General features: G+C 74.1%; 231 protein-coding genes, 1 tRNA gene and 7 pseudogenes (2 of these 239 running past the window's edge). 103 read left to right on the top strand and 136 right to left on the bottom strand.

Annotation, left to right across the window (positions count from 1 at the left end; all coding sequences use genetic code 11):
* Window positions 1-110: the start of a cobalamin biosynthesis protein gene (locus ACQPYN_RS19840; RefSeq protein WP_433026484.1), read on the bottom strand. The gene continues 856 nt to the left of window position 1, outside the view; the window shows 110 of its 966 coding nt (coding positions 1-110); it begins with the start codon at window positions 108-110; the stop codon falls past the left edge of the window.
* Window positions 111-275: 165 nt separating this feature from the next.
* Here ACQPYN_RS19840 and tenA point away from each other — a divergent pair, with 165 nt between their 5' ends.
* Complete coding sequence (tenA, locus tag ACQPYN_RS19845) at window positions 276-938, top strand: thiaminase II (protein ID WP_433026487.1); 663 nt, start codon at window positions 276-278, stop codon at window positions 936-938.
* Here the strand turns inward: tenA and ACQPYN_RS19850 are convergent.
* A complete protein-coding gene (locus tag ACQPYN_RS19850; RefSeq protein ID WP_433026490.1) occupies window positions 935-1111 on the bottom strand; it encodes a hypothetical protein in 177 nt (58 codons plus the stop codon). The genes tenA and ACQPYN_RS19850 overlap by 4 nt on opposite strands.
* 134 nt (window positions 1112-1245) lie before the next feature.
* Window positions 1246-1620: a hypothetical protein gene (locus ACQPYN_RS19855; RefSeq protein ID WP_433026493.1), complete on the bottom strand. Its 375-nt coding sequence runs from the start codon at window positions 1618-1620 to the stop codon at window positions 1246-1248.
* Window positions 1621-1745: 125 nt separating this feature from the next.
* On the opposite strand from ACQPYN_RS19855, the gene ACQPYN_RS19860 reads away from it, so the two are divergent.
* The 4 genes from ACQPYN_RS19860 (at window position 1746) to ACQPYN_RS19875 (ending at window position 6152) form a co-directional block, all read left to right on the top strand.
* A complete protein-coding gene (locus ACQPYN_RS19860; protein ID WP_274190297.1) occupies window positions 1746-1985 on the top strand; it encodes a hypothetical protein in 240 nt (79 codons plus the stop codon).
* Between the two features lie 54 nt (window positions 1986-2039).
* The gene (locus tag ACQPYN_RS19865) at window positions 2040-2594 is read left to right on the top strand and encodes an N-acetyltransferase family protein (protein WP_433026496.1); all 555 of its coding nucleotides are present in this window, start codon (window positions 2040-2042) and stop codon (window positions 2592-2594) included.
* 610 nt (window positions 2595-3204) lie between these two features.
* Window positions 3205-4629 (top strand): MFS transporter, encoded by a 1425-nt coding sequence (locus ACQPYN_RS19870; RefSeq protein ID WP_433026499.1) that lies wholly within the window; start codon window positions 3205-3207, stop codon window positions 4627-4629.
* 104 nt (window positions 4630-4733) lie between these two features.
* A complete protein-coding gene (locus tag ACQPYN_RS19875) occupies window positions 4734-6152 on the top strand; it encodes a glucose-6-phosphate dehydrogenase (RefSeq protein ID WP_433026502.1) in 1419 nt (472 codons plus the stop codon).
* Window position 6153: 1 nt separating this feature from the next.
* On the opposite strand, the gene ACQPYN_RS19880 is transcribed toward ACQPYN_RS19875, so the two are convergent.
* Window positions 6154-6927 carry a hypothetical protein gene (locus ACQPYN_RS19880; RefSeq protein ID WP_433026505.1) on the bottom strand — a complete coding sequence of 258 codons (774 nt, stop codon included), beginning with the start codon at window positions 6925-6927 and terminating at the stop codon, window positions 6154-6156.
* A 100-nt stretch (window positions 6928-7027) separates the two neighbouring features.
* A complete protein-coding gene (locus ACQPYN_RS19885; protein ID WP_433026508.1) occupies window positions 7028-9403 on the bottom strand; it encodes a xanthine dehydrogenase family protein molybdopterin-binding subunit in 2376 nt (791 codons plus the stop codon).
* A 330-nt stretch (window positions 9404-9733) separates the two neighbouring features.
* Here ACQPYN_RS19885 and ACQPYN_RS19890 point away from each other — a divergent pair, with 330 nt between their 5' ends.
* Window positions 9734-10612, top strand: a complete 879-nt coding sequence (locus ACQPYN_RS19890; RefSeq protein ID WP_433026511.1) for an SCO6745 family protein — start codon at window positions 9734-9736, stop codon at window positions 10610-10612.
* 1 nt (window position 10613) lies between these two features.
* Here ACQPYN_RS19890 and ACQPYN_RS19895 read toward each other — a convergent pair whose 3' ends face one another.
* Window positions 10614-12668 (bottom strand): NAD(+) synthase, encoded by a 2055-nt coding sequence (locus ACQPYN_RS19895; RefSeq protein WP_433026514.1) that lies wholly within the window; start codon window positions 12666-12668, stop codon window positions 10614-10616.
* Between the two features lie 71 nt (window positions 12669-12739).
* A complete protein-coding gene (locus ACQPYN_RS19900) occupies window positions 12740-13015 on the bottom strand; it encodes a PspC domain-containing protein (RefSeq protein WP_433026517.1) in 276 nt (91 codons plus the stop codon).
* A gap of 302 nt (window positions 13016-13317) precedes the next feature.
* On the opposite strand from ACQPYN_RS19900, the gene ACQPYN_RS19905 reads away from it, so the two are divergent.
* The 3 genes from ACQPYN_RS19905 (at window position 13318) to ACQPYN_RS19915 (ending at window position 15737) form a co-directional block, all read left to right on the top strand.
* On the top strand, window positions 13318-13767 hold the full coding sequence (locus ACQPYN_RS19905) for a DUF6220 domain-containing protein (RefSeq protein ID WP_433026520.1): 450 nt from the start codon (window positions 13318-13320) through the stop codon (window positions 13765-13767).
* Between the two features lie 31 nt (window positions 13768-13798).
* Window positions 13799-15307 carry a multicopper oxidase family protein gene (locus tag ACQPYN_RS19910; RefSeq protein ID WP_433026523.1) on the top strand — a complete coding sequence of 503 codons (1509 nt, stop codon included), beginning with the start codon at window positions 13799-13801 and terminating at the stop codon, window positions 15305-15307.
* A gap of 76 nt (window positions 15308-15383) precedes the next feature.
* The gene (locus ACQPYN_RS19915) at window positions 15384-15737 is read left to right on the top strand and encodes a hypothetical protein (protein WP_433026526.1); all 354 of its coding nucleotides are present in this window, start codon (window positions 15384-15386) and stop codon (window positions 15735-15737) included.
* A 499-nt stretch (window positions 15738-16236) separates the two neighbouring features.
* Here the strand turns inward: ACQPYN_RS19915 and ACQPYN_RS19920 are convergent, their stop codons facing one another.
* On the bottom strand, window positions 16237-17796 hold the full coding sequence (locus ACQPYN_RS19920; protein ID WP_433026529.1) for a serine/threonine-protein kinase: 1560 nt from the start codon (window positions 17794-17796) through the stop codon (window positions 16237-16239).
* Window positions 17797-18097: 301 nt separating this feature from the next.
* Here ACQPYN_RS19920 and ACQPYN_RS19925 point away from each other — a divergent pair, with 301 nt between their 5' ends.
* Window positions 18098-19282, top strand: coding sequence for a fatty acid desaturase family protein (locus tag ACQPYN_RS19925; protein ID WP_433026532.1), 1185 nt, complete (start codon window positions 18098-18100; stop codon window positions 19280-19282).
* A 47-nt stretch (window positions 19283-19329) separates the two neighbouring features.
* On the opposite strand, the gene ACQPYN_RS19930 is transcribed toward ACQPYN_RS19925, so the two are convergent.
* From ACQPYN_RS19930 to ACQPYN_RS19940, 3 genes are read right to left on the bottom strand one after another with little or no spacing between them, the layout of a single operon-like run.
* Complete coding sequence (locus ACQPYN_RS19930; RefSeq protein WP_433026535.1) at window positions 19330-20349, bottom strand: NAD-dependent formate dehydrogenase; 1020 nt, start codon at window positions 20347-20349, stop codon at window positions 19330-19332.
* Between the two features lie 47 nt (window positions 20350-20396).
* Complete coding sequence (locus tag ACQPYN_RS19935) at window positions 20397-21251, bottom strand: SDR family oxidoreductase (RefSeq protein WP_433026538.1); 855 nt, start codon at window positions 21249-21251, stop codon at window positions 20397-20399.
* Window positions 21252-21303: 52 nt separating this feature from the next.
* The gene (locus ACQPYN_RS19940; RefSeq protein ID WP_433026541.1) at window positions 21304-21816 is read right to left on the bottom strand and encodes a hypothetical protein; all 513 of its coding nucleotides are present in this window, start codon (window positions 21814-21816) and stop codon (window positions 21304-21306) included.
* 216 nt (window positions 21817-22032) lie between these two features.
* Here ACQPYN_RS19940 and ACQPYN_RS19945 point away from each other — a divergent pair, with 216 nt between their 5' ends.
* From ACQPYN_RS19945 to ACQPYN_RS19965, 5 genes are all read left to right on the top strand, one after another.
* Complete coding sequence (locus tag ACQPYN_RS19945) at window positions 22033-23991, top strand: molybdopterin oxidoreductase family protein (RefSeq protein WP_433026544.1); 1959 nt, start codon at window positions 22033-22035, stop codon at window positions 23989-23991.
* A gap of 3 nt (window positions 23992-23994) precedes the next feature.
* Window positions 23995-25893: an NAD(P)H-dependent oxidoreductase subunit E gene (locus tag ACQPYN_RS19950; RefSeq protein ID WP_433026547.1), complete on the top strand. Its 1899-nt coding sequence runs from the start codon at window positions 23995-23997 to the stop codon at window positions 25891-25893.
* Entirely contained in the window at window positions 25890-27068 is a 1179-nt protein-coding gene (locus tag ACQPYN_RS19955; protein WP_433026550.1) for a 2Fe-2S iron-sulfur cluster-binding protein, read from the top strand. Before ACQPYN_RS19950 ends, ACQPYN_RS19955 begins: the two co-directional genes overlap by 4 nt.
* 157 nt (window positions 27069-27225) lie before the next feature.
* Complete coding sequence (locus ACQPYN_RS19960) at window positions 27226-27453, top strand: hypothetical protein (protein ID WP_274195369.1); 228 nt, start codon at window positions 27226-27228, stop codon at window positions 27451-27453.
* Window positions 27454-27511: 58 nt separating this feature from the next.
* A complete protein-coding gene (locus tag ACQPYN_RS19965; RefSeq protein WP_433026553.1) occupies window positions 27512-27961 on the top strand; it encodes a hypothetical protein in 450 nt (149 codons plus the stop codon).
* 36 nt (window positions 27962-27997) lie between these two features.
* Here ACQPYN_RS19965 and ACQPYN_RS19970 read toward each other — a convergent pair whose 3' ends face one another.
* Both ACQPYN_RS19970 and ACQPYN_RS19975 read right to left on the bottom strand, forming a co-directional pair.
* The gene (locus tag ACQPYN_RS19970) at window positions 27998-28645 is read right to left on the bottom strand and encodes a hypothetical protein (protein WP_433026556.1); all 648 of its coding nucleotides are present in this window, start codon (window positions 28643-28645) and stop codon (window positions 27998-28000) included.
* 90 nt (window positions 28646-28735) lie between these two features.
* Entirely contained in the window at window positions 28736-29704 is a 969-nt protein-coding gene (locus ACQPYN_RS19975; RefSeq protein ID WP_433026559.1) for a ferritin-like domain-containing protein, read from the bottom strand.
* Window positions 29705-29928: 224 nt separating this feature from the next.
* Here ACQPYN_RS19975 and ACQPYN_RS19980 point away from each other — a divergent pair, with 224 nt between their 5' ends.
* Window positions 29929-30588 carry a DUF4383 domain-containing protein gene (locus ACQPYN_RS19980; protein ID WP_433026562.1) on the top strand — a complete coding sequence of 220 codons (660 nt, stop codon included), beginning with the start codon at window positions 29929-29931 and terminating at the stop codon, window positions 30586-30588.
* A gap of 6 nt (window positions 30589-30594) precedes the next feature.
* Here ACQPYN_RS19980 and ACQPYN_RS19985 read toward each other — a convergent pair whose 3' ends face one another.
* The gene (locus ACQPYN_RS19985) at window positions 30595-31524 is read right to left on the bottom strand and encodes a DUF389 domain-containing protein (protein WP_433026564.1); all 930 of its coding nucleotides are present in this window, start codon (window positions 31522-31524) and stop codon (window positions 30595-30597) included.
* 13 nt (window positions 31525-31537) lie between these two features.
* On the bottom strand, window positions 31538-32314 hold the full coding sequence (locus tag ACQPYN_RS19990) for a HemK2/MTQ2 family protein methyltransferase (RefSeq protein ID WP_433026567.1): 777 nt from the start codon (window positions 32312-32314) through the stop codon (window positions 31538-31540).
* A 209-nt stretch (window positions 32315-32523) separates the two neighbouring features.
* On the opposite strand from ACQPYN_RS19990, the gene ACQPYN_RS19995 reads away from it, so the two are divergent.
* The gene (locus ACQPYN_RS19995) at window positions 32524-33516 is read left to right on the top strand and encodes an iron-containing redox enzyme family protein (protein ID WP_433026570.1); all 993 of its coding nucleotides are present in this window, start codon (window positions 32524-32526) and stop codon (window positions 33514-33516) included.
* Here ACQPYN_RS19995 and ACQPYN_RS20000 read toward each other — a convergent pair.
* From ACQPYN_RS20000 to ACQPYN_RS20030, 7 genes are all read right to left on the bottom strand, one after another.
* On the bottom strand, window positions 33450-33713 hold the full coding sequence (locus ACQPYN_RS20000; protein WP_433026573.1) for a CDGSH iron-sulfur domain-containing protein: 264 nt from the start codon (window positions 33711-33713) through the stop codon (window positions 33450-33452). The two genes, ACQPYN_RS19995 and ACQPYN_RS20000, sit on opposite strands and share 67 nt — an antisense overlap.
* Before the next feature lie 9 nt (window positions 33714-33722).
* Window positions 33723-34457 (bottom strand): alpha/beta fold hydrolase, encoded by a 735-nt coding sequence (locus ACQPYN_RS20005; RefSeq protein ID WP_433026576.1) that lies wholly within the window; start codon window positions 34455-34457, stop codon window positions 33723-33725.
* Between the two features lie 66 nt (window positions 34458-34523).
* The gene (galK, locus tag ACQPYN_RS20010) at window positions 34524-35675 is read right to left on the bottom strand and encodes a galactokinase (RefSeq protein ID WP_433026579.1); all 1152 of its coding nucleotides are present in this window, start codon (window positions 35673-35675) and stop codon (window positions 34524-34526) included.
* On the bottom strand, window positions 35672-36658 hold the full coding sequence (gene galT, locus ACQPYN_RS20015) for a galactose-1-phosphate uridylyltransferase (RefSeq protein WP_433026582.1): 987 nt from the start codon (window positions 36656-36658) through the stop codon (window positions 35672-35674). Before galT ends, galK begins: the two co-directional genes overlap by 4 nt.
* A complete protein-coding gene (locus tag ACQPYN_RS20020) occupies window positions 36655-36798 on the bottom strand; it encodes a hypothetical protein (RefSeq protein ID WP_433026585.1) in 144 nt (47 codons plus the stop codon). The genes galT and ACQPYN_RS20020 overlap by 4 nt, the downstream gene beginning before the upstream one ends.
* Window positions 36799-36930: 132 nt before the next feature.
* Window positions 36931-38319 (bottom strand): DUF222 domain-containing protein, encoded by a 1389-nt coding sequence (locus tag ACQPYN_RS20025; protein ID WP_433026588.1) that lies wholly within the window; start codon window positions 38317-38319, stop codon window positions 36931-36933.
* 89 nt (window positions 38320-38408) lie between these two features.
* Entirely contained in the window at window positions 38409-38753 is a 345-nt protein-coding gene (locus tag ACQPYN_RS20030) for a PadR family transcriptional regulator (protein WP_433026591.1), read from the bottom strand.
* 113 nt (window positions 38754-38866) lie between these two features.
* Here ACQPYN_RS20030 and ACQPYN_RS20035 point away from each other — a divergent pair, with 113 nt between their 5' ends.
* The 5 genes from ACQPYN_RS20035 to ACQPYN_RS20055 all read left to right on the top strand — a co-directional run bounded on the left by ACQPYN_RS20035 (window position 38867) and on the right by ACQPYN_RS20055 (window position 41458).
* Window positions 38867-39361, top strand: a complete 495-nt coding sequence (locus ACQPYN_RS20035) for a YbaK/EbsC family protein (protein ID WP_433026594.1) — start codon at window positions 38867-38869, stop codon at window positions 39359-39361.
* Between the two features lie 94 nt (window positions 39362-39455).
* The gene (locus ACQPYN_RS20040) at window positions 39456-40187 is read left to right on the top strand and encodes an SDR family oxidoreductase (protein ID WP_433026597.1); all 732 of its coding nucleotides are present in this window, start codon (window positions 39456-39458) and stop codon (window positions 40185-40187) included.
* An 11-nt stretch (window positions 40188-40198) separates the two neighbouring features.
* A complete protein-coding gene (locus tag ACQPYN_RS20045; RefSeq protein ID WP_433026600.1) occupies window positions 40199-40519 on the top strand; it encodes an SDR family NAD(P)-dependent oxidoreductase in 321 nt (106 codons plus the stop codon).
* 26 nt (window positions 40520-40545) lie between these two features.
* Window positions 40546-41142 carry a TetR-like C-terminal domain-containing protein gene (locus tag ACQPYN_RS20050; protein ID WP_433026603.1) on the top strand — a complete coding sequence of 199 codons (597 nt, stop codon included), beginning with the start codon at window positions 40546-40548 and terminating at the stop codon, window positions 41140-41142.
* Between the two features lie 136 nt (window positions 41143-41278).
* The gene (locus ACQPYN_RS20055; RefSeq protein ID WP_274195387.1) at window positions 41279-41458 is read left to right on the top strand and encodes a hypothetical protein; all 180 of its coding nucleotides are present in this window, start codon (window positions 41279-41281) and stop codon (window positions 41456-41458) included.
* A gap of 76 nt (window positions 41459-41534) precedes the next feature.
* On the opposite strand, the gene ACQPYN_RS20060 is transcribed toward ACQPYN_RS20055, so the two are convergent.
* Complete coding sequence (locus ACQPYN_RS20060; protein WP_433026606.1) at window positions 41535-43310, bottom strand: ABC transporter ATP-binding protein; 1776 nt, start codon at window positions 43308-43310, stop codon at window positions 41535-41537.
* A 78-nt stretch (window positions 43311-43388) separates the two neighbouring features.
* Here ACQPYN_RS20060 and ACQPYN_RS20065 point away from each other — a divergent pair, with 78 nt between their 5' ends.
* Window positions 43389-43820: a MarR family winged helix-turn-helix transcriptional regulator gene (locus ACQPYN_RS20065; RefSeq protein WP_433026609.1), complete on the top strand. Its 432-nt coding sequence runs from the start codon at window positions 43389-43391 to the stop codon at window positions 43818-43820.
* 59 nt (window positions 43821-43879) lie between these two features.
* Here the strand turns inward: ACQPYN_RS20065 and ACQPYN_RS20070 are convergent, their stop codons facing one another.
* Window positions 43880-44758: an alpha/beta fold hydrolase gene (locus tag ACQPYN_RS20070; RefSeq protein WP_433026612.1), complete on the bottom strand. Its 879-nt coding sequence runs from the start codon at window positions 44756-44758 to the stop codon at window positions 43880-43882.
* Window positions 44759-44882: 124 nt separating this feature from the next.
* Here ACQPYN_RS20070 and ACQPYN_RS20075 point away from each other — a divergent pair, with 124 nt between their 5' ends.
* Window positions 44883-46073 carry an acyl-CoA dehydrogenase family protein gene (locus ACQPYN_RS20075; protein ID WP_433026615.1) on the top strand — a complete coding sequence of 397 codons (1191 nt, stop codon included), beginning with the start codon at window positions 44883-44885 and terminating at the stop codon, window positions 46071-46073.
* Here the strand turns inward: ACQPYN_RS20075 and ACQPYN_RS20080 are convergent.
* Window positions 46070-47536 carry an MFS transporter gene (locus ACQPYN_RS20080; protein WP_433026618.1) on the bottom strand — a complete coding sequence of 489 codons (1467 nt, stop codon included), beginning with the start codon at window positions 47534-47536 and terminating at the stop codon, window positions 46070-46072. The two genes, ACQPYN_RS20075 and ACQPYN_RS20080, sit on opposite strands and share 4 nt — an antisense overlap.
* 46 nt (window positions 47537-47582) lie before the next feature.
* Here ACQPYN_RS20080 and ACQPYN_RS20085 point away from each other — a divergent pair, with 46 nt between their 5' ends.
* The gene (locus tag ACQPYN_RS20085; RefSeq protein WP_433026621.1) at window positions 47583-48317 is read left to right on the top strand and encodes a TetR/AcrR family transcriptional regulator; all 735 of its coding nucleotides are present in this window, start codon (window positions 47583-47585) and stop codon (window positions 48315-48317) included.
* On the opposite strand, the gene ACQPYN_RS20090 is transcribed toward ACQPYN_RS20085, so the two are convergent.
* Entirely contained in the window at window positions 48314-48775 is a 462-nt protein-coding gene (locus tag ACQPYN_RS20090; protein ID WP_433026624.1) for a MarR family winged helix-turn-helix transcriptional regulator, read from the bottom strand. The genes ACQPYN_RS20085 and ACQPYN_RS20090 overlap by 4 nt on opposite strands.
* A 77-nt stretch (window positions 48776-48852) precedes the next feature.
* Here ACQPYN_RS20090 and ACQPYN_RS20095 point away from each other — a divergent pair, with 77 nt between their 5' ends.
* Window positions 48853-49254, top strand: a complete 402-nt coding sequence (locus ACQPYN_RS20095) for a DUF5313 family protein (protein WP_433026627.1) — start codon at window positions 48853-48855, stop codon at window positions 49252-49254.
* A gap of 52 nt (window positions 49255-49306) precedes the next feature.
* On the top strand, window positions 49307-49747 hold the full coding sequence (locus ACQPYN_RS20100) for a DUF5709 domain-containing protein (RefSeq protein ID WP_433026630.1): 441 nt from the start codon (window positions 49307-49309) through the stop codon (window positions 49745-49747).
* Window positions 49748-49754: 7 nt separating this feature from the next.
* Here the strand turns inward: ACQPYN_RS20100 and ACQPYN_RS20105 are convergent, their stop codons facing one another.
* Both ACQPYN_RS20105 and ACQPYN_RS20110 read right to left on the bottom strand, forming a co-directional pair.
* Window positions 49755-50675 carry an FAD-dependent oxidoreductase gene (locus tag ACQPYN_RS20105; RefSeq protein WP_433026633.1) on the bottom strand — a complete coding sequence of 307 codons (921 nt, stop codon included), beginning with the start codon at window positions 50673-50675 and terminating at the stop codon, window positions 49755-49757.
* A 49-nt stretch (window positions 50676-50724) separates the two neighbouring features.
* Entirely contained in the window at window positions 50725-51354 is a 630-nt protein-coding gene (locus ACQPYN_RS20110) for a polysaccharide deacetylase family protein (RefSeq protein WP_433026636.1), read from the bottom strand.
* Between the two features lie 36 nt (window positions 51355-51390).
* On the opposite strand from ACQPYN_RS20110, the gene ACQPYN_RS20115 reads away from it, so the two are divergent.
* Both ACQPYN_RS20115 and ACQPYN_RS20120 read left to right on the top strand, forming a co-directional pair.
* Window positions 51391-51660: a hypothetical protein gene (locus ACQPYN_RS20115; protein WP_433026639.1), complete on the top strand. Its 270-nt coding sequence runs from the start codon at window positions 51391-51393 to the stop codon at window positions 51658-51660.
* A gap of 4 nt (window positions 51661-51664) precedes the next feature.
* Window positions 51665-52141 (top strand): DUF6985 domain-containing protein, encoded by a 477-nt coding sequence (locus tag ACQPYN_RS20120; protein ID WP_433026642.1) that lies wholly within the window; start codon window positions 51665-51667, stop codon window positions 52139-52141.
* Between the two features lie 3 nt (window positions 52142-52144).
* Here the strand turns inward: ACQPYN_RS20120 and ACQPYN_RS20125 are convergent.
* Both ACQPYN_RS20125 and ACQPYN_RS20130 read right to left on the bottom strand, forming a co-directional pair.
* A pseudogene (locus ACQPYN_RS20125) lies at window positions 52145-52941 on the bottom strand (enoyl-CoA hydratase/isomerase family protein).
* Between the two features lie 16 nt (window positions 52942-52957).
* A complete protein-coding gene (locus ACQPYN_RS20130) occupies window positions 52958-53575 on the bottom strand; it encodes a TIGR03086 family metal-binding protein (protein ID WP_433038967.1) in 618 nt (205 codons plus the stop codon).
* Window positions 53576-53632: 57 nt separating this feature from the next.
* Here ACQPYN_RS20130 and ACQPYN_RS20135 point away from each other — a divergent pair, with 57 nt between their 5' ends.
* Window positions 53633-53971, top strand: coding sequence for an MmcQ/YjbR family DNA-binding protein (locus tag ACQPYN_RS20135; RefSeq protein WP_433026645.1), 339 nt, complete (start codon window positions 53633-53635; stop codon window positions 53969-53971).
* On the opposite strand, the gene ACQPYN_RS20140 is transcribed toward ACQPYN_RS20135, so the two are convergent.
* The 4 genes and pseudogenes from ACQPYN_RS20140 to ACQPYN_RS20155 form a co-directional block, all read right to left on the bottom strand.
* Entirely contained in the window at window positions 53937-54206 is a 270-nt protein-coding gene (locus ACQPYN_RS20140) for an ATP-binding protein (RefSeq protein WP_433026648.1), read from the bottom strand. The genes ACQPYN_RS20135 and ACQPYN_RS20140 overlap by 35 nt on opposite strands.
* Before the next feature lie 47 nt (window positions 54207-54253).
* Window positions 54254-55015: pseudogene (locus ACQPYN_RS20145) on the bottom strand (anti-sigma factor RsbA family regulatory protein); the annotation flags it as partial.
* A 130-nt stretch (window positions 55016-55145) separates the two neighbouring features.
* Complete coding sequence (locus ACQPYN_RS20150; protein WP_433026651.1) at window positions 55146-55349, bottom strand: DUF4236 domain-containing protein; 204 nt, start codon at window positions 55347-55349, stop codon at window positions 55146-55148.
* Between the two features lie 88 nt (window positions 55350-55437).
* Complete coding sequence (locus ACQPYN_RS20155; RefSeq protein ID WP_433026654.1) at window positions 55438-56616, bottom strand: TDT family transporter; 1179 nt, start codon at window positions 56614-56616, stop codon at window positions 55438-55440.
* 71 nt (window positions 56617-56687) lie between these two features.
* Here ACQPYN_RS20155 and ACQPYN_RS20160 point away from each other — a divergent pair, with 71 nt between their 5' ends.
* Together ACQPYN_RS20160 and ACQPYN_RS20165 are read left to right on the top strand one after the other, a co-directional pair.
* Window positions 56688-57590, top strand: a complete 903-nt coding sequence (locus ACQPYN_RS20160; protein ID WP_433026657.1) for a LysR family transcriptional regulator — start codon at window positions 56688-56690, stop codon at window positions 57588-57590.
* A gap of 48 nt (window positions 57591-57638) precedes the next feature.
* Window positions 57639-58994 carry an FAD-binding oxidoreductase gene (locus tag ACQPYN_RS20165; protein WP_433026660.1) on the top strand — a complete coding sequence of 452 codons (1356 nt, stop codon included), beginning with the start codon at window positions 57639-57641 and terminating at the stop codon, window positions 58992-58994.
* Between the two features lie 4 nt (window positions 58995-58998).
* On the opposite strand, the gene ACQPYN_RS20170 is transcribed toward ACQPYN_RS20165, so the two are convergent.
* The 5 genes from ACQPYN_RS20170 to ACQPYN_RS20190 form a co-directional block, all read right to left on the bottom strand.
* A complete protein-coding gene (locus ACQPYN_RS20170) occupies window positions 58999-60207 on the bottom strand; it encodes an MFS transporter (RefSeq protein WP_433026663.1) in 1209 nt (402 codons plus the stop codon).
* A gap of 51 nt (window positions 60208-60258) precedes the next feature.
* Window positions 60259-60849: a nitrile hydratase subunit alpha gene (gene nthA, locus ACQPYN_RS20175; protein WP_433026666.1), complete on the bottom strand. Its 591-nt coding sequence runs from the start codon at window positions 60847-60849 to the stop codon at window positions 60259-60261.
* Window positions 60846-61148, bottom strand: coding sequence for an SH3-like domain-containing protein (locus ACQPYN_RS20180; protein WP_433026669.1), 303 nt, complete (start codon window positions 61146-61148; stop codon window positions 60846-60848). Before ACQPYN_RS20180 ends, nthA (ACQPYN_RS20175) begins: the two co-directional genes overlap by 4 nt.
* Window positions 61141-61425 (bottom strand): hypothetical protein, encoded by a 285-nt coding sequence (locus ACQPYN_RS20185; RefSeq protein WP_433026672.1) that lies wholly within the window; start codon window positions 61423-61425, stop codon window positions 61141-61143. Before ACQPYN_RS20185 ends, ACQPYN_RS20180 begins: the two co-directional genes overlap by 8 nt.
* A 190-nt stretch (window positions 61426-61615) precedes the next feature.
* Entirely contained in the window at window positions 61616-61819 is a 204-nt protein-coding gene (locus tag ACQPYN_RS20190; RefSeq protein ID WP_274191308.1) for a cold-shock protein, read from the bottom strand.
* A gap of 268 nt (window positions 61820-62087) precedes the next feature.
* Between ACQPYN_RS20190 and ACQPYN_RS20195 the strand changes: the two genes are divergently transcribed.
* Complete coding sequence (locus tag ACQPYN_RS20195) at window positions 62088-65279, top strand: ATP-binding protein (RefSeq protein ID WP_433026676.1); 3192 nt, start codon at window positions 62088-62090, stop codon at window positions 65277-65279.
* Between the two features lie 18 nt (window positions 65280-65297).
* Here the strand turns inward: ACQPYN_RS20195 and ACQPYN_RS20200 are convergent, their stop codons facing one another.
* The 3 genes from ACQPYN_RS20200 to ACQPYN_RS20210 are packed head-to-tail and all read right to left on the bottom strand — an operon-like array spanning window position 65298 to window position 67591.
* Entirely contained in the window at window positions 65298-65762 is a 465-nt protein-coding gene (locus tag ACQPYN_RS20200; RefSeq protein ID WP_433026679.1) for an MSMEG_0567/Sll0786 family nitrogen starvation N-acetyltransferase, read from the bottom strand.
* A 10-nt stretch (window positions 65763-65772) separates the two neighbouring features.
* Complete coding sequence (locus ACQPYN_RS20205; protein ID WP_433026682.1) at window positions 65773-66960, bottom strand: MSMEG_0568 family radical SAM protein; 1188 nt, start codon at window positions 66958-66960, stop codon at window positions 65773-65775.
* A gap of 40 nt (window positions 66961-67000) precedes the next feature.
* The gene (locus ACQPYN_RS20210; protein ID WP_433026685.1) at window positions 67001-67591 is read right to left on the bottom strand and encodes a hypothetical protein; all 591 of its coding nucleotides are present in this window, start codon (window positions 67589-67591) and stop codon (window positions 67001-67003) included.
* A 75-nt stretch (window positions 67592-67666) separates the two neighbouring features.
* Here ACQPYN_RS20210 and ACQPYN_RS20215 point away from each other — a divergent pair, with 75 nt between their 5' ends.
* Genes ACQPYN_RS20215 through ACQPYN_RS20230 form a run of 4 tightly spaced genes read left to right on the top strand, consistent with a single transcriptional unit; the run spans window position 67667 to window position 72275 of the window.
* The gene (locus tag ACQPYN_RS20215; RefSeq protein WP_433026688.1) at window positions 67667-68629 is read left to right on the top strand and encodes a carbamate kinase; all 963 of its coding nucleotides are present in this window, start codon (window positions 67667-67669) and stop codon (window positions 68627-68629) included.
* Window positions 68626-70170, top strand: coding sequence for a protein FdrA (locus tag ACQPYN_RS20220; RefSeq protein ID WP_433026691.1), 1545 nt, complete (start codon window positions 68626-68628; stop codon window positions 70168-70170). The genes ACQPYN_RS20215 and ACQPYN_RS20220 overlap by 4 nt, the downstream gene beginning before the upstream one ends.
* A complete protein-coding gene (locus ACQPYN_RS20225) occupies window positions 70167-71363 on the top strand; it encodes an MSMEG_0565 family glycosyltransferase (protein ID WP_433026694.1) in 1197 nt (398 codons plus the stop codon). Before ACQPYN_RS20220 ends, ACQPYN_RS20225 begins: the two co-directional genes overlap by 4 nt.
* A gap of 33 nt (window positions 71364-71396) precedes the next feature.
* Complete coding sequence (locus ACQPYN_RS20230) at window positions 71397-72275, top strand: EamA family transporter (protein WP_433026697.1); 879 nt, start codon at window positions 71397-71399, stop codon at window positions 72273-72275.
* A 9-nt stretch (window positions 72276-72284) separates the two neighbouring features.
* Here the strand turns inward: ACQPYN_RS20230 and ACQPYN_RS20235 are convergent, their stop codons facing one another.
* The 6 genes from ACQPYN_RS20235 to ACQPYN_RS20260 all read right to left on the bottom strand — a co-directional run bounded on the left by ACQPYN_RS20235 (window position 72285) and on the right by ACQPYN_RS20260 (window position 76249).
* A complete protein-coding gene (locus ACQPYN_RS20235) occupies window positions 72285-72665 on the bottom strand; it encodes a nitrile hydratase accessory protein (RefSeq protein ID WP_433026700.1) in 381 nt (126 codons plus the stop codon).
* Complete coding sequence (gene nthA, locus ACQPYN_RS20240; protein WP_433026703.1) at window positions 72662-73273, bottom strand: nitrile hydratase subunit alpha; 612 nt, start codon at window positions 73271-73273, stop codon at window positions 72662-72664. The genes ACQPYN_RS20235 and nthA (ACQPYN_RS20240) overlap by 4 nt, the downstream gene beginning before the upstream one ends.
* Window positions 73270-73932: a nitrile hydratase subunit beta gene (gene nthB, locus ACQPYN_RS20245; RefSeq protein ID WP_433026706.1), complete on the bottom strand. Its 663-nt coding sequence runs from the start codon at window positions 73930-73932 to the stop codon at window positions 73270-73272. The genes nthA (ACQPYN_RS20240) and nthB overlap by 4 nt, the downstream gene beginning before the upstream one ends.
* Before the next feature lie 79 nt (window positions 73933-74011).
* Entirely contained in the window at window positions 74012-74503 is a 492-nt protein-coding gene (locus ACQPYN_RS20250; RefSeq protein WP_433026709.1) for an MSMEG_0572/Sll0783 family nitrogen starvation response protein, read from the bottom strand.
* Between the two features lie 39 nt (window positions 74504-74542).
* The gene (locus tag ACQPYN_RS20255; RefSeq protein ID WP_274191296.1) at window positions 74543-74818 is read right to left on the bottom strand and encodes a hypothetical protein; all 276 of its coding nucleotides are present in this window, start codon (window positions 74816-74818) and stop codon (window positions 74543-74545) included.
* Window positions 74819-76249, bottom strand: a complete 1431-nt coding sequence (locus tag ACQPYN_RS20260) for an FAD-dependent oxidoreductase (RefSeq protein ID WP_433026712.1) — start codon at window positions 76247-76249, stop codon at window positions 74819-74821.
* A 39-nt stretch (window positions 76250-76288) separates the two neighbouring features.
* Between ACQPYN_RS20260 and ACQPYN_RS20265 the strand changes: the two genes are divergently transcribed.
* Entirely contained in the window at window positions 76289-76951 is a 663-nt protein-coding gene (locus tag ACQPYN_RS20265; protein WP_433026715.1) for a helix-turn-helix domain-containing protein, read from the top strand.
* A 258-nt stretch (window positions 76952-77209) separates the two neighbouring features.
* Here ACQPYN_RS20265 and ACQPYN_RS20270 read toward each other — a convergent pair.
* The 8 genes and pseudogenes from ACQPYN_RS20270 to ACQPYN_RS20305 form a co-directional block, all read right to left on the bottom strand.
* Window positions 77210-77266: pseudogene (locus ACQPYN_RS20270) on the bottom strand (oxamate carbamoyltransferase subunit AllH family protein); the annotation flags it as partial.
* Complete coding sequence (locus tag ACQPYN_RS20275) at window positions 77242-77487, bottom strand: hypothetical protein (RefSeq protein ID WP_433026718.1); 246 nt, start codon at window positions 77485-77487, stop codon at window positions 77242-77244. The gene ACQPYN_RS20275 and the pseudogene ACQPYN_RS20270, both read right to left, overlap by 25 nt.
* Window positions 77488-77649: 162 nt before the next feature.
* Window positions 77650-79080, bottom strand: a complete 1431-nt coding sequence (locus ACQPYN_RS20280; RefSeq protein WP_433026721.1) for an oxamate carbamoyltransferase subunit AllG family protein — start codon at window positions 79078-79080, stop codon at window positions 77650-77652.
* Window positions 79077-80627, bottom strand: coding sequence for an argininosuccinate lyase (locus ACQPYN_RS20285; protein WP_433026724.1), 1551 nt, complete (start codon window positions 80625-80627; stop codon window positions 79077-79079). Before ACQPYN_RS20285 ends, ACQPYN_RS20280 begins: the two co-directional genes overlap by 4 nt.
* A 40-nt stretch (window positions 80628-80667) precedes the next feature.
* Window positions 80668-81630, bottom strand: a complete 963-nt coding sequence (locus ACQPYN_RS20290) for a pyridoxal-phosphate dependent enzyme (RefSeq protein ID WP_433026727.1) — start codon at window positions 81628-81630, stop codon at window positions 80668-80670.
* Complete coding sequence (locus tag ACQPYN_RS20295; protein ID WP_433026730.1) at window positions 81627-82988, bottom strand: class-II fumarase/aspartase family protein; 1362 nt, start codon at window positions 82986-82988, stop codon at window positions 81627-81629. The genes ACQPYN_RS20290 and ACQPYN_RS20295 overlap by 4 nt, the downstream gene beginning before the upstream one ends.
* Entirely contained in the window at window positions 82973-83911 is a 939-nt protein-coding gene (locus ACQPYN_RS20300) for a DUF7714 family protein (protein WP_433026733.1), read from the bottom strand. Before ACQPYN_RS20300 ends, ACQPYN_RS20295 begins: the two co-directional genes overlap by 16 nt.
* Window positions 83908-84690, bottom strand: coding sequence for a phosphosulfolactate synthase (locus ACQPYN_RS20305; protein ID WP_433026736.1), 783 nt, complete (start codon window positions 84688-84690; stop codon window positions 83908-83910). Before ACQPYN_RS20305 ends, ACQPYN_RS20300 begins: the two co-directional genes overlap by 4 nt.
* Before the next feature lie 66 nt (window positions 84691-84756).
* Here ACQPYN_RS20305 and ACQPYN_RS20310 point away from each other — a divergent pair, with 66 nt between their 5' ends.
* A complete protein-coding gene (locus ACQPYN_RS20310) occupies window positions 84757-85728 on the top strand; it encodes an AIR synthase related protein (protein ID WP_433026739.1) in 972 nt (323 codons plus the stop codon).
* Window positions 85729-85733: 5 nt separating this feature from the next.
* Here the strand turns inward: ACQPYN_RS20310 and ACQPYN_RS20315 are convergent, their stop codons facing one another.
* Entirely contained in the window at window positions 85734-86132 is a 399-nt protein-coding gene (locus tag ACQPYN_RS20315; RefSeq protein ID WP_433026742.1) for a hypothetical protein, read from the bottom strand.
* 76 nt (window positions 86133-86208) lie between these two features.
* Here ACQPYN_RS20315 and ACQPYN_RS20320 point away from each other — a divergent pair, with 76 nt between their 5' ends.
* On the top strand, window positions 86209-86604 hold the full coding sequence (locus ACQPYN_RS20320; RefSeq protein WP_433026745.1) for an OsmC family protein: 396 nt from the start codon (window positions 86209-86211) through the stop codon (window positions 86602-86604).
* 4 nt (window positions 86605-86608) lie between these two features.
* Here ACQPYN_RS20320 and larC read toward each other — a convergent pair whose 3' ends face one another.
* The 3 genes from larC to larE are packed head-to-tail and all read right to left on the bottom strand — an operon-like array spanning window position 86609 to window position 89308.
* Window positions 86609-87844: a nickel pincer cofactor biosynthesis protein LarC gene (gene larC / locus ACQPYN_RS20325; protein WP_433026748.1), complete on the bottom strand. Its 1236-nt coding sequence runs from the start codon at window positions 87842-87844 to the stop codon at window positions 86609-86611.
* Window positions 87837-88493, bottom strand: a complete 657-nt coding sequence (larB, locus tag ACQPYN_RS20330; RefSeq protein ID WP_433026751.1) for a nickel pincer cofactor biosynthesis protein LarB — start codon at window positions 88491-88493, stop codon at window positions 87837-87839. The genes larC and larB overlap by 8 nt, the downstream gene beginning before the upstream one ends.
* Window positions 88490-89308, bottom strand: a complete 819-nt coding sequence (gene larE, locus ACQPYN_RS20335) for an ATP-dependent sacrificial sulfur transferase LarE (RefSeq protein WP_433026754.1) — start codon at window positions 89306-89308, stop codon at window positions 88490-88492. The genes larB and larE overlap by 4 nt, the downstream gene beginning before the upstream one ends.
* A 45-nt stretch (window positions 89309-89353) precedes the next feature.
* Between larE and ACQPYN_RS20340 the strand changes: the two genes are divergently transcribed.
* A complete protein-coding gene (locus ACQPYN_RS20340; RefSeq protein WP_433026757.1) occupies window positions 89354-90919 on the top strand; it encodes a long-chain-fatty-acid--CoA ligase in 1566 nt (521 codons plus the stop codon).
* 10 nt (window positions 90920-90929) lie between these two features.
* On the opposite strand, the gene ACQPYN_RS20345 is transcribed toward ACQPYN_RS20340, so the two are convergent.
* On the bottom strand, window positions 90930-91535 hold the full coding sequence (locus ACQPYN_RS20345; RefSeq protein WP_433026760.1) for a hypothetical protein: 606 nt from the start codon (window positions 91533-91535) through the stop codon (window positions 90930-90932).
* Window positions 91536-91815: 280 nt separating this feature from the next.
* Between ACQPYN_RS20345 and ACQPYN_RS20350 the strand changes: the two genes are divergently transcribed.
* On the top strand, window positions 91816-92361 hold the full coding sequence (locus ACQPYN_RS20350) for a hypothetical protein (RefSeq protein ID WP_433026763.1): 546 nt from the start codon (window positions 91816-91818) through the stop codon (window positions 92359-92361).
* A 141-nt stretch (window positions 92362-92502) separates the two neighbouring features.
* Here the strand turns inward: ACQPYN_RS20350 and ACQPYN_RS20355 are convergent, their stop codons facing one another.
* The 12 genes and pseudogenes from ACQPYN_RS20355 to hutU all read right to left on the bottom strand — a co-directional run bounded on the left by ACQPYN_RS20355 (window position 92503) and on the right by hutU (window position 106037).
* Window positions 92503-92757 carry a hypothetical protein gene (locus ACQPYN_RS20355; protein ID WP_433026766.1) on the bottom strand — a complete coding sequence of 85 codons (255 nt, stop codon included), beginning with the start codon at window positions 92755-92757 and terminating at the stop codon, window positions 92503-92505.
* An 85-nt stretch (window positions 92758-92842) separates the two neighbouring features.
* The gene (locus tag ACQPYN_RS20360) at window positions 92843-93397 is read right to left on the bottom strand and encodes a YbhB/YbcL family Raf kinase inhibitor-like protein (RefSeq protein WP_433026769.1); all 555 of its coding nucleotides are present in this window, start codon (window positions 93395-93397) and stop codon (window positions 92843-92845) included.
* Window positions 93398-93422: 25 nt separating this feature from the next.
* Window positions 93423-94988 (bottom strand): GMC family oxidoreductase, encoded by a 1566-nt coding sequence (locus ACQPYN_RS20365; protein WP_433026772.1) that lies wholly within the window; start codon window positions 94986-94988, stop codon window positions 93423-93425.
* Window positions 94985-95377, bottom strand: coding sequence for a hypothetical protein (locus ACQPYN_RS20370; protein WP_433026775.1), 393 nt, complete (start codon window positions 95375-95377; stop codon window positions 94985-94987). Before ACQPYN_RS20370 ends, ACQPYN_RS20365 begins: the two co-directional genes overlap by 4 nt.
* 149 nt (window positions 95378-95526) lie before the next feature.
* Window positions 95527-97008 (bottom strand): GAF domain-containing protein, encoded by a 1482-nt coding sequence (locus ACQPYN_RS20375; RefSeq protein ID WP_433026778.1) that lies wholly within the window; start codon window positions 97006-97008, stop codon window positions 95527-95529.
* 182 nt (window positions 97009-97190) lie between these two features.
* Window positions 97191-98183, bottom strand: a complete 993-nt coding sequence (locus ACQPYN_RS20380) for an LLM class flavin-dependent oxidoreductase (protein WP_433026781.1) — start codon at window positions 98181-98183, stop codon at window positions 97191-97193.
* A gap of 14 nt (window positions 98184-98197) precedes the next feature.
* On the bottom strand, window positions 98198-99064 hold the full coding sequence (locus ACQPYN_RS20385; RefSeq protein ID WP_433026784.1) for an MBL fold metallo-hydrolase: 867 nt from the start codon (window positions 99062-99064) through the stop codon (window positions 98198-98200).
* Between the two features lie 102 nt (window positions 99065-99166).
* Window positions 99167-100698 (bottom strand): annotated as a pseudogene (locus tag ACQPYN_RS20390) (aromatic amino acid ammonia-lyase).
* Between the two features lie 38 nt (window positions 100699-100736).
* Window positions 100737-101918 carry an imidazolonepropionase gene (gene hutI, locus ACQPYN_RS20395; protein ID WP_433026787.1) on the bottom strand — a complete coding sequence of 394 codons (1182 nt, stop codon included), beginning with the start codon at window positions 101916-101918 and terminating at the stop codon, window positions 100737-100739.
* Window positions 101915-103216, bottom strand: coding sequence for a formimidoylglutamate deiminase (locus ACQPYN_RS20400; protein WP_433026790.1), 1302 nt, complete (start codon window positions 103214-103216; stop codon window positions 101915-101917). Before ACQPYN_RS20400 ends, hutI begins: the two co-directional genes overlap by 4 nt.
* A complete protein-coding gene (locus ACQPYN_RS20405) occupies window positions 103207-104391 on the bottom strand; it encodes an allantoate amidohydrolase (protein ID WP_433026793.1) in 1185 nt (394 codons plus the stop codon). Before ACQPYN_RS20405 ends, ACQPYN_RS20400 begins: the two co-directional genes overlap by 10 nt.
* Window positions 104388-106037, bottom strand: coding sequence for a urocanate hydratase (gene hutU, locus ACQPYN_RS20410; RefSeq protein WP_433026796.1), 1650 nt, complete (start codon window positions 106035-106037; stop codon window positions 104388-104390). The genes ACQPYN_RS20405 and hutU overlap by 4 nt, the downstream gene beginning before the upstream one ends.
* Before the next feature lie 78 nt (window positions 106038-106115).
* On the opposite strand from hutU, the gene ACQPYN_RS20415 reads away from it, so the two are divergent.
* The 7 genes from ACQPYN_RS20415 (at window position 106116) to ACQPYN_RS20445 (ending at window position 111002) form a co-directional block, all read left to right on the top strand.
* Entirely contained in the window at window positions 106116-106895 is a 780-nt protein-coding gene (locus ACQPYN_RS20415) for an IclR family transcriptional regulator (protein WP_433026799.1), read from the top strand.
* Window positions 106896-107022: 127 nt separating this feature from the next.
* Window positions 107023-107871 carry a class I SAM-dependent methyltransferase gene (locus ACQPYN_RS20420; protein WP_433026802.1) on the top strand — a complete coding sequence of 283 codons (849 nt, stop codon included), beginning with the start codon at window positions 107023-107025 and terminating at the stop codon, window positions 107869-107871.
* A complete protein-coding gene (locus ACQPYN_RS20425) occupies window positions 107853-108839 on the top strand; it encodes a phytanoyl-CoA dioxygenase family protein (RefSeq protein WP_433026805.1) in 987 nt (328 codons plus the stop codon). Before ACQPYN_RS20420 ends, ACQPYN_RS20425 begins: the two co-directional genes overlap by 19 nt.
* A gap of 43 nt (window positions 108840-108882) precedes the next feature.
* On the top strand, window positions 108883-109233 hold the full coding sequence (locus ACQPYN_RS20430) for a VOC family protein (protein WP_328306283.1): 351 nt from the start codon (window positions 108883-108885) through the stop codon (window positions 109231-109233).
* Window positions 109234-109485: 252 nt separating this feature from the next.
* Window positions 109486-110124 (top strand): cupin domain-containing protein, encoded by a 639-nt coding sequence (locus tag ACQPYN_RS20435; protein WP_433026809.1) that lies wholly within the window; start codon window positions 109486-109488, stop codon window positions 110122-110124.
* Window positions 110125-110192: 68 nt separating this feature from the next.
* A complete protein-coding gene (locus ACQPYN_RS20440) occupies window positions 110193-110342 on the top strand; it encodes a hypothetical protein (protein ID WP_328306280.1) in 150 nt (49 codons plus the stop codon).
* 12 nt (window positions 110343-110354) lie between these two features.
* A complete protein-coding gene (locus tag ACQPYN_RS20445; protein ID WP_433026812.1) occupies window positions 110355-111002 on the top strand; it encodes a hypothetical protein in 648 nt (215 codons plus the stop codon).
* Window positions 111003-111016: 14 nt separating this feature from the next.
* On the opposite strand, the gene ACQPYN_RS20450 is transcribed toward ACQPYN_RS20445, so the two are convergent.
* Together ACQPYN_RS20450 and ACQPYN_RS20455 are read right to left on the bottom strand one after the other, a co-directional pair.
* Entirely contained in the window at window positions 111017-114187 is a 3171-nt protein-coding gene (locus tag ACQPYN_RS20450) for a carboxyl transferase domain-containing protein (protein ID WP_433026815.1), read from the bottom strand.
* Between the two features lie 4 nt (window positions 114188-114191).
* Complete coding sequence (locus ACQPYN_RS20455) at window positions 114192-115049, bottom strand: alpha/beta fold hydrolase (RefSeq protein WP_433026818.1); 858 nt, start codon at window positions 115047-115049, stop codon at window positions 114192-114194.
* A gap of 148 nt (window positions 115050-115197) precedes the next feature.
* Here ACQPYN_RS20455 and ACQPYN_RS20460 point away from each other — a divergent pair, with 148 nt between their 5' ends.
* Window positions 115198-115971: a methyltransferase domain-containing protein gene (locus ACQPYN_RS20460; protein WP_433026821.1), complete on the top strand. Its 774-nt coding sequence runs from the start codon at window positions 115198-115200 to the stop codon at window positions 115969-115971.
* Window positions 115972-115978: 7 nt separating this feature from the next.
* Here ACQPYN_RS20460 and ACQPYN_RS20465 read toward each other — a convergent pair whose 3' ends face one another.
* The 3 genes from ACQPYN_RS20465 to ACQPYN_RS20475 all read right to left on the bottom strand — a co-directional run bounded on the left by ACQPYN_RS20465 (window position 115979) and on the right by ACQPYN_RS20475 (window position 118739).
* Window positions 115979-117037: a fatty acid desaturase family protein gene (locus ACQPYN_RS20465; protein ID WP_433026824.1), complete on the bottom strand. Its 1059-nt coding sequence runs from the start codon at window positions 117035-117037 to the stop codon at window positions 115979-115981.
* A gap of 117 nt (window positions 117038-117154) precedes the next feature.
* Window positions 117155-117853 carry a CDP-alcohol phosphatidyltransferase family protein gene (locus tag ACQPYN_RS20470; protein WP_433026827.1) on the bottom strand — a complete coding sequence of 233 codons (699 nt, stop codon included), beginning with the start codon at window positions 117851-117853 and terminating at the stop codon, window positions 117155-117157.
* Window positions 117854-117863: 10 nt separating this feature from the next.
* Window positions 117864-118739: an endonuclease/exonuclease/phosphatase family protein gene (locus ACQPYN_RS20475; RefSeq protein ID WP_433026830.1), complete on the bottom strand. Its 876-nt coding sequence runs from the start codon at window positions 118737-118739 to the stop codon at window positions 117864-117866.
* A gap of 49 nt (window positions 118740-118788) precedes the next feature.
* Here ACQPYN_RS20475 and ACQPYN_RS20480 point away from each other — a divergent pair, with 49 nt between their 5' ends.
* The 7 genes and pseudogenes from ACQPYN_RS20480 to ACQPYN_RS20510 all read left to right on the top strand — a co-directional run bounded on the left by ACQPYN_RS20480 (window position 118789) and on the right by ACQPYN_RS20510 (window position 125482).
* Window positions 118789-119256: an MEKHLA domain-containing protein gene (locus tag ACQPYN_RS20480; protein WP_433026833.1), complete on the top strand. Its 468-nt coding sequence runs from the start codon at window positions 118789-118791 to the stop codon at window positions 119254-119256.
* Window positions 119257-119609: 353 nt separating this feature from the next.
* Window positions 119610-119750, top strand: a pseudogene (locus ACQPYN_RS20485) (biotin/lipoyl-binding protein); the annotation flags it as partial.
* A 590-nt stretch (window positions 119751-120340) separates the two neighbouring features.
* Window positions 120341-120793, top strand: a complete 453-nt coding sequence (locus ACQPYN_RS20490; RefSeq protein ID WP_433026836.1) for an efflux RND transporter periplasmic adaptor subunit — start codon at window positions 120341-120343, stop codon at window positions 120791-120793.
* A gap of 2 nt (window positions 120794-120795) precedes the next feature.
* Window positions 120796-121545: an HlyD family secretion protein gene (locus ACQPYN_RS20495; RefSeq protein ID WP_433026839.1), complete on the top strand. Its 750-nt coding sequence runs from the start codon at window positions 120796-120798 to the stop codon at window positions 121543-121545.
* A 69-nt stretch (window positions 121546-121614) separates the two neighbouring features.
* Complete coding sequence (locus ACQPYN_RS20500; RefSeq protein ID WP_433026842.1) at window positions 121615-123249, top strand: MDR family MFS transporter; 1635 nt, start codon at window positions 121615-121617, stop codon at window positions 123247-123249.
* 366 nt (window positions 123250-123615) lie between these two features.
* A pseudogene (locus tag ACQPYN_RS20505) lies at window positions 123616-124113 on the top strand (DUF222 domain-containing protein); the annotation flags it as partial.
* Window positions 124114-124624: 511 nt separating this feature from the next.
* A complete protein-coding gene (locus tag ACQPYN_RS20510) occupies window positions 124625-125482 on the top strand; it encodes an HNH endonuclease signature motif containing protein (protein WP_433039161.1) in 858 nt (285 codons plus the stop codon).
* Window positions 125483-125576: 94 nt separating this feature from the next.
* Here the strand turns inward: ACQPYN_RS20510 and fmdA are convergent, their stop codons facing one another.
* The 4 genes from fmdA to ACQPYN_RS20530 form a co-directional block, all read right to left on the bottom strand.
* Window positions 125577-126830 (bottom strand): formamidase, encoded by a 1254-nt coding sequence (fmdA, locus tag ACQPYN_RS20515; RefSeq protein ID WP_433026845.1) that lies wholly within the window; start codon window positions 126828-126830, stop codon window positions 125577-125579.
* 52 nt (window positions 126831-126882) lie between these two features.
* Window positions 126883-127524, bottom strand: a complete 642-nt coding sequence (locus tag ACQPYN_RS20520) for an AmiS/UreI family transporter (protein ID WP_433026848.1) — start codon at window positions 127522-127524, stop codon at window positions 126883-126885.
* Window positions 127525-127664: 140 nt separating this feature from the next.
* Window positions 127665-127952 (bottom strand): FmdB family zinc ribbon protein, encoded by a 288-nt coding sequence (locus tag ACQPYN_RS20525; RefSeq protein ID WP_433026850.1) that lies wholly within the window; start codon window positions 127950-127952, stop codon window positions 127665-127667.
* 140 nt (window positions 127953-128092) lie between these two features.
* Window positions 128093-129181: a substrate-binding domain-containing protein gene (locus tag ACQPYN_RS20530; RefSeq protein ID WP_433026853.1), complete on the bottom strand. Its 1089-nt coding sequence runs from the start codon at window positions 129179-129181 to the stop codon at window positions 128093-128095.
* A 97-nt stretch (window positions 129182-129278) separates the two neighbouring features.
* Between ACQPYN_RS20530 and ACQPYN_RS20535 the strand changes: the two genes are divergently transcribed.
* The 6 genes from ACQPYN_RS20535 (at window position 129279) to ACQPYN_RS20560 (ending at window position 134776) form a co-directional block, all read left to right on the top strand.
* On the top strand, window positions 129279-129755 hold the full coding sequence (locus tag ACQPYN_RS20535; RefSeq protein WP_433026856.1) for a MarR family winged helix-turn-helix transcriptional regulator: 477 nt from the start codon (window positions 129279-129281) through the stop codon (window positions 129753-129755).
* Window positions 129756-129832: 77 nt separating this feature from the next.
* On the top strand, window positions 129833-130237 hold the full coding sequence (locus tag ACQPYN_RS20540; RefSeq protein WP_433026859.1) for a DUF6069 family protein: 405 nt from the start codon (window positions 129833-129835) through the stop codon (window positions 130235-130237).
* A gap of 113 nt (window positions 130238-130350) precedes the next feature.
* Complete coding sequence (locus tag ACQPYN_RS20545) at window positions 130351-131250, top strand: DedA family protein (RefSeq protein WP_433026862.1); 900 nt, start codon at window positions 130351-130353, stop codon at window positions 131248-131250.
* 354 nt (window positions 131251-131604) lie between these two features.
* The gene (locus ACQPYN_RS20550; protein WP_433026865.1) at window positions 131605-133647 is read left to right on the top strand and encodes a DEAD/DEAH box helicase; all 2043 of its coding nucleotides are present in this window, start codon (window positions 131605-131607) and stop codon (window positions 133645-133647) included.
* Between the two features lie 16 nt (window positions 133648-133663).
* Window positions 133664-134296: a ribonuclease H family protein gene (locus ACQPYN_RS20555; RefSeq protein WP_433038969.1), complete on the top strand. Its 633-nt coding sequence runs from the start codon at window positions 133664-133666 to the stop codon at window positions 134294-134296.
* Between the two features lie 51 nt (window positions 134297-134347).
* Window positions 134348-134776 (top strand): hypothetical protein, encoded by a 429-nt coding sequence (locus tag ACQPYN_RS20560; RefSeq protein ID WP_433026868.1) that lies wholly within the window; start codon window positions 134348-134350, stop codon window positions 134774-134776.
* A gap of 53 nt (window positions 134777-134829) precedes the next feature.
* On the opposite strand, the gene ACQPYN_RS20565 is transcribed toward ACQPYN_RS20560, so the two are convergent.
* The 9 genes from ACQPYN_RS20565 to hxlB all read right to left on the bottom strand — a co-directional run bounded on the left by ACQPYN_RS20565 (window position 134830) and on the right by hxlB (window position 144826).
* Window positions 134830-135747, bottom strand: coding sequence for a CPBP family intramembrane glutamic endopeptidase (locus ACQPYN_RS20565; protein ID WP_433026871.1), 918 nt, complete (start codon window positions 135745-135747; stop codon window positions 134830-134832).
* Window positions 135748-135878: 131 nt separating this feature from the next.
* Complete coding sequence (locus ACQPYN_RS20570; protein ID WP_433026874.1) at window positions 135879-136799, bottom strand: LLM class flavin-dependent oxidoreductase; 921 nt, start codon at window positions 136797-136799, stop codon at window positions 135879-135881.
* 117 nt (window positions 136800-136916) lie between these two features.
* On the bottom strand, window positions 136917-137567 hold the full coding sequence (locus ACQPYN_RS20575; protein ID WP_433026877.1) for a response regulator: 651 nt from the start codon (window positions 137565-137567) through the stop codon (window positions 136917-136919).
* Window positions 137568-137744: 177 nt separating this feature from the next.
* Window positions 137745-138386, bottom strand: coding sequence for a 3-hexulose-6-phosphate synthase (gene hxlA, locus ACQPYN_RS20580; RefSeq protein WP_328306260.1), 642 nt, complete (start codon window positions 138384-138386; stop codon window positions 137745-137747).
* A gap of 374 nt (window positions 138387-138760) precedes the next feature.
* Window positions 138761-140848, bottom strand: a complete 2088-nt coding sequence (gene tkt, locus ACQPYN_RS20585) for a transketolase (protein ID WP_433038971.1) — start codon at window positions 140846-140848, stop codon at window positions 138761-138763.
* A gap of 38 nt (window positions 140849-140886) precedes the next feature.
* Window positions 140887-142284 (bottom strand): ATP-dependent 6-phosphofructokinase, encoded by a 1398-nt coding sequence (locus ACQPYN_RS20590; protein ID WP_433026881.1) that lies wholly within the window; start codon window positions 142282-142284, stop codon window positions 140887-140889.
* 61 nt (window positions 142285-142345) lie between these two features.
* On the bottom strand, window positions 142346-143341 hold the full coding sequence (locus tag ACQPYN_RS20595) for a fructose-bisphosphatase class II family protein (RefSeq protein ID WP_433026884.1): 996 nt from the start codon (window positions 143339-143341) through the stop codon (window positions 142346-142348).
* Between the two features lie 77 nt (window positions 143342-143418).
* Window positions 143419-144174 carry a 3-hexulose-6-phosphate synthase gene (hxlA, locus tag ACQPYN_RS20600; protein ID WP_328306257.1) on the bottom strand — a complete coding sequence of 252 codons (756 nt, stop codon included), beginning with the start codon at window positions 144172-144174 and terminating at the stop codon, window positions 143419-143421.
* A 58-nt stretch (window positions 144175-144232) separates the two neighbouring features.
* Entirely contained in the window at window positions 144233-144826 is a 594-nt protein-coding gene (hxlB, locus tag ACQPYN_RS20605; RefSeq protein WP_433026887.1) for a 6-phospho-3-hexuloisomerase, read from the bottom strand.
* A 931-nt stretch (window positions 144827-145757) separates the two neighbouring features.
* Between hxlB and ACQPYN_RS20610 the strand changes: the two genes are divergently transcribed.
* Both ACQPYN_RS20610 and ACQPYN_RS20615 read left to right on the top strand, forming a co-directional pair.
* Window positions 145758-146735 carry a class I fructose-bisphosphate aldolase gene (locus ACQPYN_RS20610; RefSeq protein ID WP_433026890.1) on the top strand — a complete coding sequence of 326 codons (978 nt, stop codon included), beginning with the start codon at window positions 145758-145760 and terminating at the stop codon, window positions 146733-146735.
* Entirely contained in the window at window positions 146719-147726 is a 1008-nt protein-coding gene (locus ACQPYN_RS20615; protein ID WP_433026893.1) for a fructose-bisphosphatase class II, read from the top strand. Before ACQPYN_RS20610 ends, ACQPYN_RS20615 begins: the two co-directional genes overlap by 17 nt.
* A gap of 45 nt (window positions 147727-147771) precedes the next feature.
* Here ACQPYN_RS20615 and ACQPYN_RS20620 read toward each other — a convergent pair whose 3' ends face one another.
* A complete protein-coding gene (locus tag ACQPYN_RS20620; RefSeq protein ID WP_433026896.1) occupies window positions 147772-148245 on the bottom strand; it encodes a ribose-5-phosphate isomerase in 474 nt (157 codons plus the stop codon).
* Between the two features lie 402 nt (window positions 148246-148647).
* On the opposite strand from ACQPYN_RS20620, the gene rpe reads away from it, so the two are divergent.
* The 5 genes from rpe to ACQPYN_RS20645 all read left to right on the top strand — a co-directional run bounded on the left by rpe (window position 148648) and on the right by ACQPYN_RS20645 (window position 151870).
* Window positions 148648-149328, top strand: coding sequence for a ribulose-phosphate 3-epimerase (gene rpe, locus ACQPYN_RS20625; protein ID WP_433026899.1), 681 nt, complete (start codon window positions 148648-148650; stop codon window positions 149326-149328).
* Window positions 149329-149393: 65 nt separating this feature from the next.
* Window positions 149394-149681, top strand: a complete 288-nt coding sequence (locus ACQPYN_RS20630) for a hypothetical protein (protein WP_433026902.1) — start codon at window positions 149394-149396, stop codon at window positions 149679-149681.
* A gap of 49 nt (window positions 149682-149730) precedes the next feature.
* Window positions 149731-149820 carry a pyrroloquinoline quinone precursor peptide PqqA gene (pqqA, locus tag ACQPYN_RS20635; protein WP_433026905.1) on the top strand — a complete coding sequence of 30 codons (90 nt, stop codon included), beginning with the start codon at window positions 149731-149733 and terminating at the stop codon, window positions 149818-149820.
* 125 nt (window positions 149821-149945) lie between these two features.
* Window positions 149946-150710 carry a ribonucleotide-diphosphate reductase subunit beta gene (locus tag ACQPYN_RS20640; RefSeq protein ID WP_433026908.1) on the top strand — a complete coding sequence of 255 codons (765 nt, stop codon included), beginning with the start codon at window positions 149946-149948 and terminating at the stop codon, window positions 150708-150710.
* 56 nt (window positions 150711-150766) lie between these two features.
* Complete coding sequence (locus tag ACQPYN_RS20645; protein ID WP_433026911.1) at window positions 150767-151870, top strand: sodium:calcium antiporter; 1104 nt, start codon at window positions 150767-150769, stop codon at window positions 151868-151870.
* Here ACQPYN_RS20645 and ACQPYN_RS20650 read toward each other — a convergent pair.
* From ACQPYN_RS20650 to ACQPYN_RS20680, 7 genes are all read right to left on the bottom strand, one after another.
* Window positions 151819-152796 (bottom strand): DUF2188 domain-containing protein, encoded by a 978-nt coding sequence (locus tag ACQPYN_RS20650; protein WP_433026914.1) that lies wholly within the window; start codon window positions 152794-152796, stop codon window positions 151819-151821. The two genes, ACQPYN_RS20645 and ACQPYN_RS20650, sit on opposite strands and share 52 nt — an antisense overlap.
* 118 nt (window positions 152797-152914) lie before the next feature.
* A complete protein-coding gene (locus tag ACQPYN_RS20655) occupies window positions 152915-153487 on the bottom strand; it encodes an alkaline shock response membrane anchor protein AmaP (RefSeq protein ID WP_433026917.1) in 573 nt (190 codons plus the stop codon).
* A 36-nt stretch (window positions 153488-153523) separates the two neighbouring features.
* Window positions 153524-154072: a DUF6286 domain-containing protein gene (locus ACQPYN_RS20660; protein WP_433026920.1), complete on the bottom strand. Its 549-nt coding sequence runs from the start codon at window positions 154070-154072 to the stop codon at window positions 153524-153526.
* Complete coding sequence (locus ACQPYN_RS20665) at window positions 154069-154503, bottom strand: Asp23/Gls24 family envelope stress response protein (protein ID WP_433026923.1); 435 nt, start codon at window positions 154501-154503, stop codon at window positions 154069-154071. The genes ACQPYN_RS20660 and ACQPYN_RS20665 overlap by 4 nt, the downstream gene beginning before the upstream one ends.
* A gap of 7 nt (window positions 154504-154510) precedes the next feature.
* Window positions 154511-154732, bottom strand: coding sequence for a hypothetical protein (locus ACQPYN_RS20670; RefSeq protein ID WP_433026926.1), 222 nt, complete (start codon window positions 154730-154732; stop codon window positions 154511-154513).
* Between the two features lie 78 nt (window positions 154733-154810).
* The gene (locus ACQPYN_RS20675) at window positions 154811-155119 is read right to left on the bottom strand and encodes a hypothetical protein (RefSeq protein ID WP_433026929.1); all 309 of its coding nucleotides are present in this window, start codon (window positions 155117-155119) and stop codon (window positions 154811-154813) included.
* Window positions 155116-155616, bottom strand: coding sequence for an Asp23/Gls24 family envelope stress response protein (locus ACQPYN_RS20680; RefSeq protein ID WP_433026932.1), 501 nt, complete (start codon window positions 155614-155616; stop codon window positions 155116-155118). The genes ACQPYN_RS20675 and ACQPYN_RS20680 overlap by 4 nt, the downstream gene beginning before the upstream one ends.
* A gap of 255 nt (window positions 155617-155871) precedes the next feature.
* Here ACQPYN_RS20680 and ACQPYN_RS20685 point away from each other — a divergent pair, with 255 nt between their 5' ends.
* The 3 genes from ACQPYN_RS20685 (at window position 155872) to ACQPYN_RS20695 (ending at window position 158792) form a co-directional block, all read left to right on the top strand.
* Entirely contained in the window at window positions 155872-156402 is a 531-nt protein-coding gene (locus ACQPYN_RS20685) for a DUF6790 family protein (protein ID WP_433026935.1), read from the top strand.
* A gap of 11 nt (window positions 156403-156413) precedes the next feature.
* Window positions 156414-158303 (top strand): LuxR C-terminal-related transcriptional regulator, encoded by a 1890-nt coding sequence (locus ACQPYN_RS20690; RefSeq protein WP_433026938.1) that lies wholly within the window; start codon window positions 156414-156416, stop codon window positions 158301-158303.
* 150 nt (window positions 158304-158453) lie between these two features.
* The gene (locus ACQPYN_RS20695; RefSeq protein ID WP_433026941.1) at window positions 158454-158792 is read left to right on the top strand and encodes a hypothetical protein; all 339 of its coding nucleotides are present in this window, start codon (window positions 158454-158456) and stop codon (window positions 158790-158792) included.
* Between the two features lie 68 nt (window positions 158793-158860).
* Here the strand turns inward: ACQPYN_RS20695 and ACQPYN_RS20700 are convergent, their stop codons facing one another.
* The 4 genes from ACQPYN_RS20700 to ACQPYN_RS20715 form a co-directional block, all read right to left on the bottom strand.
* Window positions 158861-159079, bottom strand: coding sequence for a CbtB domain-containing protein (locus ACQPYN_RS20700; RefSeq protein ID WP_274195502.1), 219 nt, complete (start codon window positions 159077-159079; stop codon window positions 158861-158863).
* Window positions 159080-159176: 97 nt separating this feature from the next.
* A complete protein-coding gene (locus tag ACQPYN_RS20705; RefSeq protein WP_433026945.1) occupies window positions 159177-159938 on the bottom strand; it encodes an SDR family NAD(P)-dependent oxidoreductase in 762 nt (253 codons plus the stop codon).
* Between the two features lie 65 nt (window positions 159939-160003).
* Window positions 160004-160453 (bottom strand): hypothetical protein, encoded by a 450-nt coding sequence (locus ACQPYN_RS20710; protein WP_433026948.1) that lies wholly within the window; start codon window positions 160451-160453, stop codon window positions 160004-160006.
* A 136-nt stretch (window positions 160454-160589) separates the two neighbouring features.
* On the bottom strand, window positions 160590-161558 hold the full coding sequence (locus ACQPYN_RS20715; protein WP_433026951.1) for an aldo/keto reductase: 969 nt from the start codon (window positions 161556-161558) through the stop codon (window positions 160590-160592).
* A gap of 161 nt (window positions 161559-161719) precedes the next feature.
* On the opposite strand from ACQPYN_RS20715, the gene ACQPYN_RS20720 reads away from it, so the two are divergent.
* The 5 genes from ACQPYN_RS20720 to ACQPYN_RS20740 all read left to right on the top strand — a co-directional run bounded on the left by ACQPYN_RS20720 (window position 161720) and on the right by ACQPYN_RS20740 (window position 165204).
* A complete protein-coding gene (locus ACQPYN_RS20720; protein WP_433026954.1) occupies window positions 161720-162493 on the top strand; it encodes an SDR family oxidoreductase in 774 nt (257 codons plus the stop codon).
* Between the two features lie 165 nt (window positions 162494-162658).
* Window positions 162659-163483 carry an SH3-like domain-containing protein gene (locus ACQPYN_RS20725; RefSeq protein ID WP_433026957.1) on the top strand — a complete coding sequence of 275 codons (825 nt, stop codon included), beginning with the start codon at window positions 162659-162661 and terminating at the stop codon, window positions 163481-163483.
* Window positions 163484-163523: 40 nt separating this feature from the next.
* Window positions 163524-164246 carry a thiocyanate hydrolase subunit gamma gene (gene scnC / locus ACQPYN_RS20730; RefSeq protein ID WP_433026960.1) on the top strand — a complete coding sequence of 241 codons (723 nt, stop codon included), beginning with the start codon at window positions 163524-163526 and terminating at the stop codon, window positions 164244-164246.
* A 16-nt stretch (window positions 164247-164262) separates the two neighbouring features.
* The gene (locus tag ACQPYN_RS20735) at window positions 164263-164625 is read left to right on the top strand and encodes a hypothetical protein (protein WP_433026963.1); all 363 of its coding nucleotides are present in this window, start codon (window positions 164263-164265) and stop codon (window positions 164623-164625) included.
* 63 nt (window positions 164626-164688) lie between these two features.
* Window positions 164689-165204, top strand: a complete 516-nt coding sequence (locus ACQPYN_RS20740) for a GtrA family protein (protein WP_433026966.1) — start codon at window positions 164689-164691, stop codon at window positions 165202-165204.
* A gap of 25 nt (window positions 165205-165229) precedes the next feature.
* Here the strand turns inward: ACQPYN_RS20740 and ygiD are convergent, their stop codons facing one another.
* Both ygiD and ACQPYN_RS20750 read right to left on the bottom strand, forming a co-directional pair.
* Window positions 165230-166123 carry a 4,5-DOPA dioxygenase extradiol gene (gene ygiD / locus ACQPYN_RS20745; protein WP_433026969.1) on the bottom strand — a complete coding sequence of 298 codons (894 nt, stop codon included), beginning with the start codon at window positions 166121-166123 and terminating at the stop codon, window positions 165230-165232.
* A gap of 110 nt (window positions 166124-166233) precedes the next feature.
* Complete coding sequence (locus ACQPYN_RS20750; protein ID WP_433026971.1) at window positions 166234-166701, bottom strand: hypothetical protein; 468 nt, start codon at window positions 166699-166701, stop codon at window positions 166234-166236.
* A 141-nt stretch (window positions 166702-166842) separates the two neighbouring features.
* Between ACQPYN_RS20750 and ACQPYN_RS20755 the strand changes: the two genes are divergently transcribed.
* The gene (locus tag ACQPYN_RS20755) at window positions 166843-168393 is read left to right on the top strand and encodes a PucR family transcriptional regulator (protein ID WP_433026974.1); all 1551 of its coding nucleotides are present in this window, start codon (window positions 166843-166845) and stop codon (window positions 168391-168393) included.
* A gap of 1 nt (window position 168394) precedes the next feature.
* On the opposite strand, the gene ACQPYN_RS20760 is transcribed toward ACQPYN_RS20755, so the two are convergent.
* Entirely contained in the window at window positions 168395-168718 is a 324-nt protein-coding gene (locus ACQPYN_RS20760; protein ID WP_433026977.1) for a DUF3040 domain-containing protein, read from the bottom strand.
* Window positions 168719-168754: 36 nt separating this feature from the next.
* Window positions 168755-170014, bottom strand: a complete 1260-nt coding sequence (locus ACQPYN_RS20765) for an NAD(P)/FAD-dependent oxidoreductase (protein ID WP_433026980.1) — start codon at window positions 170012-170014, stop codon at window positions 168755-168757.
* 207 nt (window positions 170015-170221) lie between these two features.
* Between ACQPYN_RS20765 and ACQPYN_RS20770 the strand changes: the two genes are divergently transcribed.
* Both ACQPYN_RS20770 and ACQPYN_RS20775 read left to right on the top strand, forming a co-directional pair.
* The gene (locus tag ACQPYN_RS20770) at window positions 170222-170713 is read left to right on the top strand and encodes a GreA/GreB family elongation factor (protein WP_433026983.1); all 492 of its coding nucleotides are present in this window, start codon (window positions 170222-170224) and stop codon (window positions 170711-170713) included.
* 213 nt (window positions 170714-170926) lie between these two features.
* Window positions 170927-173650: a LuxR C-terminal-related transcriptional regulator gene (locus ACQPYN_RS20775; RefSeq protein WP_433026986.1), complete on the top strand. Its 2724-nt coding sequence runs from the start codon at window positions 170927-170929 to the stop codon at window positions 173648-173650.
* Window positions 173651-173687: 37 nt separating this feature from the next.
* On the opposite strand, the gene ACQPYN_RS20780 is transcribed toward ACQPYN_RS20775, so the two are convergent.
* Together ACQPYN_RS20780 and ACQPYN_RS20785 are read right to left on the bottom strand one after the other, a co-directional pair.
* Window positions 173688-174854 (bottom strand): serine hydrolase domain-containing protein, encoded by a 1167-nt coding sequence (locus ACQPYN_RS20780; protein ID WP_433026989.1) that lies wholly within the window; start codon window positions 174852-174854, stop codon window positions 173688-173690.
* A 77-nt stretch (window positions 174855-174931) separates the two neighbouring features.
* Complete coding sequence (locus ACQPYN_RS20785) at window positions 174932-176545, bottom strand: flavin-containing monooxygenase (RefSeq protein ID WP_433026992.1); 1614 nt, start codon at window positions 176543-176545, stop codon at window positions 174932-174934.
* A gap of 385 nt (window positions 176546-176930) precedes the next feature.
* Here ACQPYN_RS20785 and ACQPYN_RS20790 point away from each other — a divergent pair, with 385 nt between their 5' ends.
* Window positions 176931-177425 (top strand): hypothetical protein, encoded by a 495-nt coding sequence (locus ACQPYN_RS20790; RefSeq protein ID WP_433026995.1) that lies wholly within the window; start codon window positions 176931-176933, stop codon window positions 177423-177425.
* A gap of 54 nt (window positions 177426-177479) precedes the next feature.
* On the opposite strand, the gene ACQPYN_RS20795 is transcribed toward ACQPYN_RS20790, so the two are convergent.
* Window positions 177480-178004 carry a MarR family winged helix-turn-helix transcriptional regulator gene (locus ACQPYN_RS20795; RefSeq protein WP_433026998.1) on the bottom strand — a complete coding sequence of 175 codons (525 nt, stop codon included), beginning with the start codon at window positions 178002-178004 and terminating at the stop codon, window positions 177480-177482.
* A 437-nt stretch (window positions 178005-178441) separates the two neighbouring features.
* Window positions 178442-179326 (bottom strand): universal stress protein, encoded by an 885-nt coding sequence (locus ACQPYN_RS20800; RefSeq protein WP_433027001.1) that lies wholly within the window; start codon window positions 179324-179326, stop codon window positions 178442-178444.
* A 174-nt stretch (window positions 179327-179500) separates the two neighbouring features.
* On the opposite strand from ACQPYN_RS20800, the gene ACQPYN_RS20805 reads away from it, so the two are divergent.
* Window positions 179501-180106: a hypothetical protein gene (locus tag ACQPYN_RS20805; RefSeq protein WP_433027004.1), complete on the top strand. Its 606-nt coding sequence runs from the start codon at window positions 179501-179503 to the stop codon at window positions 180104-180106.
* Window positions 180103-181014: an MIP/aquaporin family protein gene (locus ACQPYN_RS20810; protein WP_433027007.1), complete on the top strand. Its 912-nt coding sequence runs from the start codon at window positions 180103-180105 to the stop codon at window positions 181012-181014. Before ACQPYN_RS20805 ends, ACQPYN_RS20810 begins: the two co-directional genes overlap by 4 nt.
* A gap of 96 nt (window positions 181015-181110) precedes the next feature.
* Here ACQPYN_RS20810 and ACQPYN_RS20815 read toward each other — a convergent pair whose 3' ends face one another.
* Window positions 181111-181686, bottom strand: a complete 576-nt coding sequence (locus ACQPYN_RS20815) for a TetR/AcrR family transcriptional regulator (RefSeq protein WP_433027011.1) — start codon at window positions 181684-181686, stop codon at window positions 181111-181113.
* Between the two features lie 150 nt (window positions 181687-181836).
* Here ACQPYN_RS20815 and ACQPYN_RS20820 point away from each other — a divergent pair, with 150 nt between their 5' ends.
* Window positions 181837-182874, top strand: a complete 1038-nt coding sequence (locus tag ACQPYN_RS20820) for an LLM class flavin-dependent oxidoreductase (RefSeq protein ID WP_433027014.1) — start codon at window positions 181837-181839, stop codon at window positions 182872-182874.
* 42 nt (window positions 182875-182916) lie between these two features.
* Window positions 182917-183756: an LLM class F420-dependent oxidoreductase gene (locus ACQPYN_RS20825; RefSeq protein ID WP_433027017.1), complete on the top strand. Its 840-nt coding sequence runs from the start codon at window positions 182917-182919 to the stop codon at window positions 183754-183756.
* 128 nt (window positions 183757-183884) lie between these two features.
* On the opposite strand, the gene ACQPYN_RS20830 is transcribed toward ACQPYN_RS20825, so the two are convergent.
* Window positions 183885-184658: a hypothetical protein gene (locus ACQPYN_RS20830; RefSeq protein WP_433027020.1), complete on the bottom strand. Its 774-nt coding sequence runs from the start codon at window positions 184656-184658 to the stop codon at window positions 183885-183887.
* 879 nt (window positions 184659-185537) lie between these two features.
* On the opposite strand from ACQPYN_RS20830, the gene ACQPYN_RS20835 reads away from it, so the two are divergent.
* Window positions 185538-185870 (top strand): GYD domain-containing protein, encoded by a 333-nt coding sequence (locus tag ACQPYN_RS20835; RefSeq protein WP_433027023.1) that lies wholly within the window; start codon window positions 185538-185540, stop codon window positions 185868-185870.
* Between the two features lie 108 nt (window positions 185871-185978).
* On the opposite strand, the gene ACQPYN_RS20840 is transcribed toward ACQPYN_RS20835, so the two are convergent.
* From ACQPYN_RS20840 to ACQPYN_RS20850, 3 genes are all read right to left on the bottom strand, one after another.
* Window positions 185979-186050, bottom strand: a tRNA-Val gene (locus tag ACQPYN_RS20840).
* Between the two features lie 101 nt (window positions 186051-186151).
* Window positions 186152-186613: a peroxiredoxin gene (locus ACQPYN_RS20845; RefSeq protein ID WP_433027026.1), complete on the bottom strand. Its 462-nt coding sequence runs from the start codon at window positions 186611-186613 to the stop codon at window positions 186152-186154.
* Window positions 186614-186673: 60 nt separating this feature from the next.
* A complete protein-coding gene (locus ACQPYN_RS20850) occupies window positions 186674-187111 on the bottom strand; it encodes a DUF3052 domain-containing protein (RefSeq protein ID WP_433027029.1) in 438 nt (145 codons plus the stop codon).
* A 312-nt stretch (window positions 187112-187423) separates the two neighbouring features.
* Between ACQPYN_RS20850 and aceE the strand changes: the two genes are divergently transcribed.
* Both aceE and ACQPYN_RS20860 read left to right on the top strand, forming a co-directional pair.
* Window positions 187424-190207, top strand: a complete 2784-nt coding sequence (aceE, locus tag ACQPYN_RS20855) for a pyruvate dehydrogenase (acetyl-transferring), homodimeric type (protein ID WP_433027032.1) — start codon at window positions 187424-187426, stop codon at window positions 190205-190207.
* Window positions 190208-190485: 278 nt separating this feature from the next.
* Complete coding sequence (locus tag ACQPYN_RS20860) at window positions 190486-190689, top strand: cold-shock protein (protein ID WP_116710338.1); 204 nt, start codon at window positions 190486-190488, stop codon at window positions 190687-190689.
* 18 nt (window positions 190690-190707) lie between these two features.
* Here the strand turns inward: ACQPYN_RS20860 and ACQPYN_RS20865 are convergent, their stop codons facing one another.
* Window positions 190708-191421 (bottom strand): pirin family protein, encoded by a 714-nt coding sequence (locus ACQPYN_RS20865; RefSeq protein ID WP_433027036.1) that lies wholly within the window; start codon window positions 191419-191421, stop codon window positions 190708-190710.
* Between the two features lie 20 nt (window positions 191422-191441).
* On the opposite strand from ACQPYN_RS20865, the gene ACQPYN_RS20870 reads away from it, so the two are divergent.
* From ACQPYN_RS20870 to ACQPYN_RS20890, 5 genes are all read left to right on the top strand, one after another.
* Window positions 191442-192644, top strand: coding sequence for a PucR family transcriptional regulator (locus tag ACQPYN_RS20870; protein WP_433027039.1), 1203 nt, complete (start codon window positions 191442-191444; stop codon window positions 192642-192644).
* 147 nt (window positions 192645-192791) lie between these two features.
* Entirely contained in the window at window positions 192792-193724 is a 933-nt protein-coding gene (locus tag ACQPYN_RS20875) for an ACP S-malonyltransferase (protein ID WP_433027042.1), read from the top strand.
* Entirely contained in the window at window positions 193721-194701 is a 981-nt protein-coding gene (locus ACQPYN_RS20880) for a beta-ketoacyl-ACP synthase III (RefSeq protein WP_433027045.1), read from the top strand. The genes ACQPYN_RS20875 and ACQPYN_RS20880 overlap by 4 nt, the downstream gene beginning before the upstream one ends.
* A 64-nt stretch (window positions 194702-194765) precedes the next feature.
* On the top strand, window positions 194766-195008 hold the full coding sequence (locus ACQPYN_RS20885; protein WP_274187924.1) for an acyl carrier protein: 243 nt from the start codon (window positions 194766-194768) through the stop codon (window positions 195006-195008).
* Window positions 195005-196267, top strand: a complete 1263-nt coding sequence (locus tag ACQPYN_RS20890) for a beta-ketoacyl-[acyl-carrier-protein] synthase family protein (RefSeq protein ID WP_433027049.1) — start codon at window positions 195005-195007, stop codon at window positions 196265-196267. Before ACQPYN_RS20885 ends, ACQPYN_RS20890 begins: the two co-directional genes overlap by 4 nt.
* A gap of 6 nt (window positions 196268-196273) precedes the next feature.
* On the opposite strand, the gene ACQPYN_RS20895 is transcribed toward ACQPYN_RS20890, so the two are convergent.
* Together ACQPYN_RS20895 and ACQPYN_RS20900 are read right to left on the bottom strand one after the other, a co-directional pair.
* Window positions 196274-196879, bottom strand: coding sequence for a hypothetical protein (locus ACQPYN_RS20895; protein WP_433027052.1), 606 nt, complete (start codon window positions 196877-196879; stop codon window positions 196274-196276).
* Window positions 196880-196950: 71 nt separating this feature from the next.
* On the bottom strand, window positions 196951-197442 hold the full coding sequence (locus tag ACQPYN_RS20900) for a DUF3145 domain-containing protein (RefSeq protein ID WP_274195536.1): 492 nt from the start codon (window positions 197440-197442) through the stop codon (window positions 196951-196953).
* A 164-nt stretch (window positions 197443-197606) separates the two neighbouring features.
* On the opposite strand from ACQPYN_RS20900, the gene ACQPYN_RS20905 reads away from it, so the two are divergent.
* Window positions 197607-198821 (top strand): MFS transporter, encoded by a 1215-nt coding sequence (locus tag ACQPYN_RS20905; RefSeq protein ID WP_433027055.1) that lies wholly within the window; start codon window positions 197607-197609, stop codon window positions 198819-198821.
* 85 nt (window positions 198822-198906) lie between these two features.
* Here the strand turns inward: ACQPYN_RS20905 and ACQPYN_RS20910 are convergent, their stop codons facing one another.
* Complete coding sequence (locus ACQPYN_RS20910) at window positions 198907-199047, bottom strand: hypothetical protein (protein ID WP_433027058.1); 141 nt, start codon at window positions 199045-199047, stop codon at window positions 198907-198909.
* A gap of 458 nt (window positions 199048-199505) precedes the next feature.
* Between ACQPYN_RS20910 and ACQPYN_RS20915 the strand changes: the two genes are divergently transcribed.
* Entirely contained in the window at window positions 199506-200924 is a 1419-nt protein-coding gene (locus ACQPYN_RS20915; RefSeq protein WP_433027061.1) for a GGDEF domain-containing protein, read from the top strand.
* 18 nt (window positions 200925-200942) lie between these two features.
* Here the strand turns inward: ACQPYN_RS20915 and ACQPYN_RS20920 are convergent, their stop codons facing one another.
* Window positions 200943-202130, bottom strand: a complete 1188-nt coding sequence (locus ACQPYN_RS20920) for an acyl-CoA dehydrogenase family protein (protein ID WP_433027064.1) — start codon at window positions 202128-202130, stop codon at window positions 200943-200945.
* A 4-nt stretch (window positions 202131-202134) separates the two neighbouring features.
* Window positions 202135-202449 carry an NUDIX domain-containing protein gene (locus tag ACQPYN_RS20925; RefSeq protein WP_433027067.1) on the bottom strand — a complete coding sequence of 105 codons (315 nt, stop codon included), beginning with the start codon at window positions 202447-202449 and terminating at the stop codon, window positions 202135-202137.
* A gap of 217 nt (window positions 202450-202666) precedes the next feature.
* On the opposite strand from ACQPYN_RS20925, the gene ACQPYN_RS20930 reads away from it, so the two are divergent.
* Window positions 202667-203761, top strand: coding sequence for a carboxylate-amine ligase (locus ACQPYN_RS20930; RefSeq protein ID WP_433027070.1), 1095 nt, complete (start codon window positions 202667-202669; stop codon window positions 203759-203761).
* Between the two features lie 41 nt (window positions 203762-203802).
* Here ACQPYN_RS20930 and ACQPYN_RS20935 read toward each other — a convergent pair whose 3' ends face one another.
* Together ACQPYN_RS20935 and ACQPYN_RS20940 are read right to left on the bottom strand one after the other, a co-directional pair.
* Entirely contained in the window at window positions 203803-205251 is a 1449-nt protein-coding gene (locus ACQPYN_RS20935) for a DUF2867 domain-containing protein (RefSeq protein WP_433027073.1), read from the bottom strand.
* 48 nt (window positions 205252-205299) lie between these two features.
* Window positions 205300-205506: a hypothetical protein gene (locus tag ACQPYN_RS20940; RefSeq protein WP_433027076.1), complete on the bottom strand. Its 207-nt coding sequence runs from the start codon at window positions 205504-205506 to the stop codon at window positions 205300-205302.
* Window positions 205507-206087: 581 nt separating this feature from the next.
* Between ACQPYN_RS20940 and ACQPYN_RS20945 the strand changes: the two genes are divergently transcribed.
* A complete protein-coding gene (locus ACQPYN_RS20945; protein ID WP_433038973.1) occupies window positions 206088-206339 on the top strand; it encodes a WhiB family transcriptional regulator in 252 nt (83 codons plus the stop codon).
* Between the two features lie 74 nt (window positions 206340-206413).
* On the opposite strand, the gene ACQPYN_RS20950 is transcribed toward ACQPYN_RS20945, so the two are convergent.
* Window positions 206414-207337, bottom strand: coding sequence for a DUF2188 domain-containing protein (locus ACQPYN_RS20950; protein ID WP_433027079.1), 924 nt, complete (start codon window positions 207335-207337; stop codon window positions 206414-206416).
* An 89-nt stretch (window positions 207338-207426) separates the two neighbouring features.
* Complete coding sequence (locus ACQPYN_RS20955) at window positions 207427-210447, bottom strand: cation-translocating P-type ATPase (RefSeq protein ID WP_433027082.1); 3021 nt, start codon at window positions 210445-210447, stop codon at window positions 207427-207429.
* 316 nt (window positions 210448-210763) lie between these two features.
* On the opposite strand from ACQPYN_RS20955, the gene ACQPYN_RS20960 reads away from it, so the two are divergent.
* Window positions 210764-212095, top strand: a complete 1332-nt coding sequence (locus tag ACQPYN_RS20960) for a hypothetical protein (protein WP_433027085.1) — start codon at window positions 210764-210766, stop codon at window positions 212093-212095.
* A 111-nt stretch (window positions 212096-212206) separates the two neighbouring features.
* On the opposite strand, the gene ACQPYN_RS20965 is transcribed toward ACQPYN_RS20960, so the two are convergent.
* From ACQPYN_RS20965 to ACQPYN_RS20975, 3 genes are all read right to left on the bottom strand, one after another.
* Entirely contained in the window at window positions 212207-213562 is a 1356-nt protein-coding gene (locus tag ACQPYN_RS20965; RefSeq protein ID WP_433027088.1) for an FAD-dependent monooxygenase, read from the bottom strand.
* Between the two features lie 127 nt (window positions 213563-213689).
* Window positions 213690-213887, bottom strand: a complete 198-nt coding sequence (locus ACQPYN_RS20970) for a hypothetical protein (protein ID WP_433027091.1) — start codon at window positions 213885-213887, stop codon at window positions 213690-213692.
* On the bottom strand, window positions 213884-214405 hold the full coding sequence (locus ACQPYN_RS20975) for a MerR family transcriptional regulator (protein WP_433027094.1): 522 nt from the start codon (window positions 214403-214405) through the stop codon (window positions 213884-213886). Before ACQPYN_RS20975 ends, ACQPYN_RS20970 begins: the two co-directional genes overlap by 4 nt.
* A gap of 198 nt (window positions 214406-214603) precedes the next feature.
* Here ACQPYN_RS20975 and ACQPYN_RS20980 point away from each other — a divergent pair, with 198 nt between their 5' ends.
* Window positions 214604-216427 carry a protein kinase domain-containing protein gene (locus ACQPYN_RS20980; RefSeq protein ID WP_433027097.1) on the top strand — a complete coding sequence of 608 codons (1824 nt, stop codon included), beginning with the start codon at window positions 214604-214606 and terminating at the stop codon, window positions 216425-216427.
* Between the two features lie 21 nt (window positions 216428-216448).
* Here the strand turns inward: ACQPYN_RS20980 and ACQPYN_RS20985 are convergent, their stop codons facing one another.
* Window positions 216449-218083 carry a Na+/H+ antiporter gene (locus ACQPYN_RS20985; RefSeq protein ID WP_433027100.1) on the bottom strand — a complete coding sequence of 545 codons (1635 nt, stop codon included), beginning with the start codon at window positions 218081-218083 and terminating at the stop codon, window positions 216449-216451.
* Between the two features lie 52 nt (window positions 218084-218135).
* On the opposite strand from ACQPYN_RS20985, the gene ACQPYN_RS20990 reads away from it, so the two are divergent.
* Window positions 218136-218684, top strand: a complete 549-nt coding sequence (locus ACQPYN_RS20990) for a type II toxin-antitoxin system PemK/MazF family toxin (RefSeq protein ID WP_433027103.1) — start codon at window positions 218136-218138, stop codon at window positions 218682-218684.
* 116 nt (window positions 218685-218800) lie between these two features.
* Window positions 218801-219742 carry a PP2C family protein-serine/threonine phosphatase gene (locus ACQPYN_RS20995; protein WP_433027106.1) on the top strand — a complete coding sequence of 314 codons (942 nt, stop codon included), beginning with the start codon at window positions 218801-218803 and terminating at the stop codon, window positions 219740-219742.
* Between the two features lie 4 nt (window positions 219743-219746).
* On the opposite strand, the gene ACQPYN_RS21000 is transcribed toward ACQPYN_RS20995, so the two are convergent.
* From ACQPYN_RS21000 to ACQPYN_RS21020, 5 genes and pseudogenes are all read right to left on the bottom strand, one after another.
* Window positions 219747-219953 carry a hypothetical protein gene (locus tag ACQPYN_RS21000; protein ID WP_433027109.1) on the bottom strand — a complete coding sequence of 69 codons (207 nt, stop codon included), beginning with the start codon at window positions 219951-219953 and terminating at the stop codon, window positions 219747-219749.
* 60 nt (window positions 219954-220013) lie between these two features.
* The gene (gene tsaD / locus ACQPYN_RS21005; RefSeq protein ID WP_433027112.1) at window positions 220014-221069 is read right to left on the bottom strand and encodes a tRNA (adenosine(37)-N6)-threonylcarbamoyltransferase complex transferase subunit TsaD; all 1056 of its coding nucleotides are present in this window, start codon (window positions 221067-221069) and stop codon (window positions 220014-220016) included.
* Window positions 221070-221101: 32 nt separating this feature from the next.
* Window positions 221102-222007 carry an NAD-dependent epimerase/dehydratase family protein gene (locus ACQPYN_RS21010; RefSeq protein ID WP_433027115.1) on the bottom strand — a complete coding sequence of 302 codons (906 nt, stop codon included), beginning with the start codon at window positions 222005-222007 and terminating at the stop codon, window positions 221102-221104.
* Window positions 221962-222828: an FAD-dependent monooxygenase gene (locus tag ACQPYN_RS21015; protein WP_433027118.1), complete on the bottom strand. Its 867-nt coding sequence runs from the start codon at window positions 222826-222828 to the stop codon at window positions 221962-221964. The genes ACQPYN_RS21010 and ACQPYN_RS21015 overlap by 46 nt, the downstream gene beginning before the upstream one ends.
* Before the next feature lie 29 nt (window positions 222829-222857).
* A pseudogene (locus ACQPYN_RS21020) lies at window positions 222858-223202 on the bottom strand (FAD-dependent oxidoreductase); the annotation flags it as partial.
* A gap of 71 nt (window positions 223203-223273) precedes the next feature.
* Between ACQPYN_RS21020 and ACQPYN_RS21025 the strand changes: the two are divergent.
* Window positions 223274-223840: a TetR/AcrR family transcriptional regulator gene (locus ACQPYN_RS21025; RefSeq protein WP_433027121.1), complete on the top strand. Its 567-nt coding sequence runs from the start codon at window positions 223274-223276 to the stop codon at window positions 223838-223840.
* A 102-nt stretch (window positions 223841-223942) separates the two neighbouring features.
* Here ACQPYN_RS21025 and ACQPYN_RS21030 read toward each other — a convergent pair whose 3' ends face one another.
* Window positions 223943-224003 carry the 3' end of a hypothetical protein gene (locus ACQPYN_RS21030; RefSeq protein ID WP_433027124.1) on the bottom strand. Its footprint extends 350 nt past the window's final position, so 61 of the gene's 411 nt are visible here — the last part of the coding sequence; its start codon lies beyond the right edge, outside the window; it ends in the stop codon at window positions 223943-223945.

Raw genomic sequence — 224003 nt, forward strand, 5'->3', positions numbered from 1 at the left:
GGGTGGCCGCGCCGCGGGTCGCCGAGCACCGCGTCGGCGAGCACCCCCAGCGCGAGGCCCGCGGCCCGCGCGAGGGGCACGTTCGGCAGCAGCCGGGGCCTGTCGATCATGCGGAACGTGCTCCTCGCCGCGCGACGCCGGCCCCGGCGTCCCGGCGAGGGGCGGCCCTCGCCGACCTCTCCGCGCGAAGGTGCCCTTCGGTCGGAACCCGGCGCGCCAGCACCACCCGATGATCTCACCCGCGATCCCACCCGGCCCGTGACAGGGTGCTCGCCGTGGCCTTCAGCGACGAGCTCTGGAACGCGGGCGCCGGGGTGTACGCGGAGGTCCGTGCGCACCCCTTCCTCACCGGCCTGGCGGACGGCACCCTGCCGCACGCCGCGTTCCGTCACTTCGTCGTGCAGGACGCGCACTACCTGCGCGGGTACGCCCGCGCCCTCGCGCTGCTCGCGGCGCGCGCCCCGTCCGCGGACGACACGGTGATGTTCAGCGCGCACGCCGCCGGGGCGATCGCCGCCGAGCAGGAGATGCACGCCGAGCTCGCCGGGGCGCTGGGGCTCACCGCGGAGCAGGCGGCCGCCGAGCCGGTCGCGCCCACGACCACCGCCTACACCAGCTACCTGCTCGCGACCTGCCACGGCGGCTCGTTCGCCGAGGGTCTGGGCGCGGTGCTCCCGTGCTACTGGGTCTACGCGAAGGTCGGCGAGGCGCTGCTCGGGGCCGGCTCCCCCGACCCGCTCTACGCGCGCTGGATCGCGATGTACGGCGGCGAGGAGTTCCAGGCCGTCGTCGACGCCGTGCTGGCGCTGACCGACCGGATCGGGCCGACCCTCGCCGACACCGAGCGCGCCCGGGTCCGGGAGCACTTCGTGACGACGTGCCGGTACGAGTGGATGTTCTGGGACGCGGCCTGGCGGCAGGAGCGCTGGCCCGTCTAGCTGGCCGGCCGCCGCAGCACGAACCGGGTCTCGACGACGTGGGGCGCGCTGGCGGTGGCGCCCCCGGGTGCGCTCGGCACCAGCGCGTTCTGCGGGCCGGCGAGCGCGACGACCTCCCAGCCCTGGCGCCCCAGCAGGTTGAGCTGCTCGGCGTACACCCGGGCCCAGGCCACGCGGTACGGGCGGAACTCCTCGAGGATCAGCTCGCCCGCCGGGCCGATGGCGTAGATCTGCCACTCGGCCTCGGCGTCCTGCGCCCCGGAGAGGCCGACCGCCGAGATCTCCAGCGTCGCGTACTCCCAGGTGGTCAGGACGCCCGCCGTCCCCGCCCGCGGCGGGCCGCCTGCGACGGGTCGAGCGCGACGGCGCGCGCGGCCTCGGTGGCCCGGGCCGTGGCCCGCTCGGCGCGCGCCGAGCGGGCGCGGCGCAGCGCGCTGGTGCGACCCGAGGACGCCCCGGTGCGGCCGCGCTCCGCGGGGGACGTGCCGAGCGTCGTCACCGTGCGCCCCGACGGGGACGGGGTCGGGTCCCCGGTGAGCACGAAGCCCGCGATCTTGACCAGGACACCGGCCACGATGAGCGCGGGCCCGACCACGACGGCGCCGGGCACGCCGATCGCGAGCACGACGATCCCGGCCCCGAGGAGGACCAGACCGCCGAGCAGGAGGAGAGCGGACCGCACGGGACCACGCTACGTGGTCGAATCCGCCCGAGCAGTACACCGATCGGTGCAATCGCCCGGGCGAGGCGAAGATGACCATTGCGCGCCGGGGTCGTAGGGTGCACCGAACGCGCCAGGGAGGGCACATGAGGGAGTTCGCGGTCCGGTACGTCAACGGCCCCCTGCAGGGGGTCGGGGAGATCACGCAGCCGGACGAGGCCGGAGACCAGCCGCCGCTGGTCCAGCGCATCCCGCTCCCGAGCTCCGAGCACGGGGTGCGGCGCACGATCTCGGACGTCGTCGGCAACCAGCAGCACGCGATCTACGAGCGCACCGGGCACAACGACGCCGGCGAATGGGAGTTCACGCTCGTCCGCGTCGAGTAGGCCGGCGCCACCGGGAACGGGACAGGACGGGGCGCGAAGGTCCAGAATCGCCCCGTGGCCGCCGACCGCTCCTCCCCCAGCACCGCCACCTCGCTCTCGCTGCGCCCGGCCGAGGCCGGAGACGCCGAGCGGGTGGGTGCGATCTTCGCGGGGTACGTCCTGCACTCGATCGCGACGTTCGTCGAGACCCCGCCGTCCGACCAGATGTGGCGCGACCGCATCGCCGAGGCCCGGTCCGCGGGGCTGCCGTTCCTGGTCGCCGAGGTCGACGGCGCCGTGGAGGGCTTCGCCCACGTCACCCGCTTCCGGCCCCACGCGGCCTACCGCTACACGGTCGAGGACTCGATCTACATCGCGCCGGAGGCCTCCGGGCGGGGTGTGGGCTCCCGCCTCCTGGCGGGGGTGCTGGACGGGATGCGGGGCACCGAGGTGCGCCAGGTGGTCGCGGTGATCGCCCTGACCGCCGGCTCGCAGCACGACACCCCGTCGATCGTGCTGCACCGCAGGCTGGGTTTCGTCGAGGTCGGCCGCATGCCGTCGGTGGGCTACAAGAACGGCCAGTGGGCCGACACGGTGCTCATGCAGGCCGACCTGCGCCCCGACGGCTGACGGTCTCCGGACGCTGGCAGGCCCCGGACACACGAACGGGCCGCCCCACGATGTGGGACGGCCCGTCGGAGCGTGATCGGGTGCGGCTCAGGCCTGCGCAGCCACGGAGCCACGGCCCCAGTTCCGCTGGGCGTGCCGTGCGAGGGCCGAAGCCACCCCGACGCCCGCTCCCGCACTCACGATCATGCCGATGAACACTGCCGCCATGACGGCTCCTCCTCACCACGTGCACGCGTCCTGGCCGGTGACCGGATCCGGTTGATCCGAGCGGTCCGCGGACGCTTGCGAAACGACGGGCGCTATCTGCACCCGCTCTGTATGACGCGTCGGACCCGGGGTGTGTTCCATGGTCACGGCGAGGAGGCGGATGACCCCACTCACAGCGACGGCACCGTTTCACCGTGTGGGGTCGACCCCTCTTCAGTAGTGTCCGGAGACCACGAGAAGTAAACGGACGTTAACGACTTTCGGGTTGTTTCCGTCAAATCGGACAGAATGCGTTCCCTGTCGGGGCAGCCGGGCCGGCGACGGTCCGGTCGGAGGACGCGGGACGTTTCCGAGGGCGCTCCGGAGTGCCGTCGGGAGCCCTCGCGTCATGAGGGGAGACCACATGACGACGACCGATTCCGGTGGCGGTGGCGGGGTGCCCGACACCCCCGAGAACATCACCGTCACCGACGACGCCACCATGAAGCGCGCCGTCGGCGCGGCCGCGGTCGGCAACATCACCGAGTGGTTCGACTTCGGGGTCTACGCCTACCTGGCGACGACGATCGAGGAGAACTTCTTCCCGCCCGACAACCCCACGCTCGCGCAGGTCGGGGTGTTCGCCGGGTTCGCGGTGTCGTTCCTCGTCCGGCCGCTCGGCGGGCTGTTCTTCGGGCCGCTCGGCGACCGGATCGGCCGCACCAAGGTCCTCTCGATCACGGTCATCATGATGGCGATCGGGACGTTCCTGCTCGGCTTCATCCCGCCGTACGAGTCGATCGGCATCTGGGCACCGATCCTGCTCGTGCTCTGCCGCGTCGTGCAGGGCTTCTCCACCGGCGGCGAGTACGCCGGCGCGATGACGTTCATCGCCGAGTACTCCCCGGACAAGCGGCGCGGGTTCTTCGGCAGCTTCCTCGAGTGCGGGACGTTCATCGGCTACGCGCTCGGCGCGACCGTCGCGACGGTCATCCCGCTCGTGTCCTCGCCCGAGTTCGCGTCCACCTGGGCCTGGCGCATCCCGTTCTTCATCGCCCTGCCGCTGGGCGTCGTCGGGGTCTACCTGCGTGTGAAGCTCGAGGAGACCCCGTCGTTCCAGACGCTGCTCTCGGAGTCCGAGGAACGCGAGGGTCAGCAGGCCGGTGCCGGGCTCAAGGAGCTGTTCGGCAGGTACTGGCCCGCGATGCTCGCCGCCGGCGGACTCGTCGTGGCCTGGAACATCCCGAACTACATGCTCACCAGCTACATGCCGACCTACCTCGAGGACAACGTCGAGGTGGTCGGGGGCACCGCGATCGACAGCACGACGTCGCAGTGGCTCCAGATCGGGGTGCTCTGGGTGGCCGTGTTCATCATCCCGTTCCTGGGACGGCTCTCCGACCGCGTCGGCCGGAAGCCGATCCTGTGGGTGGGGTCGATCGGCACGATCGTGCTCGCCTTCCCGATGATCCTGGTGCTCAAGAGCGGCTCGGTGCCGCTGGTCGGCATCGGCCTCGCCGTGATGGGCCTGCTGCTGATCCTCTTCTCGGCGACCTGCCCGTCGACGCTGCCGGCGCTGTTCCCCACCGAGATCCGGTACGGCGGCCTGGCGATCTCGTTCAACATCTTCGTGTCGGCGTTCGCCGGGACGACGTCGCTGATCATGACGGCCGTCGTGCTCGGGACGGGCTGGGCCTACTGGCCCGCGGTGTACCTGGTCTTCGCCGGGGTGGTCGGCGCCATCGTGCTGCTCTCGCTGCGGGAGACCGCCGGGAAGCCGCTGCCGGGCTCGCACCCGGCCGTGTCGACCGAGGAGGAGGCCCGGGAGCTCGTCGCGTCCCAGCAGTGATGGCACAGCAGTGATGTCCCAGCAGTGACGTCCCAGCAGTGACGTCCCCGGACGGTGGTGGCCCGGGGTGTCGGGCGCGCGACGATCACGGGCACGATGGGCCCGTGTCCGCACCCGACTCCCCCGGCCCCACCGTCTTCGTGCTCTTCGGTGCCACCGGGGATCTGGCCAAGCGCCTGGTCCTGCCGTCGTTCTTCCGCCTGGTGCAGGAGAAGCTCCTGCCCGACGAGTGGCGCCTGATCGGCAGCGGACGCCGCGAGAAGACCGACGACGAGTTCCGCGACGACGTCCGGGCGGCGCTCGAGCAGTTCGGCGGCCTGACGCCCGAGGACGGCCCGTGGGACGAGTTCTCCGCGGGGCTGCGCTTCGCCGGCGGCGGCTTCACCGCCGACGACCCGGGCGAGCTGCTCGACCGCATCGCCGAGGCGCGGGGCGAGATCGGGCAGGAGGCCCAGCTCGTCCACTACCTCGGCCTGCCGCCGACCACGTTCGGCGAGTACACGCGCGCCCTCGGGGCGCACGGGCTGGCCGAGGGCTCCCGCGTGGTCTACGAGAAGCCCTTCGGCACGTCGCTGGAGAGCTTCCGGGAGCTCGACCGGGTCGTGCACGAGGTGCTCGACGAGTCGCAGGTCTTCCGGATCGACCACTTCCTCGGCAAGGAGGCCACCCAGGAGCTGCGGGCCCTGCGCTTCGCCAACGGTCTGTTCGGCAGCTCCTGGGACCGCCACCACGTCGCGGCCGTGGAGATCGACGTGCCGGAGACGCTCGACGTCGCCGACCGCGCCGAGTTCTACGACGCGACCGGCGCCGTGCTCGACATGCTCGTGACCCACCTGTTCCAGGTGGCGGCCGAGGTCGCGATGGAGCCGCCCGCGTCGTTCCGGGCCGACGACGTCGCCGCCGCCCGCGACGAGGCCGTGCGCCGGTTCCGCCCGCTGCAGCGCGACGAGGTGGTCCGCGGGCAGTTCGAGGGCTACCGCGACCTCGAGCACGTCGCCGACGACTCGACCACCGAGACCTTCGTCGCCGCCCGCCTCTGGATCGACAGCGACCGCTGGCGCGGGGTGCCGTTCCTCCTGCGCACCGGCAAGCGGATGGCCGAGAGCCACCAGAAGGTCAACCTGGTCTTCCGCGACCCCGCCGACGGCCCCGTCGACCCGAAGGACCTGCCGACGCGCGGCAACGTCCTGTGCTTCGACCTCGCCGGCGACGGCGCCCTGGCGCTGTCGATGAACGTCAAGACGCCCGGCGCCTCGATCGAGCTGGGCACGACGTGGACCCAGATCCCGCTCGACGGCCTCTCCGGCGGCGACCCCCTCCCGCCCTACGTCCGCCTGATCCACGACGTGCTCGCCGGCGACCGCGCGCTGTTCACCCGCCCCGACGGCCTCGAAGACGTCTGGATGGCGGCCGCGGAGGTGCTCGACGACCACCGGCAGCCCGAGAGCTACGCGCCGGGTTCCTGGGGCCCCGAGTCGGCGGTGCGCCTCGCCGACCCCGTCGGTTGGGTGCTGCCGAGCTGACTCACGGCGCGGGGCGCACCTGCAGCAGGAGATCGGGGTCGATCGCGAAGTAGCCCGCGAAGGGTGCCGCCTGCGCGCAGAGCAGCGTGAGGGCCAGCGCCATCGCCGTGCCGAGCAGGACGAGGGACACCGCGGCGCGGCGCGGCCGGTCGGCGTGGACGCAGGCGGTCGCGGCGAGCGTCGTGACCGCGACCAGGTACAGCGCGGTCAGCCGCAGCGGGTCGATGGCCGATCCGCTGAGCACGAGTCGGGTCCGGCGGGCCTCGAGGGCGGCGTCGACGGCGGTGACGAGCCGGTCCTCGGCCACGCGCTCGCCCTCGGTCCGCACCGGCAGGGACAGCACGACGTCCTGCACCTGCACGAGCCCGCCGGGCGCGACGCTGATCGTGGCCTGCCCGTCGGCCATCTGCGGCCACTCGACGGCGACGTACTGCTCGATCTGGCCGCGCAGCAGCGTGCGGACCTGGGGCTGCTGGGCGGGGAACGTGCCCATGAGCAGGTCGATGTCGCGCAGGGCGCTCGCCTCCTGGCTCACGGACGCCGCGGCGTCGTCACGGTCGGCCCACACATCGGCGACGAGGAACCCGGTCAGCAGGCCGAAGATGAGGCCCATGGGGGCCAGCAGCCCGGGGCTCAGCGGGCCGAGCACGTCGCCGTACCCCCACCGCCGCACCAGGACCAGCACGGCGATGACGAGCGCGCACGCCACGTAGATCGCGAGGAAGACCGCCGCCGTCAAGAGCGGCAACGGGGCGTCCCCCAGCCACGCGATCATCCCCGGCCCTCCCCCGCTCCCGCCCGCCCCGACCGAGGCAGGAGGCTACGGGAGCGATCCTCGGGCCCATAGGCCCGAAGATCGCTCCCGGAGGGGACGGTCAGTGCTGGGGGCCCGGCTCCCCGGCGTACTCCGGGCCGGCGGGCGAGCGGTCGGCCGGGTCGCCGGCGGACGCACCCGCGATCGCGCGCCACACCGCCTCCGGGGTCAGCGGCATGTCGATGTGCCGCACCCCGAGGTGGGACAGCGCGTCGATCACGGCGTTGTGCACCGCGGGCGTCGAGCCGATCGTGCCCGACTCCCCGATCCCCTTCGCGCCGATCGGGTTGAGGTGGGTCGGGGTCTCGGTGTTCGACGTCTCGAACGACGGCAGGTCCGCCGCCGACGGGATGGTGTACGACGCCAGGTTGCCGCTGGTCGGGTTGCCGTCCTCGTCGAACGTGACCCGCTCGTAGAGGGCCTGCGAGATGCCCTGGGCGATGCCGCCGTGCTGCTGCCCGGCGACGAGCATCGGGTTGAGGATGCGGCCCGCGTCGTCGACGGCGACGTGGCGGCGCTGGCGGACCATGCCGGTGTCGAGGTCGACGTCCACGACGGCGATGTGGGAGCCGAACGGGAAGCTCGACTGGCCCTGCTTGAAGTCGAGCTCCTGGAGCATCGGGGCGGCGGCGCCGTCCTCGGTGCCCGACCCGTCCTCCGACGCCGTCGCCACCTGCGCCCAGGTGATCTCGCGGTCGGCGATGCCCTTCACGCCGAAGCCGCCGTCGGTCTGCTCGATGTCCTCCACCCCGGCCTCGAGCAGGTGCGCGGCGATCTCCTTGGCCCGCGACACCAGCTGCTCGGACGCGTTGTGGATGGCGCTGCCGCCGGTCTGCAGCGAGCGTGACCCCAGGGTCCCGGCGCCGCTGCGCACCAGCGCGGTGTCGGACTGGACGACCTTGATCTTCTCCATCGGCACGCCGAGGACGCCCGCCGCGAGCTGGGCGTAGGCGGTCTCGTGGCCCTGGCCGTGCGCGCTCGTCCCGGCCATGACCGTGAACGTGCCGTCGGGGTGCGCCTGGGCCGAGCCGTACTCGCCGTCGAGCCCCAGCGGGGCGGTGACCTCGACGTACGAGGCGACCCCGATGCCCATGGCGGTGCGGCTGCCCTCGGCGCGGCGGCGCTCCTGCTCGGCGCGCAGGCCGTCGTAGTCGGCCGCGACCTTGACCGCGTCGAGCGCCTTCTCGTGCTCGGCGTTGTCGTACTCGGCGCCGGTGAGGCTGGTCATCGGGAACTTGTCGGGCTGCAGGAAGTTCTTCCGGCGCATCTCGAGCGGATCCATGCCGATCTCGTCGGCGGCCATGTCGATGATGCGCTCGAGCAGCTGGGTCGCCTCGGGACGGCCGGCCCCGCGGTAGGCCCCGGTGGTCGTGGTGTTGGTGACCACGGTCTTCCAGGCGAAGTCGATGGCCGGGATGTCGTAGACGCCCTGGGCCATCAGCTGGGTGAGGCTCGGCAGGATCGTCCCGACGGCCGGGTACATGCCGCCGTCGCCGACCACCGAGGCGCGCAGACCGACGATGCGTCCGTCGTTCTTGACGCCGAGCTCGACGTGCTGCACCTGGGCGCGCCCGTGCACCATCGAGAGCATGTTCTCCGAGCGTGTCTCGGTCCAGCGCACGGGGCGCCCGAGCTCCATCGCGGCGCGGGCGGCGATCGAGTACTCGGGGTAGGCCGTGGCCTTGGGGCCGAAGCCGCCGCCCACGCGCGGGGCGATCACGCGGACCTGCTCGGCCTCGAGGCCCAGGTCGCCGGCGAGCGCGTCGCGGGCGCCGTGCGGGGTCTGGACCGACAGCCACAGGGTGACGCCGCCCTCGGGCTCGCCGGGGACGGCGACGGCCGCGTTCGGCTCCATCGGCACGCCCGCGAGACGCTGGTTGTAGAACTTGCCGGAGACGACGGTGTCGGCGGTGTCGAAGATGCCCTCGACCTCACCGGTACCGGCGCCCGCGACGACGTTGGACCCGTGCTCCTCGAAGATCACCGGGGCGCCCTCGGCCATGGCCTCCTCGATGCCGACCACCGCGGGCAGCGGGTCGATGTCGGGGAACACCGACTCGGCGGCGTCGAGCGCCTGGCCGGAGGTCTCGGCGACGACGGCGGCGATGATGTCGCCGACGAACCGGACGCGCCCGCGGGCCAGCGGCGGGCGGGACATCGCGTCGGGCACGACGCCGGGCAGGCCGGGCCGGTCGGCGATCTGCAGGTCGCCGTCGACGTAGACCCCGACGACGCCCGGCTTCGTGCGCGCCTCCTCGACGTCCACGGAGTTCAGCGTCCCGTGGGCCATCGGCGAGCGCACGAAGACCACGTGCAGCGAGCCCTCGATCGGCAGGTCACCGGTGTAGCTCTCGGCCCCGGTGATCAGCCCCTGGTCCTCGGTGCGCTTGACCGAGTGACCGAAGATCGATCCGGACCGACTGGGGGTGATGGTCATCGGTGCTGCTCCTGAGAGTCGAGAGTCGTCGTGGTGGTGATCGTGGGCGGTGCTCCCGTGGGCACCGGCCGGGCCAGGCGGTCGTCGCGCCGACGGGGACGATGCCGGCGGTTCCCGGTCAGCATGGGCGTGCGGGGGCGTCCGTGCACGCCGGGCGCCCGAGCGCCGTCACCGACCTGCCCCACGCGTCCTCCTCGTCGCTCCTGTGCCGACGAGCACAGAAGATCAGACGCCGTGGGGTCCGTCGAGTCCGGTTTCCGGTGGGCGGACCGCCCTGCCCGACCCGGCCCGCGCTGGACGCCCGGGAGGACCCGAGCCACGATCCGCGTCATGGACTTCGCGGAGGCCCGGGCCACCTTCTGCACACCCCGGACGGGGCCGGTCGCCGACCCGGCCGCCGCCGCGACGCCGGCCCGCCGGCTGCGCGACGCCCTCGAGCCGCTGGCCATGGTGACCGTGTGGAGCGAGCCGGCCGCCGACCAGGCCGCGGCGGCGGGCCTCGACTTCCTCGCCGGCTATGTCGGCGGGCGCGCCTCGGTGCTCGGCGACGTCCCCGGCACGGTGGTGGCGTCGACCTTCGCCGTGTTCGAGCCGGACCTGGCCGGCGGCCTCTGGGACCAGGCCCGCGCCTCGTGCTCGGTGGCGCAGCTGCAGCAGGGCCGCGCGCTCGCGGGGGTCGACGAGGTCGAGGTGGACGGCGTGGTCGACACCCTGCGCACCGGGCTCGCCGCCGCCGACCTCATGGGACGCCCGCTCTTCGCGGGCATGGGGGCGCTGCCCTGGCCCGACCAGGCCCACGGCCGGCTCTGGCACGCCACGTCCCTGCTGCGCGAGCACCGCGGCGACTCCCACGTCGCCGCCTGCGTCGCCGCCGGGCTCGACGGCATCGAGGCCAACGTCCTCACCGAGCTGTGGGTGGGGTTCGACCTGCTGGAGTACACGTCCACCCGCGGGTGGTCGCCGGAGTCGATGGACGCCGCGATCGGGCGCCTGCGGCGTCGCGGCCTGCTCGAGGGGGACGCGCTCTCCGACGAGGGCCGCCGCGTGCGCGCCGGCATCGAGGAGGCCACCGACCTCGCCCAGCAGCCGATCGTCGACCTCATCGGCGACGGCCTCGACCGCACCGTCGACGCGCTGGCGAGGTGGTCCGAGGCCGTCGTGGCCCGCGGCTGGTTCCCCGCCGACCCCTACAAGCGCGCCGCCGGCTGACTCACGACTCCGGCACGTGCGCCTCGATCTCCTCGAGCCAGATCGTCGCCGAGGAGTCCGACGGGGCACGCCAGTCCCCGCGCGGCGAGAGCGACCCGCCGGCGACGACCTTCGGCCCGTTGGGCATCGCCGAGCGCTTGAACTGCGCGAAGCCGAAGAAGCGCTGCGCGAACACCTGCAGCCACCGCCGGATCTCGGCGAGGTCGTAGGCCTCGCGGTCGCCCTCGGGGAAGCCGGGCGGCCAGGAGCCGGCGTCGAGGTCGTGCCAGGCGTGCCAGGCGAGGAACGCGATCCGCGAGGGCCGGAACCCGTAGCGCAGCACCCAGTACAGGGTGAAGTCCTGCAGGTTGTACGGCCCGATCTTCTGCTCGCTCGACTGGATCTCCTGGTCGGAGTCCGCGGGCACGAGCTCCGGGCTGATCTCGGTGTCGAGCACGTCGGACAGCACCTCGGCGACGTCGTCGTCGAACTGCTCCGAACTGATCACCCAGCGGATGAGGTGCTGCACGAGCGTCTTCGGGACGCCGGTGTTGACCGTGTAGTGCGACATCTGGTCGCCGACGCCGTAGGTCGACCACCCCAGCGCGGCCTCGGAGAGGTCGCCGGTGCCGACGACGATGCCGCCGCGCTGGTTGGCCGCACGGAAGAGGTAGTCGGTGCGCAGCCCGGCCTGGACGTTCTCGAAGGTCACGTCGTAGACGGGCTCGCCGGAGGAGAACGGGTGGCCGAGCTCGCGCAGCATGAGCCGGGCCGTCTCGGTGATGTCGATCGTCTCGAACGTGACCCCGAGGGCCTCCGACAGGCGCTGCGCGTTGGACTTCGTGCGCTCGCCCGTCGCGAAGCCGGGCAGCGTGAAGGCGAGGATGTCCGAGCGCGGACGGCCGGCGCGGTCCATCGCGCGGGCGGCCACGATCAGCGCGTGGGTGGAGTCGAGCCCGCCCGAGACGCCGATGACGACCTTGGCGTCGCCGATCGCCCGCAGCCGCTGCAGGAGGCCGGCGACCTGGATGTTGTAGGCCTCGTAGCAGTCCTGCTCGAGACGGGCGGGGTCGGTCGGCACGAACGGGAAGCGCTCGACGTCGCGCCGGAACCCGAGGTCGCCGGTCGGCGGGTCGAGGGTGAACTCGACGGTGCGGAACGTCGTCGAGGACGTCCGCGCGTGGTGGCGCCGGTTGTCGTCGAACGTCCCCATCCGCAGGCGCTCGGAGCGCAGCAGGCGCAGGTCGACGTCGGCGACGGCGTGGCGCTCACCGGCCGGGAACCGCTCGGTCTCGGCCAGCAGCGCACCGTTCTCGTGGATGCTGGTCTGGCCGTCCCACGAGACCTCGGTGGTCGACTCCCCGTCGCCGGCCGCGGCGTAGAGGTAGGCCGCCGAGCAGCGTGCCGAGGCCGACCGGGCCAGGAGCTGGCGGTCGTCGGCGCGCCCGACCGTGATGGGGCTGCCCGACAGGTTCGCCAGCACCGTCGCCCCCGCCAGCGCCGCCTCGGCACTGGGCGGGATCGGGACGAACATGTCCTCGCAGACCTCGACGTGCACCACCAGGCCGTCGACGTCGGTGGCGGCGAAGAGCAGGTCGGAGCCGAACGGCACGTCCTCGCCGAGCAGCCGGGTGGTGCCGCCCTCGCCCTCGCCGGCCGCGAGCTGGCGGGGCTCGTAGAACTCGCGGTAGTTCGGCAGGTAGGTCTTCGGCACCACGCCGAGCACCCGCCCACGGTGGATCACGACCGCGCCGTTGTAGATGCGGTGCCGGTGGCGCAGGGGCGCGCCGACGACCAGCACCGGGGTGAGCTCGGCGGACGCCGCGACGACATCGCCCAGCGCGTCGACGACCGCGTCGATCAGCGTGTCCTGCATCAGCAGGTCCTCGATCGAGTAGCCCGAGAGCGTGAGCTCCGGGAACACCACGAGTCCGACGCCGTCGTCGTGGCACTCGCGCGCCACGGTGAGCAGTGAGGACGCGTTGGCGGCCGGCTCGGCGATCGTCGTGCGGATCGTCGCGGCGGCGACGCGCACGAAGCCCTGGTGGTACACCGACGTGAAGGGCGGGCTGGGCATGTCCGGGTGTCCTCCTGGCCTTCCTGCGCGACGACGCGGGCGAGCGTAGATCGCCCGCCCGCGCCGGGGCCTCAGACCGTGGTCGGGGCCGCCGGGGGTGTCGACGGGCCGGCCGGGTCGGTGCGGTCCTCCGGGCCCTCCTCGGGCACCAGGGCCCAGGCAGCCAGGTAGGCGATCAGACCGATCAGGTGCCCGAACACGGCCAGGAGTACCGCGGCCACGCGGACGAGATTGACGTCGAGTCCGGTGCGGGCGGCGATCCCGCCGCACACGCCGGCGATCCAGCGGTCACCGACGCTGCGTCGGAAGCCGAGGGTGGTCGGGGCAGGGGTTCCGGGTGTGCTCATGACCTCGAGCCTGCTGCGGGGACGGGCGCCCGACCTCCGGGATCGCCCCGGGTCCGACCCCGGACCTCACCCCGGACGTCTCGGGGTCCGGGGTCGGGGCTGCGGTCGTGGTGGGCGCATTTCGACGCTCCGTCACTTTCACCCGGCTCGCGCCGATCTACTCACCCTGATGGCCTAGCCATCCGCCCGTGACCTGACTTACAGTGAGCGCCACGCCGGACCACCCGGCGACCACCACAAGGACTGGTGCGGGAACGAGCCGGCGCCGCCGGACCCGTCGACCCCGCGGAAAGGGGTCGATCGTGCAGACGACCTATCGGGTGCTGGCCTGGATCCTCGCCCTGGAGGTGGTCGTCCAGGCGGCGGCCATCGCGTGGGCCCTCTTCGGTCTCTCCGCCTGGATCCAGGGCGGCGGCGTGCTCGACCAGGCGTCGATGGAGAGCGGCGTGGAGTTCGACGGCGTCGTGGGCTTCATGGTCCACGGGATGAACGGCACGATCATCGTGCCGGCCGTGGCGCTGCTGCTGCTGATCGTCTCGTTCTTCGCGAAGCTGCCCCGGGGCGTGGCGCTCGCCGCGGCCCTGTTCGTCATGGTCGTGGCACAGGTGCTCCTCGGCATCGTGTCCCACTCCGTGCCGGCCCTGGGCATGCTCCACGGCGCCCTGGCTCTGGCCATCCTCGTCACCGCCGTGCTCTCCGCGCGCCTCACGGGCGTCCCGCGCACCACGCGCGAGCCGGTCGCGATGGCCTGATCGGCGGACCGGACCGGAGCCAGGACACCAGATGCTGCGGGCGCGGCGCCGGACGTGGCGCACCGGGGTTCCCCGTCGGTCCCTGGTGGCCGTCGTCGTCGCGCTCGTGGTGCTGGTGCCGCTCGGGTGGATGTGGTTCGGCAGCCTCATGCCCGCCTCGTACTCCGTGGCGGACATGGGGACGCCGGACTTCGGCGGCGGCCCCGCCGGCGACCACGCGATGCACGGCACGGCGGGCATGGCCGGCGCGTCGGTGGACGCCCTGCGCGAGCCGCCGGGTCCGGCCGACGTCGACGTCACGCTCGTCGCGCGCGGCGGCCGCGTGACGCTGCCGTCGGGCCGGGTGATCGACGGCTTCACCCTCAACGGCACGACACCCGGCCCGGAGATCCGTGCGGTGCAGGGGCAGATGGTGCAGGTCCGTCTGGTCAACGAGAACGTGGCCGAGGGCGTCACCCTGCACTGGCACGGCTACGACGTGCCCGCGGGTGACGACGGCGTCGCCGGCGTGACCCAGGACGCGGTGCCGATCGGCGGCTCGTTCGTCTACCGGTTCCGCGCCGACCAGGCCGGCACCTACTGGTACCACTCGCACCAGGTGGCGGACCCGCAGGTCCGGGGCGGTCTCTTCGGCGCCCTCGTGGTGACGCCCACCGAGGGGCTGGGTGACATCGAGGGTCTGGACGACACCGCTGACATCACCGCCGTGACCCACGTCTACGAGGGCCGCCGCACGGTCAACGGTCTCGAGGGCGACGTCCCGGCCGAGGGCGCCCCGGGCACGCGGGTGCGCGTCCGTGTCGTGAACACCGACAACGGCCCGGTCCAGACGTGGGTCGGCGGTGCGCCCTACCGCCTGGTCGCGATCGACGGCCACGACGTGAACGCCCCGACGCCCACCACCGACGCGCTGTCGGTGACGGCCGGGGCACGCGCCGACCTCGAGATCGACCTGCCCGCCGACGGCGCCGGCGTGCGGGTCGAGATCGGCGGGGCCTCGGCCGTGACGTTCGGTCGCCCGCTGCCGGTGACCCCCCGCCCCGCGCGCGACCTCGACCCGATGCACTACGGCGCCCCGGCCGCCCTGGCCTTCGACCCGGATGCGGCGACCCGGCGCTTCGACTACGTCATCGGCCGCCGCCCGGGGTTCATCGACGGGGCGCCGGGCCTGTTCTGGACCGTCAACGGCCACATGTGGCCCGACGTGCCGATGTACGTGGTGCGCACCGGTGACGTCGTCCGGATGCACATCGACAACCGCAGCGGCGAGCTGCACCCCATGCACCTGCACGGGCACCACGCCGTCGTGCTCGCCCGCGACGGCGTGCCGGCCACCGGCAGCCCGTGGTGGGTCGACAGCCTCGACGCGCAGGACGGCCACACCTACGACATCGCGTTCGTGGCCGACAACCCCGGGCTCTGGATGGACCACTGCCACAACCTGACCCATCCGGCCGAGGGGCTCATGGCACACCTCATGTACGAGGGGGTGACGACGCCGTATCGCGTCGGTGGCGACAGCCACAACGACCCGGAGTGAACCACCCGTCCGACGCGGGGATACTGGTCGGTAACCACGCGGTCCCCTGGAGGGGACCTCCGGAGGTGACCGACCGATGACCGCTCCCCCTGCCGAGACCGGCACCGCGACGACCTGGGCGGGGTCCCGGGTGGACTCCTGGGTGGACTCCTGGGTGCCGGAGTACGCCACCCGGTGCGCCGAGGCCGTGGTCCACGCCCTGGACCTGCTCGACGGCGACGACGTCGAGACCGTGCCCGACACGACGGGGTCCGGGTTCACGCTGAACGTGCTCGCCGACCCGCCGCCGTCCGTGCGCGCGCTGCACTGGACGCCGGACACCGGGTGGACCGTCACCGGCGACGCCGCCTCGCGGCGGGCGCCGCGCTGGTCGCCGCTGCCCCTGGCGGCCGACGCCGATCCCCTGGAGCTCTGCGAGGCGCTGGCCTGAGCACCGGGCTCGTCGCGAGCGACGGGGACCGGGGCGCATGTGCCGGTGCGGGCCCCTCGTCCGCACCGGCCGCCGCCCCGGAGTCGGAACGTACCGGGCGGTCCCCTCGGCGGAAAGGCCGTCGTCGCGAGCCCGACTGCGCGGCGACGTACGCACAATGACGTACAGCGTCACCCGCACGGGTGGCCCTAGCCTCGCTGGTCGACGCCCGTCATCGACGGGCACGGGGGAGGCACGATGCCACGCCGGGGCCACGATCACCTGATCCACGAACCACGCATCCGCCGGGTTCCGCGCAGGCCGGCGACGCCGAGCACGCCCGCGCCGCGCCGCGAGGAGCCGGCTCCGCGCGTGCCCGCGCCCCGCAGCCCCCACGACGAGGACCGCGCGACCGCCTAGGCGCGGCTCCCCGATCGGCGCAGCAGGCCGCCCTCGTCCGGCTCAGCCGGACCGTGCTCGGTTCGCGCTCGGTCAGTGCTCGATGCGACGGCGACGTCGGTCAGCGGTGGTGACCGCGCGCCCGACCGCGGGGACGGTGGTCGCCCCGGTCGTCGGCGCCGTCGCCCGCGCGCGCCTGCGCCCGCCAGCGGTCGAACCAGCGGTCCCAGGCCTCGGCGGCCCGGGCGTCGGCGTCACGGGTGCGCCGCGTGGTGGTCGACGTGGAGTCCGAGGCTTCCGACGACGAGGCCACGTCCTCGACCGCCGAGGCCCGGGACGACGACGTGGTGGTCGTGGTGGGCTCGGGGTCGGCCGGGATCACCGGCGGCGCCGCGATCGGCACCGGGGCGGCCAGGGGCGTGGCGCCGACCTCGGGCGCCGCGATCGGCAACGGGTCCGACGTGTTCGTCGACGCCGCCACGAGCCCCGCGGCGCCCAGCATCCCGACCAGCCCGGCACCGACGGCGGCGACCTTCCGGGAGGAACGGGAGCGCAGGGCGCCCGCCCCGTCATCCACCGACGTGGCCACGCGGGTGCGGGCCCGGGAGGCGGCCAGGGCGGCGGAGACGGCGGCCGGGACGGCGATAGGGCCGGTGTGGGACTCGTCGGCGTCCGGCTGGGGATCGGACGGCCGGGGATCGGACGGCCGGGGATCGGAGGCCCGGGACTCGCTCGGGAGCCGGACGGCGGGCACCGACCCGGAAGGAGCCGACAGCCCGGCCAGCGCCGTGATCGCCGGGAGCGGGCCGGACGCCGGCGTCCCGGCCAGGGCGGCGAGCATCCGCGCCGCCTCCGCGGCACTCGGCCGCCGCGTCGGGTCGTGGTCGAGCAGGCTGCGCAGCACGGGCGTCAGGTCCCCCGCGCGGCGGGCGGGCTGGACGTGCCCGGTGGCGACCCGGGAGAGCACCTCGAGGGCGTTGCCCCCGTCGCCGGCCGGCGGGGTGCCCTCGAGCGCGGCGTAGAGCGTCGCGCCGAGGGAGAAGACGTCGGCGGCCGCGGTCGCGATGCCGCCACGGGCCAGCTCGGGCGCCATGTAGTGGGGCGTGCCCGCGACGAGCTGGTCGGAGGTGCCCGGGTCGGTGTCGACCACGGCGATGCCGAAGTCGGTGACCGTCACGACGTCGTCGTGGCCGATCATGATGTTGGCGGGCTTCACGTCGCGGTGGACGATCCCGCGGCTGTGCATGGCGCACAGGCCGTCGGCGACCTGCGCGCCGATGGCGGCGACCCGGGCCGGCGGCAGGAGGCCCTCGCGGTCGAGGAGGTCGGCCAGCGACGGCGCGGCCACGTACTCCATGACCAGGCAGACCTCGCCGTCCAGCTCGGTCATGTCGAAGATGGCGGCCAGGCGGGGGTGGTGCAGCCGCGCGGCCACGCGGCCCTCGCGGTGCGCCCGCTCGCGGACCTGGCGGGCACGGGACTCGTCGAACGCGTGGCCCCCGTGGAGCCGCTTGATCGCGACGTCACGGTCCAGCAGCTCGTCGTGGGCCCGCCACACGGATCCCGATCCGCCCCGCCCCACGGGCGCGAGCAGCAGGTAGCGGCCGGCGACCCGGCGTCCGGGCTCGATCGTGGCCCGGGCGTCCCAGATGGCGCTCGGCACCGAGGTCGGTGTCGACATGCCCCTCCCCTCTGCTCCGTGACCGTGTATCGCGGGCCGTGACCAATCCGTTACCGAGCGATCCGGGTCGGGCCGGACGTCACCCGTTCGTGTCCGGCCGCATCCTCGCCGACCTCCGCCACGCGACGCCGACCGCCCCACCCGGGGCCGCCGCCCTCCCCGGGGTCGGCCCTGTGACCTGGGCCATGCCACCTCCGGTGCGCGGGGACACAGCGATCACGGCCCCTGTCGCGACGCGGAGCCGGTACCGTCGGTACCGCGTACTTCAAGTACTCGATTCGACGCGGAGGTCACCGCCGTCATGGCGATTTCGGACATCAAGGAGTTCACGCACCTGAGCGAGGCCGATGTCGCGGCCATCGGGCGTGAGTTCGACGCGATCCGCCGCGACGTCGAGGCGTCGCGCGGTGAGGACGACGCCGCGTACATCCGCGGCGTGATCAAGCTGCAGCGCCGCCTCGAGATCGGCGGGCGTGTGGCGCTCGTCGGCAGCATCCTGCCGCCGCTGTGGCTCGCCGGCACCGCTGCCCTGGCCGCCTCCAAGATCATCGAGAACATGGAGATCGGCCACAACGTCATGCACGGCCAGTGGGACTGGATGAACGATCCGGAGATCCACTCGGCCATCTGGGAGTGGGACAACGTCTGCCCCTCGGAGCAGTGGAAGCACTCCCACAACTACCTGCACCACACGTACACGAACGTCATCGGCAAGGACAAGGACGTCGGGTACGAGATCCTGCGGGTCTCGTCCGACCAGCCGTGGCACCCGTACTACCTGGGGCAGCCGCTCTACAACGCCCTGCTGATGTTCCTGTTCCAGTGGGGCGTGGCGCTGCACGACCTCGACATCGACGGCGCCGCGAAGCTCGACGCCGACCCCGAGGAGATGAAGGCCAAGCTCCGCCAGATCGGGCGCAAGGCCGGCAAGCAGGCGGTCAAGGACTACGTGTTCTTCCCGGCCCTGTCCGGCCCGTTCTTCCCGGCGACGATCGCGGCCAACGCGACGGCGAACCTCATCCGCAACGTGTGGTCCTACGCGATCATCTTCTGCGGCCACTTCCCCGACGGTGCCGAGGTGTTCACCGAGGAGGAGCTCGAGGGCGAGACGTGGGGCGAGTGGTACCTGCGCCAGCTGCTGGGCTCGGCGAACTTCACCGGCGGGAACCTCATGCACCTCATGAGCGGGAACCTGGGCTACCAGATCGAGCACCACCTCTTCCCCGACCTGCCGTCGAACCGCTACCCGGAGATCGCGGAGAAGGTGCGCGACATCTGCGCCCGCTGGGACCTGCCCTACACGACGGGCCCGTTCCCGAAGCAGTTCTGGCAGTCGACCCGGTCGATCTGGAAGCTCTCGCTCCCCGTGGCCGGCGAGCTCAAGCGCTTCGTCGACCGCCTGACGGGCCGCGAGAAGCCGGTCGCCGAGGCCGACGTCCCGGCCCCCCGCACCGAGGTCCGGGTCGACGAGCCGGTCGCCGCGTAGGTACGTGAGCGAAATTCACGGCTATAGCCGTGAATTTCGCTCACGGGTCAGGCCGCCGGATCGACGACCACGAAGTCGTCGGGCATCGGGCGGCCGTCGAGGTGGGCCCCGAGCATCTCGCGGACGCCCTCGGCGATCTTGGCCTGCGCCTCCTGGGTCATCCCCGAGCAGTGGATGGTCATGGCCTCCGAGCCCTCGGGCAGCGAGCGCCAGGGGTGGTCGGCCGGCGCCGGCTGGGGGTACCAGGTGTCGCCGGCGTAGCCCGCGAGGTGCCCCGACTCGACGGCCTCGACCAGCGCGTCGCGGTCGACGATGGCGCCGCGGGCCGTGTTGACCAACCAGGACCCCGGCTTCATCGCCTTCAGCCGCTCCGGACCGAACAGCGCCTGGCTGCCCTCCATCAGCGGCAGGGCCAGGCAGATGACGTCCGACTCGGCGACCAGGGTGTCGAGACGGGCGTAGCGCACGCCCAGCGAGGCCTCCTCGCCGGCCGAGCGCCGGTGGTTGGCGTAGTAGAGCATCCGCACGTCGAAGCCCTTGAGCCGCAGCGCGGTGCGGGCGCCGATCGCCCCGAGCCCCACGATGCCGACGGTCTTGCCCTCGAGGTCGTGCGACGGCCCGGCGATCTTCGCGACGTCCCAGCCTCCCTCGCGGGCCTCCGTGTGGGCCGGCACGAAGTTCCGGACCAGCGCGAGGATCTGCAGGACGTTGTGCTCGGCGACGCTGACGACGTTGCTGCCGGTGACCTCGGCGACGGTGATGCCGTGCTGCTTCGCGGTCTCGGGGTCGGTGTGGTCGGAGCCGATGCCCGCGGTGATCACCAGCTTGAGGTTCGACGCCTTCGACACGCGCTCGGCGTCGAGGTAGACGGGCCAGAACGGCGTCGTGATCAGGACCTCGGCGTCGGAGAGCTCGGCGTCGAGCCCCTCGCCGGTGTCGGTGGTCGTGACCAGCTCGTGGCCGCGCTCCGAGAGGAACTCGCGCAGCCCGAGGGCCCGGTCCGCACTGGCGGGGACGTCGACGTCGACGGCGTCGGACGACGGGTAGGACACGTAGACGACCTTCATGAGGTCGGCTACCCGGCGGCCCGACGCCGATATCGGTGGGGCGTGCCTCAGCCCGGCAGCGTCTCCCCGCCGATGGGCGCGAGCACCTCGCCGGTGTAGTACGAGGACATCCGGTCCGACGCGAAGAACACGAAGGACGGGGCGATCTCGTCGGGCGAGGCGGGGCGGCCCATGGGGGCCTGCGCCCCGAAGGAGTCGACCTTCTCCTCGGGCATCGTCGCCGGGATCAGCGGGGTCCACACCGGGCCGGGCGCGACGCAGTTGACGCGGATCCCGCGCGGCAGCAGGACCTGCGCGAGCGAGTACGTCAGCGCGTGGACCGCGCCCTTCGTCGCCGAGTAGTCGATGAGCGACTTGTTGCCGCGCAGCCCGTTCACCGAGCCCGTGTTGATGATCGCGGAGCCCTCCCCCAGGTGGGGCAGCGCGTCCTTGGTGACCCAGAAGAAGCTGTGGATGTTCACGTCGAACGTGCGGGCCCACTGCTCGTCGGAGAGCTCCTCGAGCGACCCGACCGGCTCCTGGGTGGCGGCGTTGTTGACGACGATGTCGAGCCCGCCGAGCTCGTCGGCGGCGCGCTCGACGGTGCGGCGGCAGTGGTCGCGGTCGGCGAGGTCCCCGGGCAGGCACACGCACCGACGGCCCCGGGCCTCGACGAGCTTCTTCGTGTGCGTCGCGTCGTCGCCCTCGGAGAGGTAGGCCAGCGCGACGTCGGCGCCCTCCTCGGCGAAGGCGACGGCCACGGCGCGCCCGATGCCGGAGTCGCCGCCGGTGATCAGGGCCTTCCGGCCGGCCAGCAGGTCGCGCCCGACGTAGCCGGTCATCTCGTCGTTCGGCTCGGGGTCCATCGATCCGGTGCTGCCGGGGTAGGTCTGTTCCTGGGGCGGGGGCTGCTCGCTGCTCATGCCCCACGGTCTTGACGACGACGGCCGCCCCCGAAACGTGGGGGCGAGCCCGTCAGCGCAGCGAGGCGATCTTGTCGAGCACCGTCTTGCGGTTCTTGGTGCGGCGCTCGTAGGCGTCGATCTTGCCCAGGTCCGTGGCCGAGAGCCCCTCGAGCTTCGCCGTGACGTCACCGACGTTCAGGTCGTCGTAGTCCTTGATCGGCAGGTCGTCCTCCACCGACACCGCGCCCTTGGCCTCGCCCTCCGCGGTCTCGGCGCCGGGCACCTTGCGCGCCTGGTCCGCCGCGGTCCCGGCCACGCTGCCCAGCCCCGAGCCGAGGCGCTCGAGCAGCGCGGGGAAGGCCGTGGCGAGCTCGCGGGTGAACGACGCCTGGGCGCGCGCGAAGGCCTGCACCCACTCCGCCGTGCGGTTCCCGGCGGCCTCCTCGGCCTCGGCGACGTTCTCGAGCAGCTCCTTGTACGCCCGCAGCGACTCCTCGCCGCCCTGGCGCGCGCGGCTCATGATCTGCTCGTTCAGGCCGCGGACCTGCTCGACGACCTGCTCGACCTTCGGGTTACCGGCCATGACTCCTCCTGGGGACGTGTGCCTCGCTGCATCGGCAGCACCTCGTTTCCCGGACAGAGGTCTCCCCCAAACAGGTCAGCGCCCTCGACGTTCCGGGGGCGGACGGGTCGTGGCCCCGCCGCGTGTTCCGACGGCCGGGACGCGTCGTGTGACGGGGCTCGCAACGCCACCTACAGTGGTGACGACGACGACACCGTCGGTGAAGGAGAGCTCGGCATGCGCACTCGTAGGCCCCGCCACGTCCGGCTGACCGAACCCCTGGTCCGCGAGAACGGCGAGCTGCGGCCGGCGACCTGGGACGAGGCGCTGGAGCGCGCCGCCGCCGGCCTGCGCGGCGTGCCCGCCGAGGCCTTCGGGATGTTCAGCTGCTCGAAGGCCACCAACGAGATGAACTACGCCGCGCAGAAGTTCTCGCGGGTGGTGATGGGCAGCAACAACGTCGACAGTTGCAACCGCACTTGACACGCTCCCAGTGTCGTCGGTCTGACGACGGTGTTCGGTGCCGGCGGCGGCACCTCCGCCTACGTGGAGGCGGAACACGCCGACCTCATCGTGCTGTGGGGCTCCAACGCGCGGGAGACCCACCCGATCTTCTTCCACCACGTGCTGCAGGGCATCCGCCGCGGCACCCGCATGTACTCCGTGGACCCGCGCCACACCTCGACCGCGCAGTGGGCCGACGCCTGGCTCGGGCTCGACGTCGGCACCGACATCGCGCTGGCCAACACGATCGGCCGCGAGATCATCCACGCCGGCCTGGTGAACGAGGCGTTCGTCGAGCGCGCGACCACGGGGTTCGAGGAGTACCGGGCGACGGTCGAGCCGTACACGCTGGAGCGCGGCGAGGAGATCACCGGCGTCCCGGCGGCGACGATCCGCGAGCTCGCGCACGCCTACGCCCGCGCCGACCGCGCCCAGATCTGCTGGACGCTCGGCATCACCGAGCACCACAACGCGGCCGACTACGTGTTCGCGCTGATCAACCTCGCGCTGCTCACCGGGCACGTGGGCCGCTACGGGTCCGGGCTGGTGCCGCTGCGCGGGCAGAACAACGTCCAGGGCGGCGGTGACATGGGCTCGATCCCGGCCAAGCTGCCGGGGGGCTACGACGTCCACGACGAGGACGCCCGCGCCCGCTTCGCGTCGGTCTGGGGCACCGACGACTACCCCCGCGAGCCCGGGATGCACCTGTCCCAGATGTTCGAGGCGATGGAGCGCGGCGAGCTCAAGGCCCTCTACTGCATCGGGGAGAACCCGGCGGAGTCCGAGGCCAACGCGACCCACGCCCGGCACATGCTCGAGGGCCTGGACACCCTGATCGTGCAGGACATCTTCCGCACGGCCACCGCGGAGCTCGCCGACGTCGTGTTCCCCGCGACGGCGGACTGGTGCGAGTACGAGGGCACGGTGACGAACTCCGAGCGCCGGGTGCAGCGCGTCCGCAAGGCGATCGACCCGCCGGGGCTCGCGCGCCCGGACACCCACGCCATCTGCGCGCTGGCGACCAGGCTCGGGCACGACTGGGGCGAGCCCACCGCCGAGGAGGTGTGGGACGAGCTGCGCTCGGTGTCGCTCAACTGGCACGCCGGGATGAGCTACGAGCGCCTCGACGAGCTCGGCGGCATCCAGTGGCCGTGCCCGTCGCTCGACCACCCCGGCACGCCGCTCATGCACGCGAGGCTCTGGGCCGACGACCCCGCCGACCGCGGGACGCCGGCGCCGTTCACCGCGGTCGAGCACGTGGCGCCCGTCGACGTCCTCGACGACGAGTTCCCGATCCGCCTGACCACCGTCCGCCTGCTCGACGCCTACAACTCCGGGGTGCAGACCGGCGGCTACGCCTCCCCCATGCGCCGGCCGGAGTCGTTGCGCATCGACGCGGAGGATGCCGCCCGCCTCGGCATCGAGAACGGCGAGCGGGTGCGCGTCGTGTCCCGTCGCGGCGCGGTCGAGGCACCGATCGGCATCGACCCGTCCCTGCGTCCGGGGCTCGCGTCGTTCACACCGCACTTCAGCGAGGAGGTCGACGTCAACGTGCTGACGAACGACGCGTGGGACCCGAAGTCGGGGACCTCGGAGTTCAAGGCCACCGCCGTCCGTGTCGAGAAGATCGGCGCCCGGAAGGCGGCCCAGACGGCTGCCCACACGAGCCCGCTGCCCGCGGCGGGGAGCTGACGAATGGACCTGCACCTCTCGCAGGCCGAGCCCACCGCCCTGGAGCGGGACGCCATCGACGGGGCGTTCGCCGGGCTCGCCCACCCGACGGTGCACGACGACCGGCCCCTGCGCACGGCCCACGCCGGCCACGACGCGCGGGCTCAGCGGCACCTGCTGCTGCCGGTGCTGCACGCGGCCCAGGACGCCACGGGGTGGATCTCCGAGGGCGCGCTGAACCACATCGCCCGCACGTTGTCCGTGCCACCCGCGGAGATCTACGGGGTGGCCACGTTCTACGCGATGTTCTCGGTCGAGCCGCGGGCCCCGCGGGTGGTCCACGTCTGCGACGACGTCGCCTGCGGCCCGTACGGCGGCGAGGACATCGCGACGGCGCTCACCGACGCACTCGGCCCCGAGGGGACGGGGCAGGACGCGTGCTGGGTGCGCAGCCCCTGCCTGGGGTTGTGCGAGCGCGCGCCCGCGGTCCTCCACCAGCGCGCCGGCGAGCCCGACCTCAGCCAGGCCCCGGCGGCGCCCGACGACGTGCTGGCCACCACGCGCGCCCGGGGCGGGGGCCGCCGACCAGGCCGACGCCGTCTTCGGCGACACCCGGGTCAGCGCGCCGCAGACCGGGCCGGGCGGCACGCTCCGGGCGGGGGCCCGCTGCGGCTCCTGCGCCGGGTCGGCGTCGTCGACCCGGGCAGCCTCGACGACTACCGCGCCCACGGCGGGTACGCGGCGCTGCGCCGCGCGATCGACATGGGTCCGACGCGGGTGATCACCGAGCTCGAGGACTCGTCGCTCACCGGCCGTGGCGGCGCGGCGTTCCCCACCGGCGTGAAGTGGAAGGGCGTCGCCGGCGCCCCCGAGCGCCCGCACTACCTGGTGTGCAACGCCGACGAGTCCGAGCCCGGGACGTTCAAGGACCGCGTGCTCATGGAGGGCGACCCGTTCGCGCTCATCGAGTCGATGACGATCGCCGGCTACGTCACCGGCGCGCACGTCGGCTACCTCTACATCCGCGGCGAGTACCCGCTGGCCACCCGCCGGCTCATCGCCGCGATCGACGCCGCCCGCGCCCGGGGCTACCTCGGCGATGACGTGATGGGCGAGGGCTTCGCCTTCGACATCGAGCTGCGCCGGGGCGCCGGGGCCTACATCTGCGGCGAGGAGACCGCGCTCCTCGAGTCGATCGAGGGGTTCCGCGGCGAGCCGCGCAACAAGCCGCCGTTCCCCAGCGTGTCGGGGCTGTTCGGCAAGCCGACGGCCATCAACAACGTCGAGACGCTCTACAACGTCCTCGAGGTCCTGAGCATCGGCGGGCAGTCGTTCGCCGAGGTCGGCGGCGGGCGCTCCACGGGCTCGAAGCTGTTCTGCCTGTCCGGCGCGGTCGGCGCGCCGGGCGTCTACGAGGTCGACTTCGGCACCACGCTGCGCCAGCTGCTCGACCTCGCCGGCGGCGTCCGGGGCGACCTGCGCACGATCCTGCTCGGCGGCGCGGCCGGCGGGTTCGTCATGCCGGAGGACCTCGACGTCGTCCTCACGCTCGAGGGCGCGCGCGACATCGGCGCGACGCTCGGGTCGGGCGTCGTCCTCGTCTTCGACAGCCACGCCGACCTCACCGGCACGCTGCGGCGCATCGCGGCGTTCTTCCGCGACGAGTCGTGCGGCCAGTGCGTGCCCTGCCGCGTCGGCACCGTGCGCCAGGAGGAGGCCCTGGCCCGTCTGGAGCGGGACGCGCCGATCGGCTCGCGGGAGACCGAGATGGCGCTGCTCGAGGACCTGGCCCGCGTCATGCGCGACGCCTCGATCTGCGGCCTCGGCCAGACCGCCCCCGCGGCGATCACGTCGGCGCTGCAGCTCGGGCTGCTCGACCGGCCTGCGAACGGCTCCCAGAACGGGAAGGTGCCCTCAGCATGACCACCACGGGCAAGGGGCCTGCCGGCCCCGGCGGCGGCTCGAGCGCGCCGGTCGACGAGACGATCGACGGCGCGGACGAGGCCGTCGGCGGTGCGGCGATCGGGACGGCCCTCGAGGAGGGGCCGCCGCCGGGCGAGCGCACCGACGGCGACACCCACCCGTCGTCTCCGGTCGGGCCCACCGTCATCGACCCCGCCGCGCCCACCCGCACGCCCGAGGAGCGCCTCACCAGCGGCCCGGTGATGCTCGGGACGATCAAGCGCCGGGTGACGTTGCAGCTCGACGGCCGCGAGGTCCGGGTGCCCGAGGGCGCCACGATCCTCGACGCGCTGCACGACGAGGGCACGCCGGCCCAGGCCGACACCCCCACGCTGTGCTGGGCACCGAACATGGACCCCATCAACGCGTGCCGGGTCTGCGTGGTCGAGGTCGAGGGCTCGCGTGCCCTGGTGCCCTCGTGCGCGCGCAAGTGCGAGGACGGCATGGAGGTGCGCACCGACACCGAGAAGGTCCGCCACAGCCGTCGGATGGTGCTCGAGCTGCTCACGTCGTCGGTGGACATGGACCGCGCGAGCGCGGACGTCCAGCGCTGGATCCGCGAGTACGAGGTCGACGCCGCGCGCTACGGCCCGCCCGCGCCCCCGGCCGCCGCGGGCGAGCGCGACCGTCGCCACGCGGGGCACCACGACGCCCCGGACGGAGCCACCGCGGCCACCGTGCAGCAGCCCGTCAAGATCGACAACGAGCTGTACGTGCGGGACTACTCGCGCTGCATCATGTGCTACAAGTGCGTCAACGCCTGCGGCACCGACACCCAGTTCACGTTCGCGATCGCCGCGGCCGGGCGCGGGTTCGACGCCCGCATCGCCACGGAGTTCGACGTCGACCTGCCCGACTCGGCGTGCGTCTACTGCGGCAACTGCATCGGCGTGTGCCCCACCGGGGCGCTCGTGTCGGTCCGCGAGCACGAGCTGCGCGAGGCCGACGACTGGCATCCCGAGGAGGAGACCGTCACGACGACGATCTGCTCGTTCTGCGGGGTCGGCTGCAACCTCGAGCTGCACGTCCAGCAGAACGAGATCGTCAACGTGACGAGCCCGTCCGACCACTCCGTCACCCACGGCCACCTCTGCATCAAGGGCCGGTTCGGATTCCAGCACGTGCAGAACCGGTGACCCGGCGTCAGGAGGCTGACCCGGGCGGTCCACCCCTGCGGGTCGAACGGCCGAACTCGACCGGCCATCGGGGCCCAACGCCGTGGCGGCGCTGTCCCCCGGGGCCGCGCTACTGATTGGCTGCGCACAACAGGCCCGCCGACGAAGGAGGCCCACCGTGGCGAAGACGTCGCAGAAGACCGATGAGGTCCTGAGCGGCCTGCAGCAACTGATCGAGGCCGGACGTGTGGCCGAGGTCGAGCAGGTCCTCACCACCCTGATCGAGAGTGAGCCGGCGCAGGACCCGACCGTCGAGGAGCGCGAGACGCGCTCCTACGCCGAGGGCATGCGCGACGGGATCGCGCTCGCCCGGGGCCTGGCCGGCGACGCCGGCCAGGACGACTGACACCTGCGTTCCGAGCGGTCCAGCCGAGGGCCGCTCCCTTGCCTGGAGGACACACACCATGACCGCTGCGGCCGCCGTCGACGACCGTCCGGCTCCGCAGGCCCCCGCACTCGCGGAGGCCCCCCAGGCGACCACCGAGGAGATGCCCTCCGCCGGCGACCGGCTCAAGCAGGTGGCCATCGCGGCGCTCGACAAGCTGGCCGGCGCCGCCGTCGTCAAGGTGGAGGAGCTCTCCGACAAGCTCGGGGACATGGCCGCCGACGCCGTGTCGGGCAACATGCCCACCGGGGTGGGCGCGAACGCCCTGATGAAGGGCGTCCTCGCGAAGATGGAGGGCAAGAACCCGGTCATCGCCGCGCTCAAGGGTGCCTTCGGCGCGATGAGCACCGGTACCAAGATCTGGCTGTCCCTCGCGCTGATCCTCCTCGCGGTCCTCTCCCCCGTGGCGCTGCTCGTGCTGGCGCTCGTGCTGCTCGTCGCCGCGATCGTGGGGGCGGTCAAGGGCTGAGGCGGACCCTGAGGCGGACCCCGGCGCCGGACCGCCTCAGGTGCCCTCGGTCGCGCCCGTGGAGGCCGTGGCCATGGCCGGCTCGCCCGTCGGCTCGGGGGGCGAGCCCTGGGCACCGCCGCCTGCGTCGGCGACGTCGCCCGCCTGGTCGTGGGCGTGCTGCGCGGGACGGGCCGGGGAGCGCAGTCCCTCGTAGATCGCGGGCTGGATGTCCCAGGAGTTCCAGTACTGCGCCCCGGGCAGGTCGGTGTAGTGCACCGTGACCTCGAAGTCCTCGCCGTCGAGCCCGTTCTTGCGCAGGAACGTCATCTGGTCGTCCAGGTCGTCCCAGAAGCAGGTGATGCGGGCGCCCGGGGACAGTGAGGTCAGGCCGATGGTGAACAGCGGCAGGCCGGAGATCTCGACCCCGTCGGAGCTCTCGATGGGGTGTGAGAACTCGAAGGTGATGTTCTTGGCCGGCCCCTGCCCGACGTTCTCGACGGCGAGGCTCAGGGCCCGGGTCCCGTGGTCGAACTCGTCGTGCACGGCGACCACCGGGCGGCCCCCGGCGAGGAACTCCTGGCGCACCTCCCGCACCGACTCGCGCGCGGCGCGGAGCTGGAACCAGATCACCACGATGAACGCGGCGTAGAGCAGGGGCGACAGCGTCTGCGCGACGCTCGTGACGATTTCCAACGCGGGCACGGATCCTCCTGGGACGCGGGGCGGCCCGGACACACGTCCGCGGACCGGCCGTCGAGACGGCCGGTCCGCGGGTGTGCTGTCAGGTCCGCCTCAGCGGATGCCGACGACCTCCTGGGCCAGCGCGGCGTGGCGCGTCTGGGCGGCGGAGACGACACCCGAGCGGTTCTTGTTCGCCTCTTCGTAGACGATGACCTTGTTCAGGTCCTCGACCTGGTCGAGCTGCTTGATCTTCGAGACGGCGTCGTTCACGCCGAGCTCGTCGTACTTGCCGATCGGGAGCTCCGAGGCGTGCAGCGCCCCGAGCCGGGTGCGGGCCTCGTGCAGCGCCGCGGCGGCGTCGGTGGCGCCCTCACGGCGGCTGACCTCCTCGGCGCGGTCGAGCGCGGCGTCGCGGCCGGTGACGACCACGTCGCGGGCGTCCTCGCCGAAGCGCGCGGCGCGGCCGGCGGTGTCGGCGACGACGGTGCGGACCTGGTCACCACGCTGCTGCAGGCGCGCGGCGAAGCGGCTGACCTGCTCGCGGGCGAAGTTCACCGGGAGGCTGACGGCGCGGGTGGCGCCGCCGGCGACCATCTGCAGCGGTGTCGGACGCAGGGCGGGCGGGCCGCCGAGCGCGTGCTCGGCGAGCACGGTGGTCAGCCACTCGATGGTGGCCTCGTGCGCCTTCTGGATGCGCTCGGCGAGCTTGGTGACGCCGTTGTCCTTGGCGGCCTCGGCCAACGCGCGCAGGTACACGGCGCGGTCACGGAGCTGGTGCTCCAGCGTCAGGTCGCCGAGCAGCGCCTCGTCGACCGGGCCGGCCTGCTCGACGGTGGCCTTGACGACCGCGCCGACGCGACCGACGAGCGGCGACACGACGTCGGCCACCCCACCCAGACGCTGCAGCTCGCGGGTGAGCTCCTCGGTGCGTCGCTCGGCGTTCCGCGCGTTCTCGGACAGCTCACGACGGACGGCCTCGGTGCGGGCCTGGCTCACGCGGATACGCGCGACCTGGACCTCGGTCTGGGTCAGCTGCACCATGGCGCGGAGCTGGGCGATCATGTCGTTCGTGGTGCTCACACTTCTCCTGGGATCACATCTGGTTGCGTGCGTGTGTTCGCGTGGTCCGGCGCGGAGGCCGGACATCGGCCGACCTACTGGCCGGTCACTCATCGGCTACCCGACCGCCCCCGCCGCCTAAGCGTTCGGCGGCCCGATCGGTCCGTGCGCTGGGACACGTGAACGACCGGCCGAGGGCGGGACCGAGGTTGTGTCGGCGCTCACCACTGGGCATCCCGGCGGGCATGTCGGAACCCTCGAATGCGCACCGTGAACCTCCGAACCCCGACGCGCAGCGGACCCCGGAGCAGCACGACCAGGTCGGCCGTGGCTCCGGGCCCTATGCCCCCGGCGGCCGCGACGACCAGGGCAACCCCGTCCCGTCGGTGCCCCACGAGGGGCTGCTGGGACGGATCGCGACGGCGATCGTCGCCGGTGAGGCCGTGGTCCTGGCCGCGGTCGGCGTCGCCGGCGTGGTCTCGAGCTGGGGCGAGGGCTTCACCGCCCAGGTGCCGGACACCGTGCTCGCCCTGCGGCTCAACCCCGCCCTCAGCGTCCTGCTGCTGGTCACCGCCGTGCTCGCGGTGGTCTCCCTGAAGTCCCGCAGCCTCCTGCGACGCTTCGCCGGCCTCCAGGCCGTGGCCTACCTGCTGCTGTTCGTGTTCGGCGCGGCGTACAGCGTGAACACGGGCAACGCCACGTTCCTCGACCTCAACACGCCGGACCTGGTCCTCTTCGGGGTCCTGGCGATCCTCGGCTTCATCGTCGTCATGATCTCGAGTGCCCGGATCGTCGAGCCGCCGCCCGGCCCGCTGCCCTACCCGGACGCGGTGCCGAGCGCGCAGCAGGACGACAGCCGGCAGGACAGCCGTCAGGACCGCCGTCAGGACCAGGACCAGCGCTGACGGGTCTCAGGCCAGCGGACGCCGTCCGTGGTGCTGCAGGCGGTCCTTGACCAGCACCACCGCCCCGCCGAGCACCACCACGAGGCCGATGTCCGCGGCGGCGCGCTTGAGACCACCGAGCGCGACCTCGAGGTCGCCGGCCGCGAGCCCCACACCGACGAGGCCCGCGGCCGGCACCAGCGCCAGCGCGATGAGGGCGCCGGCGAGGACGGCCTCGCGGAACGACGTGATGATGACGAGCCCCGCGAGCGCGCCGCCCGCACCCACCAGCCAGTCGGCGGCCGTGGGGTCCATGACCATGTGGACGCCCTCGCTGCTCGCGAGCACGCCGGGCTTGGCGAGGCCCAGCGCCCGCAGCACGAGGAACGCGACCCCACCCGCCGCGGCGAGGATCGCGTAGCCGACCAGGACGGAGACCAGGGCCCGACGGATGCGGTAGAGGTCGGTGCGGATCAGGGCGAGGCCCAGCTTGGCGACGGGCTCGAAGGCCGGGGCGATGATCGCCGACGCGGCGAGCGCCAGGGCCTGCGGCACCGGTGGGGAGAGCAGGCCCGCGACGGCGATCGCGCCGCCCAGGGCCATGAGCACGAGGTAGTTGACGCTCATGCGGCCGTGGTGGCGCAGCGTCCGCTCGAACTCCTCCCAGGGCGACTCGTCGGCGTCGTCCTCGATGGCCTCCTGCGCGCCGGTGGCCACCACGCTCTCGGTGCGCACGGTGGCGACGGTGACCGGCCCGTGCTCCCGGGCGCGGTCCACGGTGGACAGCACGGAGTCGATGGAGCGGTTGAGGACGTGGAGGGACAGCACGTCCCCCGCGGGCTTGAGGGACCCGCCGCGCTGCAGGGTCAGCGCGAGGACACCGTCGTGGTCCTCGAGCTCCCCGAGCACCTCGTCGGTCGCCGCGGCCGGCACAGTCACGTCGATCTGGTGGTGCATCTGTCCTCGCTCCTCAGCGCTCGGTGGCGGGGTGGGTGACGGACGTGCTGGTGTGCGGCACGACGGCGCGCACGACGACCAGTTCCTCGGTCCTCTGGTCGTCCGTGACCAGGCCGCGCTCGCGCAGCAGCGCGTGGCGCGCGGTGAGGACGGGGCCGAACGGGTGCTCGTGGCGCACGACGACCTCGGCGTCCATGCCCTGCGCGCGGAGCCGGGCCACGGTGACGGCGGGGTCGTTGAGCGAGGAGTGGACCACGAGCAGCCGCCCGCCGGGACGCAGGACGCGCGGCGCCTCGTCGCACACCCGGTCGAGCACCGCGCGCCCGTCGCGGCCGCCGTCGTAGGCCCGCGCGAGCCCGTGCTCGGGGATGTCGTCGGTGGCCGCCGGCACGTAGGGCGGGTTCGAGACGACGACGTCGAACCGCTCCCCCGCCACCGGCGCCGTCAGGTCACCACGGCGCACGCGCACCCGGCGTCCCTGCCGCAGGGCGTTGAGGCGCGTCGAGAGCAGCGCGCGGCGCGAGACGTCGACCGCGGTCACGTCGGTCCCCGGGACGCCCGCGGCGACCACCGACAGGGCGCCGGCCCCGGCGCCCAGCTCGAGGACCCGGCACGCGCGGGCGGCGCCACACCCGTGGTCGGTCAGCTCGCGGCGCAGGACGTCGGCCAGCAGCCACGTGTCGCGCTGGACCGGGTAGACGCCCGGGACCCGGAGCACCTGGTGGTGCGGCGTGATGTCGACGGGTGCAGCGGGCGAGGTCCTGCGGGGGTCGGGGGCGACGGTCGTCATGGGCTCCTCGGCTCGGCTCGGTGGTGACGAGTCGGGTCGCGGGCGCCTCGCACGGCGCGCCGGTCGCCGACCTCGGCGTCGACCCAGGGCCAGGCGTTACCCGGGAGGAGGTCCGCGCATGGGGTCTCGGACATCACGTGCGAGATCCGTCGGATACGGCGACCCGATCGGGTACCACCGCGAACTCCATCGATGTGAAGGAGCACTCCGTGCCCGTCCTGCCCCGTCCCCGAGGACCGGTCTCGACCGCCGTGCTCGACGTGCTCTCCGGACGTCGGCCGGCGTCGGAGCTGCCCCGGCGTCCCGACGCCGAGCCCTTGGGGGACGACCTCCAGCTCGCGCTGTACTGCTGCTACGAGCTGCACTACCGGTCGTTCGACGGCGTCGACGACGTCCTGGAGTGGGATCCCGACCTTCTGGCCCTGCGCGGCCACCTCGAGGACCTGTTCCTCGGTGCCGTACGCGCGCAGGTCGAGGGTGGCGACGACGTCGAGGCGGCCGTCGACGCCCTGCTCGTGGAGCCCGTCGAGGGCAGAGGGCCGTCGTGGCACCTCGCCCGCGACGGCGAGCGCTGGCAGCTCGACGAGTACGTCGCGCAGCGCTCGCTCTACCACCTCAAGGAGGCCGACCCCCAGGCCTGGGTGATCCCGCGGCTCGACGGCGTCGAGGGACGCGCGAAGGCGTCGCTGATGACCGTCGAGCACGACGAGTACGGCGCCGGGCGGCCCGAACGGGTGCATGCGCGGATCTACGCCGAGATGATGACGGGCCTCGGGCTCGACACCACCTACGGCGCCTACCTCGACGTGGCGCCCGCGGAGACGCTCGCGACCGTGAACATCATGTCGCTGTTCGGGCTGCACCGTCGGTGGCGCGGGGCGTCGGTGGGCCAGTTCGCGCTCATCGAGATCACGTCACCGCCGGGGTCGGCGCGCCTCGTGCGCGCGATCGAGCGGCTGGGCCTGCCGGCGGAGGTGACGGCGTTCTACGCCGAGCACGTCGAGGCCGACGCGGTGCACGAGCAGCTCGTGCGCCGGGACCTCATCGCCGGGCTGCTCGAGTGCGAGCCGGAGCTGGCCGCGGACGTCGTGCTCGGCATCCAGGCGTCGACGCTGCTCGAGGACCGGCTGGCCGATCACCTCACGGCGGCCTGGTCCGCCGGGGAGTCGTCGTTCGTCTCCCGGGCGCTCTCGCCGGCCTGAGCCGGGCGGACCTTCCGCCGGTGGCTCGTGTCGCAGAACGGGTAGCGCTTCGTCCGCCGGCACGCGCACAGCGCCACGACCGGCCGCTCGCTGGTCACCGTCGTCCCGTCGGGCAGCTCCAGCTCGACCGGGCCCTCGACGAGGAAGGGCCCGCCCTCGGTCATCGTGATGCGGGTGGGTCCTGACGGTGCGGCCATGGACGGCGTCTACCCCGTCGACGGCTCCCGGCACACGCGCCGGGCGAGCGTCACGATGTGCCGGGCGAGCTCGGCGGGCCGGGTCTGGGGCAGGTTGTGCGCCCCCTCGGTCATGGTGACGACCTCGATCCCCGGCCGGGTCGCCGCGAGCGCGTCGAGCCAGCCGGACGGGGCCAGGTGGTCGTGGGGTCCGCCCACGAGCAGCACCGGCACCGTCGTCGCCGCGAGGGTGGCCCGCAGGTCGCGGCGACGGGCGGCGCGCAGCGCGCGGGCGAACCCCGACAGCCGGGTCGTCGCGTAGGAGCGCAGCATGCCCGGCACGCGGCGCGGGTCCTCGCGCGCCGCGGTGCGCAGCCAGCGCACGACCAGGCGGCGCCGGGGCGACATGCGCGGATCGGCGGTCGGGCCGACGAGCACGAGGCCGGCCACCGTGTGCGGGTGACGCCGGGCGAGCTCGGCCACGACCTGGCAGCTCGCCGAGTGCCCGATCATGACCAGCGGCCCGCCGGTGAGGCCGTGCTCGTCCAGGCGCCGCGCGAGCTCGTCGGCCGACGACTCCGGGTCGAGCGCCGTACCGGGGTCCGCGCGGAGCCCCATCGCCGGCAGGGCGACCACCGCCGTGGGGACGGCGGCGCCGAGCGCGTCGACCAGTCCCCCGTACGACGCGGCCGTCAGGCCGAGGCCGGGGACCGCGACCGCGACGGGGCGGCCCGCCGGCGGCAGGAGGACGGGACGCGGGGGCATCCCGGGGACTACCCGGCCCCGCGCGGGGTGGTGTCGGCCTGAGACCGACCCCTCACCCCGACCCGCTCAGCGCTCCCGCCGGGCGCCGCCGGCCGGGTGGACCTCGCGCACCACGGGCTCGGGGTGGCCGTCGGCGGCGGCCCGGCGCGTGACGGCCTCGGCGATGTCCTCCGCGGCGCGGGCCGGGGTGAGCACCAGCGCGCTGCCGCCGAACCCGCCGCCGACCAGCCGCGCGCCGAGCGCCCCGCGCTCGAGGGCCGCCTCCACCACGGCGTCGAGGGCCGGCACCGAGACCTCGAAGTCATCGCGCAGCGAGGCGTGCGATGCCGTCAGCTCGGGCCCGACGTCCGCGGGGCGACCCGCGCGCAGCAGGTCCACGACGCGGTGGACCCGCGCCTGTTCGGTGACGACGTGGCGGGCGCGGCGCAGGAGCGTCCCGTCCAGCCGGTCCAGCATCTCCGGCGTCGCGTCGCGCAGGGCCGGGACGCCGAGTGCCCCTGCGGCGGCGACGCACGCGGCGCGCCGGTCGGCGTAGCCGCCGTCGGCGAGGTCGTGGCGCACCCGGGTGTCGACCACGAGCGTCACCAGCCCGTGGTCCCCCAGCCCGAGCGCGACGTGCTCGGCCTCGAGCGTGCGGCAGTCGAGCAGCAGCGCCGCCCCCTCGCGGCACAGCAGCGACGCCGCCTGGTCCATGATCCCGACGGGCGCGCCGACGACGTCGTTCTCCGCGCGGCGCCCGGCGCGGGCCAGCGCGAACCGGTCGAGGGGTGGGTCGAGCTCGCTGCCGGCCAGCTCCGCCACGGCCAGCGCCACCGCGGACTCCAGCGCCGCCGACGACGACAGCCCCGCGCCGAGCGGGACGTCGCCGTCCACCACCAGGTCCCACCCCGCGCCCGGCAGGCCCGCCTCGCGCAGCGCCCACACGGTCCCGAGGGCGTACGCCGACCAGCCGCGGGCACGCGGCAGCGCATCGAGCGTGGTGGTGACGACGTCGTCGGGCTCCTGCGCGGAGCGCACCGTCACGGTGTCGTCGGCACGGGCCGCGGCGGCCACCCGGCAGCGCCGGCCGATCGCGAAGGGCAGCACGTGGCCCTCGTTGTGGTCGGTGTGCTCGCCGATGAGGTTCACCCGGCCCGGCGCCGAGAACACGCCGTCGGGGTCGCGGCCGAGGGCGTCGCGGAAGGTGTGCGCGACGTCGGCGGTCGGCTCGGCGCTCACGCCGGCACCGTCGCGTCCGCGCACGCCGCCCGCAACCGCTCGGCGGCCACCTCGGGCGCGACGTCGGTGAGGTAGGCGCCGCCGAACGTCTCCGACCCGGCGAGGTACTTCAGCTTGCCACCGCCCCGGTGCGGCGGGCAGATCTCCAGGTGGAGGTGGGTGACGTCGCGGTCGGCGCCGTCGGTGGGCGCGGCGTGGATCCCCATCAGGTACGAGGCGCTGACGCCGAAGTACCGGTCGTAGCCGGCGAGCACCCGGGCCAGGACGCGGGCGAGGTCGGCGCGCGCGTCCGGGGTCAGCTCGGGCAGCGACGGGACGTGCGCCCGGCTCCAGATGTCGACCTCGTAGGGGAACCGCGCCCAGGGCGGGACGCCCGCGACGAAGTGCTCGCCGCCGACGACCTCGCGCACCCCGCCGGCCTCGGCCGCGACGACGTCGCAGAACACGCAGCGCCCGGTGCGGTCGTGGTGGGCGCGGGCGGCGGCGATCTCGCGCGCCGGGCGCGGCGGCACGTCGGGGTAGGCGTAGATCTGGCCGTGCGGGTGGTGCAGCGTCACGCCGACCGCCTCGCCCTTGTTCTCGAACGGCAGCACGTAGCGGACGCCGGGGTCGGCGCCGAGGTCGGCGACCCGACGCGCCCAGGTCTCGACGAGCAGGTGCACCCGGGCGACGCCGACGTCGGCGAGCGTCGCGTCGTGGTCATCGGTGAACACCACGACCTCGCAGTGTCCGTAGGCCGGCTCGACCGGGACGAGGTCGGTACCCGGGATCGCGGGCGCGGGCGGGTGCGGCGACAGCGACGGGAAGCGGTTGTCGAACACCGCGATCTCGAAGTGCTCGCGCGGGATCTCGGTCGGCGCGTGACCTGGCCGCGTCGGGCAGAGCGGGCAGGCGGTGGCGGCCGGCTTGTAGGTCCGGTCCTGACGGTCGGTCGCGAAGGTGACCCACTCGCCGTGGGTGGGGTCGTAGCGGCGCTCGCTCACGTCTCGTCCCCCGGTGTGACCCACGAGAAGAACCGGATCGTCCGCCCGTCGGCGAGCTCCCCGACCTCCTCCCCGACCTCCGGGCCGACCTCCTCGTCGTCCCCCACGTCCGGCGGGACCGACGCTCCGTCCTCGTCCACCGACACCTCCCCCTCGACGCCGGGCGCACGTCGATCTCGGTCCCGTGCATCATCACGTCCACGATCACGGCGGGCGACGCGACGCCGACGACGACGGCCGGCCGGGACCGCACCCCGGCACGAGCGCGGGGGCTAGCGAGCGAGAAGTCGGCGTTGTCCGCCGGGTCGGGGTCTTCGCTCGGGATCGACCCACCGTGGGGGCGTGAACCACGGTAGTCCGTCGATCATCTGCACGGTCCAGTGGCCGTGGTGGATCACCTGGTGGTGATGGCGGCACAGGAGGGTCAGGTTCTCGAGGCACGTCGGGCCCTCGTCCGCCGCCCAGTGCTCGACGTGGTGGGCGTGGCACCGCCGGGGGCGTCGCGTGCAGCCGGGGAAGGCGCAGCCGCCGTCGCGGAAGGTCAGCGCCCGGCGCATCGCGTCCGGGATCAGGCGGGAGCGACGGCCGATGTCCAACGGCTCCGACTTCGCGCCCAGCACCATCGGCACGATCTCGGCGTCGCAGGCCCAGCGGCGGATCGTGGCGGGATCGGACAGGGCGCCGAAGTCGAGCGTGCCGTGCCCGACGGCCAGCTGCAGCCACCGGAGATCCATGGTGATCGTCAGCAGCGGCCGGCCGGGGCTCCGCGGCGCCTCGCGGGTCGGCGCGGGCGCCTCGGGGCGGCGCGGCTCGGGGATCAGGGCGGGCTGCACGTCGTCCGCAGGCGACCGGCCGTCCGCCTCGGGGTCGGCGCCTGGCTCCGTGTCCGGCTCGGTGTCCGGCTCGGTCGCCCCCTCGCGACGCGCCTCGGCCGCGAGGCCACCCGGCCCCGCAGCGTCCTCCACCAGGTCCTTCAGCGCGGAGGCGTTGCGACTCGGGCGGTCGCGGGCGTCGTCCGGCCCGGTCGGCGTCGCGAGGGTGTCGAAGACCTCCCAGATCAGCTCCGCGTCCACCGGGTCGCGGAACCGACCCTTGATCACCAGCGAGCCGTCCCGGCGGCGGGTCACGTACAGCTCGTCCCATCGGTCGGCGCCTTCCTCCGGCGCCGCCCCGTCGGGATCGAGGTGATCGAGCAGCCGCTTCGCGACCTTGTCCAAGGCGCGCGGCGGCAACCTCGTCGCCTCGTCCGCGAGGATGCGCTCCGCGTCGACCACGTCCCACGGGTCCACGTTCTCGGCCTTCGCGAGCCGCGCCATCGCCTTGCGGATGATCTCGACATGGTCGTCGTCGACCAGGCCCTCGGCCATCACCCGCGCGGTGGTGGGCATCCGGACCGGCAACGGCTCGCCCCGGAGCGACAGCTGCGGAGTCAGGTCCTCGGACTCGCCGACCAACCGTCGGGCGTCCTTCAGGTCGATCCGCAACGAGTCCTGCAGCAACCGCTCCGTGGTGCGGTTCCCGGTGGACACCGCCACCCCGAGCCGCTCCAGCTCCGCGACATCCTCCAGCAGCCGGTACTGCTCGCACCGGAGGGCGACCATCCGGGCACGGAGACGGTCGAGCGCCGCGCGCTCCGCCGTCCCCACACCCCGTTCGCTCATGTGTTCGATTCTAGAGCGGACCCCCGACACCGCGGGCCCGAACGGGAGAAGAGGGCCCAGGCCAGTCCGGTGGGGTCAGTCCGGTGGGGTCAGTCCCCCGACCCGTCGGCGAGCTTGTGCACGGCCTCGGCGAAGGCGTCGGCGGCGCGGAGGCGGGCGGTCAGCGAGCGACGGCCGGTGTCGGTGAGGCGATAGCGGCGGGGATCGCGGGACTGGCGGGACACGAGGCGGTTGCGGGCGAGGCGGTGCAGCGTCGGCACGAGGCGCGAGAGCGGCATGTCGAGAGTGGCGCCGGCCTGCTCGCGCAGGCGGTCCGCGATCTCGTCGTGACGTCGCGGGGCATCGGCCAGCGCGGCGAGGACCAGCGCATCGACCTGGCCCCGGTCCCGGATGCGGGCGCGCGGTGCGGAGGCGCGGCGGGTCGTCGTGGTCATCGAGCCAGGATGGCCCCGCGCGACGTTCCGGCAAACGGGGCCGTTGGGCCCAGCCGGGAAGGCCGGACGGTCCAGGAGGTGCGCCGCACGAGCGCCTCGTACCCTCCGGCGCCGTGAGCACGCACGATGTCACCGGCCGGGAAGCGGTCGAGCGCGCCCTGGAGGCCGCCGGGTCGCCGCGGGAGATCCGGACCTTCGACACCCCGGTCCCGTCGGCGGCGGCCGCCGCGGAGCAGCTGGGGTGCGAGGTCGGCGCGATCGCCAACAGCCTGGTCTTCACCGCCGGCGAGGAGGCCCGGGCGGTCCTCGTGCTCGCGTCCGGCGCGCACCGCGTCGACCCCCGGCGCCTCGCCACCCACCTCGGCGTCGCGAAGCGCCGCGTCAAGCGCGCCGACCCCGACACCGTCCTGCGGGCGACCGGCCAGCACGTCGGAGGGGTCGCGCCGGTCGGTCACCCGGCACCGCTCCCCTGCCTCGTCGACGTCGCGCTGACCGCGTACCCGACCGTCTGGGCCGGCGCTGGGGACGAGCACTCGATGTTCCCGACCACCGCCGAGGAGCTCGTCGCCCTCACCGGCGGGACGCTGCTCGAGGTCGCGGACGACTGACCGCCTCCAGCACTCAACGACAAGATGTGGACAGCGTGTCCTTTTCGTGGTTCTCTGTATATGGGCACAGCGTCCACATCTACCGGAGGTACCCATGAGCAGCACTCGCGTCGCCCTCGTCACCGGGGGCTCGGGCGGGATCGGCCGCGCGGTGGCCGAGCGGCTGGCGAACGACGGCATGGCCGTCGGCGTGCACTACGCGGGCAACAAGGCCCGGGCCGAGGAGGTCGTCGCCGCCATCGAGGCGGCCGGCGGCCGGGCGATCGCCGTCGGCGGCGACGTCGCGGAGCCGGCGGAGATGGAGGCCGCGTTCGACGCCGTCGAGGAGGCGTTCGGCGGGATCGACGTCGTCGTGAACACCGCCGGGATCATGGTCCTGGCGCCCATCGCGGAGCTCGACCTCGACGACCTCGACCGCATGCACCGCACCAACATCCGCGGCACCGTCGTCGTCGCCCAACAGGCCGCCCGTCGGGTCCGCGCCGGCGGCGCGATCGTCGCGTTCTCGACGTCGGTGACGCGGCTGTCGTTCCCCACCTACGGCGGCTACGTCGCCAGCAAGGGCGCCGTCGAGGCTCTCGTCCCCGTTCTCGCCCGCGAGCTGCGCGGCCGCGACATCACCGTCAACGCCGTCGCGCCCGGCCCGACCGCGACACCGCTGTTCCTCGACGGCAAGACCGAGGAGCAGGTCGCCGGGCTCGCGAAGGTCGCGCCGCTCGAGCGCCTCGGGCAGCCGGACGACATCGCGGAGGCCGTCGCCTTCCTCGCCGGACCCGCCCGCTGGGTCAACGGCCAGACCCTGTTCGCCAACGGCGGACTCGCCTGAGAGGCCCGGACATGCACCAGAGCATCGTCATCACCGGCGCCTCGAGCGGCTTCGGGGCCATGAGCGCCCGCGCGCTCGCTCGCGCCGGCCACACCGTCTACGCCGGCATCCGTGACACGGCCGGCCGGAACGCGCCCGCCGTCGCCGACGCCGCGGCCTTCGCGGCCGAGCAGGGCGCGGACCTGCGCACCGTCGAGCTCGACGTCGCCGACCAGGGCTCCGTCGACGCCGCGATCGACGGCGCCGAGGTCGTCAACGCCGTCGGCGACCGCGTGCGGACGGAGTTCTACCGCCGGATCGGCCTCGACGACCTGCTGCACGTCCGGGCATGACCGGGAGATCGCTAGCATCGCCGGTCGTGGACGACCAGCGCCGGCCCCGGGGACGGGGTCGGCGCCCGGCCGACGAGGTGCGCGGCGAGGTGCTGGCCGCCGCGGGCGAGCTCCTGCTCGCCGAGGGCATGGCGGGCTTCACCTTCGAGCGCATCTCGGCGATCTCGGGCGCGAGCCGGACCACCCTGCACAAGTGGTGGCCGTCGCGCGGCGCCCTCGCCCTCGAGGCCTACTTCCGCTCGGTGCAGAGCACCCTCGCGTTCCCCGACACCGGCGACATCGCCGCCGACCTCACCGACCAGCTCACCGCGTTCGTCCGCCTGGTGACGGAGACGCCCGCGGGACGGGTGATCGCGGAGCTGATCGGCTCGGCGCAGACCGACCCCGAGCTCGCCGCGGCGTACCGCGAGCACTACTCCGCGCCGCGTCGGGCGCTCGCCGTCACGGCGATCGAGCAGGCGCGTGACCGCGGCGAGCTCCGCGATGACGTCGACGCCGAAGCGGTGGTCGACCAGCTGTGGGGCGCCTGCTACCACCGGCTGCTGATCCCCGACCAGCCGCTGACCGAGGAGCTCGCCCGCACCCTCGTCGCCCAGGTGGTCCGTGGAGTGGCACGGAGGTGACGAAGGTGACGGCGACGGGAACGGTGGTGCGCAACCAGGTGACAGGAAAGGCGTAGGCTGGATGGCGTCTGGATCGATCCGGTAGTCTCCGTCACGGCCCAGACGTCCCGTACACCGCACCCGAACGAAGGTTGCCGTGCCCGCACGCACCACGCCCGAATCCGAGGTCGACGCCCTCGACGTCGAGCTCTCCGAGCTGCGCCAGCTCCTCGACCGCCTCGATGGCCTGACCCACCAGGCGCGCACGCGGCTTCGCCGCATCGAGCAGCACCGCAACGGTGTCGACCCCCGCTGGATCGACCGCGCCGCTCGCTGATCCCGTCCACCCGACGAGCCCGCCCCGACCTGGTCGGGGCGGGCTTCCGTGTGTCCGGGGCTCGGACGGTCGGATCTCAGGCGGCGAGCGCCGCGTAGCGCCCCTCGCGGTCCACCAGCTCGGCGTGCGTGCCGGTCTCGACGACCCGGCCGTGGTCGAGCACCGCGATCCGGTCGGCGTGACGCACGGTCGACAGGCGGTGCGCGATGGTCAGCGTGGTGCGGTGCCGCGCGAGGTCGTCGAGTGCGAGCTGCACGGCCCGCTCGGTCTCGGTGTCGAGCGCGCTGGTGGCCTCGTCGAGGACGAGCACCCGCGGGTCGCGCAGGAGCGTGCGGGCGATGGCGATGCGCTGCTTCTCGCCGCCGGAGAAGCGGTGACCCCGGGCGCCGACCATCGTGTCGTAGCCCTCGGGCAGGGCGGCGACGACGTCGTGGATGCGGGCCGCGCGGGCGGCGGCCTCGATCTCGGCGTCGGTCGCGTCCGGCTTGGCCGCGCGCAGGTTCTCGCGCACGGTGGTGTGCAGGAGGTAGGTCTCCTGGCTGACCACCCCGACGACGCCGGCGAGATCGGCCAGCCGCAGGTCGCGCAGGTCGACACCGTCGATCGTGATGCGCCCGGCGTCGGGGTCGTGGAGGCGGGCGACGAGCGCGCCGAGCGTCGTCTTGCCCGACCCGGTCTCCCCCACCAGCGCGAGCGTCGTGCCGGCAGGCACCGTCAGGTCGACGTCGTCGAGGGCGGGCCGGTGGCCACCGGGATGGGTGAAGGTCAGGCCCTCGATGCGCAGGTCGCCGCGGACGTCGTTGAGCGACACCGGGTCGTCCGGGTCCGCGATGTCCACCGTCAGGTCCTGGTACTCGAAGATCCGCGCGAACAGCGCCAGCGAGCTGGCCACCTGGACGCCGACGTCGAGCAGCCCCGAGAGCGGCCGGAAGATCCCCGCCTGCAGCGAGGTGAAGGCGACGAGGGTGCCGATCGAGAGCGCGCCGACGGTCCAGGGCAGGCCCGCGCCGACGTAGATCAGAGCCGGGATGGCCGCGAAGACGACGCCCATCGTGGCCATGCGCCAGCGTCCGGCCAGCTGCGAGCGCAGCTCGAGGTCGGTGAGACGGGCCGAGGACGACGTGAAGCGTTCGACGAGGGCGGGGCCGGTGCCGAGCGTGCGGTGCAGCGCGGCGGCGTCGACCGACAGGCCCTCCTCGATCGTGACGTTGAGGTCGGCGAGCTCGCGCTGGCGTGCCGCGGTCAGCTCGCGGCGCATGCGCGCGACGCGGCGGCTGACGAGCACGGCCGGCGGCAGCACGACCAGGGTGACGAGCGCGAGCTGCCAGGACAGGGCGACCATGGCGACGGCGGTGGCGACGACCGTCGTGAGGTTGGCGGCGATCGACGTCGCCGTCGAGGTGACGACGGTCTGCATGCCGCCGATGTCGTTGGTGATGCGCGACTGCACCTCGCCGGTGCGGGTGCGCGTGAAGAAGCCGAGCGACTGGCGCTGCAGGTGGGCGAAGACGTCGGTGCGCAGACGGTGCATGACACGCTGGCCGACGCCGGTGGAGATCCAGGTCTGGACGACGCCGAGCGCCGCGGTGACGGCGGCGACGCCGATCATCCCGGCGGCGAGCAGGACGAGCAGGCGCAGGTCGCGCTGCGGGAGCGCCTCGTCGATGACGGCGCGGAGCAAGAACGGCGAGGCCATGGCGACGATCGACGACGCCACGATGACCGCGACGACGACGGCCAGCGGCCGGCGGTCCTGACGGAACAGGCGCGCGACGCGACGCAGGGAGACCTGGCGCGCCAGCTCGGCGTCCTCGGCACGGGTCTCACGGCTGGGTTCAGGGGGGCGGGGCAAGGGGCGACTCCTCGGTGGTGGGTTGCTGAGGTAACCTCAACGTGAGGCTACAACAACAACTCGCGAAGGGTATTCCCCGTGGATGACGAGCGCAGCGACGACCCGGAGCAGAGCTCGCTCGCGGAGACGTTCTGGCAGGTCGCGCGCCGGCTGCGCCACCAGTCGCGCGAGGCGCTCGCCCCCTGGGGCGTCTCACCCTCCCAGCTCCGGGCGCTCGGCGTGCTGCTGCGCCACGGCGCGGTGCGCTCGGGCGAGCTCGCCGAGCACCTGCGGATCGCGCCCCGCTCGGCCACCGAGGTCGTCGACGCGCTCGCGGAGCGCGGCCTCGTCGAGCGCCGACCCGACCCCGAGGACCGGCGGGCGACGCAGGTCGTCGCCACCGAGGCCGGCACCGAGCTCGGGCGCGCGGTGCAGGCGGCGCGCGCCGCCGAGGCCGATCGCGTGTTCGCGACCCTCGGCGACGACGACCGCGCCGAGCTCACCCGCCTCCTGCGCCTGCTCGCACCGTAGGGGGCGCGTGGAGGAGGCCGTCCGCGATGCTTCGATGTTCGAAGCATCGCTGCACTGCCCTACCGCGCGGAGACACCCTCGAGGACGTCGCGCAGCACGACGGCGAACTCGTCGGGCTTGCCGGGCCAGCCGAACTCGCCGTCGAGGAAGCCGCCGTGGTGGCTCGGGAAGACCACGGCCTCCTGGCCGAGACGCTCGGCGGTGGCCACCGACGTCCGCGCGGTGAACGTCCCGGCGGTCTCCTCGGCGACGCCGATGACGACGCGGGTCGGCGCCGCGGTGAGGGCGTCGACGTCGAGCTCGTAGTCGGTGACGGCGAGAGAGTGATCGGAGAGCAGCGGGTCGTCGCGGGACCCGTCGTCCTCGGTCGGCATGCCGAACATCGCGGGGTCGGGCGCCGGCTGGGCGAAGTACTCGTCGGTGAACGCGCCCTGCCACATCCCCAGGGCCATGAAGCCCGCCATGCCGTGGCCCCAGCCCCGGGCCCGGTAGGCGTCGCGGAACCGCGTCGACGCCCGGTGGGCCGCCTCGGCGTCCGGCAGCACGCCGATGATCGGCGGCTCGTGCGCCACGAGGGTCACGACGTCCTCGGGGTGGGCGGTGACGAGCTGCAGGCCCGTGACCGCTCCCCCGCTGCTCCCGAACACCTCCACCGGCCCGGCGCCGAGCTCGGCGATCAGCGCGTGGAGGTCCTCGGCCTGGGTGACCGGGTCGTTGTCGACGCGGCCGTCGCTGCGGGTGCTGCGGCCGAGCCCGCGGGGGTCGTAGGCGACGACGGTGCGCTCCTCGAAGCGTGCCGCGAGAGCGCGGAAACCGCTCGCGTCCATCGGCTGGCCGATCATGAGCAGCACCGGGTGCCCGTCGGCCGGCGGCAGCGGACCGTAGACGTCGTAGACGATCTCGGCGCCGTCCACGGAAAGGACCTTCGTCTCGGCCACGGCCTGCTCCCCCGGGGTGGAGTACGGATATCGAACCAACGAGTCCCAGCGTTGCGCTCAACCGTGGGGTTGTCAAGGCGCCGCCGCCGAGCACCCGACAGGACGCGGTGATGGAGTGTGCGCCATGGCCGACGCCCCGAGCACCATCGTCACCACCCCGGAGCAGGAGCGTCTGCGCGGGGAGGTCCGCGAGCTCTGCACGCGGTTCCCGGACTCGTACTGGCGGGAGCGGGATCGGGCGCGGGAGTACCCAGATGCGTTCGTGGATGCGCTGACCGAGGCGGGGTATCTGGCGGTGCTGATCCCGGCCGAGTACGGCGGGGGTGGGCTGGGGATCACCGAGGGCTCGATCGTGCTGGAGGAGATCAACCGCTCCGGTGGGCACTCGGCGGGCTGTCACGCGCAGATGTACACGATGGGGGCGCTGCTCAAGCACGGCTCCGAGGCCCAGAAGCAGACCTATCTGCCGGCGATCGCGGACGGGTCGCTGCGGCTGCAGGCGTTCTCGATCACCGAGCCCGAGGCCGGGTCGGACACCACCGACATCGCCACCACCGCGGTGCGCGACGGCGATGGCTACGTGATCAGCGGGCACAAGAACTGGACCAGCCGCATCGAGCAGTCCGACCTCGCCCTCGTGCTGGCCCGTACCAGCCCGCGCGCCGACGATCCCGCGGAGCGGACCCGGGGGATCAGCCTGTTCCTGGTCGATCTGCGCGAGGTCCGGCGTGAGCAGCCCGAGGCGCTGGAGGTGACCCCGGTGCGCACGATGTTCAACTACGCCACCAACGAGGTCCGCTACCGGCACATGCGGGTCCCGGCGTCGGCCCTGATCGGGGAGGAGGGCACAGGGTTCCGCTACGTGCTCGACGGGTGGAACGCCGAACGGATCCTGCTCGCCGCCGAGGCCGTCGGGGACGGTTACTGGTTCATCGCCCGCGCCACCGACTACGCCACCTCCCGCGAGGTGTTCGGACGGCCGATCGGGGCCAACCAGGGCGTGCAGTTCCCGCTCGCGCGGGCCTACGGGCAGGTCACCGCGGCGGATCTGATGCGCTACCGGGCGGCGGCGTTGTTCGACGCCGGCCAGAAGTGCGGCGAGCAGGCCAACCTGGCCAAGCTGCTGGCCAGTGAGGCCAGCTGGCAGGCCGCGAACGCGTGTCTGGACACCCACGGCGGCTACGGGTTCGTCGACACCTGGGACGTGGAACGCAAGTTCCGCGAGACCCGCCTCTACCAGGTCGCCCCGGTCAACAACAACCTCGTGCTCGCCTACCTCGGCCAGCACGTCCTCGGGCTGCCCCGCTCCTACTAGACCGCGACGCGGTCGTCCGACGGCCGGCGCATCCGGAGGATCGCCCAGCCGACGAGCGCCGCGGACGCGACCGTGAGCACGAGGCCGGAGATCGTGACGGCCTCCCGGAACTGCACGGCCTGCGCCCCGGTCCAGTGCGGCGCGGCAATGCTCCCGGTGAACAGGGCCGCGAGGATGGTGCCGGCGACGGCGATGCCGACGGCGGACGTGACCTCGGAGGCGGTGTCGACGAGCGCCGCGCCGATCGAGGTGCGGTTCTCCGGCAGGCCGTTCAGCACGTTGTAGCCCGCGACGACGCCGACGACGCGCATCCCGGCGGCCACGAGCACCAGGGCGGCGGCGACCCAGACGTAGCCGAGGCCGCCCAGCAGGCTGTACACGGCGAGCCCGGCGACGACCGTCGTGGCGCTGATCGAGGCGGCCCGGCCGACGCCGACCCACCGCACGAAGCGGTGCACGAACGGTCCGCCCGCCACGAGGACGACCACCTGGGGCAGCATGCCGAGGGCCGCGAGCGCCGGGGACCAGCCCCAGGCGAGCTGCAGCTGCAGCGTCACCATGTAGCCGAGGCCGGCGATCGCGAGCCCGGCGGCGGCCTTGAAGGCGAGGCCGCTCGACACCAGGGGTCGGGCGACGAGCGCGAGGTCGAGCAGCGGGTGACGCGCCGAGCGCTCGCGCAGGACGAAGAGGACCGCCGCGACGACGGTCGCGCCGGTGGCGACCCACGGCACCCACGAGCCGGCGCCCCGCTCCACGAACAGCGTGGGCGCGACGAGGGCGAGCACGACGGCGGCGGTGCCGAGCACGCCGCCGGGGACGTCCGCGGGCGTGCGGTGCCGGTCGTCCGGCCGGTCGGCGGCGATGCCGCCGCGGATGCCGAGGATCGCGAGCGCGGCGACGGGCACGTTCACCAGCAACAGCACCTGCCACGGAGCGATCGCGAGCACGAAGCCCCCGGCCGTCGGGCCGACGGCGAGCCCCACCAGGCCGACCGTCGAGATCAGCGTGATCGCGCGGACGCGCAGGCCCTCCTCGTCGAAGAGCCGGAAGGCCAGCGCGATCGAGCCGGGCGTGGTCATCGCGGCGGCGACGCCCATCACCGCGCGGACCGCGATGAGCTGCTCCGCGCTGGTGACGAACGCGGTCGCGAGGCTCGCGGCCCCGAGCAGCACCAGGCCGACGAGCATGACCCGGCGGCGCCCGACCCGGTCGGCCACGGCGCCGAACACCAGCATCAGCCCGCCGAAGACCACGGCGTAGGCGTTGGTCACCCACTGCAGCGCGACCGTGGAGGCCGCGAGCTCGCGGCCGATCGTCGGGAGGGCGACGGTGAGGATCGAGTTGTCGAGCATCTCGACCAGGAAGACCGCCGAGAGACCGGTCAGCGCGAGCCACGCCGCACGCAGGGAGCGCGGGGAGCCACCGGCAACCGACGGCACGAACGCTGTTCTTGTCACGAACATCGTTCTAGGCGCGAGCACTGTTCGTGTCAACTGCTACGCTCGTGACGTGTCCGACCGAGGAGCGTCGCGCGACCGGTGGGCGGCGCAGATCGCCGCGCTCGACCAGCCCCGGCGGGCGTCGCGGCCGCGCAAGCCGCCGATCACCGTCGAGCGGATCGTCGACGCGGCGTTCGGGCTGGTCGCGGCCGAGGGGTACGACGCTTTGACGATGCGGCGGGTCGCCACGGCACTGGAGACCGGGCCGGCGTCCCTGTACGCGCACGTCCGCGACAAGGCCGAGCTCGACGACCTCCTGATCGGCGAGCTCTGCGCCCGGGTGACGCTGCCGGCGCCGGACGCCGCACGCTGGCGGGAGCAGGTCGTCGACGTCTGCCGTGCGCTGCGCGACGAGTACTTCCGCTACCCGGGCATCTCACGCGCCGCGCTGTCCACCGCCCCCCACAGCCTGGACGCCCTGCGCCTCACCGAGGGCCTGCTCGCGATCCTCCTGGCGGGCGGGGTGTCGCCGCAGGACGCCGCCTGGGCGATCGACGCCGCGTTCCTCTACGTCGGCGCCTACAGCCTCGAGGCCTCCCTGCGCCGGCAGGCCGACGAGCGCACCGACCGCCGGCTCCTCGATCGCGACGAGGTGGTCGAGCGGTTCCGGATACTGCCCACCGACCGCTTCCCGCACACCGTCGCCCACGCCGCGGAGCTCACCGCCGGCGAGGGGCACGAGCGGTTCGACTTCACGCTGGAGCTGCTGCTCGGCGGGCTCGCGACCGGGGGGCCGGGGAGCTAGCGCTGCTGGGCGCGCCGGGCCGCGGCGATGACCTCGGTCAGCGCGCCGTGCAGGTCGCGCAGCTCCGGGAGGTCCATGTCGAGGCGCTCGACGATGGCCGGCGGGATCTGCTCGGCCTGCGCGCGCAGCGCGACGCCCGCCGGGGTCAGGCGCACGGCCAGCGAGCGCTCGTCGCCCGGGTCGCGCTCGCGGGTGAGGTAGCCGGCGGCCTCGAGGCGCTTGAGCAGCGGCGAGAGCGTGCCGGGGTCGAGCTCGAGGCGGCGGCTGAGCTCCGTCACCGACAGCGGCGCGTCCTGCCAGAGCGCGAGCATCACGAGGTACTGCGGGTGCGTGAGGTTCATCGGCTCGAGCAGCGGCCGGTACACCGAGATCACGGTGCGGGCCGCGACCGCGAGCGCGAAGCAGACCTGGTTCTCGAGGGCCAGCGGATCGAGGTCCTCCAGTGCGGTGTCGCCCATCCCACGTCCCCTCATCGCCGGTTCGTGGTCATAATACTGGTGTGCAAACCATTGGTGCACCAACGATGGAGACCGACGTGACCGTCCGCCGCCCGAACCCCCTGCTGTGGCTCTGGTACGCCTTCGGCGGGTCGTTGCCGGCGCGGTACGCGCCGTGGGTGCTGCGCGACACCACCTGCCGCACGTGGTGGCTGCGCCACGTCCTGCGCGCGGTCGTGCAGATCTCCCCGTTCGTCATCGCGATCGTCGTGTTCGTCCCCGGCCCGCTCTGGCTGCGCCTCATGTGCTCCCTCGGCGGGGCGATCATGGGTCTGATCTTCTCGATCAGCTACCTGCACGAGACCGCCGAGCACCGCCTGGTCAAGGCCGGCTACCCGGCGGGCACCGGCCCCGCGACGCGCGCCGAGCGCACGGCCGAGAAGGACGCCGCGGCGGCCGAGCGCTACGCCGCCCGGTACCGGACCCCGCCCGGCGCCTGACCGGCCCCAGACACACCGGCCAGGACATACCGGCCCCGGGCACACTGGGCACGTGACCACGCCCGACATCCCCGACGGGGACGACCCCGACACCGACGACGACACCGTCTTCGAGCAGCTCGACGAGGCCGAGTCCCTCGACAACCCCGACCTCGACGACCCGCTCGACGAGGGCATCTCCCCGAACGAGCAGCCCTGGGGCACCACCGCCTGGGGCGTCACGCCCGAGGAGGAGGAAGAGGGCGAGCCGCTGGCCGACCGCCTGCGCCGCGAGGAGCCCGACGACGACGAGGACACCGACGACGGCGACGGCCTCGGCGACGAGTCCGACACCGACGGCGAGCTCCGCGACGACGAGGTCGGCGACGACCGCTCCGGACGGCTCGTCCTGAGCGAGGACGGTGAGGACTTCTTCGCCGAGGACGTCGGCGTCGACGGTGCCGGGGCGAGCGCCGAGGAGGCCGCGATCCACCTGGTGGACGACGAGCGCTGACCCGGGCTCAGGCGACCAGGCCCACGACCTCGTCGGCCACGCCCCACGACACGGTGACGCCCACCCCGCCGTGGCCGTAGGCGTGGACGACGCCCCGGTCGTCGACCTCGACCCGCGGTGACGGCCGCGCCGGGCGCCACCCGACCTCGCGGCCGAGCACCCGGGCGTCGGCGAGGCGCGGCTCGACGGCGATCGCGCGGGCGAGGATCTCCTCGGCCACCTGCGCGTCGGGGGTCCCGTCGTCGGGCGGAAGGGCGGCGCCGCCCACGACGACGCGGCCGGGGTGCGGGAAGACGTTGGTCCAGCGCGGGGTGGCGACGACCTCCATCGAGAACTCCTCGATCCCGGCGTCGGCGAGCACGACGTGGACGCCGCGCACCCCGGTCACCGTCGGGTCCCCGGCGAGCACCCCGGCCCCGCTCCCCGCGGCGTTCACCACCACGCGTCCGGGCTCCGCGAGGTCGGCGAGGTCGGCGACGTGCCGCTGCTCGACGACGACCCCGAGCCGCGCGGCCCGGTCCGCCAGGTGCGCGAGGTAGGTCGGCATGTCGGCGAACGGGAGGGTGACGGCCATGCCGACCCGCCCCCGCGTCTCGTCCGGGCCGAGCGCCCGGAAGTCGGGGAGCACGCGGGCCCACGGCGGCAGCTCGTCGGCGACGTCGACGTGGATCCGGCCGTGTCGCCGGTGGATGCCGGTGGCGGGGTCGTCGGCGAGCTCCTCGAAGACCGGGGTGGAGCGCTCGGTCCACGTCGTCAGCGGGTCGTCGGGGCCGGCCCCGCTGATCCCGAGCATGGCGCCCGCCGCCACGGACGTCGTGTCCTCCACCGCCCGGTCCGTGAGGACCCGGACCCGGTGACCCGCCTCGGCCAGCCGGATCGCGCTCGACAGGCCGATCACGCCGGCACCCACCACCACGACGTCGCTCATGGTCGACATCATGGCGTCACCGGGCGGGACGCGGCTTGGACGAATCCGATCACCGCGCGAGCTCCGAGAGCGTGACCGCCGCGAGGCCGCGTCGCCCGGTGCGCGCGAGGAGGGCGTCGACGGTGCCGGCGACCGCCTCGCGTCCCGGGCCCTCGTGCAGGACGACGACGGCGCCGCGCCGGACCACCGTGTCCAGCCACCGCGCGGTCCCCGCCGTCCCGGCGCCGGCCCCGGCGACCGCCACCGCGCTGCCGAGCACGGCGCGCAGGCCCTCCGCCTCGGCGATCGCGAGGTGCTCCGCCGTCGGCCACCCGGAACCCGGCCGGAACCACCGCACCGGGGCGTGCGCCTCCAGCGTCCGCCGGGAACGCCGCAGCGAGTCCCGGAACGCCTGCTCCTCGAGGCGCCAGCTCGGCTCGTCGCGCCAGGTGTGGTTCCCGAGCTCGTGGCCCTCCCCCACCAGGCGGGCGACGAGGTCGGGGTGGCGCTCGGCGCGCTCGCCGAGGACGAAGAACGTCGCCCGGGCGCCCCGCCGGGCCAGCACGTCCAGCAGGGCCGGGGTGGTCGACGGGTCGGGCCCGTCGTCGATCGTGAGGGCGAACCGTCGCGCCCGCGTCGGGACGGCGAACAGCACCCGCCCGCGCAGGACGGGGCCGAGCGCACGGGCGAACGGAGCCACGGGTTGATCCAACTCCTGCGGGGGAACGGGGGCCGTATGAGCGAAGCGAGCCGGGTGTGGCGGGTGGACGTCGACGGCAGGGAGTACGAGATCGAGGTCGACCACAGCACGTGGTCCGGCGGCATCGAGGTGCGCCGGAACGCCGAGGTGGTCGCGACCGGCCGGTTGTGGCTCACCGCGAAGCGCTTCGAGGTCCCGGTCGGCAGCAGCACGGCGCTGGTGGAGGTCGAGTCCGCCTACGCCGGGTTCGCCGCGCGCAGCGAGCTGCACCTCGACGGGCGGTACGTCGAGCCGTTGCGGGGCTGACGCGATGACGTCCGACGGGCTGCGCGCGACGGCGGCACGGGTGGCGGAGCTGCTCGACCTGGCCGAGCCGGACGGCGACCCCACACCGGAGCAGCGGCAGTGCTTCGACCGGGCGGTCGCCGCGCTCCGGGCCGGTGGCCCGGAACTGCTCGACACGCTCACGCCCCACCTCTGGGAGTACTACCGCGACGTCGAGGACGCCGTCGGCGCGGACAACCTCGGCATGCCGCCGCTCGCCGACGACGCCGACATCTGGGCCCACGTCGAGCTGCCGCGCAGGCCCCTGCTGATGGAGGACGGGCCGGACGCCGCGTCGCCGTGCTACGTCAACTTCGAGGGCGAGGTCCCGTGGGAGCCCGAGCACGGGCTCCAGCTCGTGTTCGACGCCACCGGGGCCGTCTGCCGCGTCGGGCCCTACACCGGCCACCTGACCGTCAGCCCGTCGATCCTCGCGGCACACCCCGGCACGGTCTACGGCTGACCCTCACTCACCCCGGAACGTCGCCTTCCCGTGGCCCTGCTCGACGAACGACGCCATCGCGTTCTGCAGGTCGGCGGTGGCGAACAGCTGCCCCGCGGCGCCCGGCGTCACCCGGTGGGCCGCCTCGAGGCCGCCCTCCGCGAGGTGACGCAGGATCTCCTTGGTGGCCGCGTGCGCCGTCGTCGGGCCGGCGGCCAGGGAGGCGGCGAGCTCGCGGGCGGCGTCGTCGAAGCCCTCCTCGGGCAGCAGGCGGTCGACCACGCCCCAGCGCTCGAGCTCCTCGGCGCCGAAGCGTCCGGCGGTCATCACCAGCAGCCGCGCGCGCCCGGGCCGGCGCGCTCGGCCAGGCGCTGCGTGCCGCCCATGGCCGGGGTCAGGCCCACGGTCGCCTCGACCAGCCCGAACGAGGCGCGCGGGCTCGCGACGATGAGGTCGCACGCGAGGGCCACCTCGAACGCCCAGGTCAGCGTCAGCCCGTGCGCGGCGAAGACCGTCGGGAACGGCAGCCGGTGGATCCGCCGGCCGAGGTCGACGAGCTCGTCGAAGTAGCGGGTGCCGGCGTCGACGTCGCCGGCCTGCGCCATGGGGTGGAAGATCTGCTTGACGTCGACGCCGCCGCTGACGACCTTGCCCTCGGCGCGCACCAGCGCCGCCCGGGGCCGCGCGCGCTCCAGCTCGGCGACGGCGTCGCGCAGCGCCTCGTGCAGGGCCTGGTCGTAGAGGTTCAGCGGCGGGTGGTCGACGGTCACGAGGGCCAGGCCTGCGGCATCGACATCGACCGTCACGGGGCGGGTCGTCATGACCGGAGAACCTGCCCTACACGCGCCGCCCGAGCAGCGCGAGCAGCTCGTCGCGCGCCGTGTCGCCGGCGGGAGGCACCGGCTCGCCCCACAGGCCCGCTCCGGTGAGCATGATCGGGTCGCTGCGGATGTAGGCGAGCGCGCGGTCGACGCCGACCTCGTCCAGCGTCTCGTCGAGCCCCGCCCCGCGCGCGAGGTCCCACTCGTGCACGGTCAGGTCGAGCAGCATCTGCTCGGCGTACTCCCCGATCGGGAGCCACCCGAACGACGTGTGCCCCTGCGCGGCGTGCCCCTCGGTCGCTGTCCAGAGCGGCCGCGACCGGGCGACGGCGCGCCGCCACGCCCCGGGCGGGTCGTCCTGGAGCAGGTCGCCGTCGTACCGGTCGCCGACCTCGTCCATCGGCGTCCCCGCCAGGACGTGCGGCGCCCAGAGGTGCTCGAAGCAGAGGTGGGCGACGAGATCGCGCACCGACCACGCGCTGCAAGGGGTCGGGGCGTCCCAGGCGCCGGCAGCATCCGCAGCACGGACCCGGACCGTGAACCGGTCGATGGCGGCGGGTACCAGCGCACGGGCGTCGGCGCTGCGCGGATCGGCACCGGGGGGATCGGCACTGGGGGGATCGGCACTGGGGATATCGGCCATGGGCACGACCCTCCTCGCCGGGACCGGCGTCTGGGAAGCTCACCGGCGATGGCCGACGTGCACGACGTCCGTCGACTGGCCCTGGGGCTCGACGGCGTGGAAGAGATCGACAGCGACGGCTTCGACTTCCGCGTGGACGGTCGGGGCTTCGTCTGGTCGTACCCGGACCGCAGCGGCGGGCGCCGCGTGCTGCGCACCGACGTCGCGGTGCTGTTCGTCGGCGACGAGGCCGAGCGCCAGGCGCTGCTGCTCGGCGAGCCCGACCTGTTCTTCTCGACCCCGTCCTACGACGGGGCGCCGCTGGTGATGCTGCGTCTGGAGAAGGTGGACGTCGCGCGGCTGACCGAGCTGGTCACGGACGCCTGGCTGATGCGCCGCGAGCGCTGAGGTCCGGCGCGGCCGGGAGGCACGCCGTCATCCGCACCGTCGTCCCGTCCGACGGGTCGCTGTGGATCTGCACGAGGTCGCACAGCTGGTGGGCGAGGCCCAGGCCGTACCCGCGGCCCTCGGCGGGGCCGGCGCGGTGCCGCCCGACGAGGGGGTCGGCGATCCACCCGCTGTCCTGCACCTCGCACACGACCGCGGCGGGCTCCCCCCGCCCCGGCCCGGCTCGCGCGTCCACAGCGCGAGCAGGCCCGGGCGCCCGGTGTGCACCACGGTGTTCACCGCGACCTCGTAGGCGGCGAGGCTCAGGTCGGCGGCGCGGTCCTCGTCGAGCCCGGCGCGCAGCGCGTGCTCGGCGACGGCCCGGCGCACCACCCGCGGCCCGTCCGGCGCGGCGAACACCAGCGTCTCGCCGACCTCCTCGGGCTCGGCGAGCGGTCCGCTGACCCACTGCGCGAGCTCCGCGGGGTCGGCGTAGTGCGTGCTCGCCGTGCTGGCGCCCCGCTCGAGGATGACCGGGTGCGTGCGCTCCGCGTCGGCCACCACCGACGGGGCGAGCACGGTGGTGTCGTACGGGCAGAGCACCGTCGCGGGGCGGTCGGCCAGCGCGACGTTGATCAGCGCCTCGTGCTGCACCGCCGCGGCGTACTCGGCCGGGCTGCGGCCGGCCCAGATCGGCTCACCGATGATCCGCACGCGGCCACGGCCGGCGTGCTCGTCGACGAACGCCCGCAGCACGCCGGCGATGATGCGCCCGGGGTTGCGGCCGGCGACGGTCATGTCGTGGAAGACGACGTCGGAGGCCTGCGACCCCAGCGCGGCGTGCACGAGGTCGAGCCGGGCCGGCGGCGCCGCCATCATCACCGGCTCACCGGCGTCGAGCCCCTCCCGCAGGAACGGGACGGTGCCGGCGAGATAGGCCTCGTCGTCGGCGTAGAACAGCGCAGGATGGACCAGCGTGTCGGCACCGCCCTGGTGGTGCCGACCGTGCTCGTCGTCCGCGCTCATCGTCGCCATTCCGGCCGTCGGCTCCTTGACGGACGACATCCTGCCTGGTCCGGGCTCTGAACACCGCCGCCACCCGGCGCTTTCCACCCGGATACCGGCGTGCGGCGCAGCCGCGGCGGTGGATGCCGGACGCGCTTCCCCCGACCGCACCAGCCGAGCGCACTGCGGGCTAGCGCCGGCCCTTGCTCTGCCAGTACCCCGGACCAGGGGTGTCGACGGTGTGGCGCCGGCTCTTCGCGTTCCACGACCAGCGTCCGGCGCCGAGTCCCCAGCTGACGCCGTCGGGCCCGGCGTGGAGCCGGACCGGGCCGAGCTTGATCGTCCGCCGCAGGTGGTGGCGGGGGTGGACGTGGGGCAGCAGTCGGAATCCCATGGAGCCTCCTTCGTCGTCAGGTCAACGGCTGCCCCGGGGACGGAGTTCCCGAACGCCGCCGAACAGACGAATCGGTCAGGCGATCCGGTCAGGCGAACAGGTGCCCGCGGACCAGACCGCCGTGCAGGGTGCGGACGGACACGACGACCCACGCGGCGAGGAGCACGACGTAGAGCACGACCGCGGCGCCCGCGAGGGCGGGCAGCGGGAGGCGTGCGGCGAGGGCGCTGGTGCCGGTGACGCAGGTGCCGACGGGGAACGTGAAGCTCCACCAGGTCAGCGAGAACGGCAGGCCGCGGCGGGCGGTCCGGATCGTGACGGCCGTGGCGAGGGCGAGCCAGAGCATCGCGAAGCCCCAGACGGGCACGCCGTAGAGCAGGCCGAGCACCGCTGCGCCGGTGGCGTAGGGCTCGGGCAGGCTGCCGGCGGCCTGGCCGCCGAGCAGGTTCGCGGCGGTCACCGACTGGCCGAGCGGGCCGAGCACGATCCACATCGTCGGCACCGCCACGGCCGGGCCGGTGCCGTGGACGACGAGCTTGTGCCAGATCTGGGGCAGGATCGCGAGCGTGGCGAGCAGGCTCATCCCGAACATCGCGTAGCAGGCCAGCAGCAGCGTCGTCCGGGCCGTGCCCGCGTCCAGGTGCGGCAGGAGCAGGGCACCGTCGGCGGCCGAGACCATGGGCGGCACCACCGGCATCAGCCAGCCGCCGAACACGCCGTCGGCGCCGATCTCGTGCTCGGTGATCATCCGGTACGGGATCCAGACGGCCGTGACCAGGCCGATCGCGGTGCCGACGCCCCAGAGCACGCTGCTGGCGGCCACCGCCGTGCCGACCCCGAGCACCGGGCCGCCGAGCAGGACGGTCCCGGCGCCGACGGTCATCACGGCCATCGCGACCGCCCCGAAGGACTGGGCCATCACCGGGTTGCTCGCGTGGCGGCGGGCGGCGGCGGGATGACGCAGCCAGTGCACGGCCCAGGCCGCGACCAGCGCGATCAGCAGCACCGACGCGAGACCCCAGACGACGGTCGCGAACACCCGCAGACCGGGGACGGCCACCGGCAGGCTCGCCGCGGCGCCGCCGACGACGCCGGTACCCATCACGGTGGAGAACCAGTTCGGGCCGAGGTTCGCGAACATCGCACCCGGACGGTCGAGGTCCCGGAGGAGCAGGCGCGGACGGGCGACCGGGGCCGACGTAAGCGCCGTGGGCGCCGTGAGGGCCGCCGGGAGGGTCACCGCTCGCTCGTCACTCATCACCGTCATGACAGGAATGCTGGTGCGGCGGACGGTCCCCGAGTAGGTGGCCCGACCTCGTGCACCCATAAGCTGCGCTTGTGCCCCTGCCGCCCCGCGTGGCCGACCTCGGCCCCTACGACCTGCTGCTCTCGATCGCCGAGCGCGGCAGCATGGGCCGGGCGGCGGCCACGCACGGCGTCTCCCAGGCGGCGGTCAGCGCCCGGGTCCGCTCGCTGGAGGCCGCCCTCGGCGTGACGTTGCTCGAGCGCTCGCCGCGCGGGACCACGCTGACCCCGGCCGGGGCGCTGGTCGCGGGGTGGGCGCGCTCCGCGGTCGACGCGGCCGAGGCGCTGGAGGCCGGGATCGCCTCGCTGCGCGCCGAGCAGTCGAGCCGCCTGCGGGTGGCCGCGAGCCTCACGGTGGCCGAGTACCTGCTCCCCCGCTGGCTGGTCGCCCTGCGGACCCGCAACCCCGGCACCGCGGTGTCGCTGTCGTCGCAGAACTCCACCGAGGTCGCCGCCGACGTGCTCGCCGACCGCGCCGACGTCGGCTTCGTCGAGGCGCCGACCGTGCCCGACGAGCTCGACGCCCAGGTCGTGGCGCGGGACCAGCTCACCGTCGTCGTCTCCCCCGACCACCCGTGGGCCCGGCGCCGGCACGGGATCGACGCCGCCCGCCTGGCCACCACCCCGCTCGTGGCCCGCGAGCACGGCTCGGGGACGCGGTCGCACCTCGAGCGGGCGATCGGTCCGCTCGCCGAGCCCGTCCTCGAGCTGGCCTCGACCACGGCGATCAAGAACGCGGCGGCGGGCGGGGTGGCACCCGCGGTGCTCAGCTCGCTGGCCGTCGCCCCGGATCTCGCCGCCGGCACCCTCGTCGCCGTCCCGGTCCGCGGGGTGGCGCTGCACCGCGCGCTGTCCGCCGTGTGGCACCGCGGCCGCCCGCTGACCGGGCCGTCGGAGGATCTCGTGCGGATCGCGACGGGGTCGGGCCGAGACTGACCTTTTTCTCCGGCCTTTTCCTCCGGGCGTGTCCCTACGATCACCGTCATGACCGACGACCTCGCCTCCCGGGTCGCCGGGCCCGTCCTGCGGCCGGGGGACGACGGCTACGCCGACGAGCTCGCGGGCTTCGACCTCGCCGTGAGCCAGCGCCCCGCGGTCGTCGTCGGCGCGACGGGAGCCGCCGACGTGATCGCGGCCGTGCAGTACGCCCGCGACGCGGGGCTCGCGGTCGGCGTGCAGGCGACCGGCCACGGCATCACCGTCCCCGCCGACGACGCCCTGCTGATCACCACCCGGCGCGCCGACGCCGTGCGGGTCGACCCGTCCGACGGCACCGCGTGGATCGAGGCCGGTGCGGTCTGGAGCCGCGTGCTGCACGAGGCGGCGCCCTTCGGCCTGGCCCCGCTCGCGGGCTCCGCGCCGGCGGTCGGGGCCGTGTCCTACACGCTCGGGGGCGGGATCGGGGTGCTCGGCCGGCGCTGGGGGTTCTCCGCCGACCACGTCCGCCGGCTCGACGTCGTCACGGCCGACGGCGTCCCGCGTCGCGTGACCGCAAAGGACCACCCGGACCTGTTCTGGGCGCTGCGCGGGGGCGGCGGCAACGTCGGGGTCGTCACCGGGATGCAGGTCGGGCTCGTGGAGCTCACCGAGGTCTACGGCGGCGGACTCTTCTTCGCGGGCGAGGACGCCGGCGCGGTCCTGCCCGCCGTGGTGGCCGCCTGCGGCGACGCCCCCGACGAGGTCAGCCTGTCGGTGGCGATGGTGTCGTTCCCCGACCTCCCCGCCGTGGGTCCCCTGCGCGGTCGGTGGTCGTGCTGGGTCCGGGTCACCTCGTCGGGCACCCCGGCGCGGTGCGAGGAGGTCATCGCGCCGATCCGCGCGGCGGCGACCCCGTTCCTGGACACGGTGCGGACCATGCCCGTCACCGAACTCGGGACGATCCACAACGACCCCGTGACCCCGACGGCCACGAACAGCCACTCCCTCGCGCTGCGCGACGTCGACGCCGACATGGTGGCCGCGCTGCTGCGCCACGCCCGGCCCGACACACCCTTCGTCATCGAGGTGCGCCACCTCGGCGGCGCGCTGAGCCGCGAGCCCGCCGTCCCGAACGCCGTCGGGCACCGCGGGGCGGTCGCCACCGTCTACGTCACGGCCTACCCGCACCCCACCGGACCGTCGGCGTCCGACGACGCCGCGGAGCGGGCCCTGCTCGCCGACCTCGCGCCGTGGAGCGACGGTGGGGCGCTCGTCAACTTCCTCGCCGGCGCCCACGTCAGCACCGCCGACGTCCGGGACGCCTACGAGCCCGACCTGTGGGACCGCCTCGTCGCGGTCAAGACGGCCTGGGATCCGGACAACGTCTTCCGGATCAACCACAACGTCCCGCCGGCGCGGTAGGACGTCACCGGCCGGCCGGGACCCCGGCGGGCAGATCGCGGGCGCCCGCCGCGTCCCGGTGCCGCAGCAGCATGCGCCGCCCCACCAGCACCCCGATCCCGGCGATGAGCATCGCGACGGCCGCGACGATCCACGCCGCCGCGAAGGAGATCCCGGTGGCGAGCAGCCCGAACCCGACCGGGCCGAGGCACCCGCCCGCGTACACCCCGACCTGCACGATCGCGGTGGCCGCCGCCGGGGCGGAGGGGTTGAGGCGCACCACGGCGAACTGCAGCAGGCCGGGCCACGACCAGCCGAGACCGAAGCCGAGGACGGTGCCGACGACCAGGGCCGCCGATCCCGGGACCGCGAGCAGGAGCACCCCGGCGGCGCCGAGGAGCAGGGAGCCGGCGACCACCGCGACGTGGCCACCGGCGCGCCGGTCCGCGAGCCAGCCGTGGAGCATGCGCATCACGACGGCGACCACGCTGCCGAGCGTCAGGACGAGGCCCGCGAGGCCCGGCGCCACGCCCTGGTCGACCGCGGAGGCCACCAGGAAGATGCTCAGGCCGGTCGAGCTCGCGGCGCCGAGCCCCGCCGCGACCCCGACCACGGCCAGGGCAGCGGTCGCGCGGTCGGCCTTCCCGGCGGCCGAGCGCTCCTCCGGGCCGGACCCGCGGGGCGCGACGGCCAGGGCGCCGAGCGCCATGCCGGCCGCGATCACGTAGGCCCAGCGCCACCCGACGGTCAGACCCACGGCGGGCACGGCCAGGCCCGCGAGCAGCGTCGCCAGGGGGACGCACGCCTGCTTGACCCCGAACGACAGCCCGAGGCGTCGGGCCGGCATCGCCCGGGCGAGCGTGAGGTTCGTGCTGAGCTGGCCCATGACGTTGGTCCACGCCCCGAGCAGCACGATCGCCACGACGGCCGCGTAGCTGCGCGCGAGGGCCGCGATCAGCAGCATCGAGATCGCGGCCCCCACCAGCGCGATCCGGCTGGTGCGCCGGGACCCGAGCTTCTCGACCAGCTTCCCCACCGGCAGCGACACCAGCGCGGACACCCCGAAGTACGCCGAGACGATGAGGCCCAGCGCCGCCGGGTCGAAGCCCAGGTCCGCGCCGACCTGCACCGAGAGCGCGCCGAGCAGGAAGATCGGCAGCACCGTCGCGGTGGTGATCGCGACGGCACCGGACCCGACGCGCACCGCCGACTGCTGCTCCGTCTTCTCTGGCATCATGAGCAACGCTAACCGAATGCCGGGTCCTGCGGTGCCGGCTGAGCACCGTCACACAGCAGCGGTGCCGATCAGCCCCTTGCGCGTGACGAGCCCGGCGAGCTCCTGCTCGGACAGGCCGTCGGTGCCCTCCGGACGGCGCGGCACCACCATGTAGCGCGTCTCGGCGCTCGCGTCCCAGACCGTGATGCGCACGCCGTCGGGCAGCTCGAGGCCGAACTCGCGCAGGACCCCGCGGGGATCACGCACCACCCGCGACCGGTAGGCCTCGCTCTTGTACCAGGTCGGCGACGGCCCGAGCAGCGACACGGGATAGCACGAGCACAGCGTGCAGACGACGACGTGGTGCTCGTCGGCGGTGTTGGCGACGGCGACCAGCGGCTGCACCTGCAGGCCCGCCGCCATCGACATCCCGAGCTCCTCGATCGCGGTGCTCGCGTCGGCGAGCAGGCGCTCGCGGAACCCCGGGTCGACCCAGGCCCGCGCCACGATCGCCGCGCCGTTGGCCGGGGAGCCGCCGGCGGCGAACGCGTCGATGCGCTCGTCGAGCTCGCCGTCCGCCAGCCACCCCCGCTCCTCCAGCAGCGTCTCCACGTGCCGGACCCGCGCGGCGAGCGGTCCGTCGTCGTGCGTGGTGCTCATCGTGGGTCCCCCTCCGGGTCAGCGGGTTCGAGGTAGTCCTCCCAGAGCTCGACGACGACGTCGTGATCGCGGCCGTCGTCACCGGGACCGAAGAGGTCGCCGGCGCGGAAGCGCACCTGGTGCACGGCGCGCGGCGCGGAGTCGAGACCCTGCGCGAGCTCGTCGGCCAGCGGGTGCCGTCCGCAGGTGCCGACGATCTCGCCGACGACCCCGCGCGCGTAGCGCGGCAGCCGGGTGTGCCCGGGCGGGTCGGCCGTGCGGGTGCGGACGCGGTCGCCCGGCGCGAAGCGATCAGCCACCGGCCAGCTCCTCCGGCGTGGCGATCCCCTTCTCCGCGAGCAGCGTGGTGATCGCGTGGAACCACTTCTCGTAGTACGAGGAGGCCAGGTACTCCGCGGGCGGCATCCGCTCGATGGCGTCGCGGAACTCGTCGAGGTTGTAGACACCGCGGCGCAGCATCACCCCGTTGAGGGCGAAGACGTGCGCCTCCCAGTCGGCGTGGAAGGGCGGCTCGTCGGGCTCCTCGATCACGGCCGGGAACCCGACCATCCCGCCCACGTCGTTGATGCGGCTCACAGGCCGTTCCTACCGCAGACGGACCCGGACGCACGAGGTCCGGAAATCGCAAACAGGCCCAGAAATACCGAAAGGCTGTGATCCCGCGGGTATGAGGCGCGGGATCACAGCCCGGCAGGTCGGACGCGCACCCTGACGGCGGCGTCCGACCAGGCCAGTCCGGAGGAGTCTCCGGGAAGGCTGGGGAAGATCAGGCGGGGCGGACCGAGTCTGCCTGGGGGCCCTTGGCGCCCTGGCTCGACTCGAAGCTCACCCGCTGGTTCTCCTCGAGGGAGCGGAAGCCGCCACCCTCGATGGCCGAGTAGTGGACGAAGACGTCCTTGCCGCCGTCATCCGGGGCGATGAAACCGAAGCCCTTTTCGGCGTTGAACCACTTGACTGTGCCGTCGGACATGCATCCTCTTTTTCAGGTCGGACAGAGCGGGCCTCGCCCGCTCTCGAGCGTTGCCCGATCCACTCAAGGCACGGCACGGAGATGTGGCGAGCTGTGCGAGCGGGTCGATGTCAACATGATCCACGAAGCTCAGAGCACAGCGAGGACTACGAGACGGCAACGGAATCAACGTATCAGAGCCGTCCGGAGTCGTCGGTGGCGCCGGGCGCAACGGTCGGCAACGACCGGAACGTGACCCCCGTCATGCCCAGCGCCGTACGATCACCGGGTGAGCACGCGACCCCTCCGGCTTCGGCTGATCGGCCGATTCCGGGTGGAGGGCGTGCCCGACGGGGCCGTCCCGGGCGGGCAGGCGGAGCGGCTCCTGTGCCTCCTCGCCGCCCACCACGGCCGCTTCCTCCCCACCACGGTGCTGACCGACCTCCTGTGGCGCGACCGGCAGCCCGCGGAGCCGGCGCGCAACCTCGCCGCCCTGGTCAGCCGCCTGCGCCGGTCGCTGGGCCGCGACCGGGTCGAGGGCGACCCCCGGGCCTACCGGCTCGTGCGCGACGACTCGACCGTCGTCGACGTCTCCGAGGCGCTCGACCTGGTGGCCACCGCCGAGCGCGAGCTCACCCAGGGGCTGCGGGCCCTCGCCGCCATGAGCGCCGAGGTCGCCGAGGGGCTGCTGACCGCGGGCGTCCCCCTGGCCGGCGCGCCGGACGCCGACTGGGTCGACGCGGTCCGCGTGTCGGTCGCCGGCGCGCTCTCCCGGGCCCGCACCTGCCGCTGGACCGCCGCCCTCGACCTCGGCGACCTCGAGACGGCGGTCGACGAGGCGTCCCGGGCCCTCGCCGACAACCCCCTGGACGAGCCCGCGGCCCGGGCCCTCATGACCGCCCACCAGCGCCGCGGCGCGCACGCCGACGCTCTCGGCGCCTACGAGGACCTGCGACGCCGCCTCGCCGCCGACCTCGGGAGCGATCCCTCGCCGAGCACGCAGGAGGTCTTCCTCGCCGTGCTGCGCCACGGGTCGGAGGCGCCCGTCGCCGAGCCCGAGCCGGCGCAGGCCGCCGCCCCGGAACCGTCGTCGCTCATCGGCCGGGAGTCCGAGCTCGCGGTGCTCTCGCGGGCCTGGTCGGCGGCCGCGCGGGGCCGGGGCGGCCTGGTGCTGGTCACCGGCGAGGCGGGGATCGGCAAGAGTGCGCTCAGCCAGGCGCTGCGCGTCGAGGCGCGGCGCAGCGGGGGTCTCGTCGCCGTGGTGCGGTGCGCGGGCGCGGAGCGCTCGCTCTACCTCCAGCCGCTCGCCGAGGCGGTGCGCGAGATCGTCCTGCGCCTGGCGCCCGGGGCCGGTGACCTGCTCTCGGAGCGCGAGCGCGCCGCGCTCGGCGACCTCGTCGGCGAGGTGGCGTCGCACCGGGCGCCCGCCCCGTCGCACTCCGAGCTGCGCCGGCGGCGCACGCTCGACGCGATGGCGGAACTGTTCGGCCAGGTCGGCGAGACGCGTCCCCTGCTGCTCGCCGTCGAGGACCTCGAGCACGCCGGGCAGACGACCATCGAGGCGCTGCACGTCCTGGCCACGCGCCTGGCGACCCGCCGGGTGCTGATCGTCGCGACCGAGCGGACCGCCGAGTCGGCCGGCGCCGCGGAGACGCTGCGCGACGTCGCCACCGTCCTGGACGTCGGGCCGCTGTCCCGGGACGCGTTGCGCGCCCTGCTCGCGGGCGCCGGGCGGGAGCAGGACCTCGAGCGCTTCTCGTCCTGGACCGGGGGCTCGCCGCTGCTGGTCAGCGAGCTGCTGCGCCACCCCGAGACCGGTGCCACCACCGACGACCCGACCGCCCCGACCATCCCCGGCTCGCTGCAGGAGGCCCTGTCGCGCCGGCTCGCCGCGACCGCCGAGGACGTCACGGTGCTGCTGGCCCAGGCCGCGGTGCTCGGGACGTCGTTCGGGCTCGACGAGGTCGCGGCGCTGAGCGGGGTGGGCGTCGAGGAGTGCGCCCACCGGGCCGGACGCGCGACCCGCGCCGGGTTCCTGGTCACCGACGGCGCGAGCTACCGCTTCGCCAACGACATCGTGCGCCGGATCGCCTACGAGTCCGCTCCCCTGCCGGTGCGCGTCAGCAGGCACCGGCGCGCGGCGATCCTGCTCGCCGACCGGCCGGAGGCCGCGGCACCCCACCACGCCGCGGCCGGCGACCACGCGGCCGCGGCGCGGTCGTGGATGGCGGCGGCGGACGCCGCGCACATGGTCTTCGCCCACCAGGAGGCCGACAAGCTCCTGACCGCCGCCCTCGGCGCCGCGGACCGGGCCGGCGACCGGGCGCTGCACGCCACGCTGCTGGTGCGCCGCGGCGGGGTCCGTGCCGACCTCGGGCACCACGAGGACGCGCGGGACGACCACGACGAGGCGCTCGCCCTCGCCCGCGACCTCGCCGACGAGGAGCTCGAGGCGCGCGCCCTGGAGGGCCTCGGCTGGACCGCGCTGTGGGCGCGCGACGCGCTGGGTGCGGTGGACCTCGCGGAGCGCGCCGGGCACCTCGCCGAGTCGGCCGCCGCCGCGCCGGGCGCGCGCCGCAGTTCGCTGCTGCTGCTCGGGCGCGTCCGGCACTGGGACGGCGACTACACCGGCGCGACGCACGCCTACCAGCAGGTGCTCGCCGTCGATGCCGACGACGCCACGAGCGCGGTCGCCATGGCCTACCGGGGCGCGCTCCTGCAGCACATGGACCGCTTCGCCGAGGCCCGCGCGGTGCTGGAGCGGGCGGTGGTGCTGTGCACGCGTACCGGTGAGTTCCGTACCCTGCTGCAGAGCCTGTTCTTCTGCGGGCTGGCCCGGGGCGACGTCGGCGACCTCGCCGGCGCGCTGCGCTCGTTGGACCGCGCCCGGCGCCTGATCGACGAGGCGGGCGTCAGCTACTACCGCGCCGGCATCGAGACGACGACGTCCTGGCTGTGGCAGGAGCTCGGCGACGTCGGCCGGGCCCGCGAGCACGCCGAGGAGGCCGTCGAGCTGGCGAGCCGCGGCGGCGGGGCGCTCGAGCTGGAGCAGGGCCTGCACGCCCTGCTCGCCCTCGCCGACTGCGACCTCCTGGCGGGCCGCGACGACGACGCCGGCGCGCTGGTCGAGGCCGCCGCGCCCCTGCTCGACCGTCCCCTGCCCTTCCGGCCGCGGGCCGCGATGCGGCTGCTCGAGATGCAGGCCCGCTGGGAGCCCGCCCGCGCGGAGGCCCTCCTCGAGCAGGCCCGCACGTTCCGGTCGACGAAGTACGAGGCACTGGCGCTCCAGCACCTGGGGCGGGACGCCGACGCCGCCGTCGTGGCCGCGCAGACCCGCTCGGACCTCGTCGTCGCGCAGATCGGCGCGCCCTCGACGCGCGAGCCGGCCCGCGACAGGATCGCCGCCGCCCTGCCGCCCGAGCTGCGCACCCGGTTCGTCGCGCGCGGACGGCTCGCGGTGCCGTCGCCGAGCACGCACTGAGCGCCCGCACACCGGCACTCAGCGCAGGTCGATGTCCATGACCACGTGGGGCCGCCCCGCGTAGATCTCGTCCGCCCGCGCCGTCCAGCCCAGCCGTTCGAAGAAGCGGCGGTTGTCCCGCTGCACGTGGGCGACCATCCGCGTGCCCCCGCGCGCGGCCGCCGTGGCGACGGCGAACCGGACCAGGGGCCCGCCGACGCGCGCGGTGCGGAACCCGGGGAGCACGGCGAGCCGGTCGCCCTGCCAGGCACCCGCGGCCCCGAGCGGGAAGAGCCGCACCACGCCCGCGGCCCGCCCGTCGATCCAGGCCACGACCTGCAGCACGTCGGATCGCGCGTCGTGGGCGTCGACGTCCGTCCCGTCGAAGATGGCCTGCTCGTCGACGAACACCGCCCGCCGGATGCGGTGGTGCTCCTCGGCCTCCGCGGCGTCCGCGACGAGGCGGCAGTCGGCCTGCGCGGGCGCGACCCGCAGCTCGGTCACGGGTGGCCCCTCACGGGGCGGAGCCCGGGCGCGGGCCGATCTGCAGCAGCGGCTGCTGGACGGCGTTGATCGCCGAGCACGCCTGGCACCGCGCGCAGCCGGCCACCGCGTCGTCGGCGCTCATGCCCCGTTGGCTCATGTACGCGGCGACCTGCCAGTAGATCCGGTTGCTGTACGGGCCGGGCGGCGGCGCCCAGTCCTCCATGAGGCTCCCCGCGACGGGACGCAGCGGCACGATGAACGGGTAGACGCCGATGTCCACCGCGCGCCGGCAGGCCTCGACGGTGAGGTCGGGGTCCTCGCCCATGCCGAGGATGACGTAGGTCGACACGCGACCCGGGCCCCACAGCTCGACCGCGCGCTCCCACGTCCGGAAGTAGGTCTCGATGCCGGTGCGCGCCTTGCCCGGCGCGACGTGGGCCAGCACCTGCGGGTCGAAGGACTCGACGTGGATGCCCACGGCGTCGGACCCGCCCGTGTCGTACACCTCGTCGAGGATCGCGAGGTCCCACGGCGGCTCGAACTGGATCTCCACCGGGAGCCCGGAGGCATCCTTGACGGCCCGCCCGCAGCGGGCGACGTAGCGCGCGCCGCGGTCGGGCGCGGTGGAGCTGCCGGTGGTCAGCGTGGCGTCCACCGCGCCGTCGAGCTCCTTCGCGGCCACCGAGACCTCGGCGAGCTGCTCGGGCGTCTTCTTCACGATGGTGCTGCCCGCGGCCAGCGAGACGCCGATCCCGCAGAAGCGGCACTGGTCGGCGGTGTTCCAGTAGTTGCAGGTCTGGACGACGGTGCTGGCCATCGAGTCCAGGTGCAGCAGCGCGATCTTCCAGTACGGGATGCCGTCGGCGGTCTCGCGGTCGTAGTAGCGCGGGCGGTGGGACGCGGCGACCGAGGCGAGCCGCAGGCCGTCGCGGTAGATCGCACGGCCGCCGTCGTCCTCCGGGCGCAGCACGTAGGGCGAGCGCCGGGCCTCCTCGGTGCGGACGGGGACCGTCACCGGCACGCCCTCGATCCACAGCATCCCGGAGTCCGACGGCCCGGCCCCGCCGGTCCGGGTCTCGACATCGGCGTCCGTGCGCAGGCCGGCGCTCTGCAGCTCCACGATCAACGCGGCGACGTCCGCGGGGGTGGGGGTCTCCCCCGGGTCGTCGAGCGGCGCGGTCTCGTGACCCGTGTCGGAACGCAGGACCCCTGTCATCCCTGATCCACCCTCGATCCTCGTTGACTACAGGAAACGTTCATCGCTCATCGGAAACCATGTGCCCGCCGCCGTCAAGGGACACGATCTCCGCGCGGCGCTGCGCGAGCGCGGCGTCGCGCTCGGCGCGCGTGGCGAACCAGGTCGGGTCGTCGTCCGCCCCGGCGAGCACCTCGCCGGTCTCCGCAGCCAGGGCCACCTCCCCGACCCCGTGCGGGTCGGCGTCGCGGTAGGGCTCGTCGATCGCCACCAGGGCGAGGCCGGTCGGCAGGTGCATCGACACCGAGCGGGTGAACCCCTCCTCCAGCACCACCCAGGTCCGGCCCTCGTCCCGCGCCGCGGCGACGAGCGCGGCCCGGCGGGTCCGCGCCTGCTCGGCCTCGATCTCGTCGGCGCGCATCGCGCACGCCGCGGCGTCCACGAGCGCGGCCTCCGGCCGCTCCTCCACCGCCAGCAGCCCGGCGGGCGTCGTCGTCGTCCGCCGCAGCTCGGCGAGCCGGTCGCCGACGCCCTCGGCGAGTCGCCGATAGCCCTCGGCGTCGGTGAGCGCGGCCGCCCACAGGCGGTTCGCGGCCGCGCGCCACCGCGCCCGGGCCGCGTCCCACTCCCCCGGGGTCTCGACGCCCGTCATCTGCGACCACCTCCCGACACGATCATCTACTATAGTCGACGACCTGACATCTCCGGTCGCCGTAGAGGAGTGCTCGTGCCCAGGACCGCAGTGGTCGCGCTCGGCGGCAACGCCATCACCCGCAACGGCCAGTCCGGGACCTACGAGGAACAGTCGCGCAACGCCCACGCCATGGCGGCCGCCGTGTGCGCGCTGCGCGACGCCGGCTGGAACGTCGTCCTGGTGCACGGCAACGGCCCGCAGGTGGGCAACCTCGCGATCCAGCAGGACGAGGCGGCGGACATCGTCCCCGCCCTGCCCCTGTTCTGCGTCAACTCGATGACGCAGGGCCAGCTCGGGAGCCTGCTCAGCCTGGCCCTGCTCGCCGAGGGCCGCGGCCGCCTGCCCGGCGTGGTGTCGGTGGTGACCCACGTGATGGTCGATCCGGCCGACCCCGCCTTCGACAAGCCCACCAAGCCCGTCGGCCCCTTCTTCACCGAGGAGCGGGCGCGCGAGCTCGCCGAGCACCGCGGCTGGGAGATCGTCAAGGACGGCGACCGCGGCTACCGGCGGGTGGTCGCCTCCCCGAAGCCCGTCGGCATCGTCGAGGTGGACGCCATCCGCGCGCTCATCGAGCAGCACATGATCGTGGTGGCGGCCGGCGGTGGCGGCATCCCGGTGATGGCCGGCGACCGCGGCCTCGAGGGCATCGACGCCGTGATCGACAAGGACTTCACCGCACAGCGGCTCGCGGCCTCGGTGAACGCCGACGCGCTGGTCCTGGTCACCGACACCGCCAAGGTCCACCTCGACTTCGGGACGCCGCAGCAGCGCGCGATCGAGGAGATGACCGTCGACGAGGCGGGCAAGCACCTGGACGACGGCCAGTTCCCCGACGGCAGCATGGGGCCGAAGGTCCGCGCGGCCGTCCGCTTCATCAAGGAGGGCGGCCGCACCGCGGTGATCACCACGGCCGACCGCGCCGGGCCCTCCCTCGACGCCGTCGGCACCCATCCCGACGACCGCATCGGCACGCGGATCGTGGGGGTGCGGGCGTGACGACCCCGGTCCGGACCGTCCGGGTCATCAAGGACACCTACCTGGACTCCGTCGTCCAGCTCTCCGGCACCCGGGCGATGCGCGCCGTCGAGGGCGTCGACTGGGCGACCGCGGCGATGGCGACACCGGCCAACCTGGAGACGCTCGGGCACGAGGGCTTCGACGGCGACGACCTGGCCGGGGCCGGCCCGGGCGACCTCGTGCTCGCGGTGCGGGCGGCGTCGCAGGACGCGGTCGAGGCGGCCGAGGAGGCCGGGCGGGATGCGATGTTCTCGGCCCGCGCCGCCGAGACCGGAGCCGACACGACCGAGGCACCGGCCCGCACCCAGACCGAGGCGCTCGCGCGCCTCGCCGGCGGCAACGTCGCGGTGATCTCCGTGCCGGGCGACCACGCCGCCCTCGAGACCCACAAGGCGCTGAGCGAGGGCCTGCACGTCCTGCTGTTCAGCGACAACGTCCCCGTCGCCGCCGAGGTCGAGCTCAAGACCCGGGCCGAGCAGCTCGGCCTGCTCGTCATGGGCCCCGGCGCCGGCACCGCCATGCTGGGCCGGACCTGCCTGGGCTTCGCGAACGTCGTCGCGCCCCTCGCCGAGCGCATCGGGGCGGTCGCCGTCGTCGCGGCGGCGGGCACCGGCGCGCAGGAGGCGGCCGTGCTGCTCGACCGCGCGGGCGTCGGGGTGACGCACGTCGTGGGTCTGGGTGGACGCGACCTCAGCGCCGACGTCGGCGGGATCATGGGCCGCACGGCGGTGCGCGCGCTCGCGGCCGACCCGGCCACCGAGGCGATCCTGCTCGTCTCCAAGCCGCCGGACGCCCGGGTCGCGGCCACCGTGACCGCGGAAGCCGGCGACACGCCCCTCGTGGCGGCGCTGATCGGGCTGGACGACGCCGGTGTCTCGCCCACCCTCGAGACAGGGGTGCTCGCCGTCCTGGACCGCCTGGGCCACCCGCGCCCCGACGTCACCCTCGGCCTGCGCACCCAGGTCGAGGAGGCGATCGCCGCGATCGGGCCGGAGCGCACGCTCGTGCGCGGCCTGTTCTCCGGCGGGACCCTCTGCTACGAGTCGCTGGTCGTCCTGGGCCGGGTCCTCGGCCCGGTGCACTCGAACACCCCGGTCGACAAGGAGCTGGGCCTGCCGGCCCCGGCGTCCGCGCACGTCTGCCTCGACCTGGGCGAGGAGGAGTACACGCGCGGACGGCCGCACCCGATGATCGACCCCGAGGCGCGCATCGAGCACCTGCGCGAGCAGGGCCGCGACCCCGAGGTGGCGGCGATCGTGCTCGACGTCGTCCTCGGGTACGGGGCGCACCCGGACCCGGCGGGCGAGCTCGCCCCGGTCTGCGCCGCGATCACCGCCGACGGCGGCCCCCGCGTCGTCGTCTACGTCCTGGGCACCGAGCACGACCCGCAGGGGTTCGAGCGCCAGCGCCGGGCGTTCCGGGAGGCCGGGTGCGTGGTCACCGAGACCGCGGCCCGGGCGTCGCTGGCCGCCGCCGCGATCGCCCGGCGCGAGCCGGCGCTGGCGGAGGTCGCGCTGTGAGCAGTGTCGGTGGGGACGGACCAGCCGTCGTGCTGGTCACCCACTCCACCTCGCCCCGCGGCGGGATGGTGCACACGTTGGCCCTGGCCGAGGCGCTCCATGACCTCGGGCGGCGGGTCCACCTCGTCACCCAGGGCGACCGGCTGTTCCGGCCCACCGCGGTGCCGCACACGGTGCTGCCGGCCCCGGCGAGGGACGGCACGCTGACCGACCGCGTGTTCGCCTCGATCGACGCGCTGACCGACGCCCTCGGCGAGCTCGCGGACGGCGCGGACGTGCTGCACGCCCAGGACTGCATCGCCGCCCGCGCCGCGGCGCGCGTCCGCGGCGCCGGCGCCCCGGTCTCGGTGGTGCGCACCGTGCACCACGTCGACGACTTCACGACGCCCGCGCTGGTCTCCTGCCAGCGGGAGGCGATCATCGAGCCGGACCGCGTGCTCGTCGTGAGCGAGTACTGGCGCCGCGTCCTGCACGACCACTACGCGACCGAGTCCACGGTCGTGCCGAACGGCGTCGACCCGGACCGCTTTCCGCCGATCTCCCCCGAGCGCCGCGCGGAGATGCGGGCGCGTGTGGGTGCGTCGTCGGAGCAGGGGGACCGCTTCCTCTTCCTCGCCGTCGGCGGGGTGGAGCCGCGCAAGGGCACCCACCACGCGTTCGAGGCGCTCGGGCAGCTGGTCCGCCGGATGGCGCGCCCGCCGATGCTCGCCGTCGTCGGCGGGCACTCGTTCCAGGACTACGCGCCCTACCGCGAGGCCGCGCTCGCCGCGCTCCCCCGCCTCGGCCTCACGCTCGGCGAGGACGTGGTCCTGCTCGGCACGGTCAGCGACGACGACCTCGGCGCCTGGTACCGCAGCGCGGACGCCCTGTGCTTCCCGTCGGTCAAGGAGGGCTGGGGGCTGGCCGTGCTCGAGGCGATGGCGGCCGGCCTGCCGGTCGTCGCGGGCGACCTCCCGGTGTTCCGCGAGTACCTCCTCGACCACCACGACGCCCTGCTGCCGCGCTCGGGCGACAGCGCGGCGCTGGCCGCCTCGATGATGGAGATGTACGCGGACACCGCCCTGCGCCGGCGTCTCGTCGCGGGGGGCCTGGGCACGGCGGGCCGGTACCGGTGGTCGGCGTCGGCGCAGCGGCACGCGGCGATCTACGACGAGGTGCGCGCGACCCGGGCCCCGGCGGTTCGTCGCGGGTAGGTTCCCGGGCGTCCACCGACGCCCGGGAGCCGCGTGGGGAGTGCCGCCGTCCTGCTCGCCGGGGCCCCGACCGCCGGGGTCCCGGCCTTCGCCGTCGCGATCACCCTGGTCGCGGCCGTGCTGCACGCGGTGTGGAACGCCGTCGCGCACGGGATCCCCGACCGGCTCGTCGGCTTCGCCCTCATCGGGGTCGCCTACACGGTGATCGCCGGGGCCGGCGCCCTCGTCCTCGGTCTCCCGCCGGCGGCCGCCTGGCCCGCGATCGTCGCCTCCGCCGGGCTCCACGCCGTCTACACGCTCCTGCTCTGGACCAGCTACGAGCTCGGCGACTTCAGCCAGGTCTATCCGGTCGCGCGCGGCAGCGCCCCGCTGATCGTCGTCGTGATCGAGACGGCCCTGGGGCGCGACCTGCCGGCCCTGCAGCTGCTCGGGATCGGCGTGATCTCGCTGGGGCTGATCAGCCTCGCGCTCGACGGCGGCCGCCCGTCCCGGGCGTCGCTGCCGGCCCTGGGCGCCGCCCTCGCCACGGGCGTCGCCATCGCCGGCTACACCGTCGTCGACGCGAGCGCGGTCGCGACCACCCCGGTGGCCGTCTACGCGGTGTGGATGTTCCTGCTGCAGGGCCCGCTGATGCCGGCGATCGCCCTGGCGCGCCGCGGGCGGGCCCTGGCCGCCCAGGTGCGCCCGGTCGCCCTCGCCGGCCTCGGGGGCGGCGTGGTGTCGCTGGTGGCCTACGGGCTCGTGCTCGTCGCCCAGACCAGCGGCGCGACCGCGGCGATCGCCGCCCTGCGCGAGAGCAGCATCGTCATCGGCGCGCTCATCGGCTCGCTGTTCCTCGGCGAACGCTTCGGACGCAGCCGCGTGATCGCCGCGGCGGTGGTGGCGGTCGGCATCGTGCTGGTCGACCTGTAGTCGCCGACCTCAATGCCCGTGACCGTGACCGTGACCGTGGCCGTGGTCCTCGCCGTCGGCGTGGTCGTGCCCCGAGGGGCGCTCGGCGAGCAGCGCGGACCGCTCGGCCACCGCGGCGCCGGGCAGCGTGCCCGCCGCCACCAGCCGGTCCTCGAGGGCGCCGAGCCAGCAGCGGTAGTAGTGGAAGTCCTCGCCCGGTGCGGGGTCGGCCTCCCAGGCCGCGATGCGGGCGACCAGGGCGTCGCGGAACTCGTCCCAGGTGAAGACGCCGGCGTCGGCGAGCGTCACGGCCATCCCGAACGCCCGGCTCTCCCAGGGCTCGGCGAAGACGAGCTCGCCGTTGGACCGGGGTGGTGCCGCGACGCCCGCGACGTCGAGCACCGCGGTCACGGGGCCTTCACCTCGCTGACGAGGGCGACCCCGACCATCGCGTCGCGCGTGACGATCCCGGCGAGGGCCTCGGCGTCCCAGCCGTCGGTGCCGGCGGGGCGCTGGGGCAGCACGAGGTAGCGCACCTCGGCGCTGGAGTCCCAGACCCGGATGTCCTTGCCCTCGGGCACGTCGAGGCCCATCTCGCGCAGCACCCGGCGCGGCGTGCGCACGATCCCCGCGCGGTAGGCGGGGTCCTTGTACCAGCTCGGCGGCAGCCCGAGGATCGGCCACGGATAGCAGGAGCACAGGGTGCAGACGACGACGTGGTGGACGTCGTCGGTCTGCTCGACCACCACCATGTGCTCGCCCTGAGGCCCGCCGTACCCCATGTCCTTGATGGCGGCGGAGCCGTCGCGCAGCAGCCACTCGCGGTACTCCGGGTCGGTCCACGCGCGGGCGACGACCTTGGCGCCGTTGAGCGGGCCGACGTCGCGCTCGTAGGTGGTGATGAACTTGTCCATCACCGCCGGATCGATCAGTTCGCGCTCGACGAGGAGCTGCTCGAGCGCCTCGGTGCGCAGGGCCGGGGAGAGACGGCCGGAGATGTCTCCTGCGGGGGCGTTCACTGCGGCTCCAGGTAGCTCTCGAACAGGTCGACGTGCAGGGTGAACGGCTCGGCGTCCGGGCCCCACAGCTCCGTGGAGGCGAACCCGACCGTGTAGACGTGCTGGGGGTTCTCGCCCTCGAACACGGCGTGGGTGTCGGGCAGCACGTGCGCGGGACGGACCGCCGTCACGGTGCCCGAGCGCCGGCGCACGTAGGCCGGGAGCTTCGTCGGGCCCTCGGGCTGCAGGTCCTTGGTCCGCACCGCGTCGCCCACGGTGAACGCCGGCGCCTGCTCGACCTCGCGCAACGAGCCCGCCGCGGTGGGCTTGTAGTCGGGGCGGTCCGGCTCGGGGAACGGCGGCTCCGTCACGTCCTCGCCGAGGTTGCGCCGCGCGCGGGCGTCGACGGCCCCCGGCGCGAGGATGCGGGAGTCGGTGAGCATCAGCTCGGCGGCGTTGAGCCACCGGCCGTAGTAGCCGTCGGCGAGGTAGTCGACGGGGTGCAGCCGGCCCAGGGCGTGGCGGAACGCGTCGAGGTTGCGGCCCGAGATCCGCCCCATGGTCAGCACCGTGATGGCGAAGCTCCGGCCCTCCCAGGGCTCGGCGAAGGGCGGTTCGTCGGTGGGGACCTGCGCGGGGCCCCACCCGTGGGTGCCGCCCATGTCGGCGATCGAGTCCATGCGAGGACCCTCCTCTGCGCTGCGCACGGGTGCGTGCCCGTCCGTGCACCGGCACGGACGGGCACGCACGGGACCGAGGTCAGACCGTCCAGGTCTGCATCACGAGCGCGCCTTCGCGCCGTGCCGTGAGCTGGGCGTCGAGGACGTCGAGCGGGTTGACCGGCTTGACGCCCTCCATCATGTCGACCTCCCGCATGCCGTAGAGCATCGCGGCGGAGAACCGGCACGCGTAGACCTTGCCACCCTCGTTCATGAAGGTCTGCAGCTGCTTGTTGTAGCCGAGGGCCCCGGGGAAGGCCTCGTCCCCGACCGTCGGGAAGCCGCGGGAGGCCGAGGCCATCAGCGACCCCGGGCCGAAGAGCACGATGCTGGTGTCGAAGCCCTTCCGGCGCACGCGGGTCGCGGTCAGCATGTTGACCAGCCCGACCGAGCCCTCGAAGGGCACGGTGTGCATGAAGATGTACGCCTTCTCCCCCGCCTCGGCCTGGATGTCGTCGAAGACCTTGTCCTCGTAATCGACGATCGCGTCGCCCTTGCTGACCCGCTCACCAACGACCTGGACCACGGTCACACCCCATTCTCTGTGTCGCTCGATTCGTGCTGCACGTGCTCAGACCGCCGGGTCCCGCCGTTCGGGGGGCGGTGACCAGGTCCGGCGATGGCTGCCGGGCATCGCGCGCATGACGCGGTGACGCAGCGGCCAGGGCAGTGCCCGGTAGGTCGGCGCGAAGACGCGCCGCCAGAACAGTTCGACGGCCCCGTGCGGTCGCCGGGGCGGGCGGGTGCCCGAGTAGCGCCGGGCGAGCCGCTCGTGGGCGTCGATCATCAGGTAGTGCTCGGAGTTCTCCCGCAGCCACCGGGAGAAGGAGTTCCGCGTGCGCGGCATCTAGAGCTTCCCCGCCTTCCGCAGCTCCTCGAGCCCGTTGGTCGCCGCGACGACGATCGGCTCGTTGAGCGCGCCGATCGCCGGCGAGTAGACGTTCTCCATGGTGGAGAGGTCGTGGAACGTGAACCCGTGCTTCACCGCCATCGCGAGGAAGTCGGCGCGCTCCTTGATCCCCTCGCCGCCGACGATCTGCGCGCCGATGAGGCGCAGCGACCCGGGCTCGGCGAGCAGCTTGACCTTCACGGGCTTGACGCCCGGGTAGTAGCGGGCGCGGGAGATGCCCTGGGCCTGGCCGACGACGTACGGGATGCCGAGCGCCGTCGCCGTCGTCTCGCCGAACGACGCGCCACCGATGATCCACTTGCCCGCCGGCGTGCCCCACGGGACGTACACCGCCTTGTACCGCCGGTCGCCGCCGCCGGCGTTCTGGCCCGCCGTCTTGCCCTGGGCGTACGCGTGGCTGCCGGTGAGGCCCTGCAGCGGCACGCGGGTGAGCCCGTGCGGGATCTCGGTGCAGTCGCCGGCCGCGAAGACGCCGGGCACCGACGTGGCCATCCGCTCGTCGACGACGACGCCGCCGGTCGAGCCGATCTCCAGGCCCGCCGCCGCGGCGAGCCGCGCGTTGGGCACCTTGTGGGTGGCGACGACGACGAGGTCGCAGGGGATCTCGCCGTCCGAGGTGGCCACGGAGCTGACCCGGCCCTGGCCGACGAACCCCTTGAGCGTGGTGTTGAAGTGCGTGATGACGCCCAGCTCGCGCCAGGACTCCTCGACCGGCGCCATGATGTCGGGGTCGGCCATCTCCGCGAGCGGCCACGGGTGCGGGTCGACGAGGTGCGTCTCGATCCCGCGGTGGGCCAGCGACGTCGTCATCTCGACGCCGAGCGGCGTGGCCTCGATGACCACGGCCGTCTTCACGGAGTCGAGGACCTCGTCCCACTCCATGGCCCGGCGGATGTTCTTGACGTAGTAGAGGCCGCCGAGGTCCTTGCCCGGCACGCCCGGGTCGGCGTAGTCGAACCCCGTGGCGAAGATCAGCGTGTCGTAGGAGACCGCGCCCTCGCCCTCGACGTGGACCTTCTTGGCCGCGGTGTCGACCTTCGTCACCGTGGTCTCGTAGTGCACGTCGATGCCGACGCTGACGTACTGCTCCTTGGTCGCGAGGAACAGCTTGTCGAAGTCCGAGATCTCCTTGCCGTGCACGTAGGGGATCCCGCAGGGGCTGTAGGCGACGTCCTCGAACTCGGTGTAGACGACCACCTCGGCCTCCGGGGAGGCCGCCTTGACCCCTCCGGCGGCGCCCAGTCCGGCGGCCCCACCCCCGATGATCACGGTCTTGTGCGGCACACGGAACCCCTCGTCGGACTCGTACGATGCGTCGGCGCGGGCGGACGGGCTCGCTCCGGGATGGCCACCATAGGTGATGGTCATTTACGATACTAAGCGCGCCATCCGTGTCAAGGAGGCCCCATGGCCCGATCAGCGGCCGCCGCGACGGACCGCGGCGAGCCCCCCGTCGTGCCGTCCGACGCGCCCGGGGCGGGCCCCGAGCCGGACCCGGACGCAGCTGTCCCCGGCTACGCGGCGGTGGTGGAGGCGATCGGCCCGAAGGTCCGTGACCTGCGGCAACAGGCCGGCCTGTCGCTGCAGCAGCTGGCGCGGCGTGCGGACGTCTCGGCCGCGTCGGTGCACAAGGTCGAGCGCGGCGACATGGTCCCGACGATCACGACGCTCCTGAAGCTGGCGGCGGCGCTCGAGCGCCCGATCGGCCACTTCGTCGACGACCGCGTGCCCGAGCCCGTCGCCAGCCTCGTCCCGGCCGACGCGCGTCCCGACCTGCCCGCGCCGCCGTCGGTGCACCGCGCGGGCATCACCGGTCCCGCCGCCCGCTTCCGTCTGCAGGGCACGGTCACCGAGGTCGACGAGGGCGCCTCGGGTGCCGACGAGGGCCCGCGCAGCGGCGAGGTGCTCGTGCACGTCCTCGAGGGCGAGCTGAGCTTCGAGCTGGCCGGCGAGCGCCACGTCGTCGCCGCCGGCGACACGCTGCACTACCCGGGCGACCGGCCGGCGCTCTGGCGCAACACCGGGTCCGGCCCCGCGCGGGCGATCTGGCTCGCGGTCCGCGGGAGCTGAGACACCGCGAGCGCCAGGCCGGCGGCCAGGTGCGCGCCGGAGCTCGCGCCGACGGCGACGAGCGAGCGCCGGGCCGCGGCGAGCTCCCCCGGCCGGCCTGACGCCAAGGCCGCGAGCCAGTCGTGCACCGGCGCGACGCACTGCCCCGCGCGGCCCACGCCAGGAACGCGCGGGCGATCTCCGTGGTCGCGACGCCGGCGGCCACCGCGTCGAGGCGCGGCCCGGCGCCCGGCCCCCGAGGAGCCGGGCGACGACGAGCACGCCGGCCAGCAGGTCGTCGCCGGACGGGGTCAGGCCGGGGCCCCGGCCACCCACCCGCGCGGCGAGCTCCTCGAGCCGCCCGGCCCGGACGAGGTCGGCGATCTCGGGCTCGACGTCGACCTCGAGAGCGCCGACCAGGGCGCCCAGCGCGTCGGCGTCCGGCAGCGCCCCCGCCACACGGGACCGTCGACGCGCAGCGCCCAGTGCCCGCCCGCGAGCCGCGTGCCGTCGCCCGCCACCGGCTGCCCCGCGCGCAGCGGGGCATGGCTGCGCACCGGACGTGCAGCGGCCCCGGGGCGACGGAGGCGTCCACGAGCGCCACGATCTCCCCGTCCAGCCGCAGGTACGCCGCGCGTCGATAGACGGCGACGACCGTCCCGCGGCACGGCCGGGCGAGCACCGCGTGGGCGCCCTCCCCGAGATCGACGGTCACACGGCTACTCCTCCCCGGCCAGGTCGAGCAGCGCCGCGACGAAGCAGTCCAGCGGCGCCGTGGCGACCCCGGCGCCGACCTGCCCCACCCCCGAGTGCGCCGCGAGGATGCCGGTGGTGACCTTGGGCGTGATCCCGAGCTCGACCACCGCGCGCACGTCCACCCCCACCGGGGTCCCGCTGAACCCGAGCGCGGGCAGCGTGAACCGGCTGCTGGCGCCGACGCAGATGCGGCGGAAGACCTCGGTGGCGCGGGCGGCGTCCGCCATCGAGCCGCCGAGGAACGCCGCGACCGCCGGCGAGTTGCCGGCGGCCGGCCCGCCGAGGCCGACGAGCTCGAGGACCGCGCTGTCGCCGATGTCCGGCGCGGCGTCGTCCGGGCCGTAGCCCGAGTAGTAGAGGGCCTCGCCGACCGGCGGCGAGTCCGTGACGTACCAGCGGTCGGAGCCGGCGAGCCGGATCCCGAACGTCGTGCCGTTGCGCGACATCGTCGTGACGATGCTCGAGCCCTGCACCTGGCCCGCCCACGCGGTGAGTGCGCGGGCCGCGCCCATCGCGAGGGTCAGGAAGAACAGGTGGTTGCCGCCCAGGAAGTCGGCGAAGCCCTGGCGGGACTCCTCGGGCAGCGCCGCGATGTGCGGCAGCCAGGTGCGGACCAGGAGGTTGGTCGCGGCCTGGGTGCGCATGTGGAGGTCGTCGCCCATCGCGATGCCCTGGGCCGCCAGCGCCAGGATGTCGAGCGGCCCGGTGCGGGCCAGGATCGCGGCGACGGCGGGACCGGCGACGTCGCGCAGCAGGCGCAGTCGGGCGATCGCGGCGTCGGTGTCGCGGCCGAACCAGGGCACCTCGCCGGGCCCCTGGTTGATGGGCGCGAACGTCCGGACGGTCCCGTCGCCGGTCGACATCTCGATCACGAGGACGGGCGCGGTCGGCCCGATCGCGCTGGCCATCGGGACGACCGTGTCGTGGAGGTTCGCGGGCTCGAGGCGCACCGCCCCCGCGGCGAGCAGCCCGTCGGCCTCGGCGGTGTCGGCGGCCCAGCCCTCGGCCACCGTCGCGGCGCGCATGGAGCGGCGGAGCGGGTCGGCGACCTGCTCCCACCCGATCGTCGGGCCGCAGTGCAGGAGGACGCGGTCGCCGGCGTCGGAGACGCCCGGCACCACCTCGCCGGCGGGGGCGACCCCGACGAGGAAGGGCACGCCGGTGTCGAGGCGGCGCAGGACCTCGGCGTTGGCGGCGTCGATCTCCGCGCCGCGGCCGGCGTAGAGCCGGGTCAGCGCCCGGATCGCCTCCGGCCGGCCGCCGGCCGGCGGGCGCCAGTCGACGTGCTCCACCGGACGCCCCTGGCTGCGCACCGCGTCGGCGAACATCGGCAGCCCGACGTTGACCACCGCGACCTCGTCGGGCAGGACGATCGGGGGCAGGGTGGTGCTCATCGTGCTCCTCCTGAGCGGTGCGGGCCTGAAGGGTGCGGGCCTGAGGGGTGTTGGCCTGAGCCCTGGCGCGCCGCGGCGAGCAGTGCGTCCTCGGCGGTGTCGTAGCCGGCGAGCCGGTCGGCGGCGGACGCCGCGAGACCCTCGAGGCGGGCGCGCAGGCTCGTCGTCATGCGGGCGAGCGCGTCGGGCGAGGCCCCGCCGCGGGCGTCGCGCGAGAGCACGATCTGCCACGGGTCCAGCACGGCGGACAGGTCGCGGCCGGCCACGCCGAGCGGCGTGCCGCGGTGCTCCACGGCCGCCTCGTCGATCATCTCGCCGGTGATGGCGACGCCGCGCACGCCGGCGCGGCTCGCCGCCCGCACCGTGCGCCCGACGATCAGGTACGCGGTCCGGTAGTCGACGTCGCAGGACTGCACGAGGTACTCGGCGAGGTCGGTGGCCTGCGTGTAGCCGCCGCGGACCTCCTCGGCGAGCCGGTCGGTGTTCACCCGCAGCGTGCGCACCACGCCGGCCGACAGGCGCGCGATGCGGACGGCCAGGTCGAGCGCGCGGGGCACCTCGCCGTAGGCGTAGATCAGGTTGTCGCTGCGGGCCGAGGGGCTCTTGGTCACCGCGAGGAACCCGGCGAGCCGCCCGATGAGGACGCCGGACGCGCCCCGGATGATCGACAGGGCGTAGGGGTTGCGCTTCTGCGGCATGAGGACGCTGGCGCGGGTGTAGCCGTCGTCGAGGTCGACGTAGTCGAACTCGCTCGACGACCAGATCTCGAGGTCCTCGGCGAGCTTGCAGAACGTCGTGAGCAGGCTCGACGACGTCGCGAGCACGGCGATCAGCCCGTCGACCTGCCACATCGCGTCGCGCGTGTGCTCGATGACGTCGGAGAAGCCCAGCGTGCTGGCGATGAACTCGCGGTCGGTGAGCAGCCGCGTGCCGTTCACGCAGCCCGCGCCGCCGGGGCTCGCGTCGACCCAGTCGAGCTCGCCGAGCAGCCGCTCGGCATCGCGCACCGCGGAATAGACGAACGAGAGGACGTAGTGCCCGAACGTCGAGGGCTGCGCGTGCTGCAGGTACGTCTGGTCCGGCATCACCGTCTCGGCGTGCTCCTCGGCACGGTCGACGGCGGCGAGCCCGAAGCGGGCGGTGTCGCTGATCAGCTCGACGATCTGGCGCCGGATGTGCAGGCGCAGCGCGATCCGCACGGCCTCGCGGCGGGGGCGCCCGGCGTGCAGCCAGCCCGCGGCGTCGCCGATCCGGGAGACGAAGTAGGCCTCGCGCGAGTTGTAGGGCTCGCCCAGCTCCGGGTCGTACGGGAAGTCCTCGGCGGGCGTCGCGTCGGCCTCGAGGAGCAGCGCCAGGACCGCCTGCCGGGCGTCGTCGGGCACGAGGCCGCGGCGCGCCAGGTCGAGCACGTGCCCCATGTCGGCCAGGTTCAGCCCGCGATGCAGGAACGGGGCGTCGGCGTTCTCCAGCGCGAAGCCGGAGTCGACGAGCTCGGGCGCCGCGGCCGTCCGCGGGGGGCCCGACTCGCGGACGCGACGTGCGGTCATGGTGCTCCTGTCGTGGCGGGGACGGGCTCGCCGAGGTGGGTCAGGGCGGACGCGACGCCGCCGGTGTGCCAGAGGACGACGGGCTCGTCGTGATCGGGCCCCGACCGCAGGCCCGCGAGGGCGACGGCGAACGCCTTGGCGCCGTAGGTGTCGTCGAGCAGCAGTCCCTCGGTGCGCAGGACCGTCGCCGCGGCGTCCCGGTCGGCGGCCGACGCGCGCCCGAAGCCGGGTCCGCGGTGATCGACCACCTCGAGGCGGTCCTCCCGCGGCGGCGCGGTGCCGAGGGCCGCGGCGCAGGCGCGCGCGAGGTCCAGCACCTTGGGGTGATCTCCTCCGGCGGCCGGCTCACCGACACCGCGAGCACCGTCGTGTCGGCGCCGGCCGCGGCGAGGCCGACGAGCAGGCCCGCGGTGCTGCCGCCGGAGCCGAGCGGGAGCACCACGGTCGCGGGGAACGCCCCGTCGAGGCGCACGCACTGGTCGAGCAGCTCGGCGGCGGCCCGCGCGAAGCCGGCGGCGCCGACGGGGGTCGAGCCACCGCGGGGCACCGCGAGCGGCCGGCGTCCCGCGGCCCGGAGCTCGGCGGCCCGCTCGGCGACGACGACGTCGACGCGCTCGCGCCGGTCGTCGCCCAGCGGGACGAGGCGCGCGCCCGCGGCCGCCGCCAGTGCCAGGTTCGGGGTGGGCCCGAGCGAGGCGCCGCCCCACACCACCAGCTCGCAGGCGATGCCCGCGACCCGCGCCGCCATCGCCGCCGCCGCGACGAAGTTCGAGTCCGGGCCGCCGCCGGTGACCAGCACGTCCATGCCGTGGGCCTGCGCGTCGCCCAGCAGGTACTCGAGGGGGCGGGTCTTGTTGCCGGCGATCCCGAAGCCGGCGAGGTCGTCCCGCTTGATCCGCAGCGGCCCGCACCCGAGCTCGGCGCGCAGCCGCGGCGCGTCCACCAGCGGGGTCGGCAGCGTCCCGAGCGGCAGGCGGGGCGGGAGCCGGGGCAGCCAGGTCACGCGCCCTCCCCCGCCCGAGCCGCGGCCCGGGCGTCGCGGGCCCGCGCCACCACCTCGTCGACCATCCGGCCCGCGGTGGCGACCGGGGCGCGCGCCATCCACCCGCGCACCTCGTCGGCCGACGCGACCCCGCGCGCCACGACCCCGTCGACGACGTCGCCGCCGTCGGCGAGCACGCCCTGGAGCAGGTCCTGGGCGGCGTGCTTGCCGAGGCGCCCGGAGAGCCCGGCGAGCACGCGCTCGGAGGTGAGCCGGTCGCCGAAGCGCTCGAGGTTCGCGGCCATCGCGCCGTCGTGGACCTCGAGACCCGCGAGCAGCGTGCGCGCGAGCCCGAGCGCGGTGCCGGCCAGCAGGCAGACCTCGGGGAGGGCCACCCACTCGGCCTTCCACCCGCGGCCGTCGCGCTCGTGGCTGACGACGGTGCCCTCGAGCAGCACCCCGGCCGAGGACCGGGCCAGGCGGGCGAGGGTGTCGAGGTGCTCGCCGACCTCGGGGTTGCGCTTGTGCGGCATCGTGATGCTGCCGACGGCGGTCGCGGTGGTCGGCTCGGCGAGCTCGCCGATCTCGGGCCGGGCGAGCTCGTAGACCTCGGTCCCGATGCGCGCGAGCGTCCCGCACACCAGGGCCAGGACGTGCCCGAACTCGGCGACGCGGTCGCGGCTGGTCAGCCAGGACGCGCCCGGGTCGCCCAGCCCGAGCTCGGCGCAGAAGTCCCGGCGCAGCGCGAGCGGGTCGAGCTCGGCCTCGTGGAACGCGAGCGCGCCCACCGCCCCGGCGAGCTGGCCCACCGCCCACCGCGGACGGCCCTCGCGGAGCCGGTCGAGGTGGCGGCGCAGCTCGTCGGCCCAGGACGCGGCCTTGAAGCCGAAGGTGATCGGGGCGCCGGGCTGGCCGTGGGTGCGCCCGACCATGACCGTGTCGCGGTGGCGCCCGGCGAGCTCCAGTACCGTCGCCTCGAGGGCCAGCAGGTCGCGCCGGACGATCGCGCCGACGTCGCGCATCAGCAGGCCGAACCACGTGTCGCTGACGTCCTGCACGGTGGCGCCGACGTAGACGTGCTCGCGCGCGGACTCCGGCAGCACCCGCTGGAGCTCCCGGATGAGGCCGAGCGTGGAGTGCGACGTCGACCGGGTCCCCGCCGCGACCCGGTCCAGGTCGAGCGCCTCCGCGCGGGCCCCGGCGGCGATCTGCTCGGCGGCGTCGGGCGGGACGAGGCCGTGACGGGCCTGGACGCGGGCCAGGGCGACGAGGACGTCGAGCCAGGCCTGCCAGCGGGCCGTCTCCCCGAGCAGCTCCTCGAGCTCCGGGGTGGACCAGAGGTGCGCGTAGACCGGCGAGTCGGTCAGGCGGGTGACCACGGCGCCGCCCCCCGGGTCTCGGCGAGCTCGGCGAGCCGGTCCAGCGCCTCCCGCACGTGCTCCAGCGAGGCGCCCCACGGCACCGACACCCACGTCGTCGGCCCGTCCGGACCCTCGGCGACGCCCTCGTCGAGCTCCTCCTGCTGCAGGCAGCACTTGGTCAGCAGGGCTCCGGGGCCGGCGGCGGCCGGGTCGGCCTTCGGGCAGAAGTCGACCTGCGGGGCGTCGCGGCCGTAGAACCACCGGTGGATCTGGCGGGAGCGCTCGCAGCCGACGAGCGTCCAGTCGGCGGGCTCGGGCCGTTCGTCGAGGTAGGACATCGTGGCGCCGGGGATCTCGCTCCCGCCGCCGCGGCACGGGAGCAGGTAGTGCTCGGCGGGGATCCGGCGGGCGAGGTCGGCCAGGTCGACGACCTCGCTCTCGAGGCGCAGCGGCCGCAGGGCCTCGGTGACGTCGACGATCCGGCGGGCCTGGTCGGCGAGCTTGGCCGGGTGCGGCGGCACCACCTCGCGCACCACCACCCGCAACGGGTCGGGGTCGACCACGAAGTTGACGTGCTCGTAGCGGCCCTGCACCACCACCGCGCGGGCACCGGGGACCTCGGCCGCCACCGCGACCAGCGCGGACGGGATCGCCGTATCGACGTCCGGGCGGTGCACGACCACGCACTCGTCGGGGCCCGCGAGCAGCTCGACCGCCGTGATCGGGCTGAAGAGCGCGTCGCCGGGGTCCCGCGCGACGGCGAGCAGGGCCACGTCACGCGAGGTGTCGTCGTGCGGGCGCACCACGAGGAACCGCGTCTTCCAGTAGGCCTCGCGGCCGAGGTAGTGCTCGCGCAGGGACGCCTCGTCGAGCGGTCCGTCGAAGCGGGCGACGGCGACGCCGCGGTAGCGCCCGGGGATGCGGTTGGGCGTGCCCCTCACCGCACGGGCTCCGCGGTGACGGGCAGGGACACCTCGGCGGTGTCCGAGCGCAGGCCCAGCCGCAGCGTCTCCACCGAGAGGATCTCGTCGAGCGCGACGTTGCCCAGGTTCACCCCGGGCCCGAAGCGCCGGACGAACCACGCCTGCTGCCCGGCGCGGGGCGCCTCGAAGACGATGCGGTCGAGGCCCACGGCGTCGACGATCTCGTCCACCACGTCCTCGCGGACCGTCCCGTCGCCGTCGTAGATCCCGACGGTGCCGCTCTGGCGCCCCTCGGCGACCACGAGCGCGGCGCCGGCGTCCCGGTCCTGCCCCGCCTCGTCGCCCCACTGCGCGAGGGTGTGCTGCTGGGCCGGGTCCTTGGCCCCGACCTCGGTGACCACGACGAACCGGTCGGCGGCGCGCCGGACCAGCTCGTGCTTGGCGTCGAGCGCCATCGGCACGGTGCCCCGCGACACCTCGACGTGGGTGAAGCCGGCGTCGTCCGCCCACGCGAGGCACGCCTCGGCCGCCCCCTGGGCCCAGGCGATCTCGAGCAGGGTCCCCCCGAGACACGAGGCGACGTCGTGGGCGGCGAGCACGGCGAGCTTGTCCGCGATCCGGCCGTCGAGGTAGGCGGTGCCCCAGCCGGTCTTCCAGATGTCGACGTACGGGGCCGTGCCGCCGAGCAGATCCGCCGCGACGGCGGGCGTCACGCCGGTGTCGAGGACGTGGGTGAGGCCGGCCGAGCGGGGCTTGGGCGGCCGGGACGGCAGCGTCAGGAAGCTCGCGGGGCCCATGGCCGTCGATGGTAGATCAGATAGTAGATGTACGCCTACGATGCGAGACGATCGAGGAGGTGCGGCGTGGGAACGACCGTGACGAGCGAGCTGGACGAGATCGTCCGGGTCGTGGCCGAGCACCCCGGGCTGCTCGCGAAGACCGAGATCGGGCTGGTCGGCGAGGTCTTCGGCGACACCGACTGGACCAGCGGGCCGGGCGACGACGGGGCCGTCGTGCGCACGTCGACCGGCTCGGTGGTCGCCTGCGGCGAGGCGCTGTGGCCCCCGTTCGTCGCCCACGACCCCCGGGGCGCGGGCTTCGCGGCCGTGCTGACCAACGTCAACGACGTCGTGGCGATGGGCGCCGAGCCGCTCGGGATCGTCAACACCGTCGCGGCCTCGGAGGACACCGCCCGGGCCGCCCTGGAGGGGATGCGCCACGCCTCCCGGCTCTTCCGGGTCCCGATCGTCGGCGGCCACCTCACCCGCCACGACGGCGAGCCCTCGATCTCCGCCTTCGGGCTCGGCGAGGTGGGCGAGCCCTTGTCGATGACGCGGGTGGAGGTCGGCCAGAGCCTGGTCGTCGCGGCGGCCACCGACGGCGCGATGCGCCCGGACTTCCCGTTCTTCCCGGCGTTCGAGCAGCGGGGAGAGCGGTGCGCGGACGACGCCCGCCTGCTGCCGGCGCTCGCCCGCAGCGGCGCCGCCGTCGCGGCGAAGGACATCAGCATGGCCGGGCTGGTCGGCTCGCTGGCCATGCTCCTGGAGTGGGGGACGTTCGGGGTGGAGATCGACCTCGACGTCCTGCCGGCGCCGCGCGGCGTGGACACCGCGGCGTGGCTCACGTGCTTCCCGAGCTTCGGCTTCCTGCTCTGCGTCCCGCCCGGTCGCGAGGACGACGCCCTCGCCCCGTTCCACGCGCGCGGCCTCGAGGCCGCCGTCGTCGGGCGCGTCGACGACACCGGACGGATCGACCTCCGGCGGGGCGAGGCCGTGGCGACCGCCTACGACCTCACCCGGCGCGCGGTCACCCGGCTCCCCCGGACCGGCCGGTGAGCGGCTCAGAGCTCGCCGGCGAGCAGGTCGGAGCCCGCGAGGTCGCGCCAGACGGCGTCGACGCCGGTGCAGGGCGCGGGGACGTTGTCCGGGGCCCAGCTCGTCCTCGGGTGGGGGCCGCGCAGGGCGACGTCGGCGGCGACGGAGAACAGCCGCAGCACGCGCTCCGGGTCGCGCCACCGGTGTCCGGCGGCGAAGTCGATCCACGCCTCCGGCGGGACCACGTCGCTCTCGGAGTAGTCCAGCTCGCCCCAGGTGACGGCGAGCTCGAGCAGCTCGATCACCTCGTCGGGGTCGTCCTCGACCCTCAGCAATCGGTCGTGGTGGGCGCGGGTGCGCCGATCCGGTCGGCACCGCACCCAGGGCAGCACCGTCACCGGGTGCGCCACGCTGTCGATGCTCATGGACCGATCCCCCACTTCGTCGAAGGAAACGTGATGGCCGCCACCTTCCTCAGCGGTGTTGCAGCGGTGTTGCACCGTGGCTGAGCGCACCGTCTCGGCCGTCTGGGAGGAGGGCCTGCGCTGCTCGGTGGACGCCGGCGGCTTCCCCCTCACGGTCGACGAGCCCACCTCCGTCGCCGGCGGCACCGGTCGCGGACCGCAGCCCACGGAGCTCCTCCTGGCCTCGGTCTCCTCGTGCTTCACGCTGGCCGTGGCCCACAGCGCCGCCAAGCGCGACATCGACCTGCGCGGCCTGCGCGTCGACGCGACCGGCACCTACGACGGACCGCGCTTCGTGGCGATCCGGATCACCGTGCACGCGGACGCGCCGCAGGGCGAGGAGCTCACCCGGTTGATCACCGCGGCGGAGCGGGTCTGCTACGTCACCAACACCCTGCGGCTCGCCCCCGAGATCGAGATCCGGAGCGCCTGAGCGCTCACGCCCGCTCCCGGTACGCCGCCAGCGCCGCCTCCAGGACCGCGCGGACCGGCCACCCGAGGGCCGCCGCGGCGGCCTCGGCCTCGGCCAGTTCGGGGGTGGCGAGGGGCAGGGGCGTCCCGCGATCCCCAGGGTCGTCGGGGTCCTCCGCGACCTTCACCGTCACCACCCGGGTCGCGCCCGCCGGACCGACCTCGACCGGCACCGACCGGCGGCGCGCGGTCGCCCGCTCCCAGCGCGACCAGCGGACGCCGAAGGTGCTCGTGTGCCGGAACACCGCCTGGACGACGGCCTCGCGGGCCGCCTCGGGGCACAGCACCGAGAGCACCTGGCCGGGACGGCCGTGCCGGCCGATCACGGGCGTCGTCCAGCAGTCCCAGGCGCCCGCCGCCCGGGCGGCGGTGAGCACCGAGGGCCACAGACGCGGGTCAAGGTCGTCGACCGTGGCCTCGACGACCACGACCTCGTCGCGTCCCCGGTGCCCGGCGTCGGCGGCGGCCTGCCCCAGCACGACGCGGGTGAGGTTGGGACGGTCGGCGGGGTCGCGGCGCCCGCCGCCGACGCCGACGGCCGTGACCCGCATGTCGGGCAGGGCCCCGGGGGTGGCGAGGGCGGCGACGAGCGCCGCCCCGGTCGGGGTGGTGCGCTCGCCCTCCAGCGCGCCGCCGGTCAGCTCGAGCCCGGCGTCCGCGGCGAGGCGCAGCACCGCGGGTCCGGGCACCGGGAGCGGGCCGTGGGCGCTGCGCACCGTCCCGTGGCCGACCGCGAGCGGCGAGCACCACGTGGCGGCACCGTCGTCGAGCAGGCCGAGCGCGTCCGCCGCGGCGGCGACACCGACGACGTCGGCGAGGGCGTCGAAGGCGCCGACCTCGTGGAAGTGCACCTCGCCCGGCGCGAGTCCGTGGACCGCGCCCTCGGCCCCGGCCAGCAGCCCGAAGACCTCCCCGGCCAGCCGTCGCGCGGGCGGGCGCAGGCGGGCCGTGTCGAGGAGCTGCAGGACGTCGGCGAGGCGGCGTGCGCGGTCCGGGACGGCCGGGGCGCCGACGACGACCCGGGCGCACGCGAACCCGCCGCGGCGCTCCCGGACCACGTCGACCGACAGGCCCGGGATGCCCAGCGAGGCGACCGCGTCGCGGACCGCGTCGAGGTCGGCCCCCGCGTCGAGCAGGGCGCCCAGGAGCATGTCGCCGGCGACGCCCGACGACGCGTCGACGAAGGCGACGACCTCAGCCACGGCGCAGGATCTTCGCCGCGTGGGCCGCCGCACCGAAGCCGTTGTCGATGTTGACGACGACGAGCCCGGGGCTGCAGGCGGCGAGCATCGTCGCGAGCGCGGCCCGGCCACCGGCCGCGACGCCGTAGCCCACGCTCGTCGGTACCCCGATCACCGGCGCCGCGACCAGGCCCGCGACCACGCCGGGAAGGGCACCGTCCATCCCGGCGACGGCGACGACGACGTCGGCACGGCCGATGTCCTCGACCCGCGACAGCAGACGGTGCAGGCCGGCGACGCCCACGTCGGCCACGAGACGGGCGCCCACGCCGAGGGCCGCGAGGGTCGCCGTGGCCTCGCGCGCGACGGGCACGTCGGTGGTGCCGGCGGTGAGCACGACGACGTCGCCGACGGGGAGCGGGAGGGCCCCGACCGTCACGGTGCGCCCGACCCGGTCGACGGTCGCGTCGTCGAAGGTGTCCTGCGCCCGGTCGAGCACCTCGTCGGGGCACCGCGTCGCCAGCGCCGGGCCGTCGGGGTCGAGACGGCGGAGCTCGGCGAGCAGCGCGAGCGTGCGCTCGGGCGGCTTGCCCTGCGCGAACACCACCTCGGGGACGCCGGTACGCGCCCGGCGCCCGCCGTCGGGGAGCGCGTCGTGGGGCTCGCTCACGCCGGCGTGATCTCCAGGTTCAGCGACCCCGACCGGAACGGGTGGGGGTCGATCTCGACCTCGCGGTAGCCCGCCGCGCGCACGGCGGCCTCCACCGCGGCCCGCTCCCCCGGCTGGTCGACGCGCCCCAGCTCGTCGCCCGCGATCTGCACCCGGCCCAGGTCGCCGTGGTGGCGCACCCGCAGGACCGCGTAGCCCCGCGCGTGCAGCGCGGCCTCCGCCCGGTCGATCTGCGCGAGGACCGGCGCGGAGACCGGCGTGCCGTACGGGATCCGCGACGCGAGGCAGGGCGACGCCGGCTTGGCGGCGCTGGGGAGGCCCAGGAGCTCGGCCAGCGCCCGGATCTGCGCCTTCCCCAGCCCGGCCTCGATCAGCGGGTGGCGGACGCCGTGCTCGGCCGCCGCCGTGAGCCCCGGCCGCCAGTCGCCCAGGTCGTCGGCGTTCGCGCCGGAGAGCACGACCCGGTCGCCGGCGAGGGTCGTCAGCCGGTCGTAGAGGTCGGTCTTGCAGTGGTAGCAGCGGTCCCGGCCGTTGCGCCGGTAGCCCTCGCGGTCGAGCTCGGTGCTGCTGACGACGCGGTGCGCCACCCCGATCGCGGCCGCGACGGCCGACGCCGCCTCGATCTCCCCGGTCGCCAGCGCGGGCGACACGGCCGTCACGGCGAGCGCCCGCTCCCCCAGCACCCGGGCCGCGACGGCGGCGACCACCGACGAGTCGACCCCGCCCGAGAACGCGACGACCGCCCCGGGGAGGCCGGCCAGCAGCCCCTCCAGCGCCGCGAGGTCGTCCGCCGGGGACGGCGCGGGGAAAGCCATGCCCGCAGCATGGACGCTGCCGCGGCCGCCGTTCAAGATTCGTGCATGACGACGGCGTCCCTCACCGGCCGGGGCATGACCCTCAGCGACATCCTGGCCCGCTGGGCGCGGGTGAGGCCGGAGGCGGAGTTCCTCGTCGACGCCACCACCGGCGAGAGGCGTACCTACGCCCGCTCCGACGACCGGATCACCCGGCTGGCCACCACGCTGGTCGGCGAGGGCGTCGCGCCCGGCGACCGCGTCGCGGTGCTGGGTCTCAACGGCGTCGACCTGCTCGAGTCCTACATCGCCGTGCTGCGCGCGGGCGCGATCTGCGTGCCGGTCAACTTCCGGCTCGCCGCCCAGGAGGTCGCGTACGCCCTGGTCGACTCCGGCGCGGTGGTGGCCGTGGCCGACACGGCGACCGCGGACCTGATGGCCGCGGCCCGCGACGGGGCGCCCGCCGTCCGTCGGACGATCACCATCGGCGGCGACCTCGAGGACGTCCTCGCCGCCGCCGACCCGACCTACCGCGAGCTCGCCGTCCCCGACGACGCCACCGCGTTCATCATGTACACCTCCGGCACCACCGGGGCGCCCAAGGGCGCGATGCTGACCCACCGCAACCTGTTCCTGCACGCGTTCTCGTCGACCATGCACCTCGGCGGCCCCGGCGGGCCGAGCGTCTGGCTCTCCGGGACGCCGCTGTTCCACATCGCGGGCGTCGCCGGCTTCCTGCCGTCGCTCTTCGCGGGCGGGACCACCGTCATCCCGCCGTCGGGCGGGTTCGACCCCGAGGAGGCGCTCGCGGTCCTGGAGCGCGAGCGGGTCACGTCGTGCTTCTTCGTGCCCGCGCAGTGGGCGGCGATCTGCGAGCGGGTGGGCGCGCGGGAGCGGGACCTCTCGGCGCTGCGCAAGTGCGGGTGGGGCGCGGCCCCGGCCTCGACCGACCTGCTGCGCACACTGAGCGCGAGCTTCCCGGACGCCGAGATCGTGAGCTCGTTCGGCCAGACCGAGTGCAGCCCCGTCACCACCACCCTGCGCGGGCAGGACGCGGTGCGGAAAATCGGCTCGGTCGGGACACCGATGATCAACGTCGAGGTCCGGGTGGTGGACGACGACATGAACGACGTCGCCCCGGGCGAGGTCGGCGAGATCGTCTACCGCGGGCCCCTGGTGATGAGCGGCTACTGGAACAAGCCCGCCGAGACCGCCGAGGCGTTCCGGGGCGGGTGGTTCCACTCGGGCGACCTCGTCCGGCAGGACCCGGAGGGCTACTACTACGTCGTCGACCGCAAGAAGGACATGATCATCTCGGGCGGCGAGAACATCTACTGCGCCGAGGTCGAGAACGTCCTCGCCGCGCACCCCCAGGTCGCCGACGTCGCCCTCATAGGGGTCGCCGACGAGCGGTGGGGCGAGACCCCGCTCGCGGTGGTCGTCCCGGCCGACCCCGCTGATCCCCCGACGCTCGCCGGGCTCGAGGAGCACTGCCTCGCCCACCTCGCCCGGTACAAGCGCCCGCGCCGCCTCGCGGTGGTCGACGCCCTCCCCCGCAACGCCACGGGCAAGGTGCAGAAGACGGTGCTGCGGGAGCGGGCCGAGGCGCTCGCCGGCGAGCCGACGTCGTAGCCCGCCCCGGTCAGTTCCCTCCGAGGGAGAAGGCTGCCGAACCCGCCTGCGCCTCGTCCTCGGTCAGGTTCATCTTCCCGCGATGCGAGACCTCCACCTGGTAGAAGCGCTCGCCGGTCGGCACATCCGGAACCGAGAAGGAGAACGCGCACCCCGCCGAGTAGGAGCCGCGACCAGCGCCCAGCTCTCCGACGGCGACGATGGCGCCGCTGCTGTCGTAGACGTTCACCGCCGTACCCGGGCCGATGTCGCTGTAGCCGCCGTTGCCCTGGCAGCTTCCGTCGCCGCTGAGGTAGTAGGCCGAAGAGCTGTAGCTCGAGGAGCCGTAGCTCGAGTAGCTGCTGCCGTAGCTCGAGGACTGCAGGAGCGTCATGGAGCCCTTCAGATCGAACGAGCCTCCGCCGACGAGGCCTGCCGTTCCGGCCCAGATCGCACCCAGGACGAGGAGCCCGGCGACGAAGCCGGCGGCGAGCGGGCGCCGGTCGCGCCTCACGGCGTTCGCGAACCGCACACGTCGATTGAGAGGAGACGCGACGACGGACGCAGCAGACGTCGTCGCATGGGCGGAGTTCTCGGTCGGCTCCGTACCCGGAAGCGGCTCTGCGTTCGTCGTCATGTCATCTCCCGAGGTCGTGGTCGGACAGTCATCGCAGGAAGCCACGGCCTCGTTACTACTCACAGTCGTCATCGCTGGTCTCATTGAGCGCCATCGTGGGCGAACGGCGTAACGCACCGTCGCTGTCCGTCGAAGGTCATGTCGTCGACGAAGGGACAGTCAGGTGTCACTCACCCAAGAACCGCCGCGCGCTAGCGACGTCTCTGACGTCGGCTCCAGCCCGAGAACACCCCGCCGAGGCAACCGGCTCCCGTGGATCGTGTGCGGGCTGGTTTGCCTGGTGGTCGCCCTGGCTGCCGCCCTCGTCGTCGTGATCGACGAGCGCTCCCCGGCGCCCGTGGCCGCATCGAGTCCCACCGGATCGGCGTACGCACCGAGCAGCTCCGGCACCGGTGGGTACAGCTCCGGCTCCCCCTCTGCTGCGCCCTCCACCTCCGCCGGAGACGCCCGAGCCTGCGGCGCACTCAACCAGTACGGACGGGCCTTCTACGTCGAGACCTACCGACCCGTGATGCTCCGCGGCAGGGGCGGCTACGTCACGATGGACTTCGACCCGATCCGCCTCGCGGCACAGCTCGGCGTCCTGGACATCAAGCTCGACTCGGCGACACTTGCGGACGCGAGCCAACCGGTACGCAATGCCTTGCAGGACGCCGCCGACGACGCGGGTTCGTTGGCTCAGGCCTATGCGAACGTGCGCGTCTACGGTGGTCGGGCCCCGGAGCTCACGCCCATCATCACGTCGTTCACCGAAGCACTGACGTCGTGCACCTCCGCCGGCTACCAGCCCAGCTACTTCAACATCTCAGAGATCGCCGGACGCTGACGGCACTCCCGAGAGATCAATGTGGCGAGGTCGGGCCGGCTCGTGTGCCGGACGCGTCCCCGCCGCATCCCCGGGCCGCCGCTTCCCCACCTCCAGCTCGATCTCTCCATCTCGATCTCCCGACAGTGCGACCAGCGTCCGTCAGGCCGGCTCGGTCGAGTCGCTCCCCACCCGCGCCCGGGCGACCAGGTCGTCCAGGAGCCGGTAGACGTTCCGGCGACAGCACCCGCCCCCGCACCCGCGGGCCGGGACGATTGCGGCCACGAGGATGCCGACGTCGAGGTCGACGACCCGCACCGCCGACGGCAGGGGTCGGGCCGTCTCGGGGTCCGCGTCGAACACCCCGACGGCCGCCACCCCGGCCTCGGGGTGGAGACAGACACGCACGATCAGCATTCGCCGGCATCCCGGTGGACGGAGGAGCGCGCGCGGACCGCCGCTACGGGAGGACCCGTGGCGGCGGCCAGACGCTCGTGGACGGTCAGCGTTCGTAGACGGCCGTGATGGTCGCCCGAGCCAGGGTGTGGCTGAACAGGTTGAACCCCAGGTAGGCCGGGCTGGCGCCCCGCGGGATGCCCAGCGTCGGCACGTCGACCGCGTGGACGACGAAGTAGTAGTGGTGCACCCCGTGGCCCTCGGGCGGTGCGGCCCCGAGGTACTGGTGGATGCCGGCGTCGTTCGGGAGCACGATCGCCCCCTGCGGTAGCCGGGACCCGTCCGGGTCGCCCGCGCCCGCGACGAGCGAGGTGACGTCGGCCGGGATGTCGGCGACGGCCCAGTGCCAGAAGCCGCTGGCGGTGGGCGCGTCGGGGTCGTAGCAGGTGACCGCGAAGCTGCGCGTGGCCGTGGGGAAGCCCTGCCAGGCGAGCTGCGGGGACCGGTCCTGCCCGCCGGGAACGCCCATGATCCCGCTGGTGTGCGGCGGGGCCAGGGGTGTGCCGTCGGCGACGTCGGTGCTGGTCAGCGTGAAGGTGGCGACCTGCGGGAGGAAGTCGTAGGGGTTGGGCGGGGCCACGGGTGGTGCGGCGGTGGACATGCGTGTCTCCGTCGAGGGTCGCTGGTCAGAGGGTCTTGTGGAGCTCGGTGGCGATGTACTCCGCCTGGCGCGTCGCGAGCGCGACGATCGTCAGGGTCGGGTTCGCCGCCGCGCCGGTGGTGAAGACGCTGCCGTCGGAGATGAACAGGTTCGGCACGTCGTGGGCCCGCCCGAAGCGGTCGACGACGCCGTCGCGGGGCCGCTGGCTCATGCGGCAGGTCCCGAGGTTGTGCGTCGACGGGTAGGGCGGCGTCTCGATCGTCTTCTGCGCGCCGACGGCGCTGTAGACCGCGGCGCCCTGGCGCTGCCCGTGACGGCGCATGGCGACGTCGTTGGGGTGGTCGTCGAAGTGGACGTTGGCCACCGGCAGCCCGTGCTGATCGACGGTCCCGCCGGACAGCGAGACGCGGTTGTCCGCGCGGGGCATGTCCTCGCCGATGATCCACATGCCGGCGGTGTTGCGGTAGCCGTCGAGCAGCTCGGTGACCGGCGCGCCCCAGCGTCCCGGCGCGATGAACTTCGCGAGGAAGGCCGGCCCGAGGGAGATCGTCTCCATGTAGTAGCCGCCGACGAAGCCGCGGTCGGTGTCGAGGCGCGACTCGTCGGCGATCACCCCGGCCATCGTCTCGCCCCGCCACATCTTCACCGGCTTGTCGAACTGTCCCCAGACGGTGCCGGTGGTGTGGCGCATGTAGTTCCGGCCGACCTGCCCCGAGGAGTTCGCGAGTCCGTCCGGGTGCTGGGCCGACCCCGAGAGCAGCAGCAGGCGGGGCGTCTCGATGGAGTTGCCGGCGACGCAGACGACGGCGGCCCGCTGGCGGCGCAGTGTCCCGTTGCGGTCGACGTAGAGCACCCCGGTGGCCCGGCCCGAGGCGTCGTGCTCGATCTGCGCGACGTGGCTGTCGGGACGCAGGTCGAGGTTGCCCGTCTTCTCGGCCTTCGGCAGCTCGGCGACCAGCGTCGACCACTTCGAGCCGTTCTTGTCGCCCTGGAAATTGAAGCCGTCCTGGATGCTGGCGGGGCGGCCGTCGTACGGCTCGGCGTTGGTCGCGTAGGGCCCGGTCGAGTAGTACCGGTAGCCGAGCTTCTCGGCCCCGTTGGCGAAGACCTTGTAGTTGTTGTTCGCGGGCAGCGGCGGGCGGCCGTGGCGATGGGTGACCCCCATCTTGATCTCGGCCTTGTCGTAGTAGGGCTCGAGCTCCGAGAGCGCGATCGGCCAGTCGAGCAGGCTCGCGCCGTCCAGATCGCCGTAGGTGGAGCGCGCGGCGAACTCGTGGGCCTTGAAGCGGGGGCACGCGCCGGCCCAGTGGGTGGTGGTGCCGCCGACGGCCTTGACCAGCCACGCGGGCAGACCGGGGAAGTCGGTGGCCACCTGCCAGCTGCCCGACGTGGTGCGCGGGTCGCTCCAGGCCATCTGCCCGAACGCGGGCCACTCGTCCTGGTGGTAGTCCTCGCCGGTGAGGTGCGGCCCGGCCTCCAGGACGACGGTCTTGAACCCCCGCTGGCAGAGCTCGTTGGCCACCGTGCCGCCGCCGGCCCCGGAGCCGACCACCACCACGACGTCGGAGTCGTCGTACTCGAAGCGCGTCATGCCGTCATCTCCTCCTCGTGCTCGATGCGGGGGTCGGGGAGCCAGTCGAGGTCGTCGAAGCCCCGGTGGAGGTAGCCCCCCAAGGCGTACGACGGGCCCTCGTAACCCAGCAGCTCCCACACCTCGGGGTCGCTGTAGAGGGTCACGACCACGCTGTCGACGATCGCGGTCAGGAAGGGCGTGCCGTCCGCCCCGCGCAGCACCGCGGCCGCGACGTCGGCGTCGAGCTCGGCGAACGGGACGTCACGCTGGGCGTCGAGATCGGTGAGCCCCTGCATCAGCTGCGCGAGGAACCGGGGGTCCGTGCCCGCCTGGTCGATCACCGCGTCGGCCGCGCGTTCGTAGGGGCCGCGGGGGAACGTGCGGTGCGGGAATGCCGCGTACACCACGTTCACCAGGGTCTGGCGATGCTGGGCGGTCAACAATGTACTTCCCATTCGCGCACCTCTCTGGGGATTCCGGTCTTCCTGGGACATGAGGGCAGGACAGTTCGCCCGGCGTCCCGTTCTCGTGGGACGTCGGTGGGGGGACGTGCGTGCTACTGGTCCGCTCCCGCGGGGGCCCGGATGCCGTATTTCGCGATGCGCCGGTAAATGGTGGAACGGCTCATGCCGAGCGATTCAGCAGCGCTCGCGGCGGTGGCCCCCGGATCGGAGAGGGCGCGGACGATCTCGTCGCGCTCGAGGGCCTCCATGCGGGTGAGCCTGTGGTGGGCGCCGGTGAAGACCTCGGGTGGGAGATCGCGCACCGAGATGAGGTCGGTGCGCGCCACGGCCTGCCGGACGACCTCGCGCAGCTGCGTGACGTTGCCCGGCCAGTGGTAGGTCGCGAGGACGTGCTGGGCGTCGGCCGCGAAGCGGACCGTGCGTCCGCGGGCCTCGCGCGCGAACCAGGACGCCAGCGGGACGACGTCGCCGGGACGGTGCCGCAGCGCCGGGAGCTCGACCACCGTGCCGACCGCCGCCCGCAGCCCGTCGGGCACCTCCGCGAGGTCGTGGGCGGTGACCGACAGCCCGGGGACACCCTCGAGCCCCGCCACGAGGTCGGCCAGGTCGGTGGCCGCCCAGGCCGGGAGCTGGTCGACGCCGGAGACGATGACGCTGGTCCCGGGCTTGCCGAGCTCCGGCGACCAGAGCGCCAGCCACGACGCCACGCCCTCGGGCTCCGGCGGACGGGCGTGCAGTACGCGCCGGCCGCGGTGGGTGCGCGCGTGCGCCCCGCCCAGCAGCGCGCCCTTGCCGACGCCGGGCTCCCCCACGACCGCCACGCCCTCGCCCGCGCGCAGCGCCGCGCGGACGACGTCCATCGCCGCGCACCACTCGACGCCCAGGTCCTCCAGGCACGGCGCGCTGTCGTCGTCGACCGCCGTGCGCACCCGCACCACCCGGCCCCGGGTCGCCGGGCGCGTCTCCCGGCCGCGACCGCGCGCGAGCATCAGCGCCTCGGTGGTGCGGGCCGCGGTCTGCGCCAGCGCGAGCAGCAGGTGGTACGACTGCTGCGACCAGGTCGTGAGGTTGACGGCGCCGACCATCGCGCCGGTGATCGGGTCGACCACCGGCACCGCGGCGCACGTGTAGCCCCAGAGGCTCGTGGAGTAGTGCTGGTCGGCGCGGACCAGCGTCGGGACGCGGTCCGCGAGCGCCAGCCCGAGGCCGGTGGTGCCGGTCTTGCGCTCCGAGAAGTCGAAGCCGGGCGCCAGGCGCACGTCGTCGAGGGCCTGCAGCAGGAACCGGTCGCTGCACACCCGGTTGAGCACGAGGCCGTCGGGATCGGTGAGCATGAGGCTCACCGGTTCGTCGGCGAGCGTCTGGTGCAGTTCCGTGAGGACCTGGTGGCCCGATTCGTAGAACAGGGAACGGTCGTCGACGTCTCCGACGAACGCCGGATTCACGGCGTCGAGCGGCACCGCGTAATCGGCACTGCGTTTCCACGACGAGACGAGCCGGCGCGGGAGCACCGCGGGATCGCGATCACGCGACAGCGCGAGCTGCTCGCGTTCACACAGATCCGCCCGGTGCATCTCGACTCCCTCACGCATCGTCGCGCCCCGCTCGCCATCGACTGTGGCAGAAACGACAACGGAGGGAAGGGGCTCCGAGTGTCAACCTGAGACGGCCCGCCGCGGTGCGGGAGACGTCGGCAGACCTCGGCGGCATGAGGTGAGGCTAACCTCACATCACGCCGCCGGGGTACCCCTGTGTCTCAGGACGACGTCGCGGCCTCCAGGAACCGCTCCAGCTCGCGGCGGGTGTCGGAGCCACAGGGCTGGAAGACCACCTCGGTGACACCCCGCTCGCCGAGCTCGTCGAGACGGCGCCTGACCTCGTCGCCGGTCCCGGTGATCGTCGCGTCGCGCAGCATGGAGTGGCCGCCCGCGGCCCAGGCCGCCTCGTCGGCCTCGTTGAGCTCCACGCAGTGGCCGGAGTGGACCGCGAGGTGCTGTTCGCCCTCGGGGGCCGACTCCACGACGTCCATCCACGCGTCGCCGCCGGGGAGCCCGCGCACGGCGTCGGGACCGCCGAACTCGTAGGCGCCGTGGTAGGCCAGCGCCCACCCCGGACCGGCGGCCTCCCGAGCGTGCGCGGAATCTGCACCCTCCGACTCGTCGAGCACCGTGCCCCACATCAGGTAGGGCACCCACGAGTACTCGCCGAGGAAGTCGGGCACCTGCAGCGTCGCGTAGAGGCCGTCGCCGAGCTCGCGCGCGACCGCGTTGCCCTTGGGTCCGAGTGCGCCGACGAGGATCGGGACCTCCACCGGTCGCGCCGGCGCGTGGCCGTCCGGGTGCAGCATCTGCATCCGGGTGCCCTCCCACTCGACGACCTCGCCGCGCAGCAGGTCGCGGTAGGCGCGGATGTAGGCGTCCATGAACTTCCAGGTGATCGCCCCGTAGCCCATCGCGCGGCGTCCGGTGAAGCCGGTGCCGAACGCGACCGCGACGCGGCCGGGCGCGAGGTCGACCAGCGTGGCCGTGGCCGCGGCGTTGACCATCGGGTGGCGCAGGCTCGGGATGAGGACGCCCGGGCCGATCCCGATCCGCTCGGTGCGCTCGGCGGCCAGCGCGAGCGTCATCCAGACGTCGGGGCTCTGCTGGGGCGTGTCGTAGACCCAGGCGCGGGCGTAGCCCAGGGACTCGGCGAGGGCGATGTCGTCGGGTGAGCTCAGGGCGGTCGGGAAGGCGCAGGACACGTCCATGGGTCCTCCAGGCATCAGGTCGTGGGACGCAGCGAGGTGTCCCATCCGGCGACGTGCACCTCGGCCACCTCGTTCGGGCCGACGGTCCAGCTGGGGTGCCGATCGAACACCAGCGTGTCGTGGCCCGGGACGATCCGGTCGAGCTCGCCGTCCAGGTATCGATGAATCTCGCCGTAGGTCATCAGCATGGAGTAGGTGTTGCCGTTCGTGTAGCCGCTCGGCCACATCTCCTCGACGTTCGAGTACCACATGACCGCGTCACCGGCGACGACGTAGCGACCGCCGGAGGTGTCCACGGAGATCCACTGGGTGCCGAAGGTGTGGCCGTCCTTCGAGAGGTGGCCGCGGATGCCGGGGGCGAGCTCGTCGTCGTCGCCGACGAACTTCAGGCGGTGGTCGCGTGCCAGCTCGCCGAAGACGCGGGCGTCGTCTCGGTCGAACGACGAGGTGATCCAGCTCTCCTCGCCCAGCGGGGTGTAGAGATCCGGGAGCGCCAGCGCCTTGAGCCAGCCCTGGTACTCCTCCCACTGCACGTAGACGTCGGCGTTCTCGAAGGCGCGGACGTTGTTGGCGTGGTCGAAGTGCATGTGGGTCAGGAAGACCTTCTCGATCTGCTCCGGGGCCACCCCGACCTTGGCCAGGACCGTCTCCGGCGGCTCCCAGTCGTAGAAGCCGAACCGGTGGATCCACTTGTCGGCGTGGAACCCGGCGTCCACGAGGTAGTGGTGCACGACGCCGGCGTCGTCCTGTCCGCTGACGAGCACGTAGATCATCGGCGAGGCGGAGACGCCCTCCCCGCTGTGGATCGGGACCCCGCCGAAGAACTCACGCGGCAGATCGACGTGGGAGAAGCACAGCGGGCGGATCGAGTAGTCGGGCACGGGCGGCCTCCAACGACGTGCGGACGCCCCCCGCCGTACGTCGATAGCGGGCGGGGATGCCGCGCGTCGAGACCGGTGTCCGACGGTGCGGGACACGCCCTCTCAGACGAGCGCCCACGTGGGGTCGAGCAGGAGGTCCACCGCCACGGCGACGTCGTCGGCCAGCGGCCGGTCCTCGGTGCGCGGGTCGAGCACCTCCTCGGCGCGGGCCAGCGCCTCCTCCACCGGGGCGGGCCCGGTGCTCGCGGCCGGCACCCCGACGTTCCGCCGCCGCAGGCGCAGCGCCCGGACGGCGGCGACGAGCTCGCACGCCAGGACGCGGGTGTAGGCGATCGCCACCTCGGTGGTGGCCCGCGCGGCCTGGGTGGAGAAGCTCGCGTGGTCCTCCAGGCCGCGGGACACGACGGCGCTGCCCAGGGTCACCGGCAGCGCGACCTGACGGAGCGCGGCGAGGGCGTCGTGGCTCATGTACTCGAGGATCATCACCCCGGAGCTGCCGGGCGGTCCGTCGACGAGGAACGCGCGCAGGCCGGTCTGCTCGGGCTCGACGAGGTCGCCGAGACGGGCCGCCGAGAGCTCGGCGACGCCGTGGATGCACGCGCGGACGTGGTCGAGCGCGCCCGCGACGTAGGCGGTGTGGAAGTGCGCGTGGTGGTACACGTCGTCCTCGGCGACGGCGATCATCGGGTTCTCGGCGCCGGCGTTGATCTCGACGTCGAGCACGCGGTGCAGCGTCTCCAGGGCGTCGATCGCCGGGCCGTTGACCTGCGGGAACGCGCGCAGCCCGAACGGGTCCTGGATGCGGCGGCCCTTGGGCGGGGTCCGCTCCATGCCGAGCAGGTGGCGCATCCGCTGGGCGCAGCGGACCTGGCCGGGGTGCGGCCGGGCGCGGTGCACCGGGTCGGCGTAGGCCTCGGGGCTGCCGTCGAGCGCGAGGTAGGAAAGGGCCGCGACGACGTGGCTGGAGGCGAGGACGACGTCGAGGGTCCCGGCGGCGAGCGCGGACTCGGCGAGCGTCACCGCGTTGCTGGAGACGAACGCCAGCGCGTCGCCGGCGTCGACGGCGACGGGCGCGGGGACGGGCGGCGCCGTGTCCCACGCCCCTCGCCCGCGAGCGCCAGCGCGATCTGGGCGAGCGGGGCGAGGTCGCCGGTGCCGATCGCGCCGAGGCGGTGGACGACGGGCCGCGCGCCGGTGCGCACGGCGTCGGCGAGCGCGTGTACGAGGCTCGTCGACACCCCGGAGCGGCCGGTGAGGAGCTGGTTGAGCCGGATGAGCATCGCGGCGCGGACGAGCTCGGGATCGAGCTGGTCGCCGGCGCCGCCGGAGTGGCTGCGCAGCAGGCGGAGGCCATGGCCGGCGGAGCCGGTGAGACCGGCAGAGCCGACGGTGTCGGCGGGCTCGGCGTCCTCCCCGACGTGCTCGTCCCGGTTCGCCCCGACCCCCGTGGTGCGCCCGTAGACCGCGCGGCGGGTGCTGAGGTCCGCGCCCAGCCGGGCGGCGCGCTCGACGTGGGCCAGGGCGGCCCGGTCGAGGTGGACGTCGGTGGGCCCGAGCGTCCGGGCCACGGCCGCGACGTCGCGGGCCGTCAACGAGGCGCCGTCGAGCCACAGCGGCGGACGCCCGTCCACCATCGGCGGGTCGGCCTCCGGGCGGACCGGGATGTGGGTGCTCACGCTCGGGCCTCCTCGAGACGGGGTGCGGGACGCACGCGACGGCCGGCGCGCCACACCGCGGCGGTCAGCGGGACGCCGGGGCGCTGGGCGACGTCGACGACGGTCGGAGCGTCGAGGACGTGCAGGTCGGCGCGGGCACCGACGCGCAGGTGCCCGACGTCGTCGCGGCGCAGCGCCCGGGCGCCGCCGAGCGTCGCGGCGCGCACGGCCTCGTCGACCGACAGCCCGGACCGCAGCACCGCCAGGGACACGCAGAGCGCCATGGACGTGGTGTAGCAGCTCCCGGGGTTCGCGTTGCTCGCCAGCGCGACCGTCACCCCGGCGTCGGCGAGGCGTCGCGCCGGCGGTGCGGGCTGGCCGGTGAGCAGGTCGCACGCGGGCAGCAGCGTGGCCACCGTCGACGATCCCGCGAGGGCGTCGACGTCGGCGCCGGTCAGGTGCGTGGCGTGGTCGACCGAGGCGGCGCCGGCCTCCACGGCCACACGCACCCCGGGGCCGGGCCCGAGCTGGTTGCCGTGCACCCGCCCCCCGAGCCCGCGCGCGGCGCCGGCGGCGAGCACCCGGGCCGCCGCGTCCGCGTCGAAGGCGCCCTCCTCGCAGAAGACGTCGATCCACCTGACGTCGTCCGCGACAGCGTCGAGCATCGGGCCGCAGACGAGGTCGAGGTACTCGTCGGTGGTGGCGTCGGCGGGCGTCAGGTGGGCGCCGAGGAAGGTGACCTCGTCGACCTCCTCCGCGGCGATCCGGGCCGCACGGGCCTCGTCGTCGACCGAGAGCCCGTAGCCGGTCTTGGTCTCCAGGCACGTGGTGCCCTGGCCGACGGCCTCCGCGACATGGCGGCGCAGCCGGGCGGCGAGGTCGGCGTCGGACGCGGCACGGGTGGCCGTCACCGTCGTCCGGATGCCCGCCGCCGTGTAGGGCCGGCCGGCGGCCCGTTGCGCGAACTCCTCGCGCCGGTCGCCCGCGAAGACCAGGTGGGTGTGGCTGTCGACCCAGCCGGGCAGCACCGCGCGGCCGTCGACGTCGACCGCGGTGTCGCAGGCGGGGGCGTCCCGTGCGGGCCCCGTCCAGGCCACGCGATCCCCCTCGATCACCAGGGCGAACGGTCCCGGGCCCGTCGGACCCACCGGGTCGTGTGTGGTGAGCTCGCCGATCCCGGTGAGCAGCTGGGTCGTCACGCCGCCTCCTGCGCCCGGGCGTGCAGGGCGCCGATCTCGGCGGCCAGGCGGGCCGCGGGCCGCTCGACGAGCTGGTGGACGCCGTCGCGGACGATCACGCGTCCGCCGACCCGGACCTCGCGGACGTCGGCCGCCGACGCGGCGAGCAGGACCCCGTCCGGCCTGGCGCCCGCGGTGCGCACCGAGGCGGTGTCGAGGGTGACGAGGTCGGCGGGCGCGCCGACGATGATCTCGCCTCCGTCCGTGCCGGCACCCAGGAGCTCGCCGGGCGTGAACCGTTCCCGCACGCCGTGGCGCAGCCGCTCGTGCATCTCCAGGGCACGCATCTCCTCGAACGGGTCGACGACGGCGTGGCTGTCGCTGCCGAGGCACAGCGGCACGCCGGCCCGGGCGAGTGCGCCGGCCGGGCCGATCCCGTCGCCCAGGTCGCGCTCGGTGGTCGGGCAGAAGCAGGCCCGGGCGCCGGCGCGGGCCAGGCGGGCGACGTCGTCGTCGGAGAGGTGGGTGGCGTGCACCGCGGTGGTGGCGGGCCCGAGCGCGCCGGCCTCGTCGAGGAGCGCGGTCGGGGTGCGGCCGTGGGCGGCGAGGCAGGCGGCGTTCTCGTCGGGCTGCTCGGAGAGGTGGACGTGCAACGGTCGGCCCCGCGCCCAGGCGGCGACCGTCGGCAGGGCCTCGCGGGGCACCGCGCGCACCGAGTGGATCGCGGCACCGACGCGCACGTGGTCCCCGTCGTCCAGCGCCGCGACGCGCTCGGCCCGCGCCGCCCAGGCCTCGACGTCGGCGTCGGCGAAGCGGCGCTGGACGCCCTCGGGTGGGCGACCGATGCCGCCCGCGAGATAGCAGGTGTCGAGCAGCGTCAGCCGCAGCCCGGCCGCCGCGGCCGCGTCGACGAGCGCGCGGTCCATCGCGATCGGGTCGGCGTAGGGACGCCCGCCGGGGGCGTGGTGCAGGTAGTGGAACTCGGTGACCGCGGTGTGGCCGGCGAGCGCCAACTCGGTGTAGACCGCGGTCGCCAACGCCCGGTAGCCGTCCGGGTCGAGGGCGGCGGCGACGCGGTACATGCCCTCGCGCCAGCTCCAGAACGAGCCCGCTCCCCGGGCGGGGTGGCCGCGTAGGGCGCGGTGGAAGGCGTGCGAGTGCCGGTTGACCAGCCCGGGGATCGTCAGCCCGGGGAGCACGGTCCCGGTCCGAGCAGCACCGGGCGCGACGCCGGCGATCCGACCGTCGACGATCTCCAGCGCCACCGCGTCGACGGGCCCGCCGGGCAACCACGCCTGCTCGCACCAGATCAGCGACACAGCTCCTCCAGGACGTCGGCGAGGGCCCGGACGCCGGACGCGACGTCGTCGTCCTCGGCGTGCTCGTCGGGAGCGTGGCTGATCCCGGTGGGGTTGCGGACGTGCAGCATCCCGGCCGGCACGTGGGCGGCGAGGACGCCGGCGTCGTGGCCCGCGGCGGTGGCCAGGCGTCCGGCACGCGTGATCGTCGAGAGCGTGTCGGCGAGCCCGGGGTCGAGGGTGACCTCGTCGGACACCGACTCGGCGCGCACCTCGACGGTGCACCCCTCGGCGTCGGCGGTTCTCCGCGCGGCGGCGGTGACGTCGTCGACGAGCGCCCGCGGGAGCGGGCCGCGGGCGTCGAGCCACAGGTCCACCCGGGAGGCGACGACGTTGGTCCCGCCGGGCACCGGGTGCAGCCGCCCGACGGTGGCGCGCGCGTCCTCGCCGTGGGTCTCCATCGCGGCGCGGGCGGCGAGCACGGTCGTCGCGGCCGGGATCATCGGGTCGCGACGGTCGGCGCGGCGCGTCGTCCCGGCGTGGTCGGCGCGCCCGGTGAACGACAGCCGCCAGCGGCCATGCGCCACGATCGTCGACCCGACGGCCAGCGGCTCGCCGCGGGGCGCGAGGTTCCGGCCCTGCTCGACGTGCAGCTCGACGAACCTCCCGAGGCGGGCGATCCGTCGCGGCTCGGGCCCGAGGTGGTCCGCCCGCAGGCCACGGCTGGTCAGCGCCTCCGCGAGCGTCACGCCGTCGGGGTCACGCAGCCCGCGTGCCCGGTCGGGGTCCAGGGAGCCGGTGAGCAACCGCGAGCCCAGGCACGGCACCCCGAAGCGCCCACCCTCCTCCTCGGCGAAGACGACCACCGCGAGCGGGCGTCCCGGCACCACGCCGCGCGCTCGGAGCGCGTCGACCGCCGCCAGCGCCGACACCACGCCGAGCGGGCCGTCGTAGGCGCCGCCGCCGGGCACGGAGTCGAGGTGGCTGCCGGTGACGACGGCGTCGGGACCCTCGGGGTCGCCCCACCAGGCCCACAGGTTGAGGTTCGCGTCGGTCTCCACCTGCAGGCCACGCCGCCCGGCCTGCTCGGTGAACCACTCCCGCAGGGTCGACTCGGCGTCGTCGCCGAGGTGGCGCGACCAGCCGCCACGACGGGGGTCGCGGCCGACGTCGTCGAGGGCGGCGAGGAGCGTCACGACGACTCCCGCTGTGTCTCTCGGAGGGGGATCCGCACGCCGCGCTCGTCGGCGACCTCGAGGGCGCGGGGGTAGCCGGCGTCGGCGTGGCGGATCACGCCGGTTCCGGGGTCGTTGGTGAGCACACGCGCGATCTTGCGCCCGGCGAGCTCCGAGCCGTCGGCGACGCACACCTGCCCGGCGTGGATCGAGCGCCCGATCCCGACCCCGCCGCCGTGGTGCAGCGACACCCAGCTGGCCCCGGACGCGGTGTTGAGCAGGGCGTTGAGCAGGGGCCAGTCGGCGATCGCGTCCGAGCCGTCGATCATCGCCTCGGTCTCGCGGTGGGGCGAGGCGACGCTGCCGGCGTCGAGGTGGTCGCGGCCGATCACCACCGGGGCCGACAGCTCGCCGGACGCGACCATCTCGTTGAACCGCTCCCCCGCGCGGTGGCGCTCGCCGTAGCCGAGCCAGCAGATGCGCGCGGGCAGGCCCTGGTGACGCACCTTCTCCCCCGCCAGGCGCATCCAGCGCGCGAGCGGTTCGTCGTCGCCGAAGAGGTCGAGCACCGCGCGGTCGGTGGCCGCGATGTCGGCGGGGTCGCCGGAGAGCGCCGCCCACCGGAACGGCCCGCGGCCCTCGCAGAACTGCGGGCGGATGTAGGCGGGGACGAAGCCGGGGATCTCGAAGGCGCGCTCGACGCCGGCGAGGCGGGCCTCGGCGCGGATCGAGTTGCCGTAGTCGAAGACCTCGGCGCCGTCGTCGAGGAACCCGAGCATGGCCTCGACGTGCGCGCCCATCGACTCCCGCGCCCGGTCGGTGAACTCCTCGGGCTTGGTGCGGGCGTACTCGGCCCAGTCGGCGAGGTCGACGCCGACGGGCAGGTAGGACAGCGGGTCGTGCGCCGAGGTCTGGTCGGTGACGACGTCGACGGGCGCGCCCCGGCGCCGGATCGCGGGCAGCAGCTCGGCGGCGTTGCCGATGACGCCGACCGACACGGCCTCGTGCGCACTCCGGGCCGCCTCGACCCGGGCGAGCGCGGCGTCGAGATCGTCGGCGACCTCGTCGAGATAGCCGGTCTCCACCCGCCGGCGCGCGCGGGCGGGGTCGGCCTCGACGACCAGGGCCGTCCCGCCGTTCATCGTCACCGCGAGCGGCTGCGCCCCGCCCATGCCGCCGAGCCCGGCGGTGAGCGTCAGGGTGCCCGCGAGCGAGCCGCCCCGGGCGCGGGCGACGGCGGCGAACGTCTCGTACGTGCCCTGCAGGATCCCCTGGCTGCCGATGTAGATCCACGAGCCCGCGGTCATCTGGCCGTACATCGTCAGGCCGAGGTGCTCGAGCCGCCGGAACTCCGGCCAGGTGGCCCAGTCGCCGACGAGGTTCGCGTTGGCCAGCAGCACCCGCGGCGCCCAGTCGTGGGTGGTGAAGACCCCGACCGGCCGTCCCGACTGGACGAGCAGCGTCTCGTCCGGCGCGAGCTCCACGAGGCACCGACGGATCGCCGCGAGGCTCGCGTGGTCCCGCGCGGCCCTGCCCGTGCCGCCGTAGACCACCAGGTCCTCGGGCCGCTCGGCCACCTCGGGGTCGAGGTTGTTGTCGAGCATCCGCAGCGCGCCCTCGGCGCCCCACGTGCGTGCCGTCATCGTCCGTCCCCGCGCTGCTGGCATGGGTCCCAGTGCAGCGCCCTCCCGCCGTCCGGGACAGACGCTCTGGCGGTCCGGTGTCTGGGATACGAGACTGCGCGGATGGCCGGTGTCCCGGGGTTGCGACGCGGGCTCGCGATCCTGCGGCTGCTCGCGGCGTCCGAGGAGCCGTTGACCGCGACGACGCTCGCGGCCCGCCTCGACCTGCCCCGCTCGAGCACCTATCACCTGCTCACCGAGCTCGAGGCGGCCGGCGTCGTCGCCCACCTCCCCGACCGGGGTCGCTGGGCCGTCGGGATCGGCGCCTTCGAGATCGGCACGGGCTACCTGCGCCACCACCCGGTCGACGAGGTGGCCGGGCCGTCGCTGCGTCGTCTCGCGCGCCGGGTGTCCCACGACGTCCACCTCGGGGTCCTCGACGGGCGCGAGCTGCTCTACCTGCTGCGCGAGCGCCCGCCGCGTCCGCAGACCCTCGTCACCGCCGTGGGCGTCCGGCTCCCCGCGCACCTCACGGCGTCGGGGCGGGCGGTCCTCGCCGGGCTCGCCCCGGCCCAGCGCCGCGCCGTCCTCGCCGGCGCGGGCCCGCTGACCCGACGCACCGCGCGCGGTCCGACGTCCCAGCGCGCGCTCACCGCGGTGCTGGCCGCCGACGCGCGGCGCGGCTGGTCGGTGGAGGACGGGGAGGTCAGCCGCGGCTACGCCTCGGTCGCCCACCCGATCCGGGACGCCGGCGGCCAGGCGGTCGCGGCGATCAGCGTGACGTTCCCGCACCAGTGCGAGCCGGCGTGCGGCGACACCTTCACCCCACTCGCCACCATCGTCGGGCGCACCGCCGCCGAAATCACCCGTCACCTCGGTGGCACGTCGGCCGGACGTCGCTGACGGCGTTCACGCTGCCGCTCCCGCGGGCGCGTGCCACGGTGAGCGCACGTTCGTGAGCCGGGATTCGGCCCCGTCCGGCCACCCGTGCCCCCGGTGGCGTCCTGTCCAGTACGACGCCGGAGAGCGGGTGGAGCACGTGTCGAGCCGTGCTGCGGACACCGAGGCACGCAGCCTCGCGCACTGGGACGAGGCCGGCCGGGCCGGGATGGAGGCGTTCTACGCGCTCGCCGTCGAGGACTACCGGCAGATGGTGGCAGCGCGCGACTGGGCCGCCGACCTGCGCGCGAGCGCCGTGGACGGCCGGGTCCGCGTCCTCGACGTGGCCTGCGGCAGCGGGAAGTTCCCCGCCGAGCTGATGCGCCGCGGCCTCGCGTCCGGGGTCGACGGCATGCACGTGGAGATCGACCTCCTCGACCCGTCGGTCTTCTCGATCGCCGAGGCCCGATCGGTGCTCGGGCCGCCGTTCGTGCTCCGTGCCGAGCACGCGGTGCGCCTGCAGGACCTCGACCGCACGATCGGCGGCTTCGACGTCGCGTGGGCCACCCACGCCCTCTACGCGATCCCGCCCGTCGAGATCGGCGCCGGCGTCGCGCGGATGACCGAGGCGCTGCGACCGGGCGGGTTCGGCGCGATCGTCCACGCCACGACCGGGTCGCACTACCTGCGGTTCGCCGAGGCGTTCCGCGCCACGTTCGCGCCGGACGCCACCCCCTTCACCAGCGCCGAGCAGGTGACCGACGCCCTGCGCGCGGCCGGCGTCGACCCGTCGTCGACGACGCTGCGGTACACCGTCGGGACCGACGACCGCGCCGTCCTCGAGGGCTTCCTCCAGCGCTGCGTCTTCGACGACTCCGTCGACCTCGCGACGATGGAGGCGCAGGAGCCGCTCGCCGGATACCTCGCCTCCTGTCGTGACGACGGGGCCTACCTCTTCCGGCAGGAGGTCCACGTGATCACGTGGACGGCGACGGCGTGAACCCGCACCTGGGGGTCGCCACCGCGCGCGGCGAGGCGTCCGACGTCACCGCGGCCTGGGACGGGGACAACGAGCAGTGGTGGGACTGGTACATGTCCCTGGCCGACAACGCGGAGGGCGCCTCGGAGCCGCTCGTCCCGGTCGCCGCCCCCGACCCCGGTCCGCTACCGGACGACGCGGAGATCGTGGCGGAGCTGGCCGAGCCCTACGTCGTGCCGTCGACGGCGGTCGCGTCCTTCGCAGCCGAGGGCTTCGTGCGCCTGCCCGGCGTCGTGTCGCCGGGGGCCGCCGAGGTCCTGCGGCGCCGGCTCATCGCGCTGCTGGACAGCGGCGGGTCCGGCTCCGGGCTGCGCAGCCGCGAGATGATGTGGCGCGAGGACCCGCTGGTGCGCGCCGCGGTGCTCTCCCCGCGGGTCGCCGGCATCTCGGCCGCCCTGCTCCACGTCGACGCCCTGCGGCTCTACCACGACAGCGCGCTCTGCAAGGAGCCCGGCGCGGGCCGGACGCCCTGGCACCACGACGCGCACCACTTCCCGCTGGCCTCCCACGACGTGATCTCCACGTGGATGCCGCTGCAGGCGGTGCCGGCCGCGATGGGACCCCTCGCCTTCGCGCGCGGGATGGACGCGTGGCGGCAGGTCGAGAACCTCGCCTTCGACAAGTACGGCACGTCGTACGACCGCCGGGTCGCCGAGACGTTCCGCGCGGCCGCGGTCGAGGTGTGCGACGAGCCGTTCGCGCTCGGGGACGTCAGCTTCCACTCGACGCTGTGCTTCCACACCGCGGGCGCCAACCGCTCCACCCGCTCCCGGATGGTGCTGGGCGCGACGTACTACGCCGACGGCGTGCGGATCGTCGACCACCCGACGATGGTCAGCGGCGACTGGCGGCTCTTCGTCCCCGACACCGCGCCGGGCGAGCCGGCCGCCAGCGCCCACAACCCGCTCCTGGAGCTCGCCGGGCGCTGACCGGGCCAGACTGACGCTCCCACCGCCAGACGAGGAGCCGACGATGATCACCGGTGCGCACGTCATCCTGTACAGCGCGGACGCCGACGCCGACCGCGCCTTCCTGCGCGACCTGCTCGGCACCCGCACGGTCGACGCCGGTGGCGGCTGGACCATCGCCGCCCTGCCGCCGGCCGAGGTCGCCGTCCACCCCACCGACGAGGCCCCGTCGCACGAGCTCTACCTGATGTGCGACGACGTCGAGACGACGACCGCCGAGCTGCGCGGACGGGGCATCGCGGTCGACCCGGTGACCGACCAGGGCTGGGGCCTGCTCACCGGTATCCGGCTCCCCGGCGGCGGGACGCTCGGCCTCTACGAGCCTCGGCACCCCGTGGCCGCGGAGCCGGGCTGAGCGACGGGCGGAGAGCGAGCCCGCCGCTCCTGGTGAGCCGGCCCGAGAATGCTTCGGAAACCGAAGCGTCACGAGCAGCCGATGCCCTCTGCCCCGGCCTCGCCTCCGATCCCGCTCCCTCACCGTCGGCGCTGCGCCGATCACGAGCCGCGCTCAGCCACCCGGACCGGACCGGGAGAAGAGGCCATATGCAGGCGATACAGGCCTGCGGAACATCCCTACGGTCGAGGTGACGACGACATCGGGAGTCCCATGGCCGCCGAGGTGAACCGCACCGGCAACGTCTACGTGAATCCCGTGAGCCGGGAGCGCGCCGCGGTGCTGGAGAGCGCGGTCGACAGCGGCGGCGAACGCGTCCGCGCCGAGCTCTGGGCCCCGCCGGGGGCGGCCGTGGCCTTCCCCCACATCCACCCGGGGCAGAGCGAACGCTTCGAGGTGCTCGAGGGCCGGCTCGGGGTCCGCCACGGCTCCCGCCTCAGCACCGCCCTGCCCGGCGACCGCGTCACCATCCCCGCGGGCGACGTCCACGCCTGGTGGACCGAGGGGGACGCGCCGGCGCGGGTGCTCGTCGAGGTCCGGCCCGCCGGCCGGTTCGAGGAAGCGATCATGACCAATTGGGGCCTCGCCGCCGCCGGGCACACCAGTCCGAGTGGGCGCCCCGGTCTGCTCCAGCTCGCCCTGCTCGCCGAGGAGTGGGCCGACACGATGCGCCCCGCCTCCCCACCGGCGTGGGCCCAGCGGTTGCTCTCCCGCACGCTCGGTCCGATCGCCCGCGCGAGGGGCCTGCGCGGCATCCACCCCGAGCTCGAGGAGCGCATCCTCATCGGCCGGCTCGGGGAGCGTCTGACGGTCGCCGGATCCTCGCCCATGGCGCCCCACGAGTCGAGGTGACGTCGTCGGGGACAAACCGCCCGGACGGACCCCTGGTCCGGCGACCCCCGACGTGGCAGCGTTGCGGCATGGACATCGGCCCCGTCCGTCGGCGCCTCACCGCAGAGCCGATCAGCTCACCCGTGCCCGGCGAGGACTCCCCGGAGCGGGAGCCCGTCATGATCGAACCAGCCGTCGAGCACGACGATCCCGAGACCGTCGCGACGTCCCGCACCTGACGTGCGGTCGTCGTGACCCTCCCGCCGCTCGATCCCGTCCGGCGCGCACCGGTCGCGAGCGCCCCCGGGGTCCCGGACCTCCCGGCCCCGATCCTGGGCTGGCGCACGTGGCGCGTCGGCCGGCGGGCCCAACGCCGCACCGAGCTCGTCGCCCCGCTCGCCGGGATCACCTGGCCCGCCCGCCAGCCGATGGTCGCGACGTGCGGGTCGCAACGGCACGCGCCCCCGGGTGACCGGTGCGCGTGCGGGCTCTACGCCGTGACCGACCCGGGCACGCTCGAGTGGGGTCCCTCGGACCACGAGGTGCTCGGCGTCGTGGCGCTCTGGGGGCAGGTCCTCGAGGGCGCCCGCGGTTGGCGCGCCTCGCACGCCTACCCGCGCTTCGTCCTCACCGGCCCCGCCATCCCCGGCGAGCAGCGCGCCGCGCTCGCCCGCCGCTACGGGGTGCCGGTCCACCGCTCCGAGATCCCGCCGCGCGGCCTCGCCGCACTCCTGGGCCCCGACGCCGACGTGCTGCGCCACGGCGAGATCGCCGAGGTGGAGGCCGTGCTCGCCGCGCACATGGCGGGCTGGGCCGACCGGTGGGAGGCGAGACGTCGGAAGGCCGAGGCCGCCGCCGCACGACGGCCGTGGTGGGCGGCCCTCCGAGGGCGGCGCTGACCGACCGAGACCGCTCACGCGCGATCGGCGCGTCCCAACGCCCGGGACAGGAGGACGCGGGTGTCGGCGGGGTCGATGACGTCGTCGATCTCGAAGACCGTCGCGACGCTGAGGGCCTTGCCGCGCTCGTAGTACGTCGCCACCAGCTCGTCGTAGCGCTCGCGACGGGCGTCGGGGTCGTCGATCGCGTCGAGCTCCTTGCGGTACCCGAGTTGGACCGCGCCCTCCAGCCCCATGCCGCCGAACTCGCCGGTCGGCCAGGCCACGGTCAGGGCGGGCGCCTTGAGGTCGCCGCCGGCCATCGCCATCGCGCCGAGTCCGTAGCCCTTGCGCAGCACGACCGCGCACAGCGGCGCGGTGAGGCGGGCCCCGGCCACGAACATCGCCGAGAACCGGCGCACGGTCGCGGTGCGCTCGGCGTCCGGGCCGACCATGAACCCGGGGGTGTCGCACAGGGAGACCACCGGGAGCCGGTGCGCCCGGCAGAGGTCGAGGAACGCGGTCGCCTTGTCCGCCGCGTCGCCGTCGATGGCGCCGCCCAGGTGCTCGGGGTTGTTGGCCAGGACGCCGACCGCACGGCCGTCCAGACGGGCGAGCGCGGTGACGATCCCGGCGCCGAAGCCGCCGCGCAGCTCCAGGACGCTGCCGGTGTCGAAGAGCGCGTCGAGGACGGGGCGGATCGCGTAGGCGCGCAGCCGGTTCTCCGGCACGAGGTGGCGCAGCGCCCGCGGGTCCGCGTGCTCGGCCGCCGCCGTCCGGCCGCCCGAGGGCGCGACGTACGACAGGTAGCGCCGGGCCGCGGCGATCGCGGCCGGGTCGTCGGGCACGAGGACGTCGACGACGCCGTTGGCCCACTGCACGTCCATCGGGCCGACGTCGCCGGGCGCGACGGTCCCGAGGCCGCCGCCCTCGATCATCGCCGGCCCGCCCATCCCGAGGCTGCTGCCCTCGGTCGCGATGATCACCTCGCAGCTCCCGGCCAGCGCGGCGTTGCCGGCGAAGCAGTAGCCGGAGACCACGGCGACGGTGGGGACGACGCCCCGGAGCTCGGCGAGCAGCCGGAACGTCGGGACGTCGAGCTGGGCGACCGCCGAGGTGTCGGTGTCGCCGGGACGTCCGCCGCCGCCCTCCGCGAAGATCACCACGGGCAGGCGCTCGCGCGCGGCCAGCGTGAACAGCCGGTCGGTCTTGGCGTGGTTGTGGACGCCCTGCGTGCCCGCGAGCACCGTGTAGTCGTAGGACATCACGGCCACCGGGAGGCCACCGACGGTCCCGGTGCCTGTGATCAGCCCGTCGGCGGGGGTGCGGGCGACGAGGTCCTCGACGCTGCGGCGCGCCCGCTGGGCGGCGATCGTCAGCGCGCCGTACTCGACGAAGCTGTCGGGGTCGAGCAGGGCGTCGACGTTCTCGCGCGCGGTGCGCCGGCCCGCCTCGTGCCGCCGCCGGGTCGGTGCGGGGCGTGCCGCGTCGAGGCCGGTCTCGTGGCGTCCGAGGGACTCGGCCAGGTCGGCGCGCACGTGGTCGGGGTCCGTCGCGGTGGCGTCCTGCGCCGGGACGTCGAGGGCGTCGACCGGCGCGAGGAAGGCGACGGGCACGCCGGCGGCGACCGTGTCGCCGACCTTCACCGCCACGGCGTCGACCCGGCCCGCGGCGTCGGCGTGGACGACGTGCTGCATCTTCATCGCCTCGAGCACGACGAGCTCGGCGCCGGCCGGGACGACGTCGCCCTCGGCGACCTCGATCGCGACGATCACCCCGTGGGTGGTGCTGAGCGCCGCCTCGGTACCGGGCGGAGCCTCCGCCGGCGCCCGCTCCACCCTCGCGACGTCCGGCACGAGGGCCGGAACGAGCTCCGGGAGGTGCGCGTCGACGAACGTGGTGTCGAGGGTGCCGTCGACCAGCTCCGGCCGGTCGAGCAGCGCCCGGAGCAGGGCGACGTTCACCGGGACGCCGTCGATGTCGAGCTCGGCCAGCGCCCGTCGCACGCGGACGGCGGCCTGCGCCACCGAGCCGGCGGTGACGATCACCTTCGCGAGCAGCGAGTCGTAGCGCGGGCCGACGGCGAACCCGGCGTAGCCGTGGGTGTCGACGCGCACCCCGCGCCCGCTCGGGGGCTGGAACCGGGTCAGCGTGCCGGCCCCGCTCGTCACCGTGCCGTCGGCGGCGACGGTCTCGGTGTTGACCCGCACCTGCAGCGCGGTGCCCCGCGGCGCGGGGGTGGCGGTGAGGTCGAGGTCGGCGAGGGTCGCGCCGTGGCCCACCCGCAGGCCCGCCTCGACCAGGTCCAGGCCGGTGGTCTCCTCGGTGACCGTGTGCTCGACCTGGATGCGCGGGTTCACCTCGAGGAGGGCCCACTGCCCGTCGGCCACGAGGAACTCGACGGTCGCCAGCCCGAGGTACGCCCCGACCAGTCGCGTCGCCGCGTCGTGCAGGGCGGCACGGAGGTCGTCGGCGAGCGCCGGCGCCGGCGCGATCTCGACGAGCTTCTGACGGCTCCGCTGCGCCGAGCAGTCGCGGTCGCCGAGCACCACGGTGCCCACACCGTCGCCGAGCACCTGGACCTCGATGTGGCGCGCGTGCGGGAGCAGCTGCTCGACGTAGACGGCGTCGTCGCCGAACGCCGCGCGGGCCTCGGAGGCGCAGAGCCGCATCGTCGCCTCGAGCGCGCCGGGGTCGGTGACCGGGCGCATCCCCCGCCCGCCTCCCCCGGCCAGCGCCTTGACCATCACCGCGCCGCCCGGGCCCAGCGCGTCCAGGAACGCCCGCGCCGTCGCGAGGTCGGTGGGCCCCTCGGTGCCGGTGAGGACCGGGATCCCCCGCTCGCGGGCCCGCTCCCGGGTGCGGGTCTTGTCCCCGAACAGCGCCAGCGTCTCCGGGTCGGGGCCGACGAAGGCGATCCCCCGGTCCGCGCACGCCCGCGACAGCGCCGGGTTCTCGGCGAGGAATCCGTAGCCCGGGTGCAGGGTGTCGCAGCCGGTGCGCACCGCGGCCCCGACGATCTCGTCGACGTCGAGGTAGGCCGCGGCCCCGACCCCGGGCAGCCGGACGGCCTGGTCGGCGCGCAGGACGTGCGCGCAGTCCGCGTCGTCGTCGGGGTGCACCGCGACGGTCGGGACGCCGAGCGCTGCGGCTGTGCCGAGGATCCGGACCGCGATCTCGGCCCGGTTGGCGACGAGGAGCTTCACCGCTCTAGGCGAAGTGCTCGAGCAGGAGCGCGGTCGTGCGCTCCGGGGCGTGGGCGGGGATCCAGTGCCCGACGCGGGGCAGGCGCTCGTAGCGCCAGGGCCCGGTGACGAAGCGCTGCGAGTCGGTCATCTGCCGCTCGGTGAGGGCGGGGTCCCGGTCGCTCCACACCCCGAGCACCGGGCACCCGATCGCCGGCATCTCCAGCGGCCCGTCGGTGGCCGCGAAGATTCCCGGCGGCATGTTGGCGCGGTACCAGTTGAGGCCCGCGACGAGCGCGCCCGGCCGGTCCAGGTCCGCGATCTGCGCGTCGACCAGCGCGTCGGCGCCGCGGGGCACGCCGTCGTGGGCCCACTCCCGGAACCACCGCCAGTCGTCGGCGGGCAGCTGCGCCTCGGCGACCCCGGGGAACTGGAACCAGAGCATGTACCAGGAGAGCTGCTTCTGGACGAAGCCCGCGGACGCGAACGCCTGCGGGTGGCCCACCGAGAACGCGGCGAGGCGCGTGACGCGCTCGGGCGCGAAGGCGGCCAGCGCCCAGGCGACCAGCGCGCCCCAATCGTGCCCGGCGACGCGGACCTCGCCGACCTCCAGCACGTCCAGCAGCCCGAGGAGGTCGCCGAGCACGGTCCGCAGCCCGTAGCGCTCGACCTCGGCGGGGCGGTCGGAGTCCCCGAACCCCCGCAGGTCGGGGGCGATCACCCGGTAGCCCCGGGCGGCCAGGGTGTCGATCTGGTGCTGCCAGAGCGTGGCGCGGTCGGGCCAGCCGTGCAGGAGCAGCACCGCCGGCCCCTCACCGCCCTCGACGACGTTGAGCGTGATGCCGTCGAGGGCGACGCGGCGGGCGGTCGGGGTGGTCGGCACGGGGATCTCCTCGCGGGGGCGGTGGACGGTCCGAGGGTCGCAGCCGCGGGCGGCCGGAGCACGAGGACCGGGGCGCCACTCGATCGGCGGCGTCCCCGACCGCGGTCCGTCAATATCATCGCCCGTCCGACGAGGGACGGGGCGCCCGATGGCCATGTTGGGGTTCGACGACGAGGGGGCCCGGCGCCTGCAGCGCGTCTACTCCACCCCCGACGTGGTCGCGCAGCGGGCCGAGGTGCTCCGGCTGCTCCGTCCCGCCGCCGGTGAGACCGTCCTCGACGTCGGGTCGGGCCCGGGCTTCCTGGTGGGCGCGATCGCCGACGCCGTCGGGGCCGACGGGGTGGTGCGCGGGCTGGACCCCAGCCCGGCGATGAACGCCATGGCCACCGCGCACTGCGCGGACCGTCCCCAGGTCCGCATCGACGAGGGGGACGCCGGCGCGCTCCCCTACCCCGACGAGGCCTTCGACGCCGTCGTCTCGACACAGGTCTACGAGTACGTGGCCGACGTCCTCGGCGCCTTCGTGGAGGCCCGGCGGGTCCTGCGCCAGGGCGGTCGGTTCGTCGTCCTCGACACCGACTGGGAGTCGATGGTCTGGCACGCCGCGGACCGTGAGCTGCACCGGCGGGTGCTGGCGGCCTGGGAGGAGCACCTGGTCGACCCCCGCCTGCCCCGCGTCCTGCCCGGGCTGCTGGAGCGGGCGGGCTTCCGCGTCGCCGAGCGCGTGCTGATCCCGCTGTTCAACCCCGTCTACGACGAGAACACCTACAGCGCGGGGACGATCGAGGTGATCGGCGACTTCGTCACCGGACGGCAGGGCCTCACCGAGCAGGACGTCGCGCGCTGGGCCGACGACCTGCGCTCGCGCGGCACCGACTACCTGTTCACCGTCAACCGGTACTGCTTCGTCGCGACGGGCTGACCGTCGCTCACGTCCCGAGGCGCAGCGGGGCGCTGACCGCCCGCAGGTGCCGCAGCCCCTGCGCGTAGGACTCGATCAGGGACGTCTCGGTGTACGGGATCGCGTGGCGGTCGCAGAACGCGCGGACCATCGGCTGGGCGTGGCGCAGGTTCATGCGCGGCATGCGCGGGAAGAGGTGGTGCTCGATCTGGTAGTTCAGTCCGCCGAGCACGAGGTCGACGACCCGGCCGCCCCGGATGTTGCGCGAGGTCAGCACCTGGCTGCGGACGGGGTCGAGCTTCTCCGTCGCGGTCGGCATGGGCATGCCCTTGTGCCCCGGCGCGAACGAGCAGCCGAGGTAGAGGCCGAACAGCCCCTGGTGGACGACGATGAAGACCACGGCCACGCCCGGCGAGAGCACGAGGAAGACCGCCGCGAAGTAGAGCGCGGTGTGCGCCACGAGCAGGACGATCTCCAGCCGCAGGCGGGGTACCCGGCGGGCGAGGAGCGAGCGGACCGCGGAGATGTGCAGGTCCACGCCCTCGAGCAGCAGCAACGGGAAGAACAGGCCGGCCTGGTGGCGGAGCACGAAGCGGCCGATCGGTCCCCGGCGCGGCGCCGACGGGCCGGTGGCCTGCCCGTCGGTGAGCGCGAAGACCCCGAGGTCGACGTCGGGGTCGCGCTCCTCGTGGTTGGGGTTCGCGTGGTGGGCGTTGTGCTTGCCGACCCACCACCCGTACCCGAGCCCGATGAGCAGGTCCCCGTGGACGTAGCCGACGACGTCGTTGGCCCTCTTGGTGGCGAAGATCTGCAGGTGGCCGGCGTCGTGGCCGATGAACCCGAACTGGACGAACAGCGCCGCGAAGGCCGCCGCGGTGACCAGCTGCCACCACGAGTCCCCGATCATCACGAAGGCCACCGCGACGGCGCCGAAGACCACGGCCGTCGCGACGATCTTCACGAGGTAGCGGGCCCGGCGGCGGTCCATCAGGCCGGCCTCGCGGACCTGCGCGAACAGCTCCGCGTACCCGCCGCCCTTCGGGAGGTTCGCCCCCGTCACGACAGCAGGATTCGGCAGTGAGCTCATGAAGACGTGTCCCTCGGAGCGCGGATCGACGGCGGTGACCTGCGCAGAACCAGGGTCCGAGGCTCGGGCGGCTTCCCCGGACACTACCTGTGTCCGGGTGATGCGGCGCTCCGGTCGCTAGTCGCCGGGATCGGCGTCGAGCACCTTCCGCGGCTGTCCGCGCAGCCGTCGCCGGACGTTCACCACCAGTTGCACGGTGGTCGCGAGGGTCATGGCCGTCCAGAGGGTGGCGCCGATGGTGACGATCGGCGCGGCCGCCGACGGCAGGATGCCGGCGGCGGCGAGCGAGAGGCCGCCGACCACCAGCCGGGCCGGGCGCTCGGGGAGGGTGACCACGCCGATCTCCACCATGCCGGCCGCGCCCGCGCTCGACCGGATCGACTCGTCGAGCAGCGTCAGCACCGCGGCCGCCGCGCACATCGGCCCGGGGGCGCCGAGGACCCACAGCCCGGCGATCATCGCCACGTCGCCGATGCGATCGACGAGCTGGTCGAGCACCTGGCCCCAGGCGCTCGTCGTGCCGGTCAGCTCCGCGACGGCACCGTCGATCCCGTCGAGCACCGCGACGACCACGACGAGCGCCGCGGCGAGCAGGGCCCACCGGCCCCCGAGTGCGGCGACGCCGACGACGGCGACCGCGCCGACGCCGCCGGCGGCCGTCACCCAGGTCGCCGGGATGCCGCGACGGGCCAGCGGCGCGCCGAGTCCGTGCGCGAGCCGGAGCCAGGCCATGGTGGGCCGGGAGGAGCGGACGTCGTAGCCGCCGTGCGCCCGCGACCACCGGTCGACGTAGGCCTCGAGGTCGTCGACGTCCACGCGCAGGACCCTACTGGCGGGTACCACCGGGGCGCTGCGGTCCCAGGAGGCGGAGATCGGCGACGACGGGGTCGTGGTCGCTCGGAGGCGCGCCCGTGGCGGGGTCGCGGTCGCGCACGATCGCGGCCGCCTCGACGCTCCAGGCTCCCCCGGGACCGCCGACGAGGATCCAGTCGAGGCGCAGGGGCGCGCGGCCGGTGCGGGCGCGGTGGAACGAGCGGACGAAGCGGGAGCGGACGCCCCCGAAGCCGTGGAAGGTGGCCTCGTCCCGACCTCCCTCCCCACCGACTGCGAGGTAGGTGTCCTCGAAGCCCCCGGCGAGGAACGACCGGTGGGGCGCGGAGTCGGCCGGGCAGTTGAAGTCCCCGGTCACCACCGTCGGCAGTCCACCGTCCGCACGCCGGAGGAGCAGCTCGGCGCCCCGCTCCCGAGCGAGGGCGCTCCAGTGGTCGAGGTGCGTGTTGACGTGCCGGAAGGTCACCCCGGTGCCGCGGACGGCGAAGGTCACCCCGTGCGCGGTGCGGACGTTGCGCGAGCCCCACGCGGTGGACGGCACGTCCGGGGTCTCGCTGAGCCAGAAGCCGTCGGCGTCGAGCACCTCGAGCCGGTCGGGGTCGTAGAGGATCGCGTTGTACTCCGGGCGCCGGCGGGTCCCCGCCGCCGGACCGAGGACGAGGCCGTACCCGGGGAGCTGCTCGCGGTAGGTGGCGAGCGCCTCGGCCTGCAGCTCCTGCACCCCGAGGACGTCCGGACCCCGGCGGCGCACGACGTCGGCGTTGAACCCGGCCCGCCGCGACCACCGGAGCCGGCCGTCCACGGGCGACGAGAAGCCCCGGACGTTGAAGCTCATGACCCGCAGACGGGTCGGTCCGCCGACGATGGACACCTCCACACCGTTCGATCACTCCGGGCCGCACGACCTACGCTCTGCCGGCATGCGGTCCGCGCTCGAGATCTTCCTGCGCATCGAGCAGAGCCATCAGAGCATGGTCGGCGAGGCGCTCGTGCCGGTCGTCGGGGACGTCGAGGCCCGGGAGCGGTGGCTGTACGAGCAGGCGCCGTTCGGGCTCCTGGCCCACGACGGCGGAGCGGACCCACGGTTCGTCTACGCGAACCTCACCGCCCTGCGGTGGTTCGAGTACTCCTGGGACGACCTGATCGGACGGCCCTCCCGGCAGTCGGCGGGCCCCGAGGAGCAGGCCGAGCGCGACCGGCTGCTCGCCGAGGCCGCGCGTCAGGGCTGGTCCGACGGCTACGGCGGCGTCCGCGTCTCCCGGACCGGACGACGGTTCCGGATCGAGGACGTGCTGATGTGGAACCTCCTCGACGACGCCGGCGAGCGGTGCGGCCAGGCCGCGAGGATCCGGACCTGTCGTCCGATGACGGACGACCCGAGCGGGTGAAGCGGACGGACCGGACGTAACGCTCCGTTCGCCTCTCCGTCCTCTCCACGCGGACTCGGCTCCCCCGACCGTGTCCCCCACCCGCCTGAGAGTGAGTCGACGGCGACGCTACGCTGCCACGATAGTTGTATGTACCAACCAGCTCTGGAGGCTCTGTGGGGGCGGTAGGCACGGCACGAGCGCGCACACCACGGGTCCCGGGCGGACGTCCGGTCCGCCTCGGCGCTGCGGCCCTGACCGTGCTGACCGCCGGTGTCGTGGTCGCCGGGTGCGGATCGTCGGTGCCGACACCACCCCGGACGGCGCGGGTCGAGCGGGCGTCGGTGAGCACGTCGGTCTCCGCCGTCGGGTCGGTGTCGTCGAGCCAGGTCAACGTCGGCTTCCCCCAGGGCGGGCAGCTGACCTCGGTGCGCGTGGCCGTCGGCGACCGCGTCACCCGCGGGCAGGTGCTGGCGACGGTGGACTCGTACGCCGCGCGGCAGGCGCTGCGGCAGGCCGAGGCCCAGCGCGACTCCCAGCAGGCCGGCCTCGAGCAGGCCGAGGACTCCACGTCGGTCGACGGGGCCGAGGCGGCGCTCGAGCAGGCGAAACGGATCCTCGACGCCACCGAGCGCGTCGCCGACCAGCCCGCGTCGGCGGGAGCCGCCGGGGCAGGCGGGGCAGCGGCGGCCGGGGCAGCGGGTGCCTCGGGAGCAGCGGCCGGCTCCGGCGCGACCGGTGACCTGCAGGTCGAGCAGGCGCGGCAGGGCGTCGTCCAGGCGCAGAACAACCTCGACGCCGCGGAGGCGCAGCGTCCGCACACCCTCGACGCCGCGCAGGCCGCGGTCGAGGGCGCGCGGGCCGCGGTGAACACCGCCCGTCGGAACGTGGAGAACACGACGTTGACGGCCCCCGACGACGGCGTCGTGACGGCGCTCAACGGCGCGGTCGGCGAGTTCGTCGCCGCGAGCTCGGCCACCACCGCGCAGGGCCCGGCGGCGATCCCGCCGCCATCCCGGGTGCGCCGGCCGCGAGTGCCGCGGGCGGAGCGGGTGCCGGAGGCGCCGCGGCGACCCCGACACGGCCCGGCGGCGCGCAGTTCCTCGTGCTCGACCAGGCGAGCGCGTTGCAGGTCGTCGTGCCGTTCCAGGAGTCCGACGCCGCCGCGATCGCGCCCGGCCAGCGCGTGGACGTCACGGTCGACGCGATCCCCGACGCCACGCTCTCCGGCAACGTCACCGCGGTCGCGCCGGCCGGGGCCGCGATCTCGAACGTCGTCAACTACTACGTCTCGGTGGCCCTCGCCGCCCCGGACCCGCGCCTGCGGGAGGGGCAGACCGCGCGGGCCTCGGTGGTCACCGGGCAGGTCGACGGCTCGCTCACCGTGCCGAACACCGCCGTGCGCCGCCAGGGCGACATGACCTCGGTGACGGTCGTGGAACCGGACGGGCACCAGCAGCGGACGCGGTTCGCCCCCGGCCTCGTCGGGGCCGACCGCACCCAGGTCCTCGGCGGGCTGCAGGGCGACGAGCAGGTCCTCGTCAACGGAGGCAGGTGAGCATGAGCGACGACCCCACCACGGGCCCGGTGACCACGGCATCTCCCGAGTCGTCCCCCGACGCGACGGCAGAGGAGCCCTCCGGCGGGCGCCGTCCCCTGAAGCGTTCCACGCGGATCGCCCTGATCGTCATCGTGACCATCGCCGTGGTCGCCGCGGTGGCGTTCGCGGTGAACTACTTCGTGGTCTCGAGCCGGTACGTCTCCACGGACAACGCGCAGGTCGACGGCACCCAGATCCCGATCGTCGCGCCGGCCAGCGGCACGCTCGTCGGCTGGTCGGCCACCCAGGGCTCGATCCTGCGCCGCGACCAGCCGGTGGGACGCGTGCAGCAGCAGGGCGCCTTCGTCCAGCCGCAGCTCACCATCCGGGCGCCCGCCGCCGGGACCGTCGCCGTCGACGACACCGCCGAGGGCGCCTACGTCACCGCCGGCACGCAGCTCGCGGTCGCCTACGACGTGTCGGACCTGACCGTGACCGCCCGCGTGGACGAGACCGACATCGACCAGGTGCGCCCCGGCGCACCCGTCGACATCTCCGTCGACGCCTACCCGGGCGTGGACCTCACCGGCTCGGTGCGGGAGATCCAGGGCGGCGCCGCGGGCGTCTTCTCGCCGCTCCCCCAGTCGAACAGCTCCGGGAACTTCCAGAAGGTCACCCAGGTGATCCCCGTGAAGATCGTGATCGACGACCCGCGCGGGCTCGACCTCATCCCGGGCATGAACGCCACCGTCGACATCCACACCGATTGACGAAGCCTTGACCAGCGCTTTTGCGACAGCTGAGGTTCGGCCGGGCGCCGCATTCGGTGGGACGCTCTGATGGTGTCCACCGAGACCTCGACCGAGAGGGACGTCGACGTCGCGCCGACGGCGAGCGGGCCGGCGGCACCGCCGTCCCCCGCCCCGGACCCACCGGCGCCGGTCGCGCCGACCCCGACGACCTCCGGTCCGTGGGCGGTGTCCCTGATCGTCCTGGTCACCGGCATGTTCATGTCGGTGCTGGACGTCAGCATCGTCAACGTGGCCATCCCGGCCATGCAGAAGGACTTCGGCGCGACCACCGAGGACATCCAGTGGGTCGCGACGTCGTACTCCCTGGCGCTGGGCGTGATCGTCCCGGCCAGCGCGTGGCTCGGCGAGAGGATCGGGCTCAAGCGCGCCTACATCTTCTCGCTGATCGGCTTCGCCGCCGGCTCCGCGCTGTGCGGGCTCGCGTGGGACCTCAACAGCATGATCGCGTTCCGGATCCTGCAGGCCATCCCCGGCGGCGTCATCCCGGTGGTCGCGCTGTCGATGCTCTACCGGATCGTGCCGCGGGAGAAGATCGGCGCCGCGATGGGGATGTACGGCCTCGGCATCATCGTCGCCCCGGCCGTCGGCCCGACGCTCGGCGGCTACCTGGTGGAGTACGTCGACTGGCGGCTGATCTTCTTCATCAACGTGCCGATCGGGGTGCTCGGTGCGATCGCCGCGGTCGTGCTGCTGCCCGCGTTCCGGGGCGGCACCTCGCACCGCTTCGACCTGCCCGGCTTCCTCGCGATCGCCGCCGGCCTGTTCTCCCTGCTCCTGGCCCTCTCGGAGGGCGAGTCCTGGGGCTGGACGAGCTACCCGGTGCTCATCCTGCTGGTCTTCGGGACGCTGTGCCTGGCGCTGTTCGTGGTCATCGAGCTCGAGGTGGACCACCCGCTGCTCGACGTCCGGGTCTTCCGCTTCTGGCCGTTCACGAACTCGCTGATCCTGATCGCGGTGATCTCCATCGGCCTGTTCGGGGTGCTGTTCTACATCCCGCTCTACCTCCAGCAGTACCAGGGCATGGGCGCCTTCGACTCGGGGCTCCTGCTGCTCCCGCAGGCGGCGGTCATGGCGGTGATGATGCCGCTGGCCGGTCGCATCTACGACCGTTTCGGAGCCCGGTGGCCCGCGGTCATCGGCCTGTCGGTGATGGCGATCGGCACGTTCATGCTGCGCGACATCACGCTGGAGACCTCGCACACCGAGCTGCAGTGGCTCCTGGCCTTCCGCGCGGGCGGGATCGGCCTGGCGATGATGCCGATCATGACCAACGGCCTCTCCGCCGTCCCGCCCGAGAACACCAGTGGGGCCAGCGCCTTCAACAACCTCGTGCAACGGACGTCGTCGGCGATGGGCCTGGCCGCCATGACCGCCCTGATGACCGCCCAGCAGGCCCAGGGCATGAGCGACATGGGCGGACTCATGGGGGCGCAGCACGTGCCGACCTCCGGGGCCGGCGCCGCTGCCGGCGCGGACGCGGGCACCGCCTCGATCCTGCAGAACTACTCGATGGACCAGGCCGCCACCGGGCAGGTCTTCACCACCGCGTTCGACAACCTGATGCTCATCACGGCCGGCCTGAGCGCGGTCGGCGTCTGCCTGGCCCTCCTGCTCCGGAACAAGGCCTCCGCCTCCGGGGAGAAGGTCGTCGTCGAGGCGTGACCGAGTCGTGGCGGGCCGCACGGATTCGGAACTGCCGGACTGGACGGTGGGGGATGTCGAGGAACTGAAGAGAGGTCGTCGCCAGGTGAGGGCGATCGCGGCGCTCGTCGGACGACAGGACAGTCGCGCCCGTGCCTCCGAGCAGGGGATCGTTACCGTGCTGTGACCTCTCCGGTCGCGACGGAGGGCCTCTGCGGTCCGTCGTTGTCGGGGGTCACCTCTAACGTCGTTCCTGTGAGTATCGACCAGGATGTCCGGGTCGGCCTGGTGGCCGGGCTGGATGCTCTCGCGCCCGGCGCGGAGCTGGCCGCTGCTCTGGAGCGCGTGTCGCCGGCCGCGTTGACCGGTGAGGATCTGGGCGCCTATGTGCGGGGGCGGTGGCGGTTGCAGAACCGGGCGACCGCCGAGCTGCTCGAGGGCATCCATCACCTGGGGCGCGCGCAGGCCGGTCGCACCGTGCGGCTGGCGTCCTCGGACGAGTTCTCCGGCGACGAGGTCTCGGCCCTGCTGGGTTGGTCGCGCACCATGTCGAGCCGCAAGCTCGATCTGGCCGACGATCTCGCCGAGCGGCTGCCCGAGGTCGGCGACGCCCTCTACCAGGGCTGGCTCGACGAACCGAAGGCCCGCACGGTCTGCGACCAGACCCGCGACCTGGGCGACGACCACGCGCACGAGGTGTGCCGGGTCGTGCTGCCTGAGGCGCCGGAGCTGCCGGTCGCCGCGTTGATCGAGCGCATCGAGCAGGTCGCGACGGCGCTGGACCCGGAGTGGGCGGAGCGGCGCCGGAAGCGTGCCGAGGCCCGGGCGCGGGTGATCCTCTCGTCGAACCCGTCGGGGACCGCGAACCTGTCGTTCTGCGACGCGCCCGCCCCCGACGGCATCGCCTCCCAGGCCCGTATCGACGCGCTCGCCGCCACGGTCCGTCATCTCGGGGTGCTGATCCCGATCAACCAGCTGCGCCTGCAGGTCGGGCTCCGGCTGCTCGACGGCTCCACCGCCGGCATGGACGACCGCACCATCGCCCTGCTGCTCGCCGCCGAGCACCACGCCCAGAACACCCCGCCCGACCCCGACGACGGTCCCGACGACAACGGCGACGACGGCACCGGCGACGACGGCCCGGACGAGGGTCCCGACGACAACGGCCCCGACGACAACGGCCCGTGCCGGTCCGGCGCTGCACCGCGCGCCACCGACGACCCCGGGCCGGCTGACGACGACCCCGTCTCGACCGTGCCCGCGCCGCGGTCACCGTCGGAGCAGGGCGTCCTCGACCTCCCCGATCTCCCCGACCTGCCCGACGTGGCCGAACCCGCGGCGCCGCTCGACCCGCCCGACACCGGACCCGGGCCGCATCCGGGAGGGCTGCGTCGAGGTGCGGCTCCGGCTGAGCACCGCTCTCGGGCTCGATCAGCATCCCGGCGGCGTTCCCGGCTACGGGGCCGTCCTCGCCGGCGACGCCCGCACCCTCGCCCTGCGGCACCGCGACGGCGAATGGCGCGTCGTGCTCACCGACGACCAGGGCCGCCTCCAGCACGTCCTGCTCACCCGACACCGACCCCACCGACCACCCGGCCCCCGCGGCCGGCATCGGGCGCGGGGACGCCGGGCCTCGATCGTCGAGCTCCAGGTCCCGACGACACTGCTCGCCGCCCTCGACCCCGACGACCACCCCGACTGGGCGCCGCTGCTGCGGGAACTGCAGCAGCGCCTCGCCGACCTCGGGCGCCCCGGCGCGCCTCCGGACCGCCACGCCGGACCCGACGACCGGGCCCGGCGGCGTCCCGGCGCCGAACTCGACCGCTGGATCCGGGTCCGCGACCGGCACTGCGTCGCGCCCTGGTGCCGGCGCCCCGCCCACAAGGCCGACCTCGACCACACCCTCGCCCACGCCTCGGGCGGGCCCACCTCCTCGTGGAACCTGGGCGCCTGGTGCACCCACGACCACCGCGCCAAACACCACGCCCCATGGACCGTCCGCCAACCCAGCCCCGGGCGCTTCGTCATCCGCACCCGCGCCGGCACCACCTACACCAGCCACCCCAAGCCCATCACCGACCCACTGCCCGACCCGAGGCCGGCCGCCGCACCCCGGCCCCTCCCCGACGACGGCTGGGTCGACGACCGCACCGACGACATCGACCCCGACTGGTTCCAGAAACTCACCAACAAGCCCCGCCCCACGACCACCACCCCGACCCGCAGCACCTACGACGACGAGCCACCGTTCTGAGGTGTCCGGCCTCGACTCGGCCACGAAGTGATCGACGCGCGACTACCCCGACCGCGGATCGCGATCGGGGTAGTCGCCGGGATGGAGGCGGAACTCAGGCGCGCGACATCGGCACGCCCATGCCCGGGTCGACCCGGGCCGGCCCGTTCTTCCCGGGCTTGACGTCGAAGTCGAAGATCCCGGTCGGGATGTACACCGTCGAGCACGAGTTCGGGATGTCGACGACGCCCGAGAGCCGGCCCTCGATCGGCGCCGCCCCGAGGATCATGTACGCCTGGATCGCCGAGTAGCCGAACTTGGTCAGGTAGTCGATCGCGTGCAGGCAGGCCCGCTGGTACGACAGGTGCGAGTCGAGGTAGCGCTGCTCGCCGTCGAGCGTCACCGACGTGCCCGAGAAGGCGATCCACTCGCTGTACTGCGGGTCGGTGTTGCCCGGGATGAAGATCGCGTTCTCGGAGACGCCGTAGGTCTCCATGCCGCCCTTGATGAGGTCGACGTGCAGGTCGATGAACCCGCCCATCTCGATCGCGCCGCAGAAGGTGATCTCGCCGTCGCCCTGGGAGAAGTGCAGGTCCCCCATCGACAGGTTCGCCCCGTCGACGAACACCGGGTAGAAGACCCGGCTGCCCTTGGTGAAGTTCTTGATGTCCTGGTTGCCGCCGTTCTCGCGCGGCGGTGCGGTCCGGGCCGCCTCGTGGCGGGCCCGCTCGAAGTCGTCACCGGTGAGCGAGCCGAGGATCGCCGCCTCGGGCTGGGGCGGCAGGGCGAGCGGTGGCACCCGCTGCGGGTCGGTGTCGATCAGGGCCTGCTCGCGGGAGTTCCACGTGTTCAGCAGGTCGTGCGAGGGCGCGGTGCCCATGAGGCCGGGGTGCACGATGCCGGTGAAGGCCACCCCCGGCACGTGCCGCGACGTCGCCTGGCCGCCCCGGAAGTCCCAGATCACCTTGTAGGCGTCCGGGAACTGGTCGGTGAGGAAGCCGCCGCCGTTGGTCTTCGCGAACACCCCGGTGTAGCCCCAGCCCTGGCCGGCCAGCGGCCCGGAGTCCTCCTGCGGGATCGGGCCGACGTCGAGGATGTCCACGATCAGCAGGTCGCCGGGCTGCGCGCCCTCGACCGAGATCGGGCCGGAGAGCACGTGCACGTTGTTGAGCGGGGCGTTGAGGATGTCGTCGGCGGAGTCGTCGTTGTGGATCGCGCCGTCGAACCACTCACGGCAGTCCACCCGGAACGAGTCGCCCGGCTTGACGTGCACCCGGGCGGGGACGTCGGGGTGCCAGCGGTTGTGGCCGACGATCTGCTGATCGGTGAACGTCTTGGTGCTGTCGAGCGGGAAGACCTTCTGGGGCATCGGACTCTCCTTGCTGGGGCGGGCTGGTGACGAGCTGGGTGAGCCGGGACGGTCAGGCGACGGCGGCGTGGTCGCCGGTCGGGGCGGCGGGCGCCGCGGGCGTGGGCTGCCGGCGGGCCCACGGGATCAGGGCGAGGAAGACGACGACGCCGAAGATCGCGAGGCCGATCGCGAGCGGGACGCCGATCTCCGTGTAGACGCCGGTGAGCAGCAGGAACGCCGGGATCCACGCGGTCACCCAGCCCTGGATGGCGCACACGGCGCCGGTGTAGCGCCCGATCCCGTCGCGCTTGCGACCCAGGAGCACGAAGAACAGGGACCAGAGGAAGGCCCAGTAGAGCCAGATGACGCCGAACGCCGGGTCGGCGAAGCGGAAGAAGTTCAGCGCGGAGAACACGACGGCGGTGATCGCGACGAACAGGCAGAAGTAGCCGAGGCCGGTGCCGTCGAGGTCCCAGGTCAGGTTCACCGCCACGTAGAGGTAGGTGAACGAGAAGAGGAAGAGGCCCGACGCCGCGAGGATGACGTCGGCGTCACCGTTCGCGGTGAAGATCAGGTAGAGCGGCGTGATGATCTGCAGTCCGCCGACGAAGAAGTTCATCGGCGCGGCCGACTTCGCGTCGATCCACCCCAGCAGCATGACGCCGTTGATGAAGAGCACGGCGCCGACGAAGAGCAGGCCGACGCTAGCCACGGGGCGGCCTCACTCGGGTGAGCAGCATGGGATTCCCTTTCGGACGAGGGCAGGACGACAGGGCCGTTCCGGCAGGCCGGACGGTGCGGGGGCGAGCGGACGGTGCGGGAGCTCCGGACGGGAGTGGGGAGCGGACGGGCTCAGGGGCGCGGCAGCGCCGCGGTGCGGGGATCGAGACGGGGGGCGGGTCGCGGGCGCGACGGCCGGGCGGGCGGCGCGGAGACCACGGTGGGCTCGGTGCGCGAGGCCTCGGCGCGGTCGATCGCCGCGACCCGGGTGCGGTCGGCCAGGCCGAGCCGGGGCACGGTGATCATCCGCCGGGCCTCGCCGCCGCAGGTCGGGCAGGAGATCGTCGCCGGTGCGGCGCCCATCGGCGCCGTGACCTCGGCCGGCCCGTCCTCGCCGCACCGGTACGCGTACAGGGGCATCCGCGGGGCTCCCTTCGTCGCGACCGACCGCCGGGAGATGGCAGATGTCACGTGTGAGAAATGATTTCCTGGGAAACTAGCCGCGTGGCGACGAGACTGTCAACGGCCGTCGCGGGCCGTCGCGAGCCGGGTTCGGACGGTCACAGCTGTTGGACGACGTCCCAGGTCAGGCCGTCGGCGATCGCCAGGAAGACCCGCTGCCGCAGGTGCCGGTCGTGGACCTCGACGGTGCCGCGCGGGCTCTCGTACGCGAGCCCCTCGGACACCGACATCATCGTCGGCACGTGCGTCGAGCCGGCGCGTCGCGTCAGCTCGGTGAGCAGCCGGACGCCCTCGTAGCAGGACTCGCCGAGGCTGTTGAGCACCGGCGCGTCGTCCCCGAACTCGCGGAAGTAGGTGGCGGCGAACTCGAGCCCGGAGCTCGTCGCGAGGTCCTCGAAGTAGCCCGCGGAGGTCATCAGACCGCGCGTGCACTCCGCCCCGGAGGCGAGCAGGACGTTCTCCTCGATCAGGGAGCTGAACCGCAGGATGTCGCGGTCGAGACCCGACGCGCTGAAGGCGCGGTTGAACGCGACGGCGTCGTCGCCGATGAGCAGCATCAGCACGGCCTCGCACCCGCTGGCCTCGACCCGGTGCACGACGCTCGAGAAGTCGGTCGTCCCGAGCGGCACGAACACCTCGTCGCAGACCGTCCCGCCGATCCGCCGCAGGTAGCGCGCCGCCGTGGTGGCCGTGCGGCGCGGCCAGACGTAGTCGTCCCCGACGATCGTCCAGCGCCGGACCCCGGCGGTGCCGGAGAACCAGTCGAGGGTCGGACCGAGCTGGAGGTCCGGCGTCTCGCCGGTGAGGAACACCCCGGGCCGGTTCTCGCCGCCCTCGTAGAGCGCCGTGTAGGCGTACGGGACGCGGCCGCCGATGCGGGGGGCGACCGCCTCGCGGACGGCCGAGATGTGCCACCCCGTGACGGCCTGGACGGCGCCGGCGCTCACCAGGGCGTCGACCTCGGTGGCGACCTCCGCCGGGCTGCGGCCCCCGTCGACCGGCACCAGGTTCAGCTCACGGCCGAGGACGCCGCCCTCGGCGTTGATCTCCTGCGCGGCGAGCGCGGCGCAGCTCTCGCACGACGGTCCGAAGATCCCGGCGGGCCCCTGCAGCGGGATCACGAGGGCCATGTCGAGGACGTCGCGACCGCGCGCGGCTCTACCGCGAGAAGCCGTCGGGTCGACCATTGCTCGACGCTAGCGAGCGGGCCGCCTTCCCGGGCTGCTCCGATCGTACGAGTTCTCCGTTCCCCGATCACCACCCCGTCGCCGCTACGATCGATCGGTGCCCAGCAGCGCGGAACGGCCCTCGCCGGACGGCGACGAGTCGCTCCGCCTCCTCGCGCTCGTCGAGCGGACCCTCACGGGACGGCTGGAGGAGGCCCTGCGCGGCTGCGACTCCAGCCTCGACCAGTGGCGGATCCTGCGCCTGCTCGCCGACCGCGGCGGCAGCCCGATGAACGTCGTGGCCGACCACGCGATGCTCCTCGCGCCCAAGCTCAGCAAGCTCGTGGACCGCATGGTCGCCGCGAACCTCATCCTGCGGCGGCAGGACCACGAGGACCGCCGCCGCGTGCTCATCGTCGTCTCGGAGCGCGGACGGCGGGCCCTGGCCGAGTGGGACGAGGCCACGGCCGAGGTCCGCGCCCAGTTCCGGGAGCTGCTCGGCGCCGACGCCGAGCAGTTCGGGATGTTGCTGCGACGCCTCCAGGACGGCCTCGACCCGGCCGCGCTCGAGCCGTCGACCAGCGTCCCGGGCTGACCATGATCGCTCCGACGGCGAGGTAAGGCTACCCTGATACGGAGTCGGACATACCGACCGCTCCGGGAGGGTGCTTCGTGACCAGTTCCGTGCGGCAGACCGTGCCGCCCGCCGCGCCGCCGGCCCGCATCGCGCTGGCGATCGTGCTCGCGGCCCTCGTCGCCGCGGTCGTCAACACGCTCATCGGGCTCCTCATCGGCGTCATCGAGGGCACGGGCTACAACCCCACGACCGCCATCGCCTACAGCGTGATCGGGGTCCTCGTCGGGGCCGCGGGCTGGGCGTTGGTCCGCCGCGTCGCGCCCCGGCCTGCCGCCGTGCTGCGCTGGCTGGTGCCCCTGGTCGTCGTGCTGAGCTTCATCCCGGACCTGCTGCTGCTCCAGTACGGGCTGTCCGCGCTCCTGGTCATCGGGCTCATGATCATGCACGTCGTGTGCGCGGCGGTGGCCGTCCCGGCGTTCCGGCGGGTCCTGCCGGTCTGACCGGGTCCCCGGTGGACCGGGGCGACGCGCCGTCGGCATAGTGGAGATCGCCAGCGTGCACGTCCCCCGCCCGGCCCGCCGGGGACGCACGCCGCAACGGGAGGAGCGAGCCGATGTCGGCCGCGGACGAATCGGGCTCCGACGGGGTGACCCCCGAGGGCGCCACCGGGGCCACCCCCGACGCCACCGCTGAGGCCACCGCTGAGGCCACCACTGGGGCCACCACCGGGGCCACCACCGGGGCCACCGCGCCGCCGACGCCCGCGCGCCGGCGCTGGGGCGGCCGGGAGTACAGCCCCGAGGAGATCGAGGCCGCCAAGCAGCAGTGGCGCGACATGCGCCCGTGGGACAGCCCGATGGCCCGCGCCGACAAGGTGCTGGTCGGCGCCACGGTCGCGGTCATCGTCTTCGGGCTCGCCTCGCTGCCGTTCCGGCCGTTCCTCCTCGCCTCGCACCCGGTCCTGCTCAGCCTCGCCACCGGCAGCCTCTCGGCGATCGGCGCGGGCGCGGCCTTCGCACGCGTCGGCGACACCGCGCTCTGGCTGGTGATCGGCGCCGGCGTCATCGGAATGATCAAGTTCGACTGGTTGTTCTGGTGGGCGGGCCGGCGCTGGGGCGCGAAGGGTGTCCGCTTCTTCGTGCCCAGCGAGCGGGCGCAGCGGTTCGTCGCGCGCGTCCGGTCCTGGCCCGCCTGGATCATGCCGCTGCTCGTGGTCGCGGCGGCCCTGCCGGGCGTCCCGTCCCTGCTCGTGCACCTGCTCGCCGGACTGGCCGGGATGCGACTGCTCACGTTCCTGCTGGCCAACGCCGTCGGCGCGGCCCTCGTCGCCGGCCTGGTCGCGGGGCTCGGGTACGGGCTGGGCCAGTACGCCGTCGACGTCGTGCTGGCCGTCGACCGCTACGCCCTCTGGATCACCATCGCGATCGCCGTGTTCGTGGCCTACCGTGCGGGAGCCGCCCAGAACCGGAAGGGCAAGGAGCAGCGCGAGGCGCGTCCGTCGTCCGGCGGATGATCGATTCCGCTCCGGCGCGTGTCCCACCGATCGCCGGGCGGTATGATAGAGATCGACCCCGACCAGTCGTGCTCTCGTCGTACGGCGCGGTCGGCGAGCGCGGTGGATGGCGTCACCCTCGACACCGGTGACGCGGACCCCGTGGTCCCGCGGCGACGCGGGCCCGCGGCCCAGTGGGAATCGTGGAGGAACCGTCCCGGTTCCCCTTGCGACACACCACCCGCAGCACGATGCCCGGCAGTCCCCTGCCGGGCGTTCCGGAGGAGGTACATGGCTCGACGAGGCCAACCCCAGTCCGGCGGGCGCAACGGCGCCCCCGGGCAGCGGCGGCGAGGACGCAGGCGCGAGGACGTCATGTCCGTGCTCGCCCACGCCGTCGAGGACGTCCGAGGCGCCCTGCGCGGCGGCCGGGTCACGACGTCCACCCGCACGAAGTTCCAGGCCGTCGCCCTGGTGCTGCGCGAGGAGCGCGCCCGCGTCCGCGCGGACGAAAGCATCGGCGACTCCCGGCGCACCGAGAAGCTCAAGCGTCTCGACGACATCGCGACCACCCTGGCGAAGACCGCCGTCCGCCACCCGGCGCTCCTGGCGCTGCTCTCCGAGGACGCCGTCGTCACCGACGACGCCCGGTCGCTCAAGCGCGACATGCTGCGCAAGGCCGGTATCGAGGCCGAGGCCGAGGAGGCCCCGGAGCCCGTCGAGGAGCCGACCGCCGCGCCCGCCAAGCCCGCCGTGGTGCCGCAGTCCGTGATCTCCCGGCAGATGGCGAACCCGTTCCTGGCCCCCGACTTCTCGGCCGCGCGACCGGCCGGCCCCCGCCCCACGCCCCTCAGCGGCTGGGAGCTGCTCGACCCGCTGCTGCGGTCCTTCGAGCGCGCCGGCGACGGCACCTCGGTCTGCATGCCCCTGCCCGAGCCCGGCTCCCGCAAGGCGCCCGGCGGCCGCGAGCTCATGCCGCACCAGGCCCGGCTGGTCGCCGCGGCCGCGGAGGGTCACCGCACCTTCCTGCTCGCCGACGAGCCCGGGCTGGGCAAGACGGCCGAGGCGCTGCTCGCCGCCGAGGCGGCGAAGGCCTATCCCCTGCTCGTCGTCGTGCCGAACGTGGTCAAGACGAACTGGGTGCGCGAGGCCGGCCTGTGGTCCCCCCGCCGCAAGGCCACCGTGATCCAGGGCAACGGCGACTCCGTCGACGGCTTCGCCGACATCGTGGTGGTCAACTACGAGGTGCTCGACCGGCACGTCGGCTGGCTGCGCGAGTTCGGGTTCCGCGGGATGGTCGTCGACGAGGCGCACTTCATCAAGAACAAGACCTCGCAGCGCTCGCAGCACGTGCTCGGGCTCTCCGAGCGCATCCGCGCCTTCACCGCGCGCCCGCTGCTGATGGCGCTCACCGGGACGCCGCTGATCAACGACATCGAGGACTTCCTCGCCATCTGGGAGTTCCTCGGCTGGATCGACGAGAAGAAGCCGCTCGCCGACCTGATGGACGCCCTGACCGCCACCGGTCTGACGCCCGCGGATCCCGGGTTCTCCGCCTCGGCGCGCGAGAGCGTCGTGGACCTCGGCATCGTCCGTCGCCGCAAGGTCGACGTCGCGGCCGACATCCCGCCGCGCCGCATCGCCGACCTGCCCGTCGAGCTGGACGGGCCGACCGGCCGGTCCATTCGCGCCGCCGAGCGCGACCTCGCCGCCCGCATGGTGAAGCGCTACACCGACGCCCTCGCGGCCCGTGGTGCCGCGAGCACCGACGAGATCGACCACGACCTCGTGCGCCGCGTCGCCACGTGGGAGCAGAAGGACGCGGCCGGCTCGTCGTCCGGCGACAACGTGTTCAGCATGATGCGGCGCATCGGGCAGGCGAAGGCCGCCCTCGCCGCCGACTACGCCGCCCAGCTCGCGCGCAGCGCCGGCAAGGTGGTGTTCTTCGCCAAGCACGTCGACGTCATGGACGCCGCCGAGGAGACGTTCGCCAAGCAGGGCGTCCGGTACTCGTCGATCCGGGGCGACCAGACCCCGAGCGTGCGGCAGCGCAACATCGACGCCTTCGTCGAGGACCCCGACGTCTCCGTCGTGGTCTGCTCGCTGACCGCGGCCGGCGTCGGCATCAACCTCCAGGTCGCCTCGAACGTCGTGCTGGCGGAGCTGCCGTGGACCGCCGCGGAGCAGACCCAGGCGATCGACCGGAGCCACCGCATCGGTCAGTCGCAGCCGGTCACCGCCTGGCGCATCCTCGCCGCACAGACGATCGACGCCCGGATCGCGGCGCTCATCGACGACAAGGCCGGCCTCGCGGCCGTGGCCCTCGACGGCAGCGACGAGGAGGTCGGATCGTCGACCGACGCGCAGCACGCCGCGCTCGTGGCGATGCTGACGGAGGCGCTGTCGGTCCCCGCCTAAGGTGGTCGCCGTGCCGATGACCGCGAAGTACGCGACCACCTGCGGCGTCTGCGGCTCGCCCGTGAGCCCCGGCGAGGAGATCGCACGCTCGGGCGAGCGCTGGGCGCACGCGGCGTGCGCGGAAGCCACGCCGGCGAAGGCCGGTGCGTCGAAGGCTGCGTCGAAGGCAGGGACGGCCAAGGCCAAGAAGCCCGCGCGCCCGGACATGCCGGCCGCCGAGGGCGCGCTCGAGGTGTGGACCGACGGGGCGTGCTCCGGCAACCCCGGCCCCGGCGGCTGGGCGTGGGCCACCCGTGACGGCCGTCAGGACAGCGGCGGCGAGCCCGCGACCACCAACCAGCGCATGGAGATCCGCGCCGCCCTCGAGGCCGTGCGTGCCCTGGACGGCCCGCTCGTCGTCGTCAGCGACTCCACCTACGTCGTGAACTGCTTCCGCGACGGCTGGTGGAAGGGCTGGCTGGCGCGGGGCTGGGTCACCAGTGCGAAGAAGCCGGTGGTGAGCCGGGACCTCTGGGAGCCCCTGATCACGCTGGTGAACGACCGGGGCGACGTGTCCTTCCGCTGGACCAAGGGCCACTCGGGCGACGAGATGAACGACCTCGTCGACGAGCTCGCCGTCGAGCAGTCGAAGGCCGTGTCCGCCTCGTAGTCGCTGAGCGATCGGCGAGACCAGGGGGCGCGGAAGTGTCACCCTGAGGGCGTGCACCCGACGGACTCCGACGCGGCCCGCATCCCGGCGGGCAACGTCCGCGTGCCGCGGGACGAGTTCGTGACCCACTGGCGGGAGGCGCTGCGCCGGGTCGAGCTCGGTGATCACGAGGTGGTCGACGGCTACCTCGAGGCGGTGGTCCACACCTGTCGGTGGATGGCGGCGTTGCCGATGCGGACCGCGCTCTGCGGAGGTCAGGCCCGATCACCGGTGATGTTGCGCGGCTGGCCGGCCCGCGCGGACCTGATCGAGGCCGAATGGCAGGCCGCGCAGCGGGCGGAGGAGTTCCTGCCGGAACTCGCCGCCCGCCCCGGCTGGTGCGACGGTGTCCGGGCCACGCTGCGGTGGGCGTGGCGCCGCGAGGGTCCTCCCCCGCTCCCGGCCGCGTCGCCGGTGGCCGGTGCCACCGTCGCTCGGTGACGACCTGGCGGGATGCCGGACAGGCAGCGCCGGTCGAGCGCGCGTAGGCCGGACTAGGTCCGCAGTGCGGCCGGAGCCGACTCCTGCGGCTGCCCCCCGTCCCGGTAGCCGAGTCGACCCCGCGTGGCCGCGACGACCACCACGGCCACGACGGCGAACCCGACCAGCACCGGCAGCAGGCCGTACTCCGTCAGCAACGGGGCGGGGAAGGCCGGCGCCACGATCTTGTTCGCGAAGGTGTTGAAGGACGCGTGCATGAGCATCGTCATCAGCAGGCTCCCCCCGACGTTGTTGAACACCCACGTCATGACGAGGGTCAGCAGGGTGGTCATCGCGAGGAACATGACCATGTTCGCGACGGTGGGAGGTGTCCACACCCCGCTCCAGAACAGCGGGAGGTGCCACGAGGCCCACAACACGCCCAGGACGATGCTGCCGGCCAGGGGCCCGTACGCCGCCTGCAGGCGCGGCAGCGCGAAACCGCGCCAGCCGGGCTCCTCGCCCAACGGCCCACCGAGCACGAACGTGGCGACGAAGGCCACCGGGTAGCCGACGATCATCCCGAGCGTCACCGGCTGGTACGACGCCAGGACCCCGGGCAGGACGATCGCGCCGAGGACCACGCTCGCGGGGATGACGAGCAGGACGAACAGGTACCACCGGAGCTTCACGCGCCACTGCACGTACCGGCGCAGCAGGCGCTTCGGACCCTCCTTGCCCTCGGTCACCCGGACCATGACGAACGCCGACAGCGTCGGGCCCGTGAACGTCGCCGCCGCGATCATGAGGATCACCACGGCGGGAGGGAGGGTGTACGGCAGGAGCCCGGTGCCGGTGCGGGAGAGCACGACCGGCAGCTCCACCACCCACGCGCCCGCGTACGCGAGGACGAAGAAGGACACCAGCGGGTGCCGTGTCATCACGCCGGGCCGCGCGCCGTCCCGCTGCGCGCCGGCTTCGGAGATCGTCATGTCGGGTGGTCTCCCCTGCGGAGTCCCGGGTCGTCACCCTGACGGCGCACTCTCGGGAGCAGGAGCGTAGGCATTCGGGCGCCGACCCGACGCTCCTGATCACCCGATCGTGTGGCGCGTATCCGGCGGGGTCAGCCGACGACGAGAGGCCGGACACGGTCGGCCACGAGGTCGAGCTGCTGGAGCGGATCGCGCAGGGGCCAGAGCAGCACGGTGTCGACACCGGCCGCCGCGTAGTCGGACAGCACGCGCGCGCAGTGCTCGGGTGACCCGATCGGCAGGTGCGCCGCCAGGCTCTCGGGCTCGCGTCCGAGCAACGGAGCGAGGAGCTCCTCGACCAGCCGGCGGGCAGCCACGCGATCGTCGGTGACGTGGAGCCATGTCGTCGCGAGGGCGTTGCCGAAGACGGCGGGGTCACGGCCCGCCGCGCGCAGATGCCTCTCGAGCTCGGCACGCGCCACCCGGAACCGCGCGGGGTCGCTGTTGTAGGCCGAGGCCAGCCAGCCGTCGGCGTCACGGGCCACGGCCCGCAGCCGTGCCGGGGAGCCCCAGCTCGCCGACCACACCGGCACCGTGCTTCCCTTGCGGGTCAGTCGAACGCCTCCCACCTGATAGAAGCGACCGTCCGGGGCCGCCTCGCCGGCGAGCAACGTCCGGACCAGTCGTACGGCCTCGTCGAAGCGCGCCCACCGATCCTCGAACGGCATCCCGACCACACGGTGGTCCGTCCGCGACGAGCCCGGACCCAACCCCGCCACCACCGGTCCCTCGGCCAGGGCCGCCAAGGAGGCGAGTCCCTGGGCGAGCACGACCGGGTGGCGGATCACGGGAAGGGCGACGCTGGTCATGAGACGCAGCCGGCCGGTGCTGCCGCACACCGCGGCCAGTGCGGTCGGGCCGTCGAGCCACGGGGTGCGCCACACGAGGTGGTCGTTGGCGGCGACCGTGGTGAAGCCCAGCTCCGCGGCGAGCGCTGCGTAGCGCCGGAGGTCGCGACCGGACGGCAGCCCCTGACCCAGGTCCGCGAGTGGCAGGTGGACACCGAGCTCCATCGGCCCACCTCCCGCGACTCGGGACCTGTCGTTCGATGGTCCCTCGGTCGACGGAGAGCCGACAGAGCAGGTCGTCGGTCGTGTCGGGAGCTCCCGACAACGAGCCGGAGGGTGCGACTACTGGAACAGCCCCTCGCGCAGGGCCTTGGCGAGCGCGGAGGTCCGGTCGTTGACCTCGAGCTTGCGGTAGATCGCCCGGACGTGGGTCCGCACGGTCTCCTCGCCGACGATCAGGCGTCCCGCGATCGCGTGGTTGTTCATCCCGATCACGATCAGCGCGAGCACCTCGCTCTCGCGCAGTGTCAGCCCGAAACGTCCGCCGGGCCAGTACTCCCCCGATTCGATGCGGGTCACCGTCGACGCCTCATGCCCGGCCGTGGTCGAGACGACGAGCTCGCCCGCGTGGACCCGGTGGATCGCCGCCACGAGCTCCTCGCCGGAGATGTGCTTGAGGAGGTAGCCCCGCGCCCCGGCGTGCAGCGCCTGTGACAGGTACTGCTCGTCGTCGTAGACGGTGAGCATGATGACGCGCGAGTCGGCGCACCAGGTGAGGAGGTCGTGGCAGAGGTCCAGCCCGCTCGTGCTCCCCAGACGCACTTCGGTGAGTACCACGTCCGGAGCGAGGCTCTCCGCGATCCGTAGGGCCTCGGGGGCGTCCTCGGCCTCCCCGACCACCCGGATCCCCGGGTACTCCGCCAGCATCTCCTTCAGGCCGACACGCACCATCTCGTGGTTCTCGACGAGGACCACCCGCACCGTTCCCGACACTGGCCCAGACCTCCGTGCGTTCCGTCGCCTTCTCCGCCGAAGGCTCGCGGAATGCTCCCGTTCTCGCTCGACGACATCGTCATCGCAGAGCTGGAACCCGGCGCCCTGCCGATCACGAGGACCGGCAGGGCGCCGGAAGGCTACTGCTCGATCACCCGGCGCGGGGGTGGGTACGTCCTACGTCGCCGCCGGGAGGCCGGCCGCGTCCCGGAGCGCCTTCGCGGCGGCCGCGGGGTCGTCGGAGTTGTAGATCGACCCGCCGGCCACCGCCACGTCCGCGCCGGCTTCCTTGACCGAGGCGATGGTGTCGACGGAGACGCCGCCGGCGATGGAGAACGGGACGCCGGCCGCGCGGCCGTCGGCGAGCAGGGTCTCGATCGAGTATCCGGGCCGAGCCTGCTCGTCGAGCCCCGCGTGGATCTCGACGAAGTCCACGCCCAGCTTGGAGACCTCCTGGATTCGCTGGACCCGGTTGTTCACCACGCCGATCATGTCGGCGACGACCTTCTTGCCGGCGTTGTGGCCGGCATCCACGGCACCCTTGATGGTGTCGTCGTCGAGCGCGCCCATGACCGTCACGAGGTCCGCGCCCTGCGCGAAGGCGAGGTCGGCCTCCAGCTCGCCGGCGTCGGCGGTCTTCAGGTCCGCGAACACGAGCTTGTCCGGGTGCGCGGCCTTGATCGCGGCGACCGCAGCGAGGCCGGCGTTCTTGATCAACGGCGTTCCCAGCTCGAGGATGTCGACGTAGTCGGCGACCTGGCGCGCCAGCGTCAGTGCGTCGGCGAGGCTCGGGACATCCATGGCTACCTGCAGCTTCACTGGCATCTCCTGATCTGTCTTCGACGTGTTCCTCGTTCGAGGCGTCTCAGCGGTCAGCCCATTCCTGATTGTTCGACAGGTTGGGCCTGGAATTCTCGCCCGAGAACGGGCTGCTCTCCGCCGACCGATTGCCATCGCCGGCGGGGCGCGGAGCTCTCGAAATGCAGCGCCACTGCGACAGCAGCGCACGCTCCGACATCACCGATGATAGTCGACGAGGCCGTACACCACCAGTCGCGCGAGCGAATCGGCAGCGGAATTCCCGGCCGTACCGGACGTATTCGTGCCCGTCACCGGGCGCGTGCCGACACCACGCACGGATCCTCTCCTCTCTGCCATTTCCGGGGGTTGGTGAACTGATGGCACGACGGCCGTCACCGGGCCCGCGACAACGAACGGCGCGCGGCCTCGACGACGGCGTCGACCGTCAGCCCGAATTGCTGGTACAGGGTCTGGTAATCGGCGCTGGCCCCGAAGTGCTCGAGGGAGACGATCTCGCCCCGGTCACCGACGAAGCGGTGCCACGGCATGCCGATCGCGGCCTCCACCGCCACGCGGGCGGTCGTCTCCGGGGGCAGGACGCGGTGTCGGTAGGACTCCTCCTGCGCGTCGAACCACTCGACGCAGGGCATGGACACGACCCGGGTCGGCACGCCCTCGGCCTGGAGCATCTCGCGCGCGGAGAGGGCCAGCGAGACCTCGGACCCGGTGGCGATCAGCAGGAGCTCCGGGGCGCGGTCGCCGGCCTCGGCGAGCGTGTACCCGCCGCGCAGGACGCCGTCCGTCGTGACGCCCTCGAGGATCGGGACGTTCTGGCGGGTGAGGGCGAGCCCGGCGGGCCCGGTCGGGTCCGCGAGGATGCCGCGGAAGGCCGCGGCGGTCTCGCGGGCGTCGGCCGGGCGGACCACGGCGAGTCCGGGGATCGCGCGCAGGGCCGCGAGGTGCTCGACCGGCTGGTGGGTCGGCCCGTCCTCGCCGAGGCCGATCGAGTCGTGGGTCCAGATGTAGATGGTCGGCAGCTTCATCAGGGCGGCCAGGCGCACCGCCGGACGCATGTAGTCGCTGAAGATCATGAAGGTGCCGCCGTAGGCACGCGTGCCGCCGTGCAGCGCGATGCCGTTGAGGATGGCGCCCATGGCGTGCTCTCGGACGCCGAAGTGGAGGGTGCGACCGTACGGCGACGCCTGCCCCCACATCTCCGTGTCGATCGTGCTCGGGCCGAACGAGTCGGCGCCCTTGATCGTCGTGTTGTTGCTCTCGGCGAGATCGGCCGATCCGCCCCACAGCTCGGGCAGCACGTCACCGATCGACTCGAGGACCTTCGCGAGAGCCTTCCGGGTGGCGAGGGGGTCATCCCCGGCGCTCCAGTCCGGGAAATGGTCGGTCCAGCCGGCGGGGAGCTCACGGCGGGCCATCCGCTCGTACAGCGCGTGGCGTTCCGGGTTCTCCCGCGCCCACGCGTCGAACGACTCGCCCCAGGCGCGCCGGGTCTCCCGGGCTCGCCCGGCGAGGGCGCGAGTGTGCGCGAGCACCTCGTCGTCGACGGCGAAGCTGGCCTCCGGGTCGAACCCCAGAATCTCCTTGACCCGTGTGACCTCGTCGTCGCCGAGAGCCGCGCCGTGGGCGGCGCCGGTGTTCATCTTCTCGGGGGCCGGGTAGCCGATCACCGTCCGCAGCGCGATGAAGGACGGCCGGTCGGTCTCGGCGGCCGCGCGCTCCAGGGCGTCACAGATGCCGGCGACGTTCTCGCCCCCGCTCACGGTCTGGACGTGCCACCCGTAGGCCTCGTAGCGCTGCGCCACGTCCTCGGACAGGGCGATCGAGGTGTCGTCCTCGATCGAGATGTGGTTGTCGTCGTAGATCACGACGAGGTTCCCGAGCTGCTGGCGGCCGGCGATCGACGACGCCTCGGCGGTGACGCCCTCCTCGATGTCGCCGTCGGAGGCGATGACGTAGACGAAGTGGTCGAAGGGGCTGGCGCCGGGCGCGGCGTCGGGGTCGAAGAGACCCCGCTCGCGGCGCGCGGACATGGCCATGCCCACCGCCGCGCCCAGGCCCTGGCCGAGCGGACCGGTCGTGATCTCGACACCCGGCGTGTGGCCGTACTCGGGATGACCCGGCGTCTGCGACCCCCAGGTGCGGAGCTGTTCGAGGTCTTCGAGCTGCATCCCGTACCCCGCCAGGAACAACTGCACGTACAGGGTGAGGCTCGAGTGGCCGCAGGAGAGGACGAACCGGTCGCGACCTGCCCATCCCGGGTCGGTCGGGTCGTGGCGCATGACGCGCTGGAACAGTGCGTAGGCCAGTGGCGCCAGCGACATCGCGGTCCCCGGGTGACCGCTCCCGCAGCGCTGGACGGCGTCCGCGGCGAGGATCCGGGCGGTGTTGACGGCCCGTGTGTCGAGGTCCGACCAGTCGTCGGGAACCGTGACCGCGAGCAGGGAGGCGACCTCGTCGAAGATGTCGTGCCCCGGCCGGACGGAGGTGGCTTCGATGCTGTTCACGGGGCATTCACTCCTGAGGTCTCGGTGAGCGTTGCTGTCGTGGACCCGGGCTCACATTGCCGCGCGAGCGTCTCGGGCTGATTGGTCGCTTCGAGCACGGACATCCAGAGATCCCCGTCGGGGTCCACCCGGTTGCGGTGGCTCGTGATGAGCGGCATCGGGACGTGCACGAAGCGCCGCCGCCAACGAACGACGACGGTCTCGGTCCGGCCGGCCATGGCCGCGTGGACGGCGGCGTGGGCCAGCCGGAGGCAGTAGACGCTGTCGTAGGCGTTCGCGGTGACGCTCCGGATGGAATAGCTCGGGTCGACGTAGCGCAGCGCCGGCTTCAGGCCGATCTGGGTGAGGTGGCTCGAGACGCGGTCGCTGAGGAACTGGCCGATGTCGCCGAGGCGCAGGTTTCCCGAGGCGTCGGTGGCACCGTTCCCGTCGGCATCTCCGGCCGCCGGGAGCAGCTCCTGCCCGGCACCTTCGGCCACGACGATGACGACGTGTCCACGGGTGAGCAGGTGGTGCTCGACCTTGGCCAGCAGGCCGTCGGGCCCCTCGAGCTCGAACGGGACCTCGGGGATGAGCACCATGTCGGCGCCGTGGTTCGCCAGCGCCGCGTAGCAGGCGATGAAGCCGGAGTGCCGACCCATGAGCTTCACGATCCCCACGCCGTTCTCGTGGGCCGCGGCCTCCGTGGTGACCGCTTCGATGAAGTCGGTCGCCCGTTCGAACGCGCTCTGGAAGCCGAACGACTGGTCGGTGTAGGGCAGGTCGTTGTCGATCGTCTTGGGGATCGCGACGACCGCGATGTCGAGTCCGCGCTGCGTGATCGCCGACACCAGCCGCATCGCCGCCCGGATGCTCCCGTCGCCGCCGATGACGAAGAGGATGTCGATCTTGCGCGCGATGAGGGTGTCGACCATCTCGTCGGCGTCCTGGTCGCCACGAGAACTGCCGAGGATCGTCCCGCCGGAGCGGGTGATGTCCTGGAAGTTGCTCTGGGTCAGATCCATCGTGTCGTCGCGGTACTTGGCGGTCAGTCCCTTGAGCCCGTTGCGGAAGCCGAGAATTCGACGCACGCGGTAATGCACGGTGAGCTCCTGGACGACGCCCCTGATGACGTTGTTGATGCCGGGGCAGAGCCCGCCGCAGGAGACGATGCCGACCGTCGTCCGGGCCGGGTCGAAGTAAATCTTCTTGCGAGGCCCGGCGCACTCGAAGGACGGGAGCGCCGCGGCGTTGTTCGCGGTGATGATCGAGGTCGTGTCGTCGAGCATCACCCGGTCGTCCTCGTGGACGAAATGCGGGGTGGTCTGCTTGTCGGCGAGCCACGCGGAGAACGGCGACGTGTGCCGGCATTCGCCGAGCGTGCGGATGTGGAGATCCTCCAGTTGCACTGTCACGGATTCTCCCTCGGCAGTGGGTGGTCGGTGGTCGCGAGGGGCTCGGCCGGGAACCTCGGAGTCACCGCGTCGGGATCGGCTCGAAGGTGGTGTGCCGGATGAACCGCACCTGTCCGTCGGTGATCAGCAGAGACTCGACGAGAGTGGTCCCGTCGACGTGGCGCGGCGCGGCGAGCAGTGGCCCCCCGCTGATGCCGGAGGCGGCGAACAGCGCGCCTCCGCCGACGAGCTCGTCGCGCTCGTAGATGCGATCGACACTCATGCCGGCGCCACGGATCGCGTCGGCCTCCTCGGAGGTCTTGGGCGCGAGGCGCCCGAGCATGCCGCCGCCGAGGGCCCGGACCGCGGCGGCGGTCATCACTCCTTCGGGCGTGCCGCCGACACCGAGCAGGAGATCGACGTCGCAGGTCGGCAGGAGGACCTCGAGCGCTCCCCCGACGTCGCCCCCCGCCGGGGTGTGAACCGCAGCTCCTGTCGCCAGCACCCGCGCGATCAGCCCGTCCTCCCCCTGGTGGCGAGGCTTGTCCATGATCACCACACGGAGCTCGTCGACCGTCTTCGAGAGGGCCTCGGCGACCTTGTGCACGGTGTGCTCAGGGGAGTCGTCGAGGTCGATGACATGACGGGCCGCCGGCGGGACCACGATCTTGTCCATGTAGAAGCCCGGTCCCGGGGACCAGAAGGATCCCGAGTCGCCGAAGGCGATCGTGGACAGCGCTCCGGGAAGCCCCTTCGCGCAGAAGGACGTGCCCTCCAAGGGGTCGACGGCGATGTCGAAGTCGGGCCCGTCTCCGTCGTCCCCGACGACCTCGCCGTTGAACAGCATCGGCGCGTTGTCCTTCTCCCCCTCCCCGATGACCACCGTTCCGCGTCCGGGGACGTTCGCCAGAGCGCCACGCATGGCCTCGGTCGCGGCGCCGTCGGCGGCATCCGCGTCGTGCCGACCGACCCAGGGAGAACAGGCCAGCGCCGCGCGGTGCGTCGCCGCGACCGCCGACGACTCCAAGGCTCCGAGGTCGAGGCGCACCGGCAGGACCGTGTCGCTCTGGGATGGCATATCGGGTCTCCACATCTCCTGGCTCGCTCTGCGAGAGCGACCGCGTCGTGCATGGCGTCGACGGACAGTGCCGGCGGCTAGACGTTCGGGGCGCGGTCGGCGAGCCGAGCGCGGCGAGCCCGCCACGGCCCGGGTCCGGGGCCGGGGCCGCAGGGAATCCCGTGGGGTCGTCCCTGCCGGACCGACGTGACGTCGCCGAACAGGGAGGCCGTGTCGACGGCGAGACGGAACGCGCCGGCCGCGGCGCGCGGGTCCGGAGCGCCACGGATCGCGTCACCGACCACCGCGACCACCGCACCCGACGCCCGGACATCGAGGATGCTGTCGAGGTCCACGCCGCCGGCGACCGAGAAGGGCGCCTCCGACTGCCGGCCCGCCTCGATCACGGCCCGGACCGAGTACCGGCACAGGGCCTGCTCGGCGGTGCCGGCGTGGAGCTCACAGAACTCCACGCCCAGGCCGGCGAGCTCGCGGGCCCGCAGGACGCAGCCACGGACATCCGTCATGTCGGCGACCACGCCCTTGCCGCGGCGTCGAGCCGCGGCGACCGCTCCCCGGACCGTGTCGTCGTCGGCCCCGCCCATCACCGACACGAGGTCGGCCCCGGCACCGAAGGCCAGGTCGGCCTCGAGCTCCCCGGCGTCCACGGTCTTCATGTCGGCAAAGATCGTCTTGTCGGGGTACGACGCCGTGATCGCGCGGATCGCCGTCACGCCCTCGTTCTTGATCAGAGGGCTTCCGATCTCGAGGATGTCGACGTGCTCGGCCACCTGGCGGCAGAGGACCAGCGCCTCGTCGAGCGTTGACACATCCATGGCGAACTGCAATTGCATGACCGCATCCTTTGCACGGGATCGACGGCATCGGCGGCATCGACGGCAGGCGCGGGAGCTACTCGAGGTTCGCGTGGAGGCGCCACAGCTCCTGGGCCTGGGTCCCGCTGGTCTGCCAGAGGACGTGGAAGAGCGCGTCCGTGAGGATCAGGAGGGACTGCTCGAACAGGCTCCCGGCGTACTGGGCGGACGTCGTGCCCTCGAAGTCCTGCTTGTCGGCGGCAGGCACCAGCAACGTCTCGGTCGCCAGCCCGGCGAGATCGGAGTCGGGGTTGGTGGTGATCGCCAGGACATGGGCGCCCTGCTCGGACGCCGTCCGCGCCGCCGTCACGACCCGCTTGGTGGAGCCGGAGCCGGAGGCCGCGACCAGCACGTCGCCGGCGCCGATCGCCGGGGCGGTCGTCTCCCCGACGACGTGGGTGGCCTTGCCGAGATGCATGAAACGCATGGCTGCCATCTGCAACGCCAGCCCGCTGCGTCCCGTGCCGATGGTGAACACCGCGGGAGCATCGACCAGCAACGCTCCTGCCCGCTCCCAGCTGGCGGCGTCGACGCCCTGGAGGACCTTGGCGTGCTCGCCGATGATCAGGTCGGCGGCGTCGCCGAACTGCGCGGCGTTCTCGCCGTGGGTGTCCGAAGTCGATGCGGACAATTGACACAACCCCTTTCCACACTGAATGGGCCGACTCACTGGGCCGGAATGCCCGTGCTCGCCTGCACCGGGTCGCCCCGGACTCGATGCACCGTCGAACACCTCGCGCCACCGGGTCCTCGAGCCCGCGGTGGCGAGGAGCCGGGTCGCGACGTGGCGACCCCCTCGCGTCGATGCCCGACCGGCCCCGAGCAGGCGCCCCTGCCTGCCCGTGGCCACGGGCCCTGCTGCGGTGAGCACGGCATGCGCACCGGTCGATGACCGGGGCTCAGGCCCTCACCGCGGGGGACGTGGGGTCCCCCTCGAGGCGTCCGGTGCCCGCGGCTGTCGAACGAACGTCGAGGTCATGGGCGGAACGCTAGGCACGCCGGCGGGGCAGTCGGCTCCCCTACGCGGGGGAGTCGGCGGGTTACATAGGGCGATGGTGGCCCCTCGGGAGGGCGGTCTCGGTCGTGATGCCGCTCTGGTCCGGACCATCACGAGACGTCCGATTCACCTCGGGTGTGCGGTCTCGGACGCGGGAGCGTCGAGACGGTCCGGACGCCCTCAGCGCCCTCCCCCCGACCGACGCTGAGCAGCGAGGACCTTCGGTTCGACCGGCCGGCGGCCTCTCGGTCCGTGGCGACCGGTTGCGACGAGGTGCTTGCGTTCCGTCGTCGGCGACGGCTACAAATGCTTTCCGTCGGGCGCCTCGAGTTGCCCGACGCCCGGCCGGTTCCCGTCGCCCCCGTGGGGGACCGCGCCTCGCCGGAGGGCCTTCCGCGGATGTCGCCCTCCGTGCGCCTCCAGCCGCGATTCCTCCAGCTGCGGATCGATCCCGCGCGCCGGTGACGGCCGCCTGCTCAGCAGTGCGCCGACGCCGCGCCCACAGCTGGAGACCATTCTTCGCCGCCGCACAGGGGCGGTGTTCCACGGAGAGGTAGGGGAACTCATGTCATCTCTGACCGAGATCGCTCGGACGCTGGTGTCGAACAAGCGAGGCATCCTGGCGGCCGACGAGAGCATCGGGACGATGTCGAAGCGCCTCGAGAGCGTCGGGGTCGAGCCGACGGAGGAGAACCGGCGCCTCTACCGGGAACTGCTCCTCACGACTCCGGAGCTCTCCGAGTCCATCAGCGGTGCCATCCTCGCGGACGAGACGTTCCGCCAGGTGCTCTCGGACGGGACCACCTTCCCCGCCGCACTCGCCGGGATCGGGGTGCTCGCCGGGATCAAGGTCGACACCGGGGCCAAGCCGCTGGCCGGCGCTCCGGGCGAGACGGTGACCGAGGGGCTCGACGGACTCCGCGAGCGGCTCGACGAGTACGTGGCCATGGGCGCCAGCTTCACCAAGTGGCGCGCGGTGTACTCGATCGGCGACGGCCTCCCGACGGACCGGACGAAGCGGGCCAACGCCCACGCGCTCGCCCGCTACGCCGGGCTGTGCCAGGAGGCCGGTCTCGTGCCGATCGTCGAGCCCGAGGTGGTCATGGACGGGGACCACTCGCTGGAGCAGTGCCGGCAGGTGACACGGGCGGTGCTGCAGTCGGTGTTCGAGGAGCTGAGCCTCATGGAGGTCCAGCTCGACGGCATCGTCCTCAAGCCGAACATGGTCGTGGCCGGCGACGGACACCCGGACAAGCCCACGGCGGCCGAGGTCGCCCGCGCGACCGTGGAGACCCTGAGCGAGACGGTACCGCCGGCGGTGCCGGGGATCGCCTTCCTCTCCGGGGGACAGGACCCGCAGGAGGCCACCGACAACCTGGCCGCGATGAAGGAGCTCGCTCCCCTTCCCTGGGAGCTGACGTACTCCTTCGGTCGGGCGCTGGTCGGGCCGGCGCTCGAGGCCTGGCGAGGCAGCGGCGCCCAGTGGAACGCCGCACAGGAGGCCCTCTCCGAGCGGGCGGTCGCGAATGCCGCCGTCCGCTGACGCCCTTCGCTCCTCGGTCTCCCGGGCCGCCGAGCGTGAGACGCCCGACCTCGTCCTCGAGCTCGCACGGGTCACCGAGTTCGCGGCGCTCGCCGCGGGCCGGTGGGTCGGGCTCGGCGACGAGCGCAGCGGCACCACGGCGGCCGTCGCCGCCGCGCGCACCCTCCTGGGATCGATCCCCCTCCGGGGCACGATCGCCTCGGACGAGGGGGACGGCCCCTTCCGGGTCGGCGAGCAGGTCGGTGACGGCACCGGTCCGGCGCGGGACGTCGCGCTCGCCCCCCTCGACGGCGCCGTCCTGGCCGCCCAGGGCATGCCCGACGCCCTCGCCGTGATCGCTGCGACCGAGGACGGCGGGATGTTCAGGGCATCACCGATCACCGATCTGGAGATGCTCGTCGTCGGGCCGGGTGCGTCCGACGTCGTCGACATCGACCGCCCGGTGGCCGAGAACGTGCGGGCGGTGGCCGCCGCCGGGCATCGGCCGATCTCCGAGGTCTCCGTGAGCGTCCTCGGGCGCGGCCGGCACCAGGAGATCGTGCGCGAGGTCCGTGGCACCGGGGCGCGGGTCCGTCTCCTGCGCGGCGGTGAGATCGCCGGGGCACTCGCCGCCTCACACCCCGAGAGCGACAGCGACATGCTCGTCGGCGTCGGCGGCGCACACGGAGCCGTCCTCGCGGCCGCCGCACTGGCCTGTGTGGGCGGCTCGATGCAGGCCCGACTCCGGCCACGCGACGCCGGCGCGCGCCGGCGGGCGCTCGACGCCGGGCACGACGTCGACGCGGTCCTGCACACCAGGGACCTCGTCGGTGGGGAGGACATCCTCTTCAGCGCCACCGGGATCACCGGCAGCGACGACGTACCCGGCCTGCAGTACCGCGCCGACCGCGCCACGACGCACTCCGTGGCGATGCGTTCGAGCACCGGCACGGTCCTGGTCGTCGAGGGTCACCACCAGATCGATCGACTGCACGACGTCCTCGGCGCCTGATCCGGCATGCGCCCCCCGCGATCCACCGCGACCGCCGCACCGGCATCAGCGCTCGGGCCGCGGCGGCGGCTGTCCACTCTCCTCGTACCGGGTGAGCATCGCGATGCGGTCGAGGTGACGCGGGTCCTCGGAGAAAGGAGTGTCGACGAAGGAGGTGACGATCGCCGCGGCCTCGTCGAGCGTGTGCATGCGAGCGCCGATCGCCACGATCTGGGCGTCGTTGTGCTCCCGCGCCAGGGACGCGGTCTCGATGCTCCACGCGAGGGCGGCGCGGACTCCGGGGACCTTGTTGGCGGCCATCTGCTCTCCGTTGCCGGAGCCACCGACGACCACACCGAGGCTGCCCTCGTCGGCCCTCACCCGGATACCGGCCTCGATGCAGTAGGGCGGGTAGGCGTCGTCGGGGTCGAATTCGGCGGGGCCGAGATCACGCACTTCGTGCCCCTGTTCATCGAGGTGCCGGAGCAGATGGTTCTTCATCTCGAACCCGGCGTGGTCGGAAGCGAGGTAGACGCGCATGCCGCAAGTCTGGCATTCGTTCCGCCGGAACAACACCTACTCGGTCGCAGCAATCGAGAACGTGCACCGAATCTCGCCCCGACACTATGCCGTCCCACAGACCGAATGATAGTATGAAGATCACTTCGACGATACCGCCTCGCGGTCGGCCGATCGGTTGCGCCGAACTCGGTCACTCATTCTGAGGACCACCGCCGGCGACGTCGTGGAAGTGTGGACCGCATTCGCAACGGCAGCCGACAGGGCGATTCGCCCGTCGTCGGGCGTGCCGGATCGCGAGCGCACGCGGAAAGGATCCGACGACCCATGGCGACCTGGACGCTCCACCGGCGACGGGTGATCGACGAGGGCCTGGACGGTCCGCGCAGGGCGGGCACGAAGAGTCGTAGACGGAGGGCATCGATGACCGAACCAGCCATCGTCGCGTCAGTTCTGGGCGCCGACTACTCCCGCCTCGCCGGGGAGGTCCTCGACCTCCAGGCCGCCGGCGTCGACCGTATCCAGTGGGACGTGATGGACGGCCGCTTCGTCCCGAACCTGACGTTCGGGGCCGCCGTCATCGGTGCGTGCCGGCCCTACGTCGACCTGCCCTTCGAAGCACACCTCATGGTGGAGGACCCGGACGCCGGGCTGGCGGACTTCGTCTCCGCCGGGTGCAACACGGTCATCGTCCACGCCGAGGCCTGCCAGCACCTGCATCGCACACTCTCGAGGATCAGGGACCTCGGGGCACGCGCGGGGGTGGCCGTGAACCCGTCGACGTCGCTCGGCTTCATCCCCCACGTCCTCGACCAGCTCGATCACATCCTGATCATGACCGTCAATCCCGGATTCGGCGGCCAGGAGTACATCGCCGCGATGGAGGACAAGGTCTCCGAGGCGCGCGAGCTCGCCGAACGCTCCGAGCGGCCGATCCAGATCGAGGTCGACGGGGGAATCTCGGTGGACACGGCAGCAGCGTCCTGGCGAGCCGGCGCGGAGCTGCTCGTCGTCGGTTCCGCGCTGCTCAACCACCCGTCCGGAAAACAGGCCGCAACCGAAGAAATCCGTCAGGTGCTGGCGCGGGCGGCATCCCTGACATAGCAGTGGCGAAAGAAGCCCCGGCGAGAGCACACCGTCGCGCCGGAAATGACCCAGAGGAGTTCTCCATGATGACCGACCAGTCCTCGGTGAGGGAAAGTCAGGATGCCCTGCTGAAGCAGGCGGCGAAGATACTCCGCACGCGGTACGAGCTCGGCAAAGGCTATGTCGACGTGTCGTCGGCCGAAGCGGCGGACCTGGTGGTCACCCTCGAGGCGACGGCGTCCGACACGAACCGGACCGACGGCGTCGACCGCGAGGAAGCGATCGCCCTGGCGCATCGTCTGGTGGACGACGACCAGCCCGAGATGTCGCCGATGTGGCCCCGCGCCTCCGCGGAGAGGCACCCCGGGTAGCGGAGATCGGTGACGTGATCCGCGTCGATTCCTGGGGAGGTGAATTCACGTGGAGACGCACGCTTGGGAGTCCCCCGAGTTCGAGGAGATCGGGGTCGCCCCTGAGGTGACCATGTACGTCGCCCAGATGGACGACTGAGGTGACATCGGGGCGGCCGGACCCGTGCCCACACGGGCCCGGCGCCCCTCCTCGCAGTCAACGATGTTCGGGGAGGTATCGATGGGCGAGCAGACGCTCGCCGAGCCCGGCGAGGTGCTCGACCGATGATCACCGGTTACGGACACTTCGCCCAGCTCGCCGAATCACTGCAGTGGGACGAGACCACCGTCGACCTCAGCACGGACATCGAGTCCTGGACGGAGCTCGAGGACAGCGAGTACGACCAGGTCCTCGGGCTGATCGCCGGCTTCTGCGTCGGAGAGACGTCCGTCGCCACCCATCTGACGTCGTTCCGCGCCGCAGCGAGCACCGACGACATGATGGCCGAGGTCTTCGCGGCCCAGGCGCGCGACGAGGCCCGGCACGCCCGCTTCTTCGACCGCGTGGTGCGGGAGGTCTGCGGCGTTCCCGGGACGACCATGTCCGAGCGCGTCGACGCGCTGCGCGACCGCATCAGCACCGAGCTCGTCGAGCTGTTCGAGGAGCGCCTGCCGGCCATCGCCCGCGGCCTCGCCGACTCCGACGAGGACCTGACCACCGCGGTCGGGCTCTACCACATGATCCTCGAGGGCGTGGTCCTCACGGCCGGGCAGCACGCGCTGCTCGACGCCCTCGAGAAGCTGTCTGTGCCGATGCCCGGCATGCGCAAGGGCATGGAACTCGTGCTGCGCGACGAGCGCTGGCACATCGGTTTCGGCTCCCGGGTCATCCAGAGCGCCGACCTCGTCGACAACGACCTCGAGAAGATCCTCAACGAGGGCTCGAAGGCGGCGTGGGCCTGGGGAGACCTCATCTCCTCCAAGGACATCGAGAAGGTCGACCAGCTCCACAAACGCCGTCTCAAGTCCGTCGGGATCAAGTTCTGGTGACGGGCGATGTCGAGGTGCCACCTCGCGAGTCCCACGTCCGCTGAGGGAGCGAACCCGTGATCCCGATCATCGAATTCGTGCTGGGCATCGCCGTGCTGGTGTACAGCGCCGAGAAGCTCATCGGCAACCTGGTCGGCGTCGCGAGCCGCTGGGCGATCTCGCTGTTCCTCGTCGCGGTGGTCTTCACCGGTATCGAGTTCGACGACCTCGCCTTCGGGATCGTGCTCAACCTCGAGGACCTCAGCAACGTCGCCCTCGGGACGGTCATCGGCACGACGGTGGCCATGACCGGTGTCGTGCTGGCCGTCGCGGCGATCGTCGCACCGACACCGGTGGACGTCCCCACCAGCTACCTCGTCCTCTTCGTGGCCGCCCCGGTCGTGATGTACGCCCTCGCCCTGGTCGGGGCCCTGACACTCCTCACCGGCATCGTGCTCATCGTCGCGTTCGTCGCGTTCATCGGCTGGGTGGCCTACAGGGAGCACTCCGCCCGGCGCCCCGTGTGGCGCAATGCCGAGCTCTACGAGCAGATCGAGAACCTCGAGGTCGGGGTCGGCGGCAGGGGTGGCACCGCCCCGCCCGTGGCGATGCCGGCCGGTACCCCGAGCGGGTCCGCTGACGGGCGCCCCGGCTTCGACCTGCCCGCGGATCTGAAGGTCGACCAGGGCTTCCTCAAGGCCCGGCAGCACTCCCCCGGCGCCACCCTCGCGCTCGCGGTCCTCGCCCTGATCGGTCTCGTGGCCGGTGCCCTCATCGCCGGTCGGGGCACCGAGGGCATCCTCGACGAGTTCGCCCTCGACGGCACGGTCTTCGGCGTCACGATCGCGACGCTGGCGCTCTCCCTCGAGGACATCTTCCTCACCGCCGAACCGCAGCGGCGGGGCGCTCCGGAGATCGCCGTCGCGAACGTCATCGGCAGCGTGGTGTTCTCGGTGACCGGCAAGCTCGGGATCATCCTGCTCGTCGGCGGGGCGATCGTCGTCGACCGGTCCGTCCTGGTGTGGCACCTCCCCGCGCTGATCGTGATCACGCTGGTCGCGGCGCTGTTCCTCTCCACCGGCCGGCTGCTCCGCCGGCACGGGATCGTCCTGCTCGGCCTGTACGTCATCTACTTCGTCACGAGCCTGGTGTCCTTCGGGGGAGTCCCCCTCGACGACTGAGCGTCCTGGTCGGTGGCGCGGTGCACGCCGCGCTGGGCCGCGCGGGTGCCGCGGGCGCTGACGAGGGAGGCCAGGAAGAGCCCGCCGGCGACGACGGTGCCGACACCGCGACCGGTGACCCGCACGGGGTTGAGGGTGTGCGAGAGCGCCCCGAGGCGGGCGAGGACCTGGTCGGTGAGCTGGTCGAGCGGGTCGGCCAGGGACTCCGTGACGGCGTGGATGCGCCGCCCGGTGCGGTCGGCGGCGCTGTCGAGCTCGTCGCCGAGCCCGGCGCCGGCGACCGCGGCGCGGTCGGCCTGCTTGCGCGCGGCGCGCTCGCCGCGGGCGACGGTGTCCGCGACCCGGTCCCCGGCGCGGTCGGCCGCGGAGGCGGTCTCGTCGCGCACCTGCCGGGCGGTGCGCTCGGCCTGGTCGGCGATCTGGCCGCCGGCGGTCCCGGCGATGGACGCGGCGTCCCGTGCCGCGGCGCCGACGGACTTGTCGCCGCCGACCGCCGCGGCGGCCTGCTCGCCGATGCCGTCGGTGGCGGCGTCGGCGGTGGCGGCCGCGTGCTCGACACCGGCGCGGGTGCGGTCGGCGGCCTTCGTCGCCGCGGCGTCGGCCTCACCGGCCAGTGCCTCCCCGGTCGCGGCGAGCTCGTCGCGCGCCGCCCGCCCGGTGACCTGGGCGCCCTCGACGGCGGCGTCGGTGGCGACGCCGACCGCGGTGCGGGTGGTCTGCGGGTCGCCGGCCGCGACCGTGCGGTTCTCGCGGACCTGGCCGTCGTTGCCGTGCACGATCACCTGTCCCCCGCCGTCGTTGGCGACGATCTCCACGGCACGGGTGATCGCCTCGGCCTGGGTCGGGGTCTTCGCGCTCGCTCGCTGCGCGTGGTCCTTCTCGACGTGCCAGCCGTCCTCGGCGGGCACCACGTGGCGGTCGGACATCAGGGGATCACCTGGTTCTGTGGGTGGAGCGCTCGGACGCGGACGGACCGGGTCTGCTCCAGGGTGCTGTCGGGGGATGACGAACCGGCGACGGTCGGGTGAGGATCGCCGGCCCGTGTCAGGACAGCCGGGCGCTGCGGGCGTCGTCGAGCCGGATGAGCAGCTCGACGGGCAGGTGGGCGAGGTCGAGGGCCCGGCACAGCCGCGGCACGGCCTCGGTGTCGATGCGCCGGCGGAGGTCGATGACGTCGGCGGCGTCCTCGGTGCCGACGGTGAGGTAGAGCGTCGGGCGCGTCGCGGTCCCGGCGAGCCGCGCCGAGGCGCGGTGCACCCCGGGGTAGGACTCGACCTCGTCGACCAGCGGGCCGGCCGCGGCCTGGGCGTCGAGACGGGTGGTCCCGGTCGCGGGGTCGTCCTCGAGGCGCCACGTGCCGGTACGGGCCCGTCGCTGGGTCTGGGCGAGCAACCAGCGCAGGGCGAGCAGCCCGACGACCACGGCCACGACGACGGTCACGTACGCGGCCCAGCTCGGCGGCGAGAGGCTCTGCGGGGTCAGGGCCTGGTCGGCGGACACCAGGTCCAGGACCCCGGATGCGGAGAGCAGGGTGAAGGCGGCCGCCGCGAGCAGGACGATCGCGACGAGGAGCAACAGGGTGCGGTTGAGCCGGGCGGGCCGGTTCGGGCTGGCCATGAGCGGCCTTCTCTCGGTCGGGCGGGAGGGCAGGGGTCAGGCGTTCGCGTCGGCACGGGCCCGGACCCGCACCTCCGGTCGAGGAGATGGGCCGATCGCGGCGACCCGGGCCTCGAGCCGCTCGCGGACCTGCCCGGGAACGGCGGCGGGGTCGGCGGCGGCGACCCGCACGGTGGCGGTGATCCGGCGGCGGCGGGCGGAGACGTCCGCCGCGGTGACCCCGGCGACCGCGCCCGCCGTGGCGGCGAGGTCCTTGGCCAGGGTCGCGCGGCGCACGCCGGCGTCGGCGCCGGGACGCCCGTCCGGGTACTCCATGCGGGCCAGCGGGACGACGGTGGGCTTGCCGGGGCGGAGCGCGGCGATCAGCAGGACGAGGCCGAGCACGGCCAGCACGATCGCCACCGCGACGGTGGCGGCGCTGTTCCAGCGCTGCCCCGAGGTGACCGCGAGCAGCTGGTCGAGACCCAGGATCGGGGTCTGCCCGAGCAGGGACTGGACGACCGCGACGGCGATCAGGACGCAGAGGGCGAGCAGCACCGTGGCGACGATGGTCGCCGGCGTGCTGCGCCGGGGGCGGCGGATCATGCGATCACCCTCCGGGTGGCGGTCGTGGTGCTGGTGAGGGCGGCGACGGAGACGTCGACGCGGGAGACGGTGAGCTCGGTGAGGGCGTGCACCCGGTCGCGGAGGTGGGACCGGACGGCCTCGGTGGTGGCGCGGACCGAGGCCGGGTAGTCGACGGTGAGCCGCACGTCGAGCGCGGCGGTCCGTCCGGAGACGCGTGCGGACACCCGAGGGCGTCCGTCGCCGTCGTCGCTGCCGGTGGGCACGCCCAGCACGCGGCGGGCGGCACCGCCGACGCCGTCGATCTCGACGGCGGCGGCCGCTGCGACCTTCTCGACCACGGTGTCCTCGATCGAGAGCGAGCCGCGCTCCCCCGCGGTGTCGAGCGAGAGCTGCCCGGTCGGGCTGTCGTCCGGCGCCGGCGATCCGGTGGTGCTGTCGGGGGTGTTCACGGCGGGCTCAGAACCGGGGGCTCGGGCGGTCACCGGAACGACCGCGGCCGGTGAGCCCGTCGAGGTCGAGCTGCCCGTCGAGGTACCGGCCGACGAGCAGGCCCACCACGCCGAGCACGAGGACCAGGAGGAAGGCACCGAAGCCGCCGAAGGCGCCGGCGAGGCCGAGCACGAGGCCCACGATCAGGCCGAGCACGGTGTTGGACACGCGCATGTCGATCAACTCCAAGAGAGAGGTGTGGGGGGCCGGGCCGGCCGGCCGGCCGGACGACGGCCAGGTCGCCGACCGGCCGGCGGCCGCCGGGGTTCAGCCCGGCCCGACGTCGAGATCGTCGAGGCCGATGTGGATCGGCAGGCCCGGGAGGACCGCGGTCACCGCGGCGCGGACCTGGGTCTCCAGGGCCCGCAGTGCGACCGGACGGGAGACCAGCCGGACCGTGATCCCGGTGGTGGTGATCTGGACGCCGGTCACCCGGCGACCGGGCAGGTAGGTCCCGACGGTGCCGAAGGGGCCGCCCGAGAGCCGGGCCACCGCGGGGCAGGCGAGCACCGCGGCGGCCACCGGCTCGGCGAGCGCATCGGTGTCGAGCACCGGCCCGGTCGGGGGACGGGTCACTGGACCCGGTGGGTGGGCCGCGCCGGGGCCTGGTCCTGGTCCTGGTCGTCGTCGTCCGACGGGACGAACAGGTCGACGACGTTGATGTTGACCTCGACGACCTCGAGCCCGGTCATCTGCTCGATCGCGCCGATGACGTTGCGGCGGATCGCCCGCGCGAGGTCGGCGATCGCGACGCCGTACTCGACGACGATCGTCAGGTCGACGGCGGCCTGGCGCTCGCCGACCTCGACCGAGACGCCCTGGGTGTTCGAGGCCCGCCCGCCCGGGATGCGTTCGGTGATCGCGCCGAAGGCGCGGGCCGCGCCGCCGCCGAAGCCGTAGACGCCCGGGACCTCGCGCGCCGCGATCCCGGCGACCTTGGCGACCACGGCGTCGGAGATCGTGGTCTTGCCCTGCGCGCTCTCGAGCCGCGAGCCGGCGGTGGCCGTCACGGCGGAGTGCGCGGGGGTCGGGGTGGGGGTCGGCGTCGTGGACGTCGTGGTCGGGGTGCTCATGGCTCAGGTCCTTCCGCGAGTGGTGACGGTGCCGCCCGGTCGGCGGCGCTTCCCGTTCAACTCATCTGGTTGGACACGACCGAACTGCGATCCTCACGCGGCATGGGGGGTGACGCCGGGCACGTGCCCGTGACGGCGACCCTGTGCGGTGCTGCCGTCACGCACAGACAGACCCCGTGACCTGCACGGACGTCGTTCTCTGATCGAGATGTCGCAGGTGTGGATGGCGCGGGGCCGGCGACCGACGATGTCCCGGTGACCACGGAGCAGCGCCCGACCACCGCGGCGACCACGCCCGTCGACGGCCCGCCCCCCTGGGTCCTGCGGCTGGCGAGCCTGACGATCTACGTCGGCGTCGTCGGTTTCGTCATCGCCGAGATCGTCCAGTACGCGCAGTCGGGCACCGAGGGGTTCCTGCCGGCGACCTTCGCCAACGCCCTCGTCTGGGTGGTCGGCGTGAACGCGATCATCTGCGGCTCGGGCCACATCGTCATGCCCGGCCCGGTGGCGGACTCCATCGGGTGGCCGGAGGGCAGCCCGTTCCAGTTCGAGGTCGGCCTGGCCAACCTGGGGATCGGCGTCCTGGGCGTGCTGTCCCCGTCCTTCGACCGCGACTTCGCGCTCGCCGTCGTCATCGCCTTCACGATCTTCTACTTCGGAGCGGCCCTCGGGCACGTCCGGGAGATGATCAGCGAGCACAACACGGCGCCGGGCAACGCCGGGTTCATCTTCTGGTTCGACGTCATCGCGCCGCCGGCGCTCATCGCGCTGTACCTGGCCACCTGAGGCCCGGCTCCGTGACGCGCACGATCGAGCACCTCATCGCGGAGAACGCCGCCCGGACCTTCATCGGACGGAGCTCGGAGCGCGCCGTCCTGCGCGACGCGATCGATGACCCGGACCGCCTGGTCACCCTGCTGCACGGACCCGGGGGCATCGGCAAGACGCGCCTCCTGCGTCGCGTCCTCGCGGATCTGCCCGCGGAGACGGCCGTCACGATCCTCGACGGCCGAGACGTCGAGCCCACGCCCCGCGGTGTGCACCAGGCCCTCGCCCGCTCGCTCGGCCTGCGCGACGTCACCGAGACCGAGATCGTGCGGGCGCTGGCGGCCACCGAGCGCCACGTACTCGCCGTCGACACCTACGAGGTGCTCGGGCTGATCGACGCCTGGGTGCGGACGAGCCTGCTGCCCTCGCTGCCGGCGTCGGTGTCCACCGTGCTCGTGGGCCGCGACCGGCCGTCGAGCGCCTGGCACAGCGCCCCGGGCTGGACGGGCTCGGTGGTCGAGCTGTGTCTCGGGCCGTTGCCGCCGCGGGACGCCGCCGAGCTGCTGCGCGCACGAGGGCTCGACGAGACCCGGGCGCGCCGGGCCGACGACTTCGCGCGCGGGCACCCCTTGGCGCTCGAGCTGGCCGCCGCGTCGGCGCGCAGGGACCCGGAGCCACCCGCGTCCTCGGCGACCGCGGGCGGCCCCGTGCCGGGTGGACTGCTCGCCTCCTTCGTCGAGGGCCTCCCGCCGGCGGGCGCCGTCGCCCTGGAGGCCGCCTCGACCTCGCGGCGGATCACCGAGCCACTGCTGCGCGCCCTGCTCCACGACGACGCCGACGGGGAGACCGACGCCGAGCGGGCCCGGGCCGCCTTCGAGAGCCTGCGCCGCCTCCCGTTCGTGGAGAGCGCCCCGGACGGCCTGGTGATGCACGACGTCGTGCGGGACACCGTCGGCCACGAGCTCGGCGTCCGCGATCCCGAACGGCGCCGCCGCTACCGCCGGCGCGCCGCCCGCTTCCTCGCCGCCCGGCCGTCGGCGCGCGACGACCTCTGGGAGCGCACCGCCGACCTCATGTTCCTCATCGACAACCCCGTCGTGCGCGACGCCTGCTTCCCCAGCTCCCGGCCCGCCCACGTCGTCGAACCGGGCCGGCCCGGCGACGGTGCCGAGATCGCCGCGATCGCGGCGGAGCACGAGCCGCCGTCCGTGGCGGACGCCCTCGCCCGCTGGTGGACCGGGCACCCCGAGAGCTTCGCCGTCGCCCGGGAGCCCGACGGGTCGGTCGCCGCGTTCGTGCAGATCGCCGAACTGGCGTCGGTCGATCCCGCCCTGCTGGCCTCCGACCCCGTGGCCCGGCCCTGGGTGGAGCACCTGGGCGCGCACCCTCCCGACCCCGGCGAGCGGGTCCTGCTCATGCGCCGATGGCTCGGGCGGGAGAGCGGGGAGCTGCGCTCGCCCCCGGTGTCGGCGTGCTGGCTGGACGTCAAGCGCACCTACATGCAGTGGCGTCCGCAGCTGCGCCGGCTCTACTCCACGGTCGTGGACCTCCCCCGGCTCGGACCGATCTTCCTGCCGCTCGGGTTCGCGCCGACCGGTCCGGGCGTCGAGGTCGACGGGACGACCTACCAGCCGGTGTGGCTGGACTTCGGGCCGGACAGCGTCGACGGCTGGCTGGGACGGCTGGTCGACACCGAGACCGACGAACCCGCCGCCGGCGAGTGCGAGCTGTCGCCGCGGGAACGCGAGGTGCTCGCCCTGCTCGCCGACGGCTTGTCCAACCGTCACATCGGGGGGCGCCTCCACGTCAGCGAGAAGACCGCCGGACGCCACGTCTCGAACATCTTCACCAAGCTCGCCGTCCACACGCGCGCGCAGGCCGCCCGCGTGGCCGCGGAACGGGGCTGGCTCGGCACCTGAGCCTCCTCCTCGGAGCCTCCCGCCCGGATGGGGTGTCCGGGTCAGCGACATGGCGTGATCGCCCGATGCCCCGCGCGCCCGCTCCTCCCTAGCGTCGAGGCGCGCCGGTCCACCGGGCCGCGCCCGCCACCGCGCCACCTGGGGGCTCCCGTGTCCGTCGCTGACCGCCGGTTCGACGAGTTCTCCGGCCGGCTGCTCGAGGAGGCTGACTTCCACGCGGCCGCGGAGCGCGCCCTGGCGCGCTACCCCGGCCCGGTCGGCGAGCTCCTCCACCGCGAGCTCTCCGCCTACGCCCGGTTCGGGCACCGCTTCGCGACCGACGTCGACGCCCTCATGCCGGACCTGACGATCCACCTCTTGGTGCCGGGAGCGCCGCCCGAGGCGGTGCGCGGCGCGCGTGGTCGCCGCTCGCCGGGACCGCCGCTGTGGCCGCGGCCGGTACGCGTCGCCGACGCCGGACGTCCCACCACCAGGAAGGACCCACCATGATCGACATCATGAGTCGCCTCGACGCCGTCACCCGGAGGACGGCGTCCGCGCTCGCCGCGCGCCGTCCCTCAGTGGCAGGGGAACCCGAGGAAGTGGCGCGCGTCGTGCACCAGCTCGTGGATCACCGAGCTGTCGCCGAAGAGCGACGTCGCGCCCTGGTCGATCCCGATGAGGTAGTAGAGCACCAGCCCGACCACCACCGCGCTGACCAGCCACGGCAGCGTCTCGGAGGCCGGCACGGCCACGGCCGTCGCCCGGCCCTTCGCAGCGGCGACACCAGAGGTCATGGCTTCTCCTCGAAGACGGCGGGGCGTGCGTCCACCTCCGACCCAACCCGGCGTGATCAGGACATGTCAATTCCTGTGCACCGATCGCATCACTCCGTCAGCGCGGGCCCATCCGGAGCGCGCCGTCCATCCGGATCACGTCGCCGTTGAGGTAGTCGTTGGCGACGATCATGGCCACGAGCCGGGCGTACTCCTCCGGGGCGGCGATGCGCTGCGGGAAGGGCACGCTCTCGCCGAGCCCGGCACGGACCTCGTCGCTGAAGCCGGCCATCATCGGCGTGTCGACGATGCCCGGCGCGATCGTCATGACGCGGATGCCGTACTGCGCGAGGTCGCGGGCGGCGGTGACGGTCATCCCCGCGACACCGGCCTTGGACGCGGCGTACGCGACCTGGCCGACCTGCGCCTCGTAGGCGGCGATCGACGCGGTGTTCACCACGACGCCCCGCTGGCCCTGGGCGTCCGGCGACAGGGCGGCCATCGCCTCGGCCGCCAGGCGCATCACGTTGAAGGTGCCGAGCAGGTTGACCTTCAGGACCGTGTGGAAGAGGTCCAGGTCGTGCGGCCCGCGGCGGGACAGCACGCGGGCGGACGGGGCGATGCCCGCGCAGCTGACGGCGAGCCGCAGCTCGCCGCCGTCCTCCTGGATGCGCGCGACGGCGGCTCGGACCTGCTCCCCGTCGGTGACGTCGGCCGCGACCAGGCGGACGTCACGGCTGGTCGCGGCCGCCTCGGCGACGGCCTGCTCGAGGTCCAGCCCGTACACGGTGGCCCCGCCCCGGGCGAGAGCGGCCGCCGTCGCGGCTCCCAGGCCGGAGGCCGCTCCGGTGACGAGCGCAGCGATGCCGTCGAGCTGCATGCCCGGTCCCCTCTGTCGTCGTACGACGAGTATGGGGCTCCGCCCCGGTGATCAGGGTGCAGTGATCAGGACACCGTGGAGGAACGACCGGTCCCCTCGGTGCCGGGTCCGGACAGGAGCCCACGCACCGACCGGCGGGCCTGGGTCTTCTTGCTGTGCAGGAGGGCGGTCTCGACGGCGCGGTGCGTTCCCTCGGGCTCCTCGACGTCCACGACGAGGCGGTGGAACGGACGCCCCGACAGGTAGACGACGACGACGCGGGGGCTCCGGCGGACACCCCACAGCTGGCGGCGTTCGCCGATCCCCCAGGAGCCCACGCGGAGCCGCCCGGGCCACCAGGAGCCCGGACAGGGCACGTGCGGGCTCGAGGCGATCGCCTCGGCCCTGGTCATCACCCGCGAGCCGACGATCCGCTCGAACGAGACGTCGAGCCCCCGCGTGCACGCGGCCACCCGGTCGACCCCGGTGAACTGCATCCGGAGCCCGGTCGGCGTCACGGCGAGGCTGATCGCCATCGGCCCCCCTCGAGTCTGCGCGCGGGCGCAGTCGACCGACTGCCCCTCCAGCGCGTCGACCCGGGGTCCGAGGGGCGAACGCGATCGTCACTGTGTCGTCGCCCGAGGCCTGAGGGTTACCGACGGGGACCGCGCCTCACCGCTCGATGAGGCGCATCTGCTCCTCGGTGTGGTGTTCGCCCTCGGCCGGGGGCAGCGTGTCGAGGCGGCTCCGCTGCTCGTCGGTGAGCTCGACGCCGTCGGCGGCGGCGTTCTCCTCGACGCGGCTGACCCGCTTGGTGCCCGGGATCGGCGCGATGTCGGCACCCCGGCTCAGCAGCCACGCGAGGGCGACCTGCGCCGGGGTGGCGCCGGCCTCGGTGGCGACGGCCTGGACCTCGTCGGCGAGGGCCAGGTTGCGCCGGAAGGCCTCCCCGACGAACCGCGGGTTGTCCTTGCGGAAATCGTCGTCGGCGAAGTCCTCGATCGAGCGGATCTGCCCGGTGAGGAACCCGCGTCCCAGCGGCGAGTAGGGCACGAGACCGATCCCGAGCTCGCGCAGCAGCGGGAGGATCTCCTCCTGGTCGCGGGTGAACAGCGAGTACTCCGACTGCAGCGCCGTGATCGGGTGGGTGGCGTGGGCGCGGCGGATCGTGTCGGTCCACGCCTCCGACAGGCCGATGTGGCGGACCTTGCCGGCCCGGACGAGCCCGGCGACGGCGCCGACGGTCTCCTCGATCGGGGTGCCCGGGTCGACGCGGTGCTGGTAGTAGAGGTCGATGTGGTCCACGCCGAGACGTCGCAGCGACCCCTCGACCGCCGCACGGACGTTGTCCGGGCTCGAGTCGGCGCCCTGTCCGCCGGTGTGGGAGATCAGGCCGAACTTGGTGGCCAGCACGACCTCGTCGCGCCGGCCCCTGATCGCGCGGCCGACCAGCTCCTCGTTGACGTACGGGCCGTACACCTCGGCGGTGTCGATCAACGTGATGCCCAGGTCGAGGGCGCGGTGGATGGTGCGGATCGACTCGTCGTCGTCGCTGCCGGCACCGGTGTAGCCGTGGGACATGCCCATGGCTCCCAGGCCGATGCGGCTGACCTCGAGGTCGCCCAGCTTCGCGGTCTTCACGGTGTGGTCCTCAGGGTGTCGGGGCGGCTGTCCACGCGCTCGACGGTACGAGCAGCGCGCGGCGCGTGGGGGCCCTGGTGTCACCCCGCACGGGCTGGACGCCGACGCCTCGACCTGGCCGACTGACCCCGACACGGTCGGACGACGGGAAGGCAGCGGACATGGATCTGGGCATCGCGGGGCGGACGGCACTCGTCTGCGCCTCCACCTCGGGCCTCGGCCTCGCGACGGCGGCGGCCCTGGCCCACGACGGCGCGACGGTGGTCGTCAGCGGGCGGTCCGACGAGCGCGTCCGCGAGGCGGCGTCGGGGCTGCCCGGCGCCGTGGGGATCGCGGTGGACCTCGTCGAGGAGGGCGGCGCGGAGCGGCTGTACGCGGCCACGGTCGAGCGGGTCGGCGAGCCCGACATCCTGGTGCTCAACGGCCCGGGGCCGGCGCCCGGCTCCGCCCGGGACGTCGGTCCGGACGGCATCCGCACGGCGATCGCGACCCTCGTCGCGCCGCACCAGGTCCTGCTGGACCGGGCGCTGCCCGGGATGATCGACCGCGGGTGGGGTCGCGTGCTGAGCATCAGCTCCAGCGGCGTGCAGGCCCCGATCCCCGGGCTCGCGCTGTCGAACCTGGGGCGCGCAGCGCTCGCCGGCTACCTCAAGACCCTCGCGACCGAGGTGGCGCCGGCCGGGGTCACCGTCAACTCGCTGCTGCCCGGGCGCATCGCGACGGCGCGGGCGGAACAGGTCGACACGGCGGCCGCGGAACGCACCGGCCGCTCGCGCGAGGAGGTCGAGGCGGAGGTCCGGGGCACCATCCCGGTGGGGCGGTACGGCGATCCCGCCGAGTTCGGCGCGGCCGCGGCGTTCCTCTGCAGCGCCCCGGCCGGGTACATCACGGGCACGGTGCTGCGCTGCGACGGCGGCATGCTGCCGACCCTCTGACGAGGCGGTGGCCGGTCGGCGGGTGGGTCCTGCGACCCGACAGCGTCGACCCACCCATCTGGCCGGTGATACAGCCCGATGGCGCGCTTCCCGAGCGGGGTGATCCACGTTACGCTCGGCTCGCGTTTGGACTAGTGGAGTGGGCCTTTCAGCGGGGTGACGGTCGTGGGCAATTCGGTCCTGGGCGATCTTTCGAGCCAGCTGCGCGTGGCGTTCCACCGCGTCCAGGACTGGGCGTATCCGGATCAGGTCGATCACGGCGCGTTCCGGGCCTACATGAAGACGCCCCACGACGTCGGCGGTGAGCCGGACCCTCCGGCCTTGTTCGAGGACAAGGAGGAGGAGCAGTGGGAGCTCAACACCTTCGTCACCTGTGAGGTCCTGGGCTGGCGGGGCATCTGGACCTCGGAGGAACGCCGGAGGATCGGCAACGTCGACCTCGGACGGACGAACTATCTCGGCCTGCCCTACTACGGCCGCTGGCTGTGGGCGATCGCCCGCTGCCTGGTCGAGAAGCGGCACATCACCCTCGGCGAGCTGATCGAGCGGGTGAGCGAGGTCCGGGATCGGTACGCCGGCGGCATCCACGGTCCCCTCGACGCCGCCCCCCGCACGACCGGGGACACCGAGGCGGTCGCCCGCAACCACCACCACGTGGACGCGGTCGGCAAGGGCGATCCGCAGTGCTTCGCCGACACGGCGGGCACGCCCGGGTTCGCGGTCGGTGATGCGGTGTCCGTGCGTGAGCTCCCCACGATCTTCTACACGCGCACCCAGGAGTACCTGAGGGGCGCGAGCGGAACGGTCGCCAAGGTCTCCTACGAGAGCCTGGCGCCGGAGGACGAGGCGTTCGACCGCGAGGACCAGGAATCGGAGTGGTTCTACATCGTGCGCTTCCGGATGGCTGACCTGTGGACGGCGTACACGGGCCCTCCGCACGACACGCTCCAGGCAGAGATCTCGGAGCGCTGGCTCCGACCGGCGGTCTAGCCCGCCGGCACGAGCCGCGGGGACGAGGAGGGGGACGGGGATGACGGACCTGGACGGGTCGGGGCACGACACGCACCAGCACGCCGGCACGGCACCGATGGTCGAGGAGGTCACCGACTTCGAGGTGCTGGAGATCGCGCTACGGGAGCTCGCCATCGAGAAGGGCCTGTTCACCGCGGAGGACCACCGGCGCTACACCGAGCACGTGGAGCAGCTCGAGCCGGCCGCCGGGTCGCGGTTCGTCGCCAAGGCGTGGCTCGATCCGGAGTTCCGGCGGCTGGCGCTCGACGACGCCATCACCGCGTCCCGCGAGATGGGCATCGACTGGCTCCACCCGACCGGGTTCGGCACCCCCAGCGACTTCACCGCGTTCGAGGTGCTCGAGGACACCCCGACGCTGCACCACGTGATCGTCTGCACCCTGTGCTCCTGCTATCCCCGCCCGATCCTGGGCATGTCGCCGGAGTGGTACCGGACGCCGAACTACCGTCGCCGCATCGTGCGGTGGCCGCGCCAGGTGCTCGCGGAGTTCGGCCTCTATCTGCCCGAGGACGTCGAGGTCCGCGTCGAGGACTCCAACTCGAAGCACCGGTTCATGGTGCTCCCGGTCCGGCCCGCCGGTACGGAGGGATGGAGCGAGGAACAGCTCGCGGAGATCGTGACCCGCGACTGCCTGATCGGTGTCGCCCTGCCCAAGCCGGGGGTGACCACGAACGCGGCCCGTCCGGTGCACGCCGCGCTCCGTCCGGTGACGAGCGACTAGTCCACGGGGACACGACATGACGACCGACCACGACATCGCCTCCGTCCGGGTCCGGACGCTGGAACACATCGTCGAGCACGACCAGGTCTGGGAGCGGATGGCCGCGGAGTACGGCGTCACCCAGGCGGTGCCGCCCTGGAAATCCAGCCTCGACGCGATGTGCGACGCGCTCGACGAGGAGGGGGCGGCGCTGCCCCCGCTCACCCGTCGCGACGACGAGGACCGTGTCACCCGCGAGGTGTACGCCTCGCTGCCCCACCCGGAGAACCAGCTCGTCGCCCTGGCCCACTCGTTGGTCGCCCGGAACGTCATCGACGAGACCGAGCTCGCCGCGCGCCTGAACGCGGTGCGCGCGCGACTCGACGCGGGCGGGGCCTGACCGGTCCCCGCGACTCGGCGGTGATCTCGGGAAGCGGCTCCGGCCCCGACGTACCGTGGGCGGGTGCCCGTCGTCCGTTCGTGCCGGCTGTGCTCGCAGGGGTCGCGGCCCTGGCAGGTGGCGCTGTGCGGCACCCGGGCCCGGCTGCACGGCGACGACCCGGCCGCTCAGCTCGTCCGCTTCGTCACGGTGGGCGTGATCAGCTCGCTGGTCTACTTCGGTCTGTTCCTGCTGCTGCGGCCGTTCGGCATCCAGCTGGCCAACCTCACCGGCGCCGTCGTCTCGTCCGTTCTGGCCAACGAGCTGCACCGGCGGCTCACCTTCCACGCCGAGGGACGGATCGGCTGGTGGACGGCGCAGTGGGAGGGCGGCGGGCTGGCGGCGGCCGGCCTGGTCGCCACCGCCACCGCCCTGGCGCTGCTCGAACCCGTGGTGAGCGATGCCTGGTGGGCGCAGCTGCTGCTCATCGCCGCGGTGACCGGCGCGGTCGGTTCGCTGCGGTTCGTCGTGCTCCGGCTCTGGGTGTTCTCCACCCACGCGCGCCGGACCACGACGCGGCACGAGCCCGAGCCGGCCTGATCCGGGCGCCTCGACCGGCTCGCCCTCAGATGTTCGAGGCGTCGGGCGGGAGCTCCGCCGGAGGCCGGGGCATGGCGTCCCCGCCGGACCCGCCCGCGCAGGAGGCGTCGAGGGTGTAGGCGGTCATCGACAGGGACCCGTACGCGTACCCGTCGACGAGGACGTCCATCGTCGGGTCGGCGCTCGCCCCGGCCATCCCGGCGAAGTACAGGGCCGGGATGAAGTGGTCCGGCGTCGGCACCGCGTGCCCGAAGTCGGCGTGGGCGTCGAGCGTGGCGAACTCCGTGGGCGCCGTCAGCATCCGCTCGCGCGAGACGTCGCTGAAGCGCTTCGCCCAGTCGTAGCCGTCGTCGGCGAGCGCCCAGTCCATCGCCCGCAGGTTGTGCACCACGTTGCCGCTGCCGATCACGAGCACACCGCGACGGCGCAACGGGGCGAGCTTCGCGCCCAGCTCGAGGTGGTAGTCGAAGGGCTTGTCGGCGTTGATGCTCAGCTGCACGACGGGGATCGAGGCGTCGGGGAAGGCGTGCAGGAGCACGGACCACGTGCCGTGGTCGATCCCCCAGCTGTCCACGTCGGCCCCGACCCAGGTCGGATGGACGATCTCGCTGATCTCGTCGGCGAGCTCGGGCAGCCCCGGTGCGGGGTACTGGACGTCGAAGAGCTCGGCCGGGAAGCCGTAGAAGTCGTGGATGGTGCGCGGTCGCGGCATGACGGTGACGGCGGTGGCGTTGATGTACCAGTGCGCGCTGATCACCAGGATCGCGCGCGGGCGCGGCACGGCGGCCCCCAGCGAGTGCCAGGCCGTGGTGTAGCGGTTGACCGCCAGCGCGTTCATCGGGTTCCCGTGCCCGAGGAACGCGGCCGGCATCAGCGTGTCCTCCGGTGCCGGTCCTGTCGTGGTGCCGGGGTCGACCATCGCGGTCCACCACCTTCCTGAGGCCCGTGTGGCCCGCTCGGTACTCCCCCACCCTGTCGACTCTTCCGCGCGGGCACATCCCGCGGACGGGCGCAGCGCTCGCCGCGCCGCTACGGCACGTCGCTGGGCTCGGAGACGAAGTGGGCGCTGCCGAGGAACACGAACTGGACGAAGCCGGCCAGGGCGATCACCACCGGCAGGAAGATCCCGGCCAGGTTCATGTCCCAGGCACCCACCGGGGCGTACACGGCACCGGCGGCGAACATCGCGGCGGCCAGGGCCGCCTTGGACACCGCGACGCGGCGCAGCCACGCCGGGTGGCGCAGGGTCACGAGGATCGCCAGGCCGACCGCGGCGAGGACCGCGAACTGGGGCAGGCCCAGCCGGACGCCGGCCACGGTCGCCGTGGCGGACTCCCCGGCGCCCAGGACGCCGAGGCCGACGCCGCCGAGCGCCAGCGCGAGGACGCCCTCCACCGCCATCGAGAACCGGGTCCGACGCGTGAACCGCCGGGCCTCCTCCTCGAGGTGGGCGGTGGCCATCGCCCGCACGTCCCGACCCGTCGCCACGGTCCCCATCGTCGCGCTCCTTCCCCTCACGTCGCACTGCTCGTCACGGGGCGGCCACGCCGCCCTCACCAGCGAGGATGCCGCGAGGTGCCGCCTCTCCGGTTGTAGAGTCGAACAATTCAGCGACCCCTCGTTGTCGGAGGAGGACAGATGATCACGTTGGATCGCCTCGTCAACGTGCTGGCCGGCAGCGGCGCCCGGCTCGCCGGCGGAGCCCGCGAGCGTGACGTCATGCTGCGGAGCCTGGTCGTGCACGACCCGACCGACCCGCGCACCGCCACCGGCGACGTCTTCCTGGCCGTCGGGGTCGACTCGACGGCGGAGGCGGTCGACCTGGCCGGGTCCGCGCGCGCGGCGGTGGTGCTCGTCCGCGCCCCGGCGCCGCTCGAACCCGCGATCTCCGCGACGGCCGAGCACGCGGGCATCGCGGTCGTTCTGGCCGATCCCGAGGTCTCGTGGAGCCACCTCACCGGGCTGGCCTACGGGCTGGTCCTCGAGGGCCGCGAGACCGAGTCGGGCCGGGGCCCGACCGACCTGTTCGCCCTGGCCGACACCCTCGCCGCCGCGCTCCGCGACTCCTCGGTCGTGATCGAGGACCAGCTCTCCCGCGTGCTGGCCTACTCGAGCTCCGACGACGTCGTCGACACGGTGCGCTCGCAGACCATCCTGGGGCGACGGCTGCCCGACCGCGTCCGGGAGCTCTTCGCCGAACGCGGGGTGTTCCGCCACCTCGCCGCCTCCGACGAGCCCCTGTTCGTCGAGCCCTCCGCGGCACACGGCTTCGGCGGGCGCATGGTCATCGCCGTGCGCGCGGGGCGGGAGCTCCTGGGCTCGTTGTGGGTCGAGACCGCCGTCCCCTTCGACGCCGCGCGCCGCCGGGTCCTCGAGGACGGCGCACGGACCGCCGCGCTGCACCTGCTGCGCTCGCGCGCGAGCGCCGACCTGGAGCGTCAGGTGGAGTCCGACCTGGTCACCCACCTGATCGAGGGCATCGGCGACGCCCCGGCCATGATCAGTCAGCTCGGGCTGCCCCGGCACGGGCTGCGCGTCGTGGCGCTGCAGGCCCACGTGGAGGACGAGCAGCACGCCGGGGTCCTGCTGGCCTTCGAGCACGTCACGACGGGCTTCGGCTGGTCCCGGCCCGGCCGCAGTGCCCTGTTCGCCCACACCGTCTACACCCTGCTCCCCGCCGGGGACGACACCGTCGAGGCCGCGCGCGACTGGCTGGCGGCCGTGCGCGGCGGTCTCCCCGCCCACGTGGGACTGGTGGCCGGGATCGGCGGTCCGGCCGAGGCCGCGCTGCTGCCGGCCAGCCGGCGCGAGGCCGACGAGTGCCTGGCCCTGCACGCCGCTCGTCCCGAGCTCCCGCCCGTGGCGTACGACGAGTCGTGGGACCGCATCGTGCTCCGCCGCCTGCGGGCCGTCACCGCCGCGGGCCGCATGCCCGAGCGCGGTCCGGTGGCCGAGCTCCAGCGCCACGACCGGCGCCACGGGACACACCACGTCGCGACGCTGCGGGCCTGGCTGGCCGCCCACGGGGACATCGGCGCCGCCGCGACGGCCCTCGACGTCCACCCGAACACCGTCCGGTACCGCCTGCGGAAGATGGACGAGGCCACTCCCCTCGCCACCGATCACCCCGACCAGCGACTCGCCCTGATCATCGCCCTCGCCGCGATGGACGAGGACCCGATCCCTTAGGTCACGTCCGCCCGGGCGGCGGTGTACCGGCCGCGCCGGCAGGGGCGCCCAGCAGCGGCGTCCGCCGGAGTCGGCGCAGGAGCCAGACCATGAGGGCGGTCAGCGCGGCGAAGAACACCGCAGGCCCCGGAGACTGCGCCACGACCATCAGCAGCGCGAGGGCCGCGAAGGCCACCGTCGCCACGGCGTGGAACGCCAGCTCGAAGGTGCGCTGCCGACGGGCCCGCCACGCGTACGTGGAGAAGGCCGTGGACCACCGCGGGTCGTCGGCGAGCAGATGGTTCTCGATGTCGAGCAACATCGCGCGTTCTCGGTCGTCGAGCATGTCGGGCCTCCCATCGGGCCTCGGGTCGGTCGGGGTTCAGCGCAGGGGATCGAACGGGAGCAGCGCGGTCGGCTGCTTCCCGGTGGTGATCTGTTCGGCCAGCAGGCGGCCGGTCACCGGCCCGAGCGTCACGCCCCACATCCCGTGGCCGCCCGCGACGTAGACGCCGGGACGGCGTGTGGCGCCCACGAGCGGGAGCGCATCGGTGGTGACCGGACGGGCACCCACCCAAGGACTGCTGCGCTCGTCCCAGCGGACCCCGGTGAGGAGGTCGCGGACCGAGGCGACGATGGCGTCGGCCCTGGTGGTGTCGGCCGGTCGGTCGGCCGCGCGGAACTCCATCGTGCCCGCCACCCGCAGGCGGTCCCGGTACGGCGTGCACGCGACGCGCGCCCCCGGCAGGTAGATCGGCCCGTGTACCGGGGCGTCGGTCGGCACGGTGAACGAGTAGCCGCGCCCGGCGCGCACCGGGACGCGCACACCACGGCCGCGGGCGAGCTCCCCGAGGTGGGCGCCGGTCGCGAGCACCGCGACGTCCGCGCCGACGGGCGGGCCCTCGTCCGCGGACACGAGGACGCGACCCCGGTCGACCCGGACCGCCGAGACGGCCATCCGGGACCGGATGGTGGCGCCACGCCGGACGACGGCGTGGGCCAGCTGGTCGACGAACCGCGCAGGATCGAGGAACCGCTGCCCGTCGACGCGCACCCCCGCCACGATGCGGTCCGAGAGCTGGGGACGCGCAGCATGCAGCTCTGCGCCGTCGAGATCGTGGACCGACACCGGCACGCCGACGGCCTCCACGAGGGCGAGCTCGCGCCGGAAGGCCGCGGCCGCCCGGGGATCCGAGAACCCCGCGACGATGGGGGACTCGACGTCCCCGACGTCGACGCCCTCGCCCGACAGCGTGTCGTAGGCCGCCAGGCTCTCGACGAGGAGAGGCAGGGAGGCCTCGAGCGCCCGGCGCCAGTGACGGGTGGTGCAGTGGGCGGCGAAGCGCAGCAGGAAGTGCCACAGCCGCGGGTCCGGCCGCGCGGGGACGCTGAGCGGAGCACGGGGATCGAACAGTCCCCGCAGCCCCTCCCCCAGCACGTGCGGCGACGTCAGCGGGAGCGCGAGCCCCGGCGACACCCACCCGGCATTGCCCCACGAGGCGCCGCTGCCGACCTCGTCACGGTCGACCACCGTCACGTGGACACCGCGGTCCTGCAGGAACCACGCCGTCGACAGCCCGACGACTCCCGCCCCGACGACGACCGCACTGCGCGGCGTGATGTCGCCACCGAACTCGGCCATGGCCGACCTCCCCACACTCCAGAGACGCCTCCGACGATGACCGAGACCGCGCGGGTATTCGTTGTCCCCTACGGACAACGATGCCGAGCTCGATTGACGGGATCGGACAACTCGCGCTCGCCACCGAGGCCGCACCCTGAGGACACGGAGACGGACTCGGCGCTCCGGCGACGTCACGCCGGGCAGCCACACAGGGAGGCGCGCATCGTGGGGACCGACGGCGGAGCGTGGCTGAGTGCGCAGGGCCATCAGCAGGCCCGCACCGAGCTCGAGCGGCTCCTGCTGAGCCACCGCGCAGCTCGCATGCGACTCGACGTCGACGACGACGCCGGGGCTGGTCACCGGTGGCGGGAACGGCGGATCCGCCATCTCCAGGAGCTCCTGCTCGGCGCGACCGTCGCCACCGCACCCGCGGACGACGGCATCGCCGAGCCGGGCATGGTGCTCACCGTCCGCATCGACGACGGCCCGGAGACGGAGACGTTCCTGCTCGCCGAGAGCAACGTCCCCACCCCCTCCGAGATCGAGGTCTCCTCGCCGGCCTCCCCCATCGGACGGGCCGTACTCGGTGCGCGCGACGGCGAAACCCGCACCTGCCGGCTCCCGGACGGGCACACGATCTCGATCACGCTCCTCGCCGCGAGGCCCTACGGCCGCCACGTCGCCGCGCTCGACGGGACGGGCGCCACCGAGGGGTGAGCGGGCGGTGGAGCACGAACCGCTCGCGGCACGCGGGGCAGGGTGACTACCCGATCGGGTGGTCGCTCGGCCCGGTCCCCTGACAAGGTGGTCGGGGTGGCACCAGCGCCGTGCGGTCGGGCGGTGCGGCTCGCGCGAGTCGGCGCCGGGGCCCGCGAAGCACCTCGGGGGTCACGGAGCCCCGCGCCGGGTGTGGGCGACGGAGGACAGTCGATGACGACCGAGCCGGAGGTCTCCCCGCCCGCCGCGCCACGACGGGCGCCCCGTGAGGCGTCCGCTCGATTCCGGGCGCCGACGCACGTGCACAACGTCATCGAACGGCGGCGGGTGCTCGCGGACCTGCGTCGTTCCGAACCGCGACGGCTCACGGTCATCCACGCCCCGGCCGGGTACGGGAAGTCGACGCTCGCGGTGCAGTGGCTGGCGATCCTGCAGGACGGCGGGGCCCAGGTGGCCTGGCTCGGCCTGCACGGCGACGACAACGACCCGCACTGGTTCCTGGCCCACCTGCTCGAGGCCGTGCGCCGGGCACTCCCGTCGGCGGCGGAAGCGATCGGCGATCTCGCGGCCCTGATCGAGCAGAACGCGGAGGACATGCAGGGCTACACGCTGTCGGCCCTCCTCGAGGTCATCGGCGACGTCGACGGCAGGTTCGTGATCGCGTTCGACGACTGGCACCTCGTCGACGACTCCGAGGCCCGCCGGGCGCTGGTCCACCTCCTCGACTTCGCGCCACCGAACCTGGCGGTCGTGCTCACCAGCCGTCGCCGGCCACAGCTGCCGTTGAGCCGGCTGCGCGTGCGGGGTCACCTGGTGGAGATCGACGCCGACCTGCTGCGCTTCGACCTCGACGAGACCCGGGAGTTCCTCGTCGAGCTCAACGGGCTGCGCCTCGACGGCGACGACGTCGCGCGGCTCTCCGCCGGCACCGACGGGTGGGTCGCCGCGCTGCAGCTGGCGTCGCTGTCGTTGCGGGACAGCGCCGACCCCGCCACGTTGATCCGCGGGTTCTCCGGACGTCACCACTCGGTGGGCGAGTACCTGGCGGAGAACGTGCTCGACGCGCTCCCGGCCGACGTCCTGGACTTCCTGCTGGCCACCTCGGTGTGCGACCGGCTCTGCGGCGACCTCGCGGGCGTGCTCGCGGGCCGGGGGGACGGCCAGGCGATGCTCGAGGAGCTCGAGAGCCGGGACCTGTTCCTGCGTCCGCTCGACACCGAACGGGAGTGGTTCCGCTACCACCACCTGTTCGCCGACTACCTCCGCCGTCGACTCGACCGCGACCATCCCGACCGGGTCGTCGCGCTGCACTCCCGGGCGTCGGCATGGTTCGCCGAGCAGGCCCTGGTCCCGGAGGCCGTGGCGCACGCGCTGAGCGGCGGCGACGTCCGGCGGGCCACCGACCTCGTCGAACAGCACGCGATGCCGCTCGTGGAGCACAGCCGGATGGTGAGCCTGCTGGGGCTGCTCGGCCGGCTGCCGTGCACCGCGGCCGACGACCGTCCCCGGCTGCTGATGGCCGTCGCGTGGGCGAACTGCCTCCTGCAGCGCAGCGCGGCCGCCCAGGCCTCGCTCGACGCCCTCCGACCCGCGCTGTCGGCCGCGGGGGCCTCCGAGGAGATGCGCAGCGAGGCCGACGTGGTGCAGGCGTGCATCGACGTCTACGGCGACCGCACCGACCGGGCCGAGCGACTGGTCGAGCACAGCCTCCGGTGCGCACGCAGCTACCGGCCGTGGGTCGTGGCGGTGGCGGCGAACATCCAGTCCTTCTGCGACATCCACGCGATGCGGTTCGCCCGCGCCCGCGAGTGGCAGTGCTGGGCCGTCCCGTTCCACGAGAGGACCACCGGCCCGTTCTCCGGCGTGTACGGCCGCTGCTTCGCCGGGATCGCCGCCCTCTCCCAGCTCGACATCCCCGAGGCGCAGGCGCAGCTCGAGGGCGCCGTCGTCCTGGCGCGGCGGTCGGCGGGGCGCCGCTCGCACGCCGCCCAGCTGGCCGGCGCACTGCTCGGGGAGCTGCACTACCTCCGGGGCGAGGTCGCCGAGGCCGAACGGCTGCTGGACGAGGGCGGCGAGCTCGGGGCCGAGAGCGGGGTCGTCGACTTCATGATCGCGAGCTTCGTGCTGTTGGCGCGTATCAGGGCCGGGCGCGGCGCGTCCGACGAGTCGGCGGAGGTGCTCGTGGAGGGCGCACGGGTCGCCGACCGGCTCGGGCTGACGCGGCTGCGGGCCGCCGTCGGCGCCGAGCGCGTCGTGCAGATGCTCGCGCGCGGCCGCATCAAGGAGGCGCATCGGGTGGCCCGCGACCTGCCGGAGGGCTCGTCGCGACACGACGGGATCGGCCTCCGGATCGATCAGTTCCGGACGTCGTCGCTCGCGGCGGTGCTCTCCGCCCAGGGTGAGCACGATCGAGCCGTCGCCCTCGTCGAGGACCTGGTCGCCGAGGCCACGGACAACGGGCAGGTGCGCGTCGCGGTCGAGCTCTCGATCCAGCTGACCGGGATCGAGCAACGCGCCGCCCGGTACCTGGCCGCCGAACGCACCCTGGCGGGCGTCCTCGACAGGATCGTCGCGGCGGGCGTCCCCCAGCTCGTCCACGAGGGCGGCCCGGACGTGCGGGCGGTCCTCGCCCGCATCGTCGGCCGACGGCGCGAGGGCGACGTCGACGACTCGCTCCCGCCCGCCGAGGAACTCGGTGCCCTGTTGGCGAACGCGCCGCCGCCGATCGGCCGGGCCTCGGCGGGGGATCTCAACGGCCGGGAGCTCGAGGTCGTCCGCATGCTCGACGTCGGGCGCAGCAACCAGCAGATCGCGCGCGCCCTGGGGGTCACCGTCAACACGGTGAAGTGGCACCTGAAGAACATCTTCAGCAAGCTCGACGTCGCCAACCGCGCGGAGGCGGCCTCCGTGGCGCGGCGAGGCGGGCTGTTGATCTGATCGGGGTCGGCCCCGGCGGACCGACCCCGATCACCCGTCACAGAGCGGCGTAGAGGGCCTGCTCGAACTCGCCGTAGAGCGCGAACGCCCCGGGCGAGACGAACGGGAGCGAGTTCGTGTAGATCGACGCGCAGATCCCGGTCGTGGGGTCCACCCAGAAGTGGGTGTTGAACAGGCCCGCCCAGGCGCCACTGCCCGCCCGTCGGCCGCCCGGCACGTCGACGGTGTTGAGCAGCAGCCCGTAGCCCCACTTCCAGCCGGGGCCTGCGTTGAACGAGCAGGTGGTCGCCGGATCGGCGGTGGGGATCTCGGGCGGGAAGTTCAGGGCACCGATCTGGTTGGTGAAGGCGTCCTCGACGCTCGCCTCGGAGAGGATCCGCTCGCCGTCGAGCTCACCGCCACGCAGCAGGGCCTGCTCGAAGCGGATGTAGTCGCGGGGGGTGGAGTAGAGCCCGTGGCCCCCGGCCCACCAGTCCGGGTCCTGCGGGAGCAGTTCGCCTGCCGAGGCCCAGCCGCCGTCCTCGCCCGGCACGTGGACGGTCACGGCGTTCCCGGTGCGTGCCGGGTCGAGCAGGAACATCGTGTCGGCCATGCCGAGCGGGCCGGTGATCTTCTCCTTGACCACCACGTCGAGGCCCTGACCGGTCACGGCCTCGATCACCTTCCCGAGCCAGTCGGTGTTGATGCCGTAGGTGAACCGGGCACCGGGATCGTGCAGCAGCGGGGCCTTGAACGCCCCGGCGCCACCGAGGACGTTCGGGGTGCCGGTGACCTGCTCGTAGCGGGCCAGGTCGGCGTCGAAGAACCAGTAGCCCAGGCCCGAGGTGTGGGTGAGCAGGTGGCGGACGGTCGCCTGGGTGCGCGGTGCCCGCATCCGTGGGGTGTCGCCGTCGAAGCCGTCGAGGACCTGGAGGTCGGCGAACTCCGGGCAGAACTCGGCGACGGGGGCGTCGACGTCGAGACGGCCGGACTCGCGGAGCTGGAGCGCCGCCACGGTCGCGACCATCTTGGTCATCGACATGATCCGGAACTGCGTCCCGGTGGTGACGGTGCCGCCCTGGCCGACGGTCGGGGCTCCGGCACCGCCCTCGTAGACGATGCCGTCGCGGTCGGCGGCGATGGCCGCGACCTGCGGCACCGCCCCGTCGTCGACCGCGGACTGCAGGACCTTGTCGAGGGCGCTGCTGTCGAGGGGCTTGCTCATGATCGGTCTCCGGTCTGCGGGCGCGCCGGTCCCGGGACCCGGGTGCGACGCGGAAGGGTGAGCGAGGAGGACGGGGCTCAGGTTCGGGAGAAGGTCGGGTAGCCGCCGGCGGCTTCCTCCTCGCACTTCTGGCGGTAGGTGCCGACACCCCCGATGTAGGACAGCAGCCGACGCGGCTTGCCCGGCACGTTCGAGCCGAGGTACCACGAGGTCGTCTTCGGGACGAGCGTCGCGTTGGCGAGCTCCTCGTGATGGGCCACCCAGGCGTCCTCGCCGTCCGCGGTCGGCTCGATGGTCGACTTCCCGTCGGCCTTGAGGTCCCGGATCGCCCCGCTGATCCACTCGGTCTGCTGCTGCAGGCAGGTGGTCATGTTGCACAGCGCCGCCGACGGGGCGAGGGGCACCGCGGTGGTCAGCAGGTTCGGGTAGCCGTGCTTGGCCAGGCCCATCGTGGTGCGGATGTCCTGCCCCCACTCCTCGGCCAGCGAGCGGTTGTCCCGGCCGCGGACATCGATCCGGGTCAGCGCGCCGGTGCCGGCGTCGAAGCCGGTGGCGAGGATGATCACGTCGAACTCGTGGAGGGTGCCGTCGGCGAGCTCGATCCCCTCGGGGCGGATCTGCGCGATCGGGTTGTCGCGGACGTTGACCAGGTCGACGTTGTCCTGGTGGTAGACCTCGAGGTAGCCGTTCTCCAGCGGCACGCGGTGGGTGCCGAACCCGTAGTCGGTCGGCACGAGGGTGTCGATGAGGTGCTGGTCGCCGCGAAGACGTGCACGCATCTTGTCGCGCACGAACTCCGAGACCGCCTCACTGATCTCGTCGACGAAGAACACCTCACCGAACCCGGCGAGCCAGAGCTTGAGCGACCCGTCCTGATAGATCTCCTCGAGGATCTCCTGGCGTCGCTCCGGGGAGCAGTCCGCCCAGGCGTGCTCGAAGTCGTACTCGAAGCCGGAGAACGTGTGCGGGATCGTGGCCTTGAGCTCCTCGAAGCGGCTCTTGTACCAGTCCTGTTCCTCCGGCCCGTAGGTCGGATTCTTCATCGGCAGCATGTACTGCGGAGTGCGCGCGAAGACCGTGAGGTGGCCGACCTCGGACGCGATGGTCTGGATGACCTGGATGCCGGTCGCGCCGACCCCGACGACACCGACGCGCTTGCCCTCCAGCTGCGGGCCCTCGGCGGGATAGGCCGACGTGAACACCAGCTGCCCGCCGAACGACTCGATACCCGGGATGTTCCGCAGGGGTGCGGAGAGCATTCCTGCGCAGGAGACGAAGAACTGGGTGTCGACGACGTCGCCCCGGTCGGTGTGCACGAGCCACCGGCCGCGACCCTCGTCGTAGTGCGCGGAGGTGATCCTCGTGCCGAACTGGATGTCCTTGCGCAGATCGAGCCGCTCGGTGATGTAGTGCATCCACCGCTCGATCTCCGGCTGGCCGGGGAACTTCTGGCTCCAGCTCCAGTCCTTGTAGAGCTTCTCGTCGAACAGGTACTGGTAGATGTAGCCCTCGGAATCGAAGCGCGCGCCCGGGTACCGGTTCCACCACCAGGTGCCACCGACGTCGCCGGCGGCGTCGAACGCCTTCACCCGCAAGCCCTGCTCGCGGAGCTGGTGGAGCTGGTAGAGGCCGGCCACGCCGGCCCCGAGCACCACGGCGTCCAGCTCGGTCACGACGGTGGCTGAGGTCATGTGTCGGTGCTCCTTCGTGGAATGGTCCGGCCTCGAAAGACCGAGGCGTGCGTCGCCGGGACGGCGCGCGTGGCGCGCGGGCGATCGCCGCAGCGGCCGCGCCGCGGTCCGGGAACGTCATCAACGGCGTGCGAGCCGTCGGCCTCGGTGCGGCCTCACCCGGAGCACAGGGCCCGCTCCACCGCCGGGAAGGTGATGCCGAGAACCCTGACACCGCCGCCGGGGACGAGACCCACCTACCTGGGTAGTGACCGAGGCCTTCGGCGGGTAGCGGAGCGAGCCGGGGTTCGGGGTCATGCCGATGTCCTGAGACACCACACGATCGGGCGCCGAGCACCGGTCCGAGCGAGCGCCCGGCTGGACGAGCCGTGAGCCTGGAGCCGGTATGAGCTGGCAACTGCTCCTGGAGTTCGTGGGCTCGACCGCGTACGGCGTGCTGTCCGCACTGATCCCGATCTTCAACAGCGAGATCTACATCGTGGCGTCACAGGTCGGGGGGTTCGCCGAAGAGGTCACGGCGGCCACCGGCTGCGCCCTCGGCCAGAGCCTCGGGAAGGTCGGCGTGGTCGTCGGGCTGCGGCGGGGCGCCACCTCCGGGTGGGTCCAGCGGATGCGCGACCGCCCCCGGAGACCGACCGGGAAGGTCCGGACGACGGTGCGAGGCTGGTCGGACCGCATGATCGAGCTCCTCGGTGAATCCCGGTGGGGAGTGGCGATCGTCTTCCTGTCGGCCTGCGTGTTCATCCCGCCGCTGTATCCGCTGACGCTCGCCGTGGTCAGGACGCGGATGTCCGTCGTCGCCTTCGGCCTGGCCGTCCTCGTCGGGCGGATGCTGCTGTTCCTGGCCATCGCCTTCGGGGTGTCGGCTCTGGTCCATTGATCGGCGGGTCGCACGCCCATCAGGAGCGGTCGCGCAGGCCTGAGCTCGCGCACGTCACCGTTCCGGGTCCGACGGCTCCTCGTGGCAGAACTCGTCGAGCGACTCGTAGGCACGGGCGAACCCCTCGGCACCCAGCAGCAGGGCGTCCCGCTCCTCCGGGCTCATGACCTCGGTGACGCGCTCCAGTGCCTTCGCCCGCGCACCCGCGAGATCGGAGAGGATCGCCCGCCCGGCGGGTGTGAGCTCGAGCCAGGTGGCGCGGCGGTTGTCGGCCGCGACCTCCCGTGTGATGAGCCCGGCCGCGGTCAGCCGGTCGCTGATGCGACTGGCGGTCGACGGGGGCACGCCGAGCGCCTCCCCGAGCGCGGTCACCTTGGCGCCCCCGAGGTGATCCAGCGACTGCAGCGCTCGGAGGTGCGACGGGGAGACGTTCTCCTCCATGGCACTGAGCACGCCGACGCTGAGCTCGAGCAGACCCCGCAGGGCGAGCTCCAGGCGATCGGCGAACGGCGCGCCGGCTTCGTCATGATCGACGAGGCCCGTCCCCTCCGCCACGGCGCTGCCGGCCGGCTCACCCATGCCCACATCGTCCCCATCGTGGTCTCTGAAGCGTCGGCCGCAGGCGCCCGCAGCCCCGGTCGTGCACCATGCACGATCATCACTCAGCACGGCAAGCGCACGTCCGAGCAGGGTCGCAGCGGCCCTCCGCGACCGCTGCGTCACCCGCGGACCTCACCGCGGGACCGTCCCCGACCGCGGACGCCGAGGAGGGCACGCGGTCGCTGCGGCGGTGCCGAGCAGGGCGCGACGGCGGACCGAGACCCATGTCCGCGGGTCGCGGCGCCACGCCTCCGCGTCGGACGGTCCGTGGGCGCCGCTGCCGGTCGCCATGACCAGGTGGAGGCGTCGGCGGGCAGGCCCCGTGGGACGTGTCGACGTGGCGGCGAGCCGGGCTCCGAGGTCGCGGTCGACCCGATGGGCCGTCTCACCCCGGAATCGTCACGCAGCACACGGCGTCACGCGTCCTCCTTCACCTGCCGCGCACCGCGGCTCGCCCAGACCTCGGCGACCCCGGGCGGCAGGACGGCGGTCGGGCAGCTCGCCATGCGCACCACCGTCTGGGTGGTCACGCCCAGGAACGACGCCGTGAGCGCCCCGTACCCCCGCGAACAGAGAACGATCATCCGGGCCTGCCGACGGGACACCTCCAGGATCGCCTCCGCCGCGTTCCCCCACACGACGGTCTCGTGCCGCGCGAGGTCGGGATGCCGATCGGTGGCTCCGGCGACGGCCTCCGACAGCCGCTGCCGGAGCGCCTGCTCGGCGGCCTCGGAGCCGCGACGGGCGCCCACGGCGATCGCCTCGAGCGGAGCTCGCCACCGCTCGGCGACATCGGCGGCCCAGGCCACGGCGCCGACCGACTCCCGGGTGCCGTCGACGTGCACCAGCACACTGCCGGAGTGCGCCGCGCCGGGATCCCAGATCTGAGGAACCAGCACGACAGGGCAGGCAGAACGGCCCACCGCGTGTCCGACGATGCGCCCGACCGTCAGATCCAGGTCGCCTGCGGCGGAGCGTGACCCCAGCACCAGGAGCTCGGCCCGCTCCGCGACGTGGACGAGTGCAGGGCCGGCGACGCCGGTGACCACGGACAGTCGGACCGGGACATCGGGGGCGGCGGCGACGGCCACGTGGCGGCCCTGCTCGAGCAGGGCCGCAGCGCGTCCCTGCGGCGCCTGGAGGACATGGTCGCGCCGCGACGGGGGGAGCACCTGGACGAGGTCGAGGCTCAGGTGGCGGCGATCAGCCTCGCGGGCCGCCCACCTGACCGCTCGCAAGGTCGCCGTGTTGCCGCCGACCCCCGCGACGATGCCGGTGGCCGGCTCTGTGCGGTCGATCATGTCCCACCGCCTCCTCGCATGCGGCACGACGACGTGACTCGAGGTCCTCGCCGCGAGGGCCAATGCTAGCACGACGTCTCTATCGCATATCACCCACGCTGCACGATCTCCACAATGAACGAGATGTGCGATGGTGAGTGGCCCAGGATCTGCGTATCGGAGGGAAGGCCGAGCATGGTTCTGAAGCGCCCGGCGGTCATGGGGCTGCCACGCCTGGAGATCGGCAAGCACGCGGGCCCCGAGCAGGGCGCGTGTCTGATGGAGTACGTGTCGGTGCTGGCCGGGCAGCGCTTCACCGACCGCCCTGCGTGCACCCCGGCCGCCGTGGCCGTCGTCGCGCGTCGCGTCAACGACGCCGTCAGCGATGGGGCCCGCCCTCGCCTGGCACGGTGGGCGCCCGAGCTCATCGGCGGCGGTCACCCGCGAGTCGGGCTCGACGACACCGTGGTGCTGTGCTGCACGGCGGCCGGGCTGGCCGTCGTGCCCGACGATCGCCACCTGTCGGCGATGCAGAGGCGGGCCCGCCGGCGGCTCGGCCACCCCTGGCTGCGGTGGCTGCGCCTGCCCGGCCACGCCGTCGTCCACGAAGCGTTCATCGCCGCGTCGGCGACGCTCGCTTCCCTGACGGCCGACGAGCGTGACGAGCGGCTGATCGGGCTGCTCGCGGAGGTGGTGCGCGCCGCCCGGGCCACGACGACCACCACCCGCCTCGTGAGCACGGCGGCTCCGGTCGCCACGGATCACGGGATCGACGCCCGTCGAGCGGGGGGACGGCGATGACGAGCCCGGGTCGTGACGTCGGCGTGCCGCGCATCCTCGCCGGGTTGGGCGGTGAGTGTCTGGCCGAGTTGCTCGGCACGTTCGTCCTGATCGCCTTCGGATGCGGATCGGTGGCGGTGGCGGTGGTGGGGCTGCCGGGCTCGGGCCGTCAGGCCGACGCCTTCGGTCCCGCCAACTGGCTGATCATCGCCTTCGGCTGGGGCTTCGCCGTGGCCTTCGGCGTCTACATCTGCGGCGGGGTCTCCGGAGCCCACCTCAACCCGGCGGTCACCCTGGCGTTCGCCCTCCGTCGAGGCTTCTCCTGGGCCAAGGTGCCTGCCTTCTGGGCAGCGCAACTCGTCGGAGCGTTCGCCGCCGCCGCGCTCGTCTACGCGGTGTACCGGCCCGCCATCAACGCCTACAACCTCGCCAACAACGTGCCCACGCGCACGACGTCCCTCGACACCTTCGCCATCTTCGCGACCTTCCCCGCCAAGTACTTCGGCGGCGGACTCGCCGGGCCGCTCCTGGACCAGATCGTCGGGACCGCCCTGCTGGTCGCGCTCATCGCCGCGTTGATCGACCGGCGCAACCAGGGCCCCACCGGCAACCTGGCCCCGCTGCTGATCGGCTTCCTGGTCGTGGCGATCGGCCTCACCTACGGCACCAACGCGGGGTACGCCATCAACCCGGCGCGCGACCTGGGGCCACGGCTCTGGACCTGGATCGAGGGATGGGGACCGCTCGCCTTCCCCGGTGCCGGGACGTACTTCGACCACTACTGGTGGGTGCCCATCGTCGGGCCCCTGGTCGGCGGAGCCGTCGGCATCCTCGTCTACGACGCGCTCATCGGTACGAGCCTCGACGCGCGAGCCAGAGCGGAGCAACGAGAAGTCCCCGAACCAGAGGTCGGGCGAACCGGAAACTGATCCGGTCACGGCGAGCGGGCTCGACCGGGAGCTCGCCGACCTGCTGGCCGCGCTCGACGTCGACGCCTCCGCGGTCCTGACATCCGAGGACGTCGGTCAGCCGGAGACCTTGTAGCCGTGTCGGAGGATGTCCCGTGCCCCGTCGGCCTGCTGGGTCCCCCGCGGGCCGGTCGAGCCGAGCCACGCCAGCATCGCGGCGCACCCCACGAGGTCGTGGGCGGTGACCTCCGGCCTCGCCACCCCGGCCTCCTGGGACTCGGTGAGGAACCTCGTGGTGGTGGCGATCATCTCCTCGCACGCGATGCCGAGCGGGGTCGGCTGCCCACCCTCCAACGCGCCCACCAGCGGGCCGGACAGGCCGCGGTAGCTCGCGACGTGTCTCTCCACCTCGCCCAACCAGGCGTCCAGCCGCTTCGCGACCCCGACCTCACGTGCGATGCGCTCGCCGGCCGCGCGGAGCTCGTCGTTCTCGACCCGCAGCACCTCGGCCACCAGGCAGTCCCGGTCCGGGAAGTGTCGGTAGAGCGTCCCCGGACCCACGCCGGCCTCCCGGGCGATGGCCTCCAACGAGGTCGTGACGCCGTGGAGCCGGAGGTGCCGCCGGGCGACCGCGACCAGCAGCTCGCGGTTGCGCCGCGCGTCGGAGCGCATCGGCCGGTCGGTGTCCGGCATGCGCGTTCTCCCCTGCCGTCCGCCGTCCACCCGCCGTGGGTGGCCATTGTGGGCAGGTTACCGGAGGCAGCCTCCGTGTACCGTAAGTGGAGGGAGCCTCCGCTCGGGTGGGCGCGGCTCCGAGCCCATCATGACCACGAGAGGACCGCCGTGGCGACGTCCGTCCCGCTCTCCCTGTTGGACCTGGCCCGGGTCCGGCCCGCCGAGACCGCTGCCGAGGGTGTCGCCCGCAGCGTGCGGCTGGCGCGCACCGCCGACGACCTCGGCTACCACCGGCTGTGGGTCTCCGAGCACCACAACATGCCCGGGCTCGCGTCGTCGGCGACGTCGCTCTACATCCAGCACCTGGCCGCGAACACCACGAACCTGCGCGTCGGGTCCGGCGGGATCATGCTCCCCAACCACTCGCCGCTCGTGATCGCCGAGCAGTTCGGCCTGCTCGAGACGCTCTTCCCGGGACGGATCGACCTCGGGCTCGGCCGGGCGCCCGGGACCGACGGAGCGACGATGCAGGCCCTGCGTCGCGATGCCGCGGCCTCCGAGCACTTCCCGGCCGACATCGTCGAGCTGCACGGCTACCTCACCGGCGAGACCACCGTCCCCGGGGTGCAGGCCTACCCGCACCACGCGGGCGGGGTCCCCCTCTACATCCTCGGCTCCTCGCTCTACGGCGCCCAGCTCGCCGCCCACCTCGGGCTGCCGTACGCGTTCGCCTCGCACTTCGCGCCGGAGGCCCTCGTCGAGGCGGCCACGATCTACCGGGACCGCTTCGACGCCTCCCGGTCCCTCGCCGGCCCCGACGCGACACCGCACTTCATCGCCGCCGCCAACGTCGTCGCCGCCGACGACGCCGAGACCGCCACCGCGCAGTACCGCCGGACCGAGCTGGAGTGGCTGCGCTCGATCCTGGGCCGCGGCCGGGATCTGTCCGACGAGCAGCTCGTCGAGCTCCGCGAGCACCCCGCCGGGCGCCAGGTCCTCGGCATGCTCGCCCGCACCCTCGTGGGCACCGGGCCCGAGGTCGTCGCCGGGCTCGACGCGCTGGCCGCGGAGGTGCGGGCCGACGAGCTCATGCTCGTCAACGCCGCGGTCGACGAGGACCAGCAGCACCGCACCCTCGAGCTCCTCGCCCCGCACGGGGGCCGAGAGGTCCGCGGCGAGGCTCCCCTGGTGGCCTCGGCGGTCTGAGCTGCACGACGGTCACGACCCCGACATCAGGAGGTAGCGATCATGGCGATGGAACTGGGCCGGTACGGCATCTGGCAGAGAGCGGGTCAGCTCGACCCACAGCTCGCCCGGGCGGTCGAGTCGCTCGGATTCGGCACGATCTGGATCGGCGGCTCCCCTCCCGGGGATCTCGCCCTCGCCGAGTCGCTGCTCGACGCCACCGAGCACCTCGTGATCGCCACCGGCATCGTCAACATGTGGTCCACCCCGGCCGACGAGGTCGCCGCCTCCTTCCACCGGCTCGAGGCGAAGCACCCCGGCCGCTTCCTGCTCGGCGTCGGCGTCGGCCACCCCGAGGCCACCAGCGACTACACCCGCCCCTACGCCACGGTCGTCGAGTACCTCGACGCCCTCGACACCGCCGAGGTCCCGGTCTCGCGCCGGGTGCTCGCGGCCCTCGGCCCGAAGGTCCTGCGGCTCGCCGCGGAGCGCGCCGCGGGCGCGCACCCCTACCTCGTTCCCCCCGAGCACACCCGCCGGGCCCGCGAGATCCTCGGCGACGGGGTCCTGCTCGCCCCGGAGAACAAGGTCGTCCTGCACCCCGACCCCGATACGGCGCGCGGGATCGGCCGCCCCGCCGTACAGAAGCCCTACCTGGGGCTGCGAAACTACGTCAGCAACCTCGAGCGTCTCGGCTGGACCGACGCCGACATCGCCGACGGCGGCAGCGACGCCCTGATCGACGCCCTCGTCGCCCACGGCGAGCCGGACGCGGTCGCGGCGCGGCTCGACGAGCACCTGCAGGCCGGCGCCGACCACGTCTGCGCCCAGGTCCTGACGGCGAAGGGAACCGACCTGCTCCCCGACCTGCGCCGCCTGGCCGACGCACTCCGGCTGAGCTGACCACCGGCGGAGCAGGCCCGGCCGCCGACCCGGGATCGTCGAGGACCTGACGCGACAGGACCGCCGAAGACACCGAAGCGGACCCCGCCCGGCAGGCTCGCCGTCCTGGTCGGCTCGTCGCGTCCGGCTCAGGTCAGTGAGTGCTGATCAGCGGTGGCCCCCGAAGCGCCGACCGGATCGCCCATCCCGTGGATCTCGAGGCGGTCGATGTCCTGGGGGCCCACACCGACAGGACGTCGGCGCTGCCGCCATGGCTGCGCCGTCCAGCGCTCGCACCAGGCGGGAGTGGCGATCAACGGGAGGAACCCGGCCCAGAACTCGTTCATCAGACCCCAGAGGGGTGCCGCGACGCCGCCCGGATCGGCGATCGTCGCCCGGCCGGCGAAACTGGCGACGATCTCATCGGCGATCCAGCCCGGGTCCGCCTCGCGACGCAGCAGGCCGTCGGTCTGCGCGTCGGCGAGCAACTCCTCGGTCTGGTCACGCCACCAGGCGACGACCTCGGCCAGCGTCGGCGTGACGACGACGCGGTCGCGCAACAGGCGGCCGGCACCGCGCACGATCGGGTCGTCGAGACGGACGATCACGGCGTCGGTCAGGAGGACCAGCGCTTCGAGACTGTCACCGGCGACCCGACGGACCGCGGGCAGGACCTGGTCCCACGATTCACTCATCGCCGCGACGAGTGCCTCGGCGACGGCGTGCTTGGACGCGAAGTGGAAGTAGAGCGCGCCCTTGGTCGGGGCGCCGTCCCCCACCAGGTCGTTGAGTGCCGTGCCGTGGAAGCCCTGGATCGCGAAGCGCTCTCCCGTCGCGGCGAGCAGGGCACGTCTCGTGGCACGGGACCGCGCCTGCTGCGGCACCCGCGCTCCGTCCGCCGCCGACGCGGCCTCGTTCGCCACGACATCTCCCCCAGGGCCGTCGACCGGCGCACCGACGCCGCATGGTGTCGGCCTGCACGGTGTGAGCAGTGTGGAGCCCATCCGGACGCCACGCCATCCCCGGATCGGCGCCGTGACAGCGCAACTGGCGCAACTGGTGGTCCGACGCGGAGAAGACCCTTCCGCTCGAACCGTACCGCTGGGTACGGTTCCCGACAGCGGGTGCCGGAGCGTCGGGGGCCCTGATCCGCGTAGAGGGGGGAGGCGACGTCGCCGGAGGGGGGCCGGCGACGTCGTTCCCCTGTCGAGAGGTGTGGCCCCGAGCCGGGGGACGTGCTCGACGACGTTGAATATCCGACGTACGGCGGGAGCCGGCTCGCGACGCCAGCATCTGCTCGTTGACCCGTCTCGGGACCACCGGCGGCGCCGGCCTCACCCTGCCTCGACCTTCATACACGCACTGCACGATCTGCTCCGCCGTCGATCGCGTCATCAAGCGATAGCGCGAATGATCGCGCTACGGACCGGCGGTTGGCTGCTCATCGAGAACTAAGACGAGTGCACCCATTTCGATCAGTTCCACGTCACCACTTCACGTCATCGCGATCTCGCGGAGAGTCAGAGATATCGCCTCCTCGTAGGCGATTCGGGTGACGACACTCGGTGTGATTTACGAGCGCTGCCACACTCGGCGACGCGGGTGGACGCGCCGCCACGGTGGTGTCTGACGATCGCGACCACGGAGCGGGAGCGTCAGACCTCGGGCCACAGGTCTCGTGCTGCGGGCCGTTCACGTATCCCGGATGGCGCGTCGAACGTCGCCAGCTCGGGTTCTGGTACATGCCGGCGGGAACCGCCGACGAGCAGAGAAGGATCACCGGACGAGAGACGGGGACCGACATGGCGAAGTTCGTGGTGTTCTTCAACTACACCTCCGAGACCTGGTCGAAGATGCTGACAACACCGAGCGACCGGCTCGCCGCCGTGAGGGAGACGGCTCGGACGGTCGGCGGTGACGTCGAGAGCATGTACTTCATGTTCGGCGCCAAGGACGGCTTCGTCATCGTCGATGTGCCCGACGCCGCGGCGGCGGCGGCGATCGCGATCGCGGTGTCGAGTACCGGCACGGTGCAGAACCTGGAGACTCACGAGCTGATCGCCCCGGCCGACCTGGGCGGCGTGCTCGAGCGCGCCGGCACTGCGAGGGGCGGATATCGGCCACCCGGCACGTGAGACCCAAAGGCTGGCGGGTCGGCGCCCGCGTCGACACCACCGGAGTCGTCACCCGAACCCACACAACGTGGGTCCGGGTGTCCGGGATGTCCTGAGACACCACATGCGTGGGCGCGGCAGGATTCGAACCTGCGACCGACGGCTTGTAAGGCCGTTGCTCTTCCGCTGAGCTACGCGCCCGGTCCGGAGCGAACGGGGAGTTCGTCCGCCTAGAAGCAGCGAACAGCACGTTCGCTCCGGAAGCCAGGGAGTCCGGGAGTCCGGGAGTCCGAGGGGTCCCGTCAGGCCAGCTGCTTGAGCGCGTCGCGCCAGCCCTGCTGGTCGCGGGCCTCGCCGGGGCCGTTGTGCTCCGCGAAGCGCACGACGCCGTCGGTGTCGATCAGGAACGTGCCGCGGAAGGCGAAGCCCAGGTCGGCGCTGAAGACGCCGTAGGACTCGGACACCGCGCCGTGGGGCCAGAAGTCGGAGAGCAGCGGGAACTCGTAGCCCTCCTGCTGCGCCCACACCTTGAGCGACCAGGTGGTGTCGCAGGAGACGCCGACGACCTGGACGTCGTCGTTCTGGAACGACGACAGGTCGTCGCGCACCGAGCAGAGCTCGCCGGTGCAGATCCCGGAGAACGCGAAGGGGAAGAACACCAGGAGGACGGCCTTGTCGCCGGCGAAGTCGGCGAGCGAGACCTCCTGCCCGTCCTGGTTCTTGAGCGTGAAGTCGGGGGCTGGCGAGCCCACCTCGACGGTCATCTGACCAGTCTCCTGTTCCGTCCGGGTCGAGAACCCGGCCAGCCTAGCGAGGACCGCAGGTCAGCGACGTCGCTGGGCCGACGCCTTCGGCGCCACGAGGCGCGTGGCCACCCAGCCCTCGGAGAGACTGATGTTCGAGGTCTGCGAGAGCCCCGCGGTGGGGGCCGCCTCCGCGATGTCGGAGGGCTCGACGTGCCCGTCGGTGCCGGTCTTGGGGGTGAGCACCCAGACCACTCCGGTGTCGGTCAGCGGGGTGCGCGCGTCGACGAGGGTGTCGACGAGATCCCCGTCCCCGTCACGCCACCACAGGAGCACGACGTCGACGACCTCCTGGGCGTCCTCGTCGAGCAGGTCCTCGCCGCAGCGCTCCTCGACTGCGGACCGGACCTCCTCGTCGACGTCCGAGTCCCAGCCCAGCTCCTGCACGATCATCCCCGGCTCGATGCCGAGCTTCCCGGCGAGATCGGACTTGTCCGCATCTCCCGTGGCCGCGACCACGCCTGGTGCCCCCTCCTCGTCCTCGGGTGCCGCTAGGTGCACGTCACCCGTCCGAAGCGCTTAGAGAACACGGCCGCCGCACGCAGCGCAACCAGCCACGCGGGGACGGTCGCTGCGAGCGCGCCCGTCCTACCGGTCGGTAGACGTGACGGCGGGGGCGCAGCGGGTGACCATGGGGCCGCCGCGGAGGACCGGACGGGACGGCGCCGGTCCGGACGACCGGGCAGAATCGGTTCCGAAGCACCGGCCAGGGACCCCGTGATCCGGACCCGGCCCGGGCCGTCGACCCACCAGCGACAGGGAGATCGAGCCGTGACCACCCAGAAGGGCACCGCGAACGCGGACACCGGCCGGGTCCACATCATCCGCGACGGCCTCTCGTCGCACCTGCCCGACATCGATCCGGACGAGACCGCGGAGTGGATCGAGTCCTTCGACGCGATGCTCGAGGGGCAGGGCGAGCAGCGCGCCCGCTACATCATGTTGCAGCTGCTCCAGCGCGCGCGGGAACGCCGCGTCTCGGTGCCGTCGCTGTACTCCACGGACTACGTCAACACCATCCCGACCGACCAGGAGCCCTGGTTCCCGGGCGACGAGGAGACCGAGCGGCGCTACCGGGCGTGGATCCGGTGGAACGCGGCGGCGATGGTGCACCGCGCGCAGCGCCCGGGGGTCGGGGTCGGCGGGCACATCTCGACCTACGCCTCGGCGGCGTCGCTGTACGAGGTCGGCTTCAACTGGTTCTTCCGCGGCAAGGACCACCCCGGCGGCGGCGACCACGTCTACATCCAGGGCCACGCCTCCCCCGGCATCTACGCCCGCGCCTTCCTCGAGGGCCGCCTGGGCGCGCAGCACCTCGACGGCTTCCGGCAGGAGCTCTCGCACGCCGGGCCGGGTGGGGGTCTGCCGTCGTACCCGCACCCGCGGCTGATGCCGGGGTTCTGGGAGCACCCCACGGTGTCGATGGGCCTCGGCCCAATCAACGCGATCTTCCAGGCGCGCTTCGACCGCTACCTGCACAACCGCGGGATGAAGGACACCAGCCAGCAGCACACGTGGGCGTTCCTCGGCGACGGCGAGATGGACGAGCCGGAGTCGCGCGGGGCCATCCACGTCGCGGCGGCCGAGGGCCTCGACAACCTGACCTTCGTCATCAACTGCAACCTGCAGCGCCTCGACGGGCCGGTGCACGGCAACGGCAAGGTCATCCAGGAGCTCGAGTCGTTCTTCCGCGGCGCGGGCTGGAACGTCGTCAAGGTGATCTGGGGCCGTGAGTGGGACCGGCTGCTGCACGCCGACCGCGACGGCGCGCTGATCAACCTCATGAACACCACGCCGGACGGCGACTTCCAGACCTACAAGGCCAACGACGGCGCCTACGTCCGCGAGCACTTCTTCGGCCGCGACCCGCGGACGAAGGAGCTGGTCAAGGACCTGTCCGACGCCGACGTCTGGAACCTCAAGCGCGGCGCGCACGACTACCGCAAGGTCTACGCCGCCTACCAGGCCGCGATGGAGCACCAGGGCCGCCCGACGGTCATCCTGGCGAAGTCGATCAAGGGCTACACGCTCGGCCCGACGTTCGAGGGCCGCAACGCGACCCACCAGATGAAGAAGCTGACGCTCCAGGACCTCAAGACGTTCCGCGACGAGGTCCGCGTCCCGATCACCGACGCCGAGCTCGAGCGCGACCCGTACCTGCCGCCGTACTACCACCCGGGCTCGGACGCCCCCGAGATCGAGTACATGCTCGACCGGCGCCGCCAGCTCGGCGGCCCCCTCCCGGAGCGCCGTACGCACGCGAAGCCGCTGGTCCTACCCGGCGACAAGGTCTACGACGTCGTGCGCCGCGGCTCGGGCAAGCAGGAGATCGCCACGACGATGGCCTTCGTGCGCCTGGTCAAGGAGCTCACGCGCGACGCCGAGATCGGCAAGCGCGTCGTCCCGATCATCCCGGACGAGGCCCGCACCTTCGGGATGGACTCGTTCTTCTCGAACCTCAAGATCTACAACCCGCAGGGCCAGCTCTACACGTCGGTCGACCACGACCAGCTGCTCGCCTACCGCGAGTCCGAGGCCGGCCAGCTGATGCACGAGGGCATCAACGAGGCCGGCTCGGTGGCCTCGTTCACCGCCGTCGGCACGTCGTACGCGACGCACGGCGAGCCGATGATCCCGATCTACATCTTCTACTCGATGTTCGGGTTCCAGCGCACCGGCGACGGCATCTGGGCGGCCACCGACCAGCTGACGCGCGGCTTCCTGCTCGGGGCCACCGCGGGCCGCTCGACACTGGTCGGCGAGGGCCTGCAGCACAACGACGGCCACTCGGTGCTGCTCGCGGCCACGAACCCCGGGATCGTGCACTACGACCCGGCGTACGGCTTCGAGATCGCGCACATCGTGCGCGACGGCCTGGCCCGCATGTACGGCGAGCCCGACCCGCACCGCGACCCCAACGTCAGCTACTACCTGACGGTCTACAACGAGCCCTACCAGCAGCCCGCGGAGCCCGAGGGCCTCGACGTCGACGGGCTGCTGCGCGGGCTCTACCGCTACGCCCAGGCCCCCGGTGGTCCGGGCCCGCGCGCCCAGATCCTCGCCTCGGGCGTCGCCATGCCGTGGGCGCTGAAGGCGCAGGAGATGCTGGCGCAGGAGTGGGGCGTGCAGGCCGACGTGTGGTCGGCGACGTCGTGGACCGAGCTGCGCCGCGACGGCGTCGACACCGACGAGCACAACCACGCGCACCCCAACGCCGACCCGCGCACGGCGTACGTGACGCAGGCGCTCTCGGACGCGGCGGGCCCGGTGCTCGCGGTGTCGGACTGGATGAAGGCGGTGCCGGACCTGATCCGCAAGTGGGTGCCGAACGACTTCACCGTCCTCGGCACCGACGGGTTCGGGCTGTCGGACACCCGCCCGGCGGTGCGGCGGCACTTCGGCGTCGACGCCGAGAACATCACCGTCGGCATCCTCGCCGCGCTCGCCCGGCGGGGCGAGGTCGGGCACGACACCGTCGTCCGGGCCGCGGCCCAGTACCGGATCGACGACCCCCAGGCCGCGGGCCCGCAGACCTCGGACTCCGGCGTCGCGTGAGCCGCGTCCACCGGGGCGGCGGGTGACACGCCGACCCGGTGGGCGGGGCCGCCTCGGCGCGCCCGGCGTAATCGTCTGATGACCGTTCGTCGCGAGAGTCGATATCGGGGCTGGTCTCCCACCCCGTCCTTCCGGATAGGCTGTCGCCGTCACGCCGCCCGGACGCCCCCGGACGATCCTGGCGGCGCGGCTCCGACGTTCCGGAGCTCCCGGCTCCGGCGGCGGATCTGAAGGTCGGGGCTGATCGACGCCTCGTGACATCGGTATGAGGAGCAAGAATGGCAGAAGGCACCGTCAAGTGGTTCAACAGCGAGAAGGGCTTCGGCTTCCTCGCTCCCGACGGTGGTGGCGCTGACGTGTTCGTCCACTACTCGGCCATCCAGGCCCGCGGGTTCCGCACCCTGGACGAGGGTCAGCGCGTCTCGTTCGACGTCGAGCAGGGCCAGAAGGGCCTGCAGGCCGTTCAGGTCACGCCGCTGTAAGGACTCGGCGGAGTCACCTCACGAAATCGGGGGCGGGGCGTCGGGAGACGCCCCGCCCCCGTCGTGTGTCCGGGGTCGGGTGGTGACGACGACCAGCTCGGCGCCGTCGGGGCCCGCCCGGAGCTCGACCGCCCCGGTGCCGGTGACCTCGAGGCTGTCGCCCGCCGAGGCGTCCTCCAATGAACCCCGGGCCACGTGCACGTGCCGGAACTCCCCGTCGGCCGGTGACCAGACGTCGCCGGCGGCGAGCCGCGCGACCGTCACCGTCACGCCGGGACGGCGCAGCCCGAGCACGAAGGGCCCGGCGGCGAGGTCCGGCCGGTGGTGGGTCAGCGACGGCTCCCCCGGCGGCGGGTCGTCCATCCCCGGCGTGACCCAGACCTGGACGAGGTGCGCGGGCGCCTCCGGGGCGGCCCGTTCGTCGTGGTGCCAGCCGGTGCCGGCGACGAGGTGCTGCAGGGTCCCGGCGGGCGCGGGCGTGTCGACGCCGTCGGGTCCCGTGTGGATCATCGTGCCGTCGACGACCCACGCCAGGATCTCGACGTCGCGGTGCTCGTGGGCCCCGTACGCGACGCCCGCGGCGAGCTCGTCGTCGTTGTGCGCGACGAGGGCGCCGAACGAGGTGCGCTCCGGGTCGTAGTGCGCCCCGAACGACAGCCCGTGGCGCGAGCGCACCCCGTCGCCCTCGCTGACCGGGCGCTCCTCGCGCGGACGGATCCGGACGGTCGCCATCCGTGCCATGCTCCCCGTCCATGACCAGCGCCGCGGTCCCGGGGCTTCCCGGCCGCGCCGCGGAAGGTCGCAGCTCCGTGCGGGCCACGACGCTGCGCCGCCTCGAGCGGTCCTCCGGGGAGGTCGCGAACGCCGGAGTCGCCGCGATGGCGGCCCGCCTGCCCTGGTTCACGCGCCTGACCGCCGAGCAGCGTTCCGGGGTCCTGCTGGTCACCCAGACCGGCGCCGCGAACTTCGTCGCCTGGCTGCGCGATCCCGACGCCACCCCCCGGCTCACCGCCGAGGCCTTCCGCAGCGCTCCGCTCGACCTCGCCCGCCGCGTGACGCTGCGCCAGACCGTGGAGCTGGTGCGCATCGCGATCGCGGTGTTCGAGGAGCGCATCCCCCGCCTCGGCGCCGACGAGGCCGAGCGGGCCGCGCTGGAGCACGCCGTGCTGCGCTTCGGGCGCGAGGTCGCGTTCTCCGCCGCGACCGTCTACGCGAGCGCCGCCGAGGCCCGCGGCGCGTGGGACGCGCGGCTCGAGGCGCTGGTGGTCGACGCCGTCGTGCGCGGCGAGGCGGCGGAGACGCTGCTCTCGCGCGCGTCGGCGCTGGGCTGGGACCCGGCCGCCGAGACCACCGTGCTGGTGGGCGAGCCGCCGGCCGAGGAGCCGCCCGAGCCGCTGCACGCGGTGCGGCGCGCGGCCCACCGCGCCGGGGCGACGGTGCTGCTCGGGACGCACGGCGCGAAGCTCGTCATGATCGCCGGGCCGGGGGCGCCGCTGGACGAGCTGTCGGCGTCGTTCGGGCCGGGCGCGGTCGTCGCCGGCCCCACGGTCGCCGGGCTCACCGAGGCCCACCTCAGCGCGACGCGCGCGCTGGCCGGGCACCGCGCGGTCCGGGCGTGGCCGGGGGCCCCGCGCCCCGTGGCGGCCGACGACCTGCTCCCCGAGCGGGTGCTCGACGGCGACGCCGGCGCCGTCGAGCAGCTGCGTCGCGAGGTCGCGGCGCCGCTGCGGGAGGCCGGTGGCGAGCTCACGGCCACCGTCGAGTGCTACCTCGACGTCTCCGGCGTGCTCGAGGCCGCGGCCCGGGCGCTCTACGTGCACCCCAACACCGTCCGCTACCGGCTGCGGCGGGTGTCCGAGGTCACGGGCCGTCACCCCGGCGAGGCGCGCGGCGCGCTGGTGCTGCGGCTCGCACTCGTCCTCGATCGGTTGCACTCCGGAACATCACAGGGATGAGCCTCTGACCTGCATCGATGTGGTCCACGCCGCCCCTGGTGGGGGGTGTGTGATCCGGGGCATTGTGGGAACTCCACAACCACGGCGGACGCGAGTTCGTCGCCCCGACGCCTTCGGCCCGACGTGGGGTCGTGATGAGGTGGCTACGTGATCGCGATCCTCGCCCCCGGTCAGGGCGCCCAGAAGCCCGGCATGCTCGCCCCGTGGCTCGACCGCCCCGAGGCCCGTGGACGGCTCCAGGCGTTCTCCGACGCGGCCGGGCTCGACCTCGAGCACCTCGGCGTCGAGGCCGACGCCGCCGCCATCGAGGACACCGCCGTGACGCAGCCGCTGCTCGTGGCGTCCGCGCTGCTCGCGTGGGACCAGCTCCGGCTCGAGGTGACCGTCCCCGACGACGCGGTGGTGGCCGGGCACTCCGTGGGCGAGCTCGCCGCCGCGGCGATCGCCGAGGTCATCGACGCCGAGCAGGCCGTCGCCCTCGCGGCCGTGCGCGGACGGGAGATGGCCGCCGCGTGCGCCGAGGAGCCGACGTCGATGGCCGCCGTCCTCGGCGGGGACGCCGACGCCGTGCTCGCCCGTCTCGCCGAGCTCGACCTCGAGCCCGCCAACCGCAACGGGTCCGGGCAGGTGGTCGCCGCCGGCCGCAAGGACGCCATCGACGCGCTCGTCGAGAACCCGCCCGAGGGCGCCCGGGTCCGCGCGCTGTCGGTCGCCGGCGCGTTCCACACCCGCTTCATGGAGCCCGCCGAGAAGGCGCTGGGCACCTGGGTCGGCGAGCACCGCGAGCAGCTCGCCCCGGCCGACCCCTCGCACCCGCTGCTGCAGAACGCCGACGGCGCGGTGGTCACCGACGGCGGCGAGTTCCTCGACCGCCTCGTGGCCCAGGTGACGCGCTCGGTCCGCTGGGACTCCTGCATGGACACCCTCGCCGCCCGGGGCGTCGACGCGGTCATCGAGCTGACGCCCGCGGGCACGCTCACCGGCATGGTCAAGCGCGCGATCAAGGGGACGGCCGTCGTCAACGTGAACGCACCGGACGACCTGGAGAAGGCCGCGCAGACGATCGGGGAGCACGCGTGAAGATCCAGCTGACGCCGCCCGTCGCCGGCGCCCGCATCCTCGGGCTCGGCAGCATGCAGCCCGACACGGTCGTCACCAACCACGACCTCGAGAAGCGCGTCGAGACCAACGACGCGTGGATCCAGAGCCGCGTCGGCATCATCGAGCGGCGCTTCGGCTCCGCAGACGACTCGGTGGTGTCGATGGGCGTCGACGCCGGGTCGAAGGCCCTGGCCGACGCCGGCGTCTCCCCCACCGACCTCGACGCCGTCATCGTCGCCACCTGCACGATGGCCAAGCCGATCCCGAACGCCGCGGCGCAGACCGCCGACCGCATCGGGGTCAACGGCATCGGGGCGTTCGACGTCAACACCGCCTGCGCCGGCTTCTGCTACGGCGTCGGCATGGCCGGCGACATGATCCGCTCGGGCACCGCGCGCCACGTGCTGGTGATCGGCTCGGAGAAGCTCTCCGACTGGCTGGACATGGACGACCGCTCGACCTGCATCATCTTCGCCGACGGGGCGGGCGCCGCGGTGCTCGGACCGGCGACCACCGAGGACGAGGTCGGCGTCGGCCCGGTCGTCTGGGGCGCGGCGGGCGACCTCGTCTCCACGATCCACATCGACGAGACCGACGCGCTGCGCCAGGAGGGCCAGGCGGTCTTCCGCTGGGCCACCACCAAGATCGCGCCGGTCGCGCTGCGCGCCGTCGAGGCCGCCGGCCTGACCCCCGCCGACATCGACGTGCTCGTTCCCCACCAGGCCAACCTGCGCATCGTCGAGGCGATCGCGAAGCGCCTGCGCCAGGCCGGGGCCCGCGACGATCTGCGCGTCGCCGACGACATCCAGTACTCCGGCAACACGTCGTCGGCCTCGATCCCCATGGCCATCGACCACATGCGCGGCGCCGGGCGCGCGCGGTCCGGCGACGTAGCGCTGCTCATCGGCTTCGGCGCCGGCCTGTCGTACGCGGGGCAGGTCGTCGTCCTGCCCTGAAACGTCCTACGGTGCGCACCGCACGGCGCGCACCGAACGAAGAGAAGCACGAGAAAGGGAGCCAGTGGCGACCAACGAAGAGATCCTGCCCGACCTCGCGAGCATCGTGGAGGAGGTCGCCGGCGTCGACGCCGCGGAGGTCACCTCCGAGAAGTCGTTCGTCGACGACCTCGACATCGACTCGCTCTCCATGGTGGAGATCGCCGTGCAGGCCGAGGACAAGTTCGGCGTCAAGATCCCGGACGACGAGCTCGCCAAGCTGACCACGGTCCAGGACGCCGTCGACTACATCTCCTCGCACTCGTGAGCGCCACCGGCCAGGGGGTCGTCGTCACCGGCATGGGAGCGACGACCCCGCTCGGCGGCGACGTGGCGACCACGTGGGACGGCCTCCTGGCCGGTCGCAGCGGCGTCTCCACCATCGACGAGGAGTGGGTCGACACGTTCGAGCTGCCGGTGAAGATCGCCGCGCAGCTCGCGACGGAGCCGACCGAGACGATCAAGCGTGTCGAGGCCCGGCGCCTCGACCGCAGCGAGCAGACCGCGATCGTCGCGGCCCGGGAGGCCTGGGCGCACGCGGACCTCGGCGACTACCCGTCCACCGAGGACGGCTCGCCGAAGGTCGACGGGCTCCGGCTCGCCGTCATCATCGGCACCGGCATCGGCGGCGCACTCACCCTGCTCGGCCAGGACGACATCCTCGAGCAGCAGGGCCTGCGCAAGGTCTCGGTGCTCACCATCCCGATGCTCATGCCGAACGGCCCGGCCGCGCACGTCGGCCTGGAGTTCGGCGCCGCGGCAGGCGTCCACGCGCCCGTGTCGGCGTGCGCCTCGGGCGCCGAGGCCATCGCCTGGGGCTGGCGGATGCTGCAGGCGAACGAGGTCGACGTGGTCGTGGCCGGGGGCACCGAGGCGTGCATCCACCCGATCACGCTCGCCGGCTTCAGCCAGGCCCGCACCATGGCGCTGCGCAACGACGAGCCCGAGCGGGCCTCGCGCCCCTTCGACACCGGCCGCAACGGCTTCGTGCTCGGCGAGGGCTCCGGCATCGTCGTGCTCGAGCGCGAGGAGTTCGCGCAGGCCCGCGGGGCCACGGTGCACGGCCGCATCGCCGGCATCGGCACCAGCGCCGACGCGTACCACATCACCGCGCCCGACCCCGAGGGCACGGGCCAGTCGCGCGCCATCGCCGCGGCGCTGCGCACCGCGGGTCTCGACCCATCCGACGTGGGTCACGTGAACTGCCACGCGACCGCCACCTCGGTGGGCGACGTGGCCGAGACCGTGGCCGTCAAGAAGGCGATCGGCGAGCACCCCGTGCTCACCGCGCCCAAGGGCTCGCTGGGTCACCTGCTCGGTGCCGCCGGCGCCGTCGAGGCGATCACGACGATCCTGTCGGTGCGCGAGGGCCTCGTGCCGCCCACCGCGAACCTCGAGGAGCTCGACCCCGACGTCACCCTCGACGTCGTGGCGGGCGAGGCGCGCAAGGTGTCGCTCGACGCCGCGATCAGCGACTCGTTCGGCTTCGGCGGGCACAACGTGTGCCTGGCGATCACGCCTGCCTAGAGCTGACTAACAGGGCGTCCGCAGCTGGCTGCCGGGTCGGGGGTCGACGAGGCGGGGCTCGCCCCGTTCGGCCTCGACGACGGCCCCGACCTGCCAGCACAGCCGCGGCACCCGCACGTCCGCGGGCGCGTCGGCCGGGTCTTGTGTGGTGACGTACCCCAGCGGCACGACGAGCTCGCCCCCGGCCACGGGGTCGATGCGGCGGACCACGACCGACCCCACGCGCTGGGTGCGCGCGGCCGCGGCGAAGGCGGCCGCGTCCACGCGGGCGTCCGGGACGAGCGTGGCCCGGTAGGCGGACAGGTCGCCGCTGTTGCGGGCGTCGGTCCAGCGCTGGAGGAGATCGCGGACCGCGCCCGACTGCGGGTGCGCGGCCGCCGACGCGGACAGCACGACGGTCGGCGGGCCCGCGGAGCCGTCGGCGGGCAGCTCCGCGCCCACGAGCACCGGCCCGGTGTCGCCCACCGCGGCCCGGGCGACGGTGGCGGCGCGGGTGCCGAGCACGGCCCCGGCCACGACGACCAGCACCAGGGCGAGGGCGAGCACGACGGGCACGACGATGCCCGGACGCAGGCGGTCGGCGAGGGCGCCGTCCCGCAACCGACCGAGCATGAGGCCCACCCTGCCAGTACCCCCCGACACGCTCCCGCCGGTAGGTGGGGAGGCCCACCAGCTCACACCGACTAGCCGACCTGGTGCAGTCGGGCGGAGGCGGCGCCGTCGCCGGCGTAGCGGAACTCCTCGAGCGCGGCGTCCCACCGGGTGCCCAGCAGGTCGTCGAGGCGGCGGGTCAGCGCCTCCCGGGTGCCGGCGCCGGCGAGGGCGGTCCGGACCTGGTCCTCACCGAGGACGATGTCGCCGTTGGCGCTGGTGCGGCCGTGCCACAGGCCCAGGCCGGGGACGTGGCTGAAGCGCTCGCCATCCGTGCCCGGGGAGGGGTCCTCGGTGATCTCGAAGCGCACCATCCCCCAGGCGCGCAGAGCGGTCGCCAAACGGGCCGCGGTGCCCGTGGGACCCACCCACGTGCACTCGGCACGCACCGTCCCTGGTGCCGCGTCCTGCGCGGACCAGTTCAGCACGACCCGAGCGTCGAGGACGCTCGAGAGCGCCCACTCGACGTGCGGTCCGACCGCAGACGGCGACGAGTGGACGTAGACAACGCCACGGGTGCTCACTGCTGACCTCCGGCTCGACGAGAAGCGCCTTCCCCAACGTCCTCGTCCGAACTTCGGTCCTCTGGATCACCCAGCGCTGCAGTGTGCACCGTGGGACGGGTGTGGCGCCAGTGCCCCCCGGATCTCGGGCGTGTCGACTTTCCGGTCCGTAGAGTCGTCGTACCGTGACCGAGGATGACGGTCCGCACACGGGCGGTGCGCGGTTCGGCGACGTCTTCGCCGACGCCCAGTTCCGGGCCCTCTGGGCGGCCCAGCTGCTCTCGGTCCTCGGCGACCAGGTCGCCCGCGTCGCCCTCGCCGTCCTCGTGTTCACCGAGACGGGGTCGGCGGGACTCACCGCGCTGACCTACGCCCTGACCTTCCTGCCCGACCTCGTCGCCGGTCCCCTGCTCTCCGGCATCGCCGACCGCGCCCCGCGCCGGCTGACGATGGTCGTGAGCGATCTCCTGCGCGCCGGGGTGCTCGCTCTCATGGCCGTACCCGGGGTGCCGTTCGCGGTGCTCTGCGGGCTGGTCGTCGCGGGCCAGCTGATCGCCGCGCCGTTCGCCGCGGCGCGGGCGGCGATCCTGCCCCACGTGCTCACCGGGGAGCGCTACGTCGTCGCCTCGGCGGTGTCGGGCACGACGTACCAGAGCGGCCAGGTCCTCGGGTTCGCGCTCGGCGGGCCGCTGGTGGCCCTCGTCGGGGTGCCGGTCGCCCTGCTCGCCGACGCCGCGACGTTCGTGGTCTCGGCGCTGATCCTGCAGGTCGGGGTGGCGGAGCAACGGGCGACGGGCGGGGTCCCCGACGACGCCGGCGTCCGCCTGCGCGACGGCGCCCGGATCGTCGTGGGCGACCGGCGCCTGCGCTCCCTGGTCGCGCTCGCCTGCGTGTCGGCGTTCGTCGTGACGGTGGAGGGCCTCGCCGCGCCGTACGCGGCGTCGCTGGGCGGCGGGCCGGTGACCGTGGGCCTGCTGCTCGCCGCGAACCCGCTCGGGGCGGCGCTCGGCATCGTCCTGCTCGCCCGCCTCGTGCCCCCGGCGCGGCGCGACCGGCTGCTCGGGCCGCTCGCGGTGCTCTCGTGCGTCCCGCTCGTCGCCTCCGCGCTCGATCCGCCGCTGGGCGGGGTGATCGCGCTGTGGGTGGTCTCGGGGCTGGCGTGCGCCTACCAGGTGCCGGCGAACGCCGCCTTCGTCGCCGCGGTGCCCGACGCGCACCGCGGCCAGGCCTTCGGGCTCGCCGTGACGGCCCTGCGCGTCACGCAGGGCCTCGGGGTGCTCGTCGCGGGCCTGCTCGCCGAGCGGACCGGACCGGCGGCGGCCGTGGCCCTCGCCGGCGCCCTCGGCGTCGTCGTGGCCGTCGTGTGCGCCGTCGCCTGGGACCGCGCCCGCACGTCGTGATCGAGCCCGGGCGTGCTTACTGGCTGGTATCGCTCGCCAGGCGAGCGATACCAGCCAGTAGCGCGACTCTCGAGGTGTCCGGGCCTTAGTGCCAGTTCGAGTCCCGGTGCCAGTTGGAGTCGGTGAAGTGCCAGTTGGAGTCCGCGAAGTGCCAGTTCGAGTCCCGGTGCCAGTTCGAGTCGGCGAAGTGCCAGTTGGAGTCGCGGTGCCAGTTCGAGTCGGCCACGGGGGTTCCCTTCGGATCTGTGGGGGTCGGTCGGACGGGTCGGGCCCGCCGCCACGGACGTGGCCCATCGCACACGCTGTGTGGTGGGCCGAGCCGCGACGTCGGCGCGACCGCCGACCGCTCTCCGCGCTGACGGAGAGCGACCGGACTGTCACATCCGGCGGTGCGTCGCGGCGCATCCGCCCCTCGATGCTCGCCAACGGCGCTGTGCGTGACCAGACGGCGACTGGGCGTCAACCATCGGAGTGATTACTGCCCAACGGGTGATGCGGGATGACGAGATCCACAGTCCGTCGGTACCGTGTTCCGCACGCGGAGACCGCCCTCGCGGCGCTCCGTCGGCTCGGAGGAGGTCACTCATCGTGACGGCGCGTGAACCTGTGAGGGGTCCTGGCGACCCCGGGTCCGCGCTCTCTCCCGCGTCCGGAGCAGCGCAGCCCGAACGTTCGGTACGTCCTGTGACGGAGGGGGCCATCCGGACCGGTGAGGGCGACGGGGTGCAGCCGGTCCGTCCGGCCCGCGCGACCGCCGACGGCCCGGTGGACGGTCCCGACGTCGACGTGTCCGACGTCACGGCCACCACGGCCGCTGCGCCGCCCGGACGCTCCGCTCTCCGCCGATTCGACCCTCGCCGGCTCGACCCGCGCCGCTGGAGCCTGTGGCAGGCGCCCCGCCGGGTCGTCGTCGCCGTCCTGCTCGTCGACCTCGTCGCGGTGGGCCTGTCCCTCGGTGTCGCCGGGACGGAGCCGATCGGGCCTGCCGACTGGCGGGCGCTCGCGCTCCTGGTGCTCGGCCTCGTCATCCACGTCGAGACCGCCCGCGGGATCGAACGACGGCGCGAGGTGGTCGCCGACGGCCAGCCCTACATCGAGCTGAAGTCCGTCTGGAGCTTCGCGGGGCTGCTCCTGCTCCCCATCGGCCTGGCCCTGGCCCTCGTGGTCGTGACGTTCGCGTACTGGTGGCTCCGGGTCAGCCAGCGCCCGGTGCCGCACCGGTGGACGTACTCCGCCGCCACCGTGCTCATCGCCTCGGTCGCGGCGTGGCGGGTCCTCGAGCTCATGCCGGGCGGCGTCCTGGTCAAGGTCGCCGGCCCGCTCGGGCTCCTCGTCCTCGTGGCGGCGGGCGTCACCCGCTGGGTGGTCAACCACGGGCTCGTCGTGTTCATGATCTGCCTCAGCGCGCCGGGGACGCCCTGGTGGAAGCGGCTCGGGTCCCCCACCGACACGCTCATCGGCATCGGCGCGCTCGCCCTCGGTGCCGCCCTGGCCGTCGTCGCCGTGACGACGCCGTGGCTGCTGCCGGTGCTGCTCATCCCCGTCATGGGCATGCACCGCGGCTTCCTGATCCAGCAGTTCGCGCGCGCCGCCCGCACCGACCCCAAGACCGGCCTCGCCAACGCCTCGGCGTGGCGCGACCAGGCCGACCGCGAGCTCGCCCGTCTGCGCCGCCGGGGCGGCGAGCTCGGCGTGATCATGGTCGACATCGACGCTTTCAAGGCGATCAACGACCGTCACGGCCACCTCGTGGGCGACGCGGTCCTGCGCGCGGTCGCCGACACCCTCCGGGCCGAGGTCCGCCCCTACGACGCGGTCGGACGCTTCGGGGGCGAGGAGTTCATCGTGCTGCTCGCCGAGGCGAACCCCGAGCAGGTCGTGCGCACCGCCGAGCGTCTGCGGCGCAGCATCGCCGAGTGCGAGGTCGTCGTGGCCCCGACCCTCGGCGGCGGCACCGTGCGGGGCATGACGGCCTCGATCGGCACCGCCTCGTTCCCGCAGTCGTCGGGCGACCTCGACGGCCTCATGGTCAGCGCCGACGCCGCGCTCTACGCCGCCAAGCACGGGGGCCGCAACCGGGTGGAGTGCGCGCCACCCCGGTAGCCGCCGCGCTCGACGCCGTCAGCGGAAGGCGGCGATCCCCGTGACCGCCTGCCCGATCGACAGGGCGTGCATCTCCTCGGTGCCCTCGTAGGTCAGGACGGTCTCGAGGTTGGTCATGTGGCGGAACACGGGGTACTCGAGCGTGATCCCGTTGCCGCCGAGCACGGTGCGCGCCGAGCGGGCGACGTCGAGCGCGGCCCGGACGTTGGCCATCTTCCCGAAGCTGACCTGCGCGGGGTGCAGCTGCTCGGCGTCCTTGAGCCGCCCGATGCGCGACGCCGTGAGGCCGGCCTGGTTCACCGCGACCACCATGTCGGCGAGCTTGCGCTGCGTCAGCTGGAACCCGGCGATCGGCCGCCCGAACTGCTCGCGGTCGATCGAGTAGGCGAGGGCCGACTCGTAGCAGGCCCGCGCCGCGCCCACGGCGCCCCAGAGGATGCCGTAGCGCGCCTCGTTGAGACACGACAGTGGGCCCTTGAGGCCCGCGACGTCGGGGAACACGGCGTCGGCGGGCAGCCGGACGCCCTCGAGGACCAGCTCGGCGGTCAGCGACGCCCGCAGCGAGAGCTTGTGCTTGACCTCGTTGGCGGTGAAGCCGGGGGTGTCGGTGGGGACGACGAACCCCCTGATGCCCTTGCTGCCGGCGTCCGGGTCGGTCTGGGCCCAGACGACGGCGACGTCGGCGAGAGTGCCATTGGTGATCCACATCTTGGAGCCGTCGAGCACCCAGTCATCACCGTCACGGCGGGCGCGCGTCCGCATCGAGCCCGGGTCGGAGCCCGCGTCGGCCTCGGTGAGCCCGAAGCAGCCCAGCGCGTCGCCGGTGGCCATCGAGGGCAGCCACCGCTGCTTGTGCTCCTCGGAGCCCCAGCGGTGGAGCGCGTACATCGCGAGCGACCCCTGCACGCTGACGAAGCTGCGCAGCCCCGAGTCGACGGCCTCGAGCTCGCGGCAGGCCAGCCCGTAGGAGGTGGCGTTCGTGCCCGCGCAGCCGTAGCCCTCGAGGTGCATGCCGAGCAGGCCCAGCGAGCCCAGGCCCTTGGCGATGTCGCGGGGCAGGGTGTTCGACTCGTACCACTCGGCGATGCGGGGGCTGAGCTCCGCGGCGGCGTAGTCGCGCACCGCGTCGCGGATGTCGCGTTCCTCGGCGCTCAGGTCGGCGTCGACACCGAGGAAGTCGCTGGGGTCGGGAGGAGCGGTCGCCATGGGTTCACGGTAGGGGTTCCAGCGCGTCCGGACCCGCCCAGAACTGCGCGAACCCCGGGTGCAGTGGCAGGTCCGACACCTGCTCGACGGGCGTCCAGCGCAGCTCGGTGGCCTCGCCGTCGGTGGGCTCGAGCGCCGGCGGGACGTCGGTCTCCAGCCGGGCGTGCACGGTGACGTAGGACCATCCGCCGTGGTCGTCGACGGTGTCGCCGGTCAGCCGGACGCGGGCCGGGTCGATGCCGGTCTCCTCGACGGCCTCCCGCAGCGCCGCGTCGCGCGCCGTCTCGCCGCTGTCGCGGGCGCCGCCGAGGATGCCCACGTGCCGCCGTGATGGCTCCACCACACCCGGTGCGCGAGCAGCACGCAGTCGGCGTGCCCGCGGTGCCCCGCGTGCCGCAGCAGCAGCCCGGCGGCCCCGAACCGGCCCCAGTGCCGGTGCCCGGCGTCGCAGACCACCCAGCCGTCGCCGTCACCACCCACACGATCACGGTAGGCCGCCGACGGTTCGCGCGCCGGGCAGGTGGGAAGCTCGCAGCATGAGCGAGGTGCCCCCGTTCGGGGCGGAGGAGGAACTGCTCCTGGTCGACCCCGGGAGCGGCGCGCCGCGGGGCTGGTCGGGCGCGGTGCGGGACGCGGCCGACGGCTCGCTCGACGGTGAGATGCGCACCGAGCAGGTCGAGACCGCGACCGCGCCCCACACCAAGGCCGACGACCTCGCCGCGGATCTGCACCGGCGGCGGATCGAGGCCCGCGAGGCCGCCGAGGCGCAGGGCGTCGACGTGGCCGGCCTCGCGACCTCGCCGCTGGCGCCCGAGGACGGCGGCGGGTCGGGGCCGAACCAGGAGGGCCGCTACGGGCGCATCGCGCAGCGCTTCGGCGCGATCGCCACGTCGCAGCTCACGAGCGGGCAGCACGTGCACGTCGAGGTCGGCTCGCCGGAGGAGGGCGTCGGCGTCCTGGACCGGATCGGTCCGTGGCTGCCGGTGCTGCGCGCGCTCGCGGCGAACTCGCCCTGCTGGCGGGGCCGGGACACCGACTACGCCAGCTACCGGTCGGTCGTCTGGTCGCGGTGGCCCTCGGCGGGCCCGACGCGGGTGTTCGGCTCGCTCGCGGCCTATGACGAGGCCGTCGCGGCGATGCTCGCGACCGACACGGTCCTCGACGACGCGATGGTCTACTTCGACGCCCGGCTCTCGCGCGAGCTCGGCACCGTCGAGGTGCGCGTGACCGACGTGGCGCTCGAGGTGGAGGACGCGGTGCTCGTGGCCGTCCTCGCCCGGGGGCTCGTCGCCACCGCCGCGCGCGACCACCGTCGCGGGACGCCGGTGCCCAGCACGCCCGTCGAGGCGCTGCGGCTGGCGCACTGGCGTGCCGCGCGCTGGGGCCTGACCGACGCCCTCGTCGACCCGCGCGACGGCCGCACCGCCGCCGCGGGCACGGTGCTCGATGCGCTGCGGGAGCACGTGGCGGACGCCCTGGCCGACGCCGGCGACGCCGACCGGGCCGCCGACGGCTGCGCCCGCCTGCTCGCCGACGGCACGGGCTCCGAGCGCCAGCGCGCCGCGGCCCGGCGCGCCGACGGCGACCTCGCCGCCGTGGTCCGCGACGCCCGCGAGCGTTTCCTGCCCTGACCGCCGTGAGCGATGTTCCCGGCTATAGCCGGGAACATCGCTCACGTGGCGTGCGCAGTGATGCCCCGGGCCATGGCGCCGAAGATCGCCGGCGCGCCCGCCTGGATCGCGCGGCCGTAGAGCACGCCCGGCAGGCCGGAGGCGGCGAAGCGCACCGCCAGGCGCAGGTGCGAGCCGTGACCGGAGACGTCGGGGTCGACGGCGAGCTCGAGCCACATCCGCCCGGGCTGGCGCAGCTCCGAGCGCAGGAGCAGCGTCGAGCCCGGCTCGACGGCCGCGACGCACCAGCCGTCGACGACGTCGCCGGCGCGCAGCGGGCGTCCGTGCGGGCGGCCCCGGTAGGCCCCGACGCCCCCGAGCAGCTGGTCGGTCCAGCCGCGCACCGTCCACGCGCCGAGCGGGACGTACCAGCCGGCGTCGCCCCCGATCCCGTCGACCACCGCCCACAGGGCGTCCGCGTCCGCCGCGCACGGCTCGGTGGTGCTCCAGCGGTACACCGCTCCCCCGGAGCCCTCCGGGTCGGTCGGGCCCGCGAGTGCCGGGTCGTCGACGGGGACGGGCTCGGCGCGGTCGCCGTCGCGCGGGCGCCCCAGCGCCGCCCGCACCGCGGCGTCGTAGGTCGTGCGCCCGCCGGGCGGCGGCCCGATCACCGTGAGCACGTCCTCCTCGGCGCACACGAGCTCCTGGGACAAAGACTCGATCAGCGGGGTCACGAGCTGCCGCGAGAGCGGGGTGAGCGCCTCCACCACCCAGCCGGCCAGTGCGGGCGCGCCGGGCGGCACCGGCACGGGGAGCGGGACCGCGGCGCTCTGGGGCAGCCCGGCGAGGCGCAGGTAGCGGCGGATGAGCTCGAGGTAGCTCAGGACGTCGGGGCCACCGACGTCGAAGCGGCGGTTCACCTCGGGCGACAGGTCGAGGGCGCCGACGAGGTAGTGCAGGACGTCGGCGATCGCGATCGGCTGGGTGCGGTGCGCCAGCCACGGCACGGCCGGCAGCACGGGCACGCGCTCGGCGAGGTAGCGGATCATCTCGAAGCTCGCCGAGCCCGAGCCGACCACGATCGACGCCTCGAGCGCGGCGGTCGGGACCGGGCCGGCGAGGAACACGTCGGCCACCTCGGCCCGCGACGTGAGGTGCCGCGACGACGGGCCGGACGGCCGCAGCCCGCCCAGATAGACGACGCGACGCACGCCCGCGTCCGCCGCCGCGGCGTCCACCGCCCGGGCCGCGTCGCGGTCCTTCTCGGGGAAGTCGGGCTGGTCGAGGGCGTGCGCGAGGTACACCACCGCGTCGGCGCCCGCCACGAGGGCGGCGATCGCGGACGGGTCGGCGAGGTCGCCGGGGACGACGTCCACGCGGGCGGCCCATCCCGTCGCGGCGAGCTTGTGCGGGCTGCGGACCAGGGCGGCCACCTCGTGGCCGTCGTCGAGCAGCCGGGCCACCAGCCGGACCCCGACGTAACCCGTCCCCCCGATCACCGCGCAGCGCATGGAGCCATGATCTCCGCGCGCGCACCCCGGGCGCACCCCCGGGTCGGGTCAGCTGACGGTGGGCTTGCCCGGGCGGTCGGCGCGGCGCTGGTCGACGAACAGGCCGCCACCGCGCCGGGCCACGAGCACCAGCTGCCACAGCGCGAACGCGAGCAGGACCGCGCCGATGATCGACGCGCCGAGCACCAGGGCGACGATGCCCGCCGTGGCCGCGAGCCAGATGACGGTGTCGCGCGCCGTGCGCCGTGCGCGCATGACGTCCTCCTCGGATCCGGGAGCCGACCCCCACGATCGTGCGTCGCCCGATCGTGGGCGACGACGCGATCAGTGTGACCCGTCCGGAGGCGGACCGCAGCCGATCGTGCCCGGTGGGAGGCCCTGCCACCCGATCGCCCGACCTCGATCGGCGCAGCGTGAGCAAGAGCTGTGACCAGCAACACACCACTGCGACAGGGTGGTGTGGATCCAATGGGTTTGCCCGACGCGTTGTACGGCTAGATCATGGTGTTCGGCTGACGCGGTGCCCCCGCACGCCCGGGGATCCGCTCCACGACGACACGTCGTCGTGGGTCGAGGGAACCGGGACGGGGACCTCGACGTCATACCGAGTACATCGAGTGCTCCGGTCCCCGGAGACGTCGGCCCCCGCGGGTCGCCGTCGAGGACCGTCACGCAGGACCTCCGGATACGTACCGACGCCCGGCGCACGACGTGCCGCAGGGTCCGTCGCCGGGTGCGCACGCGCCCGGCAGCGGGCCGCGGCGCCTGGCCGCCCCGGCGCGGACAGCACGAACGACAGCTTCGACCACCACGAGCGAGATTGGATGAGCAGGATCATGGACTGGGAGCTCGCGGCTTGCCGCGACCACGACCCCGAACTCTTCTTCCCCCTGACCGCTCACGGTCCCGGCTCGGCCCAGCTGGCCGAGGCGAAGGCCGTGTGCGGCGGATGCCCCCTGCAGCGGGGCTGCCTCCAGTGGGCGATGGACACCGGCCAGGAGGCCGGCGTCTGGGGCGGCACCTCCGAGGACGAGCGCCGCGCGATGCGTCGCGGCGCCCGGACCGGTAGCTCCGCCCGCGCCGCCTGAGCCGGGAACACCACACACACGAAGGGCCCGCCCCCCGAGGGGGACGGGCCCTTCGTCGTGCGTGGGCTCGGGCGTCAGCGTCCGGTGACCTTGCGGGCCGCGAACTGCAGCACCTGACCCCCGGTGGAGATCACGGCGCCTGCGACGCTGAAGCCGGTCTTGACGGCGATCGCGGCGGCGTTGCCGACGACGCGCACCGGGTTGTAGCCCGGCGCGTTGTCGCGCACCTGGTCCGCGGCCTGGCGGACGTTGCGGTCCACCTGCTGGGCCGCGGCCTCGCTCGCGCGCCCGACGCGCGCCGCGGCGGCGTCGCCGGCCCCGTCGAGCTCCGAGGCGATGCCCGAGGAGACGGTGTCGGCGCGGTCGCCGGCCTTCGCCACCTTCTCGCCGGCCTCGTCGGCGCGGACCCTGGCCTCCGAGCCGGCGTGCTGCGCGACCCGGGTGGCGTCCTTCGCGACGCGCTCGCCGGCCCGCGAGGTCGTGGTGGCGACCTGGTCGCCGGTGACCTGCGCGACGGTGGCGGCGTCCTTGGCGGCCGCCGACACCGACTTGTCGCCGTCCGCGGCCTTCTTGGCCTCGTCCGCGACACCGGACGCGCCGGCCTCGGCCTGCGCCGCGGCCTTCTTGCCCGAGGCCTGGACGCGGTCGGCGTCCTTCTGCGCGGTCGCCTTGGCGTCCGCGCCGACCTTCTTGGCGCTGCTCGAGGCCTTGTCCGAGGCGGACTCGGCCTTGGCGCGCGCGCCCTCGGCGTTGGCCTTGGTGGTGGCCTTGGCGGCCTCGGCGGCGGTGTTGTCCTCGCCGGAGGCGACGTTGTGGGTGTCGCGCACCTTGCCGTCGGTGCCGTGCACGACGACCTTGCCGCCGCCGTCCTTCGACACGATCTCGGTGGCGCGATCGACGGCCTCGGCCTGCGTGGCCGCCTTGGCGCTGGCTCGCTGGGCGCCCTTCTTCTGCACCTGCCAGCCGTCCTCGGTGGGAACGACGTACCGGTCGGCCATGACGGTCTCAACTCCTGTCTGACGGCTTCTTCAAGCCGAATGTTTCCCAGGCCGCGACCTGCACAAACGCGCGGCAGCCGAGGTTGGTCTCACCCGTTCAGCGCAGCCGCCGCGCGGTCCTGCAGCTCGACGTACCGCCGGGTGGCCTCGTCACGGACCTCCTCGAGGCGGGCGAGCCACGCCTCCTGCGGCGATCCTTCGGGCACGATGACCGGACCGTACCGGCGCACCAGCCCCGGTCCGACCACCGAGGCCGCGGTGGCGACGGTGGCCGAGCCGGCGGCCTGTGCCCAGGCGATCGGGCCGAGCGGCGTGCAGCCGAAGAACTGGCTGATGCCCGGGGTCTGCACCACCGCGAACAGCGCGCCCGCGGAGACGACGCCGGCGCCGATCACCAGCGGGCTGCGACCGCCGCCGGCGACGACGGTCTGGCCGAGCTGGGTGCCGACGAGCGCCGTGAGCGCCACCGTGCGCGAGCGGGCCGGGCTGCCGTACGGGGTGGTCTGGGCCGCCAGCCACGCAAGGCTCGCACCGCCCGCGGTGGCCATGGCCCGCAGCCCGATCTCGCGGTTGAGGGCCTCGCCCAGCGACGCGTCCGGCCCCTCGGCCAGGAGCGCGGCCGCCGACCCCGGCTCGGGCGCGCGCACCGCGAGCGCCAGCGAGGGCACCAGGTCGGTGAGCAGGTTGACCAGCAGCAGCTGGCGGGCGTTCAGCGGCGACGTGCCCGTGGTGCTCGCCCCGAGCACCGTGAACGCGATCTCGCCGAGGTTGCCGCCGACGAGCACGCCGAGCGCCTCGCGCACCGACGCCCACATCGCCCGGCCCTCGACCAGGGCCGCGAGGATCGTCTCCAGGCGGTCGTCGGTGATGACGAGGTCCGCCGCGGCGCGGGCGGCGGGCGTGCCGCGGCGACCGAGCGCGATGCCCACGTCGGCGAGCCGGATGGCCGGCGCGTCGTTGGCGCCGTCGCCCGTCATCGCCACCGTGCGCCCGAGGCGCTGGAACGCCTGCACCGCGCGCACCTTGTGCGACGGCGTGCCGCGCGCGATGACGCGGACGCGCGGGATGAGCTCGTCGAGCGCGTCGTCGTCGAGGGCGTCGAGCTCGGTGCCGGTGACGACGATCCCGCCGTTGTCGTTCCCCGTCGCTCCGCTCGCCCGGCCGAGGACGTCGAGCTCCTCGGCGACGGCCTCGGCGGTGCTCGGGTGGTCCCCGGTGATCATGACGACCTGGACACCGGCGTCGCGCAGGTCGCGCACGGTGGCCTGCGAGCCCGCGCGCACCGGGTCGGTGAAGCCGACGAACCCGGTGAAGTCGAGGTCGGCGACGTCGCCGTCGTCGAGGGTGCGGTCGTCGGCGCCGTCGGTGTCGCGCTCCGCCGCACGAGCCGCGTGCTGCTCGGCGGTGAGCACCCGCTCCGCCACCGCGAGCACGCGCATGCCCTGCCCCGCGAGCAGCTCGGTGTGCTCGAGGAGGCGCTGGCGGGCCTCGTCGTCGAGCGGGGTGCCCGCCCAGCCGGTGGCGCGGGCGATGACCACCTCGGGCGCACCCTTGACCGAGATCAGCCGGAACGGACCGCCGTCCTCCTCCGGGTCGTCGACCTCGCCGAGGGTCGCGTGGTACCCGCGGGACGGGTCGAAGTCGAGGGAGGCCACCGGCCACCAGCCCGGCCGCTTGTGCGCCGGGTCGACGTCGAACTGCTGGCCGCCGTAGACCACCGCGCGGTCGGTGAGGTGCGCGAGCCGCTCCCCCGGCGCCGGACGCGGGGTGGCGCGCAGCGCGGCGGCGAGCACGCGGCGCTGGCGCTTGCGCAGGCGGTCGGTGGGCCGCAGCTTGACGCCGTCGGAGATCGCCGAGAGCGCGAGGCGTCCCTCGGTGAGCGTGCCGGTCTTGTCGAAGCACAGGACGTCGGTGCGCCCGACGGCCTCGATCGTCTTGGGGTTGCGCACCAGCGCGCCCTCGGCCGAGAGGCGCCGGGCCGACGCGAGCTGGGCCGCCGAGACCACGAACGGGAGGCCCTCGGGGACGCTGGCGACGGCCAGGCCGACCCCGGAGTGCAGGTTCTGCTGGAACGGCAGGCCGCGCGCCGCGCCCGCGAGGACCACGGCACCGGCCGACGCGATCGCCAGCGGGGTGGTGACGCTGGTGAGCCCGGCGAGACGCTCGTCGACGCCCGCGACCGGGGCGGCCGCCCTCGCCGCGGCGGTGGAGCGGCCGACCTCGGTGCTCGACCCGGTGGCGACGACGACCGCGCGCCCGCGGCCGGTGGCCACGGTCGAGCCCTCGTAGAGCATCGAGCGGCGGTCGGCGACGGTGCGCGCGATGACCGGCAGGGGCGACTTCGGCACCGGCAGGGACTCGCCGGTCAGCGACGACTCGTCGATCTCGAGCCCGTCGGACTCGAGCACGCGGCAGTCCGCGGGCACGACGTCGTCGGGCCCGAGGTCGATGATGTCGCCGACGACGACCTCGTCGGCGCCGACGCCGCGGGAGGTCCCGTCGCGGACCACGCGGGCCCGGATGGACGACCGCTCGAGCAGCCCGGCGACGGCACGGTCGGTGGCGACGCGCTGCACGCCGCCGATCAGTGCGGAGAACGCGGTGACGCCGACGACGATCGCGGCGTCGACGACGGCGCCGATGGCCGCCGAGAGCACCGCGCCGCCGGCGAGCACCGGGGTGAGCGGGTTGTTGAGCTCGTCGAGGAACGCACGGCCCAGCGACGTCTCGGTCTCGGCCGCGGCCGGGTCGTCGCGCTGGCGGCGGTGCGCCTCGGCGGAGGTGAGGCCGCCCTCGGTGACGTCGAGGCGGGCGAGCACGGTGCTCGTCGGCATGACGTGCCAGGGCGTGCGGCTCACACCGGGGACCACGACGCGACGTCCGAGCTCCGTCGCCGACCAGGCGCCGTTGCCGAGCGACACCGCGGCGGCGCCGTTGACGGCCAGCCCAGCGAGCCCCGGGCCGCGCGGGGCGGTGCCCGCCGTCGCCATGATCGTGCCGAGCACCGTGCCGGCGCGCGCGAGGTTCACCGAGCGCGAGGACACGCCGCGCGCGACCTTGACGCCCTCGATGAGCAGCGCGGCGGTGCCGAGGTCCTCGCCCACGAGCACGTGGGCGCCCCAGGGGCGACGCCGTCGGCGCGCGAGACGCCGATGCCGAGGTCGGCGGCGGCGAGGGCCTGGCGGTCGCGGGACACGACGAGGACACCCGACCCGGCGGCCTGGAGCGCGCGCACGGAGTGGCGGAGGGCCTCTCCCCGGGCACCGCGCGATCGGCGATGCCGGGGCCGGTGCCCTCGCTGTCGCCGAGCACGAGGGTGAGCCCGGCGCGGCGCGCGGCGGCGGCGAGCGCCTCGGCGGCGGACGCCGGCTCGGGCAGCACGCCGACGACGGCGGTCAGTCGGTCGTCGCGGCGCAGGCCCAGGACGTGGGTGGCGCCGTCGGCACGCAGGACCTCGCCCGCCTCGACCGCCCGCGGGTCGTCGCCGCCGGGGATGTCGTCGAGGCCGGTGAGCAGCCAGTGCTCGCCGTCCGCGCTCAGCCGGCGCGGCGCGGTGGCGTCCTCGGGGTCGAAGAGCTCGTGCACGCGCGGCACGAGCTCGTCGAGGGCGTCGGCCGTGCCGTCGGCGCCCGGCAGGGCGAGCAGGTCGCCGAGCATGAGCACGCCGGTGGTCAGGGCCTCGGCGTCGAGGACGACGGTGTCGAGGCGGTCCATGCGGCGCAGCGCGCTCGGCTCGACCACGACGGCGCCGCGGCGGGCGAGCACCCGGCCGAACGTGGTGGCGAAGCCCTCGCGGCCGAGGCGCCCGGCCTTCGGCAGCGTCGAGAGCGCGACGCCGGCGCCCTTGCGCAGGGTGGCCGTGAGCGCGGACGCCCCCGCGAACCCGGCGAGGGCGGCGGCGCCGACCACGTCGCCGTGGCGCTCGACCGGACCGAGGGGCAGCGGGACGGGGCGGGGCTCGGCGAGGGCGTCGTCGGCGCGGGCCGCCGCGCACTCGGGGTTGGAGAGCAGCCGCGGCTCGGCGTCCTCCCAGGTCTGCTGCCGGGCTCGCGCCTCGGCGACCTGCATCGCCCGGTAGGCGGCGTCGACCAGCAGGCCGGCGTGGCCCTGGCCGAGGGCCTGTGCGGCGGCGTTGGACAGCGCGAGCAGGACGTTGGCGCGCTCCTGGCCCACCGCGCGCTCCACGGCCTCGCGCAGGCGGGGCTGGTGGTCGACGAAGGTGGCCGCGGAGGCGAGCTCGGTGGGCAGCGGGGTGCGCCGCAGGACCGTGCCGAGGGCGGCGACGCCCAGACCGGCGATGTCGGCGGCCAGGATCGTGAACGCCTGCTGCGCGGCGTTCATCAACGGTGCGGACGCGGCCTCGACCGCGTCCCCACCCTCGCGCTCCTCGAGGATCTCGACGAGGTCGACCAGGTCGTCGACGGTGTCGTCGTCGGGCAGACCGACGGGGCCCTCACCCTCGTCGAGGAGGCCGACGACGACCGCCCCGAGCGCGGCGTTCACCGCCGCCCACGCCACCTGCGGGTGCGCCGCGATCGCCTTCTCGACCGCGCGCGCCAGCTCCTCCCCCGACTCGCGCACGACGGCGGGCACACCGATCTGCACGCGACCGGCTCCGCGCCACACGCGGCGGCCGCGGTGGCGGAACGGGTCGACGCGGTCGAGCACGCCGTCGGCGATCCCGAACGGGTCGACCACGCGGGCGAGCAGGCCGCGGGACGGACGAGGCGCGGGGAGGGAAGCCATGAGGGTGGCTGACGTCCTCTCGTCGAGGGGAGCGGGCGGGTCGGCGCCCGTGGTGTCGAGGGCCTCGCGACGTCTCCGCCGGGGCACACGCTCGGCCCAGCGCCGACACCGGCGGCGACCAGCTTACGGGCGACCGAAAGCAGGAGGCCCCATCGCGGGCGACCCGGACGTGGCGCTCGGGTGAACGTCGCCCCGATCGGGTGCCCGTCCCCTGCCGACGGGTGCACCGATCCCGGCGTCGTCGCCTGCGCCGCCCGGTCCACCGGGGCCACCGGGTCCTGCGGCCCGCGACGCCAGGGCGTGCAGCACCCGACCGGCCGGCGGCCACGACGCGACGCGCAGCGCGCCGCGGCGCACCGCGGCCACGAGACGGTTGCCGGGCAGGAAGAAGTGGCGTGACCGTCGCGCCGCGCTGCCCGCCGCCAGCGCCGCGGGCCGGTGGGCCTGCTCCCACTGCGCGAGCCCGGCCTCGGGGTCGTCGGGGTGCGCGGCGAGATGGGTGCCCAGCGTCTCGCCACCCACGAGGGCGAGCGCCGAGCCCTGGCCGGAGTAGAGCGTCGGGCACCACGCGGCGTCGCCGACGAGCACGACGCGACCGCGCCGCCACGACCCGATGCGGATCTGGGCGACGGTGTCGACGTGGGTGGTGCCGGCCTCCTCGACGCCGTCGAGGATCTCCGGCATGAGCCCCGCGAAGTCGCCGTAGACCCGGCGCAGCGCGCCCACCGGGTCGCGGGCCGCGCGCGAGGCGGCGTCGGCGCCGTCGACCCCGAGCCGGTCCGCGCGGAAGGTGAAGAAGACGACGGGGTCGTGCTCCGCGACGGCCATGAGGTGCGCGGTGCGACCGACCTCCGCGGGCACGACGTAGTCGCCCTCGCGCAGCTCGCCGGGCAGCCGCGGCAGGATCGCGGAGATCACGACCTGGTCGAAGTCGTGGCGGAAGTGGTCGTCGGGGCCGAAGACCATGCCGCGGACCGCCGACCGCACGCCGTCGGCGCCGACGACGAGGTCGAAGCGCTCGCGCGTGGAGCCCTCCGGGCCGTCGAGCACCACGTCGACGGTGTCGCGGCGCGGGTCGAGCCGCCGGGGCGCGGTGGCGAAGCGGACCGTGACGTCGTCGGGGCGCGCCGCCCAGAGCGCGGCCTCCAGGTCGCCCCGCACGAGCGCCAGCGCGCGCGGGTCGTCGGCCAGCGACGCCTCGACCCGGGACACGGTGCGCCCGCGGCCGTCGACCCCGGTGATGATCCCGTCGGCGGGCAGCCGGGTGCGCAACCCGCCGGAGACACCGAGGCGGCCGGCGGCGGCGAGGCCCTCGGGCGCGAGGCGCACGAAGTACCCGCCGGTGCGCCGGGCGGGAGCACGCTCGCAGACGTCGACGCTCCACCCGGCGCGGTCCAGCGAGGCCGCGGCGGCGAGTCCCGCGACGCCGGCGCCGACCACGAGCGCCCGCGGCGGTCCGTCACGCCCGGTGCGCTCCACGATCCCCACAGTAGGCGTCGCCGACGGGTCGGACCCCTGGGCGGTCGCGTGGGCCCGCTCTCACCACCGGCGCCGCAACGCACGCGGCCCCGTCACCCGCAGGGGGTGACGGGGCCGGGAGGAGAGCTCAGCTTCGCGCCGGCTCGCTGCGGCGGAAATGCGCGCACTCGCACTGGGCGCAGTGGTCGCCGAGGTAGTAGTGCTCGTGCGACTCGCGCGGGTGCCGGCAGGAGCAGAGGTCCACGAGCGGGACCCGGGCCAGGGACGGCGGGACGGTGGCGCGGAGGAAGGGACGGTGTGACCGACGGTGGTCGATGAGCTTCATGTGGAGGAGGTCCGTTGAGGTGGAGGGGCCGACAGGGGCGGTCGAAGAGCGGTCGTGGGCACTTCGGGCCCGCGCGCACGGTGGGTACGCGCGGAGGGCACGGGGTGGGCGGTAGTCCCGCCCCGGGCCGCGGCGAGCTCCGTCCGGACCCGTGACAGTTCTCGTCGGGCCTGATCGAGCTCGTCGTGGGCCTGATCCCGCTCGCGCGAGACCAGGGCCACCTCGTCCTGCAGCGACACGACCATCGCGGCCGCGGTGAGGGTCAGCCCCTCGTCGAACAGCTCGCGGATCCGGGCGGCGAGGGCCAGCTGCCGACGCGACCAGCGTCGGTGCCCGCCGGCGGAACGATCCGGACGGACCATGCGACCCGCGTCCAGACTCCGGAGGAACGCCTGCCTCACACCCAGGAACTCCGCTGCCTGACCGGTGGTCAGAGCGGGGGTCTCCTCGTCGTCGAGGCTCTCGGCGCCCACGGCTTCCGTCGCGTCCTCAAGTTCGTGCACTGCGTACGTCCGCACCGCCTTGCGCAGGGCGGACGTGTCGAAGTTCTACTCGCCACTGCAATTTCTGTCAACGCTCGACGAGACACGAGCAGGGCACATCACCCGGAGGGAGTGATCCGCGGGCGACGGCCGGGCGACGGGGTGCCCACGATCACCCGAATTCGTGGACTCGGTAGGTCGAAGTGGCCCGATCCGGGTATGCGTGGTGGAAGGATGGGACTCGGAGTCGAGTACGGGGGGTGGACGATGGACCAGTCGGATCCGTCCGCGTCCCCGTCTGCGCCGGGACCCCTGCCCGAGCGTCTCGGTCAGCGCTTCGCCCTCGGCGAGCTGATCGGCCGGGGCACGTGCTCCGAGGTCTACCGCGCCCACGATCTCCTCCTCGACCGCGACGCCGCCGTGAAGATCTTCCCGGTGGCCGACGACCCGCGCGTCGAGCGCGAGGTCTCGCTCACCGCGTCGATGGACCACCCGAACCTCGTGCCCGTCTACGACGTCGGCGGCGTGAACGGCCGCGCGTTCGTGGTGATGGCGCTGCTCGAGGGCGGCAACCTGTCCGACCGGCTCGCCGACGGCCCGCTCCCGGTCGCCGAGACGCTGCTGGCCGTGGCGGCGGTGGCCGACGCGCTCGGTCACGTGCACCGGGCGGGCGTCCTGCACCGCGACGTGACGCCGCGCAACGTCCTCTTCGACGGCGACGGGCGGGCGCACCTGTCCGACTTCGGTGTCGCCTTCGTCGCCGACGCACCCCGCATCACCGACACCGGGATCGTCGTCGGGTCCGCGCCCTACCTCGCGCCCGAGCAGGTCCGCGGCGAGACCGTGGGACCGCCCGCCGACGTCTACGCCCTGGGCCTCGTGATGATCGAGGCGCTCACCGGGCGCCCGGCGTACGAGGGCGCGCCGCTGGCCGCCGCCCGCGAGCGCCTGGAGCGTCGTCCCGAGGTCCCCGAGGGCCTCGACTTCGAGATCGTCACGCTCCTCGAGGCGATGACCGCGGACGACCCGGCCCACCGCCCGCCCGCCGAGAACGTGTGCATCGGCCTGCGCCGGGCCGCGCTCGCCGCGGAGACGCTCCCCGCGAACGGCGCGCCTCTCCCGTTCGCCGGCCTCGGCCTGCCCGGCCTCCTCCACGCCACCACCGACACGTCCGTCACCACTGACACCTTCGCCACCGCGGGCGCCGCCACCGCGGCCGCGGCTCACGACGAGACCCCGGGCCGCGAGCCCAGCCCCGTGCTCGCCCGTTCCGGCGGTCTCGTGATCGCCGCCTCCGTGGCCGCGGCGGTCCTGCTCGCCGGCGGCGTCGTCGTGGCGTCGGCCTGGACCGTCGACAGCGTCGCCGCCTCCGCCCCGCCGGCGGCCACGCTCGCCCCGCCGACCGCGGAGATCGTGGCCGACCCCGGCCCGGGGTCGCTCGTCGGGCGCGGTTCCGGCCGGTCCGAGGCGCGCGACGAGGACCGCGGCTCCCGCGGCGACGACGAGCCGGTGACGATGCGCCGCGGATCGGCCGCGTCGCAGCGCGCCGCCGCGACCACCTCGACCGACGGCGGCGCGGCGTCCTCCGCGCCCCGCGAGACCTCGTCGAGGGCGCCCACCACGGAGACGTCCCCGGAGCCGACGCGGGAGACGACCCCGGAGACGTCGTCGTCGGTGCCGTCGTCGGAGCCGTCCTCCGAGCCGAGCGAGAGCACCGAGCCGTCGGCGCCGGCGCTCGTCCCGGGTCTGCCGCTGCCGTCGGTCACCGTCCCGTCGGTGTCGCTGCCCCTGCCCACCGGGACGTCGTCGACCACCAGCCCGGCGCCCACCTCGAGCAGCACCACCTCGAGCGGCACCACGTCGAGCGCCGCGTCGTCGTCGAGCACCGACGCCGACCCGACGAGCAGCACCCCGGCGGCCGGCGCCGCGGCCTCCCGCACCCAGGCCAGCCACGACGCGGCGCCCCGCACCACCACGACCACGACCACGCCGAAGCGCGCGGCCGCCCTCACCGACCCGGCGGTCGAGGCGCTCGGCGGGGTGCTCGGCAGCCGCTGACCGCTCCCCGCTGACCGACGCTCAGCGCAGCGAGGCCATCGACCGGACGTCGAGGCGCCGCAGCACGCGGTCGGCCACCTCGGGGTCGACGCCCGGCTCGCTGCGGGCGGCCAGCACCTCGCGGCGCGCGGCGGCGAGGGCGAGCGACTGCACCCGGTTCCACTGGTCGCGGCGCCGGCGCAGGGCCTCGAGGCGGCGCTCGTAGTCGGCGCGGTCGGCCGCGTCGTCCCCCGGCGCGCCGCCCATCCCGCCGCCGGGCCCGCCCTCCCCCGCGCCGAGGCGGGCGAAGCGGGCGCGCAGCTCACCGAGCACCTCCTCCCCCACGCCGTCGTCGAGGCCGAGGGCCCCGCGGTCGAGGCCGGCGAGCTCGGTGAGCGCCGCCCGGCGTGCCCGGCCGGCGAGGCGCTGCTCGGCGTCGCGCCCGACCTCTTCGCCCTCCTGCACCCCGAGCCAGCGCAGGAGCAGCGGCAGCGTCAGGCCCGGCAGGACGAGGGTCGCCACGAGCACCCCGGCAGCGATGATCACGAGCTCGGTGCGGAACGGGAACGGGCTGCCGTCGGCGGTGACGCGCGGCAGGGCGAGGGCCAGCGCGAGGGTGGCGAGGCCCCGCATCCCCGACCAGGTCAGCACCGCGGCCTCGGCGCCGGTCCGTGGTGCGGCGAGCTCGGCACCACCGCGGCGGCGCACCACCACGAGCGCGACGAGCGCCCACACCGCCCGCACCGCGATCACGACGACGGCGACGACCGCGGCGTCGGCCACCATCCCGCCGAGCCCTGCGCCGGCGTCGGCGACCACCGCGCGCAGCTCGAGCCCGATCAGTGCGAACGCGGCCGCGGTCACGAGCATCTCGACGACGTTCCAGAACGCCCCGCCGGTGAGGCGTTGCTCGACGTCGTCGGCGGAGGCCCGCTGGCGGGTCTGCAGCGCGGCCACGACGACGGCGATCACCCCGGAGGCCGACAGGGCGTCGGCGGCCAGGTAGACGGCGAAGGGCAGCACGAGGGTCAGGGCGCTCGGGGCGACGGGATCGGTCAGCCGGTCGGCCAGGCGCCCGGCGAGCCACGCCGCGGCGAGACCGACGAGCACCGCCCCCACCGCCGCCCACACCAGCTTCAGCAGGGTCCCCGCGCCCGCCGGCTCCCCCGACACGGTCGCCGCGATCGCGGCCTGGAACACGACGAGCGCGGTGGCGTCGTTGAACAGCCCCTCGCTCTGCAGCACCGAGACCAGCCGCCGCGGCATCCGGAGCGGCCCGGCGACGGCCTCGACGGCCACGGGGTCGGGCGGGGCGACCGCGGCGCCGATCGCGAGGGCGGCGCCGATCGCGATGCCCGGGACGAGCCACACCACCGTGGCGCCCACCGCGGCGATGGTCACCGCCACCAGCAGCACGGCGAGGAAGAGCACCGAGCGCCAGCGCTCGCGGAACACCGTCCACGACGCCCGCTGCGCGGTGGCGAACAGCAGCGGCGGCAGGAACAGCGGCAGGATCAGCTCGGGATCGAACTGCGGGGCGTCGACGCCGGGGACGAACGCCGCCCCCGCGCCGACGAGCACGAGCAGCACCGGCCACGGCAGCCGGAGGCGGTCGCCCACGCCCACGAGCACGACTCCGACGAGCAACGCCGCGACCACGAGCGCCAGCACGGTCATGCGGCCGGACCCTGCCAGAGCGCCGGCGGACCGACGCGGCATGCTGATCCCCATGGCGGGATTCCGGGACCTCGTGGGGCGGGCGTTGCAGGCCGGGCTGGACCTGCTGAACAAGCAGACGGACGGCCGGAGCCGGCCGGGACAGCGGCCGGACGGGGGCGGGCCTCCCCCGGGCCGACCGGGACCGTCCCCCGCGGGCGGCGTGCGGACCGCACCGGCGAACGAGCGCGCCGGCGCGATCTCCTACCAGCCCGACCTCGACGGTGCCGCCGATCCGGGCGAGGTCGTGTGGACCTGGGTGCCCTACGAGGAGGACGCCTCGCAGGGCAAGGACCGTCCCGTGCTCGTCGTCGCCCGCGCGAAGGGCGGCGGCGACCTGCTCGGCCTGATGCTCTCGAGCCAGGGCCACCGCCGCGACGACGCGCACTGGCTGAGCGTCGGGTCGGGTCCGTGGGACCGCGAGGGGCGCGAGTCCTTCGTCCGCCTCGACCGCGTCCTGGAGATTCCGGAGGACGGCATCCGCCGCGAGGGCGCGATCATGCCCGCCGGGGCGTTCGAGCACGTGGCGGACGAGCTGCGCAGCGGCTACGGCTGGCGCTGACCACGCGACGAGCCGCTACCCTCCAGCCACCGACCCGGCGACCTCTCCGGGTTTCGATCGTCCTCCGTCACCGCGTCGCGGCTGCTCGGCCGGGCCCGAGGGTGTAAGGAGTGCCCGTGCCGATCGAGCCCGCGTCCGTCTCGCCCTCCGTGTCCTGCGGAGCCTGCGGCGAGCCCACCACCGGAGAGGACGCGCGCTGCGAGGCCTGCGGGCGTCGTCCCGCCGGTGTCGAGCACGCCGAGGACGTCCTCGAGAGCCCTGATGCGGGCGCCGCCCTGATCGTGCTGGGGGCCGGCGTCACCGACCGCGGACACCGGCGCCGGCGCAACGAGGACGCGTTCGACCTGGTCCGCGTCGCCACCGACACCGGCGACGTGGTCGTCGCCGTGGTGTGCGACGGGGTCGCGTCCGTCCCCGGCGGGGCCACGGCCTCGCGCGCGGCGTGCGACGTCGCGGTGGCCGCCGGCCGCGAGGCGCTGGCCGGCGGGCAGGACCTCGACGAGGCCGCCGCGACCACGGCCGACGCCGCGCGCCGGGCCGTCGCCGCGCTCGCACCGGGCGCCGGCCAGGCCCCGGCGTGCACCTACGTCGCGGCCGTGCTCGACGCCGAACGCGCGGTGGTGAGCTGGGTCGGCGACAGCCGTGCCTACTGGCTCTGCCCCGCGACGCCCGAGGACTCGGCGGTGCTCACCGAGGACGACTCGTGGGCCGCCGAGATGGTGGCCGCCGGCGTCGTCGGCGCGGCGGACGCCCTGTCGGACCCGCGCGCGCACGTCATCACCCGCTGGCTCGCGGCCGACGCCCCGGACGTCGTCGCGCGCCACCGCAGCTGGGCCCTCGACGACACCGGCGTCCTGCTGCTGTGCAGCGACGGGGTGTGGAACCACCTGCCCGACCCCGCCGTGCTCGCCGCGGCCCTGCCGCAGGCGACGACGCCCACCGACGCCGACGGCGTGCACGCGGGCGCGCTCGCCCTCGTCGACGCGGCCCTCGACGACGGCGGGCACGACAACGCGACCGCCATCCTGCTCGCGGTCGGCCCGGCACCCGGGGCCTGAGCGGTCACAGGGGTGTGCGCGACGCCAGGTGGGTCGGCGTCATCGACAGCGCGATCATGACCTCGCCGGCGTCGACGTAGGGCCGGTCGGGGATCTGCTCGAGCTTCGTGCGCGTGCGCGTGTCGACGCCGTAGTCGTCGGCGACGGCGAGCACCTGCCACCGCCGCAGCGGGAAGCGCTCGGCGTCGAGGACGGCGCGGAATCCGGGCACCCCTCCACGGGTACCGGGGCCCGCCGCGGTCGACAACGTGAGCGTTCCGACAGCCCGAGTTCACGCCACGGGTAACGCCCGTGTCCCGTGCAGCAACGCGCCCGTCAGCCGCGCGCGAGGGTCGGCGGCCACGTCGAGGGGGTCGGGCTCGACGTCGGCGCGCACCAGCAGGTCACCGAGGGCCGCGATCATCGCGCCGTTGTCGGTGCACAGCCGGATCGGCGGGACGCGCAGGGTGAGGCCGGCGGCGGCGCAGCGCTCCTCCATCAGCGAGCGCACGCGGGAGTTCGCCGCGACCCCGCCGACCATGAGCAGGGTGTCGGCGCCCTGGTCGGCGCAGGCGGCGACGGCCTTGCGGGCGAGGGTGTCCGCCACCGCCTCCTGGAACGACGCCGCGACGTCGGGCACGGGCAAGGTCCCGTCGTGGGCCTCGACCCAGCGGGCGACCGCGGTCTTGAGCCCCGAGAACGAGAACGTCCACGGCGGATCGGAGGGGCCCGTCAGCGGGCGCGGGAAGGCGATCGCGCGCGGGTCGCCGTCGCGGGCGGCGCGGTCGATCGCCGGGCCGCCCGGGTAGGGCAGGCCGAGGAGGCGCGCGACCTTGTCGAACGCCTCGCCCGCGGCGTCGTCGACGGTGTCGCCGAGGTGCACGATCTCGTCGCGGGCGAGGTCGCCGACGCTGAGCAGCGACGTGTGCCCGCCCGAGACGATCAGTGCGACGCAGCGCTCGGGCAGCGGGCCGTGGTCGAGCACGTCGACCGCCGCGTGCCCGGCGAGGTGGTGCACGGCGTAGAGCGGCACCCCGGCGGCCAGCGCATACGCCTTGCCCGCCGCGAGCCCGACCTGCAGCGCGGGGCTCAGGCCTGGCCCCGCGGTGACGGCGACCGCGGTGACGTCGGCGAGGTCCACCTGGGCGCGCTGCAGCGCCGTGCGCACCATCGGCGCCATCGCCTCGAGGTGCGCCCGCGCCGCGACCTCGGGCACGACGCCGCCGAACCGCGCGTGCTCCTCCATGCTCGACGCCAGCGCGTCGCCGAGGAGCACCCCGCCCGAGACCAGGCCCACCCCGGTCTCGTCGCAGGACGTCTCGATGCCGAGGACCAAGGGCGTGCTCACCCCCGCATTCTGCCCTCGCTGATGACGGGCCCTCAGGCGGGCACCAGCCGCCGGCGGGTGCGGTCGGGGTCGGCGCGGTACCAGGCGAGCGTCGCGGCGATGCCGTCGTCCCAGTCGGTCGCGCGGGTGGCGAACGAGGCCCGGAACGCGGAGTCGTCGACGAGGAACGGCTGCTCGAACTGGTAGAGCAGCTCCGCACCCTCGCGCGCGATCGGCGAGACGAGGCGCATCGCCGCGACCATCGCCGGGGTGATCCGGCCTATTCGGGGCTCGTGGCCGGCGGCGGCGAAGACGCGCTCGACGAACTGGCGGCCGGTGATCGCCGGCGGCACCGGTGTGTGCCACACCCGGCCGGTGGCGCTCGCCGGGGCGAGGGAGAGCTCGACGAGCGCGGCCCCGACGTCGGGGGTGTAGCCGGCGGTCATCGGGAGGTCGAGGTCGCCCGGCCACCGGACCGTCCGGCCCTGCGCAGCCTCGCCGAAGACCCCGGCGGCCAGGAGCGACTCGACGCCCGGACCCCACAGCTCCGGCGCGCGCCCGATCACGGTCTCGACCTCACCGCGGGCGTGCGCGGCCAGCACCATCTCGGCGAGCCAGGCCCGCAGGACGCCCTTGGACGAGACCGGCGCGACCGTCGTGTCCTCGCGCATCGGGGCGTCGACCCGGCCGTACATCCAGGTGTCGTCGGCGAACACCAGCCGCGCCCCTGCCGCGCCCGCGGCCGCGAGCAGCGCCCGGGTCGCCGCCGGGAACGCGGCCCGCCAGGTGGTGAACGGCGGGTTCACGCAGTGGTGGACCACGGCCGCGTCGCGGCAGACGTCCCGCATCGCCGGAGCGTCTCCTGCGTCGGCGGCGACCGCCTCGGCGCCCTCGACCGGTGTGCCCGACCGCGTCACGGCCCGGACGGGCAGCCCGCGGCGGACGAGGTCGGCGCACACCGCCCGCCCGATCCCGCCGCCGGCGCCGACGACGACGTGCGTGCTCGTGAGCTCATCTCCTCCTGGCGCGGGGTGTCGGGGGTGCCGAGCAATCGGTCGAGGCCGGCGGCCGCGATGCCCGCGGGGAGCGCCGCGACGAGCGCGTTGCGCGCGGCCACCGCGAGCGGCGAGCGCCAGAGGGCCACCTCGCCCGCGCGGCGGGAGCGGCGCGCCACGGTCTCCGCGCCGGGGCGCCGGCGAGCCTCGTAGGCGGCGAGGGACGCCGGGTCGGCGGTGGCCTCCTCGCCGAGGACCACCGCGTCGAGGAACGCCTGGGCCGCGCCCTGGCCGAGGTTCGGGGTCATCGCGTGCGCGGCGTCGCCGAGCAGGGCGATCCGGCCGTGGTGCCAGGAGCGCGGCGGGCGCAGGTCCTCGAGCGCGTGCACGAGCACCGGTCCCTCGACGGCGTCGAGCACGGACGGGATCGGGTCGTGCCAGCCCGCGAGGCGCGCGCGCAGCCAGGGCAGGTGGTCGGCGCGCGGGACCTCGGCGGTGGGCACGACGGCGTAGAGGTAGGTGCGGGCGCCGGGCAGGGGGCCGAGACCGACGAGGGCGCCGTTCCCCCAGCTCTCGCCGCCCTCGGCCAGGTCGTGGGCGGCGATGAGCCGGAACGCGGTCTGCCCGGTGGGACGCGGCACGGCCTCGGGCCACACGGCGCCCCGGATCGTGCTGCGCAGGCCGTCCGCGGCGACGACGAGGTCGGCGCTGTGCTCGCGGCCGGCGTCGTCGTGGACCACTGCGGGCCGGGTGGCGTCGCCGGGGTCGACCCGGCGCACCCCCACGCCTGTCGTGACCTCGGGGCCGCGGCGCGCAGCAGGGCGTGCAGGTCGGGGCGCCGCAGCACGACGACCCCGTCGCCCTGGCGCCGGCGCAGGTCGGCCGTGTCGGTGCGGGCGAGCCAGCGGCCCGACATCGTGCGGATGCCGCCGCCGACCTCGACGGTGCCCGCGGCCCGGGCCCGCGCGCCGATCCCGGTCGCACCGGGACCCAGCACGTCCAGCGCCCGCAGCGCGTTCGGCCACACCGCGATCCCCGCGCCGGCCTCGTCAGGTTCGGCCCGCCGTTCCAGGACCGTGACGTCCCATCCGTGCCGGCTCAGCGCGATCGCGCCGGCCAGCCCGCCGAGCCCCGCGCCCACGACCACCGCTCGTGCCATGACCCTCACTCCTCTACGTCTGTAGTAGCACGTACTCTACGGCTGTAGAGGAATCCGACGGAAGGGGACGAATGGTGGAACGCCGGGACGTCCTCGCCGACGCCGCGATCGCGGTGCTCGCCCGGGCGGGCAGCCGCGGCCTGACCCACCGCGCCGTCGACGGCGCCGCCGGCCTGCCCGAGGGCACGAGCTCGTACTACTTCCGCACCCGCTCCGCGCTCCTGCAGGCCTGCGTCGACCGGATGGCGGCGCGGACGCTGTCCGAGATGGCGAGCGGGGCGCCCGCGGGGCCGACCACGGTCGACGGTCTCGTCGCGGCCGCCGTGGCGACGGTCGGGCGCTGGCTGGCCGACGACCAGGAACGCCTCCTGGCCCGCTGGGAGCTCTCGCTGGAGTCGACGCGACGCCCCGAGCTGGGCGCGGCCCTGCAGGCGGCGGGTGCCCGGGTGCGCGAGCGCGTGGCCGCGACGCTCGCCGCGCTGGACATCGCCGAGCCCGAGCGCCGGGCCGACGACCTCGTCGCCTGCCTCGACGGCCTCGCGTTCGACCAGCTCGCCGGCGCCGGGGCCCCGCGCGACACGGCGGCGCTCCGGGCCGCGATCACCGACGTCGTGCGGGGGTTCACGGGGTCGCCGTGAGGAGTCTCCGTGAGGGCTCTCCATGTCGATCTCCCGAGAGTGCCGTGAGCGCTCCGCCGCGGACAGCACTGGTGACACTGTCGGGAGATCGAGATGGAGAGCTCACGCCACCGGGACCACCCGCCGATCCCGGGCGACGAGCACCAGCACCGCGACGGCCAGG

The organism is Actinomycetospora sp. CA-053990 (assembly GCF_050948445.1).
Lineage (GTDB): Bacteria > Actinomycetota > Actinomycetes > Mycobacteriales > Pseudonocardiaceae > Actinomycetospora > Actinomycetospora callitridis.

Bases quoted from the DNA above. Each gene is read 5' to 3' on its own strand.
- ygiD (WP_433026969.1), bottom strand. From the start codon at position 166,123: ATGGTCGACCCCGGCACCACGACAGGACCGGCACCGGAGGACACGCTG.
- ACQPYN_RS20570 (WP_433026874.1), bottom strand. From the start codon at position 136,799: ATGGAGCTCGGTGTCCACCTGCCACTCGCGGACCTGGGTCAGGGGCTG.
- ACQPYN_RS20465 (WP_433026824.1), bottom strand. From the start codon at position 117,037: ATGAGCTCACTGCCGAATCCTGCTGTCGTGACGGGGGCGAACCTCCCG.
- ACQPYN_RS20835 (WP_433027023.1), top strand. From the start codon at position 185,538: ATGGCGAAGTTCGTGGTGTTCTTCAACTACACCTCCGAGACCTGGTCG.
- ACQPYN_RS19900 (WP_433026517.1), bottom strand. From the start codon at position 13,015: ATGAGCACACCCGGAACCCCTGCCCCGACCACCCTCGGCTTCCGACGC.
- ACQPYN_RS19910 (WP_433026523.1), top strand. From the start codon at position 13,799: ATGCTGCGGGCGCGGCGCCGGACGTGGCGCACCGGGGTTCCCCGTCGG.
- ACQPYN_RS19985 (WP_433026564.1), bottom strand. From the start codon at position 31,524: ATGCACCACCAGATCGACGTGACTGTGCCGGCCGCGGCGACCGACGAG.
- ACQPYN_RS20620 (WP_433026896.1), bottom strand. From the start codon at position 148,245: ATGCGCGTCTACCTCGCTTCCGACCACGCCGGGTTCGAGATGAAGAAC.
- ACQPYN_RS20025 (WP_433026588.1), bottom strand. From the start codon at position 38,319: ATGAGCGAACGGGGTGTGGGGACGGCGGAGCGCGCGGCGCTCGACCGT.
- ACQPYN_RS20895 (WP_433027052.1), bottom strand. From the start codon at position 196,879: ATGCTCGGTCGGTTGCGGGACGGCGCCCTCGCCGACCGCCTGCGTCCG.
- ACQPYN_RS20415 (WP_433026799.1), top strand. From the start codon at position 106,116: ATGGCCGGTGTCCCGGGGTTGCGACGCGGGCTCGCGATCCTGCGGCTG.
- ACQPYN_RS20345 (WP_433026760.1), bottom strand. From the start codon at position 91,535: ATGACGACGAACGCAGAGCCGCTTCCGGGTACGGAGCCGACCGAGAAC.
- ACQPYN_RS20945 (WP_433038973.1), top strand. From the start codon at position 206,088: ATGGACTGGGAGCTCGCGGCTTGCCGCGACCACGACCCCGAACTCTTC.
- nthB (WP_433026706.1), bottom strand. From the start codon at position 73,932: ATGGACTCGATCGCCGACATGGGCGGCACCCACGGGTGGGGCCCCGCG.
- ACQPYN_RS20280 (WP_433026721.1), bottom strand. From the start codon at position 79,080: ATGAGCACCACCCTGCCCCCGATCGTCCTGCCCGACGAGGTCGCGGTG.
- ACQPYN_RS19920 (WP_433026529.1), bottom strand. From the start codon at position 17,796: ATGTCGACACCGACCTCGGTGCCGAGCGCCATCTGGGACGCCCGGGCC.
- ACQPYN_RS20545 (WP_433026862.1), top strand. From the start codon at position 130,351: ATGTCGGCCGCGGACGAATCGGGCTCCGACGGGGTGACCCCCGAGGGC.
- ACQPYN_RS20135 (WP_433026645.1), top strand. From the start codon at position 53,633: ATGGCCGACGTGCACGACGTCCGTCGACTGGCCCTGGGGCTCGACGGC.
- ACQPYN_RS20980 (WP_433027097.1), top strand. From the start codon at position 214,604: ATGGGACTCGGAGTCGAGTACGGGGGGTGGACGATGGACCAGTCGGAT.
- ACQPYN_RS20150 (WP_433026651.1), bottom strand. From the start codon at position 55,349: ATGGGATTCCGACTGCTGCCCCACGTCCACCCCCGCCACCACCTGCGG.
- ACQPYN_RS20780 (WP_433026989.1), bottom strand. From the start codon at position 174,854: ATGAGCAAGCCCCTCGACAGCAGCGCCCTCGACAAGGTCCTGCAGTCC.
- ACQPYN_RS20765 (WP_433026980.1), bottom strand. From the start codon at position 170,014: ATGGCCGAGTTCGGTGGCGACATCACGCCGCGCAGTGCGGTCGTCGTC.
- ACQPYN_RS19940 (WP_433026541.1), bottom strand. From the start codon at position 21,816: ATGGCCGGTAACCCGAAGGTCGAGCAGGTCGTCGAGCAGGTCCGCGGC.
- ACQPYN_RS20865 (WP_433027036.1), bottom strand. From the start codon at position 191,421: ATGGCGACCGTCCGGATCCGTCCGCGCGAGGAGCGCCCGGTCAGCGAG.
- ACQPYN_RS20120 (WP_433026642.1), top strand. From the start codon at position 51,665: ATGACGTCCGACGGGCTGCGCGCGACGGCGGCACGGGTGGCGGAGCTG.
- ACQPYN_RS20680 (WP_433026932.1), bottom strand. From the start codon at position 155,616: ATGAGCACCCCGACCACGACGTCCACGACGCCGACCCCCACCCCGACC.
- ACQPYN_RS20530 (WP_433026853.1), bottom strand. From the start codon at position 129,181: ATGGTCGACCCGACGGCTTCTCGCGGTAGAGCCGCGCGCGGTCGCGAC.
- ACQPYN_RS19950 (WP_433026547.1), top strand. From the start codon at position 23,995: ATGGACCTGCACCTCTCGCAGGCCGAGCCCACCGCCCTGGAGCGGGAC.
- rpe (WP_433026899.1), top strand. From the start codon at position 148,648: ATGACCGAACCAGCCATCGTCGCGTCAGTTCTGGGCGCCGACTACTCC.
- ACQPYN_RS20555 (WP_433038969.1), top strand. From the start codon at position 133,664: ATGACCGCGAAGTACGCGACCACCTGCGGCGTCTGCGGCTCGCCCGTG.
- ACQPYN_RS19895 (WP_433026514.1), bottom strand. From the start codon at position 12,668: ATGCCCAGCCCGCCCTTCACGTCGGTGTACCACCAGGGCTTCGTGCGC.
- ACQPYN_RS19955 (WP_433026550.1), top strand. From the start codon at position 25,890: ATGACCACCACGGGCAAGGGGCCTGCCGGCCCCGGCGGCGGCTCGAGC.
- ACQPYN_RS20460 (WP_433026821.1), top strand. From the start codon at position 115,198: ATGGCCATGTTGGGGTTCGACGACGAGGGGGCCCGGCGCCTGCAGCGC.
- ACQPYN_RS20795 (WP_433026998.1), bottom strand. From the start codon at position 178,004: ATGGGTGAGCCGGCCGGCAGCGCCGTGGCGGAGGGGACGGGCCTCGTC.
- ACQPYN_RS20105 (WP_433026633.1), bottom strand. From the start codon at position 50,675: ATGAGCGACGTCGTGGTGGTGGGTGCCGGCGTGATCGGCCTGTCGAGC.
- ACQPYN_RS20340 (WP_433026757.1), top strand. From the start codon at position 89,354: ATGACGACGGCGTCCCTCACCGGCCGGGGCATGACCCTCAGCGACATC.
- ACQPYN_RS20190 (WP_274191308.1), bottom strand. From the start codon at position 61,819: ATGTCCGACGGCACAGTCAAGTGGTTCAACGCCGAAAAGGGCTTCGGT.
- ACQPYN_RS19965 (WP_433026553.1), top strand. From the start codon at position 27,512: ATGACCGCTGCGGCCGCCGTCGACGACCGTCCGGCTCCGCAGGCCCCC.
- ACQPYN_RS20930 (WP_433027070.1), top strand. From the start codon at position 202,667: ATGAGCGAGGTGCCCCCGTTCGGGGCGGAGGAGGAACTGCTCCTGGTC.
- ACQPYN_RS20950 (WP_433027079.1), bottom strand. From the start codon at position 207,337: ATGGCCGACCGGTACGTCGTTCCCACCGAGGACGGCTGGCAGGTGCAG.
- ACQPYN_RS20785 (WP_433026992.1), bottom strand. From the start codon at position 176,545: ATGACCTCAGCCACCGTCGTGACCGAGCTGGACGCCGTGGTGCTCGGG.
- ACQPYN_RS20075 (WP_433026615.1), top strand. From the start codon at position 44,883: ATGGCCGACGCCCCGAGCACCATCGTCACCACCCCGGAGCAGGAGCGT.
- ACQPYN_RS20860 (WP_116710338.1), top strand. From the start codon at position 190,486: ATGGCAGAAGGCACCGTCAAGTGGTTCAACAGCGAGAAGGGCTTCGGC.
- ACQPYN_RS20640 (WP_433026908.1), top strand. From the start codon at position 149,946: ATGATCACCGGTTACGGACACTTCGCCCAGCTCGCCGAATCACTGCAG.
- nthA (WP_433026666.1), bottom strand. From the start codon at position 60,849: ATGAGCACCACGCACGACGACGGACCGCTCGCCGCGCGGGTCCGGCAC.
- ACQPYN_RS20825 (WP_433027017.1), top strand. From the start codon at position 182,917: ATGGCGATGGAACTGGGCCGGTACGGCATCTGGCAGAGAGCGGGTCAG.
- ACQPYN_RS20755 (WP_433026974.1), top strand. From the start codon at position 166,843: ATGATCACGTTGGATCGCCTCGTCAACGTGCTGGCCGGCAGCGGCGCC.
- ACQPYN_RS20800 (WP_433027001.1), bottom strand. From the start codon at position 179,326: ATGATCGACCGCACAGAGCCGGCCACCGGCATCGTCGCGGGGGTCGGC.
- ACQPYN_RS19925 (WP_433026532.1), top strand. From the start codon at position 18,098: ATGGCGATTTCGGACATCAAGGAGTTCACGCACCTGAGCGAGGCCGAT.
- ACQPYN_RS20565 (WP_433026871.1), bottom strand. From the start codon at position 135,747: ATGACGATCTCCGAAGCCGGCGCGCAGCGGGACGGCGCGCGGCCCGGC.
- ACQPYN_RS20615 (WP_433026893.1), top strand. From the start codon at position 146,719: ATGCCGCCGTCCGCTGACGCCCTTCGCTCCTCGGTCTCCCGGGCCGCC.
- ACQPYN_RS20940 (WP_433027076.1), bottom strand. From the start codon at position 205,506: ATGCGCGCACGGCGCACGGCGCGCGACACCGTCATCTGGCTCGCGGCC.
- ACQPYN_RS20985 (WP_433027100.1), bottom strand. From the start codon at position 218,083: ATGACCGTGCTGGCGCTCGTGGTCGCGGCGTTGCTCGTCGGAGTCGTG.
- ACQPYN_RS20705 (WP_433026945.1), bottom strand. From the start codon at position 159,938: ATGCAGCTCGACGGCATCGCTGCGCTCGTCACCGGAGCGGCCTCCGGC.
- ACQPYN_RS20700 (WP_274195502.1), bottom strand. From the start codon at position 159,079: ATGACCTCTGGTGTCGCCGCTGCGAAGGGCCGGGCGACGGCCGTGGCC.
- ACQPYN_RS19915 (WP_433026526.1), top strand. From the start codon at position 15,384: ATGACCGCTCCCCCTGCCGAGACCGGCACCGCGACGACCTGGGCGGGG.
- ACQPYN_RS19980 (WP_433026562.1), top strand. From the start codon at position 29,929: ATGTCGGAACCCTCGAATGCGCACCGTGAACCTCCGAACCCCGACGCG.
- ACQPYN_RS19885 (WP_433026508.1), bottom strand. From the start codon at position 9,403: ATGACCATCACCCCCAGTCGGTCCGGATCGATCTTCGGTCACTCGGTC.
- ACQPYN_RS20760 (WP_433026977.1), bottom strand. From the start codon at position 168,718: ATGCTCGACGACCGAGAACGCGCGATGTTGCTCGACATCGAGAACCAT.
- ACQPYN_RS20650 (WP_433026914.1), bottom strand. From the start codon at position 152,796: ATGTCCGACCGCCACGTGGTGCCCGCCGAGGACGGCTGGCACGTCGAG.
- ACQPYN_RS20360 (WP_433026769.1), bottom strand. From the start codon at position 93,397: ATGTCCACCGCCGCACCACCCGTGGCCCCGCCCAACCCCTACGACTTC.
- ACQPYN_RS20090 (WP_433026624.1), bottom strand. From the start codon at position 48,775: ATGGGCGACACCGCACTGGAGGACCTCGATCCGCTGGCCCTCGAGAAC.
- ACQPYN_RS20790 (WP_433026995.1), top strand. From the start codon at position 176,931: ATGAGCTGGCAACTGCTCCTGGAGTTCGTGGGCTCGACCGCGTACGGC.
- ACQPYN_RS20970 (WP_433027091.1), bottom strand. From the start codon at position 213,887: ATGAAGCTCATCGACCACCGTCGGTCACACCGTCCCTTCCTCCGCGCC.
- ACQPYN_RS20480 (WP_433026833.1), top strand. From the start codon at position 118,789: ATGCGGTCCGCGCTCGAGATCTTCCTGCGCATCGAGCAGAGCCATCAG.
- ACQPYN_RS19880 (WP_433026505.1), bottom strand. From the start codon at position 6,927: ATGATCGCGTGGCTGGGGGACGCCCCGTTGCCGCTCTTGACGGCGGCG.
- ACQPYN_RS20430 (WP_328306283.1), top strand. From the start codon at position 108,883: ATGATCACCGGTGCGCACGTCATCCTGTACAGCGCGGACGCCGACGCC.
- ACQPYN_RS20170 (WP_433026663.1), bottom strand. From the start codon at position 60,207: ATGCCAGAGAAGACGGAGCAGCAGTCGGCGGTGCGCGTCGGGTCCGGT.
- ACQPYN_RS20255 (WP_274191296.1), bottom strand. From the start codon at position 74,818: ATGCCGCGCACGCGGAACTCCTTCTCCCGGTGGCTGCGGGAGAACTCC.
- ACQPYN_RS20285 (WP_433026724.1), bottom strand. From the start codon at position 80,627: ATGACCGCACGTCGCGTCCGCGAGTCGGGCCCCCCGCGGACGGCCGCG.
- ACQPYN_RS20305 (WP_433026736.1), bottom strand. From the start codon at position 84,690: ATGGGCCCCGCGAGCTTCCTGACGCTGCCGTCCCGGCCGCCCAAGCCC.
- ACQPYN_RS20380 (WP_433026781.1), bottom strand. From the start codon at position 98,183: ATGGACGTGTCCTGCGCCTTCCCGACCGCCCTGAGCTCACCCGACGAC.
- ACQPYN_RS20040 (WP_433026597.1), top strand. From the start codon at position 39,456: ATGAGCAGCACTCGCGTCGCCCTCGTCACCGGGGGCTCGGGCGGGATC.
- ACQPYN_RS20990 (WP_433027103.1), top strand. From the start codon at position 218,136: ATGGCGGGATTCCGGGACCTCGTGGGGCGGGCGTTGCAGGCCGGGCTG.
- ACQPYN_RS20080 (WP_433026618.1), bottom strand. From the start codon at position 47,536: ATGTTCGTGACAAGAACAGCGTTCGTGCCGTCGGTTGCCGGTGGCTCC.
- ACQPYN_RS20355 (WP_433026766.1), bottom strand. From the start codon at position 92,757: ATGCTGATCGTGCGTGTCTGTCTCCACCCCGAGGCCGGGGTGGCGGCC.
- ACQPYN_RS20525 (WP_433026850.1), bottom strand. From the start codon at position 127,952: ATGCCCCTGTACGCGTACCGGTGCGGCGAGGACGGGCCGGCCGAGGTC.
- ACQPYN_RS20845 (WP_433027026.1), bottom strand. From the start codon at position 186,613: ATGACCGTCGAGGTGGGCTCGCCAGCCCCCGACTTCACGCTCAAGAAC.
- ACQPYN_RS19930 (WP_433026535.1), bottom strand. From the start codon at position 20,349: ATGAAGGTCGTCTACGTGTCCTACCCGTCGTCCGACGCCGTCGACGTC.
- ACQPYN_RS20750 (WP_433026971.1), bottom strand. From the start codon at position 166,701: ATGGGGACCGTGGCGACGGGTCGGGACGTGCGGGCGATGGCCACCGCC.
- ACQPYN_RS20655 (WP_433026917.1), bottom strand. From the start codon at position 153,487: ATGGCCAGCCCGAACCGGCCCGCCCGGCTCAACCGCACCCTGTTGCTC.
- ACQPYN_RS20595 (WP_433026884.1), bottom strand. From the start codon at position 143,341: ATGCCATCCCAGAGCGACACGGTCCTGCCGGTGCGCCTCGACCTCGGA.
- ACQPYN_RS20265 (WP_433026715.1), top strand. From the start codon at position 76,289: ATGGCCCGATCAGCGGCCGCCGCGACGGACCGCGGCGAGCCCCCCGTC.
- ACQPYN_RS20935 (WP_433027073.1), bottom strand. From the start codon at position 205,251: ATGCGCTGCGCGGTGATCGGGGGGACGGGTTACGTCGGGGTCCGGCTG.
- ACQPYN_RS20610 (WP_433026890.1), top strand. From the start codon at position 145,758: ATGTCATCTCTGACCGAGATCGCTCGGACGCTGGTGTCGAACAAGCGA.
- ACQPYN_RS20435 (WP_433026809.1), top strand. From the start codon at position 109,486: ATGGCCGCCGAGGTGAACCGCACCGGCAACGTCTACGTGAATCCCGTG.
- ACQPYN_RS20630 (WP_433026902.1), top strand. From the start codon at position 149,394: ATGATGACCGACCAGTCCTCGGTGAGGGAAAGTCAGGATGCCCTGCTG.
- ACQPYN_RS19890 (WP_433026511.1), top strand. From the start codon at position 9,734: ATGGACTTCGCGGAGGCCCGGGCCACCTTCTGCACACCCCGGACGGGG.
- ACQPYN_RS20870 (WP_433027039.1), top strand. From the start codon at position 191,442: ATGACCAGCGCCGCGGTCCCGGGGCTTCCCGGCCGCGCCGCGGAAGGT.
- ACQPYN_RS20660 (WP_433026920.1), bottom strand. From the start codon at position 154,072: ATGATCCGCCGCCCCCGGCGCAGCACGCCGGCGACCATCGTCGCCACG.
- ACQPYN_RS20375 (WP_433026778.1), bottom strand. From the start codon at position 97,008: ATGCACCGGGCGGATCTGTGTGAACGCGAGCAGCTCGCGCTGTCGCGT.
- ACQPYN_RS20710 (WP_433026948.1), bottom strand. From the start codon at position 160,453: ATGGCGATCAGCCTCGCCGTGACGCCGACCGGGCTCCGGATGCAGTTC.
- scnC (WP_433026960.1), top strand. From the start codon at position 163,524: ATGACGGACCTGGACGGGTCGGGGCACGACACGCACCAGCACGCCGGC.
- ACQPYN_RS20365 (WP_433026772.1), bottom strand. From the start codon at position 94,988: ATGACGCGCTTCGAGTACGACGACTCCGACGTCGTGGTGGTGGTCGGC.
- ACQPYN_RS20815 (WP_433027011.1), bottom strand. From the start codon at position 181,686: ATGCCGGACACCGACCGGCCGATGCGCTCCGACGCGCGGCGCAACCGC.
- ACQPYN_RS20315 (WP_433026742.1), bottom strand. From the start codon at position 86,132: ATGAGCATCGACAGCGTGGCGCACCCGGTGACGGTGCTGCCCTGGGTG.
- ACQPYN_RS20805 (WP_433027004.1), top strand. From the start codon at position 179,501: ATGGTTCTGAAGCGCCCGGCGGTCATGGGGCTGCCACGCCTGGAGATC.
- ACQPYN_RS20005 (WP_433026576.1), bottom strand. From the start codon at position 34,457: ATGCCCCCGCGTCCCGTCCTCCTGCCGCCGGCGGGCCGCCCCGTCGCG.
- ACQPYN_RS20045 (WP_433026600.1), top strand. From the start codon at position 40,199: ATGCACCAGAGCATCGTCATCACCGGCGCCTCGAGCGGCTTCGGGGCC.
- ACQPYN_RS20260 (WP_433026712.1), bottom strand. From the start codon at position 76,249: ATGACCATCACCTATGGTGGCCATCCCGGAGCGAGCCCGTCCGCCCGC.
- ACQPYN_RS19870 (WP_433026499.1), top strand. From the start codon at position 3,205: ATGACGACGACCGATTCCGGTGGCGGTGGCGGGGTGCCCGACACCCCC.
- ACQPYN_RS19860 (WP_274190297.1), top strand. From the start codon at position 1,746: ATGAGGGAGTTCGCGGTCCGGTACGTCAACGGCCCCCTGCAGGGGGTC.
- ACQPYN_RS20155 (WP_433026654.1), bottom strand. From the start codon at position 56,616: ATGACGGTGATGAGTGACGAGCGAGCGGTGACCCTCCCGGCGGCCCTC.
- ACQPYN_RS20735 (WP_433026963.1), top strand. From the start codon at position 164,263: ATGACGACCGACCACGACATCGCCTCCGTCCGGGTCCGGACGCTGGAA.
- ACQPYN_RS20030 (WP_433026591.1), bottom strand. From the start codon at position 38,753: ATGACCACGACGACCCGCCGCGCCTCCGCACCGCGCGCCCGCATCCGG.
- ACQPYN_RS20720 (WP_433026954.1), top strand. From the start codon at position 161,720: ATGGATCTGGGCATCGCGGGGCGGACGGCACTCGTCTGCGCCTCCACC.
- ACQPYN_RS21025 (WP_433027121.1), top strand. From the start codon at position 223,274: ATGGTGGAACGCCGGGACGTCCTCGCCGACGCCGCGATCGCGGTGCTC.
- ACQPYN_RS20210 (WP_433026685.1), bottom strand. From the start codon at position 67,591: ATGACGGGCGTCGAGACCCCGGGGGAGTGGGACGCGGCCCGGGCGCGG.
- ACQPYN_RS20440 (WP_328306280.1), top strand. From the start codon at position 110,193: ATGGACATCGGCCCCGTCCGTCGGCGCCTCACCGCAGAGCCGATCAGC.
- ACQPYN_RS20000 (WP_433026573.1), bottom strand. From the start codon at position 33,713: ATGGCCGCACCGTCAGGACCCACCCGCATCACGATGACCGAGGGCGGG.
- ACQPYN_RS20205 (WP_433026682.1), bottom strand. From the start codon at position 66,960: ATGACAGGGGTCCTGCGTTCCGACACGGGTCACGAGACCGCGCCGCTC.
- ACQPYN_RS20810 (WP_433027007.1), top strand. From the start codon at position 180,103: ATGACGAGCCCGGGTCGTGACGTCGGCGTGCCGCGCATCCTCGCCGGG.
- ACQPYN_RS20920 (WP_433027064.1), bottom strand. From the start codon at position 202,130: ATGGCGACCGCTCCTCCCGACCCCAGCGACTTCCTCGGTGTCGACGCC.
- ACQPYN_RS20500 (WP_433026842.1), top strand. From the start codon at position 121,615: ATGGTGTCCACCGAGACCTCGACCGAGAGGGACGTCGACGTCGCGCCG.
- ACQPYN_RS20115 (WP_433026639.1), top strand. From the start codon at position 51,391: ATGAGCGAAGCGAGCCGGGTGTGGCGGGTGGACGTCGACGGCAGGGAG.
- fmdA (WP_433026845.1), bottom strand. From the start codon at position 126,830: ATGCCCCAGAAGGTCTTCCCGCTCGACAGCACCAAGACGTTCACCGAT.
- ACQPYN_RS20165 (WP_433026660.1), top strand. From the start codon at position 57,639: ATGACCGACGACCTCGCCTCCCGGGTCGCCGGGCCCGTCCTGCGGCCG.
- ACQPYN_RS19935 (WP_433026538.1), bottom strand. From the start codon at position 21,251: ATGAGCAGCGAGCAGCCCCCGCCCCAGGAACAGACCTACCCCGGCAGC.
- ACQPYN_RS20550 (WP_433026865.1), top strand. From the start codon at position 131,605: ATGTCCGTGCTCGCCCACGCCGTCGAGGACGTCCGAGGCGCCCTGCGC.
- ACQPYN_RS20495 (WP_433026839.1), top strand. From the start codon at position 120,796: ATGAGCGACGACCCCACCACGGGCCCGGTGACCACGGCATCTCCCGAG.
- hxlA (WP_328306257.1), bottom strand. From the start codon at position 144,174: ATGCAATTGCAGTTCGCCATGGATGTGTCAACGCTCGACGAGGCGCTG.
- ACQPYN_RS19990 (WP_433026567.1), bottom strand. From the start codon at position 32,314: ATGACGACCGTCGCCCCCGACCCCCGCAGGACCTCGCCCGCTGCACCC.
- larE (WP_433026754.1), bottom strand. From the start codon at position 89,308: ATGGCTTTCCCCGCGCCGTCCCCGGCGGACGACCTCGCGGCGCTGGAG.
- ACQPYN_RS20775 (WP_433026986.1), top strand. From the start codon at position 170,927: ATGACGACCGAGCCGGAGGTCTCCCCGCCCGCCGCGCCACGACGGGCG.
- hutU (WP_433026796.1), bottom strand. From the start codon at position 106,037: ATGCCAGCAGCGCGGGGACGGACGATGACGGCACGCACGTGGGGCGCC.